Origin of the sequence: Prescottella sp. R16 (assembly GCF_030656875.1) — a bacterium.
Lineage (GTDB): Bacteria > Actinomycetota > Actinomycetes > Mycobacteriales > Mycobacteriaceae > Prescottella.
On sequence record NZ_CP130943.1, the window covers coordinates 574984 to 805669 of the forward strand.

At 68.4% G+C, this 230686-nt stretch carries 215 protein-coding genes, 2 tRNA genes, 3 rRNA genes, 1 pseudogene and 2 riboswitches (2 of these 223 running past the window's edge); of the genes and pseudogenes, 134 read left to right on the forward strand and 87 right to left on the reverse strand.

Features of this window, described 5'->3' with window-relative positions:
* The 5 genes from Q5696_RS02650 to Q5696_RS02670 all read right to left on the reverse strand — a co-directional run.
* Positions 1-450 carry the 5' portion of a hypothetical protein gene (locus tag Q5696_RS02650; protein ID WP_305093690.1) on the reverse strand. 42 nt of this gene lie to the left of the window's left edge, so the window shows 450 of its 492 coding nt (coding positions 1-450); its start codon is at positions 448-450; its stop codon lies off the left edge, out of view.
* Entirely contained in the window at positions 447-602 is a 156-nt protein-coding gene (locus Q5696_RS02655; protein WP_305093691.1) for a hypothetical protein, read from the reverse strand. Before Q5696_RS02655 ends, Q5696_RS02650 begins: the two co-directional genes overlap by 4 nt.
* A 148-nt stretch (positions 603-750) precedes the next feature.
* Positions 751-909, reverse strand: coding sequence for a hypothetical protein (locus Q5696_RS02660; RefSeq protein WP_305093692.1), 159 nt, complete (start codon positions 907-909; stop codon positions 751-753).
* Positions 910-1263: 354 nt separating this feature from the next.
* Positions 1264-1773, reverse strand: coding sequence for a hypothetical protein (locus tag Q5696_RS02665; RefSeq protein WP_305093693.1), 510 nt, complete (start codon positions 1771-1773; stop codon positions 1264-1266).
* A gap of 1022 nt (positions 1774-2795) precedes the next feature.
* A complete protein-coding gene (locus tag Q5696_RS02670) occupies positions 2796-4490 on the reverse strand; it encodes a recombinase family protein (RefSeq protein WP_305093694.1) in 1695 nt (564 codons plus the stop codon).
* Between the two features lie 11 nt (positions 4491-4501).
* Between Q5696_RS02670 and Q5696_RS21405 the strand changes: the two are divergent.
* The 3 genes and pseudogenes from Q5696_RS21405 to Q5696_RS02685 all read left to right on the forward strand — a co-directional run.
* Positions 4502-4636, forward strand: a pseudogene (locus Q5696_RS21405) (DUF4244 domain-containing protein); the annotation flags it as partial.
* Positions 4633-4986, forward strand: a complete 354-nt coding sequence (locus tag Q5696_RS02680) for a TadE family type IV pilus minor pilin (protein WP_305093695.1) — start codon at positions 4633-4635, stop codon at positions 4984-4986. The pseudogene Q5696_RS21405 and the gene Q5696_RS02680, both read left to right, overlap by 4 nt.
* Positions 4983-5336: an Rv3654c family TadE-like protein gene (locus Q5696_RS02685; protein WP_305093696.1), complete on the forward strand. Its 354-nt coding sequence runs from the start codon at positions 4983-4985 to the stop codon at positions 5334-5336. The genes Q5696_RS02680 and Q5696_RS02685 overlap by 4 nt, the downstream gene beginning before the upstream one ends.
* Before the next feature lie 21 nt (positions 5337-5357).
* Here Q5696_RS02685 and sftH read toward each other — a convergent pair whose 3' ends face one another.
* Positions 5358-7712: a DNA 3'-5' helicase SftH gene (sftH, locus tag Q5696_RS02690; protein WP_305093697.1), complete on the reverse strand. Its 2355-nt coding sequence runs from the start codon at positions 7710-7712 to the stop codon at positions 5358-5360.
* A gap of 388 nt (positions 7713-8100) precedes the next feature.
* Between sftH and cspE the strand changes: the two genes are divergently transcribed.
* From cspE to Q5696_RS02755, 13 genes are all read left to right on the forward strand, one after another.
* Entirely contained in the window at positions 8101-8304 is a 204-nt protein-coding gene (cspE, locus tag Q5696_RS02695; RefSeq protein WP_305093698.1) for a transcription antiterminator/RNA stability regulator CspE, read from the forward strand.
* Positions 8305-8496: 192 nt separating this feature from the next.
* Positions 8497-9081, forward strand: coding sequence for a hypothetical protein (locus Q5696_RS02700; protein ID WP_305093699.1), 585 nt, complete (start codon positions 8497-8499; stop codon positions 9079-9081).
* A 144-nt stretch (positions 9082-9225) separates the two neighbouring features.
* A complete protein-coding gene (gene topA, locus Q5696_RS02705; RefSeq protein ID WP_305093700.1) occupies positions 9226-12126 on the forward strand; it encodes a type I DNA topoisomerase in 2901 nt (966 codons plus the stop codon).
* Between the two features lie 38 nt (positions 12127-12164).
* Positions 12165-13352 carry a DNA polymerase III subunit delta' gene (locus Q5696_RS02710; RefSeq protein ID WP_305093701.1) on the forward strand — a complete coding sequence of 396 codons (1188 nt, stop codon included), beginning with the start codon at positions 12165-12167 and terminating at the stop codon, positions 13350-13352.
* Between the two features lie 63 nt (positions 13353-13415).
* Positions 13416-13488: transfer RNA gene (locus Q5696_RS02715), tRNA-Thr, on the forward strand.
* 160 nt (positions 13489-13648) lie between these two features.
* Positions 13649-13846, forward strand: a complete 198-nt coding sequence (locus tag Q5696_RS02720; RefSeq protein WP_305093702.1) for a hypothetical protein — start codon at positions 13649-13651, stop codon at positions 13844-13846.
* Between the two features lie 568 nt (positions 13847-14414).
* Positions 14415-15932: ribosomal RNA gene (locus tag Q5696_RS02725) — 16S ribosomal RNA — on the forward strand.
* 339 nt (positions 15933-16271) lie between these two features.
* A 23S ribosomal RNA gene (locus Q5696_RS02730) occupies positions 16272-19401 on the forward strand.
* Positions 19402-19522: 121 nt separating this feature from the next.
* Positions 19523-19639 (forward strand): 5S ribosomal RNA (gene rrf, locus Q5696_RS02735).
* Together the 16S, 23S and 5S rRNA genes form the textbook arrangement of a ribosomal RNA operon.
* A 273-nt stretch (positions 19640-19912) precedes the next feature.
* Entirely contained in the window at positions 19913-20608 is a 696-nt protein-coding gene (locus Q5696_RS02740) for a FadR/GntR family transcriptional regulator (RefSeq protein WP_305093703.1), read from the forward strand.
* Positions 20605-21426 carry an ABC transporter ATP-binding protein gene (locus tag Q5696_RS02745; protein WP_305093704.1) on the forward strand — a complete coding sequence of 274 codons (822 nt, stop codon included), beginning with the start codon at positions 20605-20607 and terminating at the stop codon, positions 21424-21426. Before Q5696_RS02740 ends, Q5696_RS02745 begins: the two co-directional genes overlap by 4 nt.
* Before the next feature lie 50 nt (positions 21427-21476).
* The gene (locus Q5696_RS02750) at positions 21477-22130 is read left to right on the forward strand and encodes a GntR family transcriptional regulator (RefSeq protein WP_305093705.1); all 654 of its coding nucleotides are present in this window, start codon (positions 21477-21479) and stop codon (positions 22128-22130) included.
* Positions 22127-23398: an MFS transporter gene (locus Q5696_RS02755; protein WP_305093706.1), complete on the forward strand. Its 1272-nt coding sequence runs from the start codon at positions 22127-22129 to the stop codon at positions 23396-23398. The genes Q5696_RS02750 and Q5696_RS02755 overlap by 4 nt, the downstream gene beginning before the upstream one ends.
* On the opposite strand, the gene Q5696_RS02760 is transcribed toward Q5696_RS02755, so the two are convergent.
* Both Q5696_RS02760 and Q5696_RS02765 read right to left on the reverse strand, forming a co-directional pair.
* Positions 23384-24688 (reverse strand): M1 family metallopeptidase, encoded by a 1305-nt coding sequence (locus Q5696_RS02760; protein ID WP_305093707.1) that lies wholly within the window; start codon positions 24686-24688, stop codon positions 23384-23386. The two genes, Q5696_RS02755 and Q5696_RS02760, sit on opposite strands and share 15 nt — an antisense overlap.
* Entirely contained in the window at positions 24685-28596 is a 3912-nt protein-coding gene (locus Q5696_RS02765) for a Pls/PosA family non-ribosomal peptide synthetase (RefSeq protein WP_305093708.1), read from the reverse strand. The genes Q5696_RS02760 and Q5696_RS02765 overlap by 4 nt, the downstream gene beginning before the upstream one ends.
* 141 nt (positions 28597-28737) lie before the next feature.
* Positions 28738-28852: riboswitch (SAM riboswitch) on the forward strand.
* Positions 28853-28900: 48 nt separating this feature from the next.
* Here Q5696_RS02765 and Q5696_RS02770 point away from each other — a divergent pair.
* Positions 28901-30211 (forward strand): aminotransferase class V-fold PLP-dependent enzyme, encoded by a 1311-nt coding sequence (locus tag Q5696_RS02770; RefSeq protein WP_305093709.1) that lies wholly within the window; start codon positions 28901-28903, stop codon positions 30209-30211.
* 10 nt (positions 30212-30221) lie between these two features.
* Here Q5696_RS02770 and Q5696_RS02775 read toward each other — a convergent pair whose 3' ends face one another.
* The 3 genes from Q5696_RS02775 to Q5696_RS02785 all read right to left on the reverse strand — a co-directional run bounded on the left by Q5696_RS02775 (position 30222) and on the right by Q5696_RS02785 (position 32432).
* On the reverse strand, positions 30222-30689 hold the full coding sequence (locus tag Q5696_RS02775; protein ID WP_370654899.1) for a flavin reductase family protein: 468 nt from the start codon (positions 30687-30689) through the stop codon (positions 30222-30224).
* A 159-nt stretch (positions 30690-30848) separates the two neighbouring features.
* Positions 30849-31337, reverse strand: a complete 489-nt coding sequence (locus Q5696_RS02780) for a YbaK/EbsC family protein (RefSeq protein ID WP_305093711.1) — start codon at positions 31335-31337, stop codon at positions 30849-30851.
* Between the two features lie 15 nt (positions 31338-31352).
* On the reverse strand, positions 31353-32432 hold the full coding sequence (locus Q5696_RS02785; RefSeq protein WP_370654848.1) for an ABC-2 transporter permease: 1080 nt from the start codon (positions 32430-32432) through the stop codon (positions 31353-31355).
* Between the two features lie 90 nt (positions 32433-32522).
* Between Q5696_RS02785 and Q5696_RS02790 the strand changes: the two genes are divergently transcribed.
* The 4 genes from Q5696_RS02790 (at position 32523) to Q5696_RS02805 (ending at position 35978) form a co-directional block, all read left to right on the forward strand.
* Positions 32523-33155: a TetR/AcrR family transcriptional regulator gene (locus Q5696_RS02790; RefSeq protein ID WP_370654849.1), complete on the forward strand. Its 633-nt coding sequence runs from the start codon at positions 32523-32525 to the stop codon at positions 33153-33155.
* A 117-nt stretch (positions 33156-33272) separates the two neighbouring features.
* Entirely contained in the window at positions 33273-33710 is a 438-nt protein-coding gene (locus tag Q5696_RS02795) for a carboxymuconolactone decarboxylase family protein (protein ID WP_305093712.1), read from the forward strand.
* A 38-nt stretch (positions 33711-33748) separates the two neighbouring features.
* Positions 33749-34579: a crotonase/enoyl-CoA hydratase family protein gene (locus Q5696_RS02800; RefSeq protein ID WP_305093713.1), complete on the forward strand. Its 831-nt coding sequence runs from the start codon at positions 33749-33751 to the stop codon at positions 34577-34579.
* Between the two features lie 439 nt (positions 34580-35018).
* A complete protein-coding gene (locus Q5696_RS02805; protein ID WP_305093714.1) occupies positions 35019-35978 on the forward strand; it encodes an SGNH/GDSL hydrolase family protein in 960 nt (319 codons plus the stop codon).
* 223 nt (positions 35979-36201) lie between these two features.
* Here the strand turns inward: Q5696_RS02805 and Q5696_RS02810 are convergent, their stop codons facing one another.
* Both Q5696_RS02810 and Q5696_RS02815 read right to left on the reverse strand, forming a co-directional pair.
* Positions 36202-36324, reverse strand: coding sequence for a hypothetical protein (locus Q5696_RS02810; protein ID WP_305093715.1), 123 nt, complete (start codon positions 36322-36324; stop codon positions 36202-36204).
* A 235-nt stretch (positions 36325-36559) separates the two neighbouring features.
* Positions 36560-36709, reverse strand: a complete 150-nt coding sequence (locus Q5696_RS02815) for a hypothetical protein (RefSeq protein WP_305093716.1) — start codon at positions 36707-36709, stop codon at positions 36560-36562.
* Between the two features lie 200 nt (positions 36710-36909).
* Here Q5696_RS02815 and Q5696_RS02820 point away from each other — a divergent pair, with 200 nt between their 5' ends.
* Together Q5696_RS02820 and Q5696_RS02825 are read left to right on the forward strand one after the other, a co-directional pair.
* Positions 36910-38355: a basic amino acid/polyamine antiporter gene (locus Q5696_RS02820; protein WP_305093717.1), complete on the forward strand. Its 1446-nt coding sequence runs from the start codon at positions 36910-36912 to the stop codon at positions 38353-38355.
* 13 nt (positions 38356-38368) lie between these two features.
* Positions 38369-39610, forward strand: coding sequence for an arginine deiminase (locus Q5696_RS02825; RefSeq protein WP_305093718.1), 1242 nt, complete (start codon positions 38369-38371; stop codon positions 39608-39610).
* Positions 39611-39628: 18 nt separating this feature from the next.
* Here Q5696_RS02825 and lexA read toward each other — a convergent pair whose 3' ends face one another.
* Together lexA and Q5696_RS02835 are read right to left on the reverse strand one after the other, a co-directional pair.
* Entirely contained in the window at positions 39629-40291 is a 663-nt protein-coding gene (gene lexA / locus Q5696_RS02830; RefSeq protein ID WP_305093719.1) for a transcriptional repressor LexA, read from the reverse strand.
* Between the two features lie 110 nt (positions 40292-40401).
* On the reverse strand, positions 40402-40893 hold the full coding sequence (locus Q5696_RS02835; protein WP_305093720.1) for an inorganic diphosphatase: 492 nt from the start codon (positions 40891-40893) through the stop codon (positions 40402-40404).
* A 141-nt stretch (positions 40894-41034) separates the two neighbouring features.
* Here Q5696_RS02835 and dacB point away from each other — a divergent pair, with 141 nt between their 5' ends.
* From dacB to hpt, 4 genes are read left to right on the forward strand one after another with little or no spacing between them, the layout of a single operon-like run.
* Positions 41035-42444, forward strand: a complete 1410-nt coding sequence (gene dacB, locus Q5696_RS02840; RefSeq protein ID WP_305093721.1) for a D-alanyl-D-alanine carboxypeptidase/D-alanyl-D-alanine endopeptidase — start codon at positions 41035-41037, stop codon at positions 42442-42444.
* A gap of 19 nt (positions 42445-42463) precedes the next feature.
* Positions 42464-43528, forward strand: a complete 1065-nt coding sequence (locus tag Q5696_RS02845; RefSeq protein ID WP_370654850.1) for an Rv3626c family coenzyme F420 biosynthesis-associated protein — start codon at positions 42464-42466, stop codon at positions 43526-43528.
* Positions 43525-44505: a tRNA lysidine(34) synthetase TilS gene (gene tilS, locus Q5696_RS02850; protein WP_305093722.1), complete on the forward strand. Its 981-nt coding sequence runs from the start codon at positions 43525-43527 to the stop codon at positions 44503-44505. The genes Q5696_RS02845 and tilS overlap by 4 nt, the downstream gene beginning before the upstream one ends.
* Before the next feature lie 12 nt (positions 44506-44517).
* The gene (gene hpt, locus Q5696_RS02855) at positions 44518-45072 is read left to right on the forward strand and encodes a hypoxanthine phosphoribosyltransferase (protein WP_305093723.1); all 555 of its coding nucleotides are present in this window, start codon (positions 44518-44520) and stop codon (positions 45070-45072) included.
* On the opposite strand, the gene Q5696_RS02860 is transcribed toward hpt, so the two are convergent.
* Positions 45033-46976, reverse strand: a complete 1944-nt coding sequence (locus Q5696_RS02860; RefSeq protein WP_305093724.1) for a serine/threonine-protein kinase — start codon at positions 46974-46976, stop codon at positions 45033-45035. The two genes, hpt and Q5696_RS02860, sit on opposite strands and share 40 nt — an antisense overlap.
* A 98-nt stretch (positions 46977-47074) precedes the next feature.
* Between Q5696_RS02860 and Q5696_RS02865 the strand changes: the two genes are divergently transcribed.
* From Q5696_RS02865 to Q5696_RS02970, 22 genes are all read left to right on the forward strand, one after another.
* On the forward strand, positions 47075-48427 hold the full coding sequence (locus Q5696_RS02865) for an amidase (protein WP_305093725.1): 1353 nt from the start codon (positions 47075-47077) through the stop codon (positions 48425-48427).
* A gap of 249 nt (positions 48428-48676) precedes the next feature.
* Positions 48677-51034 carry an ATP-dependent zinc metalloprotease FtsH gene (gene ftsH / locus Q5696_RS02870; RefSeq protein ID WP_305093726.1) on the forward strand — a complete coding sequence of 786 codons (2358 nt, stop codon included), beginning with the start codon at positions 48677-48679 and terminating at the stop codon, positions 51032-51034.
* 114 nt (positions 51035-51148) lie between these two features.
* Positions 51149-51727: a GTP cyclohydrolase I FolE gene (gene folE / locus Q5696_RS02875; protein ID WP_370654851.1), complete on the forward strand. Its 579-nt coding sequence runs from the start codon at positions 51149-51151 to the stop codon at positions 51725-51727.
* 32 nt (positions 51728-51759) lie between these two features.
* The gene (gene folP / locus Q5696_RS02880; protein WP_305095116.1) at positions 51760-52581 is read left to right on the forward strand and encodes a dihydropteroate synthase; all 822 of its coding nucleotides are present in this window, start codon (positions 51760-51762) and stop codon (positions 52579-52581) included.
* Positions 52574-52954 (forward strand): dihydroneopterin aldolase, encoded by a 381-nt coding sequence (gene folB, locus Q5696_RS02885; protein ID WP_305093728.1) that lies wholly within the window; start codon positions 52574-52576, stop codon positions 52952-52954. Before folP ends, folB begins: the two co-directional genes overlap by 8 nt.
* A complete protein-coding gene (gene folK / locus Q5696_RS02890; RefSeq protein ID WP_305093729.1) occupies positions 52951-53457 on the forward strand; it encodes a 2-amino-4-hydroxy-6-hydroxymethyldihydropteridine diphosphokinase in 507 nt (168 codons plus the stop codon). The genes folB and folK overlap by 4 nt, the downstream gene beginning before the upstream one ends.
* Positions 53458-53462: 5 nt before the next feature.
* A complete protein-coding gene (locus tag Q5696_RS02895; protein WP_305093730.1) occupies positions 53463-53930 on the forward strand; it encodes a DUF3180 domain-containing protein in 468 nt (155 codons plus the stop codon).
* A 58-nt stretch (positions 53931-53988) separates the two neighbouring features.
* Positions 53989-54948, forward strand: coding sequence for a DUF6779 domain-containing protein (locus Q5696_RS02900; RefSeq protein ID WP_305093731.1), 960 nt, complete (start codon positions 53989-53991; stop codon positions 54946-54948).
* Between the two features lie 119 nt (positions 54949-55067).
* Entirely contained in the window at positions 55068-55997 is a 930-nt protein-coding gene (locus Q5696_RS02905; protein WP_305093732.1) for a Rossmann-like and DUF2520 domain-containing protein, read from the forward strand.
* Positions 55994-56935 carry a pantoate--beta-alanine ligase gene (gene panC / locus Q5696_RS02910; RefSeq protein ID WP_305093733.1) on the forward strand — a complete coding sequence of 314 codons (942 nt, stop codon included), beginning with the start codon at positions 55994-55996 and terminating at the stop codon, positions 56933-56935. Before Q5696_RS02905 ends, panC begins: the two co-directional genes overlap by 4 nt.
* 32 nt (positions 56936-56967) lie before the next feature.
* Complete coding sequence (gene panD, locus Q5696_RS02915; RefSeq protein WP_305093734.1) at positions 56968-57390, forward strand: aspartate 1-decarboxylase; 423 nt, start codon at positions 56968-56970, stop codon at positions 57388-57390.
* 3 nt (positions 57391-57393) lie between these two features.
* Positions 57394-58206: a type III pantothenate kinase gene (locus tag Q5696_RS02920; protein ID WP_305093735.1), complete on the forward strand. Its 813-nt coding sequence runs from the start codon at positions 57394-57396 to the stop codon at positions 58204-58206.
* 134 nt (positions 58207-58340) lie between these two features.
* Positions 58341-58877 (forward strand): cupin domain-containing protein, encoded by a 537-nt coding sequence (locus Q5696_RS02925; RefSeq protein WP_305093736.1) that lies wholly within the window; start codon positions 58341-58343, stop codon positions 58875-58877.
* Positions 58874-59287, forward strand: coding sequence for a rhodanese-like domain-containing protein (locus Q5696_RS02930; RefSeq protein ID WP_305093737.1), 414 nt, complete (start codon positions 58874-58876; stop codon positions 59285-59287). Before Q5696_RS02925 ends, Q5696_RS02930 begins: the two co-directional genes overlap by 4 nt.
* A gap of 87 nt (positions 59288-59374) precedes the next feature.
* Positions 59375-60886, forward strand: coding sequence for a lysine--tRNA ligase (gene lysS, locus Q5696_RS02935; protein WP_305093738.1), 1512 nt, complete (start codon positions 59375-59377; stop codon positions 60884-60886).
* Between the two features lie 130 nt (positions 60887-61016).
* Positions 61017-61370: a histone-like nucleoid-structuring protein Lsr2 gene (locus Q5696_RS02940; RefSeq protein ID WP_305093739.1), complete on the forward strand. Its 354-nt coding sequence runs from the start codon at positions 61017-61019 to the stop codon at positions 61368-61370.
* Between the two features lie 80 nt (positions 61371-61450).
* Complete coding sequence (locus tag Q5696_RS02945; protein ID WP_514131066.1) at positions 61451-62392, forward strand: esterase/lipase family protein; 942 nt, start codon at positions 61451-61453, stop codon at positions 62390-62392.
* 30 nt (positions 62393-62422) lie between these two features.
* Positions 62423-64180 carry a hypothetical protein gene (locus Q5696_RS02950; protein ID WP_305093740.1) on the forward strand — a complete coding sequence of 586 codons (1758 nt, stop codon included), beginning with the start codon at positions 62423-62425 and terminating at the stop codon, positions 64178-64180.
* On the forward strand, positions 64177-65358 hold the full coding sequence (locus tag Q5696_RS02955; protein WP_305093741.1) for an acyltransferase family protein: 1182 nt from the start codon (positions 64177-64179) through the stop codon (positions 65356-65358). Before Q5696_RS02950 ends, Q5696_RS02955 begins: the two co-directional genes overlap by 4 nt.
* A 66-nt stretch (positions 65359-65424) precedes the next feature.
* Positions 65425-66003, forward strand: coding sequence for a carboxymuconolactone decarboxylase family protein (locus tag Q5696_RS02960; RefSeq protein WP_305093742.1), 579 nt, complete (start codon positions 65425-65427; stop codon positions 66001-66003).
* On the forward strand, positions 66000-66863 hold the full coding sequence (locus Q5696_RS02965) for an RNA polymerase sigma-70 factor (protein WP_305093743.1): 864 nt from the start codon (positions 66000-66002) through the stop codon (positions 66861-66863). The genes Q5696_RS02960 and Q5696_RS02965 overlap by 4 nt, the downstream gene beginning before the upstream one ends.
* 262 nt (positions 66864-67125) lie before the next feature.
* On the forward strand, positions 67126-69663 hold the full coding sequence (locus Q5696_RS02970; protein ID WP_305093744.1) for an ATP-dependent Clp protease ATP-binding subunit: 2538 nt from the start codon (positions 67126-67128) through the stop codon (positions 69661-69663).
* 90 nt (positions 69664-69753) lie between these two features.
* Here the strand turns inward: Q5696_RS02970 and Q5696_RS02975 are convergent, their stop codons facing one another.
* The gene (locus Q5696_RS02975; RefSeq protein WP_305093745.1) at positions 69754-70353 is read right to left on the reverse strand and encodes a TIGR03086 family metal-binding protein; all 600 of its coding nucleotides are present in this window, start codon (positions 70351-70353) and stop codon (positions 69754-69756) included.
* A gap of 96 nt (positions 70354-70449) precedes the next feature.
* Between Q5696_RS02975 and Q5696_RS02980 the strand changes: the two genes are divergently transcribed.
* Positions 70450-71418 carry a helix-turn-helix transcriptional regulator gene (locus tag Q5696_RS02980; RefSeq protein ID WP_305093746.1) on the forward strand — a complete coding sequence of 323 codons (969 nt, stop codon included), beginning with the start codon at positions 70450-70452 and terminating at the stop codon, positions 71416-71418.
* Here Q5696_RS02980 and Q5696_RS02985 read toward each other — a convergent pair.
* Positions 71354-71962 carry a nucleoside/nucleotide kinase family protein gene (locus Q5696_RS02985; protein ID WP_305093747.1) on the reverse strand — a complete coding sequence of 203 codons (609 nt, stop codon included), beginning with the start codon at positions 71960-71962 and terminating at the stop codon, positions 71354-71356. The two genes, Q5696_RS02980 and Q5696_RS02985, sit on opposite strands and share 65 nt — an antisense overlap.
* A 120-nt stretch (positions 71963-72082) precedes the next feature.
* On the opposite strand from Q5696_RS02985, the gene Q5696_RS02990 reads away from it, so the two are divergent.
* The 5 genes from Q5696_RS02990 (at position 72083) to Q5696_RS03010 (ending at position 76435) form a co-directional block, all read left to right on the forward strand.
* Positions 72083-72517 carry an OsmC family protein gene (locus Q5696_RS02990; RefSeq protein ID WP_305093748.1) on the forward strand — a complete coding sequence of 145 codons (435 nt, stop codon included), beginning with the start codon at positions 72083-72085 and terminating at the stop codon, positions 72515-72517.
* A 262-nt stretch (positions 72518-72779) separates the two neighbouring features.
* The gene (locus tag Q5696_RS02995) at positions 72780-73502 is read left to right on the forward strand and encodes a sensor histidine kinase (protein ID WP_370654852.1); all 723 of its coding nucleotides are present in this window, start codon (positions 72780-72782) and stop codon (positions 73500-73502) included.
* A gap of 43 nt (positions 73503-73545) precedes the next feature.
* Entirely contained in the window at positions 73546-74196 is a 651-nt protein-coding gene (locus tag Q5696_RS03000; protein WP_305093749.1) for a response regulator, read from the forward strand.
* 97 nt (positions 74197-74293) lie between these two features.
* Entirely contained in the window at positions 74294-75652 is a 1359-nt protein-coding gene (locus tag Q5696_RS03005) for a long-chain fatty acid--CoA ligase (protein ID WP_305093750.1), read from the forward strand.
* A gap of 45 nt (positions 75653-75697) precedes the next feature.
* Positions 75698-76435 carry a DsbA family oxidoreductase gene (locus Q5696_RS03010; RefSeq protein WP_305093751.1) on the forward strand — a complete coding sequence of 246 codons (738 nt, stop codon included), beginning with the start codon at positions 75698-75700 and terminating at the stop codon, positions 76433-76435.
* Between the two features lie 13 nt (positions 76436-76448).
* Here the strand turns inward: Q5696_RS03010 and mhuD are convergent, their stop codons facing one another.
* A complete protein-coding gene (mhuD, locus tag Q5696_RS03015) occupies positions 76449-76763 on the reverse strand; it encodes a mycobilin-forming heme oxygenase MhuD (protein WP_305093752.1) in 315 nt (104 codons plus the stop codon).
* Here mhuD and Q5696_RS03020 point away from each other — a divergent pair.
* On the forward strand, positions 76762-77550 hold the full coding sequence (locus Q5696_RS03020; protein ID WP_514131059.1) for an alpha/beta fold hydrolase: 789 nt from the start codon (positions 76762-76764) through the stop codon (positions 77548-77550). The two genes, mhuD and Q5696_RS03020, sit on opposite strands and share 2 nt — an antisense overlap.
* On the opposite strand, the gene Q5696_RS03025 is transcribed toward Q5696_RS03020, so the two are convergent.
* Positions 77547-78449: an HhH-GPD family protein gene (locus Q5696_RS03025; RefSeq protein ID WP_305093754.1), complete on the reverse strand. Its 903-nt coding sequence runs from the start codon at positions 78447-78449 to the stop codon at positions 77547-77549. The two genes, Q5696_RS03020 and Q5696_RS03025, sit on opposite strands and share 4 nt — an antisense overlap.
* 91 nt (positions 78450-78540) lie before the next feature.
* Between Q5696_RS03025 and Q5696_RS03030 the strand changes: the two genes are divergently transcribed.
* Together Q5696_RS03030 and Q5696_RS03035 are read left to right on the forward strand one after the other, a co-directional pair.
* Complete coding sequence (locus tag Q5696_RS03030; RefSeq protein ID WP_305093755.1) at positions 78541-79167, forward strand: carbonic anhydrase; 627 nt, start codon at positions 78541-78543, stop codon at positions 79165-79167.
* 103 nt (positions 79168-79270) lie between these two features.
* Positions 79271-79942 (forward strand): hypothetical protein, encoded by a 672-nt coding sequence (locus Q5696_RS03035; RefSeq protein WP_305093756.1) that lies wholly within the window; start codon positions 79271-79273, stop codon positions 79940-79942.
* A 10-nt stretch (positions 79943-79952) separates the two neighbouring features.
* On the opposite strand, the gene disA is transcribed toward Q5696_RS03035, so the two are convergent.
* A complete protein-coding gene (disA, locus tag Q5696_RS03040) occupies positions 79953-81038 on the reverse strand; it encodes a DNA integrity scanning diadenylate cyclase DisA (protein ID WP_305093757.1) in 1086 nt (361 codons plus the stop codon).
* A gap of 102 nt (positions 81039-81140) precedes the next feature.
* Between disA and Q5696_RS03045 the strand changes: the two genes are divergently transcribed.
* Complete coding sequence (locus Q5696_RS03045) at positions 81141-81701, forward strand: PaaI family thioesterase (protein ID WP_305093758.1); 561 nt, start codon at positions 81141-81143, stop codon at positions 81699-81701.
* A 3-nt stretch (positions 81702-81704) separates the two neighbouring features.
* Here the strand turns inward: Q5696_RS03045 and radA are convergent, their stop codons facing one another.
* Together radA and Q5696_RS03055 are read right to left on the reverse strand one after the other, a co-directional pair.
* Positions 81705-83093 carry a DNA repair protein RadA gene (gene radA / locus Q5696_RS03050; protein WP_305093759.1) on the reverse strand — a complete coding sequence of 463 codons (1389 nt, stop codon included), beginning with the start codon at positions 83091-83093 and terminating at the stop codon, positions 81705-81707.
* Between the two features lie 89 nt (positions 83094-83182).
* Positions 83183-83782, reverse strand: a complete 600-nt coding sequence (locus Q5696_RS03055; protein WP_305093760.1) for a copper chaperone PCu(A)C domain-containing protein — start codon at positions 83780-83782, stop codon at positions 83183-83185.
* A gap of 331 nt (positions 83783-84113) precedes the next feature.
* Between Q5696_RS03055 and carD the strand changes: the two genes are divergently transcribed.
* Genes carD through rlmB form a run of 5 tightly spaced genes read left to right on the forward strand, consistent with a single transcriptional unit; the run spans position 84114 to position 88188 of the window.
* On the forward strand, positions 84114-84602 hold the full coding sequence (carD, locus tag Q5696_RS03060; protein ID WP_305093761.1) for an RNA polymerase-binding transcription factor CarD: 489 nt from the start codon (positions 84114-84116) through the stop codon (positions 84600-84602).
* Positions 84603-84604: 2 nt separating this feature from the next.
* The gene (gene ispD, locus Q5696_RS03065; protein WP_305093762.1) at positions 84605-85288 is read left to right on the forward strand and encodes a 2-C-methyl-D-erythritol 4-phosphate cytidylyltransferase; all 684 of its coding nucleotides are present in this window, start codon (positions 84605-84607) and stop codon (positions 85286-85288) included.
* Between the two features lie 34 nt (positions 85289-85322).
* A complete protein-coding gene (gene ispF, locus Q5696_RS03070) occupies positions 85323-85799 on the forward strand; it encodes a 2-C-methyl-D-erythritol 2,4-cyclodiphosphate synthase (protein ID WP_305093763.1) in 477 nt (158 codons plus the stop codon).
* 11 nt (positions 85800-85810) lie between these two features.
* A complete protein-coding gene (gene cysS, locus Q5696_RS03075) occupies positions 85811-87223 on the forward strand; it encodes a cysteine--tRNA ligase (RefSeq protein ID WP_305093764.1) in 1413 nt (470 codons plus the stop codon).
* On the forward strand, positions 87223-88188 hold the full coding sequence (gene rlmB / locus Q5696_RS03080) for a 23S rRNA (guanosine(2251)-2'-O)-methyltransferase RlmB (RefSeq protein WP_305093765.1): 966 nt from the start codon (positions 87223-87225) through the stop codon (positions 88186-88188). The genes cysS and rlmB overlap by 1 nt, the downstream gene beginning before the upstream one ends.
* Positions 88189-88251: 63 nt before the next feature.
* On the opposite strand, the gene Q5696_RS03085 is transcribed toward rlmB, so the two are convergent.
* Positions 88252-89871: a 4-hydroxyphenylacetate 3-hydroxylase family protein gene (locus Q5696_RS03085; protein WP_305093766.1), complete on the reverse strand. Its 1620-nt coding sequence runs from the start codon at positions 89869-89871 to the stop codon at positions 88252-88254.
* Between the two features lie 27 nt (positions 89872-89898).
* A complete protein-coding gene (locus Q5696_RS03090; RefSeq protein ID WP_305093767.1) occupies positions 89899-90462 on the reverse strand; it encodes a flavin reductase family protein in 564 nt (187 codons plus the stop codon).
* Between the two features lie 196 nt (positions 90463-90658).
* Here Q5696_RS03090 and Q5696_RS03095 point away from each other — a divergent pair, with 196 nt between their 5' ends.
* Positions 90659-91591, forward strand: coding sequence for an AraC family transcriptional regulator (locus tag Q5696_RS03095; RefSeq protein WP_305093768.1), 933 nt, complete (start codon positions 90659-90661; stop codon positions 91589-91591).
* Between the two features lie 23 nt (positions 91592-91614).
* On the opposite strand, the gene Q5696_RS03100 is transcribed toward Q5696_RS03095, so the two are convergent.
* Positions 91615-92388 carry an IclR family transcriptional regulator domain-containing protein gene (locus tag Q5696_RS03100; protein WP_305093769.1) on the reverse strand — a complete coding sequence of 258 codons (774 nt, stop codon included), beginning with the start codon at positions 92386-92388 and terminating at the stop codon, positions 91615-91617.
* A gap of 204 nt (positions 92389-92592) precedes the next feature.
* On the opposite strand from Q5696_RS03100, the gene catA reads away from it, so the two are divergent.
* From catA to catC, 3 genes are all read left to right on the forward strand, one after another.
* Positions 92593-93444 carry a catechol 1,2-dioxygenase gene (gene catA / locus Q5696_RS03105; RefSeq protein ID WP_305093770.1) on the forward strand — a complete coding sequence of 284 codons (852 nt, stop codon included), beginning with the start codon at positions 92593-92595 and terminating at the stop codon, positions 93442-93444.
* Between the two features lie 73 nt (positions 93445-93517).
* The gene (locus tag Q5696_RS03110; RefSeq protein WP_305093771.1) at positions 93518-94645 is read left to right on the forward strand and encodes a muconate/chloromuconate family cycloisomerase; all 1128 of its coding nucleotides are present in this window, start codon (positions 93518-93520) and stop codon (positions 94643-94645) included.
* 31 nt (positions 94646-94676) lie between these two features.
* Positions 94677-94958 carry a muconolactone Delta-isomerase gene (gene catC / locus Q5696_RS03115; protein ID WP_305093772.1) on the forward strand — a complete coding sequence of 94 codons (282 nt, stop codon included), beginning with the start codon at positions 94677-94679 and terminating at the stop codon, positions 94956-94958.
* Here catC and Q5696_RS03120 read toward each other — a convergent pair.
* Positions 94955-95818, reverse strand: a complete 864-nt coding sequence (locus Q5696_RS03120) for a 5-oxoprolinase subunit C family protein (protein WP_305093773.1) — start codon at positions 95816-95818, stop codon at positions 94955-94957. The genes catC and Q5696_RS03120 overlap by 4 nt on opposite strands.
* 46 nt (positions 95819-95864) lie before the next feature.
* Here Q5696_RS03120 and Q5696_RS03125 point away from each other — a divergent pair, with 46 nt between their 5' ends.
* Positions 95865-96554, forward strand: coding sequence for a ZIP family metal transporter (locus tag Q5696_RS03125; RefSeq protein WP_305093774.1), 690 nt, complete (start codon positions 95865-95867; stop codon positions 96552-96554).
* A 28-nt stretch (positions 96555-96582) separates the two neighbouring features.
* On the opposite strand, the gene Q5696_RS03130 is transcribed toward Q5696_RS03125, so the two are convergent.
* The 5 genes from Q5696_RS03130 to Q5696_RS03150 are packed head-to-tail and all read right to left on the reverse strand — an operon-like array spanning position 96583 to position 100674.
* Complete coding sequence (locus Q5696_RS03130) at positions 96583-97188, reverse strand: 5-oxoprolinase subunit B family protein (RefSeq protein ID WP_305093775.1); 606 nt, start codon at positions 97186-97188, stop codon at positions 96583-96585.
* Positions 97188-97946 carry a LamB/YcsF family protein gene (locus Q5696_RS03135; RefSeq protein WP_305093776.1) on the reverse strand — a complete coding sequence of 253 codons (759 nt, stop codon included), beginning with the start codon at positions 97944-97946 and terminating at the stop codon, positions 97188-97190. Before Q5696_RS03135 ends, Q5696_RS03130 begins: the two co-directional genes overlap by 1 nt.
* Positions 97947-97967: 21 nt before the next feature.
* Positions 97968-98867 (reverse strand): metal ABC transporter permease, encoded by a 900-nt coding sequence (locus tag Q5696_RS03140; RefSeq protein WP_305093777.1) that lies wholly within the window; start codon positions 98865-98867, stop codon positions 97968-97970.
* Entirely contained in the window at positions 98864-99718 is an 855-nt protein-coding gene (locus tag Q5696_RS03145; RefSeq protein ID WP_305093778.1) for a metal ABC transporter ATP-binding protein, read from the reverse strand. The genes Q5696_RS03140 and Q5696_RS03145 overlap by 4 nt, the downstream gene beginning before the upstream one ends.
* On the reverse strand, positions 99715-100674 hold the full coding sequence (locus Q5696_RS03150) for a metal ABC transporter solute-binding protein, Zn/Mn family (RefSeq protein WP_305093779.1): 960 nt from the start codon (positions 100672-100674) through the stop codon (positions 99715-99717). Before Q5696_RS03150 ends, Q5696_RS03145 begins: the two co-directional genes overlap by 4 nt.
* 169 nt (positions 100675-100843) lie before the next feature.
* Here Q5696_RS03150 and Q5696_RS03155 point away from each other — a divergent pair, with 169 nt between their 5' ends.
* Positions 100844-101935 (forward strand): LacI family DNA-binding transcriptional regulator, encoded by a 1092-nt coding sequence (locus Q5696_RS03155; RefSeq protein ID WP_305093780.1) that lies wholly within the window; start codon positions 100844-100846, stop codon positions 101933-101935.
* 25 nt (positions 101936-101960) lie between these two features.
* Here the strand turns inward: Q5696_RS03155 and otsB are convergent, their stop codons facing one another.
* Both otsB and kstR read right to left on the reverse strand, forming a co-directional pair.
* Positions 101961-104522 (reverse strand): trehalose-phosphatase, encoded by a 2562-nt coding sequence (gene otsB, locus Q5696_RS03160; protein ID WP_305093781.1) that lies wholly within the window; start codon positions 104520-104522, stop codon positions 101961-101963.
* A 60-nt stretch (positions 104523-104582) separates the two neighbouring features.
* Positions 104583-105230: a cholesterol catabolism transcriptional regulator KstR gene (gene kstR / locus Q5696_RS03165; RefSeq protein WP_305093782.1), complete on the reverse strand. Its 648-nt coding sequence runs from the start codon at positions 105228-105230 to the stop codon at positions 104583-104585.
* A gap of 92 nt (positions 105231-105322) precedes the next feature.
* Between kstR and Q5696_RS03170 the strand changes: the two genes are divergently transcribed.
* The 7 genes from Q5696_RS03170 to Q5696_RS03200 all read left to right on the forward strand — a co-directional run bounded on the left by Q5696_RS03170 (position 105323) and on the right by Q5696_RS03200 (position 114915).
* Positions 105323-107536, forward strand: a complete 2214-nt coding sequence (locus Q5696_RS03170; protein ID WP_305093783.1) for an acyl-CoA dehydrogenase family protein — start codon at positions 105323-105325, stop codon at positions 107534-107536.
* Positions 107537-107598: 62 nt separating this feature from the next.
* Positions 107599-108708 (forward strand): acyl-CoA dehydrogenase family protein, encoded by a 1110-nt coding sequence (locus Q5696_RS03175; RefSeq protein WP_305093784.1) that lies wholly within the window; start codon positions 107599-107601, stop codon positions 108706-108708.
* Positions 108693-109859 (forward strand): acyl-CoA dehydrogenase family protein, encoded by a 1167-nt coding sequence (locus Q5696_RS03180; RefSeq protein ID WP_305093785.1) that lies wholly within the window; start codon positions 108693-108695, stop codon positions 109857-109859. Before Q5696_RS03175 ends, Q5696_RS03180 begins: the two co-directional genes overlap by 16 nt.
* The gene (locus Q5696_RS03185; RefSeq protein ID WP_305093786.1) at positions 109856-110854 is read left to right on the forward strand and encodes a bifunctional MaoC family dehydratase N-terminal/OB-fold nucleic acid binding domain-containing protein; all 999 of its coding nucleotides are present in this window, start codon (positions 109856-109858) and stop codon (positions 110852-110854) included. Before Q5696_RS03180 ends, Q5696_RS03185 begins: the two co-directional genes overlap by 4 nt.
* Positions 110851-111303 (forward strand): MaoC family dehydratase, encoded by a 453-nt coding sequence (locus Q5696_RS03190; RefSeq protein ID WP_305093787.1) that lies wholly within the window; start codon positions 110851-110853, stop codon positions 111301-111303. Before Q5696_RS03185 ends, Q5696_RS03190 begins: the two co-directional genes overlap by 4 nt.
* On the forward strand, positions 111300-112472 hold the full coding sequence (locus Q5696_RS03195) for a lipid-transfer protein (RefSeq protein ID WP_305093788.1): 1173 nt from the start codon (positions 111300-111302) through the stop codon (positions 112470-112472). The genes Q5696_RS03190 and Q5696_RS03195 overlap by 4 nt, the downstream gene beginning before the upstream one ends.
* 118 nt (positions 112473-112590) lie before the next feature.
* Positions 112591-114915: an arylsulfatase gene (locus Q5696_RS03200; protein ID WP_305093789.1), complete on the forward strand. Its 2325-nt coding sequence runs from the start codon at positions 112591-112593 to the stop codon at positions 114913-114915.
* 130 nt (positions 114916-115045) lie between these two features.
* On the opposite strand, the gene Q5696_RS03205 is transcribed toward Q5696_RS03200, so the two are convergent.
* The 6 genes from Q5696_RS03205 to Q5696_RS03230 all read right to left on the reverse strand — a co-directional run bounded on the left by Q5696_RS03205 (position 115046) and on the right by Q5696_RS03230 (position 121769).
* The gene (locus tag Q5696_RS03205; protein WP_305093790.1) at positions 115046-115816 is read right to left on the reverse strand and encodes an enoyl-CoA hydratase-related protein; all 771 of its coding nucleotides are present in this window, start codon (positions 115814-115816) and stop codon (positions 115046-115048) included.
* A gap of 43 nt (positions 115817-115859) precedes the next feature.
* Positions 115860-116888 (reverse strand): ketopantoate reductase family protein, encoded by a 1029-nt coding sequence (locus tag Q5696_RS03210; protein WP_305093791.1) that lies wholly within the window; start codon positions 116886-116888, stop codon positions 115860-115862.
* A gap of 109 nt (positions 116889-116997) precedes the next feature.
* Positions 116998-118611: an amidohydrolase gene (locus Q5696_RS03215; protein WP_305093792.1), complete on the reverse strand. Its 1614-nt coding sequence runs from the start codon at positions 118609-118611 to the stop codon at positions 116998-117000.
* Positions 118612-118641: 30 nt separating this feature from the next.
* Positions 118642-119772, reverse strand: a complete 1131-nt coding sequence (locus Q5696_RS03220) for a thiolase family protein (protein WP_305093793.1) — start codon at positions 119770-119772, stop codon at positions 118642-118644.
* The gene (locus Q5696_RS03225; RefSeq protein ID WP_305093794.1) at positions 119765-120148 is read right to left on the reverse strand and encodes a Zn-ribbon domain-containing OB-fold protein; all 384 of its coding nucleotides are present in this window, start codon (positions 120146-120148) and stop codon (positions 119765-119767) included. The genes Q5696_RS03220 and Q5696_RS03225 overlap by 8 nt, the downstream gene beginning before the upstream one ends.
* Positions 120149-120200: 52 nt before the next feature.
* Complete coding sequence (locus tag Q5696_RS03230) at positions 120201-121769, reverse strand: AMP-binding protein (RefSeq protein ID WP_305093795.1); 1569 nt, start codon at positions 121767-121769, stop codon at positions 120201-120203.
* Positions 121770-122111: 342 nt separating this feature from the next.
* Here Q5696_RS03230 and Q5696_RS03235 point away from each other — a divergent pair, with 342 nt between their 5' ends.
* Positions 122112-123446 carry an MFS transporter gene (locus tag Q5696_RS03235; protein WP_305093796.1) on the forward strand — a complete coding sequence of 445 codons (1335 nt, stop codon included), beginning with the start codon at positions 122112-122114 and terminating at the stop codon, positions 123444-123446.
* 58 nt (positions 123447-123504) lie between these two features.
* Here the strand turns inward: Q5696_RS03235 and Q5696_RS03240 are convergent, their stop codons facing one another.
* Together Q5696_RS03240 and Q5696_RS03245 are read right to left on the reverse strand one after the other, a co-directional pair.
* Positions 123505-124266, reverse strand: a complete 762-nt coding sequence (locus tag Q5696_RS03240; protein ID WP_370654853.1) for a TetR family transcriptional regulator — start codon at positions 124264-124266, stop codon at positions 123505-123507.
* A gap of 167 nt (positions 124267-124433) precedes the next feature.
* Positions 124434-126776, reverse strand: coding sequence for an arylsulfatase (locus Q5696_RS03245; RefSeq protein WP_305093797.1), 2343 nt, complete (start codon positions 126774-126776; stop codon positions 124434-124436).
* A 184-nt stretch (positions 126777-126960) separates the two neighbouring features.
* Here Q5696_RS03245 and Q5696_RS03250 point away from each other — a divergent pair, with 184 nt between their 5' ends.
* The 6 genes from Q5696_RS03250 to Q5696_RS03275 all read left to right on the forward strand — a co-directional run bounded on the left by Q5696_RS03250 (position 126961) and on the right by Q5696_RS03275 (position 131851).
* Positions 126961-127593, forward strand: coding sequence for a TetR/AcrR family transcriptional regulator (locus Q5696_RS03250; protein ID WP_305093798.1), 633 nt, complete (start codon positions 126961-126963; stop codon positions 127591-127593).
* Between the two features lie 52 nt (positions 127594-127645).
* On the forward strand, positions 127646-128563 hold the full coding sequence (locus Q5696_RS03255) for a TauD/TfdA dioxygenase family protein (protein ID WP_305093799.1): 918 nt from the start codon (positions 127646-127648) through the stop codon (positions 128561-128563).
* A 79-nt stretch (positions 128564-128642) separates the two neighbouring features.
* Positions 128643-129005, forward strand: coding sequence for a YidH family protein (locus Q5696_RS03260; RefSeq protein ID WP_305093800.1), 363 nt, complete (start codon positions 128643-128645; stop codon positions 129003-129005).
* Positions 129006-129009: 4 nt separating this feature from the next.
* Positions 129010-129345, forward strand: a complete 336-nt coding sequence (locus Q5696_RS03265) for a DUF202 domain-containing protein (protein WP_305093801.1) — start codon at positions 129010-129012, stop codon at positions 129343-129345.
* 158 nt (positions 129346-129503) lie between these two features.
* Positions 129504-130349 carry a mycofactocin-coupled SDR family oxidoreductase gene (locus Q5696_RS03270; protein ID WP_305093802.1) on the forward strand — a complete coding sequence of 282 codons (846 nt, stop codon included), beginning with the start codon at positions 129504-129506 and terminating at the stop codon, positions 130347-130349.
* Positions 130346-131851, forward strand: coding sequence for an MFS transporter (locus Q5696_RS03275; protein ID WP_305093803.1), 1506 nt, complete (start codon positions 130346-130348; stop codon positions 131849-131851). Before Q5696_RS03270 ends, Q5696_RS03275 begins: the two co-directional genes overlap by 4 nt.
* 3 nt (positions 131852-131854) lie before the next feature.
* On the opposite strand, the gene Q5696_RS03280 is transcribed toward Q5696_RS03275, so the two are convergent.
* From Q5696_RS03280 to Q5696_RS03300, 5 genes are all read right to left on the reverse strand, one after another.
* On the reverse strand, positions 131855-133708 hold the full coding sequence (locus Q5696_RS03280; RefSeq protein ID WP_305093804.1) for a cholesterol oxidase substrate-binding domain-containing protein: 1854 nt from the start codon (positions 133706-133708) through the stop codon (positions 131855-131857).
* A gap of 104 nt (positions 133709-133812) precedes the next feature.
* Complete coding sequence (gene chsH3 / locus Q5696_RS03285) at positions 133813-134673, reverse strand: enoyl-CoA hydratase ChsH3 (protein WP_305093805.1); 861 nt, start codon at positions 134671-134673, stop codon at positions 133813-133815.
* 13 nt (positions 134674-134686) lie between these two features.
* Positions 134687-136387 carry a 3-oxosteroid 1-dehydrogenase gene (gene kstD, locus Q5696_RS03290; protein WP_370654854.1) on the reverse strand — a complete coding sequence of 567 codons (1701 nt, stop codon included), beginning with the start codon at positions 136385-136387 and terminating at the stop codon, positions 134687-134689.
* A 191-nt stretch (positions 136388-136578) separates the two neighbouring features.
* On the reverse strand, positions 136579-136917 hold the full coding sequence (locus tag Q5696_RS03295; RefSeq protein WP_305093807.1) for a hypothetical protein: 339 nt from the start codon (positions 136915-136917) through the stop codon (positions 136579-136581).
* Entirely contained in the window at positions 136914-138071 is a 1158-nt protein-coding gene (locus Q5696_RS03300; RefSeq protein WP_305093808.1) for a 3-ketosteroid-9-alpha-monooxygenase, oxygenase component, read from the reverse strand. Before Q5696_RS03300 ends, Q5696_RS03295 begins: the two co-directional genes overlap by 4 nt.
* Positions 138072-138263: 192 nt before the next feature.
* Here Q5696_RS03300 and hsaA point away from each other — a divergent pair, with 192 nt between their 5' ends.
* The 5 genes from hsaA to Q5696_RS03325 all read left to right on the forward strand — a co-directional run bounded on the left by hsaA (position 138264) and on the right by Q5696_RS03325 (position 142494).
* Positions 138264-139439, forward strand: coding sequence for a 3-hydroxy-9,10-secoandrosta-1,3,5(10)-triene-9,17-dione monooxygenase oxygenase subunit (gene hsaA, locus Q5696_RS03305; protein WP_305093809.1), 1176 nt, complete (start codon positions 138264-138266; stop codon positions 139437-139439).
* A gap of 9 nt (positions 139440-139448) precedes the next feature.
* A complete protein-coding gene (gene hsaD, locus Q5696_RS03310) occupies positions 139449-140324 on the forward strand; it encodes a 4,5:9,10-diseco-3-hydroxy-5,9,17-trioxoandrosta-1(10),2-diene-4-oate hydrolase (protein ID WP_305093810.1) in 876 nt (291 codons plus the stop codon).
* Positions 140324-141223, forward strand: a complete 900-nt coding sequence (hsaC, locus tag Q5696_RS03315; RefSeq protein WP_305093811.1) for an iron-dependent extradiol dioxygenase HsaC — start codon at positions 140324-140326, stop codon at positions 141221-141223. The genes hsaD and hsaC overlap by 1 nt, the downstream gene beginning before the upstream one ends.
* On the forward strand, positions 141223-141804 hold the full coding sequence (gene hsaB, locus Q5696_RS03320; RefSeq protein ID WP_305093812.1) for a 3-hydroxy-9,10-secoandrosta-1,3,5(10)-triene-9,17-dione monooxygenase reductase subunit: 582 nt from the start codon (positions 141223-141225) through the stop codon (positions 141802-141804). The genes hsaC and hsaB overlap by 1 nt, the downstream gene beginning before the upstream one ends.
* Positions 141805-142038: 234 nt before the next feature.
* Entirely contained in the window at positions 142039-142494 is a 456-nt protein-coding gene (locus tag Q5696_RS03325) for an SRPBCC family protein (protein WP_305093813.1), read from the forward strand.
* Between the two features lie 57 nt (positions 142495-142551).
* Here the strand turns inward: Q5696_RS03325 and Q5696_RS03330 are convergent, their stop codons facing one another.
* Together Q5696_RS03330 and Q5696_RS03335 are read right to left on the reverse strand one after the other, a co-directional pair.
* The gene (locus Q5696_RS03330; protein WP_305093814.1) at positions 142552-144609 is read right to left on the reverse strand and encodes a neutral/alkaline ceramidase; all 2058 of its coding nucleotides are present in this window, start codon (positions 144607-144609) and stop codon (positions 142552-142554) included.
* Positions 144610-144725: 116 nt separating this feature from the next.
* Complete coding sequence (locus tag Q5696_RS03335; protein WP_305093815.1) at positions 144726-145457, reverse strand: acetoacetate decarboxylase family protein; 732 nt, start codon at positions 145455-145457, stop codon at positions 144726-144728.
* Positions 145458-145767: 310 nt separating this feature from the next.
* Here Q5696_RS03335 and Q5696_RS03340 point away from each other — a divergent pair, with 310 nt between their 5' ends.
* Together Q5696_RS03340 and Q5696_RS03345 are read left to right on the forward strand one after the other, a co-directional pair.
* Positions 145768-146685 carry an alpha/beta hydrolase gene (locus Q5696_RS03340; RefSeq protein ID WP_305095119.1) on the forward strand — a complete coding sequence of 306 codons (918 nt, stop codon included), beginning with the start codon at positions 145768-145770 and terminating at the stop codon, positions 146683-146685.
* A gap of 186 nt (positions 146686-146871) precedes the next feature.
* Positions 146872-147666: a mycofactocin-coupled SDR family oxidoreductase gene (locus Q5696_RS03345; RefSeq protein ID WP_305093816.1), complete on the forward strand. Its 795-nt coding sequence runs from the start codon at positions 146872-146874 to the stop codon at positions 147664-147666.
* Positions 147667-147730: 64 nt separating this feature from the next.
* Here the strand turns inward: Q5696_RS03345 and Q5696_RS03350 are convergent, their stop codons facing one another.
* The gene (locus Q5696_RS03350) at positions 147731-148606 is read right to left on the reverse strand and encodes an aldo/keto reductase (protein WP_305093817.1); all 876 of its coding nucleotides are present in this window, start codon (positions 148604-148606) and stop codon (positions 147731-147733) included.
* A gap of 202 nt (positions 148607-148808) precedes the next feature.
* Here Q5696_RS03350 and Q5696_RS03355 point away from each other — a divergent pair, with 202 nt between their 5' ends.
* On the forward strand, positions 148809-149036 hold the full coding sequence (locus Q5696_RS03355) for a hypothetical protein (protein ID WP_305093818.1): 228 nt from the start codon (positions 148809-148811) through the stop codon (positions 149034-149036).
* Positions 149037-149123: 87 nt separating this feature from the next.
* The gene (locus Q5696_RS03360) at positions 149124-149942 is read left to right on the forward strand and encodes an HAD family hydrolase (protein WP_305093819.1); all 819 of its coding nucleotides are present in this window, start codon (positions 149124-149126) and stop codon (positions 149940-149942) included.
* Positions 149943-150014: 72 nt separating this feature from the next.
* On the opposite strand, the gene Q5696_RS03365 is transcribed toward Q5696_RS03360, so the two are convergent.
* Genes Q5696_RS03365 through Q5696_RS03385 form a run of 5 tightly spaced genes read right to left on the reverse strand, consistent with a single transcriptional unit; the run spans position 150015 to position 155710 of the window.
* Positions 150015-151151 carry an acyl-CoA dehydrogenase family protein gene (locus tag Q5696_RS03365; RefSeq protein WP_305093820.1) on the reverse strand — a complete coding sequence of 379 codons (1137 nt, stop codon included), beginning with the start codon at positions 151149-151151 and terminating at the stop codon, positions 150015-150017.
* Positions 151148-152137: an acyl-CoA dehydrogenase family protein gene (locus Q5696_RS03370; protein WP_305093821.1), complete on the reverse strand. Its 990-nt coding sequence runs from the start codon at positions 152135-152137 to the stop codon at positions 151148-151150. The genes Q5696_RS03365 and Q5696_RS03370 overlap by 4 nt, the downstream gene beginning before the upstream one ends.
* The gene (locus Q5696_RS03375) at positions 152134-153273 is read right to left on the reverse strand and encodes an acyl-CoA dehydrogenase family protein (protein ID WP_305093822.1); all 1140 of its coding nucleotides are present in this window, start codon (positions 153271-153273) and stop codon (positions 152134-152136) included. Before Q5696_RS03375 ends, Q5696_RS03370 begins: the two co-directional genes overlap by 4 nt.
* The gene (locus Q5696_RS03380; protein ID WP_305093823.1) at positions 153273-154136 is read right to left on the reverse strand and encodes an enoyl-CoA hydratase; all 864 of its coding nucleotides are present in this window, start codon (positions 154134-154136) and stop codon (positions 153273-153275) included. Before Q5696_RS03380 ends, Q5696_RS03375 begins: the two co-directional genes overlap by 1 nt.
* Entirely contained in the window at positions 154133-155710 is a 1578-nt protein-coding gene (locus Q5696_RS03385) for a FadD3 family acyl-CoA ligase (RefSeq protein WP_305095120.1), read from the reverse strand. The genes Q5696_RS03380 and Q5696_RS03385 overlap by 4 nt, the downstream gene beginning before the upstream one ends.
* A 76-nt stretch (positions 155711-155786) precedes the next feature.
* Between Q5696_RS03385 and Q5696_RS03390 the strand changes: the two genes are divergently transcribed.
* The 7 genes from Q5696_RS03390 to Q5696_RS03420 all read left to right on the forward strand — a co-directional run bounded on the left by Q5696_RS03390 (position 155787) and on the right by Q5696_RS03420 (position 164297).
* Positions 155787-156998, forward strand: coding sequence for an acyl-CoA dehydrogenase family protein (locus Q5696_RS03390; RefSeq protein ID WP_305093824.1), 1212 nt, complete (start codon positions 155787-155789; stop codon positions 156996-156998).
* Positions 156995-157804: an SDR family oxidoreductase gene (locus tag Q5696_RS03395; RefSeq protein ID WP_305093825.1), complete on the forward strand. Its 810-nt coding sequence runs from the start codon at positions 156995-156997 to the stop codon at positions 157802-157804. The genes Q5696_RS03390 and Q5696_RS03395 overlap by 4 nt, the downstream gene beginning before the upstream one ends.
* A 128-nt stretch (positions 157805-157932) precedes the next feature.
* Positions 157933-158556 carry a TetR/AcrR family transcriptional regulator gene (locus Q5696_RS03400; protein ID WP_305093826.1) on the forward strand — a complete coding sequence of 208 codons (624 nt, stop codon included), beginning with the start codon at positions 157933-157935 and terminating at the stop codon, positions 158554-158556.
* Positions 158557-158578: 22 nt separating this feature from the next.
* Positions 158579-159733 carry an acetyl-CoA C-acetyltransferase gene (locus tag Q5696_RS03405; protein WP_305093827.1) on the forward strand — a complete coding sequence of 385 codons (1155 nt, stop codon included), beginning with the start codon at positions 158579-158581 and terminating at the stop codon, positions 159731-159733.
* Between the two features lie 376 nt (positions 159734-160109).
* Positions 160110-161255, forward strand: a complete 1146-nt coding sequence (locus Q5696_RS03410; protein WP_305093828.1) for a hypothetical protein — start codon at positions 160110-160112, stop codon at positions 161253-161255.
* Between the two features lie 51 nt (positions 161256-161306).
* Positions 161307-161918, forward strand: a complete 612-nt coding sequence (locus tag Q5696_RS03415) for a DUF8176 domain-containing protein (RefSeq protein WP_305093829.1) — start codon at positions 161307-161309, stop codon at positions 161916-161918.
* A gap of 78 nt (positions 161919-161996) precedes the next feature.
* Entirely contained in the window at positions 161997-164297 is a 2301-nt protein-coding gene (locus Q5696_RS03420) for an ATP-binding protein (protein ID WP_305093830.1), read from the forward strand.
* An 87-nt stretch (positions 164298-164384) separates the two neighbouring features.
* Here the strand turns inward: Q5696_RS03420 and Q5696_RS03425 are convergent, their stop codons facing one another.
* Genes Q5696_RS03425 through echA20 form a run of 4 tightly spaced genes read right to left on the reverse strand, consistent with a single transcriptional unit; the run spans position 164385 to position 167867 of the window.
* A complete protein-coding gene (locus Q5696_RS03425; protein ID WP_305093831.1) occupies positions 164385-165449 on the reverse strand; it encodes an NAD(P)H-dependent flavin oxidoreductase in 1065 nt (354 codons plus the stop codon).
* Positions 165446-166195: a CoA-transferase subunit beta gene (locus tag Q5696_RS03430; RefSeq protein ID WP_305093832.1), complete on the reverse strand. Its 750-nt coding sequence runs from the start codon at positions 166193-166195 to the stop codon at positions 165446-165448. The genes Q5696_RS03425 and Q5696_RS03430 overlap by 4 nt, the downstream gene beginning before the upstream one ends.
* Positions 166192-167082, reverse strand: a complete 891-nt coding sequence (locus Q5696_RS03435; protein ID WP_305093833.1) for a CoA transferase subunit A — start codon at positions 167080-167082, stop codon at positions 166192-166194. The genes Q5696_RS03430 and Q5696_RS03435 overlap by 4 nt, the downstream gene beginning before the upstream one ends.
* Positions 167082-167867 carry a (7aS)-7a-methyl-1,5-dioxo-2,3,5,6,7,7a-hexahydro-1H-indene-carboxyl-CoA hydrolase gene (gene echA20 / locus Q5696_RS03440; protein ID WP_305093834.1) on the reverse strand — a complete coding sequence of 262 codons (786 nt, stop codon included), beginning with the start codon at positions 167865-167867 and terminating at the stop codon, positions 167082-167084. The genes Q5696_RS03435 and echA20 overlap by 1 nt, the downstream gene beginning before the upstream one ends.
* Before the next feature lie 166 nt (positions 167868-168033).
* Between echA20 and Q5696_RS03445 the strand changes: the two genes are divergently transcribed.
* Positions 168034-168948 carry an SDR family oxidoreductase gene (locus Q5696_RS03445; protein WP_305093835.1) on the forward strand — a complete coding sequence of 305 codons (915 nt, stop codon included), beginning with the start codon at positions 168034-168036 and terminating at the stop codon, positions 168946-168948.
* A 71-nt stretch (positions 168949-169019) separates the two neighbouring features.
* Here the strand turns inward: Q5696_RS03445 and Q5696_RS03450 are convergent, their stop codons facing one another.
* The 3 genes from Q5696_RS03450 to Q5696_RS03460 form a co-directional block, all read right to left on the reverse strand.
* Entirely contained in the window at positions 169020-169691 is a 672-nt protein-coding gene (locus Q5696_RS03450; protein WP_305093836.1) for a GNAT family N-acetyltransferase, read from the reverse strand.
* Between the two features lie 99 nt (positions 169692-169790).
* On the reverse strand, positions 169791-170261 hold the full coding sequence (locus tag Q5696_RS03455) for a nitroreductase family deazaflavin-dependent oxidoreductase (RefSeq protein ID WP_305093837.1): 471 nt from the start codon (positions 170259-170261) through the stop codon (positions 169791-169793).
* 16 nt (positions 170262-170277) lie between these two features.
* Positions 170278-171444 (reverse strand): steroid 3-ketoacyl-CoA thiolase, encoded by a 1167-nt coding sequence (locus Q5696_RS03460; RefSeq protein WP_305093838.1) that lies wholly within the window; start codon positions 171442-171444, stop codon positions 170278-170280.
* 182 nt (positions 171445-171626) lie between these two features.
* Here Q5696_RS03460 and Q5696_RS03465 point away from each other — a divergent pair, with 182 nt between their 5' ends.
* Together Q5696_RS03465 and Q5696_RS03470 are read left to right on the forward strand one after the other, a co-directional pair.
* On the forward strand, positions 171627-172877 hold the full coding sequence (locus tag Q5696_RS03465; protein ID WP_305093839.1) for a cytochrome P450: 1251 nt from the start codon (positions 171627-171629) through the stop codon (positions 172875-172877).
* 76 nt (positions 172878-172953) lie between these two features.
* Positions 172954-173145 carry a helix-hairpin-helix domain-containing protein gene (locus Q5696_RS03470; RefSeq protein ID WP_305093840.1) on the forward strand — a complete coding sequence of 64 codons (192 nt, stop codon included), beginning with the start codon at positions 172954-172956 and terminating at the stop codon, positions 173143-173145.
* 64 nt (positions 173146-173209) lie between these two features.
* On the opposite strand, the gene Q5696_RS03475 is transcribed toward Q5696_RS03470, so the two are convergent.
* Genes Q5696_RS03475 through Q5696_RS03495 form a run of 5 tightly spaced genes read right to left on the reverse strand, consistent with a single transcriptional unit; the run spans position 173210 to position 177728 of the window.
* Positions 173210-173629: a nuclear transport factor 2 family protein gene (locus Q5696_RS03475; protein WP_305093841.1), complete on the reverse strand. Its 420-nt coding sequence runs from the start codon at positions 173627-173629 to the stop codon at positions 173210-173212.
* Positions 173630-173638: 9 nt separating this feature from the next.
* Positions 173639-174502, reverse strand: coding sequence for a TIGR03619 family F420-dependent LLM class oxidoreductase (locus Q5696_RS03480; RefSeq protein ID WP_305093842.1), 864 nt, complete (start codon positions 174500-174502; stop codon positions 173639-173641).
* A 14-nt stretch (positions 174503-174516) separates the two neighbouring features.
* A complete protein-coding gene (locus Q5696_RS03485) occupies positions 174517-175692 on the reverse strand; it encodes a thiolase family protein (RefSeq protein ID WP_305093843.1) in 1176 nt (391 codons plus the stop codon).
* 1 nt (position 175693) lies between these two features.
* Positions 175694-176758, reverse strand: coding sequence for a thiolase family protein (locus Q5696_RS03490; protein WP_305093844.1), 1065 nt, complete (start codon positions 176756-176758; stop codon positions 175694-175696).
* Positions 176759-176771: 13 nt separating this feature from the next.
* Positions 176772-177728 (reverse strand): Zn-ribbon domain-containing OB-fold protein, encoded by a 957-nt coding sequence (locus Q5696_RS03495; protein ID WP_370654855.1) that lies wholly within the window; start codon positions 177726-177728, stop codon positions 176772-176774.
* Positions 177729-177832: 104 nt separating this feature from the next.
* Here Q5696_RS03495 and Q5696_RS03500 point away from each other — a divergent pair, with 104 nt between their 5' ends.
* On the forward strand, positions 177833-178873 hold the full coding sequence (locus Q5696_RS03500; protein ID WP_305093845.1) for an LLM class F420-dependent oxidoreductase: 1041 nt from the start codon (positions 177833-177835) through the stop codon (positions 178871-178873).
* Positions 178874-178961: 88 nt separating this feature from the next.
* Here Q5696_RS03500 and Q5696_RS03505 read toward each other — a convergent pair whose 3' ends face one another.
* The 4 genes from Q5696_RS03505 to Q5696_RS03520 form a co-directional block, all read right to left on the reverse strand.
* On the reverse strand, positions 178962-179723 hold the full coding sequence (locus Q5696_RS03505) for a 3-hydroxyacyl-CoA dehydrogenase (RefSeq protein ID WP_305093846.1): 762 nt from the start codon (positions 179721-179723) through the stop codon (positions 178962-178964).
* 28 nt (positions 179724-179751) lie between these two features.
* Positions 179752-180945: a thiolase family protein gene (locus Q5696_RS03510; protein WP_305093847.1), complete on the reverse strand. Its 1194-nt coding sequence runs from the start codon at positions 180943-180945 to the stop codon at positions 179752-179754.
* A gap of 87 nt (positions 180946-181032) precedes the next feature.
* Entirely contained in the window at positions 181033-181653 is a 621-nt protein-coding gene (locus Q5696_RS03515; protein ID WP_305093848.1) for a TetR/AcrR family transcriptional regulator, read from the reverse strand.
* A 136-nt stretch (positions 181654-181789) separates the two neighbouring features.
* Complete coding sequence (locus tag Q5696_RS03520; protein ID WP_305093849.1) at positions 181790-182611, reverse strand: crotonase/enoyl-CoA hydratase family protein; 822 nt, start codon at positions 182609-182611, stop codon at positions 181790-181792.
* Positions 182612-182690: 79 nt separating this feature from the next.
* Here Q5696_RS03520 and Q5696_RS03525 point away from each other — a divergent pair, with 79 nt between their 5' ends.
* Entirely contained in the window at positions 182691-184337 is a 1647-nt protein-coding gene (locus Q5696_RS03525) for an acyl-CoA synthetase (protein ID WP_305093850.1), read from the forward strand.
* Complete coding sequence (locus Q5696_RS03530; protein WP_305093851.1) at positions 184337-185449, forward strand: NAD(P)H-dependent flavin oxidoreductase; 1113 nt, start codon at positions 184337-184339, stop codon at positions 185447-185449. Before Q5696_RS03525 ends, Q5696_RS03530 begins: the two co-directional genes overlap by 1 nt.
* Before the next feature lie 71 nt (positions 185450-185520).
* On the opposite strand, the gene Q5696_RS03535 is transcribed toward Q5696_RS03530, so the two are convergent.
* The 3 genes from Q5696_RS03535 to Q5696_RS03545 form a co-directional block, all read right to left on the reverse strand.
* On the reverse strand, positions 185521-187155 hold the full coding sequence (locus tag Q5696_RS03535; RefSeq protein ID WP_305093852.1) for a long-chain-fatty-acid--CoA ligase: 1635 nt from the start codon (positions 187153-187155) through the stop codon (positions 185521-185523).
* Between the two features lie 75 nt (positions 187156-187230).
* Positions 187231-188352 carry an acyl-CoA dehydrogenase family protein gene (locus Q5696_RS03540; protein ID WP_305093853.1) on the reverse strand — a complete coding sequence of 374 codons (1122 nt, stop codon included), beginning with the start codon at positions 188350-188352 and terminating at the stop codon, positions 187231-187233.
* A 14-nt stretch (positions 188353-188366) separates the two neighbouring features.
* On the reverse strand, positions 188367-189548 hold the full coding sequence (locus Q5696_RS03545; protein WP_305093854.1) for an acyl-CoA dehydrogenase family protein: 1182 nt from the start codon (positions 189546-189548) through the stop codon (positions 188367-188369).
* A 280-nt stretch (positions 189549-189828) separates the two neighbouring features.
* Between Q5696_RS03545 and Q5696_RS03550 the strand changes: the two genes are divergently transcribed.
* The 12 genes from Q5696_RS03550 to Q5696_RS03605 all read left to right on the forward strand — a co-directional run bounded on the left by Q5696_RS03550 (position 189829) and on the right by Q5696_RS03605 (position 201701).
* The gene (locus tag Q5696_RS03550; RefSeq protein ID WP_305093855.1) at positions 189829-190017 is read left to right on the forward strand and encodes a ferredoxin; all 189 of its coding nucleotides are present in this window, start codon (positions 189829-189831) and stop codon (positions 190015-190017) included.
* 127 nt (positions 190018-190144) lie between these two features.
* Positions 190145-191059 carry a 3-oxoacyl-ACP reductase gene (locus tag Q5696_RS03555; protein WP_305093856.1) on the forward strand — a complete coding sequence of 305 codons (915 nt, stop codon included), beginning with the start codon at positions 190145-190147 and terminating at the stop codon, positions 191057-191059.
* A 492-nt stretch (positions 191060-191551) separates the two neighbouring features.
* Complete coding sequence (locus Q5696_RS03560; protein ID WP_305093857.1) at positions 191552-192316, forward strand: MlaE family ABC transporter permease; 765 nt, start codon at positions 191552-191554, stop codon at positions 192314-192316.
* Positions 192317-192336: 20 nt separating this feature from the next.
* On the forward strand, positions 192337-193188 hold the full coding sequence (locus tag Q5696_RS03565) for an MlaE family ABC transporter permease (protein ID WP_305093858.1): 852 nt from the start codon (positions 192337-192339) through the stop codon (positions 193186-193188).
* A gap of 12 nt (positions 193189-193200) precedes the next feature.
* Positions 193201-194382, forward strand: coding sequence for an MCE family protein (locus Q5696_RS03570; RefSeq protein WP_305093859.1), 1182 nt, complete (start codon positions 193201-193203; stop codon positions 194380-194382).
* Positions 194382-195407, forward strand: a complete 1026-nt coding sequence (locus Q5696_RS03575; RefSeq protein ID WP_305093860.1) for an MCE family protein — start codon at positions 194382-194384, stop codon at positions 195405-195407. Before Q5696_RS03570 ends, Q5696_RS03575 begins: the two co-directional genes overlap by 1 nt.
* Positions 195404-196456, forward strand: a complete 1053-nt coding sequence (locus Q5696_RS03580) for an MCE family protein (RefSeq protein ID WP_305093861.1) — start codon at positions 195404-195406, stop codon at positions 196454-196456. Before Q5696_RS03575 ends, Q5696_RS03580 begins: the two co-directional genes overlap by 4 nt.
* On the forward strand, positions 196453-197748 hold the full coding sequence (locus Q5696_RS03585) for an MCE family protein (RefSeq protein ID WP_305093862.1): 1296 nt from the start codon (positions 196453-196455) through the stop codon (positions 197746-197748). Before Q5696_RS03580 ends, Q5696_RS03585 begins: the two co-directional genes overlap by 4 nt.
* Positions 197745-198980 (forward strand): MCE family protein, encoded by a 1236-nt coding sequence (locus Q5696_RS03590; RefSeq protein WP_305093863.1) that lies wholly within the window; start codon positions 197745-197747, stop codon positions 198978-198980. The genes Q5696_RS03585 and Q5696_RS03590 overlap by 4 nt, the downstream gene beginning before the upstream one ends.
* Positions 198977-200395 carry an MCE family protein gene (locus Q5696_RS03595; protein WP_305093864.1) on the forward strand — a complete coding sequence of 473 codons (1419 nt, stop codon included), beginning with the start codon at positions 198977-198979 and terminating at the stop codon, positions 200393-200395. The genes Q5696_RS03590 and Q5696_RS03595 overlap by 4 nt, the downstream gene beginning before the upstream one ends.
* Entirely contained in the window at positions 200362-201147 is a 786-nt protein-coding gene (locus tag Q5696_RS03600) for an Rv1363c family protein (protein ID WP_305093865.1), read from the forward strand. The genes Q5696_RS03595 and Q5696_RS03600 overlap by 34 nt, the downstream gene beginning before the upstream one ends.
* A complete protein-coding gene (locus tag Q5696_RS03605; protein WP_370654856.1) occupies positions 201144-201701 on the forward strand; it encodes an Rv1363c family protein in 558 nt (185 codons plus the stop codon). The genes Q5696_RS03600 and Q5696_RS03605 overlap by 4 nt, the downstream gene beginning before the upstream one ends.
* 89 nt (positions 201702-201790) lie before the next feature.
* Here the strand turns inward: Q5696_RS03605 and Q5696_RS03610 are convergent, their stop codons facing one another.
* Together Q5696_RS03610 and Q5696_RS03615 are read right to left on the reverse strand one after the other, a co-directional pair.
* Entirely contained in the window at positions 201791-203227 is a 1437-nt protein-coding gene (locus Q5696_RS03610; protein ID WP_305093866.1) for an alpha,alpha-trehalose-phosphate synthase (UDP-forming), read from the reverse strand.
* A gap of 159 nt (positions 203228-203386) precedes the next feature.
* A complete protein-coding gene (locus Q5696_RS03615; RefSeq protein ID WP_305093867.1) occupies positions 203387-203560 on the reverse strand; it encodes a hypothetical protein in 174 nt (57 codons plus the stop codon).
* A gap of 153 nt (positions 203561-203713) precedes the next feature.
* Between Q5696_RS03615 and Q5696_RS03620 the strand changes: the two genes are divergently transcribed.
* Positions 203714-205423, forward strand: coding sequence for an ABC transporter transmembrane domain-containing protein (locus Q5696_RS03620; protein WP_305093868.1), 1710 nt, complete (start codon positions 203714-203716; stop codon positions 205421-205423).
* A gap of 11 nt (positions 205424-205434) precedes the next feature.
* Positions 205435-207186, forward strand: a complete 1752-nt coding sequence (locus Q5696_RS03625) for an ABC transporter ATP-binding protein (RefSeq protein WP_305095123.1) — start codon at positions 205435-205437, stop codon at positions 207184-207186.
* Here Q5696_RS03625 and Q5696_RS03630 read toward each other — a convergent pair.
* Positions 207163-208050 carry a tyrosine-protein phosphatase gene (locus Q5696_RS03630; RefSeq protein WP_305093869.1) on the reverse strand — a complete coding sequence of 296 codons (888 nt, stop codon included), beginning with the start codon at positions 208048-208050 and terminating at the stop codon, positions 207163-207165. The two genes, Q5696_RS03625 and Q5696_RS03630, sit on opposite strands and share 24 nt — an antisense overlap.
* 247 nt (positions 208051-208297) lie before the next feature.
* Between Q5696_RS03630 and Q5696_RS03635 the strand changes: the two genes are divergently transcribed.
* On the forward strand, positions 208298-209992 hold the full coding sequence (locus Q5696_RS03635) for a metallophosphoesterase (RefSeq protein ID WP_305093870.1): 1695 nt from the start codon (positions 208298-208300) through the stop codon (positions 209990-209992).
* A 141-nt stretch (positions 209993-210133) separates the two neighbouring features.
* Positions 210134-211723, forward strand: coding sequence for a multicopper oxidase family protein (locus Q5696_RS03640; RefSeq protein ID WP_305093871.1), 1590 nt, complete (start codon positions 210134-210136; stop codon positions 211721-211723).
* Here Q5696_RS03640 and Q5696_RS03645 read toward each other — a convergent pair.
* On the reverse strand, positions 211717-212364 hold the full coding sequence (locus Q5696_RS03645) for a response regulator transcription factor (RefSeq protein ID WP_305093872.1): 648 nt from the start codon (positions 212362-212364) through the stop codon (positions 211717-211719). The genes Q5696_RS03640 and Q5696_RS03645 overlap by 7 nt on opposite strands.
* Complete coding sequence (locus tag Q5696_RS03650) at positions 212361-213536, reverse strand: sensor histidine kinase (protein WP_305093873.1); 1176 nt, start codon at positions 213534-213536, stop codon at positions 212361-212363. The genes Q5696_RS03645 and Q5696_RS03650 overlap by 4 nt, the downstream gene beginning before the upstream one ends.
* A 68-nt stretch (positions 213537-213604) precedes the next feature.
* On the opposite strand from Q5696_RS03650, the gene Q5696_RS03655 reads away from it, so the two are divergent.
* The 6 genes from Q5696_RS03655 (at position 213605) to Q5696_RS03680 (ending at position 219516) form a co-directional block, all read left to right on the forward strand.
* Positions 213605-213961: a DMT family transporter gene (locus tag Q5696_RS03655; RefSeq protein ID WP_305093874.1), complete on the forward strand. Its 357-nt coding sequence runs from the start codon at positions 213605-213607 to the stop codon at positions 213959-213961.
* Positions 213958-214281: a DMT family transporter gene (locus Q5696_RS03660; protein ID WP_305093875.1), complete on the forward strand. Its 324-nt coding sequence runs from the start codon at positions 213958-213960 to the stop codon at positions 214279-214281. The genes Q5696_RS03655 and Q5696_RS03660 overlap by 4 nt, the downstream gene beginning before the upstream one ends.
* Before the next feature lie 71 nt (positions 214282-214352).
* Positions 214353-215153 (forward strand): alpha/beta fold hydrolase, encoded by an 801-nt coding sequence (locus Q5696_RS03665; protein WP_305093876.1) that lies wholly within the window; start codon positions 214353-214355, stop codon positions 215151-215153.
* 38 nt (positions 215154-215191) lie between these two features.
* Positions 215192-217834 carry a condensation domain-containing protein gene (locus Q5696_RS03670; RefSeq protein WP_305093877.1) on the forward strand — a complete coding sequence of 881 codons (2643 nt, stop codon included), beginning with the start codon at positions 215192-215194 and terminating at the stop codon, positions 217832-217834.
* Between the two features lie 123 nt (positions 217835-217957).
* A complete protein-coding gene (locus tag Q5696_RS03675; protein WP_305093878.1) occupies positions 217958-219286 on the forward strand; it encodes a lysine N(6)-hydroxylase/L-ornithine N(5)-oxygenase family protein in 1329 nt (442 codons plus the stop codon).
* Positions 219283-219516, forward strand: coding sequence for an MbtH family protein (locus Q5696_RS03680; protein ID WP_305093879.1), 234 nt, complete (start codon positions 219283-219285; stop codon positions 219514-219516). Before Q5696_RS03675 ends, Q5696_RS03680 begins: the two co-directional genes overlap by 4 nt.
* A 13-nt stretch (positions 219517-219529) precedes the next feature.
* Here Q5696_RS03680 and Q5696_RS03685 read toward each other — a convergent pair whose 3' ends face one another.
* Complete coding sequence (locus tag Q5696_RS03685) at positions 219530-221002, reverse strand: threonine/serine exporter family protein (protein WP_305093880.1); 1473 nt, start codon at positions 221000-221002, stop codon at positions 219530-219532.
* 1 nt (position 221003) lies between these two features.
* Entirely contained in the window at positions 221004-221393 is a 390-nt protein-coding gene (locus tag Q5696_RS03690) for a nuclear transport factor 2 family protein (RefSeq protein ID WP_305093881.1), read from the reverse strand.
* 82 nt (positions 221394-221475) lie between these two features.
* On the opposite strand from Q5696_RS03690, the gene Q5696_RS03695 reads away from it, so the two are divergent.
* Positions 221476-221547, forward strand: a tRNA-Thr gene (locus Q5696_RS03695).
* Between the two features lie 56 nt (positions 221548-221603).
* Here Q5696_RS03695 and Q5696_RS03700 read toward each other — a convergent pair.
* The 3 genes from Q5696_RS03700 to Q5696_RS03710 form a co-directional block, all read right to left on the reverse strand.
* A complete protein-coding gene (locus tag Q5696_RS03700; RefSeq protein ID WP_305093882.1) occupies positions 221604-222443 on the reverse strand; it encodes a hypothetical protein in 840 nt (279 codons plus the stop codon).
* 253 nt (positions 222444-222696) lie between these two features.
* Positions 222697-223332, reverse strand: coding sequence for an SAM-dependent methyltransferase (locus Q5696_RS03705; RefSeq protein WP_305093883.1), 636 nt, complete (start codon positions 223330-223332; stop codon positions 222697-222699).
* Complete coding sequence (locus Q5696_RS03710) at positions 223329-224306, reverse strand: NAD(P)/FAD-dependent oxidoreductase (RefSeq protein WP_305093884.1); 978 nt, start codon at positions 224304-224306, stop codon at positions 223329-223331. Before Q5696_RS03710 ends, Q5696_RS03705 begins: the two co-directional genes overlap by 4 nt.
* An 89-nt stretch (positions 224307-224395) precedes the next feature.
* On the opposite strand from Q5696_RS03710, the gene Q5696_RS03715 reads away from it, so the two are divergent.
* Entirely contained in the window at positions 224396-224977 is a 582-nt protein-coding gene (locus tag Q5696_RS03715; protein WP_305093885.1) for a helix-turn-helix domain-containing protein, read from the forward strand.
* A 6-nt stretch (positions 224978-224983) separates the two neighbouring features.
* Here the strand turns inward: Q5696_RS03715 and Q5696_RS03720 are convergent, their stop codons facing one another.
* Positions 224984-225826, reverse strand: a complete 843-nt coding sequence (locus Q5696_RS03720; RefSeq protein WP_305093886.1) for an ABC transporter — start codon at positions 225824-225826, stop codon at positions 224984-224986.
* A gap of 34 nt (positions 225827-225860) precedes the next feature.
* The gene (locus Q5696_RS03725) at positions 225861-226175 is read right to left on the reverse strand and encodes a DMT family transporter (protein ID WP_305093887.1); all 315 of its coding nucleotides are present in this window, start codon (positions 226173-226175) and stop codon (positions 225861-225863) included.
* Positions 226176-226189: 14 nt separating this feature from the next.
* Positions 226190-226250: riboswitch (guanidine-III (ykkC-III) riboswitch) on the reverse strand.
* 63 nt (positions 226251-226313) lie between these two features.
* Between Q5696_RS03725 and Q5696_RS03730 the strand changes: the two genes are divergently transcribed.
* Positions 226314-227033: a response regulator transcription factor gene (locus Q5696_RS03730; protein ID WP_305093888.1), complete on the forward strand. Its 720-nt coding sequence runs from the start codon at positions 226314-226316 to the stop codon at positions 227031-227033.
* 12 nt (positions 227034-227045) lie between these two features.
* On the forward strand, positions 227046-228431 hold the full coding sequence (locus tag Q5696_RS03735; protein ID WP_305093889.1) for a sensor histidine kinase: 1386 nt from the start codon (positions 227046-227048) through the stop codon (positions 228429-228431).
* 9 nt (positions 228432-228440) lie between these two features.
* On the opposite strand, the gene Q5696_RS03740 is transcribed toward Q5696_RS03735, so the two are convergent.
* Positions 228441-228866, reverse strand: a complete 426-nt coding sequence (locus Q5696_RS03740) for an HIT family protein (protein ID WP_305093890.1) — start codon at positions 228864-228866, stop codon at positions 228441-228443.
* Between the two features lie 171 nt (positions 228867-229037).
* On the opposite strand from Q5696_RS03740, the gene Q5696_RS03745 reads away from it, so the two are divergent.
* Together Q5696_RS03745 and thpD are read left to right on the forward strand one after the other, a co-directional pair.
* Positions 229038-229700 (forward strand): YdcF family protein, encoded by a 663-nt coding sequence (locus Q5696_RS03745; RefSeq protein ID WP_305093891.1) that lies wholly within the window; start codon positions 229038-229040, stop codon positions 229698-229700.
* A gap of 317 nt (positions 229701-230017) precedes the next feature.
* On the forward strand, positions 230018-230686 hold the 5' portion of the coding sequence (gene thpD, locus Q5696_RS03750) for an ectoine hydroxylase (RefSeq protein ID WP_305095124.1). The gene runs 198 nt beyond the window's last position; 669 of the gene's 867 nt are visible here — the first part of the coding sequence; it begins with the start codon at positions 230018-230020; its stop codon lies beyond the right edge, outside the window.

Consider the following 230686-nt stretch of genomic DNA (forward strand, 5'->3'; position numbering starts at 1 on the left):
CATCGCGGCGAGCGATGGCTCTTCGCGCTTGCGTTTCGGAAGGCCTCCGGTGCCCTGGGTGGGATCGAACGCGGGGGCGTTCTTCCGCAGACCGGGGCGCTCCTCGAGGACGGCGGTGACATCAGCCGCCACGAGGGCAGGGTCGACGTTGCCATCGTCGTCGAGGTAGTCGACGGAGTCGTTCCCGCTCAAGGTGAACACGTCGGATCCGTGAGACAGACCGGCCTCGGTGGCCAGTCGTTCGATCTCAGATCGCTGCATCCGGGCGATGCGAGCCTGGGCGGCGGTCAGTTCATCGCGGCTCGCGTCGCGCTCGCTGCGGTATCGATCGCGTGCCTCCCTGAGGCCCTGGGATACCTCAGGGGTACCCGTGTTGTCAGCTACCGCAGAAGCCTCGTCAGCGTTACCCTCAGGGCCAGGAATCGACATCGGGTTTTCAGGTGCGCTCATCGGTCCTCCGTCCAGTGCGTGATCGTCAGGTCGTCGTACGGGTGACTCCGGCCAGTACCGAAGTCGACAACGGCGTCGGGGCCGACGTGGAACGTCCTCGGTGGTGCGCCGTGCTCGGCAGCTCGTACGACCGCCTCGGTCAGTGCGTCCATGCGTTTCTCTCCTCTGGATATGCGAAAGGCCACGACGTTGGTCGTGGCCCTGGGTATGTCAAGTTGCGATCAGGTCGGGAACCGCTCGCCCTGTAGGCGCTGGTTCCAACAGTTGTGCGTGGGCTTCCTTCTGGAGGCTGGGAGAACCTCAGGCCTCGTCGGCCTGCGCCTTCAGCGTCCGCAGCGCACTACGGCAGCGAGCGCGGTAACGCTGCTGGGTCTGGCGGCTGCATCTGATGCAGCGGCCGTCGGTGCGGAGGTCCGCTGGGCCGTGGATGTGGTGCTGACCGGATCGACAGGTCCGCATGGCGGGCCTCCTTTCGGGTGGTAGGGCTATCAGGATTTGGCTGACGAAAAACCCCGGCCTGCCATGACCAGCAGACCGGGGCTCTCGATCAAGTAACTCCCCAACAGGAGCGGGACGGTAACCAGCCGTCCCTTGTATCCGCTGATGAAGCAGCGGCTTGCCGAGGTCAGACCACCTCGGAAGTTCAGGCGGTCGGCGGAGGAGAGAACTACACCGACCGACCGCCGACGAGCTTGGGACTCGCCGGCTGCGGCGAGCACCGACCAACCATCGGGCTCCAGCTCGCACGTTAATAAGGGATGTCTTTCCCTGTACAACCATCAGTAGAAATCCGGAACACAGTTTTAGGTTCTCCTAAGTGACGTAACTCATACTTGGGACAGTCCTGATCCAGGATCCACGCGACTCGCTGGCCGAGGTGCTCCACGATCCCTTCGGCCTACCCGGCTGACGAGGCTCCACGGACTGCGCTAGTAGAGCTTCCCTCCGCCGCTTGCGTAGCGCCGCCATCCGCTCCTTCGCATCAGCGTTGTGTGCCGCGTGCCGCTTCTCGCTGCACTCGGTGCAGTACTTCGGCCACCGACCGGTGTCGGTGCTTCCGTCCTTCTTGTCCGCGATGTACCGGCGCGTGTGGACGAGTCCGCTGCAGTCGGCACACGGGCCGTAGTAGACGCGGAATCCCCAGAACTGGACCCAGGCCCCGCCGGTCGACTCCACTTCCTGCCTGACCACATGGTTCGGGTTCTCGCGTCGCCACTTGTCGACGTGGTTCGGCACCGCCTTGGCGGCTGCGTCGCTCAGCGGGCGGACGAACTGGATGCCGGATGCCGAGGTCTCGACCTGGCCGATGGTGTTGGTGTTCATGTCTCTCCTCATGACGTGTGTTGGAACTCACAGCTAGATGCGGGCTTCTGCCCCGCGTCCAGTCGCTTGTTACCGGTTCGTAACCTGGGGCTGTGGCTGGCATCTGCCGTATGAGGCTCACGAGCCAGCCCGGCCCCCTCAACCACGGCTGGGGGTCTAGGGCTGGTGAGGCCGAGTAGGCAGATGGCAGGCACCGAAGTACGCGCACCGAAGGTGTCGATAGCGCCATTCTTGAATGACAGATGAGGTGTCCTGAAGCTATTCTTGGCTCCTCTTGGGAGCCATTCCTAACCCTCCAGACGCGCCATTCTTGGCGCTCCAGATGGCACCCCTCAGGTGCCCTCCGAGACCCCCGCAGGGGGGTATTATCTACCATCAAAGAATAGCTACTGGAGCCCCTTCAGGGGGCTCCTGAGAGATATATTATAATAATATCTAGATAGGGATTTTCTTTAAGAAAATCCTCTAGTTCGGGAACCCCCTAAAGGGGGTTCCCTCACTCTAACCTCCAGCAACTGGAGAACTAGATCAAAGATATCCTTGTTTCGCGCGCCCGCGTAGGGCGGTAAAAACCAGCCCTGACCAGCCCATACGTCGATAGGGGCCTCCAGCGTCCGCGCTGAGGCCTCAAAGGGGCTTAACCACCCAACGACTCGAACCACGGTAGGCTAGGCGCTCTCCGTGGCTCCTGGGGGCCACTACGGCGATCCTCAGATCGACGGCACGGCCACATGTCCGCCCGATGCGGCGGACTGATTCGAGGGTACCGCCGCCGGGTCGGCGGGGCAAGAGCCGGCCGATCGGGCGGGGCTGATAAACAAGCCGACCAATTCAGGTGCGGCCCGCGGTGCAATTGCCGGACACGGCAAACACGCGGTCGATAATTCCGAATCATCAAATGGAACCAAAGTCGGGTAAATGGGAATTGCACAGGGGGTCGGGCTCGGTCCAATTAATCGGTGGCCACAGCAATTATCGAGGCGCTGGGGCCTGCCGTTGATTTTGGCCGGCCCCGGTGCCCGTCACTCCTCGGTGGCCTCCAGCGGGATCTCGACCCGCTCGCCGGACTTCGACACGACCACGGCTGTGTGGTCGTGGATCTCGACGCCAGCGATGCCGTGTTCGGTCATCTTGGCGAACGTCTCGGTCATCGTCTCGACCGGTCCGACCGTCTGGACTTGAGCGGCCATCTTCTCCAGCTCGGCCATCTCCAGCTGAACCGACAACTCATCGAGCTTGTCGAACGTGACCCTGACGCCCATCGTGCGGAGGTAGACGTTCCGCTGGGGGAGGTCCAGCGACTGCCACCAGTCGCGGAACGTCTCGCCGGTCGGCTGCCAGGTCCAGCCGGCAGGCCTGGTCGTGGCCGCTGCGAGCTCCTCCCGGCGCTTGTCGAGCGCCTCGATGTTCGCATCAAGTGCCGCCCGCTGGGCCGTGCCGGCCCGAAACGGCCCTCGGCCTAGCTGGCTGGCAAGGTCGGCCAGGGTGTTGTCCAGGTCGACTAGCTCGGCTGCGTTGTCTTCGCCGGCGTCCCAAACCCGTTGCAGCCGTTCAGAATCCCCCATGAGACCCAGAACCGCGGACTCGACCAGCTCGTCGAGTTCCTCCATGACAACTGAGCCATTGCCGCACGTCGACTTGTACTGAGCCGATGAACACCGGTACCGAGGCCGACGGCCCTGACCGCCTTTTAGCTGGTAGCACGGGCGACCGCAGACGCCGCAGTAGATCACCCGGAGCAGCAAAGCGTTCGACCGCTTGGTCGGCTCCTTGCGGTTCTCGCGGCTGGCCAGCTCCGCGCTGAGCTGGTCGAAAAGATGCTTGGTCAGGATCGGTTCAGCTCGCTGCACAGGCGAGCCGTCAGGGCCTCGTAGAACGTCCTCGGCCTCGAACATCTTGCGTCCGCGTGCATCCCTCATGACCTCGCCGTTTGCGTCTCGCTTGGGCTCACGCACGGTTGCGTACCCGAGCATCGTCGGCAGCGTCATCGACCGCTTGAGGCCTCCCGAGGTCCACTCGTACCCCTTCAGCTCACGGCCCAGGTGAGCGTTCACCCGATCCTTAGCGGTCGGCACCTTGCGTTCGTTCAGGTCGTGGGCGACCGCTCGCAGCGGCTCACCAGCCAATACGCGCTCGGCAACCTCGTGGATCACTGCCACGGCCTCGGGGTCCGGGGCCAGACGCCAGCCGTCGTCGGTCTGCCGGGGCAGGTACCCCCATGGAATCTGGGCACCACCGGTCCACTTCCCGAGCTGGCGGTTGTGGTGGTACGCGGATGCGATCCGGGAACTGATCGCCTCCAGCTCCAGCTCGGCGACCTTGGCCACCAGCAACGCGATGATGTCGCCGAACGGTGACGTGAGGTCCAGGAACGACTCTGTGGCGCTCACCAGCGACACCGAGTGAGTCTGTCCCCACCGAATCAGGTCGGCCAGATCGAGCAACCGCCGAACGATGCGGTCCATCCGGTACACGACGATGACGTCGATCTCTTGAAACCGATTCTCGAGCCAGTCCCCGAGCTGTGGACGCTCGAACGGAGTCGTGAGACCGGCGGATACGTCCAAGTCTTGGGCGATGCCGGCGACCTCGTATCCGCGCTGTTCACACAGGGTCCGGCATGCCTCGAGCTGGCGCTCGGGTGAGGTGGTCGCGTCAGTGACACGCGACAGTCTGACGACGATAAGAGCGCGTGTCGGCTTGTGGGGGCTGGCCATGTGTGTAATCTACCAATGCGGAGTATGCGATCGGCACGATCGCCGCCGCGGCCTTCGGGGCGATCCTGTACACGGTCGTCACGGGCGATTCCATCGTCGATGCACTCACCGGGATCATCGACAAAGCCCTGTCGACGAAGGTGTGACCCGGCTGCAGACGCTGCGGCGCGACGACGGCGCCGTCACCGTGGAGGCGGCGATCGCGCTCGCGTCGATCGTGACCGTCGTCGTGCTGTGCGTCGGGGCGATCGTCGCGGCATCCGTGCAGATCCGCTGCATCGACGCCGCCCGGGAGGCAGCCCGTCTCGCGGCCCGCGGTGACGGGACGGCTGTCGCGGTCGCCGGCCGGATCGCACCGTCGGATGCCGACGTCGCCGTCCGGGACGACGGTGGGTTCGTCGTCGCGACGGTGCGGGCCCGAGTGCCGCTGCTGCCGCTGCTCGAACTGTCGGCGGACGCGGTCGCGGCCCGTGAACCGGAGGGCGCCGGCGAATGAGACGGTTCGTGCGGGACGAGTCCGGTGGGGCGACGGTGTTCGCGTGCTTCGCACTGGCCGGGCTCGTCGCGGTGACCGCGATCCTGCTGCACCTCGGCGGTGCGGTCGCGGCCCGGCACCGCGCTCAGTCCGCGGCCGACCTGGGCGCGCTCGCGGCGGCACACGCGCTGGCCGACGGTGCGGAAGCCTGCGTGGCAGCGACCTCGGTGGTGTCCCGGATGCGGGCACAGGTGAGCGAATGCGTCGTCGAGGGATGGGACGTGCTGGTGACGGCGGAGGCACCGGCCGGGGTTGCCGCGTTCGGCCTCGGTCCGGCGCGGGCGATCGCCCGCGCCGGACCGGCCGAATGAGTACCGGCCGAGTACGGGAGGTCAGCCGGCCGCCACCGCGGCGAGCACCGCCGACAGCACCTGCACGGCCCCGTCCTTGTCGAGGGGGTGGTTGCCGTTGCCGCACTTGGGGGAGTGCACGCACGACGGGCATCCGGCGGCGCACTCGCACGACGTGATCGCCGACCGGGTCGCGCCGAGCCAGCGGGTGAGTTCGGCGTGCCCGCGGTCCGCGAAACCGGCGCCGCCCGGGTGCCCGTCGTAGACGAACACCGTCGGCAGCCCGGTGTCCGCGTGCAGCGCGGTCGACACCCCACCGATGTCGCCGCGGTCGCATGTCGCGACGAGGGGGAGCAGTCCGATGGCGGCGTGTTCGGCGGCGTGCAGTGCGCCGGGGATCCGGTCGGCGGCGATCCCGGCGTCGGCGAGCAGTTCGGGGGTGACCGTGTACATCACGGCACGGGTACGCAGCGTCTGTGGCGGCATGTCGAGTTCCACCGAGTCGAGTACCTCCCCCGACGGCAGTCGCCGCAGGTAGCCGACCACCCGGTGCGTCACGTCGACGTGCACGAGCGCGACGTCGACGTCGCCGTAGCGGGTGTGTTCGGCGACATCGGCGACCGCGATGTCGGTCACCTCACGGGCCGACGTGGTCCACTCGGGTTCCTCCGCGTGGACGAGGGCGATGCCGTCGTCGAGATCGAGGTGGTCGACGACGAACGACTCGCCTTGATGGATGTGGACGGCGCCGGGATGCACGGTCGCGGGGGCCCGGCCGGCGTCGACGGTGCCGAGGAGGCGTCCCGACTCGCCGTCGACGATCGCGACCTGGCCGCCGATGCCGCCGCGGATGTCGACGGCGGCGTGCGGGTCGACATCGGCGGTGACGAACCAACCGTGGGGCCGACGCCGGATCAGTCCGTCCGCGGCGAGGCCGGCCACGACGTCGGTGGCCTCGAGGTCGTCGATTTCGGTGTCGGTCAACGGCAACTCGGCTGCCGCGCACAGCAGTTGCGGGCCTAGCACGTACGGGTTGGTCGGGTCGGTGACGGTGGCTTCGACGGGGCGGTCGAGCAGTGCGGACGGGTGGTGCACGAGGTACGTGTCGAGGGGGTCGTCCCGGGCGACGAGTACGACGAGCGAGCCTTCGCCCCGGCGGCCGGACCGGCCGGCCTGCTGCCAGAACGATGCGACGGTGCCGGGGAATCCGGCGACCACGACCGCGTCCAGGCCGGCGATGTCGACGCCCAGTTCGAGGGCGTTGGTGGTCGCGACGCCGAGGAGACGGCCGTCGGCGAGGCCCGCCTCGAGGTCGCGGCGGTCCTCCGCGAGGTATCCGGCCCGGTAGGCCGCCACCCGGTCGGGGAGGGTGGGGTCGATGTCGGCGAGCATCCGGCGGGTGCCGATCGCGGTGAGTTCCGCGCCGCGCCGCGACCGCACGAACGTCAGCGTCCGGGCGCCCTCGACGAGCAGGTCGGCCATGATCCGGGACGCTTCGGTGGCCGCGGCCCGCCGGACCGGTGCGTCGTTCTCTCCGGTCACGGCTTCGAGCAGCGGTGGTTCCCACAGGGCGATCGTGCGCGGGCCGTGCGGGGAACCGTCCTCGGTGACCTCCGCGCACGGCGCGCCGATCAGGCGGGACGCCGCGGCACCGGGTTCGGACGTCGTCGCGCTCGCGAGTACGAAGACGGGGTCCGCGCCGTATCGGGTGGCGAGCCGGCGCAGGCGGCGCAGCACCAGCGCCACGTTCGATCCGAACACGCCCCGATACGAATGGCATTCGTCGACGATCACGTAGCGGAGGTTGCGCAGCAGCCGGGACCACCGTCGGTGCGATCGGAGGATCCCGATGTGCAGCATGTCGGGGTTGGTGAAGATCCATCGGGAGTGGGCGCGCGCCCACTGTCGGATCTCGGTGGGGGTGTCTCCGTCGAATCCGCACGGGTGGATCGAGGCGAGGTCGGGGTCCGATTCGGTCAGGGCGACGGCCGCGCGCAGCTGGTCGGCACCGAGTGCCTTCGTCGGTGCCAGGTACAGCGCGGTGCCGAGGGAGTCGCCGGCGAGATCGGTCAGTACCGGAAGTTGATAGGCGAGCGATTTACCGGATGCCGTTCCGGTCGCGACGACGACGTGTCCGCCGCCCGCCGCGATCGACGCTGCATCGGCCTGGTGGGTCCACGGGCGGGGAATACCGGCGGTCTGCATTGCGCGGATCGCTGCGGGGCCGGCCCATTCGGGCCAGTCGTCGAATCGGGACTCCCGGGCGGGAAGTTCTGCGGAGAAGGTCAGGGGGCGTTCGCCGTGTGGAGTTCCGGCCTGGATCCGATCGAGAAGGTTCCGTCCGTACGAGTCACCGGTGTTTCCGTGCGGATGTCGGGGCCGGGACGAAAGACTCACGGGCTCCTCTTCCGAAATTGTCGTAGCCGTGTCCGACCGCTGCTCGATGTGCGGTGCACGCGATGTACCTGCGGTTTCGATGCTATCTGCGGCTGTCGTGGCGAGGTGTCGAGGGGTGTACCGGACGGTAACCGGGGTGGCACTGCGTGCAAGATCATCTGTTTGCAGCTTTTGTTCGTCTTTCGACTGTCGCACTGCCCTCAGACGTGGTTGACTGTGACCTGGTCGCAGCTTCTGTGTTCGTTATAACGCCGCAGGATCGATGTTGCGAGCGCGGTGCTTGTGCGTTCCTGAGGGGGAATCGAGAAAGTACAGCGGTCGGAACCGGCCCGACGGACCAGAAGTGCTGTTGTCCGTCGAATCCGGTGTAAGAAAGAGAAGGAAAAGCATGGCACAGGGCACTGTGAAGTGGTTCAACGCCGAAAAGGGCTTCGGCTTCATCGCTCCCGAGGACGGCTCCGCTGACGTCTTCGTCCACTACTCGGAGATTCAGGGCAACGGCTTCCGTACCCTGGAGGAGAACCAGCGCGTCGAGTTCGAGGTCGGCCAGGGCACCAAGGGCCCGCAGGCCACCGGCGTTCGCGCTCTCTGATCCGTTCACGAACTGAACGAAAGGCAGGTTCGGTCTTCGCGGCCGCTGCCTCACTCACCCCCTGACACCGGCAACGGTGCCAGGGGGTGAGTGCGTTTCCGGGGAGTTCCGGGGAGTTCCGGGGGGATCTCGTTCCCCGACACCGGGTGTGACCACCTCCGCATCGACACCCGGGCGGACTACTGTCCAAGTGTGGCGCAGTTGTCGTTCTTCTCCGCCGACTCGGAGCCGCCCGCGGTCGCCGACCTCGCGGGGCTGTTGGCCGCCCAGGGGCAGGCGGTCGTGTCGAAGGACGGGGTCCGGGTCTCGATCGTGGTCGACGACGCATGGCGTGCCGACGCGATCGTGGAGCTCGTCCGGGCGGCGGGGATCGTGGCCGAGGTCTCGCGTTCCGAGGAGGGGCGCCCGCTGGTTCGGACCGCGTACGTGCCGGAGTTGGCGGAGCTGGCGGCCCGCTGGACCCGGGGCGCCGTCAAGTCGGTGCCATCGGGGTGGATCCCGGATTCCCGCCAGCAGCGGGCCTGGATGTTGGCGTCCGGCCGGGTCGAGGTCGACGGCCAGCGGTACCTGCTCGGACTCGACCCGCATGCCCCGGACACGTATCCCGTGCTCGCGCAGTCGCTGATGCGGGCGGGGGTGGCGCCCACGATCGTCGGCGTCCACGGTTCGGCACCCGGACTGCGGATCTCCGGCCGGCGCCGACTGATGCATCTCGCCGAGAACATCGGGCAGCCACCGGACGATCCCGACGCTCGACGTAACTGGCCGCACACATGATCGACAACGGTGGGACGGACATACGCGGCCGTCCTGGGCGTGTGACACCCTGTTACTGACCGGACCCGGTATAACGGGGCGGAGACGAGATTCGCATCAGGTGCGCAGCGGCACTGATCGAGCAGGAAAGGTGCGGACAGACTGGTGGCATCACGGGAGAAGAGCACCGCGGACGGAGCGTCTGCCACGCGCCGCCTCGTCATCGTCGAGTCACCGACGAAGGCCAAGAAGATCGCGCCCTACCTCGGGAAGAACTATGTGGTGGAGGCGTCGGTCGGGCACATCCGCGATCTGCCGCGCGGTGCCGCCGACGTGCCTGCCAAGTACAAGGGCGAGCCGTGGGCCCGCCTAGGTGTCAACGTCGACCAGGACTTCGAGCCGCTGTACGTCGTCAGTCCCGAGAAGAAGTCGAAGGTCACCGAGCTCAAGAGCCTCCTCAAGGACGCCGACGAGCTCTATCTGGCCACCGACCCCGACCGTGAGGGCGAGGCCATCGCCTGGCATCTTCTCGAGACGCTCAAGCCCAAGATCCCGGTTCGCCGGATGGTGTTCCACGAGATCACCGAGCCCGCGATCCGGGCCGCCGCCGAGGACACCCGTGACCTCGACAACGACCTGGTCGACGCGCAGGAGACCCGCCGCATCCTCGACCGCCTCTACGGCTACGAGGTCAGCCCGGTGCTGTGGAAGAAGGTCATGCCGCGACTGTCGGCGGGCCGGGTCCAGTCCGTCGCGACGCGTGTCATCGTGCAGCGGGAGCGGGAGCGGATGGCGTTCCGCTCGGCCGAGTACTGGGACATTTCCGCCAAGCTCGACGCCGGCGCCGACGCCAGCCCACGCGCGTTCGGTGCGCGTCTGGTCGCGGTCGACGGTTCCCGTGTCGCGGCCGGTCGCGATTTCGGCCCCGACGGCACGCTGAAGTCCACGGGTGTGACGGTGATCGACGAGGCGTACGCGCGTCGGCTCGCCGAGGCCCTCGAGGGCGTCGACCTGGTCGTTTCCTCGGCCGAGAGCAAGCCGTACACCCGTAAGCCGTATGCGCCGTTCATGACGTCGACGCTGCAGCAGGAGGCTGCCCGCAAGCTGCGGTTCTCGTCGGAGCGGACGATGCGTGTCGCGCAGCGCCTGTACGAGAACGGCTACATCACCTACATGCGTACCGACTCGACGACGCTGTCGCAGTCGGCGATCGCCGCGGCCCGTGCCCAGGCCACCGAGTTGTACGGCGCCGAGTACGTGCACGCCACGCCGCGCCAGTACACCCGCAAGGTCAAGAACGCGCAGGAGGCACACGAGGCGATCCGTCCGGCCGGTGACGTGTTCCAGACGCCGGGCCAGCTGCATTCGCGCCTCGAGAACGACGAGTACCGCCTGTACGAGTTGATCTGGCAGCGCACCGTCGCCTCCCAGATGGCCGACGCCCGCGGCACCACCCTGACGCTGCGGATCACCGGCACGGCAGGCACCGGCGAGGAGTGCACGTTCTCGTCGTCTGGCCGCACCATCACGTTCCCCGGTTTCCTCAAGGCGTACGTCGAGAGTGTCGACGAGGAGGCCGGTGGCCAGTCCGACGACGCCGAGTCGCGGTTGCCGGTGCTCGCCGAGGGGCAGGCAGTGACCGCCACCGAGCTCGATCCGGACGGGCATTCGACCAATCCGCCTGCCCGCTACACCGAGGCCAGTCTCATCAAGGCGCTCGAGGATCTCGGTATCGGACGTCCGTCGACGTACTCGTCGATCATCAAGACGATCCTCGACCGCGGGTACGTCTACAAGCGCGGTAGTGCGCTGGTGCCGGCGTGGGTCGCGTTCGCGGTGATCGGTCTGCTCGAGGCGCACTTCGGTCGGCTCGTCGACTTCGATTTCACCGCCGCGATGGAGGACGACCTCGACGAGATCGCCGGCGGTCGGGAACAGCGCGGCAACTGGCTCTCACACTTCTACTTCGGTGACGCGCAGGCGAGCGACGATTCGATCGCCGCGGCCGGTGGCCTGAAGAAGATGGTCGGCGAGAACCTCGAGGGCATCGACGCCCGTGAGATCAACTCGATCCGACTGTTCGACGACGCCGAGGGCCGCGAGGTCCACGTGCGGGTCGGACGCTTCGGCCCCTACCTCGAGCGGATGCTGCCCAACCCGGACGATCCGGACGGCGACCCGATCTCGCAGCGCGCCAATCTGCCCGACGACCTGCCGCCGGACGAACTCACCCCCGAGTACGCGGAGAAACTGTTCTCCACCCCGCAGGAGGGACGCAAGCTCGGCGTCGACCCGGCGACCGGGCACGAGATCGTCGCGAAGGAGGGTCGTTTCGGCCCGTACGTCACCGAGATCCTGCCGGAACCCGAGGCTGCGCCGCAGTCGGAGGCCGCTCCGGTCGAGACGGCCGACGGCACCGCCACGACGAAGTCGGCCAAGAAGGCGCCGGCGAAGAAGGCTGCGAAGAAGGTGGCCGGCCCCAAGCCGCGTACCGGTTCGCTGCTCAAGTCGATGGACCTGGCGACGGTCACCCTCGAGGACGCTCTCAAGCTGCTGTCGCTGCCGCGCGTCGTCGGCGTCGATCCCGAGTCGAAGGAAGAGATCACCGCGCAGAACGGCCGCTACGGCCCGTATCTGAAGAAGGGCACCGACTCCCGTTCCCTCGAGAACGAGGACCAGATGTTCACGGTGACCCTGGAGGACGCGCTGAAGATCTACGCCGAACCCAAGCGGCGTGGACGTCAGGCCGCGGCGACCCCGCCGCTGCGTGAACTCGGCACCGATCCGGTCAGCGAGAAGCCGATGGTGATCAAGGACGGCCGCTTCGGCCCGTACGTCACCGACGGCGAGACCAACGCGAGTCTCCGCAAGGGCGACGAGGTCGCCTCGATCACCGACGAGCGTGCGTCCGAGTTGTTGGCGGATCGTCGTGCCCGCGGACCGGTGAAGAAGAAGGCTGCCGCCAAGAAGGCCCCGGCGAAGAAGGCGGCTGCGAAGAAGACCGCCGCCAAGAAGGCTCCCGCGAAGAAGGCGGCTGCGAAGAAGGCCGCGGCGAAGAAGTCGTGACGGTCTTTGCTGTCGGTGCGGATCGTTAGGCTCGGCGCGTGGCGGGAGTGTTCGAGCGCCTGGTCGGTCAGGAGCATGTCGAGACGGAGCTGACGGCTGCCGCGGCAGCCGCCCGGGGCGGCGATGCCGGCTCCCGGATGACGCATTCGTGGCTGTTCACCGGACCGCCCGGGTCCGGGCGGTCCGTCGCCGCGGTGTGCTTCGCCGCGGCACTGCAGTGCACGTCCGACGGCGTGCCCGGCTGCGGTGAATGCCAGGCGTGTACGACGACGCTGGCCGGCACCCACGGGGATGTCCGACGCATCGTCCCCGAGGGGCTGACCATCAGTGTCAAGGAGATGCGGGCCATCGTGCAGACGGCGTCGCGGCGTCCGAGCACGGGCCGATGGCAGATCGTTGTCGTCGAGGACGCCGACCGGCTCACCGAGGGCGCCGCCAACGCACTGTTGAAGGTGGTCGAGGAACCGCCGGACCGCACGGTGTTCCTGCTGTGTGCGCCGTCGGTGGATCCTCAGGACATCTCGGTGACGCTCCGGTCGCGATGCCGGCACATTCCTCTCGTCACGCCGGCGGCCGACGCCATCGCCCGGGTGCTACGCGAGCGTGACGGCATCGATCCCGACGCCGCGACGTGGGCGGCGTCGATCTGTGGCGGACACGTCGGTCGGGCCCGGCGTCTGGCGACGGACGAGGATGCCCGCGGCCGGAGGGGGCGGGCGCTCGCGCTCGCGCACGCGGCGATGCGTCCGGCCACCAGGTACGCGGCGGCCGAGGAACTGGTGCGGGCTGCGGACCTCGAAGCCAAGGAGCTGACGGCCACTCGGGACGAACGCGAGACCGAGGAACTGCGGACCGCCCTCGGCGCTGGTGGCACAGGTAAAGGGGCTGCCGGGGCGCTGCGTGGTTCTGCAGGAGTACTCAAGGACCTGGAGCGCCGGCAGAAGTCACGGGCCACCCGGACCGGACGTGATGCTCTGGATCGGGCTCTGATGGATTTGGCGGGGTTGTACAGGGACGCGCTGGCCCGGTCGTTCGGATCGACGGCCACCGCGAACCACCCCGACATGGCGGACCAGGCGGACGACCTCGCCGACCGAACCTCCCGAGAGGGACTGCTGCGGTGCATCGAGGCGATCCTCGATTGCCGCGAAGCCCTGGACACGAACGTCAAACCCAAGTTCGCCCTCGACGCCCTCGTCGCCCGGATCGGCGCCCAGTACCGGTAGCCGGCCGCCCGATTTGCATAAGGGGCGGGGTGTCAGGCTAAACTCGCACGCGCCGAAAGGCACGCTGCCTTAGCTCAGTCGGTAGAGCATTTCACTCGTAATGAAAAGGTCGTCGGTTCGATTCCGACAGGCAGCTCGGAGAGGCCCCGGTGGACACAGTCCACCGGGGCCTTTCTCGTTCCCGGAGCAGCCGACGCCTGCTTCGCCCTCTCTGTCCCCTGTTTGGTCTCTGTGCCGGCGACCGGGCTTGCCTCGTCCCCTCGACAAGCCCGGTCGCCGGCACCATGCTCGGGAGGGTGAGCGAATCGCTGAAGACTCGGGTCCGCGAGAAGCTGCTGCGCCAACTCCTCGAGAACGGCGGGCGCCCCGTCGAAGAGTTCGAAGGGGACGACCCACGCCTGGTTGCAATCGACAGCGACCTCGCAGCCCTCGACGAAGTACCGGACGACGACCCCCTCGTCGAAGAGCTGGCGGCCAAGTACTGGGTTCCCTGACCCGTTGTGAGCCTTCCGTGACGGGTTCGGGCGACGGCCCGGACTCTCCTGCACGTTTTTCCGGCTGTGACCTGGCGATTTGGTGTTCTGTGGTGGGTTCGCGTAACTTATTCCAGGTCAGAGCGACACGGACACCGACCCGGACGCGATCTTCACAGGTCAGCGAGGGAAAACGAGGTTGTACGGGGAGCGCCTGACGGTCTCCGGATTTTGTGTGGTGTTCACCGCCTGGTAGGGTGGTGGAGCCGCTTCGGAGGTGCTGCTCCGGTGGCCGGGTTTGCTCCCGGGCGTCAGAGCGGATAAGCTGGAACGGTTGCCCCGGAACGAGAAGCCGAGTGTTTCTGGTGATGGTGTGTGCGTGTTCTTTGAGAACTCAACAGTGTGTCGATGAATGTCAGTGCCAATTTTGGTACTCTGCCCCGTCTGTTTCGGATGGGGTGGGTATGTGTCGATTCTTCCATTCTTCCGTCTGGGAGGGTCGACCGAAACAGCTAGTTTGAGTTTATTTGCTAGTGATTTGACTCGATGTCTATGACTGATTGAGGTTTCGGCCTCCAATCGTGAGTCTTCAACGGAGAGTTTGATCCTGGCTCAGGACGAACGCTGGCGGCGTGCTTAACACATGCAAGTCGAGCGGTAAGGCCCTTCGGGGTACACGAGCGGCGAACGGGTGAGTAACACGTGGGTGATCTGCCCTGCACTCTGGGATAAGCTTGGGAAACTGGGTCTAATACCGGATAGGAGCTCCTGCCGCATGGTGGGGGTTGGAAAGGTTTACTGGTGCAGGATGGGCCCGCGGCCTATCAGCTTGTTGGTGGGGTAATGGCCTACCAAGGCGACGACGGGTAGCCGGCCTGAGAGGGCGACCGGCCACACTGGGACTGAGACACGGCCCAGACTCCTACGGGAGGCAGCAGTGGGGAATATTGCACAATGGGCGAAAGCCTGATGCAGCGACGCCGCGTGAGGGATGACGGCCTTCGGGTTGTAAACCTCTTTCAGCAGGGACGAAGCGAGAGTGACGGTACCTGCAGAAGAAGCACCGGCCAACTACGTGCCAGCAGCCGCGGTAATACGTAGGGTGCGAGCGTTGTCCGGAATTACTGGGCGTAAAGAGCTCGTAGGCGGTTTGTCGCGTCGTCCGTGAAAACTTGGGGCTCAACCCCAAGCTTGCGGGCGATACGGGCAGACTTGAGTACTGCAGGGGAGACTGGAATTCCTGGTGTAGCGGTGAAATGCGCAGATATCAGGAGGAACACCGGTGGCGAAGGCGGGTCTCTGGGCAGTAACTGACGCTGAGGAGCGAAAGCGTGGGTAGCGAACAGGATTAGATACCCTGGTAGTCCACGCCGTAAACGGTGGGCGCTAGGTGTGGGTTTCCTTCCACGGGATCCGTGCCGTAGCTAACGCATTAAGCGCCCCGCCTGGGGAGTACGGCCGCAAGGCTAAAACTCAAAGGAATTGACGGGGGCCCGCACAAGCGGCGGAGCATGTGGATTAATTCGATGCAACGCGAAGAACCTTACCTGGGTTTGACATACACCGGAAAGCCGTAGAGATACGGCCCCCCTTGTGGTCGGTGTACAGGTGGTGCATGGCTGTCGTCAGCTCGTGTCGTGAGATGTTGGGTTAAGTCCCGCAACGAGCGCAACCCTTGTCCTGTGTTGCCAGCACGTAATGGTGGGGACTCGCAGGAGACTGCCGGGGTCAACTCGGAGGAAGGTGGGGACGACGTCAAGTCATCATGCCCCTTATGTCCAGGGCTTCACACATGCTACAATGGCCGGTACAGAGGGCTGCGATACCGTGAGGTGGAGCGAATCCCTTAAAGCCGGTCTCAGTTCGGATCGGGGTCTGCAACTCGACCCCGTGAAGTCGGAGTCGCTAGTAATCGCAGATCAGCAACGCTGCGGTGAATACGTTCCCGGGCCTTGTACACACCGCCCGTCACGTCATGAAAGTCGGTAACACCCGAAGCCGGTGGCCTAACCCTTGGGAGGGAGCCGTCGAAGGTGGGATCGGCGATTGGGACGAAGTCGTAACAAGGTAGCCGTACCGTAGAAGGTGCGGCTGGATCACCTCCTTTCTAAGGAGCATCTCCCCACACCGCCTCGAACAGTCGGGGTCGGGGTGAGGGCAGAGCCATTTCGGATTCACATGTAATCCGGTGGTGCTCATGGGTGGAACACTGACAATCTCGTTCACAGTTCAGCGGGTCACATGGCCGGCTGGTGGACGATATATCGGCGCACTGTTGGGTCCTGAGAGAACACGCAAGTGGTTGTCTCGAAGGAAGAAACGATCATTGAGGGATCGCAGGTCATACCGCAGCAGGGACGTGAGTTCTTGGTGGTCCGGTGTCTGCAGGGTGGTCTTCTCGGTGGTGTGTTGTTTGAGAACTGCACAGTGGACGCGAGCATCTTTGTTGTAAGTAATGAAGAGCGTACGGTGGATGCCTTGGCACCAGGAGCCGATGAAGGACGTAGGAGGCTGCGATAAGCCTCGGGGAGCTGTCAACCGAGCTGTGATCCGAGGGTGTCCGAATGGGGAAACCCAGCCACAGTGATGTGTGGTTACCCGCGCCTGAATATATAGGGCGTGTGGAGGGAACGTGGGGAAGTGAAACATCTCAGTACCCACAGGAAGAGAAAACAACATGTGATTCCGTGAGTAGTGGCGAGCGAAAGCGGATGAGGCTAAACCATGGGTGTGTGATAGCCGGCAGGCGTTGCATTCGTGGGGTTGTGGGATTCATCTTGTCGATTCTGCCGGATCGGCCGACAGTAAGAAATCATCGTGTTAGTCGAAGTGGTCTGGAACGGCCTGTCGTAGAGGGTGAGAGTCCCGTAGACGAAAACGTGGTGACTGTCGTGATGGACTCCCGAGTAGCAGCGGGCCCGTGAAATCTGCTGTGAATCTGTCGGGACCACCCGATAAGCCTGAATACTACCTGGTGACCGATAGCGGACTAGTACCGTGAGGGAAAGGTGAAAAGTACCCCGGGAGGGGAGTGAAATAGTACCTGAAACCGTGCGCTTACAATCCGTCAGAGCCTGCGCCACTTCGGTGGGTGGGTGATGGCGTGCCTTTTGAAGAATGAGCCTGCGAGTTAGCGGCATGTCGCGAGGTTAACCCGTGTGGGGGAGCCGTAGCGAAAGCGAGTCCGAATAGGGCGGTCGAGTGGCATGTTCTAGACCCGAAGCGGAGTGATCTACCCATGGCCAGGGTGAAGCGACGGTAAGACGTCGTGGAGGCCCGAACCCACTTAGGTTGAAAACTGAGGGGATGAGTTGTGGGTAGGGGTGAAAGGCCAATCAAACTCCGTGATAGCTGGTTCTCCCCGAAATGCATTTAGGTGCAGCGTCGCGTGTTTCACTCTGGAGGTAGAGCTACTGGATGGCCGATGGGCCCCACAAGGTTACTGACGTCAGCCAAACTCCGAATGCCAGAGTGTGAGAGCGCGGCAGTGAGACTGCGGGGGATAAGCTTCGTAGTCGAGAGGGAAACAGCCCAGATCGCCGGCTAAGGCCCCTAAGCGTGTACTAAGTGGAAAAGGATGTGGGGTCGCGAAGACAACCAGGAGGTTGGCTTAGAAGCAGCCACCCTTGAAAGAGTGCGTAATAGCTCACTGGTCAAGTGATCCTGCGCCGACAATGTAGCGGGGCTCAAGTACACCGCCGAAGCCGCGGCATTCACACAACACCCATGCGGTTCTACGGAGCTGTGTGCAGTGGTGTGGATGGGTAGGGGAGCGTCGTGCAGCCAGGGAAGCGCCGGAGTGATCCAGGTGTGGAGGCTGCACGAGTGAGAATGCAGGCATGAGTAGCGAAAGACGAGTGAGAAACTCGTCCGCCGAATGACCAAGGGTTCCTGGGCCAGGTTAATCCGCCCAGGGTGAGTCGGGACCTAAGGCGAGGCCGACAGGCGTAGTCGATGGACAACGGGTTGATATTCCCGTACCCGTGTGGACGCGCCCCTGGTGAATCAGTGATGCTAAGCGCCCTGAAAGCGGGTTTCCTCCTTCGGGAGTTTTCCTGCCGGATGCGCGTGAACCGATCTGGTAGTAGCCAAGCGATGGGGTGACGCAGGAAGGTAGCTGAGCCAGTCAGTGGTAATACTGGTGTAAGCGTGTAGGGCGAGTGGTAGGCAAATCCGCCACTCATACGCCTGAGACGTGATGCGTAGCCGATTGAGGCGAATTCAGTGATCCTATGCTGCCGAGAAAAGCCTCTAGCGAGCTTTCACACGGCCCGTACCCCAAACCGACACAGGTGGTCAGGTAGAGAATACTAAGGCGATCGAGATAACTGTGGTTAAGGAACTCGGCAAAATGCCCCCGTAACTTCGGGAGAAGGGGGGCCTTGTCTGGTGACCGGATTTACTCCGTGAGCTGGGTGGGGCCGCAGAGACCAGAGAGAAGCGACTGTTTACTAAAAACACAGGTCCGTGCGAAGTCGTAAGACGATGTATACGGACTGACGCCTGCCCGGTGCTGGAAGGTTAAGAGGACCGGTTAGCCATTTCGGTGGCGAAGCTGAGAATTTAAGCCCCAGTAAACGGCGGTGGTAACTATAACCATCCTAAGGTAGCGAAATTCCTTGTCGGGTAAGTTCCGACCTGCACGAATGGCGTAACGACTTCTCTGCTGTCTCAACCACAGACTCGGCGAAATTGCATTACGAGTAAAGATGCTCGTTACGCGCGGCAGGACGAAAAGACCCCGGGACCTTCACTATAGCTTGGTATTGGTGTTCGGTTCGGTTTGTGTAGGATAGGTGGGAGACTGTGAAGCATGCACGCCAGTGTGTGTGGAGTCGTTGTTGAAATACCACTCTGATCGTATTGGACATCTAACCTCGGACCATGATCTGGTTCAGGGACAGTGCCTGGTGGGTAGTTTAACTGGGGCGGTTGCCTCCCAAAATGTAACGGAGGCGCCCAAAGGTTCCCTCAGCCTGGTTGGCAATCAGGTGTCGAGTGCAAGTGCACAAGGGAGCTTGACTGTGAGACTGACAGGTCGAGCAGGGACGAAAGTCGGGACTAGTGATCCGGCACCGGCAAGTGGAAGCGGTGTCGCTCAACGGATAAAAGGTACCCCGGGGATAACAGGCTGATCTTCCCCAAGAGTCCATATCGACGGGATGGTTTGGCACCTCGATGTCGGCTCGTCGCATCCTGGGGCTGGAGTAGGTCCCAAGGGTTGGGCTGTTCGCCCATTAAAGCGGCACGCGAGCTGGGTTTAGAACGTCGTGAGACAGTTCGGTCTCTATCCGCCGCGCGCGTTAGAAACTTGAGGAAGGCTGTCCCTAGTACGAGAGGACCGGGACGGACGAACCTCTGGTGTGCCAGTTGTTCCGCCAGGAGCACTGCTGGTTAGCTACGTTCGGAAGGGATAACCGCTGAAAGCATCTAAGCGGGAAGCCTGTTCCAAGATGAGGTTTCTCACCCCCTCGAGGGGGTAAGGCCCCCGGCAGACCACCGGGTTGATAGGCCAGAACTGGAAGTCCGGTAACGGATGGAGGTGACTGGTACTAATAGGCCGAGGACTTACCACAAAGAAGCTACGCGTCCACTGTGCGGTATCTGAAACAACACACAGATACCCATCCGATCCCCACCACACCCCGAGGGTGTGGTCCGGGCGGGGTCGGAGGGGGTGTGACAGTTTCATAGAGTTACGGCGGTCATAGCGGAGGGGAAACGCCCGGTCCCATTCCGAACCCGGAAGCTAAGCCCTCCAGCGCCGATGGTACTGCACTCGACAGGGTGTGGGAGAGTAGGACACCGCCGAACACCCGTTACCGAAGGCCCCCACCATTCTTGGTGGGGGCCTTCGGCATTTCCGCATGGTTTTGATGTCCGGCCACGATCTCGCCGGCCCGCCCCGAATCGTCACGCTTTCCGTAGAAATAGACGGAACCGTACCCGAACAGATACTCCTCGACGAACTCCGCGTCCAGGTCGTCGGTACGGGGTCACCCCTCCTCGTTCATCTGGAAACGGATACCGCACCGACAAGACATCAGACGTCTGAGGTCTGTAGGTTCGAGTCCGGAGGTGACGACGATGACAGGACACGTTTTGCGAAGCGGACCCCTGGTGCCGCAGTTGGAGCAGGTGCTCCGAGATCGGATCGACAGCGGAGGATGGGACGTCGGCGAGCGATTGCCGAGCGAAGCGGACCTTGCTGCGGAACTCGGGGTCGGACGGTCGTCCGTCCGGGAAGCGGTGCGTCTGCTGGTACGCGACGGACTACTCGACGTCCGGCACGGTGTCGGGACGTTCGTGGCCGAGCCGGTCGAGACAGCCGAGCCGGCACTCGAGCAGCTTCTGCGTCGGGCTCGTGTCCTCGAGGTGCTGGAGGTCCGCCGTGCACTCGAAACGGAGGCTGCACGACTGGCTGCGGACCGGGCACGGCCCGAGGACATCGCAGAGATCCGGGAACAGGTGGCCGACAGGCATACGCGGCAGTCGGGCGGCGCCGACGCCTTCGTGACGGCAGACCTCGAGTTCCACCGATCCGTCGTCGTGCTGGCCGGTAACTCCGTGCTGACGGCGCTGTTCGATTCGGTGCGGCCGGTGCTGCACACCGCGCTCGTGGAAATGGTCGACAACGAGCCGGAACTCCCGGACACCGGTGAGGCCCACGACGCGCTCGTCGATGCTCTCGAAGCGGGTGACGGTGCGGCGGCCGTCGCGGCGACGGTCGCGAATCTGGATCCGATGATCGCGAAGTTGAGGGAAGGAAGGAACGCCGAGTGAATACCCCGATCCACGGCAGCGTGGTGCTGAGCACCGAGGGGGTGGACCTGGTCCGGGACGGGCGGGCGATCCTGAGCGGAATCGACGTCCGGATCGAGCAGGGGCAGCACTGGGTGCTGTTGGGAGCCAACGGCGCCGGCAAGAGCACGCTGCTCGGTCTGCTCGGGGCGGTCACGCACCCCACCCGTGGCACCGTGCACGTTCTCGGACATCGACTCGGCCGGGTGGACATGCGGGAGCTGCGCTCGCACATCGGACACGTCGACCCGCGGCACACGATAGAGCGTCCGCTGACGGTGTGGGACGTCGTGCTCACGGGCCTGACGAACACGACCGAGTTCGCGCAGCGGTGGCAGCCCACGGATGCGGACCGGGCGCGGGCGGAGGAACTGATCGCGATGATGGGGATGTCGGCGCGGATCGAGGCGCGGTGGCCCGTGCTGTCGCAGGGTGAGCGGGGGCGTGCGCTCATCGCCCGCGCGCTGATGCCGGATCCGCCGGTGCTGTTGCTCGACGAGCCGGCGACCGGGCTCGACCTTGCGGCCCGGGAACAGTTGCTCACCGCGCTCGACGACATGCGCGCCCGGCATCCGACGATGGCGAGCATCCTCGTCACACATCACATCGAGGAGATCCCGACCACCACGACGCATGCCGTGCTGCTCCGGGACGGGCGGATCACCGTGCAGGGGCCGGCGGAATCGGTGATCACCACCGCCGGGATCAGCGAGTGCTTCGACCACCCGATCACGATCCTCCGCAACGGGGGCCGGTATTCGGCGCAGTCGCGCGTCGACGGGCTCGGTTCGACGGCCTGAGGGGACCCCGCCCGAGGACGGATCGTTCGCCGAGCGTATAAATACATCTTGTGTCTAAGTTGTATTCAGTGTCCGAGCTCGCGTACCGCGAGGTCAAGGAACTCATCCTGTCCGGCGAGCTTCCGGGCGGCGAACTGATCAGCGAGGGCGAGATCGCGACCCGGATGGGGTCCAGCCGGACACCGGTACGGGAGGCCTTCCTGCGGCTCGAGGCGGAGGGTTGGATGCGGCTGTATCCGAAACGGGGGGCGTTGATCGTCCCGATCGCAGAGGGAGAGGCCGAGCACATCGTCGACGCGCGACTGCTCGTCGAGGTACACGCGGTCGAGGCGGTCACGGCGAACCCTCGGGGCCGGGACGTGCTCGTCGCGACGCTCCGGGAGAACCTGGCCGAGCAGCGCCGTCTGGTCGAGTCGGGTGGTGACCCGGTGCGGTACAGCATCCTGGACGCCGACTTCCACCGGGCGCTGGTGCACGCCGGCGGCAACCCGCTGCTCGAGACCTTCTACGACGGTCTGCGTGAGCGTCAGCGGCGGATGACCGCGAATTCGCTGGCCCGCGATCCGGAGCAGATCACCAAGATCGTCGAGGACCACATCCGGCTGGCCGATCTGGTGGAGGCCGGGGACGCTGCGGGCTTCGCAGCGGCCGTCCGCCTGCACATGCGTGAGGTGCACGCGCTGGGTGAGGGGGGACGGCGATGACCGCGGTCCGGGACGACGCAGTCACGACCGTCGAGGCACGGACGCGTCAGTGGATGCTCGTCGCCGCGGGCATGTTCGTGGTCGCGTGGGGTGGCAACCAGTTCACACCGCTGCTGGTGATGTACAAACTCGACCACGGTTTCACACAGGTCGTGGTCGACACGTTCCTGTTCGCGTACGTGTTCGGCATCGTCCCGGCCCTGCTGATCGGTGGCCCGCTGTCGGACCGGTTGGGGCGTCGTCCGTTGATGCTGCCCGCGCCGTTCGTCGCGGCGGCGGGATCACTCGTCCTGGCGACCGGCGCGGATTCCGCGCTGGGGCTCACCGTCGGCCGCGTGCTGTCGGGGATCGCGCTGGGTCTGGGGATGGCAGTCGGCGGCAGTTGGCTCAAGGAACTGTCGACGCGGCAACGCGATCCGTCGGCGCGGCCGGGGGTCGGTGCCCGACGGGCCGCGATGAGCCTGACGGCCGGGTTCGGCCTCGGTGCCGGGGTCGCGGGCGTCCTCGCACAGTGGGGGCCGTGGCCCAGTTCCCTTCCGTACGGGTTGCACGCCGTGCTGTCCCTCGCGGTCGGCATCGCACTGCTGCGGGTTCCCGAGACCCGTTCGGCGACACCGAAGTCCCAGCGGCGTCGGCTGCGTGACGACCTGAAGATCCCGGCGGCCGGGCACCGTCGCTTCCTCTACGTCGTCCTGCCCGTCGCCCCCTGGGTGTTCGGCGCCGCCGCGTCGGCGTACGCGGTGATACCGGCGCTCATGACCAGCCGCGCCGGGGATGCGCCGGTCGCATTCTCGGCCCTGCTGTGCATGGTGGGGCTCGGCTCGGGATTCGCGATCCAGGCACTCGGCCGCCGGATCGACACACCACGCAACGCGCGGGCCGTCGCGGTGGCGCTGGTCGTGCTGGTGCTGGGCATGACGATCGCGGCGATCACCGCGAACGTGCTGACGATCCCGATGGCGATCCTCGCCTCCGCCGTCCTCGGCTGCGGCTACGGCCTGGCGCTGGTGTCCGGACTGCAGGAGATCCAGCGGATCGCCGGCCCCGACGATCTCGCCGGGCTCACCGCCGTCTTCTACTCGTTCACCTATCTCGGCTTCGCGGCCCCCGCCGTGATGGCGATGATCGTCGAGATCGACCCCGCCCTCACCTATCCGACGATGTTCGGCGTCGGCGCGGTCGTCGCGTCGGCCTGCCTGCTGCTCGTCCTCGTCGCATGGCGCCGGCACCTGCCGGAACCGGTCGGGGAACGGTCAGAGCCCCGGTAGCACGGTCGACGACAGCCAGGCGTCCCACAGCGGACGCAGCGGCTCGTCGGTGAAATGACCGGCCAGATCGGTGAACTGCTCGGTCGACACCGTCGAATACCGGTACCTGGTGGTCCAGTCGTGCAGCAGCGCGAAGAAGGCGTCGTCGCCGAGACGGCGTCGCAGGACGTGCAGGGTGAGGGCGCCGCGCTTGTAGATGCGGTCGTCGAACATGTCCCGAGGCCCCGGATCGGCGAGCACGATGTCCTGCGGTTTGTCGGCCAGCCCGCGGTGCGCCGCCACCGCGTGGGCGTGGGCGTCCGGTCCGCCGGAGTGCTCCGACCACAGCCACTCCGCGTAACACGCGAAGCCTTCGTGCAGCCAGATGTCCTTCCACGTCCCGAGGGTGAGGCTGTTGCCGAACCACTGGTGCGCGAGCTCGTGCGCGACGAGGCGCTCGGATCCGCGTCGGCCGTCGCAGTGGTTGGCGCCGAAGATCGACAGGCCCTGCGCCTCGATCGGGATCTCCAGTTCGTCGCCCGTCACGACCACCGAATAGTCGTCGAACGGGTAAGGGCCGAACAGCTTTTCGAAGACGTCCAGCATCTGCGGCTGGCGCTCGAAGTCGTGGTCGAACGTCTCACGCAGTTCCACGGGATGCAGTGCGTGGATCGGGACGCGGGAGCCGTCCTGGCGGCGTCGCACGTACGGGCCGATCTGCACGGTCGCCAGGTACGACGCCATCGGCTCGGTCTGCTCGTACACCCATGTGGTCTGGCTCGCCTTGGTCTGCTTGCGAATCAGGGAACCGTTCGCAACCGCATGGTACGGGGAGTCCGTTGTGATCGAAATACGGTACGGCGCTTTGCAACTCGGATGGTCGTCGCACGGAAACCACGACGATGCCCCGTTCGGCTGGCTCGCGACCAGTGACCCCTCGGACAGTTCCTCCCACCCGACCTCGCCCCACGCGCTCGGCACCGGCTGCGGGTTGCCCGCGTACTGGACGGTGATCACCAGGGCGCCGCCGGCCGGGATCTTCTGTGGTGGAGTGATCGTCAGCTTGCCGCCCCGATGCGCGTACTTGGCGCCGCGCCGACCGTTCACCGAGACCTTCGCCACCTGCATCGCCGGTGCCAGATCGAGAGAGAAGCGGCTCCGGACGTCGGTCGTCGTCGCGGTGATCGTGGCCTTCCCGGTGAGCCGGTTGCTGTGCACCTTGTACGTCAGCTCGAGGTCGTAGCGGGACACCCGGTAGCCGCGGTTGCCGGACTCGGGCAGATACGGGTCGATCGGCGCGTCGACCTTCATTGCGCACCACCGGCCTCGAGAGCCGGATCGTTCCAGGGCGCAATGGGATTGCCCTGCCAGCGGGTCGACGGTGGAACCATGTCACCGCGCATGACGAGCGACGCCGGTCCGACGGTCGCCCCCGCACCGAGACCGGCGGCGGGCAGCGCGACACAGTGCGGGCCGAGAGTGGCACCCGCGCCGAGGGTGACGGTGTCCATGGACATGATCCGATCATGGAACAGATGCGTCTGCACGACGCACCCCCGCTCCACGGTGGCACCGTCGCCGAGGGTCACCAGGTCGGCTTCGGGCAGCCAGTACGTCTCGCACCACACGCCGCGGCCGATCGTCGCCCCGAGGCCGCGCAGCCACACGTTCATGACGGCGGTGCCGTTCGCGCCCCGTGCGAACCACGGTGCGGCCACCGTCTCGACGAACGCGTCGGACACCTCGTTGCGCCACACGAACGAACTCCACAGCGGATGCTCGACGGCCCCGATCCGGCCGACGACGAGCCACTTCGCTGCCACCGACACCAGACCGGCGACCGCGCCGGCCACCATCAGCACGAGGCCGCCGCCCAGCGCGGCCAGCCCGAACCCGCCGACCGAGACGAGCCACGCGAGGCCGAACAGCACCCCCAGGCCGATCCCGAACGTGATCACGACGGGAATCAGCCGGCACGTCTCGACGAACGCGCGGGCCACCTTCAACCGCAGCGGCGGATCGAACGTGCGGGACGCGTCGGACGCGGTGGCGGCACGACGCAACCGGACCGGCGGACTGCCCAGCCACGACGACCCCGACTTGGCTTTGCTCGGGGCCGCCGACAGCACCGCGACCAGACCGTTCTTCGGGACGCGCCGGCCGGGCCCGGCCATCCCGGAGTTGCCGAGGAACGCGCGTTTGCCGACCTTGGCCGGCTCGATGCGCATCCAGCCGCCGCCGAGTTCGTAGCTCGCGACCATCGTGTCGTCGGCGAGGAACGCGCCGTCCGCGATCGTCGTGAACTTCGGCAACACGAGGGCCGTGGAGATCTCGGTACCGCGACCGACCTCGGCGCCCAGCAGTTTCAGCCACAGCGGGGTGAGCAGACTCGCGTACAGGGGGAACAGGAACGTGCGCGCCGAATCCATGAGCCGTTCGGTGGCCCACGCCTGCCAGCCGACGCGGCTGCGCACCGGGTGGTATCCCTCGGTGAGCCCGATCGACAGCAGCCGGACCGCGATCACCGTCAGCGCCGCGAACACGAACAGGCTCGACAGGGTCGCGACCGGCAGGACCGCGAGCGCCCGGAGGAGTGCGTCGGACAGGTCGGTGGCGTCGCGCACCCACCAGCCGATCAGGAGCAGCCCGGCGGCCAGCCCGAAGATCGGCATACCGGCGAGGACGACGGACGTGACCCCGAAGACCGGAACCCAGCGGGTGGCCTTCGCCGGGGCCTGTTCGGGCCACGGGTGCGACGCCTTGCCGATCTTGACGGCCGGGGAGCCGGCCCAGTGCTGATTGGCCTTGACCTTCCCGAACACCGCCGACCCCGGCGCGATCTCGGCGCCGCGGCCGATGCGGGCACCCGGCAGCAGCGTCGATCGGGCGCCGATCGCGGCACCGTCGCCGATGCGGATCTCGCCGATGTGCACGACGTCGCCGTCGATCCAGTGCCCCGACAGGTCCACCTCGGGTTCGACGCAGCAGCCGTCGCCGAGCTCGAGCATGCCGGTGACCGGCGGCAGCGTGTGCAGGTCGACGCCGCGGCCCACCTTCGCGCCGAGCGCGCGGGCGAAGTACAGCATCCACGGGGCACCCGACAGATTGTCGGCGCCGCTCGCCTCGACGAGCCGCAGTGCGATCCACAGCCGCAGATGCTCGGGTCCACCGCGCGGGTAGGTGCCCGGTCGCAGGCGCCGCAGCAGCAGTCGCGCGCCGGTGACCGCGATCGTCATGCGTCCCAGCGGGGTGACGACGAGGACGAACAGGAGAGAGACCCACCACCACGACAGGGTCGGGGCCCAGGCTGCGCCCGTCCACGACAGGACGTTTCCGGCGATCGCCAGCCACGTCACCCACTGCAGCCCGGTCAACGTCATGAGCGGAACGGTCGCCGCGATCTGTGCGGCCTGCGCGCGCCGTGACACCGGGGCGACGTGGCGCGGCGCCGCGGTCACGGCGGGGGAGAGGTCGTCGAGGAAACCGGCGAGGGACGCGAGCCTCGGATGGTCGTACAACTGCGCGACGGTCATCTCCGGGAACCGTTCCCGCAGCGCCGTCACCAGCTGTGCAGCCGTCAGGGAACCGCCGCCCATCTCGAAGAAGTCGGCGTCCGGTCCGGTGACGGGGGCGCCGAGGATCGACGACCACAGTCCGGCCACCCAGGCGGCGGTGCCGTCGAGGCCCAGCGCCTCCGGATCCTGTTCGGTGCCGGGCAGTGGCCACGGCAACGCGGCCCGGTCGACCTTGCCGGATGTCCGGGTGGGGAGCTCGTCGACCAGCGCGAGCCGCGGCACCAGGGCCGCGGGCAGTTGCTCGGCCAACAGCGCCCGGGCGGTGTCGAGGTCGAAGTCCGGATCGGTGCTCGCCAGATAGCCGACGAGGATCGCGGTGCCGGCCGGCGTCCTGCGGACCGCGGCCGCCGCCCCGGCCACCCCGGGCAGGTTCTGCAGCGCGTTGTCGACCTCACCGAGTTCGATGCGCCGGCCACCGATCTTCACCTGGTCGTCGGCGCGGCCCTGGAACAGCAGCCCGGCGGTGTCGAGGCGCACCAGGTCGCCGCTGAGGTACGCGCGGTCCCAGCCGAGAGTCGGCATGGGCGCATACTTTTCGGCGTCCTTCGCCGGATCCAGATACCGGGCCAACCCCACCCCTCCGATGACGAGTTCGCCGACCTCGCCCTCGGCGACCGGCTCGCCGGACGCATCGACCACCGCGAGATCCCAGCCGTCGAGCGGCAGTCCGATCCGTACCGGACCGGTGCCGTCCATCAACGACCCGCACGCGACGACCGTCGCCTCGGTGGGTCCGTACGTGTTCCACACCTCGCGGCCCGGTACCGCGAGCCGCTCGGCCAGCTCCGGTGGGCACGCCTCGCCACCGAAGATCAACAGCCGCACCGCTTCCAGTGCCTCGGCCGGCCACATCGCCGCCAGTGTCGGGACCGTCGAGACGACCGTGACGTCCCGCGACACCAGCCACGGACCCAGATCCATACCGCTGCGCACCAGCGACCGCGGCGCCGGCACCAGTGTCGCCCCGTGCCGCCACGCCAGCCACATCTCCTCACACGACGCGTCGAACGCCACCGACAAACCCGCCAACACCCGGTCACCCGGACGGAGTGGGCTGTCCGGCAAGAACATCCGGGCCTCGGCGTCGACGAACGCCGCGGCGTTGCGGTGCGTGACCGCGACCCCCTTCGGGGTGCCGGTCGAGCCCGACGTGAAGATGATCCAGGCGTCGTCGTCGAGACCCGGGCGACGGACACCGGGGGAGTCGGCGCGGGCCGCCGCCGTGCCCGCCGCGATGCCGTCGCCGGTGACGATCGCCGCCACCCGAGCCTCCCCGAACACGAGCTCGGCGCGCTCGTCCGGATCGTCGGCGTCGACCGGCACGTACGCCGCACCCGCCGCCAGCACCGACAGGATCGCGACGTACAGCTCGCGCGACCCCGACGGCATCCGCACCCCGACCCGGTCGCCTGCGCCGACCCCGGCCGATGCGAGACGCTCTGCACCGGAAGCGATCTCGTCGAGCAGTTCGCGGTAGGTGAGCGGTGCGTGGCCGTCGTCGACCGCGACCGCGTCGGGATGTGCGGCCGCCGTCGCCTCGAGGACGTCGACGAGCGTGCGCGGCGCGGGCGCGTGCGAGGACCGGAGGAACACGTCGGGAATCGCCGAACGTCGGCCCGTGTCGGAATCGGATCGAAGGGGCACGGCTGAAGTCCTGTCCTGCTCGTCTGTGCCGAGGCGGCTGTCTCAGCAGTTGTCCCACCTCCGGATGACCGTTCGGTGAACGGATCCGGCACCAGTATCGCGTTTGACAGTTGCCGAACCGTTCTGCCATCCTCGTCGCCAGGTCACGAGTACCAGCGTCAAGCCCCGGCTAGCTGGTCGGCAACCCTCCAACCGCGGTGGGGTGCTCCGGGTGACGACCAGGTCATGGTCCACAAGGACATGGCAAGCGCGGACTCCGATGGCGTCTCCAGCCGACGGGTCCCAGGACTCGAAGGATGTTGTGATGACCGCTGTACCCACCGCCACCTGCGCCGGCCCCCTCGCTCGCGTCTCCGGCTGTGACACGCAGGTTCCGCTCGTCGGCGGCGGCAGCTGTACGTACGCGAACTTCGACTACGCGGCCAGCGCCCCCGCGCTCGCGCAGGTCACCGACCGCCTCCAGGAGCTGCTGCCGTTCTACGCCAGCGTCCACCGTGGCGCCGGCTATGCCTCCCGGGTGAGCACCGACGCCTACGAGAGCGCCCGCGGATCCGTCGAACGTTTCGTCGGCACCGACACCGACCAGGTGGTCGTCTTCACCCGTAACACCACCGACTCGCTCAACCTGCTCGCCACGTGCGTGCCCGGCGACGTCGTCGTCCTCGACATCGAGCACCACGCAAACCTGTTGCCGTGGAAGAACTCCCGCATCGTCGAGGCCGCGGACACGGTCGTCGACACCGTCGCGCGGATCGAAAACGAACTGGCCGCCGCCCCCGCCGCCCTGCTGGCCGTCACCGGCGCGTCGAACGTCACCGGTGAGGTCCTGCCGATCGCGGAACTCACCGAGATCGCGCACCGCCACGGTGCCCGCATCCTCGTCGACGGCGCCCAGCTCACCCCGCACCGTCGCGTGCACCTCGCCGAGACCGGCGTCGACTACCTGGCCTTCTCCGGGCACAAGCTGTACGCGCCGTTCGGTGCCGGTGTCCTCGTCGGCCGCCGCGACTGGCTCGACGCCGCCGAGCCCTACCTCGCCGGCGGTGGCGCGGTACGCGAAGTGACCCTCGACGAGACCGTGTGGGCGCAGGCTCCGGCCCGGCACGAGGCCGGCAGCCCCAACGTCCTCGGGGTGGCCGCCCTCGCCGCCGCCTGCGACGCCCTCGCCGCCCTGGACTTCGAGCAGGTCGTCGAGCACGAGCGCGTGCTGGCGTCCCGCCTCGCCGACGGACTCGCCGAGATCGACGGTGTCCACCTGCTGCGCCTGTGGGCGGACGCCCCCGACACCGTCGGCATCGTCACGTTCACCATCGACGGCCACGAGCCCGGGCAGATCGCCGCCTACCTGTCCGCCGAACACGGCATCGGCGTCCGCGACGGCCGCTTCTGCGCCCACCCCGTCCTGAACCGCATCGGTCTCGCCGGCGGCGCCGTCCGCGCCAGCCTCGGCCTCGGTACCGGCTCCGAGGACGTCGAACGGTTGATCGCCGCCGTTCGGCAGCTCGCCGACGGCCGCGCCACCTGGAACTACGGCAAGACCGATGGACTGTGGAACCCGGTCCCCGAGACCCGCGGCTTCTCCACCGGCACCGCGGGCGCCGCCGAGTGCGTCTGACCTCGTAGTACTACCGGTCGAGAGGAGTCGGCCGGTGGTAGCAGCCCTCGTGGTAGAGCAGCGGCGCCGACGCGGCCTCGTCGTCGTTGTCGTTGTGCAGGCGGGTGATCAGACCGATCACCAGCGTGTGATCGCCCGCGGGAATCAACTGCTGCACCGTGGTGCGCATCCAGATCGGCGTGCCGTGCAGTACCGGCTCACCCGTCTCGAGCCGCGCCCACAGCGACTCGTCACTGAACCGTTCCGCAGCCGTGCGGGCGAACCGCTGTGCGAGATGCTGCTGATGCTCCCCGAGCAGATGCACCACGATCGAATCGGCGGCGTGCAGCGCGTCGGCACTCGACGAGCTCAGTGCGATGTTGAACGAGATCAACGGCGGATTCATCGACAGCGACGCGAACGACGTCGCGGTGAAGCCGACCGGCCCGTTCGGCGAATCCAGCGTGACGATCGTGACCCCGGCCGGATGGCGGCGCATTGCCGCCTTGTACTCGTCGTTGCCGATCCCGGCCTCGGTGGGGACGACGGTGAGGTCGGGCGTGTTCTCGACAGGCTGTGACAAGACAATTCTCCGATTCGAACCAGGACGATTGTCCGCCACTATAGGAGCGGGTCCTCCGGGCGACCAGGATTGTGCTCACTGAGCGGACGCGGCCGCCCCCATGTCGACGGCCAGCCCCGCGGTGACCCGCAGCAACTCGGGGAACGTCGTGCGGAAGACGGTCTCCGGGTGTCCCGCCGACGCCCACAGTTCTGCATACCCGGCCAGTGCCTCGTCGAGATACGTCGGCAGATTGGTGGGATGCCCCAGCGGTGCGACCGCGTCGACCGGCTGCCCTGTCACCTCCGCCGTGACGTCGTCGGACGCCGGCACCAGCGTGCCCTCCAAACGCTCGCCCGTCGCGGCCACGTCCACGACCCGTGCCCCCGACACCAGCAGCAGCACCGGTTCGTCGTCGAGCAGGAACACCCGCGCTGCGACGACGGAGCCCGCGTCCACACCCAGTGCGGCCGCGACCTCCGTCGCGTCGTGCGCGACCGGACGACTGACGATCACCCCGTGGTGACCGCGCGCGATCAACGTGTCGGCGACGTACGCCGCACTGGGATGCAGCAGCCTGGGCATGCACTCAGAGTAGGACTACTTCGCGGCGGCGACAGGCGTATCGGTGCGCGACTTCCGGACCCGTAGCCCCGTGAACCCGAGCAGCAGCACGGCGCCGACCGCCGTGTAGAGCGCCAGTGCCAGCGCCGGCTGGCCGAGGCCGACGTTGTGGAAGTACACGATCGACCGCACCCCCTCCGTGCCCGCGCCCGGTGTGATCCACTTGCCGATCGCTGCGTAGAAGCCGGGGATCACGTTCGCGCCGAACGCGCCACCGGCACTCGGATTGCCCAGCACCACGAACACCGCGATCGCGAGCGGCACCGCGACGACGCCCACCGCCGCCCGCAGACCCATCGTGAACAGGCCCGTCGCGAACACCACCCCGGTGCCCAGCAGCCACAGCGGGAACCAGTGGCCCGCGAACGTGCCCAGCAGGTGCGTCGTGATCAGCGCGCCGAACGCGCCCGAGGCGGCGGAATACCCGAACATCACCGCGATGTGCGCCCATGCCTGCCGGCGCGTCGACGGCGCTCCGAGGAACAGGCCGATCGCCGCCGCCAGCAGATAGCCGCCGACGACCCAGCCGATCGACAGGTAGAACCCCGACAGCCCGCGATTGTCGTGTGCGCCGACCGGGATCTCGTCGCGCACGATCAGCTGCCGGTGCTGCTCCGCGGTGACCCGATCGAACACCGCCTCGAGCGCCGACGAGACGGAACTGCCGCCCGCGCTCGCCGTGAACAGGGTGTCGGTACCGCTCGCGTCGAGCACGTACGCGCCCTGGATCTCCCGGTCCCGCAGCAGCCGCCGCACCTCGGCGGTGTCGGTGGCGGTCCGGGTCCCGAGCGGACGGCCCTCGAGTTCGCCGAGCTCGTCGGCGGTCTGCGCGGCGAGCTCGGCGGGTACTCCGGGCCCGGCGACGACCGCGACCGCGATGTCGCGTGGCGTCGGCTCGTGGAACGCCGCGACGTAACTGAGGATGAAGCCGAGCTGCAGCACCAGGACCCCGGCGACCAGCACGGCCATCACCGTGCGGCGGCCGAATCGGTCGACCAGGTTGTCGGATGCCGGTGGGGCTGGCGGGGTGTCCGCCTCGGTGGTCGTCGTGGTCACGGGTGTCCTCGATATCGCTGTGTCGTCGTCCTGGTGTCGCGGTCTCGACACATCTTGTCGATACCGCGGGTATTGAATACCGTAGGTATCGTGACTGGTAGTCGTCAAGGCGAAGTGACCGCGACCGCTCGACCCGGGCGGGACGTCGTACGTGCCCGCATCCTCGAGGCCGCCGCCGACGAATTCGCCGAACAGGGATTCGCCGCAGCCAGGCTCGCCGAGATCGCCCGCCGCGCCGGCTTCACCAAGGGCGCCGTCTACTCGAACTTCGAATCGAAACAGGACCTGTTCGCCGAACTGTTCGCGCAGCGTTCCCTCGACCTCGCCGGCCGGGTCCTCGCCGAGATCGCCGGCCTCGCCCTCGCCGACGCCGTCGGCAAGGGCGGCGCGACCATCGCCTCCGCACTCATCGCCGACTCCGAATGGTCGCTCCTGGTCCTCGAATTCGGGGTGCAGGCGGTCCGCGACCCCGTCGTCAAGCAGGCATACCTGCGCGAACGCCGGCACCTGCGGGAACAACTCGTCGAACTCATCGCGGAGAAGGCCCGCGAGTGGGACGTCGACCTCGACGTCCATACCACCGCACTGTCGCTGACCGCACTCATCTCGGGACTCGTCCTCGAGCACACCGTCGACCCCGAGCAGGTCGACCAGCAGGCCATGGGGGCGGCGGTCACCGCGCTCTTCGCAGGGGCCGTGGCGCGGGCCGACCGTCCCCGGTGACCCGGGTCGCCTGCTTCGGGCGCGCCGGATCCCCGGAGCTGGAAGGATCGACGTGATCGGTCGATGCCTGCGAGATACCGCGCGGCACGGCGAACGACGCGACTGACAGGAGTGCACATGACTTCCGTGAACCTCGGCAAACAGCACCCGGACGCGTACAAAAACTTGATCGCCCTCAGCGCGCAGGCCGACGCTGCCGTCGAGGCGTCGGGTCTCGGCCCGCTGGTCGGCGATCTCGTGAAGATCAGGATCTCGCAACTCAACGGCTGCGCCTTCTGCCTCCGGATGCACACCCGCGACGCCCTCGCGAAGGGGGAGACGAGCGACCGGGTGGCCGTGCTCGCGGCGTGGTGGGAATCCCAGTACTTCTCGCCGCAGGAGCGGGCCGCCCTCGCGCTGGCCGAGCAAGTGACCGAGCTGCCGGTGCCGGACACTCGGACGTGGGACGACGGATCGCTCACCGACGAGCAGGTGTCGGCGATCGGTTGGCTCGCGATCGTGATGAACGCGTGGAACCGCGTCGCGATCACCAGCCACTATCCCGTCGCTCCCTGACGCTGGTGCGCCCGAGGCCGTCAAGTTACTCTTCGGTAATGACGGAACAGCAGAGTTGGAAGGCGTTCACAGTCGAGCGCAAGGACCACGTCGCCCAGGTGACCCTGATCGGCCCCGGCAAAGGCAACGCGATGGGGCCGGACTTCTGGGAGGAACTGCCCGACATCTTCGCCGAACTCGACGCCGACCCCGAGGTCCGCGCCGTCGTGCTCGCCGGCTCCGGTAAGCACTTCTCGTTCGGACTCGACCTGCCCGCGATGAGCGGCGGCTTCGGCGCCGTCCTCGCCGACAAGGCGCAGGCCGGCCCGCGCACCGACTTCCACAACCTCATCAAACGCATGCAGTCCGGCATCAACGCCGTCGCCGACTGCCGCAAGCCCGTCGTCGCCGCGATCCAGGGCTGGTGCATCGGCGGCGGCGTCGACCTGATCTCGGCCGCCGACATCCGCTACGCGAGTGCCGACGCGAAGTTCAGCATCCGCGAGGTCCGGGTCGCCATCGTCGCCGACATGGGCAGCTTCGCCCGTCTGCCGGCGATCATCGGCGACGGGCACCTGCGCGAACTCGCGCTGACCGGCAAGGACATCGACGCCGCCCGCGCCGAGAAGATCGGACTGGTCAACGACGTGTTCGAGGACGCCGACGCGGTCCTCGCAGCGGCGCACGCGACCGCCACCGAGATCGCGGCCAACCCGCCGCTCGTCGTGCACGGCATCAAGGACGTCCTCGACCACAGCCGATCCGCGGCGGTGAACGACAGCCTGCGTTACGTCGCCGCCTGGAACGCCGCCTTCCTGCCGTCGGAGGACCTCACCGAGGCCATCACGGCGGTGTTCCAGAAGCGTCCGCCCGAGTTCCAGGGACGCTGACCGCGGTGTGACGAGCGACGGCGGGGCTCGACCAGACCGTCGTCGCGACCGCGATGCGCACGATCGCCGACGACCTCGACGTAGACGGACCCGATGTCGACCGAACCGGTGCCGGCGCATGCTGCGGCTCAGGAACCTTGCCGGAACCTGACGTAGAAAGCCGTGAACACCAGGACGATTCCGATATTCACCATCAGTCGGGCCCAGAAACGGTTCCTGAAGAACAGGATGTCCACTGCAACCACGACAGCCGCCGGTGCGAGGACGTAGAGCACGACGGTCGTCTGCCTTCCCATGCTCCCTTTCTGCTCTCCGGATTCTCTCTTTCCGGACTTGGCCGAACGATTCCCTTTGCCGCTGTTACGGTCTCGTGTGCCGACCGTTATCGACGGTCGACGCTGTCAGTGCAGCCCGATCGGTTCGCGACGAGGGAGACGACATGCGTGTGAAGACTCTGCGGTCCGCGGTGATGGCCGCGACGGTAGCGATCGGAATGGCCGGGCTGCCGACAGTTGCCGCCGCGACCCCCGGGGAAGGGCCCACCTACTATCTGGCACTGGGTGATTCGTTGGCGGCGGGCTACCAACCCGACACCGGACACGACGAACCGGTCTCGTACACCGACGACATCTACGCCGCGCTGAAGCAAACGGATCCGAATCTGGAGTTCGTCGACCTCGGATGTGACGGCGAGACCACGGAAACGATGATCGACGGCGGCAAATGCGCCTATCCGGGTGCGGCGTCGCAGCTCGACGCCGCGACGAAGTTCCTCGAGGAGCACCGAGGCAAGGTCGAGTACGTGACCGAGAACATCGGTGCGAACGACGTGTACCACTGCCTGTCCGGCGGCGCCGGATCCCTCGGCTCCTCCGGGGTTCCGGACGTCGGCTGCATTACGCAGGCCCTCGCCACCGTGGAACGGAATCTCACCACGATCAACAGTCGGCTGCGCGATACCGGCGGTGACGAGCCGAGATACGTCGGCATGAACTACTACGACCCGGCATTGGCCGGCTGGCTCGAGGGCGGACCGACCCGCGTGGTCGCGGCAGGAACCGCCGCGTTGAACAATCTGTTCGCCGCCACGATCACGACCACCAACTCCTCGGCCGGCTTCGCGACGGCAGACGTGCTGACAGCGTTCTCGAACAACGACTTCACCCCGGTCGACGTCCCCGGCTTCGGCACCCTGCCGACGAACGTCGGACGGATCTGCGAGTGGACGTGGATGTGCACGCAGTACCGGGACATCCACGCGAACCCGACGGGACACCAGGTCATCGCCGACACCTTCCTACCCCTGCTGGAAGACGGTAGCCGGGGTTCCCTGGGCTCGTCCGGGTCGCCGGGTTCCAGCGGTTCACTCGGTTCCGGAGGGCAGTCCGGGGGACGCTGACCGGCCGGACACATGGAAATCCCCTCGCTCGAATCGATTCGGGCGAGCGGATTCTCGTGTGTCGGCTCAGTTCTCGGGCCAGACCATCGAACCGCCGAGCAGGTTCTTCAGCAGGTCGCCGAGGACGGGGATCAGCGTTTCGGTGACGTCGAAGGAATCGGAGAGCGAACCCATGGATACTCCTGTAATTCGTAGTGGTGGTGAGCGGTGTGGTGCTCGGGCGCTACTGGGCGGGGGCGGAACTCTGGGCGTCCGAGCTGATGCCGGACAGCGAGCCGCTCTGCACGCCGCTGATGAACGAGTAGACGGCGTTGAGGAACGCGGTGAGGTTTTCTGCCGAGGTCATGATGAATCTCCTTGTCGGACCTGTGGAGTGAATGTGCCGCGGGGTACGCGGAGAACGGTGGCCGGGGTCAGTTGCCGAGACTCAGGGTGTCGAGCTTCAACATTGCGTCGAGGATCGGCTTGAGCTTGATCAGGCCGGTGGAGAAGTTCGCATTGTTCATCTCGAGCAGTTTTTCGATGGAGCCCATCGGGCGCCTCCTTCGAGGATCGTGTGGTGTCGGATCAGCAGTCGCCGGTCAGCTGAGGGAGACGGAACCGAGCGAACCTGCGCTGAGGCCGTCGACCTGCTTGATGGCGTCGAGCAACGGCTTGAGGACCAGGAACTTCATCATGTTGCCCGGGTCGGTGACGCCGTTCTGCTGGAGCAGATTGGTGAGTGATCCCATGCCGCCTCTTTCTGTGTCGCGCTGAAACAGTTATGTCGGATTTGTAACAGGTTCTGTCGCTTGTTCGGGGAAAAATGGGCGAAAAATCCCGATCGGTTTTCTTTGTGTGGCTTTCGGCGTGGCAGTGCACGCAGCCCGGGAGCGCCTGCGAGGATCCATCCCACACCGAACATGCACACGATCGCGAGGCGGGAGCCGGAGTGACGACTGCGGAGAACTCGGAGAAGACCACCCGGACGATGGCGTTGCCGACGCTGTCGGCGATGGTGGTCGGATCCATGGTCGGGGCCGGCGTGTTCTCGCTGCCCCGCAACTTCGGTCAGGCCACCGGCGGCCTCGGCGCACTGATCGCCTGGGCCGTCGCCGGCACCGGAATGCTGATGCTGGCGTTCGTGTTCCAGTCCCTCGCCGTCCGCAAACCCGACCTCGACGCCGGCGTGTACGCCTACGCGAAGGCCGGATTCGGCGAATACCTCGGCTTCTTCTCCGCGTTCGGCTACTGGGCCAGCACGTGCGTCGGCAACGTGAGCTACTGGGTACTCATCAAGTCGACGCTCGGGCAGGTGCTGCCGATCTTCGGTGAGGGCAGCACGATCTGGGCGGTACTGCTGTCGACCGTCTGCATCTGGGCGTTCCACTTCATGGTGCTGCGTGGCGTCCAGGAGGCCGCGACGATCAACAAGATCGTCACGGTCGCGAAACTGGTGCCGATCCTGTTCTTCGTCGTCGTCACACTGTTCTACTTCGACGCCGGGATCTTCGTCGACAACTTCCTGGGCGGCGAGGACTACTCCGAATCGCTGTTCGAACAGGTACGCGCCACGATGCTGGTGACCGTGTTCGTGTTCCTCGGCATCGAGGGCGCCAGCGTGTACTCCCGCTACGCGCGTAGGCGTGAGGACATCGGCCGCGCCACCGTCCTCGGATTCCTCAGTGTGCTGGCTATTTTCGCGTCCGTGACGATGGTCGCGTACGGCATCATGCCGCGCGACGACCTCGCGGCCCTGCAACAGCCGTCGATGGCGCCGGTCTTCGAGTCCGTCGTCGGCACCTGGGGTGCCTGGTTCATCAGCATCGGCCTGATCGTCTCGGTACTCGGCGCCTATCTGGCCTGGACACTCATGGCCGCCGAGGTACTGTTCGTCGCCGCGCAGGACCGCGACATGCCGTCGTTCCTGACCCGCGTCAACAGCCGCACCGTCCCGGTGATCGCGCTGGTGTTCACCACCGTCCTCATCCAGCTCGTGCTGCTCACGACATTGTTCTCCGACGACGCGTTCACGTTCACCCTCAAACTGTGCAGCGCACTGTCCCTGGTGCCGTACCTGCTGGCCGCCGCGTACGCGCTCAAACTCGGCTGGACCCGCGAGACGTACGACGAGATCCAACCCGAGCGGCGCACCCGGGAACTCGTGTTCGCGGGCATCGCCACCTTCTACACCGCATTCATGATCGTCGCGGCCGGGCTCGAATTCCTGCTGCTGTCGTGCATCGTCTACGCGCCCGGCACGATCCTGTTCGCGCTCACCCGCAGAGAAGCGGGCAAGCGCCTGTTCTCGCCCTGGGAGGCGGCACTGTTCGCGGCCGTCGCCCTCGGCGCCATCGCCGGAATCGTCGGTCTCGCAACCGGCGCCATCACCATCTAGGAGCAGCGAGAAGATGACCGCACCCGCCACCTTCGGCGTCCACTCGGAAGTCGGCACCCTCCGCAAGGTCCTCGTCTGCGCGCCCGGTCTCGCACACGAGCGGCTCACCCCGTCCAACTGCGACGACCTGCTGTTCGACGACGTCCTGTGGGTCCAGAACGCCAAACGGGACCACTTCGACTTCGTCACCAAGATGCGGGACCGCGGCATCGAGGTCGTCGAACTGCACAACCTGCTCACCGACACCCTCGCGGTCCCCGGCGCGAAGGCATGGATCCTCGACCGCAAGATCGTCGTCAACGAGGTCGGTCTCGGACTCGTCGACGACGTCCGCGCGTTCCTTGACCAGCTCGAGCACCGTCGGCTCGCCGAATACCTCATCGGCGGACTCGCCGTCGCCGACCTTCCCGCAGACTTCCGGCCCGGCTACATCGCCCTCGCCCGCGAACAGGTCGGCGTCCGTGAATACCTGATGCCGCCGCTGCCCAACACCCTGTACACCCGCGACACCACGTGCTGGCTGTACGGCGGCGTCACCCTCAACCCGCTGTACTGGCCGGCCCGGCACGACGAGACGCTGCTGATGAAGGCGATCTACCGGTTCCACCCGGACTTCACCGGCGCGAAGATCTGGTGGGGCGACCCCGAACAGGACTGGGGGCAGGCCACATTCGAGGGCGGCGACGTCATGCCCGTCGGCAACGGCGCCGTCCTCGTCGGCATGAGCGAGCGCACGTCCCGCCAGGCCGTCACACAGGTCGCGCAGTCGCTGTTCGACGCCGGCGCCGCCGAACGCGTCATCGTCGCCGGCATGCCGAAGCTGCGCGCCGCGATGCACCTCGACACCGTCTTCACATTCGCCGACCGTGATCTGGTGACGGTGTTCCCCGACATCGTCGACGGCATCCACACGTTCTCGCTACGCCCCGGCGACAAGGGTGTGCCCGAGGTGACCGAGGAGCGCAAACAGTTCGTCGACGTCGTCGCCGAGGCCCTGAACTTCGACAAGCTGCGCGTCGTCCCCACCGGTGGCGGCTTCTACGCCAACGAACGCCAACAGTGGGACAGCGGCAACAACCTCGTCGCCGCCGAACCCGGCGTGGTGTTCGCGTACGACCGCAACACCCACACCAATGCCGCCCTGCGCAAGGAAGGAGTCGAGGTCGTCACCATCGTCGGTGCCGAACTCGGCCGCGGCCGCGGCGGCGGACACTGCATGACCTGCCCGATCGTGCGCGACGAAGTCGAGTTCTGAGTTGCCGGTGATGCGCCGTCAGAGGCGGCGCATCACCGACACCACCTTGCCGAGGACGACGGCCCCGTCACCGTCGATGACGTCGTAGGCCGGGTTGCGCGGCTCGAGATACACGTGACCGCCGCGGCGCCGCAGCACCTTCACGGTCGCTTCGCCGTCGATCATCGCGGCCACGATCTCCCCGGACTGTGCCTCGTCCTGGCGGCGCACGACGACCGTGTCACCGTCACAGATCGCGGCGTCGACCATCGACTCGCCGCGCACCCGCAGCGCGAACACCGTCCCCGACCCGACGAGCTCCCGCGGCAGCGACAGCACCTCGTCGGCGTGCTCCTCCGCCAGGATCGGCGCGCCCGCCGCGATGTCACCGACCACCGGCACCGGCACCGAATTCTCCGACGCCCGAACCGCCGTGGACCCGGAGAGGAACGGGCGCACATCCAGCTGCCGGGCCATCGCCGTGCCACGCCGCAGGAAACCCTGCTCCTCCAACGACTTCAGATGCCGCGACACCGTCGACGTCGACCGCAGGCCCACCGCGTCCGCGATCTCCCGGGTACTCGGCGGGCAGCCGTCGGCAGCGACCCGATCCCGGATCACCAGCAGGATCCGCTGCTGACGCGGCGGCAGGGCATTCGCGTCGAGGCCACCGAACATGTCGAGATCGTCGTAACCGGTCACCCGGTGAATCGTAGTGGGGCCCGGTTCGCGCCCCGGAAACAGTGAAGGGGTGGGACCAGTGGTCCCGCCCCTTCACCGGAAGAGCATCAGCGACCGCGGTCGCTTTCGTCTCAGTGTCCGCCGTTCGCCTTCAGCCGCTCGACGGCCTCCGTGATGACCTTCTCGGCCTCGGCGCGGCCGACCCAGTCGGCGCCGGTGACGTGCTTGTTCGGCTCGAGATCCTTGTAGTGCACGAAGAAGTGCTTGATCGCGTCCAGCTCGAACTGCGAGACGTCCGCGAGATCCTGGATGTGGTCCCAGCGCGGGTCGCCCGCGGGAACACACAGCACCTTGTCGTCGCCACCGGCCTCGTCGACCATCTTGAACATGCCGACCGGGCGGGCCTCGACGATGACACCGGGGTACACCGACTCGGGCAGCAGCACCATCGCGTCCAGCGGATCGCCGTCCTCACCGAGGGTGTTCTCGATGTAGCCGTAGTCGGCCGGGTACCCGAAGGAGGTGTAGAGGTAGCGGTCCAGCTTCACACGGCCGGTCACGTGATCGACCTCGTACTTGTTGCGCTGGCCCTTGGGGATTTCGATGGTGACGTCGAACTCCACGTCGCTTCCTCACTGTCTGGGTCTTCCGGCTGTCCGCCGCCCCCCGTCCGGATGGACGGTTCGGGGAAAGGGTAGCGGGTCGGCGATACTGTGTGATGCGGGTGCTGGGCGCTGTGGAATTCGGTGTGATGCGGAGGGACGTTGGCAAGCGAGGGCAAGAAGAAGATCGGCATCCTGGCCGGACGGCGCCGTCGCAACGTCCGGATCCTGCTGGCACTGGCCGCGGCCGCGGTCGTCGCCGCCGGCGGTACCACGATCGTGCTCACGCAGCGCGGCACCGCATCGGCCGCGCAGGACGTCGCCACCGTGTCACCGCAGCCGGCGCCGGTCACCGCGACACCCCAGGTCGCGCCGCTGCCCGACGACGCCCCCGCACCGACACCGCAGGGACTGGCCGCGGCCCTCGACCCGGTCACGGCGAACCCCGCGCTCGGCAACTTCACCGGATCGGTCACCGACGCCCGCACGGGTGCCGTGCTGTGGAGCCGTAACCCCGACGCTCCGATGGTGCCGGCGTCGACCACCAAGATCCTCACCGCTGCCGCCGCGATGCTGAGCCTGCCCCCGGACCACCGGGTCGCCACCGAGGTCCGGCAGGGATCGCGGCCCGGTGAACTGGTCCTCGTCGGTGACGGCGACCCCACCCTCACCGCGCAGCCCGTCGGGCAACCCGGCTACTACCCGGGCGGCCCGCGTATCGCAGACCTCGCCGACCGGATCCGCAGCGCCGGCGTCGCCGTCGACAGCATCGTCGTCGACACCGGCGCCTACACCGGACCGGCCCTGGCGGACGGCTGGCTGCCCGACGACGTCGCCGCCGGCTACATCGCCCCCATCGAACCGGTCATGCTCGACGGAGCCCGATCCGATCCGCTCGCCGACGAACCCCCGCGCAGCGCCACCCCGGCCCTCGACGCCGGTCGTGCTCTCGCGAAGGCGCTCGGCGTCGACCCGGCCCGTGTCACGCTCGGTGCCGCCACCCCCGGCGGCGACCCCGTCGCGACCGTGTACTCCGCGCCGCTGCGGGACCGGCTCGGCGTCATGATGCGCCGCTCCGACAACGTTCTCGCCGAGACGATCGCGCGGGAGGTCGCAGCCGGGAAGAACGCGGAACGCTCCTTCGCCGGCGCGACCGCCTCGGTCCTGCAGGTCCTCTACGACGCCGGTTTCCCGACCGACGGAGTCGTCCTGCACGACGGCAGCGGACTGTCCGTCGACGGCCGCATCCCGGCCCGCCTGCTCGACGCCGTCCTGGCCGCCGCGGCAGGCGAGACGAAACCGCAGCTGCGTCCGATGCTCGACGACCTGCCCGTCGCCGGTGCCACCGGAACCCTGTCCGACCGGTACGCGACCGGCGACCGGACCGGCGCCGGATGGGTGCGGGCGAAGACGGGAACGCTGTCGGTCGCGAGCGCGTTGACCGGATACGTCGTCGACGTCGACGGCCGGGTGTTGACGTTCGCGTTGATGTCCAACGATCGCCCGCCGGGGGAGAGCCGGCCCGCGCTCGACGCGGTCGCCGGAACACTTCGGATGTGCGGGTGCAGATGAGGACGAGGTGACGGTGGCGGTGCCGGAATCGGGAGCGGACGGCGGATTCGGCGGTGCGGTGGACTGGCGCCTGGCCGCCCGGGCCGGCGCCCGCCTGGCCCCCGCCGGTCCGGCCACGTCGCGGTACACCGCCGAGACGATCGTCACCGCACTCGAGGACGCGTCGGTCCGCGCCGAAGGCCCGGTCCGCGACGTCACAGGCCTGGCGGACGGGCTGCCCGTCCCGGCCGCACAGGTCGTCGACCGCGTCGGCTGGATCGACGCGGCCGCCCGCTCGATGGCCCACCTGACCGGCACCGACATCGATTCCGCGTCCCGCACGCTGCTGGCCGGGAAACCGGCCGGACTGCAGGCCGGGGCGATGCTCGCCTACCTGTCGTCGGCGATCCTCGGCCAGTACGACCCGTTCACCGGGGACCACGGCACACTGCTGCTCGTCGCACCCAACGTGCTGCAGGTCGAACGCACGTTGAAAGTGTCACCCGCCGACTTCCGGTTGTGGGTGTGCCTGCACGAGGTCACCCACCGCGTCCAGTTCTCGTCCGCCCCCTGGATGGGCGACTACATGCTCGACTCCGTCGCCACACTCGGCGACTCGGCCGACGAACCGGTGGGTGAATTCGTCGCCCGGCTGTCCGGGGCCCTGCGGGAACGTCGCCGCGGCAACGACTCCGAACTTCCCCCCGACCAGCGCGGCATCATCGGCCTGATCCGGGCCACCCAGGCGCCGCCGCAACGTGAGGCCCTCGACCGGATGCTCGTCCTCGGGACCGTCCTCGAGGGTCACGCAGACCACGTGATGGACGCGGTCGGCCCCGCCGTGGTGCCGTCGGTGGCACGGATCCGGAAGGCGTTCGACGCCCGCCGGCAGCGCCGCACCAACCCGGTGCAGCGGCTCCTGCGCGCGCTGCTCGGCATGGACGCCAAGATGGCGCAGTACGTGCGCGGCAAGAAGTTCGTCGACGCCGTCGTCGCCCGGGTGGGCATGGAGCGGTTCAACACGATCTGGACCGGACCCGACACACTGCCGACACTCGACGAGATCGACGACCCCGACGCCTGGATCGCCCGGGTACTCGGGTGACGCTGCTCCCCGAGACCCCCGCGATCCTGGAGGTGCGTCGCGCCGTCCGCGGCTGGCTCGCCCGGCACGCCCCGGCCGGAACCGTCGTCGTCGCTCTGTCCGGGGGCGCCGATTCGCTCGCCCTCACCGCGGCCACCGTCGCGGAGGCGGCGTCGGTGCGCGCCCTGATCGTCGACCACCGACTCCAGGACGGCTCGGACGCCGTCGCCGCGCAGGCTGCAGCCCGGGCCCACACGCTCGGCTGCGCCGGCGCCGACGTGCTCGCCGTCGACGTCACCGGCCCCGGCGGCCTCGAGGCCGCCGCCCGGGCCGCCCGCTACACCGCCCTCGACGCCGGCCGCGGCGGACACCCGGTCCTGCTCGGCCACACCCTCGACGATCAGGCGGAGACGGTGCTCCTCGGGTTGGGGCGAGGCTCGGGCGGACGGTCGATCCGCGGCATGGCCGACTACGACGCGCCGTGGGGCCGTCCGCTGCTCGACGTGCGGCGGACGGTGACCCGGCAGGTGTGCCGTGACCTCGGTCTCGACCCGCACGAGGACCCGCACAACAGCAACCCGTCGTTCACCCGTGTCCGGTTGCGCACCGAGGTGCTGCCCCTGCTCGACGACGTCCTCGGCGGCGGGGTCGCGGCCGCGCTCGGACGCACCGCCCGGCAGCTCCGTGAGGACGGTGACGTGCTCGACGCCCTCGCCGGTCGCGCGTATGCGACAGCACGCGACGGTGACCGTCCCGCCGAACTGGTCGTCGACCGGCTCCATGAGATCCCTGTCGCGGTCCGCCGCCGGGTGCTGCGGCAGTGGCTTCTGGACTGCGGGGCAAAAGCGTTGACCGACAAGCAGTTACGGTCCGTCGACGATCTCGTCGGCCGTTGGCGTGGGCAGGGGGGAGTGGCGCTCGGTGGCGGCCGGCCGGACGCCAGGTTGGTTGCATCCCGGCGGCGTGGCAGGCTGTCGACGGGGTTCGTGAACGACTGAGAGGAATGCTCCGTGTACGAGGGCGACATCGCATCGGTACTCATCTCCGAGGAGCAGATCAAGGAGCGCACGGCCGAACTGGCCGCCGCGATCGCCGAGCGCTACCCGGTCGGCGCCCCCGAGGGCGACCTCCTGCTCGTCGGTGTCCTCAAGGGCGCGATCTTCTTCATGACCGACTTCGCGCGCGCGCTGCCCATCCCGACGCAGATGGAGTTCATGGCCGTCAGCTCGTACGGCTCGTCGACGTCGTCGTCCGGTGTCGTGCGGATCCTCAAGGACCTCGACAAGGACATCGCCGGCCGCCACGTCCTCATCGTCGAGGACATCATCGACTCCGGCCTGACCCTGTCGTGGCTGATGCGCAACCTCAGGACCCGCAACCCGGCGTCCCTCGAGGTCGTCACCCTGCTGCGCAAGCCGGAGGCCGTCAAGGTCGACGTCGAGGTCGCGCACGTGGGCTTCGACATCCCCGACGAGTTCGTCGTCGGCTACGGCCTCGACTACGCCGAGCGCTACCGCGACCTGCCCTACATCGGGACCCTCGACCCCAAGGTGTACGGCGGATAACCACCACCGGACACGACGCGTTCGAGTGCCCGCAGATCCTCCTCGAGCAGGCGGAACAGCCAGTACACGAACACGAACGCGGCCACCCCGCCGACGCACAGCACCCGCACCGCGTACACGACGACGGAGATCTCGTCGGGCGACAGGAACGTCACCCCGGCCACCCCGACCAGCGGCACCGACGCCGCGACCGCGAGATACATCGTGCTGCGCCGGTCCAGGCCTCGTAGCCGGCGGTCGTCGCTGCTGCTGGTGATGCCCTGCGGCAGCAGCGACGGGTACAGGCAGCGCACCGCGTAGAACGTGACCAGGAAGAACGGGTACGCGACCGCGACGGCACCGCACACCAGCTGTGAACCGAGGAAGTGCACGTACGCGCCCGGCGGCAGCCCGCCGGTCGCGATCTGCAGGGACACCGGGAACGCGATGCCCGCCACCACCCACAGCGCGAGCACGACGACCGCGATCCGGTCACCCATCAGCAGCGTGTCCGCGCGGGCCCGGGCCAGGGTCGCGGTGTCGTAGGTGCGGCCCCGGCGCAGACCGCGGGGCACCGTGACGACGTTCCGGATCAGATACAGGCACACGACGATCCCGAGCGTGAACACGATCGGATTGATCACCTGAGAGATCGCGACGAACCGCTGCTGTGCCTCGGCGGACAGTTCGTCGATGATCAGCGTCTGGTTGTGGTGGTAGTTGTAGATCGCGGCGAGGGCGTTCGGCACGAGGACACTCGACGTCACAACCGGCACCATCCACCGGCGCAGCCGGTACCGCGGGCTGTCCGGGGGCGGGTCGACGAGATCCCGGGCGCGGGCGTCCAGGCACAGGTCGAACTGCTGGGCCAGCTCGGCTCCCGTCGACCACCGGTCGCGGCGGTCCGGGGCCAGGCAGGTCAGCAGCACCCGGCGCAGCGCTGCCGGGCAGTCGTCGGGCAACGTCGAGACCAGCGCCGGATCGACCGGGCGCCGCCGCAACTCCAGCATCCGGGCCAGCGACGTCGCCGACTCGCCGGCGCCGGGTTCGTCCGCGAACGGCCGCCGCCCGGTCAACAACTCCCACAGCAGCACCCCGAGCGCGAACAGGTCGCTGCGGACGTCGAGGTCGCCGGCCGACCCCGGAAGACCGGGATGGCACGCCTCGAGTTGCTCGGGCGACATGTATGCCAGCGAGCCGCCGAAATAGGCGACCGGACTGGTACCGACCACCCGATCACTGAAACTGATGTTGAAGTCGGCCAGCTTGGGCACCCCCTCCGACGTCAGCAGCACGTTCGCCGGCTTGATGTCCCGGTGCAGGACGCCGCGCCCGTCCGCGTAGTCGAGGGCGTCCGCGAGGCGCCGTCCCAGCCACGCCACCGTCTCGGGCCACGTCAGGGTCGCGATCTCGGCGCGCACACTCGACCCGCTCGGCCGCAGCTCACCCTTGCGTTCGAGCACCGCGTCGACCGACTCGAGCAGGAACCGGCCGGACTCGGGCCGGACACCGTCGCCCAGGTCGCCGATCCGGTGGACGACGTCGAGCAGCGTCCCACCCGGCACGTACTGCATGTACAGCAGCTTGAGGGCGCTGTCGGGCAGTCGCCGCTGATCGAAGACCCGCACGATGTAGTCGTGGTCCAGCCGGGCGAGGGTCTGCGGTTCCGTGCCGTGGTCCTGGGAGATCTTCACTGCCACGATCCGCTGCATCGACCGCTGCCGGGCGAGGAACACCCGCGCGAACGACCCCCGGCCGAGTGCGGTCACCAGATCGAACTCGTCGACCCGGTCACCGACGTCGACGCAGTCCAGCGCCTGCTGCGCCCCCGGCTGCGCGACGAGCGTGCCGACCGGACGCCCCCCGCGCCCCCGCAACCGGGTGACGACGCCGGTGAGGAAGGACACTGTCCGGGAACCGTCCATCACTCGTCACCGTCCGGGGAAGGGGAGTGCGGCAGGGGGAGCGGGACTCACCCTGGGGATACTCGAAACGATACCGCCGGTGGCGGCATACTCGGCAGGTGCGAGATCCTCACACGGACGAGTTCACCGCGACCTCCATCGCCCGCCGGGTCCGGGACGGAACCCTGTCTCCGGTCGACGTCGTCGACGACGCCCTGCACCGCATCGAACAGCGGGACCCGCCGGTCCGCGCATACGTCCGAGTGCTGCGGGACCGCGCCCGCGCCGACGCCGCCGCCCTCGCCGGTCGGGGCGACCTCGCGGACCTGCCACTCGCCGGCGTACCCGTCGCGATCAAGGACAACGTCCCCGTCGCGGGCGAGCCGATGCGCGACGGCTCCGCCGCCACCGACCCCGCGCCGTCCACACACGACCACCCCACCGTCGCCCGGCTACGGGCCGCCGGAGCGATCCCCGTCGGCCTGACCGCCGTCCCGGAACTGTGCGTGTGGGGGTCGACCGACTCCCCGGGCACGATCACCCGCAACCCGTGGAACCCCGACCTGGTGCCGGGCGGCTCGTCCGGTGGATCGGCCGTCGCCGTCGCCACCGGAACGGTCCCGATCGCGCTGGCTGCCGACGGTATGGGCTCGATCCGGATCCCGGCCGCGGCGTGCGGCGTCGTCGGATTCAAACCCGGCCGTGGCCTCGTCCCCGCCGAACTGGGCGCCCACTCGTGGTTCGGACTGTCGGAGAACGGGCCGATCGCCGGCACCGTCGAGGACACCGCCCTGATGCTGTCCGTCCTCGCCGACGACCCGTCGCTCGCCCGCATCCCGGAACCCGGACAGCTCCGGATCGGGGTGGCCACCGGAACCCCGTCCCCACTGGTCCGGGTCGACGAACAGTGGGCGGACGGGACCCGGACCGCAGCCACGGCCCTGGCCGACGCCGGCCACCACACCACAGCCGTCCGCATCCCGTACCCGCCGACCATGGCGATCGCGTTCACCCGCTGGCTCGCCGGTACCGCGTCCGACGCCGCCGGCCTCGACCCCGCACTGCTGCAACCCCGCACCCGGCGTCACGTCGCGATCGGGCGGACTCTCGACCGGGCCGGACTGATCCGCGACGGACAGGTGCGGCGGCTGCAGCAGCGGATGCTGCACTTCTTCGCGGACAGCGACGTCGTACTGACACCGTCGCTCGCGCAGCCGCCGATCCGGGCACTCGCATGGAGCGAGAAATCGTGGACGTCCAACGTCGTCGCCAACGTGCGGTACGCCCCGTTCAGTGCACTGTGGAACGTGCTGGGCTGGCCGGCCGCGACCGTGCCCGTCGGCATGCACTCCGGCTCGCGGACCCCGATCGGGGTGCAGATCGTCGCACCCCCGGGAAACGAGGCCACCGTCCTCGCCGTCGCCGCCGAACTCGAACGGCGACACGGGCGGCCCCGACACGCCCCGAGATGACCTTCCTGCTGTGAGATGCGGCACGAACCGGGCCCCACGGCCCCGAACCGCACGGCGGCGGGAACCCGGGCGGGGTCGTCGTGCGTTGAAAACAGTGACGTCACCCGTCGGAGACGGTCGGCCGCGGACACGCGTCGAGCGTCGTCGTCGCGGTAATCTGAGGTGTCCGGCCTACCGGAACGTCCGGTTTACCCGCGCTACCGAGCTGCCCGCACTATCGAAAGGACCGGCCACCCCGGCCGAACCTGTATGAACCGCAAGACAGTGTTCCGCAATGTGGCGATCGTCGCCGGTTTCCTGTTGGTGATCTACGCCTTCAGTTACTTCGGCAACGACACTCGCGGCTTCCAGTCGGTCGATACCTCGGTGGCGATCGCGCAGCTCGATGCGAAGAACGTCGAGAAGGCGCAGATCGACGACCGTGAACAGCAGGTGCGGCTGTGGCTGAACAACGCCGGCGACGGTACCGACGGCAAGACCGAGATCATCGCGAAGTACCCGAGCGCGGCGTCCGAGCAGATCTTCGACAAGGTCGCGGCCTCCGGTGCGCAGAAGTTCAACACCAGCGTCACGCAGGAGAGCTGGCTGACGTCGATCCTGCTGTTCGTGCTGCCGATGATCATCCTGCTCGGCATCTTCTTCTTCATCATGAACCGCATGCAGGGCGGCGGCCGCGGCGGAATGATGGGCTTCGGCAAGTCCAAGGCCAAGCAACTGTCCAAGGATCTGCCGAAGACCACGTTCGCGGACGTCGCCGGCGCCGACGAGGCGGTCGAGGAACTCTACGAGATCAAGGACTTCCTGCAGAATCCGTCGCGCTACCAGGCTCTCGGCGCGAAGATCCCCAAGGGTGTGCTGCTGTACGGGCCGCCCGGTACCGGTAAGACGCTGCTCGCGCGCGCCGTCGCGGGCGAGGCCGGCGTGCCGTTCTTCACCATCTCCGGTTCGGACTTCGTCGAGATGTTCGTCGGTGTCGGTGCGTCCCGCGTACGCGACCTGTTCGAACAGGCCAAGCAGAACAGCCCCTGCATCATCTTCGTCGACGAGATCGACGCCGTCGGCCGCCAGCGCGGCGCCGGCCTGGGTGGCGGACACGACGAGCGCGAACAGACCCTCAACCAGTTGCTCGTCGAGATGGACGGCTTCGGTGACCGCACCGGCATCATCCTGATCGCCGCGACCAACCGCCCCGACATCCTCGACCCGGCGCTGCTGCGCCCGGGCCGCTTCGACCGGCAGATTCCCGTCGGCAACCCCGACCTGGCCGGACGCCGCGCGATCCTCAAGGTGCACTCTCAGGGCAAGCCGATCGCGCAGGACGCGGACCTCGAGGGTCTCGCCAAGCGCACCGTCGGCATGTCCGGCGCGGACCTGGCCAACGTCATCAACGAGGCGGCACTGTTGACTGCCCGCGAGAACGGCACGGTGATCACCGAGGCGGCGCTCGAGGAGTCCGTCGACCGTGTGATCGGCGGCCCTCGCCGCAAGAGTCGGATCATCTCCGAGCACGAGAAGAAGATCACCGCCTACCACGAGGGCGGTCACACGCTCGCGGCCTGGGCGATGCCGGACATCGAGCCCATCTACAAGGTGACGATCCTGGCCCGCGGCCGCACCGGCGGTCACGCCATGACGGTGCCCGAGGACGACAAGGGCCTGATGACCCGGTCCGAGATGATCGCCCGCCTGGTGATGGCGATGGGCGGCCGCGCCGCCGAGGAACTCGTGTTCCACGAGCCCACGACCGGCGCCTCGTCCGACATCGATCAGGCCACCAAGATCGCTCGCGCAATGGTGACCGAGTACGGCATGAGCGCCAAGCTCGGCGCGGTCCGCTACGGCCAGGAGCAGGGCGACCCGTTCCTGGGTCGCTCGATGGGCATGAACTCCGACTACTCGCACGAGGTGGCTCGCGAGATCGACGAGGAGGTGCGCAATCTGATCGAGGCCGCGCACACCGAGGCGTGGTCCATCCTCAACGAGTACCGCGACGTCCTCGACATCCTGGCGCGCGAACTGCTCGAGCGCGAGACGCTCACGCGCAAGGATCTGGAAAAGATCTTCACGTCCGTCGAGAAGCGTCCCCGCATCACCGCGTTCAACGAGTTCGGGGAGCGGACTCCGTCGACGAAGCCGCCGATCAAGACGCCGCGGGAACTGGCGATCGAACGCGGCGAGACGTGGCCGCCGGAGCCGCAGCCGCAGCCGCAGCCGACGTTCGCGGAGCATCGTGCGCCGGTCAACGGACATACCGGCACCGAGCAGTTCGGCCGACCGGCCCCACAACCGCACCCGTATCAGGCGGGAGCACAGCCTCAACAGCCCCAGCAGCCCCAGCAGGGCACGCGCCCCGACTACGGCGCCCCGGCCGGCTGGTCCGCCCCGGGCTGGCCGCCGCGGGAACCCGACCAGGGCACGCAGCAGCCGGCCCCCGGCCCGCACGGGCAGCAGCAGCCGGGTAACTGGCAGCACTACCCGCAGTGGGAGCCGCCCGCACCGCCGCAGGGCGGGCCGGGCCGCGCGCCCGGCGACGCCGGAACCGGACGTCACAGCGACGGCGGCGATACGCCGACGCAGGCGTGGGAGGGGCCGACGGGTCCGCAGTAGTCCGCTCGCAATTAGGCTTGCCCTGGCTCACCCGGTGTGAGCCAGGGCATTCAGCCCCGATACTGGAGGTACGGTCGGTTGTCGGTGAATCAGTTGGGGAGTGGGTCGGCGCTCATGACGGGAAGGCCGTTCGACCAGGACCGTGCCGAGGCGGCAGTCCGGGAACTGCTGATCGCGGTCGGTGAGGACCCCGATCGTCCCGGTCTGCTCGATACTCCCGCCCGCGTCGCACGCGCCTACCGGGAGGTGTTCGCCGGTCTCTACACCGATCCCGACGACGTGCTCAACACGACGTTCGACGAGGGCCACCAGGAACTGGTGCTGGTGCGCGACATTCCGATGTATTCGACGTGCGAGCACCATCTGGTGTCGTTCCACGGTGTCGCGCACGTCGGCTACATTCCCGGCGAGACGGGCCGGGTGACGGGGCTGTCGAAGCTGGCGCGCCTGGTCGACCTGTACGCCAAGCGGCCGCAGGTGCAGGAGCGTCTCACCAGCCAGATCGCGGACGCACTCGTGCGCAAGCTCGATCCGCGCGGCGTGATCGTGGTCGTCGAGGCCGAACACCTGTGCATGGCGATGCGCGGAATCCGCAAGCCCGGTGCGAGCACCACGACGTCGGCGGTGCGCGGGCAGTTCCAGTCGAACTCCGCCTCCCGCGCCGAGGCGCTGGATCTGATTCTGCGCAAGTGATCTCTCTGCCCCGCCCCGGACGCCCCGTCGTGATGGGTGTCCTCAACGTGACCGCCGATTCGTTCTCCGACGGTGGCCGATACCTGGACCGGGACGCTGCCGTCGAACACGGTCTGCAACTGCAGCGGTTGGGCGTCGACATCGTCGACGTGGGCGGGGAGTCCACCCGTCCGGGTGCGTCGCGTGTCGACCCGGCGGTGGAGGCCGCGCGGGTCGCCCCGGTGATCGCCGAGCTCGCCGCGGAGGGTGTCACCGTCAGCGTCGACACGATGCGCGCGTCGGTGGCGCAGTCGGCGATCGAAGCGGGGGTGTCGATCGTCAACGACGTGTCCGGGGGGCGTGCCGACGCGGACATGGCGCGGGTCGTCGCGGATGCGAGGGTGCCGTGGATCCTCATGCACTGGCGTCCGGCCGGCAGTTTCGTGCACGCCGGCGGGTCCACCCATTACGACGACGTGGTCCGCGACGTGGGCGACGAACTGATGACGCAGGTGGATGCCGCGGTCGCGGCCGGGGTGGATCCGCGGGCCCTGGTCCTCGACCCGGGGCTGGGGTTCGTGAAGAACCCGGACCACAACTGGCAGCTGCTCAACCGGCTGCCGGAACTGAACGCTCTCGGCTTCCCGGTCCTGATCGGGGCGTCCCGCAAACGGTTCCTCGGCTCGCTGCTCGCTGCCGCCGACGGCACCCCTCGCCCGCCGGACGGCCGGGAGGTGGCGACCGCGGTGGTGTCGGCGCTCGCCGCCACACACGGGGCGTGGGGAGTGCGGGTGCACGACGCGCAGGCGTCGCTCGACGCGATCGCGGTGGCGCGCGCGTGGGCGCGCGGTGGACAGGAGGTGCCGGATGCGTGAATCCGACCGGATCGAACTGCGGGGGCTGCGGGTCCGCGGCCACCACGGCGTCTTCGACCACGAGAAACGGGACGGCCAGGACTTCCTCGTCGACGTGACCCTGTGGATGGATCTCGCACCGGCGGCCGCGTCGGACGATCTGCGGGACACGTTCGACTACGGCGAGCTCGCCCAGCGGGCCGCCGCGATCGTCGCCGGACCGCCGCGTGACCTCATCGAAACCGTGTCCGCGGAGATCGCCGACGACGTGATCCGCGATCCGCGGGTGCGCCGGGTCGAGGTGGTCCTGCACAAGCCGTCCGCCCCGATTCCGTTGACGTTCGCGGACGTCGCGGTGGTCGCCGTCCGGTCCCGGACCGGGGAGACCCGATGAGTCGCGCGGTGCTGTCGATCGGCTCCAACATCGGGGACAGCGTCGGACACCTGCAGACGGTCGTCGACGGCCTGCGGGACTGGATCGTCGCCGTCTCGCCCGTGTACGCGACGGCGCCGTGGGGCGGCGTCGAACAGCAGGACTTCCTCAACGCGACGCTGATCGTCGACGACCCGGACGCGGACAGTCGGGAATGGCTGCGGCGGGCCCAGCGGCTCGAGGCCGAGGCCGAGCGGGTCCGGGAGCAGCGGTGGGGGCCACGCACCCTCGACGTCGACGTCGTGACGTGCGACGGCCTCCGCAGCGACGATCCCGAGCTGACGCTGCCGCATCCGCGGGCCCACGAGCGGGCGTTCGTGCTGGTGCCGTGGCTCGACGTGGACCCGGACGCGACCCTCGACGTCGACGGCCGGCCGACACGGGTGGACGCCCTGCTCGACCGCCTCGACGCCACCGAAATCGCCGGAGTCCGCCGGACGACGCGGCCGCTGGAACTACGGTAACCGGGATGAAGCCGACCCGGATCTGGGACCTGTTGTCGCTGGCGTTGCTCGCTGCCGTCGCGACCTGGCTGCTGATCCGTGTCTCGTACGGGTCCCTGCCGCCCATCCCGATCTATGCGGGGGCCTCGCTGTATCCGGTCGCGTTGATCGAGACGGTGCTCGCCTTCGTGATCCGGGCGCGTGTCCGGGATCACGCCATCGGTACCGATCCGCGGCAGTTGCATCCGATCACGGCGGCCCGGGCGGCGGCGCTGGCGAAGGCGTCGGCGCTGGTCGGGGCCGCGAGCGCGGGGGTGTGGGCCGGCTTCCTCGTCTTCCTGTGGCCGCAGCGGGCGCACCTGCGGGCGGCGGTGTCGGACAGTCCCGGTGTGATCGTCGGGCTGATCGCCGCCGTTCTGCTGGTGGGGGCCGCGTTGTGGCTCGAGCACTGCTGCCGTACCCCGGAGGATCCGCCGGATCGACCCGCGCACTGAGCGTGTCCGAAATGTCGCCGAATCAGGTTCGTCCCGATCTGCCGCTACCCTGAATTGCATGACGGTTCCGGGTCGCGCCAAGCCAGTACGCCGCAACCGCCGCAGCACGAGCCAGATGGTCGTTGCCGGTCTCGTGGTCCTCGCCGTGGCGGCATCTCTCTTCCTCGTCTTCAGCGAAAGCGTCCAACTGCTCCGGGTGGGGCTGGTCGTCGCACTGTGGGCTGCGACGTTGGGCGCCCTCTCCGTGACGAAGTACCGCCGGGAATCGGCGCTCGAGAAGGCGAAGGTTCGAGACCTGCAGAAGGTGTACGAACTGCAACTCGAGCGGGAAGTGACCGCGCGCCGCGAGTACGAACTCGGTGTCGAGGCCCGGCTGCGCGGTGAACTCGGTGCCGAGACCGCGACGATCGCCGCGCTGCGGGAGGAGTTGGCGGCGCTGCGCCGCAACCTCGAGGTGCTGTTCGACGGGCCGCTCCCCGCGGACCGGGTCGCCCTGCGGGCCGAGTCGACCCGCGTCCAGGAGCTCGCCGGCGGCTATCAGCCGGCCGCGTCGGGCCTGTTCGTGCCGGACCGGCCGGGAACACAACCGGACCGGTCCGCGGGGCCGGCACCGAGCGGCCCCGGCTTCGCCCAGCCCTACGACGATCCGGTCACCGCCGAGACGACGGTGATTCCCCCGGTCGACGTCGATGCCGGCACAGACGCAGCGGAACCCGAGCCCGAGGTCGTCCCGGAACCCGAGGTCGTTCCGGAACCGGAGGTCGTGCCCGACGAGCCGGTGATCCCGGAGACTGCGGCAGCGGAGCCGGTCGCCGACACCGCTGCGGACGTTCCCGCGGCGTCGGACACGGACGATGCGGAGGAGCCGCGGCCCGGGTCGCGCCGGTCCCGCCGGCTGGCCGAGGACACCGACGGCGGCGCCCACGCGAGCGGACTCTCGGTCGCCGAGATCATGGCGAATCTCGAGTCGCGGCGGGCCGGGGATGCGGCGCCGAGGCGCCGACGCCGTGCGGAGTGAGCTGTAGATCACGTCGACCGGCCGTGGCGGCGTGACTTCGCGCGGCGCTATCCTCTCCGCAGGACGTCTGGTACCCGCCGTGCGGGACTGGAACGAACGAGAGGACGACAGTGGCCTCCTTGGGGACCTCTTTCGGGATCGTCAACGGTCCCGCGCCCGCACGATTGACGGTCGGCATCGTCTCGGCGGGACGAGTCGGAACAGCGATCGGAGCCGCGCTCGAACGCGTCGGCCACCTGGTCGTCGCATGCTCCGCGGTATCCGACGCATCTCGGCACCGGGCACAGACCCGGCTGCCGGACGCCGAGATCCTGCCGGTGCCCGATGTCGCGGCCCGGGCCGAACTGCTCGTGCTCGCCGTTCCCGACGACGAACTTTCCGGCCTGATCACGGGCCTCGCCGCGACCGGTTCGGTGCGTCCGGGCACGATCGTCGTACACACGTCCGGTGCCAACGGCATCGGGATCCTCGCGCCGCTCACCGAACAGGGCATCGTCCCGCTCGCGATCCATCCCGCGATGACGTTCACCGGACACCCCGAGGACACCGTCCGACTGTCGGACGCGTGCTTCGGCGTCACCGCCGCCGACGACATCGGCTATGCGATCGGCCAGTCGCTGGTCCTCGAGATCGGTGGTGAGCCGGTCCGGGTCCGCGAGGATCTGCGCACGCTCTACCACGCCGCCCTCGCCCACGGCAGCAACCATCTGGTGACCCTCGTCGTCGATGCCGTCGAGGCACTGCGGGTCGCCCTCGAGGGGCAGGAACTCCTGGGGCAGGAGCTCGTCGGCGACGACCCGAACGGGCTCCCGGAACGGGTGCTGCGGCCCCTGCTGTCCGCGGCCCTCGACAATGCGCTGCGCCGCGGCCAGGCGGGGCTGACCGGGCCCGTCGCACGCGGCGACGCGGCCGCCGTCGCCCGGCACCTCGACGTGCTCGAGGACGTGGACCCGCAGTTGGCCGCCGGATACCGGGCCCTGTCGTTGCGGACCGCGCAGCGCACGGGGTCGAAGCAAGAACTGATGGATGTACTCGAGGATCGAGGATGACTGTGACCGGAGCTGCTGCACTGCAGGGCGGATACAAGCGCGGCGAACTGACCGTGCACCACGACCCGGCGATCCTGACCCGCGTGTCGAAGGCGCTGCGCGGAGTGGGACGGCAGGTCGCGCTCGTGCCGACGATGGGTGCACTGCACGCCGGACACCTGGAACTGGTCCGGCAGGCCAAGCTGTCCGGGGCCGTGGTGATCGTGTCGATCTTCGTCAACCCGCTCCAGTTCGGGGCGAACGAGGACCTCGACGCCTACCCGCGCACCCTCGACGCCGACCTCGACCTGCTGCGTGAGGCGGGTGTCGAGCTGGTGTTCGCGCCGAACGCGTCCGCGATGTACCCGGCCGGGCCCCGCACCACGGTGCAGCCCGGCCCGCTCGGCGCCGAACTCGAGGGTGCGAGCCGGCCGACGCACTTCGCGGGCATGCTCACCGTCGTCGCGAAGCTGCTGCAGATCGCCGCCCCGCACGTCGCGTTCTTCGGGGAGAAGGACTACCAGCAGCTCACGCTCATCCGGCAGATGGTCGTCGACCTGAACTTCGACGTCCGGATCTTCGGTGTGCCGACCGTGCGCGAGCAGGACGGGCTGGCGCTGTCGTCACGCAACCGCTACCTCGACCCCGAACATCGCAGGCTCGCCACGACGTTGTCCGCGGCGCTCGTCGCCGGTGCACACGCCGCGGCCGGTGGCGCCGACGCTATCGTCGCGACGGCGCGTGAGGTGCTCGCTACCGTGCCGGAGATCGACGTCGACTACCTCGAGGTGCGCGGCGCGGACCTCGGTCCGGCCCCGGTCCGGGGCGACGGCCGACTGCTCGTCGCCGCCCGGATCGGCACGACCCGGCTGATCGACAACGTCGGTGTCGCGGTCGGAACCGGGTTCCTCGAACGTGACACGCAGGCAGGCGATCCCACCGCCGCCGACATCTTCTGACCTCTTCTCAACTCACTACCGAAGGACCGGACATGTTGCGCACCATGATGAAGTCGAAGATTCATCGGGCCACGGTCACCCACGCCGACCTCCACTACGTCGGCTCGGTGACGATCGACCAGGACCTCCTCGATGCTGCCGACCTGCTCGAGGGCGAGCAGGTCACGATCGTCGACATCGACAACGGCGCCCGCCTCGAGACGTACGCGATCGCCGGTGAGCGCGGCTCGGGTGTCATCGGAATCAACGGTGCTGCAGCGCATCTCGTCAACCCCGGTGATCTCGTCATCATCATCGCGTACGGCGTCATGAACGAGGCGGAGATCCGCGAGTACGCGCCGCGGGTCGTGTTCGTCGACGGCGACAACAAGCCCATCGAGCTCGGCACGGATCCGGCGCACGCCCCCGAGGGGTCCGGTCTGATCACGCCGCGGATGCTCGCCGACCTGGTGTAGGCGGTGCTCCTCACCGTCGACGTCCGGAACACCGACATCGTTCTCGGACTTTTCACCGGCACCGGTTCGCATTCGAAGCTGGTGCAGGACTGGCGCATGCGAACCGACGCGCGCATGACCGCCGACGAGTTGGCGCTCACGTTCCGCGGCCTCCTCGGCGCCCACGCCGAGCAGATCACCGGCGTCTCCGCGCTGTCGACGGTGCCGTCGGTGCTGCGGGAGATCCGCGTGATGCTCGGCCGCTACTGGAACCACGTGCCGCACGTCGTCGTGGAACCCGGTGTACGCACCGGCGTGCCCCTGCTGGTCGACAACCCCAAGGAGGTGGGTGCCGACCGGATCGTCAACAGTCTTGCCGCACACCACTTCTACGACGGTCCGTGCATCGTCGTCGACTTCGGCACGTCGACGTGCGTCGACGTCGTGTCCGCGAAGGGGGAATTCCTCGGCGGTGCCATCGCACCCGGACTCGAAATCTCCACGGATGCACTGGCATCGCAGTCGGCGGCACTACGGAAGATCGAACTGCTGCGCCCCCGGTCCGTCGTCGGCAAGAACACCGTCGAATGCATGCAGGCCGGGGCCGTCTTCGGATTCGCCGGACTCGTCGACGGACTCGTCGGCCGCGTCCGCCGCGAACTCGCCGCCTTCGGAGGCTCCGACGTCTCCGTCATCGCGACCGGCGAGAGCGCGCCACTGATCGTGCCGGAATGCGCGACCGTCGAACACCACGAACCCGACCTCACCCTCGAAGGTCTGCGTCTCGTCTACGAACGCAACCTCGCCCGGCGCGGCACCCGGCGCACGGAGATCTGACGACTCGACGTGGGTTCCGCTTCGGGTTCGGGTGTGGCACACTGTTCGACGTGTTCCGTTGCATGAGTGCCCAGGAGTGTTGTCGAGGCTGACCGCTGCCTCGATCATTTTTCACTTCCCTGGAGTCTCGACTCATGCGTTCCGCATCTTCTGTCGACGCGTCTGCGTCCCTTCCCGTTCGGCTGCGGCCGGCGGATCTTCTGCATCTCACCGACCAGTTCGCGTCGGACGTTCTCGACGGCCGCTACGACCATCTGCTGCCGCCGGCGTTCCCGGTCCGGAACCCGTGGTCGGTTCGGCTGCGCAGTGACGCGGACGTCGACGTCCGTCTGGTCAGCCGCCCCCGTGGCCGGAGCGTCGAATTGCACGGCCACGCAGGAGCTTCCAGCGCACTGACGGTGCTGTCCGGTGGTCTGGACGAATACCGTTGGAGCGAGAGCGAACTGCGTCGACGCACGCTCGAACCCGGTGATCAGACGGCGTTCCCGGCCGGGTCGGTGTACGACGTCGTCCGTGCCCGGGTGTCGGCCGGAACCGACGAACCGACTCTCAGCGTGCACGCGTACTCGCGGCCGCTCACCACCGTGTCCTACTACGAGGTCACCGAGTCCGGGACGCTGCGGCGCACCCGCACCGAACTGGCCGACCTGCCCGAAGGAGACCTCGCATGACCGCCACTACGTTCCCGACGTCCCGTGTCGACCGGCTGACCGTGTTCGAGATCGGGGAGGCGGTTCGCCGCGGTGCGATCGTCGTCGACATCCGCTCCCAGGCCGCGCGGGTCGTCGAGGGCACCCTGCCCGGGGCGCTCGCGATCGACGCCGGGGTGCTCGAGCAGCGGGTGGACCCGGCCGGTGCCGGACGCCTGGCGCTCGCGGTCGACCACGACGTCGAATGGGTGATCGTGAGCTCGGACGGGGCGGTGTCCGGTGCCACGGTCGCGGCGCTGCGCCGCCTCGGACTGCACCGGGCCACCGACCTCGCGGGCGGCTATCGGGCACTGAAGTCCGCCGGCCTGCTCGGTGTCCTGATCGGCCAGCGGCACTGCGTCCGCGAACTGGCGACGGTCGCCGCGCACTGACCACTCCGCTTCCGTGGCCGTCGGAGGTACGTGGTTCCCGCCACCGGGGGAGCGCGGTGGCGGTGCGGCCCTATAGTCTTGTTTCCCGTGAGTGAAGCACCTGCCCAGCCTGTCGACGACACCCCCGAGCAGCTCCGGATCCGCCGCGAGAAGCGAGAGCGTCTGCTCGACGAGGGTCGGGAGCCGTACCCGGTGTCGGTTCCGCGCACTCATTCCCTCGCGGAGATCCGTGCGAAGTACCCCGAGCTGGAGCCGGACACGAGTACCGGGGACATCGTCGGTGTCGCGGGCCGCGTCATTTTCGTTCGCAACACCGGCAAGCTGTGCTTCGCGACGTTGCAGGAGGGTGACGGCACCCAGTTGCAGGCCATGCTGAGTCTCGCGAACGTCGGCGAGGATGCGCTGGCCGCGTGGAAGGCCGACGTCGATCTCGGCGATTTCGTGTTCGTGCACGGTGAGGTGATCAGTTCCCGCCGCGGCGAGCTGAGTGTGATGGCCGACGAGTGGCAGATGGCGGCGAAGTCGCTGCGCCCGCTGCCCGTCGCGCACAAGGAGATGAGCGAGGAGTCCCGGGTCCGGCACCGGTACGCGGATCTCATCGTGCGCCCGGAGGCCCGGGACATGGCCCGTAAGCGGGTCGCGGTGGTGCGTGAGCTGCGCAACGCGCTCGAGCGCCGTGGTTTTCTCGAGGTCGAGACGCCGATGCTGCAGACTCTGCACGGTGGTGCGGCGGCGCGCCCGTTCGTGACGCATTCGAATGCGCTCGACATCGACCTGTTCCTGCGTATCGCGCCGGAGTTGTTCCTCAAGCGTTGCGTTGTCGGCGGTATCGAGAAGGTTTTCGAGATCAACCGCAACTTCCGTAACGAGGGTGTCGACTCGACGCACTCGCCGGAGTTCGCGATGCTCGAGACGTACGAGGCGTACGGCACGTACGACGATTCGGCGACGATGATTCGCGAGCTGGTGCAGGAGGTTGCGCAGAACGCGTTCGGCACGCAGGTCGTCACTCTCGCCGACGGCAGCGAGTACGACCTCGGTGGCGAGTGGAAGACGATGGACATGTATCCGTCGCTGTCCGAGGCCATCGGCGTCCAGGTCACCCCGGACACCACGGTCGAGGAGCTGTTGGCGCTCGCCGCGAAGGTGGGTCTCGAGGTTCCGAAGGACAAGGGCTACGGCCACGGCAAGCTCGTCGAGGAGCTGTGGGAGCACCAGTGCGGCGATCAGCTGTACGCGCCCACGTTCGTGCGGAACTTCCCGGTCGAGACGTCGCCGCTGACGCGTCAGCACCGCGAGCTGCCCGGCGTGACGGAGAAGTGGGATCTGTACGTCCGCGGATTCGAACTTGCGACCGGCTATTCCGAGCTGGTCGATCCGATCATCCAGCGGGAGCGTTTCGTCGATCAGGCGCGGTTGGCGTCGGCCGGTGACGACGAGGCCATGGTTCTCGACGAGGAGTTCCTCGTCGCGATGGAGCAGGGCATGCCGCCGACGACGGGTACCGGTATGGGAATCGACCGTCTGCTGATGGCTCTCACCGGATTGGGAATCCGGGAAACCATCCTGTTCCCAATTGTCCGTCCCACAACGCGCTGACCGGGCATTTCATTCACAAATATTGCCGGGTCATCATTGTCGATGATTCGGAGGTAGTATCTCTTTCGAGTTAGCGGCTGGAACCGGTCGGTCCAGGAAACGGCGCGTCATTCGGAAGGGAATTGGCCCCATGGCAAAGAAGGTCACTGTCACACTCATCGACGACGTCGATCAGGACGCTACTGCCGATGAAACAGTCGAGTTCGGGCTGGACGGCGTCCTGTACGAGATCGACCTGTCGTCGGAGAACGCGGCCAAGCTGCGCGAGCAACTGGATCTGTGGGTGTCGCATGCGCGCAAGGTGACCAATCGTCGTCGTGGCGGCAAGGGGATGGCGTCGGCGTCGGTGTCGCACGCGCGTGGCACCGTGGACCGCGAGCAGAGCGCCGCCATCCGGGAATGGGCACGTCGGAACGGGTACACGGTGTCGTCGCGAGGCCGCATCTCCGCCGAGGTCACCGAGGCGTACAACAACGCACACTGACCCCCGGCCGACGCGACACGGCGATGTTGACGATATGCGAGACGCTGTAAAGGCGGGCTGCTAGCGTCCGCGGTGTGCAGCTGAGGCGATTCATTGTGGGCGTGGCCGTATCGATATTGTCGTTGCTTTGCGTCACGGCACCGGCCTCGGCACAGGAGTCTCACCCGGTTTCCTATAACTTCCTCGCGGGAATCCCGATGGAATTGGGCAATCCGGGTGGGTCCGCGCCCGGGGCCGACGACTGGTCGTGCCGGCCGTCGCGCGAACATCCGAATCCTGTGGTACTCGTGCACGGGACCGGTGGGAACCGCCAGGACAATTGGGGTACGTACGCGCCGCTTCTCGCGAACGAAGGCTATTGCGTCTTCGCACTCACCTACGGGGCATTCGACGATCTGCCGTGGCCGATTTCCGCGATCGGGGGAATGAAACCGATCGAGGAGAGCGCAGCGCAGTTGCGTGATTTCGTCGACCGTGTGCTGCAGGCGACGGGCGCGCAGAAGGTCGATCTCATCGGGCATTCACAGGGAACGCTCATGCCGGCGTACTACGTGCAGCGACTCGGCGGCGCCGACAAGGTCGACAAGTACGTGTCGCTCGCGCCGCTGTGGAACGGAACGAACGCGGCCGGGGCCGCCGGACTGATCGACACGGTCCGGGGGCTCGGCGCAGGCTCGCTCGTCGACGACGGGCTCGCCGCCCTGTGCGCGGCCTGCCCGCAGATGGTGACCGGCTCCGATTTCATGACGGACCTGCGGGCCGGGGGTCTCGCCGCACCACAGATCACGTACACCAACATCATGACCCGGTACGACGAGCTGGTCGTGCCGTTCACCAGCGGCCACCTCGACGTCCCCAACGCCACCAACATCGTCGTGCAGGACGGGTGCGCCTCCGACTACGGTGAGCACGCGGCCATCGCGGCGGAACCGGTGGCTGCGGCACACGTGCTGAACGCGCTCGACCCGGAGCATCCGAGGCCGGTGCCGTGCCAGTTCGTGGCACCCATCACGGGAGGCTGACACCCCGCAGGTCGAGAGAGGACGTGGCGAGTGCGCGCAGCAGCACTGGTGCTCGTCGCGCTGCAACTCGCCGTTCGCGGCTGGGTCGTGTTCACGGGTGACTTCTACTGGGACGATCTGATCCTGATCAGCCGTTCGGGACACTATCCGGCGTTGTCGGCGGAGTTTCTGTTCTACGACCACGACGGCCACTTCATGCCGGCCGCGTTCCTCGTCGCGTGGCTGTCGACGGCGATCGCGCCGCTGGACTGGGCGGTCCCGGCGGTGACACTGCTCGCGGCGCAGGCACTCGCCTCGCTCGCGGTGCTGCGGGTGCTGCGACTGCTGCTCGGTAACCGGCCGGTGGTGCTGGTGCCGCTGGCGTTCTACCTGTTCGTGCCGCTGACGTTGCCGTCGTTCGCATGGTGGGCGGCCGGACTGAATTCGCTGCCGATGCAGATCGGCCTGGCATGGGTGGCGGGAGATGCGATCCGGCTGTGCCGCACCGGGCGGATCCGGTTCGCGGTGTCGGGGGCGTTGGTCGCGGCGGTATCGCTGGCATTCTTCGAAAAATCGGTGCTGGTGCCGGTCACGGCGTTCGTCGTCGTCGCGTTGATGTTCCGGGTGGACGGGGTCGATCGGCCGATCCGGGCGGCGTGGACGCGGGGACGGTCGCTGTGGATTCCGCTCGCGGCGGTGGTCGCGGTGTGGGCCGGCGCCTACCTGTTCTTCACGCGGTCCCGGCTGGTGCTGCCGTCGGCGGAACAGACCGTGGGACTCGTGCACCACGGCACGTCGCTGGGGCTGGTGCCGACGCTGCTGGGCGGGCCGTGGTCGTGGGACCGCTGGCCGCCGAGCCCACCGTGGGCGACGCCGCCCCTCGTGCTCGTCGTGCTCGGCTGGGTGGCCGTCGCGGCCGCCGTCGTGTGGTCGCTGCGGTACCGGCAGCGCACGGCCGGGGTGTGGCTGGCGATGCTCGGCTACGTTGCGGCGTCGGAGGCGGCGATGGTGCTGACGCGCTCCGGACCGGATACCGCGTACGAACTGGCGCAGACGTTGCGGTACGTGTCCGACAGTGCCGTCGTGATCGTGCTCGGCTGGGCGTTGCTCGTGCGGGCTCCCCGCCGGCCCGAGGTGCGGCCGTTGCCGAGCCCGCGCCCGGTGCTCGTCGGGGCCGTGGTGGTGGTGTTCGTGGCGAGCAGTCTGTGGTCGACGGTCACGTTCACCGAGCGGTGGCGCGACAATCCGACGGTCGACTATCTCGCGAACGGCCGGGCGGCCCTGGCCGCGGACCCGGACACGCCGGTTCTCGACCAGTCGGTGTCGATCTACGTGCTGCTGCCGGTCGCGTACCCGCACAACACGACGAGCCGGATCTTCGGGCCGCTGCGGGAGCGGCCCGAGTTCGCGCGGTCCACGGACCGGCTGCAACTGTTCGACGACACCGGGCATCTGGTGCCCGCCGTGGTCGCCCCGGCCCGGAACCTCGGTCAGGGGCCGGTGCCGGGCTGCGGATACCGCGTCGAGGACGTCCCGGTCGAGCTGCCGCTCGACGGTCCGCTGCTGGAGTGGGAGTGGACGGCCGGCCTCAACTATTTCGCGAGCACCGACGGCGACGTCGAGGTGTCGTTGAACAAGGGGGGTGACACCGTGACGGTGCCGGTACGGGCCGGGCTGAACCAGGTGTTCGTGCGGTTGATCGGGGCGGGCGACGCGGTGCGGGTGCGGGCCCGGACTCCGGGGCTGGCGGTGTGCGTCGGGGCCGGTCCCGTGGGGTCCGTGGTCCCGGCCGAGGGTGGGACGCCGTGAGCCTCGGGGCGCCGGGGACGGGCGGGTACGTCCGGTCGCTGACGGGCCTGCGCGCGGTCGCGGCGCTGCTCGTCGTCGGCGCGCATGCCGCGTTCTGGACTGGCCGCTACACGGACGACCTCGCCGGTACGGCCCTGTCCCGGCTCGAAATCGGGGTGCCGATCTTCTTCGCGCTGTCGGGGTTCCTGCTGTTCCGGCCGTGGCTCGTCGCCGCGGCGGGAGGCGGGGAGTTGCCGTCCACCCGGACGTACCTGTGGCACCGGGCCCGGAGGATCCTGCCGGCGTACTGGATCGTGGTCGCCGCAACGTACGCGATCTATCTGTTCCGCGACGATGCCGGGGAGACGGGCCGCGGCTGGTCCGGATTCTGGCGGAACATGACGCTGACCCAGATCTACGGTCCCGGGCATCTGCACGACGGTCTCACCCAGACCTGGAGTCTCGCGGTGGAGGCCACGTTCTATCTGCTGCTGCCGGTACTCGGCTGGGTGCTGGTGGTGGGGGTGTGCCGGCGGCGGTGGCATCCGATCCGGCTCACGGTGGCACTGCTCGCCGTCGTCGCGATCACGCCGCTGTGGACGCTGATCACCCATCACACCGACATCACGTTCACCGCCCGGCTGTGGCTGCCGGGGTTCGTGGCGTGGTTCGCGGGTGGCATGTTGCTGGCGGTGGCGTCGGTGACGCTGCGGCGCTGCAACCCGTACGCGACCGGTCTGCTCGCGCTGTACTTTCTGCTGCTCGCGTGCACGCCGCTCGCGGGGGAGGCGACGATCGTGCCGTCGGATGCGACGGCCGCGGTCGTGAAGTCGATGCTGTTCCTGCTGTTCGCGATGTCGCTCATGGCGCCCCTCGTGATCGGCGACCGGCCGGGCCCGTTCGGGCGATTGTGTGCGTCGGCGCCGATGGTGTGGCTGGGGGAGATCTCGTACGAGCTGTTCCTCGTGCATCTGGTGGTGATGGCGTTCGTTCTCGACCTGCTCGGCTATCGCACGTTCCAGGGTTCGACGGTCGGCGTCTTCGTCGTCACCACGGTGTTCTCGATCCCGGTCGCGTGGGCGCTGCATCGGATGCTGGAACGAGTGCTGCCCGGTCGTCCCCGCATCGAGCGGCACACGGTGACGATCGTCCGGCGCGACGCCGCCGCCGCGGTGCCTGCGCCCAGCCGGGTCGACTGACCGGGTGTCACATCCGCTCCACCGGCGGTGTCTCCATGTCGAGAACACACAACCGGAGGAGGAATCATGACCGGCAACACCCGAATCCCGAAGGCCGAGATGACCGGCGTCTACGCCGCGGTGGTGAAGCGAATGTCGCGCAAGATGCTCGGCGACGTGGCCGACCCGGTCGCCGTGACGTGGCACAACCGGAAGGTGCTGAACTTCAGCTTCACCGTCGGACGCAAGGTTCAGAAATGGGACAAGTGTGACGAGAATCTGAAGTCGTTCGCCCACATGGCGGTCGCGAGCCTGGTCGGCTGCAGCTTCTGCCTGGACTTCGGCTACTTCCAGGCGCACAACGAGGGACTCGACCTGGCCAAGGCCCGTGAGGTGCCGCGCTGGCGCGAGTCGGACGTCTTCACCCCGCTCGAGCGGGATGTCATGGAGTACGCCGAAGCGATGACGGCGACCCCTCCGACGGTCACCGACGAGCTGTCGGCCCGACTGCTCGACGCGCTCGGCCCGGCTGCGCTCGTGGAACTGACCGCGTTCGTCGCGGTCTCGAACCTCATGACCCGCACCAACACCGCACTCGGAGTCGAATCGCAGGAGTTCTCGGCGTCGTGTGGTCTGGAGCCGCTCGCCGTACGCTCGACGACATGACCGACGACCCGTTCGTCGCACACCGTAGCCTGCTCTTCACGGTCGCCTACGAGATGCTCGGCTCGGCCGCCGACGCGGAGGACGTCGTGCAGGAGACCTGGCTGCGGTGGGCCGACGTCGATCGGAGTGAGGTCCGCGAGCCGCGGGCCTATCTGGTCCGCATCGTCACCCGGCAGGCACTGAACCGGCTCCGGTCGCTGTCGCGCCGTCGGGAGGACTATGTCGGGGAGTGGCTGCCCGAACCGCTGCTCACCACGCCCGACATCGCCGACGACGTCGAACTCGCCGAGAACGTGTCGATCGCGATGCTCACAGTGCTCGAGACCCTCGGCCCGATCGAGCGGGCGGTCTTCGTGTTGCACGAGGTGTTCGAGACGCCGTACAAGGAGATCGCCGAGGCGGTGGGCAAGACGCCGGCTGCGGTCCGGCAGATCGGCCACCGCGCCCGCGAGCACGTCGACTCCCGTCGGCCCCGGATGCAGGTGGACCGCAGCCAACAGGAAGCGGCGGTCGAGAAGTTCCTGGCCGCCGTCTCCACCGGTGACGTGGAGGCGCTGGTGGAGGTCCTCGCACCCGACGTGGTGGTGATCGCCGACGGTGGGGGCATCGCGACTGCAGTGCCGAGGCCGATCGTCGGGGCCCGGCGCGTGGCGATCTTCCTGGCCCGCGCGGCCAAGCTCCCGGACTTCGTCACACGACCCGTCTGCTTCAACGGTATGCCGGGTTTCCGGATCGACGTCGGGGACGAGCCCACCGCGGTGAGTGTGGCGGTCGACGACGGTCGGATCACCCGGGTCTATGCCATCCGTAACCCGCACAAACTGGGTTCGATGGACAAGACGGCGGAACTGCGCCGGTGATGTTCGCTTCAGGCGTACAGCGGTCGGGAAACGTTTCGACGACCTGCGGCGTTGCACCATCAGTGCAGGTCGACTCCGCGATTTCGACGGGTGGAGGAGCGGCGGCCGGGAAGGGCGCCCACTAGAGTGTGAAGTGGGGTCGTGGAACCTTCGGTTCCGGAGGCCGTCAGCCTGTTGTGCCGGAGCGAGACGCAGCGGAAAGGCACGAGATCGCGGGACGCGATGCTCGTACCGGGACCGTTGGAAAATGTGAGGGAGAGCGATGTTCGAGAGGTTCACCGATCGCGCGCGGCGCGTCGTCGTCCTGGCTCAAGAAGAAGCCAGGATGCTCAACCACAACTACATCGGCACGGAACACATCCTGCTCGGCCTCATCCATGAGGGCGAGGGTGTGGCGGCGAAGTCGCTGGAGTCGTTGGGTATCTCCCTCGAAGGTGTCCGCAGCCAGGTCGAGGAGATCATCGGCCAGGGCCAGCAGGCCCCGTCCGGTCACATTCCTTTCACTCCCCGTGCCAAGAAGGTCCTCGAGCTCAGCCTCCGCGAGGCGCTGCAGCTCGGACACAACTACATCGGCACCGAGCACATCCTGCTCGGCCTGATCCGTGAGGGCGAGGGCGTCGCCGCCCAGGTCCTGGTCAAGCTGGGTGCCGACCTCAACCGGGTTCGGCAGCAGGTCATCCAGCTGCTGTCGGGCTACCAGGGCAAGGAGCCGGCGGAGGCGGGCGCGAGCCGCGGCGAGGCGGGCACCCCGTCGACGTCGCTGGTCCTCGACCAGTTCGGCCGCAACCTCACCCAGGCCGCTCTCGAGGGCAAGCTCGATCCGGTCATCGGCCGCTCGAAGGAGATCGAGCGGGTCATGCAGGTCCTGTCCCGCCGCACCAAGAACAACCCTGTTCTCATCGGTGAGCCGGGTGTCGGCAAGACCGCCGTCGTCGAGGGCCTCGCGCAGGCCATCGTCAACGGTGAGGTGCCCGAGACCCTCAAGGACAAGCAGCTCTACACCCTGGACCTGGGGTCGCTGGTCGCCGGCAGCCGCTACCGCGGTGATTTCGAGGAGCGCCTGAAGAAGGTCCTCAAGGAGATCAACACCCGCGGCGACATCATCCTGTTCATCGACGAGCTGCACACGCTGGTCGGCGCGGGCGCGGCCGAGGGTGCGATCGACGCTGCCTCGATCCTCAAGCCGAAGCTGGCCCGTGGTGAGCTGCAGACCATCGGTGCCACCACGCTCGACGAGTACCGCAAGTACATCGAGAAGGACGCCGCACTCGAGCGCCGCTTCCAGCCGGTGCAGGTCGGCGAGCCGACGGTCGAGCACACCATCGAGATCCTCAAGGGGCTGCGCGACCGCTACGAGGCGCACCACCGTGTCTCGATCACCGACGGCGCGCTGGTCGCGGCGGCCACCCTGGCCGACCGGTACATCAACGACCGCTTCCTGCCGGACAAGGCCATCGACCTCATCGACGAGGCCGGTGCCCGAATGCGTATCCGCCGGATGACCGCTCCGCCGGACCTGCGCGAGTTCGACGACAAGATCGCGGACGCCCGCCGCGAGAAGGAGTCCGCGATCGACGCGCAGGACTTCGAGAAGGCCGCGAACCTGCGTGACAAGGAGAAGACCCTCGTCGCACAGCGTGCCGAGCGGGAGAAGCAGTGGCGTTCCGGGGATCTGGACGTCATTGCCGAGGTCGACGACGAGCAGATCGCCGAGGTGCTGGGCAACTGGACCGGTATCCCGGTCTTCAAGCTCACCGAGGAGGAGACCACGCGTCTGCTCCGTATGGAGGAGGAGCTGCACAAGCGGATCATCGGCCAGGAGGACGCCGTCAAGGCGGTCTCGAAGGCGATCCGTCGCACCCGCGCCGGCCTGAAGGACCCGAAGCGTCCGTCCGGCTCGTTCATCTTCGCCGGCCCGTCCGGTGTCGGTAAGACCGAGCTGTCCAAGGCGCTCGCGAACTTCCTGTTCGGCGAGGACGATGCGCTCATCCAGATCGACATGGGCGAGTTCCACGACCGGTTCACCGCGTCGCGGCTGTTCGGTGCGCCTCCCGGCTACGTCGGCTACGAGGAGGGCGGCCAGCTCACCGAGAAGGTGCGCCGCAAGCCGTTCTCCGTGGTCCTGTTCGACGAGATCGAGAAGGCACACCAGGAGATCTACAACACCCTCCTGCAGGTGCTCGAGGACGGCCGTCTCACCGACGGCCAGGGCCGCACGGTCGACTTCAAGAACACCGTGCTGATCTTCACCTCGAACCTCGGTACCTCGGACATCTCGAAGGCCGTGGGTCTGGGCTTCTCGGCCGGGACGGGCAGCGAGTCGAACTACGAGCGCATGAAGCTCAAGGTCAACGACGAGCTCAAGAAGCACTTCCGCCCCGAGTTCCTCAACCGCATCGACGACATCATCGTCTTCCACCAGCTGTCTCAGGACGAGATCATCCAGATGGTGGACCTGATGATCGGCCGTGTCGCGACGCAGCTGAAGAACAAGGACATGGCGATCGACCTGTCCGAGCGGGCCAAGTCGCTGCTCGCCAAGCGCGGCTTCGATCCCGTCCTGGGTGCGCGGCCGCTGCGTCGCACCATCCAGCGCGAGATCGAGGACCAGCTGTCGGAGAAGATCCTCTTCAACGAGCTCACGCCCGGTCAGATCGTCCACGTGGACGTCGAGGGCTGGGACGGCGAGGGTGCCGGCGAGGACGCGAAGTTCACGTTCCGTGGCGAGGACAAGCCGGTGACCGTGCCGGACGAGGTTCCGATCGATCTGGCGAAGTCGGGGGCGGCGGACGCGGAGTAATTTGCGCCGGAAGCTGAAGCGAAGAGATCGTCGGTGGCATTGCCGCCGACGATCTCTTCGTCTGTTCGGGGGGGGGTGACGCGACGCGTCTCAGGCGGCGATCACCGGACGGTCGGCGCGGCCGGACCAGTTGGCCAGGCGTTCGGTAGGGCCCGCTCCCGCGGCCGGTTCGATCACCGCGCCGAACGGGACGTGCCCGCCGCGGGGGCTGGCCGGGATCGCGCGGCGGGCCACCGCCAGTGCCGCTTCGACGAGTGCGGGGTCGGCCTCGGCCGGCTGCCCCGTCGCCACGGCCAGGTCCCAGCCGTGGACCAGCGTCTCGTTCAGGTAGCCCCAGATCGCGGCTTGCCCGGGAACCCGGCCCCACGGCGCGGTGACGATGGCGGCGAGCAGGGCGTCGTCGTCCCAGACCACCCACATCTTCTCGCCGGCCGCCCGGTACGCGGCGGTCCAGTCACCGTCGTCGCCGGCGGCGGTCGCGACCAGCGGCACCGAGGCCGGGTCGCCGCCCGCGCCGATGACGCGCGCCCGGTCGACGGTGGCGACCAGGTGACCCATCAGGGTCGCGACGTCGAATTCGTCGCACGGCGTCGGCTGCGTCAGTTGATCCGGTCGCACCTCGCCCATCAGGGTGGCCACCCAGGCCAGGGCGTCGCGGTACAGGGGCCGGGGGTCGGTGATGTCGGTCATCGTGGGCCTTTCGTTCGAGTGCACGTGTGCGGACCGGGCCCACTCTCGCCGCTAATCACGACATCCTCTGTCATGTATTTCTGGGAGACTGCGGCAATGCGTGCCGACCGCCTGCTCTCCCTGATGTTGTTGCTGCGAAACCGGGGTCGGATGTCCGCGACGGCACTCGCCCGCGAGTTGGAGGTGTCCCCGCGCACGGTGCTCCGCGATGTTGAGGCGCTGTCGGCGGCCGGGATTCCCGTCTACGCCGAACGCGGCCGCTACGGCGGGTTCGCCCTGCTGCCCGGGTTCACCACCGATCTCACCGGACTGACGGTGGGCGAGGCGAAGGCACTGCTCACGGCGGGCGTCGCGTCCACCTCCGAGTCGCTGGGGATGGCACCGGCTTTCGCGTCCGCGATGCGGAAGGTGGTGGCCGCGATGCCCGACACCCACCGCACGGCCGCCACCCGGATCGCGGAACGGGTGCTCGTGCGCCAGGGTGGTTGGCTCACCGATCCCACCCGCGACGAGCATCTCGGGCTGATCCAGCAGGTGGTGTTCGAGGGGCTCCGGCTACGGATCCGGTACGCCGCCCGAGGTTGCGAATCACGATGGCGCACAGTGGATCCGATCGGCCTGGTCAACGCGGCTGGTCGCTGGTATCTGGTGGCGACGCACCGCGGCGCCGAGCGCACGTACCGACTGTCCCGCATCGAGGACGTCCGCGCGCTCGAGGAGTCGGCGCGGCGCGCACCTGTCGTCGACCTGGCCGGGATCTGGGACCGGCGGCGGGCGGAGTTCCGTGCGCTGCACGAATCCGTGACGGCCACCGTCCGGGTGCGCGCCGAGCGGCGGGACGACCTGCTCGGCGCGGTGGTCGCCACCGTCGCCGAGACGCCGGTGGACGGGTGGATCACGGCGGAGGTCGAGTTCGGCGACGCCGCGCACGCGGGGAGCGTGCTGTGGATGCTCGGCGCGGACGCCGAACTCCTCGGGCCCGAGGGCCTGCGCGAAACGATCAGGCTCCAGGCGGCGGGCATGGCCGACCGGCACCGGTCCGGCCGACCGGCACCGAACCCGTGACCACCGTGACGTGGGCGGCGCGCCGGGTGCGGTCCGGACCGAACAGTGCGTCCTCCTGCCGGGCCCAGCGGTCCCAGTACGGCCGGAACATGTCCCCGTCGCGTTGCAGGGCGCGGCGCATCCGCTCGCCGGCCGGGGCGTCGACGAACACTCGCACCGCGTAGTGCCGGCGTGCGGGACCGCAGGTCGATCCGGCGCCCTCGACGATCAGGTAGCGGTGGCGGCGGACCGCCCGCCACTCGGCGTAGTCGCCGCGATGCCAGTCGTAGCGCCGATACCGTGGGCTCCGGCCGCGTCCGGCGGGGGCGAGTACCCGTCGGACGAGAATCGGCACCGCCGCCGCCAGTCCGTCCCAGCCCGGGTACAGGTCGTCCATCCGGACGATCGGTGCGTCGTCGAGTGCCGCGGCGACTCGGTCGGCGAGGGTCGACTTTCCGCTCCCGGAGGGGCCGTCGATACCGATCAGGATCGGTCCGTGCCCGCCGTGTCCGGGACGCTGCCGGTGTGCAGCGTGCGCGAGTGCGACGATCCGGGCGGCGGTCATGGTCGGTCCTTCTGTATCGGGTCCTCGGCCAGGATGTCACGGTCGGTCGGACCCCGGTCGGGAGGCTTTCCGCGTACGGTCGAGACCGGAACCGTCCGCTATCGCGAGGAGGATGACGTCATGCCGACACGTACCGCACGCACCGCGTGGAACGGGACACTCGAACAAGGTTCGGGCCAGGTCGAATTCACCAGTTCCGGGGTGGGCACGTACGAGGTGTCGTTCCCGAAGCGCGCGGCCGACGACGCGGGCGGCACCACCAGTCCGGAGGAGATGATCGCGGCCGCGCATTCGTCGTGTTTCGCGATGCAGTTGTCGGCACTCATCGCCGAGGCCGGTGGCACTCCGCAGAGCCTCGAGGTGCGCGCCGACGTCTCGCTCGGTCCGGACGATCCGGGGTTCAAGCTGACGGGGATCGTGCTCACCGTGCGCGGTGAGGTCGACGGTCTGGACGCGGCCGGGTTCGCGCGCGTCGCGCAGGCCGCGAAGGAATCGTGCCCGGTGAGCAAGGCCCTGACCGGTGTCCCGATCACCTTGGACGCCGCCCTCGACTGACCGTCGCCGCGTCTGTGACGAGACGTCGTCCTCCGTCCGGGGGACGACGTCTCGTCTTTCGTTCGGGTCGTCCCCCAGGTTCCTCCTCCGATCGGCCGACGGATCCTGCGTTCGACGGATCCCGACTTGTCGGTGTCCGTGCGTACGGTGCATCCGTATCGGGTTCACGCTGCGGGGTCGGCGGGGCCATTCGTCGACGGAGGGGACGGTTCTCACGATCCGCGTACAGAAGCCCGAGGGGGGCGTGTCGGAGCAGTACGACGTGGCGCTCTTGGTTCCGTGGTCGGTGGCCGCGGTCCTGCTGGGGGTGGTGGTGGCGCTCGCGTTTCTCGCCCGCACGCGTGGTGTGCTGCGTGACGAGATGGTGCGGGCCGAGGAGCGGGCCCGGATCGCGCGCGACATGCACGACACGCTCGCGGCGGGCCTGAGTCGTATCTCGTTGTTCGCGAGTGCATTGCAGGTCAACGCCGGCGAGTCGGCGGAGAAGGTGGCGAACTCGGCGGCACAGATCCGGGCGGCCGCGCACGAGGCGCTGGACGAGTTGAAGAGCATCGTGGGGGTGCTGCGGGGAACTGTGGGCGGCCGGGACCGGGTGGGGCACCAGGGGATCGATGCGGTCCCGGAGTTGACGCAGTCGGCTCGGGCGGCGGGACTGCACTGCACGCTCACGACGGATCTCGCCCCCGGCGATGTGGGGACGCTGGCCGGGCACGTCTGTTTCCGGGTGGTGCAGGAGGCGCTCACCAATGCCCAGAAGTACGCGCACGATCAGGTGGTCGCCGTCGTGGTGCGGGGTGCGCCGGAGTGTGGCATCCGTGTCGATGTGCGGAACGCGCTCAGCGCCGAGCCCAGCCGGTTCGATGTCGGCTCCCGGACGGGGTTACAGGGGTTGACGGAACAGGCGCGTGAGGTGGGCGGCACCCTCGAGGCGGGTCCGGTGGGTGACGGGTTCGTCGTGAGCTGCTGGGTCCCCTGGTCGGGCTGAGACGGGCGAATGTGTCGGTGCCGGAACATATCCTGTCCGCACTATGACAAATCCCGGTGCGATTTCCGTGTTGATCGTCGACGATGATCCGTTCGTCCGGCGTGGCCTCGCCGACATCTTCCGTCCTGTCCCGGACATCGTGGTCGCGGGTGACGCCGCCGACGGAGACGAGGTGCCGGAGGCTGTCGAGCGGTGCCGCCCGCGGGTGGTGTTGATGGATCTGAAGATGCGCCGGGTCGGTGGCCTCGAGGCCACGCAGGAACTGATGCGGCGGCCGAATCCGCCGCGGGTGGTGACCATGACGTCGATGGACGTCGACGATCTGGTGGTTCGGTCGGTCGAGGCGGGGGCCCACAGTTTCCTGAGCAAGGATGCGTCTCCGGGAACGTTCCACCAGTCGGTGCGGGCGGTCGCGACGGGTAACACGTTGTTCAGCCGAGAGTCGTTGCGCCGCATCGTCGCTGCGGTGTCCGGTCCGCGCCGGGCGGGTCCGGATCTGGGGTGCCTGACCGATCGTGAGCGGGATGTGCTGGTGGTGCTCGCATCGGGTGAATCCAACGCGGAGATCGGCAAGCGGTTGTACCTGAGCGAGACGACGGTGAAGTCGCACGTGTCGGCGATCTTCGGGAAGCTCGGTGCGCGCAACCGGGTGGAGGCGGCGCTCCTGGCGTTCCGAGCCGGTCTGGTGGACTGAGGTGCAACCGTCCACTGCACCGTGGTACATATGGTGACATAGATCACATCTCGGTCGGCGGTGGTGTCCGCCCGGCCGATCGGCAGGAGGACGGCGTATGGGGAGCCTGAAGATTCATCCGCACAGCCGTGTCACCGGGTACACGACCGCGGGAGCGTGGACGTCGGACACGATCCAGGGGGTGTTCGCCGACCGGGTCCGGGAACGCGGTGCCCACCTCGCGGTGGCCGACCCGGCGGACAAGACCGGCCTCGTCGACCGTCTGCCGATGCGCCTGACGTGGCGCGAACTGGATGCCGAGGTGGACGCTGCGGCCGCGACGCTCATGGCGTCCGGAATTCGGGCCGGCGACGTCGTCGCCGTGCAACTGCCGAACACGGTGGAGCAGGTCGTGGTGTTCCTGGCGGTGTGGCGGCTCGGTGCGATCGTGACGCCGCTGTCGGTGTCGGCGGATGCGGAGCAGATCGTCGACGCGTGCAACGAGGCGTGCGTCGGCGCCTACGTCACCGCCACCCGGGTCGGCGCGGATCGGGTTGCGGACCGGATGCTGGCGGTGCGCTCCCGGATCCCGACCCTGCAGGTGGTCCTCGCGTACGGCGACGGGCTGCCGGACGGCGTAGTGGCGATGGGTGGCCCGTCGCTGCATTGCCACGACGAGGTGGCGGCGTACGCGGCGACTCTCGCCCCAGCCCCCGACGACTGCATCTCGATCTGCTGGACGGCCGGGACCGGTGGCCGGCCGAAGGGGGTGCCGCACGCGCACTGTGAATCTCTTGCTCTCGCACGGTCCGTCGTCGCCGATGCACGACTGGAGCCCGGTGACGTGATGCTCAACCCGGTGCCGTCGTCGACGGCGACGGGGATCACCGGAACTCTGCTGCCCTGGCTGGTCGCGGGATGTGTGCTGGTGCAGCACGAGCCGTCCGACGCCGCCGCGTTCGCGTCCCGGGTCGCGGACGAGAAGGTCACCTATACGGCGGCCCGGCCGTCGCTGCTGCCGGAACTCGAGGCGCGGCAGCCGGATCTGTCGACGCTCACCCGTATCGCGATCGGGGCCGGGCCGTTGTCCCCGGAGACGGCCCGCCGGTGGCAGGACCGGCACGGCATCGAGTTGGTCGACTACTTCGGCACGGTCGAGGGCGTGGTGCTGCGTTCGGATCCGGGTGCTCCGCTGGGGCAGCGGACGGTGCTGTATCCGCGGACCGGGTATGCGAACGGCACGGAGGTGGTGCTGGTCGGTCTCGACGGTGAGGGCGTGATCGAGGTCCCCGGTGTGCCGGGGGAGCTGCGAGTCCAGGGGCCGACGGTGTTCTCGGGATACCTGAATCCGGCACGGGACGGGGACCCGTTCGATGCCGACGGCCTCTTCGCGACGGGGGAGGTGTTCGAGATCGACGGGCCGGAGGGCGCGTATCTGCGCTATGTGGGGCGGCTCGGGCACGGCGGCGACGGCTGACCGGGCTGCGGAACAACCGGCTGCCGTCGCGCGTTCGAATGTTCTGTGTCGATAGAGAGCAACGAGAACAACCCTGTCCGCCCCACCGCGACGATCGAGGTGTGGTCCGACGTCGCCTGCCCGTGGTGCTACATCGGGAAGCGGCGCTTCGCGGCGGCGCTCGACGCGTTTCCCGGCCGGGACCGGATCGAGGTGGTGTGGCGGTCGTACCAGCTGGCGCCGGACACCCCGGTCGGTGCGCGACGCGGGGAACTCGAGGCGCTCGTCGAGCAGAAGGGGATGCCGGCCGATCAGGTGCGCGGCATGTTCGCGCACGTCGCGGCGACGGGCGCGGCGGACGGTCTGGTGCTGGACTTCGACACGGTGATCGCGGCCAACACGTTCGACGCGCACCGGCTTCTGCATCTGGCCGGGGAGCGGCGGGACGCGGTGCTCGAGGCGCTGTTCCGGGCTCACTTCACCGACGGGCGTGTGATCGACGACCGTGCCGTGCTCGTCGAGATCGCAGCCGAGGCCGGACTGGACGTCGACGAGGTGCGTGCGGCGCTGGGCAGTGACGTCGCCGCGGATCTGGTGCGGGCCGATCTCGAGGAGGCACGCCGGCTCGGGGTGACGGGGGTGCCGTTCTTCGTCGCGAACCGGCAGCTCGCGGTCTCGGGGGCGCAGCCGACCTCGGTGTTCACGGAACTGTTGCGTCGGGCGCTCGAACGGAACGACGGTGACGACGACGCAGCCCCCGGCGGGACGGCCGAGGGCTGCAGCGACGACGGGTGCGCGATCTAGCGGGTACGGGGGATCAGGATTCGGGCTTCGCCGGCACGTCGAGGACGACTTCGAACTCCAGCAGGGACGCGCCGGTCGCGACCGGTTTGGCGCGCTCGCCGGCATGCGCGGCGCGGGCGTCGCCGTCCCGCCACGCGACGAAGGCGTCCTCGGTCTCCCATTGCGTCACCACGAAGTAGCGGTTCTCGCCCGCGACCGGACGCAGCAACTGGAATCCGAGGAAACCGGGGGAGTTCTCGACCGCGCCGGCTCGGGCGGCGAACCGCTTCTCCAGTTCGGGGCCGGCGCCCTCGGGGATCTCGATTGCGTTGATCTTCACGACTGCCATGGGCGCGACGGTACTCCGGCGCGCTCGGCGGTGGGTTACCGTCGGTGCCGTGTTGCACGACGAGGGTGGGACGGGGCGGCCGATACTGCTGCTGCACGGGCTGATGGGCAGTGCCCGGACGTGGTCGCGGCACGTGTCGTGGCTGCGCGGACACGGGCACGTCTACACGTTCGACGCGGCCGGTCACGGGCGTCCGATCGACGGGGATCCGACGACGGAGCTGTTCGTCGAGGATCTGGCGTCGGCGCTCGGGGATGTCGCGGAGCCGCTGACGGTGATCGGGCATTCGATGGGGGCGTTGCACGCGTGGTGTTTCGCGGCCGCGTATCCGGATCGGGTGCGGGCGCTGGTCCTCGAGGACATGGCGCCGGATTTCCGGGGTCGGACCGCGAAGGATTGGGCGGCAATGGTTTCCGCGTGGCCGCAGCCGTTTCCCACCGAGGAGTCGGTGCTCGAATATTTCGGTGAGGTCGCCGGACGGTACTTCCTCGATTCGTTCGAGCGCCGCCCCGACGGCTGGTATCTGCACGGCGACGTCGCGACGTTCCGGGACATCTCCGAGGAGTGGGGCACCCGGCACTTCTGGGCGCAGTGGGACGCGGTGCGGGCGCCGGCGCTGCTCATCGAGGGCGAGTTCACGATCACGCCCGAGGGGCAGATGCGCCGGATGCTCGAGGGGCACGACGCCCGCTACGTGTGGGTGCGCCGTGCGGGGCATCTCGTGCACGACGATCAGCCCGAGCAGTATCGGGAGGCTGTCGAGGAGTTCCTGACGTCGCTTCGTTAGGAGCCTTCGCCGGCGAGGGCGAACAGGCCGTCGTCGGTCTGTTCGACGAGTCCGTCGACGAGCAGCGAATCCAGGGCGCGGTCCCGCTGGCCCGGATCGCGCAGCCACACCAGGTCCAGTTCGGCGCGTTCGACGGGGCGGGTGCTGGCGCGCAGGACGTCCATGAGTTTGCCGCGCACCTGGCGGTCGGTGCCGGCGAACTTCTGCACCTTGCGGGGCTCGCCGGTGTAGGCGGGGCGACCGGCCTCGACCCAGGTGCAGCGTGGCAGGGGGCACGCGTCACAGTCCGGGGTGCGGGCGGTGCACACGGTGGCGCCGAGTTCCATCAGGGCCGCCGAGAACCGGGCGGCGCGTTCGCGACCGCGGGGCAGCAGCGCTTCGACGTCGGCCATGTCACGTTTGGCGGACGGGTTCCCCTGGTCGGCGCGACCGTGTACGGCGCGGGCGACGACGCGTCGAACATTGGTGTCCACCACGGGGACTCGTTGATCGTAGGCGAAGCAGGCGACGGCACGGGCGGTGTAGTCACCGATGCCGGGCAGGCCGAGCAGGACGGCGACGTCGGCGGGTACGGCGTCGCCGTGTTCGGACGCCAGCACACCCGCGCATTCGTGCAGGCGCAGGGCCCGCCGCGGGTAGCCGAGCTTGCCCCATGCGCGCAGCACGTCGGCCTGGCTCGACGCCGCCATCGCGGACGGGACGGGCCAGCGGCGCACCCATTCCTCCCAGATCGGGGCGACGCGGGCCACCGGTGTCTGCTGCAGCATGATCTCGCTCATGAGGATGTGCCAGGCGGTCACGCCCTCGCGTCGCCACGGCAGGTCGCGGGCCTGGTCGTCGTACCACCGCAGCAGGGCGGACGCGTCCACCGTCGGGTTTGCCAGCACTGAAACTTCCATCCTTGCTCGTGTCCCCCGGGCCGGTTCGCGCAGGGGGGATGTTGCAGGTCCGGCCGTTTCGGAAGACCTGCACGGGTGCACAATGGGCCCCATGCCCAATTCGAATCCGATTTCTGCGTGGAATGCCCTCAAACAGGGTAACGAGCGCTTTGTCAGCGGTACCCCGATCCATCCGAACCAGGGAGTCGAGGATCGTGCGAAGCTGGTCGACGGCCAGCACCCGACGGCCGTGATCTTCGGTTGTGGTGACTCCCGTGTCGCCGCCGAGCTCATCTTCGACCAGGGCCTCGGTGACTCGTTCGTCGTCCGTACCGCCGGTCATGTCGTGGACAGCACGACTCTCGGTTCCATCGAGTTCGGCGTCGAACTTCTGAACACTCCGCTGATCGTCGTGCTCGGCCACGACAGTTGCGGCGCGGTCAAGGCGACTCTCGACGCCCTCGACAACGTCAACATCCCGGGTGGTTTCATCCGTGACATCGTCGAGCGGGTGACCCCGTCGATCCTCAAGGCCCGGCTGGACGGGGTGTCGGAGGTCGACGAGTTCGTGGGCCGCCACGTCATGGAGACGGCGGAGTTGCTGATGCAGCGCTCGCGCATCATCGCCGACGCGGTCGACGCCGGAAAGTGCGCCATCGTCGGTGTCACCTACAAGCTGGCCGACGGTGGCATCAAGCTCCGTGGCGCCATCGGCGACATCGGCGAAACGGTCGACTGACAGCCGTCCGCCCGGTGCGGGACGCGGGTGCGCCCGCGCCCGCACCGGACGACACGCCGAGACCGCTGAAGCGAAGTCGGCCGCAGGGAATTACGGTTGACTCGTGCTTGAACCGAACGGACCGTTGCCCCCCGAGATCTACTGGCGTCGCCGCATCCTCGCGGCTGTCGTGGCCGTGGTGGTGATCGCGCTGGTCGTGTGGATCGTGTCGGCGGTCGCCGGCGGCGGATCCGACGACACCCCGGAGGCGGCGGCCGCGGCGCAGTCGTCGACGCTCGCCGAGACGAGTGCACCGCCCGCATCGGCCGACGAGTCGGACACGCCGTCGGGAACCGGCACGACGTCCGAGGCGGCGACGTCCACATCGACCGGTGCCGCGCGGGAACAGTGCCAGGACCGGTCGCTCGCGATCAAGGCGACCCCGGATCGGCCGCAGTACCGGATCGGTGACGAGCCGAGTTTCACGATCGCGATCACCAACATCGGGACCAGCGCGTGTGAGCGTGATCTGGGGTCGGGTCTGCAGCAGGCACTCGTCTACACCCTCGACGGCAACAAGCGGCTGTGGTCGAACGTCGACTGCTATCCGGACGCCGAGGCTGCGGTGCAGGAACTCGAACCGGGTGGCCAGGCCCGGTTCACGGTCAAGTGGTCGGGCAAGACGTCCGATCCGGGCTGCACCACGAACCGGAACCAGGTACCGCCGGGCGCGTACACACTGGTCGCGCAGATCGGTGAACTGCGCAGCGCTCCCGAACCGTTCAACTTCGCCTGACCGTTCGCCGCTAGTCGAACGGCCCGCTGATCGACGCCTCCGCGAGCCGGGAGAGCCCTTCCCTGATGTGCCGGGCCCACAGCCCGCCGATGCCGTCCACCGACTGCAGGTCCGCCGCGGTCGCGGCGAGTAGGGCCTGCAGCGTCCCGAACGAGCCGACCAGGCGGTGGATCTGCACGAACTGCAGCCGGGGCACCCGGGTGAGGACGCGGTAGCCGCGCGGGCTCATCGGCGCGTCGAGCGCCTCGATCGTTCCCGGATATCCGAACGCCCGCGCCAGCGTCGTCAGATCCAGCAGGTCCACGTCGGTGAGTTTGTCGATCGCGGCGAGGGTCGCGTTCACCGCCGATGTCGACGCCGGTTCGGACCCGGCCAGATAGTCGCGGACGACGAGTTGCCGGACCGTGTCGTTGTCGCCGACCAGTTCCTCGAGTTGCAGGGCCAACTGCCGGCCGTCGGTGCCGAGTTCGAGCACGTCCTGTTCGATCTCGACGGACACCCGTCGCACCATCTCGAGCCGTTGCACGACGGTCAGCGCGTCGCGCAGGGTCACGAAGTCCTCGATCTCGACGATCGACAGCTGTCGTGTCACCTCGTCGAGCCGCGACTTGTAGCGCTCCAGGGTGGCCACGGCCTGGTTCGCGCGCGACAGGATCGTCGACGACCCGTCGATGACGTGCCGGATCCCTCCGATGTACACGCTCACGATGCTCATCGACTGGCTCACCGACACCACCGGGTAGCCGGTCTGGATGGCGGTACGTTCGGCGGCGCGGTGTCGGGTCCCGGATTCGACGGTGGGGATCCGGTGATCGGGGACGAGTTGCACGTTGGCTCGCACGATGCGGCCGCCGTCCGACGACAGCACCACCGCGCCGTCCATCTTCGACAGTTCACGCAGCCGGGTGGGGGCGAATTCGACGTCGAGCACGAATCCGCCGTCGCACAGGGCCTCCACCTCGTCGTCGTAGCCGAGCACGATCAGCGCACCCGTGCGTCCCCGCAGGATGCGTTCGAGCGCGTCTCGCAGCGCCGTTCCAGGGGCGAGGCGGGAGATGGTGTCGCGGAGCACCGCCGACGACGCAGCATCGTTCATCGCGAAAATCCCCCCTCGAACGGTTGTTGTCTGTGCGTCCGAGATCACATCCGGTGGAGCCGCGTTCGGACGGCAGGCGAGCCGTCTCTACATTACCTAGTTGTGAGCAGTACTTGGACGTTGCCCGAAGACCTCGTCATGCCGCCGGTTCCGGAGTTCTTCCCGGCACCCGGGGAGCCGCTGCCCCAGCACTGGTCGAAGTGTTTCGGTTGCGGCGACGACCAGCCGGCCGGGATGAAGATGAGCTTCGCGGCGGGGGAGGACTACACGGTGACGGGGCGCCTCGAGGTCGCCAACCGGTACCAGGGCGGCCCCGGTGTCATTCACGGCGGCATCCTGTCCACCGCCTTCGACGAGGCTCAGGGCATGGCGTGCATGGTGCTCGGCGGTCCGGTCGTCACCGCGCATCTCGAGATCGACTTCGCTCGTCCCATCCCGCTCAGTTCGGTGCTCGAGATCCGTGCCCGGCTGGACGGCATCGTCCGCCGCAAGGCGTACACGACTGCGGAGGCGTTCATCGTGGAGGGCCCGGGCGCCGATCCGCAGACCGCGGTCGCCACGTCGCGGGGCCTGTTCCTGACGGTCCAGGCCGCGCACTTCGAGCCGACCGCGGCGTTCGTCGACGGCGAGCCCACGTCGCCGTTCGGTACGTCCGCGGTCTGACGTTCACCGAAGGGCCAACGCCCGCAAGGCTTCTCCGACGTTCGATACCTCGACCGGGCGGATCTTGCCGGGGAGGTCCCCGGAGCCGGCCGGGACGATCGCGCGGGTGAATCCCATCCGGGCCGCCTCGGCGACCCGCCGGCTCACTCCGGTGACCCGGCGTACCTCACCGGCCAGGCCCACCTCGCCGAGCACGACGGTGCCCGAGGGGAGCGGACGGTCCTTGCCGGCGGACGCGACCGCGACGGCCAGGGCCAGGTCGCACGACGGGTCCGTCATCCGCATCCCGCCGACCGTGGCCGCGTACACCTCCTTGTCGGACAGTTTGATGCCGTGCCGACGCTCGAGGACGGCCAGCACCATCGACACACGTGCGGAGTCGAGTCCGCTCACCGCGCGCCGCGGCGAGGGGTTGTGAGTGGGGGCGACGAGGGCCTGCACCTCGCCGAGCAGGGGACGTTTGCCGTCCATCGTGACCGTCACGGCGGTTCCCGACACCTCGTCGGTCCGGTGGTGCAGGAACAGGCCCGACGGGTCGCTCACCCCGACGATGCCGTCCTCGCGCAGTTCGAAGCAGCCCACCTCGTCGGCCGCGCCGAACCGGTTCTTGATGCCGCGGACCATGCGCAGCGTGGAATGCTTGTCGCCCTCGAAGTGCAGGACCACGTCCACCAGGTGCTCGAGGGAGCGGGGGCCGGCCACCGCACCGTCCTTGGTGACGTGGCCGATCAGCAGGACGGGGATGCCCCCCGCCTTCGCGAGCGAGGTGAGCGCGCTGGTGACGGCCCGCACCTGGGTCACGCCGCCGGTCACGCCGTCGACGTCGGCGGCGAGCATGGTCTGCACCGAGTCGACGATCAGCAGCGTCGGACGCACCTGCTCGACATGACCCAGCACGGTGGCCAGATCGGATTCGGCTGCGAGATAGACCCGTTCGTGTACCGCTCCGGTCCGGTCGGCGCGCAGGCGCACCTGCCCGGCCGATTCCTCCCCGGTGACGTACAGCGCGCGGTCGTCGGGGCCGCGGGTGGCCCACCGGTGCACGACCTCGAGGAGCAGCGTCGACTTGCCGACGCCGGGCTCACCGGCCAGCAGTACCACCGAACCGGGGACGACGCCGCCGCCGAGGACCCGGTCGAGTTCCTCGACGCCGGTGGGTTTGGCACGGGTCGCGGTGCCGTCGATCCGGGTGATCGGCGTGGCCGGGGTGGACGGCAGGAGCGCGGCGGCGCCGCTGCGGGCCAGCGAGGTTCCGGGCCGGGTGGCCACGGCGGCGAGCACGGGCGCCTCGTCCATCGACCCCCAGGTGCCGCACTCGGGGCAGCGTCCCACCCATTTCGTGACCGTGTGCCCACACGACGAACACCGGAAACTCGACTTAGCCTTTGCCACGCCGGAAGCCTAGTGGCCGGTACCGACAGACGAGCCCGGGCACCATCGGTGCCCGGGCTCGTCCGGAAGTGCTCGGTGTGACCGCGGGGTCAGTGGCCGCCCTCGGCGACGTCGGGGGACATGGCCGACTCGTGACGCTCGGTCTTCGGGCCGGCGTCGACGGGCACCTGCACGGTGATGTCGCCGGCGTTCTCGAAGGTGAAGATCACCGGGAAGGTCAGGCCCGGGCGGACGCCCTCACGGATGTCCTCGAGGGTGACGTCGATCAGGCTGAGGTGCTCGGGAGCCTGCTCGGGAACCGACACGTCCGGGTTGCCGGCGCCGAGTGCCTGCTGCGGCTTGATCTCGAGGGTGCCCGCCTCGTCGTCGATCACGACGGATGCGGCGTAGTCGGTCTTGATGCTCTTCAGCCGGTCCGTCGCGAACTCGCTGAGGTTGACGGCGGTGAAGGCGAGCTGCGCCGTGCCGCCCGGCTCGATGCTGAACTCCTCGGAGTTCGGGTACAGCACGTGCACGTTGCGCAGGGCGATGTCGCCGTCGGTGGCCTGGTTGCCGTTCACGGCAGCGGCCTGGGTGGCCGTCTGCGAGATCTGACCTGCGCCGCACGCGGACAGCACGAGCGTCGCGCCGGCAGCGAGGGCGACAGCGGTGGCGACTCGACGAGTCGGCGACGCATTGAGAGCAGTCACGGGTTGTCCTCCATGGGTCAGGTTCACAATCCACTAGGCAGAGTAGTAGTCGGTCGCGGCGATGCGTCCGCTGGGTCGGGTTATCGGTGGGTGTGTCGGGCGTGTCTGTCTTGTCCGCGTGAGGTTCCGGGAGTCCCCGGGGTGCCCTCGTGCGCGGGTCCGGCGCTGCGTGCGGGCCGTCGGAGGGCACCGTCCAGGTGGTCCGAAATGCACGCCGGACAGCTCCTGTCAACCCCTGAGATCAGGCAAGGATGCCCCTGACCTGCACCGTTGGTGAGCCGATCCTTCGGTTGCGTGATAAACTCGGAAAATCGAAAGGGGCACGGGACAGATGATTTTCAAGGTCGGAGACACCGTCGTATACCCCCATCACGGAGCGGCGCTGATCGAAGCGATCGAAACCCGCACCATCAAGGGTGAACAGAAAGAATACCTGGTTCTCAAGGTCGCGCAGGGCGACCTCACGGTCCGCGTTCCCGCGGAGAACGCCGAGTACGTCGGCGTCCGCGACGTGGTCGGCCAGGAGGGTCTCGACAAGGTGTTCCAGGTGCTGCGCGCGCCGCACACCGAGGAGCCGACGAACTGGTCTCGCCGGTACAAGGCGAACCTCGAGAAGCTGGCATCGGGTGACGTGAACAAGGTGGCCGAGGTCGTGCGCGACCTGTGGCGCCGGGAGCAGGACCGCGGCCTGTCCGCGGGCGAGAAGCGGATGCTGGCCAAGGCGCGGCAGATCCTCGTGGGTGAGCTCGCACTGGCGGAGGGCACCGACAACGCCAAGGCCGAGATCATTCTCGACGAGGTTCTGGCCGCCGCTTCCTGACGGTGACACAGCAGCGAGGGCCGGTCGTCGCACTGGTCCCGGCAGCCGGGCGTGGTGTCCGGCTGGGTGAGGCGGTTCCGAAGGCGTTCGTCGAACTGGCCGGTCGTAGCATGCTGCGCCGGTCCGTCGACGGGCTCCTCGGATCCGGAGCGGTGGACACGGTCGTCGTGATCGTGCCCGAGGAACTCGTCGACACTGCGCGGGCGGATCTGCCCGAGGGTGTCGTGGTCGTCGTCGGCGGGGCGGAGCGCACCGATTCGGTGCGGGCCGGTCTCGCCGCGGCGACCGGGGCGGAACTGGTGCTCGTGCACGATGCGGCGCGTGCGCTGACGCCGCCGTCGCTCGTCGCGCGGGTGGTGGCGGAACTGCGGGCCGGACGGTCCGCGGTGATCCCGGTGCTGCCGGTGGCCGACACCGTCAAGACCGTCGACGTGCTGGGAACCGTCACCGGTACGCCGGCCCGTTCGACGTTGCGGGCGGTCCAGACCCCGCAGGGTTTCGAGGCGGGTCTGCTGCGCCGGGCCTATCAGGACGAGGACACCGACGCGACCGACGACGCCGGTCTCGTGGAGTTGCTCGGGGAACGGGTCCACACCATCGTGGGGGAACCCGAAGCGTTCAAGATCACGACACCGTGGGATCTCACGCTGGCGCGAATTCTGCTGGAGCGCAGCGGCGTCGAGTGACTCCTGCGGGAAACGGCGAAAAGGAGTGTCGCGCGTGCGAGTAGGTATCGGGACCGACGTCCATCCGATCGAGCCGGGTCGCCCGTGCTGGATGGCCGGTCTGCTGTTCGACGGCGAGGACGGCTGTGCCGGGCACTCCGACGGGGACGTCGCCGCGCACGCGCTGTGCGACGCCCTGCTGTCCGCGGCCGGACTCGGTGATCTCGGTTCGGTGTTCGGTACCGGTCGGCCCGAGTGGGACGGTGTCGGCGGGGTGCGCATGCTCGCCGAGGTCCGCCGGCTGCTCGACGAGGCCGGCTTCTCCGTCGGAAACGCTGCGGTGCAGGTGATCGGCAATCGTCCCAAGATCGGTCCGCGACGCGACGAGGCCCAGCGGGTGCTCGGTGACGTCCTGGGGGCCCCGGTGTCGGTGACGGCGACGACCACCGACGGGCTCGGTCTCACGGGGCGCGGCGAGGGGATCGCGGCGGTAGCGACCGCGCTCGTCGTCCCGGCCGACCCGGACCGGTAGAATCGCTCGTCGTGACCCTGCGCCTATACGACACCGTGACACGGGCTCTGCGCGACTTCGTCCCGCTGGCCCCCGGCCGGGTATCGGTGTACCTGTGTGGCGCAACGGTTCAGGGGGAACCGCACATCGGTCACGTGCGTAGCGGTGTCGCGTTCGACGTGCTGCGGCGCTGGTTGCTCGCGCACGACTACGACGTCGCGTTCGTCCGGAACGTCACGGACATCGACGACAAGATCCTGAACAAGGCCGCCGAGGCGGGCCGCCCGTGGTGGGAGTGGGCCGCGACGTTCGAGCGTTCGTTCGACTGGGCGTACGGGCAGCTCGGTGTGCTGCCGCCGTCGGTGGAGCCGCGGGCGACCGGCCACATCACGCAGATGGTCGAGATGATGCAGCGGCTCATCGACAACGGTCACGCGTACGCGGCGGAGGGCGACGTCTACTTCGACGTCCGGAGTTTCCCCGAATACGGCAAGCTGTCCGGGCACAAGCTCGACGACGTCCATCAGGGCGAGAGCGTCGGTGCGGGCAAGCGGGATCCGCGTGACTTCACGCTGTGGAAGGCCGCCAAGCCGGGGGAGCCGTCGTGGCCGACGCCGTGGGGCCCGGGCCGTCCCGGCTGGCATCTCGAGTGCTCTGCCATGGCCGAGTTCTATCTCGGCGCCGCATTCGATATCCATTGCGGTGGAATGGATCTGGTGTTCCCGCATCACGAGAACGAGATCGCGCAGGCCAAGTGCGCCGGCGACGACTTCGCGCAGTACTGGCTGCACAACGGCTGGGTCACCAAGTCGGGCGAGAAGATGTCGAAGTCGCTGGGCAATGTCCTGTCGATTCCGAATGTGCTGAAACTTGTTCGTCCACAGGAACTTCGGTACTACCTCGGAAGTGCCCACTACCGGTCGATGCTCGAGTACTCGGAGGAGGCGCTGCAGGAGGCTGCCGTCGGGTACCGGCGTTGCGAATCGTTCGTACAGCGTGTCGGCGAGCGGACGGGTACGGAGGTTCCCGTCGGCACGTGGACCGACGAGTTCGCGGCAGCGCTCGACGACGACCTGAACGTTCCGGCGGCACTCGCCGAGATCCACGGCAGGGTGCGGGAAGGGAACTCCGCACTCGAATCCGGTGACGCCGAGCGGGCGCGGACGATCGCGGCGCAGGTGCGGGCGATGCTGGGTGTGCTGGGCGTGGATCCGCTCGATCCGCACTGGGCGGGCACGGCGGACGATACCGCGGCACTCGGTGCGCTCGACGTGTTGGTCCGCGCCGACCTCGACCGGCGTCAGCAGGCGCGGGCCGAGAAGAACTGGGCCGTCGCCGACGAGGTGCGCGACCGGTTGGCCGCGGCGGGTATCGCCGTGACCGACACTCCGAACGGCCCCGAGTGGTCGCTCGAACAGGCTTCTTCCAACGAATCGGGTAAGTGATGGCGGGTAATTCGAGTAGGCGTGGCGCGATCCGTAAGGGCGGCACCAAGAAGGGCCAGGTCGTCGGGTCGGGCGGCAAGCGCAGCAAGGGGCTCGAGGGCCGCGGCGCCACCCCGCCGGCGGTGGAGCGGACCAAGCATCCGGCCGCGAAGCGGGCCCGGGCCGCTGCCCGTGCCGACGAGCAGCGGAAGTTGCAGCGTACGGCCGCGATCCGCCGCGCCGAGGACACCCCGGAGATGGTGCTGGGCCGTAACCCCGTCGTCGAATGCCTGCGCGCCGACGTCCCGGCCACCGCACTGTACGTAGCGGTGGGCGCCGAGACCGACGACCGCCTCAAGGAGGCGGTGCAGCGGGCCGCCGACGCCGGCATCTCGATCCTCGAGGTTCCGCGCACCGATCTGGACCGGATGAGCGCCAACGGGATGCATCAGGGCATCGGCCTGCAGGTGCCGCCGTACCGGTACGCGCATCCCGACGACCTGCTCACCGCGGCCCGGGCCAAGCACGAGCCGGCGTTGCTGGTGGCGCTCGACAACATCACCGATCCGCGCAACCTCGGTGCCGTCGTCCGGTCGGTTGCCGCGTTCGGCGGTCACGGTGTCGTCATCCCGCAGCGTCGCAGCGCGAGCGTGTCCGCGGTCGCATGGCGCACCAGCGCCGGTGCGGCAGCCCGTCTGCCCGTCGCTCGGGCGACGAATCTTACTCGCACGCTCAAGGATTGGCAGTCGAAGGGGGTGCAGGTCGTCGGCCTCGATGCGGGCGGCGACACCAGCCTCGACACCTACGAGGGCCGCGACCCGGTCGTCATCGTCGTCGGCTCGGAGGGCAAGGGCCTGTCGCGGTTGGTTCGCGAGACGTGCGACTCGATCCTGAGTATCCCGATGGCCGGTGAGGTGGAGTCGCTCAACGCATCGGTCGCGGCGGGCGTCGTCCTGTCCGAGATCGCGCGTCAGCGTCGCAGCTGACGGACGCACCCGTACGACGCACTGTGCGGTGGGTTCACCGCCCACCGCACAGTGCGTGTGCCGTCAGTTCTTGTAGAACGCGGTCACGTCGTCGTTGCCGATCAGGTCCGGCACGGTCCAGCCGTCGAGGTCGTACTCGCTCATGAACTGTTCGGCGAGTCCCTTCATCGAGGACACTCCGCCGCGGTTCTCGGCGGCGAAGAGCAGTTCGGCCTTCACGTTCTCGTGGTTTCCGGAGTAGTTGCGTTCGTAGAGTTCGTGACGGCCGCCGAATTCGGAGCCGATCGAATCCCACAGCGCCTTCATGACCTTCACCCGTTCGACGGCGGTGATGCCGTCGCTGCCGCGGACGTACTTGTCGAGGTAGGGGCGGACGTCGGGATTCTTGAAGTCGGCGGCGCTCGACGGCAGGTAGATGAGACCCGAGGCGACGTCCTGCTCGATGATCTCCTTGATCCGCGGATAGCCCTGGATCATGAACATCCGGTACGTCAGCCCGTACTCGAGCTTCGGGATGACGGTGTCGCCGATCCACTGCTCGGGGTCGCGGGCCATCGATTCGGTCAGGGACCAGAACAGGTTGCGCCAGCCGATCACTTCACCGACCCGGGTCTGCACGCCGCGGAATCCGCCGGCGCCGGTGCAGTCGAGGGCCTTCATGAGCAGGCCGGCGATGAAGTCGAGTTTGACCGCGAGCCGGGTGCAGCCCTGGAAGGTGAACCGCGGCAGGAAGCCGGACTGAGGGAAGAACGAGTTGATCTTCTCGACGTCGCCGTACATGAAGACGTTCTCCCACGGCACCAGCACCTTGTCGAAGATGAAGATGGCGTCGTTCTCGTCCATCCGGCTCGACAGTGGATAGTCGAACGGCGAGCCGACGACGGCCGCGTTCTGCGAGTACGAGGCGCGGGAGATGAGCTTGATGCCCGGTGCGTCCATCGGCACCGTGCAGATCAGCGCGTACTCCTTCTTCTTGATCGGCAGGCCGTAGTGCGCGATGAAGTTGTAGTTGGTGATCGCCGAACCGGTCGCCACCACCTTCGCGCCCGACACGATCAGGCCGGCGTCGGTCTCCTTCTCCACCTTCATGAACACGTCGCCGACCTGATCGGGCGGAAGCTGCCGGTCCACCGGCGGGTTGATGATCGCGTGGTTCCAGTACAGGACCTTCTCCTGCGACTCCCGGTACCAGCGCTTCGCGTTGTCCTGGAACGGGGCGTACAACTCGCTGTTGGCGTTGAGGGTGCCGAGGAAGCTGGCCTTGTAGTCGGGGGAGCGGCCCATCCAGCCGTAGGTCATCCGAGCCCAGGTGGCGATCGCGTCGCGTTCGCGGAGCAGGTCGTCGGAGCTGGTGGGGGTCTTGAAGAACGGCATGGTGACGCCGCCGTTACCGGTGTCGGTGGGGCACGTGAGCGTGTCGACGTGCTCCCCGGTGTGCAGGGCGTCGTACAGGCGCGCGGTCATCCGGATCGGGTTGCGGAACGCCGGATGATTCCAGAACTCCTTCACCTTCTCCCCGTGCAGGTAGATCTCCCGCCCGTCCTTGATCGACTCGATGTACTCGTCGCCCGTCATCGGCCGGGTGGCGAAGTTCTCGGTCCGGTTCGCCTCGCAGTCCGCTGCCACGTTGACCGCGGATCGGTCGACGTCCGGGGCGACGGGGCGGGGTTCGGTCGTGGTCATGGTCTTTCCTCCGTACGGGGGTGGGGGTCAGTTGGTTGCACCGGAGAGGTGCAGCGGGGTGAAGGCGGTGCCGGCGTCGAACCAGCCGCGGTGGGGGTCGTCCATGGACCCGTTCCAGGCGGCGCTACCGCTGGGTGCTCCGAGGTCGTGGAAGGTGCTGCGGTAGAAGAGCAGGGGGTCGGTGTCGCGACACTGTGCATCGACGATCTCGCCGATGAAGATCACGTGGTCGCCGCCGTCGTACTCGCGCCAAGGCACGCACGACAGGGTGGCGGCGCTGCCGGCGAGCACCGGGGCGGTGGGGCCCTGCTCCCACACCGGCCCGGGGGACTGCGGCCGGCCGGCGAAGTGCAGTGCGACGTCGGTCTGGTCGGCGGCGAGGATGTTCACCGCGAACGGTGCGCCGGACAGGAACGTGCAGGCCTTCGAGGTACGGGTCAGGGTCACCTGGCACAGTCGCGGTTCGAGCGAGACCGCGGTGAACGCCGTCACCGTCGCGCCGTGCGGGGTGCCGTCCTCCTTACCGCAGGTGATGACGGTGACTCCACTTGCGAACTGCCCGAATATGTTTCGCAGCCGACGCGAGTCCATGGCGGTGCTCCTTGCTGATGGTCGTTGACTGTGACGCAGACCATAGGCAGGCTGGGGCGGGCTCGGCCATCCGCTGAGCGGTCTCGTTATCCGAATTGCGCGACGTGTTCGGCGGAACACTGTTGCCGAGAATCGTGTTCCCGATCACACTGGGGCGGAGGTCCCGAACAGGACGGGGCAGGAAGGTGGCGCCGGAATGTCGACAGGCGTGGCCGTCGGCCCGGATGATTGGGGCGAGGCTGAGAATGCGGTGTCCGCTGCGTATTTTGCGCACGAGCTGACGCCGCTCACCGCCGGATCGGAGCCGCGGCTGAACGTACGGGCGACGCAGATCGGTGCACTGCGGCTGACGAGGATCGGTTGGGGCGCCGATGTTTCCGTGGACACGCGACATCCGGGTGCGTACGCGGTCAACATTCCGCTGTCGGGCCGGATCGAATCCGTCAGCGGTGGCCACGACGTGATCTCCGGGCCGGGGAAGGCGTCCGTCTTCCGTCCGGACACCGGGGCCGTGATCACCCGGTGGACCGCGGACTGCGAGATCGTCGGCGTCAAGGTCGACAAGGATTACCTGCATCGCGAGCTCGCGCGGATACTGGGCCGGCCGGATCGGCGGCTACCGGATCAGGTGGACCTGACGACCGCCGCCGGACAGAACTGGATGGGTCTGCTGCGGTCGATCGTCGAACAGGTGCGCGGCAGCGAAGGGCTGTGGCAGACCCCGGTCGTCGCACAGCAACTGTCGGGGGCCATCACCAGCGCCTTCGTCTTGGCGGCGATGCCCGACGACACCGCCGTCGCGCCGCGGCCGCGGATCGTGAAGCGGGTGCTCGACCGGATCGACGCCGATCCGGCGCTGGCGTGGACCGCGAGCGACATGGCCGAGGCTGCCGGCGTGAGCGTCCGGCGGCTGCAGGAAGGATTCCGCGAGTATCTCGGGATGTGCCCCCGGGACTATCTACTGGACGTGCGTCTCGCACGGGTCCACGACGATCTGGTGGCGGGCGATCCGTCGAGTACGTCGGTGACCGATATCGCCGTGCGCTGGGGAATCACCCACACCGGTAGGTTCGCGGCCGCCTATCGGCGCAGGTACGGGGTTGCACCCTCGGCGACGCTGCGCTCCTGAGATTCGAGGCGACCGGTGCCGCGTCAGTGCCGGCGGAAGCCCAGGTCCGTACTGAGGGCCTCGGCGGTCTCGATCACGTTCGCCGCCGCGGACGCCCGGAACTCCTCGGGGGTGTTGCGGCCGGAGGATGTGGAGCAGGCGAGGGCGCCGACGACGTCGCCGCTCGCGTCGCGGACCGGTGCGGCCAGGGAGATCAGGCCCTCTTCGAGTTCGGCGGCGGTCAGCGCGTAGCCCTGCGTGTGGACTCGGTCCAGTTCGGCTCGCAACGATTCCGGTGAGGCGATCGTCGACGTCGCGAGCTTCTCGAACCGGGATCCGGCGATCACCCGGTCGACGGTCTCGGTCGGTGCCCACGCGAGCAGTGCGCGGCCCATCGACGTCGCATAGGCCGGAACCCGGGTGCCGACCGAGACGTTGATGCTCATGATCCGGCGCACCGGAACCCGGGCCGCGTACACCACGTCGACGCCGTCGAGTACGCCGAGCGACGCGGATTCGCCGGTGCGCTCGGACAATTGGACGAGCCGGGGCATCGCGGCTTCGACGAGGGCGTGGGATGCGGAGTAGTGCTGGCCGATGCTGAGTACGCGCGGGGTGAGCGACCATCGGCTGCCGTTCGCGGCGACGTAGCCGAGTTTCTGCAGCGTGAGCAGGATACGGCGCACCGCCGGGCGGGACAGATCGGTCTTGGTGGCGAGTTCGGCCAGCGACGGGGTGGGGTGCTGTTCGTCGAAGGCGAGCAGGACGGCGAAACCCCGTTCGATGCTCTGGATGAAATCCCGGTCTTCGTTCGACATCGAGGGCTCCTGGCTGCTGGTTCGGTGGTGACTTCGGGTCGGGTGTTGACAACTGCTGTGACTCGACGCACAGTATGCGTACGCACTGCGAATCACTTGTACGCATAGCGTACATCAGCTCGGCGGGATATGCGTCGGCCCCGCACCCCCCGCTGCCACGATTTTCTCGACCGCCAGACGTTCGAGCCTCGACGAGGAGGACCCATGACCAGTACCGAAACGGCGACCGCACACGCCTCGGGCAATGCCGCCACCGACAAGTTCAAGTCCGACCGTGTGTCGGCCGACACCTCCCCGGAGCGTGCGTCCGCGATCTACCGGGACGTGTTGAAGGCGTTCGCAGACGTCATCCACAAGCACGAGGTGACCTACGACGAGTACCGCGTGCTCAAGCAGTGGGTCATCGACGTGGGCGAGTACGGCGAGTGGCCGCTGTGGCTGGACGTGTTCGTCGAGCACGAGATCGAGGACGTCAACTACAGTCGCAACGCGCTCGCCGGCACCAAGGGCAGCATCGAGGGCCCGTACTACGTCGCGAATTCGCCGACGCTGCCGTCGAAGTGCACCATGCCGATGCGGGACAAGGACCGGGACGCCACCCCACTCGTGTTCTCCGGTCAGGTGACCGACCTCGAGGGCAACGGTCTCGCCGGTGCCACCGTCGAACTGTGGCACGCCGACGAGGACGGCCTCTACTCGCAGTTCGCGCCGAATCTGCCGGAGTGGAACCTGCGCGGCACCATCGTCTGTGACGACGAGGGCCGCTACGAGATCACCACGCTGCAGCCCGCGCCGTACCAGATTCCGCACGACGGCCCGACCGGCTGGTTCATCGAGTCCTACGGGGGACACCCGTGGCGTCCGGCGCACCTGCACCTGATGGTCAAGGCGCCGGGCAAGCTCCCGATCACCACCCAGCTGTACTTCGCCGGCGGGCAGTGGGTCGAGAACGACGTCGCCACCGCCGTCAAGCCGGAACTGGTCCTGGATCCGAAGACCGGGGACGACGGCCGGAACTACGTGACCTACAACTTCGCCCTCGACCCCGAGGCCTGATCCGACGCGAATGCCGGTGTCCCCGAGGGGCGCCGGCATTCCGTGATTCTCCGATCCGATTGAGAGCTGTTCGATGTCCGACCCTGATCTCGCGATCGTCTCCATCGAGACGACCATCCTCGACGTACCCCTGATACGTCCGCACAAGTTCGCCACCACGACGAGCGAGGTGCAGCCGATCCTGCTCGTCGCGATCACGACGGCCGGCGGTGTCACCGGTCACGGCGAGGGCGTCGTCCCCGGCGGCCCCTGGTGGGGAGGTGAGTCCGTCGAGACGATGAAGGCGATCGTCGACAACTACGTCACTCCCTACATCCTCGGGCGCGGTGTCGACGAGATCACCGGGATCCTGGTCGATCTCGAACGCATCGTCGCGAACGCACGTTTCGCGAAGGCCGCGGTCGACGTGGCCCTGCACGACGCGTACGCACGGCACCTCGGCGTCGGCGTGCACATCCTGCTCGGTGGGGCCTTCCGCACGGGCGTCGACGTGCGCTGGGCGCTCGGTGCGGCCCCGGTCGAGGAGGTTCTCGACGAGATCGAGGAGAAGATCGAGGCGCGGTTGAACTTCGCCTTCAAGCTCAAGATGGGGGCACTCGACCCGGCCGTCGACACCGAGCGGGTGGTGTCGATCGCAGAGGCCCTCGACGGTCGGGCCGGGGTGAGTATCGACGTCAATGCTCGCTGGGATCGGTTCACCGCCCTGCGCTACGTCCCCGAACTCGTCGACGGGGGAGTCGAACTCGTCGAGCAGCCCACTCCGGCCGAGCAGATCGAGGTACTCGCCGAGATCAACCGTCTCGTCGGTGCGTCGGTGATGGCGGACGAATCCGTGCAGACCCCGCACGACGCCTTCCGGATCGCGACCCTCGGGGCAGCCGACGTTCTCGCGCTCAAGACCACCAAATGCGGTGGGCTGCAACGCAGCAAGCAAGTCGTGGCCGTGGCGAAGGCGGCCGGCCTGCGCTGCCACGGTGCGACGTCCATCGAGGGGCCGATCGGTACCGCTGCGTCCGTGCACTTCGCGTGTTCCGAACCGGGAATCGACTACGGCACCGAACTTTTCGGCCCGCAACTGTTCGCGGTGGAACTGCTGCAGACACCGCTCGACTACTCCGAGGGGCAGGTGCACCTGCCCACCGGCCTCGGCTTGGGCGTCGAACTCGACATGGACGTCGTCAAGCACCTGGCCCGGAACTGACCCCCGGAACCGACACGAAAGACGAGAGACGATGCCGCTCTTCCACGTCCGCATGGACGTCGACATTCCCCGTGACCTCGACCCGCAGGTCCGCGACGACACCCTCGCCCGCGAGAAGGCGTACTCCCAGGATCTGCAACGGCAGGGAAAGTGGGTGCACCTGTGGAGGATCGTCGGAAAGTACAGCAACATCAGTATCTTCGACGTCGAATCGGCCGACGAACTCCACGAGATCCTGTGGAACCTCCCGCTGTTCCCGTACATGACGATCGACGTCGTCCCCCTGACCGGGCACGCGAGCTCGATCCGCTAGAGAAGGCGGCGGAACCGAACCCGATGTCCCGGTCGCAGCTGTGCCGCGACCGGGACATCGTCGCTCACGACCGTCGCGATCACCGGGTAGCCGCCCGTCACGGGGTGATCGGCGAGGAACAACACCGGCATCCCGTCCGGTGGTACCTGCAGTGCGCCGGTGCTCATGCCCTCGCTCGGCAGTTCGCCGCGGCGGGCCCGGTGCAGCGGTCCGGGACCGTGCAGACGGGCGCCGACGCGGTCGGTGTCGGCGGTGACGGTCCAGGTGTGCTCCGCGAGCGCCGCGCGGGACGCCGGGGTGAACCAGTCGTCACGCGGCCCCATCCGGATCCGCAGCTCCACCGGATCGGCGGCGGGGGCCGGTGGCGGGATGAGATCCTCGGCCGGCAGGTCGTCGTGCCGCGTGCCGACCGGTAGCCGGTCACCGTCCCGGACCGGGTCCGGCCCGATCCCGGAGAGGGTGTCGGTGGCGCGGCTGCCGAGAACGGCGGGGACGTCGATGCCGCCGCGGACCGCGAGATAGGTGCGCAGGCCGGTGTCGGACATGCCGAGCGTCACCTCGTCGCCGTCGCTCAGGTGCAGCGTCGAATAGCGGGGGCGGGGTGTGCCGTCGACCGTCACCGGGACGGATGCCCCGGTGACCGCGACGGCCGTCGGCCCGTGCACGCGGAATCGCAGTCCGCCCAAGGTCACTTCGAGGGTCGCGGCGTCCGGGGTGTTGCCGACGAGCCGGTTCGCGGCGTCGTGGGAGACGACGTCTGCGGCACCGGATCCGCCGACCCCGAGCGCCGCGTGCCCGGACCGTCCGCGGTCCTGGACGGTGGTGCGGGCACCGGCACGGACGATCTCGAGCCATACCATGTGTCGATTGTCCCCCGATCGGGGCGGCGCTGCCTACCATCGACCGATGGTGACCGCTGCACTGTACGGGGTGGGGACGGCGCTGCCGTTGCTGATCGGCGCGTGGGTGGGGTTGCGTTTCGACCTGCCCCGGCCGGTGCTCGCGGCGCTCATGGCGTTCGGTGCGGGCACGATGGTGGCCGCGGTGTCCTCGGAACTGTTCGCGCCCGCGTTCGCGACCGAGGGCGTCTGGATTGCGGGGACCGCGCTGCTCGCGGGCGCACTCGTGTACGTGGTCGCCGATCATTTCATCGAGAACAAGCTCGGCCCGGCCGCTCTCGGCTGGGCACTGATGCTCGGATCCCTGCTCGACGGTATCCCCGAGAACACCGCACTGGGCGTCTCGCTCGTCGAGGGCGGGGGTGTGGTGCTGCTGGTGGCCGTCGCGGTCGGCAACATCCCCGAGTCGGTGGCGGGTGCCGCGTCGATGCGGAGTCAGCCGGGCTTCGATTCCCGTCGCGCGTTCCGGGTGTGGGCGATCACCGCCGCCGTGCTGGTACTGGTCGTCGTGGCGGCGAATGCCGTCTCCGACAACATCTCCGATGGCAGCATCGCCGTCGTCCAGGCGTTCGCCGGCGGCGCGACGATCGCGGTACTCGCCGATTCGCTCATGCCGGAGGCGTACCGCGAGGGCGGGTGGTGGGTGGGGCTGTCGACCGCGCTCGGTTTCCTCGTGGCGTTCGCGCTCGGTGCCTGACCCCTGAGCGGGGCTCGGCCGGCGATGCTCAGACGGCGACGAACGTGACGGTGACTCCCGGTTGCAGCAGTGCGGGCGGGTCGCGGTCGACGTCCCACATCGGTTCGGTGGTGGTGCCGATCAGTTGCCAGCCGCCGGGGGAGGGGCGCGGATAGATTCCGGAGAACTCGCCGGCGAGGCCGACGGCGCCGGCCGGGACGCGGGTGCGGGGGGTCGCGCGCCGGGGCACGTGCAGGGTGTCGTCGGCGGCGACGAGATAGCCGAAGCCGGGGCTGAATCCGGCGAACGCGACGGTCCACACCTGCCCGGTGTGGGCGGCGACCACCCCGTCGGCGCCGAGCCCGGTGAGTTCGCCGACCTCGTCGAGGTCCGGACCGTCGTAGCGGACGGGAACGGTGACGGGGTCGGCCGGTGGGAGTTCGTCCGCGGTGAGTGGTGCGGTGGCGCGCACCCACGCCGCGACGGCGTCCCGGCGGGTGCCGCGGAACTGTACGAGGACGGTGCGGGCCGCGGGCACCAGGTCGGTGACGGCGGGGTGCGGCTGCGCGGCGAGCCCCCGATAGTGCGCGAGGGTCGACGCCAGATCGTCGAATTCGACGAGCAGTGCCCGGTCGCCCATGTCGAGGAGGCGCATCACACGAACGGTTCCACAGGGATCCGGTTGGCGTCGAGCAGGTTCCGGATCGCAGCGGCCATCGCGACGGCGGCGGGGGTGTCGCCGTGCACGCAGATCGTGTCGGCGGCCGCGGTGATCACGCTGCCGTCGACGGCCTCGATCGTGCCGGTCGTCACGAGCCGCAGGACCCGTGCGGCGACGACGTCGGGATCGTGGACGACGGCTCCCGGCTGTGTGCGCGGTACGAGGGTGCCGTCGGGGGTGTAGGCGCGGTCCGCGAACGCTTCGACGACGGTCCGCAGCCCCGCTGCACGCGCCTCCTCGAGGAACACCGATCCGGGCAGTCCGAGGACGGGCAGGGACGGGTCGACGGCGCGGACGGCGTCGACGACGGCCCGGGCCTGCGCTCGGTGGTGCACGATCGCGTTGTACAGCGCGCCGTGCGGTTTGACGTACACGACGCCGGAACCGGCGGCGCGGGCCAGGGCGTCGAGCGCGCCGATCTGGTAGATCACCTCGGCGGTCAGATCGGCGGGGGCGACGTCGACGAACCTGCGTCCGAATCCGGCGAGGTCCCGGTAGCCGACCTGTGCGCCGATCCGGACGCCGCGGGCGGCGGCGTCCCGGCACGTGCGCAGCAGCGTCGACGGATCCCCGGCGTGGTAGCCGCAGGCGACGTTCGCGCTCGTGACGAGGTCGAGCATCGCGGCATCGTCGCCGAGGGTCCAGGCGCCGAAACTTTCACCGAGGTCGCTGTTGAGATCGATCACCGTCACGGTGTCGATCCTAGGCGCCGGTCAGGCGTGCAGATGCTCTCCGGCGGGCACGAGGACCCGGCCGGTGGACCTGCGCCGGGCCACCCCGATCGCACGGCACACCAGGTAGATGACGAACGAGATGGTGGTGACGAACGTCGACACCGGGACGCCGGGGGCGAGCGAGAGCACGATGCCGCCGACCGCGGCGACCTCGGCGAACACGACGGCGAGGATCGTGGCCTTGAGCGGGTTCGCGGTGACATGAGCGGCCGCGGCGGCGGGCGTGATGAGCAGTGCCATGACGAGCAGGGCGCCGACGATCTGCACACCGAGGGCGGCGGTGATGCCGACGAGGACCGCGAACACGATCGACAGTCCGCGGACCGGGACGCCACGGGCGGCAGCCACCTCGGGGTCGGTGCTCGCGAACAGCAGCGGCCGGTAGATCACCGACAGGGTGCCCAGCACGACGACGGCACATCCGAACAGCAGGGCCAGTCCGGTTCCGCCGGGGGCGACGATCTGGCCGACGAGCAGCGAGAAGCTGGTGCCGGTGCGGCCGTCGTACGCCCACAGGAACAGCACCGACAGGCCCAGACCGAACGCCATGATGACACCGATCACCGAATCGCGTTCGCGTGCCTTGGTTCCCAGGAGCCCGAACAGGACGGCCGCGACGACGGACCCGACGACCGCACCGATCCCGACACCGACGCCGATGAGCAGGGCCGCCGACGCGCCGGTCAGCGACAGCTCCGACGTGCCGTGCACCGCGAACGACATCTGCCGGCTCACGATGAGCGGGCCGATGACGCCGGCGAGGAGGCCGAGGATCGCGCCCGCGATCAGGGCCTGCTGCACGAAGTCGTACTGCAGCAGGTCGGCGGTGACGGAGACGTCGAGCAGGTGCGACATGGCGTCCGTGAACTTGTTGCTCATGCGTGGTCCTCGTCGGTGTGGTGGACGCCCTCGCCGGGGCGGGGGCCGCCGCCGCTGCCGAGCGCGTCGATGGCGTCCCCGGTGCCGACGACGACGAGCCGGCCGCGCACGTGCAGCACTTCGACGTCGGTGCGGTACAGCCGGGACAGGACCTCGGAGGTCATGACCTCGGCGGGGGTGCCGATCTCGAATTTGCCGTCGACGAGGTAGAGGACCCGGTCGACGAGGGGGAGGATCGGATTGATCTCGTGCGTGACGAACAGGACCGCGGTGTCGTGGTCGCGGCGCCGGCGGTCGATGAGTTCGGACACGCGGTGCTGGTTGGCGAGGTCGAGGCTGAGCAGCGGCTCGTCGCACAGCAGCACCTTGGGGTCGCCGACGAGGGCCTGCGCGATCCGCAGCCGCTGCTGCTCACCGCCGGACATCGCACCGATCGGGGCGTCGGCGTACGACTGGGCGCCGACCTGGGCGATGGCGTCGTCGACGATTCCGCGGCGCTTGACGCGACCGAGCAGGCCGGTGCCCCACCGGTGTCCGTCGACGCCGAGGCCGACGAGGTCGCGTCCACGCAGGGGCAGCCCCTCGTCGAGCGATTTCTGTTGCGGCACGTACCCGACGTGGGTGTGCCCGGCCTTCGCGGGGGTGCCGGCGATCCGGACGGTGCCGGACGTCGGTGCGAGCTGTCCGAGCAGGACCTTGAGCAGTGAGGTCTTCCCGGACCCGTTGGGGCCGAGGACGGCGACGAACTCGCCCTGCTCGATGGTCAGGTTCAGGTGCGACCACAGGGTGCGCTCACCGAACGCCAGGCAGGCGTCGCGCAGTTCGACGGCAGGCGCGCCCGCGGCGCTCACGACGCCCCGTTCAGGGCATCGGCGAGAGACTGTGCGGTCTGCGTCTGCCAGGTCACGAAATCGGTTTCGGCGGGCAGGGTTTCGGTGACCTCGACGACGGGGACGCCCGCGGCTTCGGCGGTGTCGCGCATGGCGCGGGTGACCTTGTCCTCGGTCTGGACGTTGTAGACGAGCGTGGCGGCCTGCCGGTCGGACAGCAGCTGCCGGGTCTCGGCGATCGACGCGGGGGAGGGGTCGGTACCGTTCTCGACGGCACCGGTGAACGCCTCGGGGGTGACGTCCTTCAGCTCGGCGGCCGCGATCAGGTAGTGCGCGATCGGCTCGGTCTGGGCGATCGGGGTGTCGTGGTGTGCGGCCGCGATCGAGGCGGTGATCTCGGAGACCGTGCGCAGCTGAGTGCGGAACGTCTCGGCGTTTCGGGTGTAGACGTCGGCGCCGTCCGGGTCGAGGACGGCGAGCTGCTCGGCGATCGCGCTCGCGACCGTGTCCACGGTGGGCATGTCGTACCAGACGTGTTCGTTCACCGACCCGTGCGCGTGGCCCGCGTGGTCCCCGTCGTCGGTGTCGTCTGCGTGGGCACCGGTGCGCTGTTCGTGCAGGGCGAAGGCGTCGACGGTCGGCTTGGGGGTACCGGTTTTCAGGACGTCCTCGACGAACCCGTCGTACCCGCCGCCGTTGAGGACGACGAGTGACGCATCGCTGATCTTCGCGGCGTCGGCGGGGCTCGCCTCGTACGAGTGCGGGTCGGCGGACGGTTCGGTGACGATCGAGACCACGTCGAGGCGGTCACCGGCGACGGCCTGTGCGACGCTGCCCCACACGTTCGTGGAGGCCACGACCCGGATCTGCCCGTCGTCGGGGGAGGTGCCGCAGGCGGTGAGCGCGGCCGCGGCGAGGGCGGTCCCGATCACCGCGACGGTCACGAACCTGCGGGACTTGCCGGTCCTATCGGGCATGCGCACAACTTTCTCCTGGTCACGACGGTGTATCTGGCTGATTCGGGGCCGTTCCGGATCGTTATTGGTAACGGTTCCCGTTTACACTTTAGCGGAACTGTGCAGGTCGAGTCCCGCTAGGTAGGCGACCGGATGCGACGACGGCGTCACAACCCGATACCGTCCCGATATGCCAAGGTCCCGCCAGCCACGCCGCCCCGCCACCCTGGCGTCGCTCGCCGCCGAACTGAAGGTGTCGCGGACGACCGTCTCCAACGCGTACAACCGTCCCGACCAGCTGTCGGCCGAACTTCGCGAACGCGTCCTGCTCGCCGCCAAACGCCGCGGCTACCCCGGCCCGGACCCCGTCGCGCGGTCGCTGCGGACCCGCCGCGCCGGCGCGGTCGGACTGCTGCTCACCGAAGCGCTGAGCTACTCGTTCCGCGACCCCGCCGCCATGAGCTTCCTCGCGGGCCTCGCCGAATCGTGCGAGGCGGCCGGTCAGGGCCTGCTGCTCATCCCCGCCGGCCCCGGCCGCGACGACACGGATGCCGCCGCCGTCGTCCAGCAGGCCGGCGTCGACGGTTTCGTCGTGTACTCCGTCGCCGACGACGACCCCTACCTCGCCGCCGTGCGTGAGCGGCACCTGCCGACCGTCATCTGCGACCAGCCGCGCGAGATGCCCGGCGCCTCCCTCGTCGGCATCGACGACCGCAGCGCGATGCGTCTCGTCGCCGACCACCTGATCGGGTTGGGCCACAAGAGGTTCGGAGTGCTGTGCATGCGGCTCGGCCGGGACCGGGCCGACGGCGTCGTCGACGGTGACCGGCTGCATGCTCCCAACTTCCACGTCCAGCGCGAACGCATCGCCGGCGTGCAGGACGCGATGTCCGACGCCGGCCTGGACCCGGCGGCGCTGACCGTCGTCGAACGCTACGAGCACACCGTCGAGGCCGGCCGCTCCGCCGCCGACCAGGCACTGGCGGTCGACCCCGGCATCACCGCCCTCGTCTGCACCACCGACGTCCTTGCGCTCGGCGCCCTCGACTGGGCGCGGGAAAACGACGTCGACGTCCCCGGGCGACTGTCGGTCACCGGATTCGACGGCATCGACGAGGCCCTGCGGGTGGGCCTGACGACGGTGCGTCAACCCCAGGAGGAGAAGGGGCGGCGCGCCGGTGCGCTGCTGCTGTCCGGATCCGACTCCGGGGTTCCGGTGGCCGTGGTACTCGACACCGAACTGGTACACGGGCGCACGTCGGCCACACCGCCCGAACCCTAGCGCCCGACCCCGGAACCGGCCGCGACTAGCGGGTGGTGTCCGCGCTCAGCAACTGCGCGCAGCGCAGCAGACCCAGATGGCTGTACGCCTGCGGATGGTTGCCCAACGAGCGTTCCGCGACCGGGTCGTACTCCTCCGACAGCAGTCCGGTCGGGCCGGCCGCGTCGACGAGCTGCTTGAACAGGGCCTCCGCATCGGACCGCTGCCCGATCAGCAGGTAGGCCTCCACCAGCCACGCCGCACACAGATGGAAACCGCCCTCGGCACCGGGCAGGCCGTCGTCGTGGTGGTAGCGGTAGACGGTCGAGCCGCTGCGCAACTCCCGTTCCGTCGCCACCACCGTCGCGGCGAACCGCTCGTCCGACGGATCGATGAGCCCGGACAGGCCGATGTGCAGCGTCGCCGCATCGAGGTCGGTGCCGTCGTAGGCGGCGGTGTAGGACTCGGCGTCCTCGTTCCACCCCTTCTCGGTGACCTCCTCGGCGATCTCCCGGCGCAACGCGGGCCACGTCGGACCGGCCTCGCGGCCGAAGTCCGACGCCAGCATCAGCGCCCGGTCCACGGTGAGCCAGCCCATGACCTTCGAGTACACGTGGTGGCGGGGGTTGTCGCGGATCTCCCAGATGCCGTGATCCGGTTCGCTCCACCGTCGCTCGACGGCCTCGACCATCGCCCGCACCAGCTCCCAGTCCCGGTCGGTGAGGGCATCGGTCCCGGCGATCCCCCGCTTCGTCCGGGTCTGCGCGACGGAGGCGATGAGGTCGACGATCGGCCCGAACACGTCCAACTGGACCTGCTGGTTCGCGGCGTTACCGACCCGCACCGGGCGGGACCCGGCATACCCGGGCAGCGAATCGATCACGGCCTCGGCCGGCAGATTGCCGCCGTACAGGGTGTAGAGCGGGTGCAGCCGCTCCGGGCCGTGCAGCGTCTCGAGCACCCGGTGCACCCACTCGAGGTAGGCCTCGGCCTCCCCGAGCGACCCCAGGCTCACGAGCGCCGACGCGGTCAGTGCCGCATCACGCAGCCAGCAGTACCGGTAGTCCCAGTTGCGGACGCCGCCGATCTCCTCGGGCAGCGACGTCGTGGCCGCCGCGAGGATCGATCCGCTGGGGGCGTGCACCAGCCCGCGCAGCGTGAGGGCCGACCGCTTCATCAGGTCCGGCTTGAGCGGCGGGAGGTCGAGCGTGGTCACCCAGTCCCGCCAGTACGATTCGGCGAGTTCCCGGCGTTCCGGCTCCGAGATCTGTGACGGACCCAGATCCTCGGTGCCGCAACGCAGTTCGAGGATCACCGGCCCCTGCGACGGGTCGACGACCGCGAACGCGGTCTGCTGGGTGCCGTCGGTGGTGATGTCCCAGTGCACGCCGGGGGAGCGCAGCACCATCGGCTCGCTCGTCCCCGAGACCCGCAGCCCGTCGGTGTCCGGTTCCAGTTGCACCGTGGCCAGACCGAACTCCGGCCGCGGGGCGAAACTCACGATCGCCTTCGCGCGTCCGGTGACGACACGGGTGAAGTCGGTGCGGTTCGGTTGGACGTCGTGCGGCAGATAGTCGGTGACCGTGAGACTCGACCAGCGGGTCTGCACCGTCATGGTGCCGTCGACGTACTGCTGGCTCAGCGGCAACGCCTCGCGCTGCGGGCCCACGCTGAAGTGCCCGGCCTCCGGGCCGCCGAGCAGGTGCGCGAACACCGCCCCCGAATCCGGTTCCGGATGGCACAGCCACGTCAGGTTCGCGTCCGGTGTGAGCAGTGCGACCGAACGCGGATTCGCGAGCATCGTGAGCCGCTCGATGGGCGGCGCGTCGGAACCCGACAGCCACATCCGTCGTTCCTCGAGCAGGAACGCCAGCGCGGTCGCGACATCCTCGGTGGTCTCGACCCGGAACTCGGCGACCGTGTCCCCGTCCCCGACCTTGACACCCACGTCCGGGCCCTGGAGTCGCACGAACGCCTTCTCGTCGGTGACGTCGTCGCCGAAGAAGACCGCGGCCGTCGCCCCCTCCTGATGACGCAGGATGTCGAGCGCGTTGCCCTTGTCGGTCGCGACGACGGCGAGTTCGATGACCGCCTTGCCCTCGGTGACCTGGACACCGGTCCACAGGGCGGCCTCGGCGCGGACCGCCGCCAGGGCGGCGACACCGTCCTCGTCGGTCGCGTTGCGCACGTGCAGTGCGGCGCTCGCCGGTTTGGTCTCGACGGTCACCCCCGTGTACAGGCCGGCGATGCGGAACAGTTCGGCGATGACCTCGTGCAGCAGCTTGCGGGCGTTCGCGTCGATCGCGTGCACGAACCCGACGTCGAACTCGGATCCGTGGCTGCCGACCAGCTGGACCTCGGCGGGCAGACGCGACAGCGTGGCCAGGTCCTTGAGCGCGCGCCCGGAGATGACGGCGGCGGTGGTGGAGGCGAGACCGGCGAGTGCACGCAGGGCCCGCACCGATTCGGCGTGCGGATAGGCCCGCTCGGGATCGGCGACGATGGGCGCCATGGTGCCGTCGTAGTCGGACGCCACCAGCAGGCGCGGGGTCCGGGCGACGGTCGACAGGGCCCGGCGGACTTCGATCGGCAGATCCAGAGCGCTCACAGGTTCAAACCTAGGCGATCGTCGGCGACGAGGCGCACCGCAGCCGCGCCGAAGGGCGAATTATTCGGACGGTACCGGTCGCCGGGAGCCGTCGCCGAGTAGCAGTTCGACGGTCAGTTCCAGGCGCTTGGCGACATCGGTGGCCGACGAGCGCCGGGTGAGCCACGCCACCAGGTTCGACAGCCACACGTCGCTGATGACACGGGCGATCGCGAGCTCGTCCTCGGTGGGCTCGCCGTCGGTGATGGCGCGGGCGAACAGGGTGTCCATGAGCTTGCCGACCTGATCGACCTCGGCGGCCGCGGACGCGTCCGCGAACATGAACGCGCGGGTCATCGCCTCGGTGAGGAGCGGGTCGCGCTGCATCGCCTTGGTGATCTGGCCGAGGATGAGGTTCATCCGCTCGAGCGGGCTGTGCCCCGGGGGGATCTTGCCCTTCGACTCGATCCGCTCGAACTCGCGGGCCAGCGCCGACACCAGCAGGTGCACCTTCGACGGGAAGTAGCGGTACAGCGTGCCCACCGCGACGTCGGCGCGCTCGGCGACCGCGCGCATCTGCACCGCCTCGTATCCGCCCTTCGAGGCCAGGGTGAGGGTGGCGTCGAGGATCCGCTTGCGACGCTCACGCTGAGCGTTGGAGCTGAGATCGTCGTCGGTAAGCGTCGAGACCGGGGCCCCGGCAGAACGGGATCGAGAAGAGGTGGTCATCGACAGTTTCCTTCACGCCTTGACTCTTGACGGCCGCACATATTAGAACACGTTCTAAATGAAGATGCCATCACGAGGAGCTGGGAGCCGTTGTGACTATTGCCACGACCGACGAACAGAAGGCCGTCCAGGAATCGATCCGAGCCTGGGCCCGGTCCGCGGCCCCGATCGCCATTTTACGGGAAGGACCTGCTGATTTCTGGCGCCGGTCGTGGCCCGCGATCGCTGATCTGGGGCTCTTCGCCGTGGGCGTCCCGGAGTCCGTCGGCGGTGTCGGCGGGCAGATCGTGGACCTGGCCGCGATGCTCGAACAGGCTGCCACCGAACTCGTCGGTGGTCCGGTTCTGCCGACCATACTCGCCGGGCTGGTCATCGGCCGCAGCGGTGACGCCGCCGCCAAGCAGTGGGCCGCCGCCGTCGCCGAGGGACAACTGCCGGTTGCGATCGTTCTCGAGGGCGCCACCCTCGCCGCGACCCGGGACGCCGACGGCGGCCTCGTCCTCGACGGTGACGCCGGCAACGCACTCGGCGGCCAGCCGGGTGTCGCGGTCCTCGTCCCCGTTTCCCCAGACTCCGCCGCCTCCACCGGCGGTGGTACCGCGTGGTGCCTCGTCGACGCCGACACCCCCGGCCTGACGATCGAAGCCCTCGACATCCTCGACAAGAGCCGGGCCGTCGCCCGGATCCGGTGCGAGCAGGTCACCGTGTCCCCGGACCGCATCGTCACCGGTGTCTCGACCGACCTCGTGCGCGACCTCGCGGCGACCCTCGCCGCAGCGGAGGCCGCCGGTGTCGCCGGCTGGACGCTGCGCACCGCCGTCGACTACGCCAAGATCCGCGAGCAGTTCGGCAAGCCGATCGGCTCCTTCCAGGCGATCAAGCACCTGTGCGCGGAGATGCTGTGCCGCGTCGAGCAGACCCGGGCCGCCGCATGGGATGCCGCCGTCGCCGCCGAGGACGCCCTGCCGGACCCGGACCTCGCCGACGGTGCGGTCGCGTCGGAGCTGCCGATCTCGGCGGCCGTCGCCGCGGCCGTCGCCCTCGACGCCGCCACCGCGAACGCCAAGGACTGCATCCAGATCCTCGGCGGCATCGGCTTCACCTGGGAGCACGACGCGCACTACTACCTGCGCCGCGCGGTCTCGACCGCACAGTTCCTCGGCGGCGCCGCGGCGTGGCGGGCCCGCGTCACCGACCTGACCCGGTCCGGGGCCCGACGCCACCTGACGATCGACCTGTCCGAGATCGACCCGAAGGCCGAGGCCGGGCGCGACGCGGTCCGCGCTGAAGTCACTGCGCTCGCCTCGGTTCCGGAGACCGAGCGTCGGGTCGCGCTCGCTGAATCCGGGTACGCCGCACCGCACTGGCCGGCCCCGTACGGCCGCGGTGCCGGTGCCGCCGAACAGATCCTCGTCGCCGAGGAGATGGCCGCGGCCGGACTCGACCGTCCCGACCTGGTGATCGGCTGGTGGGCCGTGCCGACCATCCTCGAACACGGCAGCCCCGAACAAATCGAGCGGTTCGCGCTGCCGTCGCTGCGCGGCGAGATCACGTGGTGCCAGCTGTTCTCCGAACCCGGCGCCGGCTCCGACCTGGCATCGCTGCGGACCAGTGCCGAGAAGGTCGACGGCGGCTGGAAACTCAACGGGCAGAAGGTGTGGACGTCCCTCGCGCGGGAAGCGGACTGGGCGATCTGCCTGGCCCGCACCGACAAGGACGCCCCCAAGCACAAGGGCATCACGTACTTCCTGCTCGACATGCGCACCCCCGGTATCCGGATCTCCCCGCTGCGGGAGATCACCGGCGACGCCCTCTTCAACGAGGTGTTCCTCGACGACGTGTTCGTCCCCGACGAGTGCGTCGTCGGCCAGGTGAACGGCGGCTGGAAACTCGCCCGCACGACCCTCGCCAACGAGCGAGTCGCGATGAGCGGCGGCTCGTCGCTCGGCAAGGCCGTCGAGGACCTTCTCGAACTGGCCGGCGAGCCCGACCCGGTGACCGCCGACCGACTCGGCGCGCTCATCGCCGAGGCTCTCGTCGGCTCGATCATCGATCTGCGCACCACGCTGCGGCAGCTCGACGGACAGGACCCGGGACCGGCGTCGAGCGTCCGCAAACTCGTCGGTGTGCGCAACCGGCAGGACGTCGCCGAATACGCCGTCGAACTCGCCGGTGAGGCAGGCTGGGTCGAGGGGCCGCTCACCCGTGAGTTCCTCAACACCCGCTGCCTGTCCATCGCGGGCGGTACCACGCAGATCCTGCTCACCGTCGCGGCCGAGCATCTGCTGGGCCTGCCCCGCGGCTGACCACGTCGGCGGTGCCGACAGTTCCACACGTGCGACGCACTTCAACAGGACGGAAATCTCAGGTGGACTTCACTTTCGGAAGTGAGCAGCAGGCGGTGGCCGAAGTGGCCGACGCCGTGCTGCAGACGGCGGCGAGCGCCGAGACGCTCGCCGCGATGGACCGCGGCGCCCCCGTGTGGGACGCCACCCTGTGGCAGCGGCTCGCCGCCGAGGGCGTGCTGTCGCTGCCGCTGCCCGGGTCGCTCGGCGGCGACGATCTGGGCATCGCCGAGATCGGGGTGCTGCTGAACCGGGTCGGACGGGCCGCCGCGCAGGTGCCGGTACTCGAGACCCTCGGGTTCGGCGTGCTGCCGCTGCTCGCGCTCGGTGGGGACCCGCAGCGGTTCCTCGCCGGTGTCACCGACGGTGCGATCCTCACCGCGGCACTGGGCGAGCCGGGGGCACCGCTACCGGCGGTGCCCGCCACGACGGCGGTCGCGGACGGCGACGGATACGTCGTCACCGGACGCAAGGTCGGTGTCCGGTACGCCGAGCAGGCCGCGTTCGTGCTGGTTCCGACCGACGCCGGGGTCGCCGTGATCGCGCCCGACGCCGACGGGGTCACGCTCACCCGCACGTTCACCGCGTCGCTGGCACCCGAATGCACGATGGTGCTCGACGGGGTCCGCATCGACTCCGGCGCGCTGCTCACCGACGCGCCGGTGCAGGCGCTGTACCGGATCTCCCTCGCCGCGCTCGCAGCCCAGGCCGCGGGCCTGGGCGCCGGCATGACCGCGCTGACGGCCGAGCACGTGAGCACCCGCGAGCAGTTCGGTAAGCCGATCGCCGCGTTCCAGGCCGTGTCGCAGCAGCTCGCCGACTCGTACGTCACCGCACGGACCCTCGAGTTGGCGGCGACGTCGGCGTGCTGGCGGCTCGCCGAGGGCCTCGACGCCACCGAGGACACGTCGGTCGCCGCGTACTGGCTGGCCGAGCAGCTGCCGGTGTCGATGCAGCAGTGCAGCCACATGCACGGCGGTCTCGGCGCCGACGTCACCTATCCGGCGCACCTGTACTACGAGCAGACCAAGGACCTGGTCCGGCTCGTCGGTGGCCCGTCGTCCCGTCTGACCATCCTCGGCGTGCTCAGCGCCCGCGACCTCGGTGTGGAGGCAGCATGCTCATCGATCTGACCCCGGAACAGCGCAAGCTCCAGGCGGAACTGCGCGAATACTTCACGGGCCTGATCTCGCCGGAGGAGGCCGAGATCATGCTCACCGACCGGCACGGGCCGGTCTACCACGACGTCATCCGGCGCATGGGCCGCGACGGCTGGCTCGGTGTCGGGTGGCCGAAGGAGTTCGGCGGCAAGGGATTCGGTGAGATCGAACAGCAGATCTTCACCAACGAGGCCGTCCGCGCCGACGTGCCGCTGCCGTCGGTGACGCTGCAGACCGTCGGACCGACGCTGCAGACGTACGGCACCGAGGAACAGAAGCGGAAGTTCCTGCCCGGCATCCTCACCGGCGACGTGCACTTCGCGATCGGCTACACCGAACCCGAGGCGGGCACCGACCTGGCGTCACTGCGCACCACCGCGGTACGGGACGGGGACCACTATGTGGTCAACGGCCAGAAGTACTTCACCACCGGAGGCCATGCCGCCGACTACATCTGGCTGGCCGTGCGCACCGGTACCACCGAGGACCGGCACCGCGGCATCTCGATCCTCATCGTCGACACCACGGACCCGGGCTTCTCGTCGACGCCGGTGATCACCGCGGACGGCGCCCACCACGTCAACGCCACCTACTACGAGGACGTGCGTGTTCCCGTCGACATGCTCGTCGGCGAGGAGAACAAGGGCTGGCGGCTCATCACCACCCAGCTCAACCACGAGCGCGTCATGCTCGGCCCGTCGGGCCGCGTCGGTGGGCTGTACGACCAGGTCAGTGAATGGGCCAAGCGTCCCGGACCCGACGGGCAGCCCCTGGCGACCCAGCCGGACGTGCAGCGCGGCCTCGGGGAGATCCGGGCGATCTACCGGCTCAACGAACTGCTCAACTGGCAGGTCGCGTCGGCGGCCGGCGAGGTCGACATGGCCGATGCGTCGGCCACCAAAGTCTTTGCCACCGAGCAGATCCAGCGGATGGGCCGGCTCGCCGAGGAAATCGTCGGACGCTGGGGCGACCCCGCCGACCCGGAGACCGGGCACCTGTTGCGCTGGCTCGACGCGCAGACCAAGCGCAACCTCGTCATCACGTTCGGCGGCGGCGTCAACGAGGTCATGCGCGACCTCATCTCCACCGCCGGCCTGGGACTGCCGAAGGTGGCCCGCCGATGACCGACATTCTCGCTGCGGCACAGCAGGTTCGGGACGGCGGTGCGAGCAGGGCCCGTGCCGGACGTGACCCGATCAACCTGCCCATGATCCGCAACTGGGTCGAGGCGATCGGCGACACCAACCCCATCTACGTGGACGAAGAAGCCGCCGTCGCAGCCGGCCACGGCGGACTCGTCGCACCGCCCGCGATGGCGCAGGTGTGGACGATGCGCGGCCTCGGTGCGGTACGCGAGGCGGACGATCCGCTGGGCCGGATGACGGACATCCTCGACGAGGCCGGGTACACGTCGGTCGTCGCCACCAACTGCGACCAGACCTACCACCGCTACCTGCGCCCCGGTGAGGAAGTGACCATCGAATCCGTCCTCGAAGACGTTGTCGGGCCGAAGAAGACCGGCCTTGGTGAGGGCTGGTTCTTCACCACCCGCAACTACTGGAAGGTCGGCGACGAGGTCGTCGCCGAAATGCTGTTCCGGATCCTCAAGTTCGCGCCGCCGACGAAGACCTCCGAACCGGATCCGACGGTCGCCCGATCGGTCAGCGGCGACCCGGTCGACGACCTCGACGGCACCCGGATGATGCGTCCGGCCGCGTCGCGGGACACCCAGTTCTTCTGGGACGGTGTCGCCGCGCACGAGCTGCGGTTGCAGCAGCGTCCCGACGGGAGCCTGCAGCATCCGCCGGTGCCGGCGGTGTGGAAACCCAAGGGGGAGATCACCGATTATGTCGTGGCCTCCGGCCGCGGCACGGTGTTCAGTTTCGTCGTGCACCATGCACCGAAGGTGCCGGGACGGTCGCTGCCGTTCGTCGTCGCGCTCGTCGAACTGGACGAGGGTGTCCGGATGCTCGGCGAACTGCGCGGCGTCGACCCCGAGACCGTCGCCGTCGGGCAGCGGGTCGAGGTGGACTTCCTCGACTTCCCGGCCGACCCGGACGACGAGACCAAGGGCCCGTGGACGTTGTACGCGTGGCGGGCCGTGGAGGAGAACCGATGAGCCCTGTGACTCCCGTGACCCCGCTGAAGCCGCCGGTCGTCGAGGTGGGCGACACCCTGCCCACCCTGGTCGTCGAGGGCACGCCGACGTTCGTCGTGTCGACGGCGTTGGCCACCCGCGACTTCCAGGACGTGCACCACGACCGGGATCTCGCGCAGCAGCGCGGCTCGAAGGACATCTTCGTCAACATCCTCACCGACACCGGTCTGGTGCAGCGGTACGTCACCGACTGGGCCGGGCAGCGTGCGGTGATCAAGTCGATCCAGCTGCGCCTCGGGGTGCCGTGGTACGCGTACGACACCCTCACCCTCACCGGCGCCGTCGAGGCGATCGACGACGACGGTCTGGTCACCCTCGCGGTCGTCGGCGTCGACTCGCTGGGCAAGCACATCACCTCCACCGTCACGCTCGTGATGGACGGTTCGATCAATGTGGGGAGCGGCTCGTGAGCGGACTGTCCGGCAAGGCGTCGATCGTCGGTATCGGCGCCACCGACTTCTCGAAGGATTCGGGGCGCAGCGAGCTGCGTCTGGCCGCGGAGGCGGTGAACGCGGCACTCGCCGACGCGGGCCTCGAGCCCGCCGACGTCGACGGGCTCGTGTCGTTCACGATGGACACCAACATCGAGATCGCGGTCGCGCGGGCGGTCGGGATCCCGGAGCTGAAGTTCTTCTCCCGCATCCACTACGGCGGTGGCGCGGCCTGCGCGACGATCCAGCAGGCGGCGCTCGCGGTCGCGGGCGGTGTCGCCGACGTCGTCGTCGCGTACCGGGCGTTCAACGAACGGTCCGGGCACCGGTTCGGCCAGGTCGACTCCGGTCTGGTGAACCAGGTGAACTCGTCGGGCGCGGACTACGCGTTCTCGTACCCGCACGGGCTGAGCACCCCGGCCGGCAGTGTCGCGATGATGGCCCGCCGGTACATGCACCAGTACGGCGCCACCAGTGAGGATTTCGGCCGGATCGCGGTCGCCGACCGCAAGCACGCGGCCACCAATCCGAACGCGTTCTTCTACGGCAAGCCGATCACCCTCGAGGACCACCAGAATTCGCGGTTCATCGCCGAACCGCTGCATCTGCTGGACTGCTGTCAGGAGTCGGACGGCGGCATCGCGATCGTGGTGGTGTCGGCGGAGCGGGCGAAGGACCTGAGGCAGAAGCCGGTCTCGATCGCGGCCGCGGCGCAGGGCAGCGCCAAGGACCAGTACACGATGATGAGCTACTACCGGCCCGACCTCGCGTGCATCCCCGAGATGGAACTGGTCGGCAACCAGCTGTGGGAGCAGTCCGGCCTGCGCCCGCAGGACATGGACATGGCGGTGCTGTACGACCACTTCACCCCGTACGTGCTCATGCAGCTCGAGGATCTCGGATTCTGCGGGCGCGGCGAGGCGAAGGACTTCGTGCGGCAGCCCGGTGCGCTCGAGGTCGGCGGCGCACTGCCGCTCAACACCCACGGCGGCCAACTCGGCGAGGCGTACATCCACGGGATGAACGGCATCGCCGAAGGTGTCCGCCAGATCCGCGGTACCTCCGTCAACCAGGTGCCCGACGCCCGCCAGGTGCTCGTCACCGCCGGCACCGGTGTTCCCACCTCGGGTCTGGTGCTGACGGCGTAGGTGTTTCGCGTCTGTGCGCCTTTTCGGTGACCGAAACCATCGGAAAGGCGCACAGTCGTGGTCCCACTGGGTAGAAGTTTCCCGGAATCCGGCTCCCCGAGTGGCTACCGTCACAGGTATGTCAGACAGTGTCTTAAATGCGCATTCGTTCGCCGGAACCGTCACCGAGAACCTCGCCACCGCGACCCCGGCGTGGCCGTCCCGGCCGCGACCGGACGGCGCGCCGGACGTCGTCGTCATGATCGTCGACGACATGGGGTATTCCGATATCGGCCCGTTCGGTTCGGAGATCCCCACCCCGCACCTGGACGCGGTCGCCGCAGAGGGGGCGCGGCTCACCGACTTCCACGTCACCCCCACGTGCTCGCCGACACGGGCGTCACTGATGACGGGGTGTAATTCGCATGCCGTCGGGATGGGTGCGGTCGCCAACGTGGACACCGGTTTCCCCGGTTACGCCGCCGAACTCCCTGCACATCAGCCGACGATCGCCGAGACGTTCCGTACCGCGGGGTATTCGACGATGGCGATCGGCAAGTGGCACATGTGCCGGGAGCAGGACATGCATGCGGCGGGGGACCGGCATTCGTGGCCGTTGCAGCGTGGTTTCGACCAGTACTACGGGTTCCTCGAGGCTCAGGCGAACCTGCACGGGCCGGCGCAGTTGTACGAGGGCAACAATCCGGTGCACGTCACGGAGTACCCGGAGGGCTACTACCTCACCGACGACCTGACCGATCGTGCGGTGTCGATGATCGCCGAGTCGCACGCGTCGGATCCGAACAAGCCGCTGCTGATGTACTACGCGCATGCGGCGGTGCATGCCCCGATGCACATCAAACCCGGTACAGCCGACAAGTTCCGGGGCCGCTACGACGCCGGCTGGGAGCAGATCCGGGCCGCGCGCCGGGCCCGTCAGGACGAGCTCGGGGTGATCCCGGCAGATGTGGGGACCGCACCGCTCGACGATCCGACCGGCTACGACGTCCCGGAGTGGGAGTCGTTGTCGGAGGACGGGAAACGTCTCGCGGCCCGGCACATGGAGAACTATGCGGCGATGATCGAGACGATCGACGAGTCGGTCGGCCGGATCCGGGACGTGTTGCGCCGGTGCGGGCGTCTGGAGAACACGATCTTCGTGTTCCTCAGCGACAACGGTGCCTCCGGTGGCGGCGGCGGGGACGTCGGCGTGATCAACCACCTGGCGAACCTGAACCGCACGCACACCCCGTCCACCGAGCAGCGGGTCGCCGAGGAGATCGGCCGGCTCGACGACATCGGCGGCCCGACGACGTGGCCGCAGTACGCGACGGCGTGGGCGACGGTGGCGAACACCCCGTTCCGGCGGCACAAGTTCAGCACCTACCGGGGCGGTCACCAGGTGTCGTTCCTGATGTCGTGGCCGGCGGGACTGGGGGAGATCGCGGGCGGGATCCGGCACCAGTACGCGCACGTCACCGACCTGTTGCCGACGATCGCGGAACTGGCAGGGGTGCCCGTCGCGACCACCCGGCACGGTCTGGACGCCCGCCCGCTCGACGGGACCTCGATGGTGGCGGCGCTGCGGGACCCGGATGCGCCCAGCAGTCACGGCGACCAGTACTACGAGTGCCTCGGCGAGCGCGCCTACTACGCGGGAGACTGGGAGGCGGTGGCACTCCGCACGCCGATGACTCCGTTCTCCCAGGATCGGTGGGCGCTCTACGATGTGGCGAACGATCCGATCCAGCTGACCGACGTCGCCGCCGAGAACCCAGATCGGGTCAAGGAACTGGCCTCGGACTGGGAGGACGCGGCGGCCCGTAATCAGGTGTATCCGATGGCCAACGGCAGCCCTCTGCACTGGTTCCAGCGGGACCCGGACGAGGAACGACTGGCCTGTGAGACGGTGCTGTTGCCGGAAACGCCTCCACTGGAACGGTTCCGGGCGAGCCAGCTGATCGACGGACGCTCGTTCGCCGTCGACGTGACGTTGGGGGAGAACGGCTACCGGGCCGGGGACGAGGGTGTTCTGCTCGCCCACGGTGGACAGGAGGCCGGCTACGTCCTCTACGTCCGCGGCGGTGCGCTGCACCTCGAGCAGAACGCGTGGGGTCGCACGATCACCGCGGACTCGGCACCGATCCCGCCGGGCGCCCGAACGATCCGGTTGCGCGTCGACGCCCCCGGCAAGCATCGCTGGGTCGCGGCCCTCGAGATCGACGGGACCGTCGTCCGTGAGGGTGTCGAACTGCTGCAGCTGTCGTGGCTGGTGCCGTTCAGCGGTCTGAGCGCCGGCACGATGTACCGCTCACCGGTGTCGTGGCAGCTGTACCGCGACCACGGCATGTTCCCGTACACGGGGGGCTGGGAGCGAATCGTCGTGCGCCCGGGCGAGTACGCCCCCGACGCCCCCGCAGTGATGCTCGATGCGATCCGCAAGATGGGCGCGGCGACGCAGTAGGCGCTCAGCCCCGGTACACCGGGACCGAGCCGCCGATGCGGGCTGTTGCTGTGACCGCCACTCGGGCGATGTTGCAGCAACAGCCCGCATCGGGCGCGTGCCTCGACGCCCACTCACCGAGGGGTCGGAATCACTTGCTTCGGAAGCGGGCGAAGGCGGCCTGTGCTTCGTCGGATCGTCGTCGCTCGGCGAAGTGCTCGGACTCCACGTCCAGTGTTTCGAGCACGGTCTCGAGATGCGGGCGACGCAGCAACATCTTGGTCAACGCAACGGATTCGGCCGGCGCCGCTGCCAGACGACTCGCCCGATCGAGCGCCACTTCGAGTGCCCGCCCCTTCTCGACCACTCGGTTGATCAGCCCGGCCTCGGCGGCTTCGTCGGCATCGAACTCGTCGCCGAGCAGGAGCAGTTCCGTAGCTCGCTTGAGCCCGGCCACCTGTGGAAGCAGGTAGCTGGATCCACCTTCCGGGGACAATCCCAACGGCACGAACGGAACCCGGAATCTGGTGCCGCTGCCGGCGAAGGCGAGATCGCAATGCAGCAGCATCGTGGTGCCGATGCCCACGGCGAAGCCTTCGACGGCCGCGAGGATCGGTTTGCGTGCAAGGGCCAGCGCCCGCAGAAACGTCATCGCCGCACCTTCCCCGGGCGCTCCGGGTTCAGCCGGTTCCTGGAAGTCGGCGATGTCGTTTCCGCTGGTGAACACCCCACCCGAACCGGTGATGACGATCGCCCGCACATCGGGGTCGTGGTCCGTCTCCTCGATCGCAGCCGCGAGCGCACGATAGGCGCCGCGGTCGAGCGCGTTACGCCGCTCCGGCCTGTCGATGATCAGCAGACGCGTTCCAGCGCTGGGGTTTTCGATTCGTACTGCCATGAACTGACTCACGCCTCCATGCATCCCGATGGTCGTTGCTCTGCCGTCCCACGGACGAGCGATCTGCTCAGGTGAGCAGGTCGTGGAGAACGTTCCGGTTCGTCGCGAAGTCGGGGACGGTGCGCGACTCTTCCGCTTCGGTGATGAGCCGGTACAGGGCCTGGTTGAACGGCACGTCGACGCCATGCTTCGCCGCTACCTCGAGGACCCGGCCGTTGATGAAGTCTCGTTCGGTCGGAATGCCTTTCCTGAGGTCCTGCAGCATGCTCGCTTCGGCGTGCGGATGCTGCATCAGGATGCGAACCAAGAACTCGGCGTTCTCGTCGTGTGCCTGCCCGCTCGCTTCGGTGAACCGTTCGGCGGGCCGGCCGAAGACGTCGTCGACCGTGATCCCGTGTGCCCAGCCGGTTCGGATCGACTCCTCGGCAACGCGAAGAGCGATCTCGATCAACGTGGGATCGTCGATGACCGGCGTCATGTCACAGCCGAGAGCGGCGGACAGACCGCTGAACATCGAATTGACGACCAGCTTCGACCATTTCATTCCGGTGATGTTGCTCGAGATGGAGCATTGTCCGACGGCAGAGAGGATCTCGGCGATCTCGCCGATGCGCTCGCTGTGAGAGCCATCGAGTTCTCCGAGGTCGAAGGCGTGCGCGCGTGTCACTTCGAGGGTGCTGGAGAGCTCACACACCCCGGGCTCCCTCCAGATGGCGGCGAACTGAACGTTGCCGGCAACCGTGCGTTCCACTCCGACGATCGAAGCGACCTTGTCCTCAGGTGTTCCGTTCTGGAGTGTGCACACGATGCTGTCGCTCGAGAGGAACGGCGAGATGCTGGTGAGAGCGCTTTCCGTTGCCGTCTGCTTGGTCAGCAGGAAGACCAGGTCGTACACACCGTTCAGTTGATCAGGCAGCTTCGCATCGACAGGGATGACCCTGTCGAGTGCTCCGGTGATTCTCACACCGTTCTCGTTCATGGCATCGACATGGGCTCTGTTCGTGTCGATCAGCTCGATGTTCCTGCCCTGGTCGGCAATGAGCGCACCCGTGATGGCGCCCAGCGACCCGGCACCGACTACCGCGATTCGGTTCATGTCGTAACTCCTTGACTCTGGTCTGTCGGAGGGGGCCCTGTACAGCGCAGCCGCCAATAGCATTCGGTGACCCGGCCGATTCGCCGATCACAGGGCGGCATCGTGCCCGTCAGGCTTGGTAGACCGTGTCGCCGCCCACGACGGTGCGCAGGACGTGCAGTGCGGACAGATCGCCGACCGGGTCGGCCTGGTCCGGGTCGGTGAGGGGGTCGCCGTCGAGCACCACGAAATCGGCCCACAATCCCGGTTCGATCCGCCCCTTGACGCCGTCCTCGCGGGTGATCCGAGCAGCCTCGCTGGTGTAGCCGGCAAGTGCCTGGCGGGTGCTGACACGCTCCTGGGCACCGAGGACGTGGCCGTCGCGGGTGACGCGGTGTACCGCGGTGTTCATCGTGAACAGCGGATCGACGGGCGTGACGGGGCAGTCGCAGTGCAGCGCGTAGGGCAGCCCGGCGGCGGCGACCGACGCGACGGGGCTGATGCGCTCGCCGCGTCCGGGCCCGAGGTAGCGGTCGCGGTGCCGGTCTCCCCAGTAGTAGACGTGATTGACGAAGATCGACGCGGACACGCCGAGCTCGGTCATACGCCGGATCTGGTCGTCGCGCAGGGTCTGCACGTGCTCGAGGCGGTGCGCGACATCCTGTTCCGGGTGTGCGGCCCGGGCCTTCTCGATGGCATCGAGACACAGGTCGATGGCCCGGTCGCCGTTGGTGTGGATCGCCACCGACCGTCCTGCCCCATGGTTTTCGGCGACCAGACGGTCGAGGTCTCCGGACGCGATCGCCATCTCGCCACAATGACAACCGCCGAGGTCGTGGTACGGCTCCGTCAGCGCCGCGGTGTGCAGCTGGATGGACCCGTCGGAGACGAGCTTCACACCGCCGATCTCCAGATGTGGCGTGGCATCGCCGATGTCGTCCAGCTGGTCGGCGGCATCGGCGTGGAGATAGAGCCGGGCGCGCAACTGCAATCGGCCGTCCAGGTCGAGCCGGCGGTAGGCCGGGTACAGGTGCGCGGGGACGAGCAGATCGTGGTAACTCGTGACGCCGACCTTCGCCATCTCGGCCTGCGCGCGCAGCATCGCGCGGCAGGCGCTCTCGAGGTCGGCCGACGGCATCAGTCCGCCGAACATAGACATCGCGGGCAGCTCACGCAGCTCACCGGTGGGGGTACCGTCCTCGAAGCGGACGATGACGCCGCCCTCCGGGTCCGGGGTGTGCGCCTCGACACCGGCCTCGGCCAGTGCCACGGAGTTGAGGTAGATGCCGTGGTTCGAGGTGTGCCGCACCATGATCGGGTGCCGGGTGGACGCTCGGTCGAGGTCCTGGGCGGTCAGTCCACGGTCCTCCGCGACGAGGGAGTCGTCGAAACCCCAGGCCTCGATCAGCGTGCCCTCGGGTGTCTCGGCAGCGCGTGCCGCCAGCGCGGCCACGACCGCGTCGACCGTGGGGCAGGCTCGGGTGGTCGCGTCGACACCGGCGAGCATCAGCCCCCACATCAGCGGGTGCAGATGCGTCTCGATGAAACCCGGCACGACGGTGGCTCCGCCGAGGTCGACGACCTCGGCGGTGTCACCGGCCAGCGCCAGGATCTCCGCGTCGGTACCCACGGCAACGAACCTCCCCGCCGCGCACGCCACGGCGGTCGGCGCAGTCGCGGCCGCCTCTCCCGCGGACATGGTGCGGACGACTCCGTTGACGAACACGCGGTCGGGGCCGGTCATTGTTTCACTTCTCCGTTCGTTGGGGCGTTTCTAGTCGTCGCCGACCATGATGTGCGCGTAGTTCACGCCACCGGCCCCGATCATGTGCGCGAAACCGATCCGGGCGTTCGGGTGCTGGCGCTCGCCGGACTGCCCGCGAATCTGCTGGACGATCTCGACGAACTGCGACATGCCGGTTGCGCCGCCGGGATGGCCGCGGCCGATGAGGCCGCCACTGGGGCTGACCGCGACACGGCCGCCGATGTGGAAGTCCCCGTCGGCCATTGCGATGGACGCCTTGCCTTCGGGTGCGAGACCCAGATCCTCGATGTACTGCAGCTCCTCGACGCTGAACGCCTCGTGCACTTCGACGACGTCGAGCTGGTCCGGCGTGATACCGGACTGCGCGAAGGCCTTCGCCGAGGTCCGCTTGGTGACCGTCAGATCCGGCATGAATGCGCCCGCGCTGTGCCACCTGTCGGATTCGGCGACCGCGGCGGCGATCCGGACCGCGCGGACTCCGTTCGAGGGCTTTCGGCTCGTGATGATCGCGGCTGCCGCGCCGTCGCCGATCGGGCAGGATTCGACTCGGCGCAGGGGGTCCACCAGCATCGGGGAGGCCCGGAGCTCGTCCATGGTGAGGGCCTTGCTGCGCTGCGCCATCGGGTTACGGCTGGCGTTGTACAGGTTCTTCTCCACCACGAGCAGACCGGCATCGGCGGACTCGCCGTATCGGTGCATGCGCGCCTGCTTCATCAACGCGAACGGCACCGCGGGCACGGACATGCCGGACACCGAGATCAGGTCCGGATCGCGTTCCTCCTCGGCGGCGCGGCTCATCAGGAGGGCGCCGAGACTGCCGATGCCGACCACCGCCGCAGTCTCGACCATGCCGGACGCGACGGCATACCGGGCCTGCTCGAAAGCGGCAGTGCCTGTGGCAGAGGCATTTTCGATGGCATACGTCGGGATGCCGGTCCAGCCCATCTCGTGGAGAACCGAGGGTGCCGCCGACATGTCCGTGCCGATGGCGCCGACGACGAGTACGCCGACCTCGTTCCAGTCCAGGCCCGAGTCGGCGAGCGCGACTCCGAGTGCCTGCCCACCCTGGAGAGGGGCTGGGGTCGTGGTCTGCGAGACGATAGGGGTCATGCCGACGCCTGCGATGTAGGTCTCACGCATCGGAGTCCTCCTTGCCGAAGCCGTAGGTGGTGAACAGGTTGTCGTCGGAGCCGACGACGCGAGGCACCACGGCGACCTCGTCGCCGATACGCACCCCGTCTGCGCTGACACCGAGGATTTCGATTCCGCTGTCTGCCAGTCGAACCTGCGCGATGTGCACCGGGGGCTGCATGCCGGCGATGGGGAACATCGCGGTGGAATGGGATACGACGGTCCCGTTTCCGGTGAGGTCGACGAGGTCGGCGGGGGCGTAGCAGTTCGCGCAGCGGTCGCGGGAGGGGAAGCTCACGGTGTCGCAGCGGGTGCAGCGGGCGCCGAGAAGGGTGACGCCGGCGTCGTCGCAGCGCAGCGCGGCGGTGTCGAATGATGGATGCATGTCAATTCGTTTCGTCTCTTGCGTGTGTGTCGATCGGAGGCCGTCCTGCGGGTCAGACACGGCGTTTCTGATCCGTCCAGTACAGCTCGCGGAGGTTCTTCTTGAGGACCTTGCCGTTGACGCTGCGGGGCAGGCGCTCGATGAGGTCGACCCGCTTCGGGGTGCGCACGGAGCCGAGCTTCTCGCGGCACAGGTCGATCAGCTCGGCGATGTCGATGTCGGTGTCGGGCTTGAGTTCGACGACGGCGGTGACGGCCTCACCCCACTTGTCGTCGGGGACTCCGATCACGGCACAGTCCTGGACCGCGGGGTGTGACCAGATGACCTGTTCGACCTCGGCCGGGAACACGTTGAAGCCGCCGGAGATGATCATGTCCTTCTTGCGGTCGGTCAGCGTCAGGTATCCGCGGTCGTCGAGGAAGCCGATATCGCCGGTGTGCAGCCAGCCGTCGCGGATTGCCTCGGCCGTGGCCTCCGGATTGTTGTAGTAGCCCCTCATGACGAGGTCGCCCCGCACACAGATCTCGCCGTGCGTGCCGGCGGGGACCGGCTTGTCCTCGTCGTCGCGGATCTCGATCTTGACCAGTGGGAAGGGGCGTCCGCAGCTGAGCAGGCGGGCGTCGTCGGCGATCTCGCCGTCGACGAAATGCTCCTCCGGGCGCAGGAACGCGATGGAGCCGGGGGCCTCGGTCTGGCCGAAGCACTCGATCATGACCGGGCCGAACAGGCCGATGGCCTGGCGCAGCTTCTCCACGGACATCGGCGCCGAGCCGTACAGGAAGTAGCGCAGGGATTTCAGGTTGTGATCGGTCAGGCCGGGGGTCTCGATGAGGCGGTAGATCACAGTCGGCGGTAGGAACAGGTCGGTGACGCCGAACCGGTCGATGGCGTCGAGCAGCGCGGCGGGGTCGGGTCGGCCCAGCACGACGACGCAGCCGCCGCGGGCGCTGGCGGGCAGGGTGAGGATGCCCGCGGAGTGGGTCATGGGGGCGGCGGCGAGGTTCACCACCGGTTCGTCGGCCCGGTAGTGCAGGGCCATCATCATCTGCGTGATACAGGTCCCGAAGCTGCGGTGAGTGTTCATGACGCCCTTGGGCAGGCCCGTCGTGCCGCCGGTGGGTGAGATCACGGCGAGGGAGTCCTGCGGGACATCGACACGCGGCCGGGTGGCCGGAGCATCGCCGAGCCAGTCCTGCAGCGGCGTGGCGTAAGGGCGGGCTCCGTCGCCTTCTCCGTCGAGGCAGATGTACGTGATGCCGTCGCCGACTGCCGCATGGATCTCGTCGACCGCCGCGGCCTTCGACGGGTGGTAGAACAGCACCTCGCAGTCGAACCGCTGGATGAAACCGATGCTGTCGGCGGTCGGACTGTTCGGATTCAGCGGGACCCAGGCGCCGCCGACACGCCAGGCGCCGATGACACACAGCCAGGCGGCCGGGTCGTTCGGGGCGAGCACGGCGATCTTCGTCTCGAGTTCGATCCCGTCCCGCAGCAGCGCGTTGGACACCCGGCAGGACAGCTCGCCGGCCTCCTGGAAGGTCCACTCGGCGTCGCCGTAGCGGTAGGCCACTGCCTCCGGACTGATGTTCCATCCCTGATCGAAGTAGTCCGACAGAGCCATGCTGGTCGTCCTTTCCATCCTGCCCATCGAGGACACGGCGGGGTCGTTTCGGAGAGGTGATCCCACGTCGGCGCAGTGGGTGTGACGGCCGTCTCAGGTCATCGTCATGCAATTTAAACTACATGTCTTTAAGTTTGTTCAGCTGGTGATGCAGATCACACTTCGAGATCAACGGTGCAGTATGGCGAGTGTTTGGCCATTGACCAGAAAACTGACCTCCATTAAGTTTTCGTGTGACTGCCGACACAGTACCGGATGTCGGGTCGCCACGCTCCTCGACCTTGACCGGCTGCCCCCGGCCCGCAGCGCCGGTCTCAGCCTCTCCCTCACGTTAGGAATCTCATGCCTACAGCGCGTGAGCTGATCGACTCCTCGTCGATCGGCCGACTTCAGATCCGTGTGATCCTTCTGTGTGCCCTGGCCGCGATGGCGGAGGGGTACGACATCCTCTCGATTTCCTTGGCGGTGTTGCCGATCACCGACGACTGGGGGATCTCGGGCACCGAGTCCGGCCTGTTGTTCAGTGCGGGGTTGGTGGGAATGGCGGTGGGTTCCATCGCGCTCGGCCCGGTCGGCGACCGCTACGGGCGGCGACCCCTGCTGATCGGATCGTTGGTGGTGATCACCGTGGGCATGGCGCTCTCGGCCGTGGCAGGGGACGTCACCCAGCTCGCACTGCTGCGCCTGCTGACCGGTCTCGGCATGGGCGGGATCATCCCCAGCCTGCCGGTGATCGTCAGCGAGTTCTCCCCGACGCGGAAGCGCCCGACCTTCATCGCCATGTTCGGTACCGGGATCCCGCTCGGAGGACTGCTCGGCGGCGCCGCGGCGGCGATGCTGCTGAACCACTACAGCTGGCATTCCGTGTTCTGGCTCGGTGCGGTCCTGACCGGCGTCATCGCACTCGTCGCCTACCTGTCCATCCCCGAATCGCCGGATTACCTCGAGTCCAAGGGGACCGAGTCCGCGCGCACGCGGCTCGACGAGCTGATCCGGAAGATGAACCTGCAGCCGGCCGCCACAAGGGCCGCCGCTCCGGCGGCGGCGCCCTCCGGCGCGGGGACCGCGGCGCTGAAGTCATGGGCGATCGTCATCACTTGCCTGGTGTTCTTCCTGGTCAACTCCATTTACTTCTTCGGTAACTCGTGGACTCCGAAGCTCCTCACGCTGGCCGGTCTGTCGCAGGGCGAGGGCATCAGCGGTGCTCTGCTGTTCTCGCTCGGCGGTGTGATCGGCAACCTGATCTTCGCCGTGCTCGCGATCCGGTTCACCGCGATGTGGGTCGCCTGCGGTTTCGCGTTGGGCGGCTCGGCGCTGTTCTGTTTCATGTCGCTGATCTCGACGCAGCTCGGCCCGGTCCTGGTGTCCACGGCGCTGCTCGGTGTCTGCCTGATGGCAACCTTCACCGGCCTGTACGTCATGGTGCCGGTGCTCTTCCGCCCGGAGGCTCGGGTCTCGGCGATGGGCATCGCCGCGGGTCTCGGACGCGTCGGCAGCATCGCCACCCCGATGGTGGTGGGCTGGCTGGTCGACGCGAACTGGGCCACCAGCTCGATCTTCATGGTGTTCGTGATCCCGGCGGCGCTCGCGGCGCTCGGAATCGGCTACGCCCAGGTCCGTAACAATCGAACTGTGGCCACGGCCGGCGACTCCGACAAGATACTGGCCTCGGCCTAGCGTCGGGACAGGAGACCGGTTGCCTCGGCGGAGGCAGATGTTGCTGCCCGACGGTGCGTCAGCCCACCCGGTTCTCGTGCGTCACACCGAACAGGAAGTTCCGCATCATCTGCTCGTAGAGCTGACGCGGAGTGGACTGGTTCGATTCCAGCGCAGCGCTGAGGACCGGGTGCTCGGCCGCGTTGACATTGGCGAAGACCGCGGCCTGCTGCGACTCCGGGCGCATCGCTTCCGCCACGATGGCGCCAAGCGTGAGCTTCTCCACGCCGTTGAGGATCGGAACGTGCAGCTGGGTCGGGACGCCGGACTCCTCGAGATAGATGGCAGTTTCTTCCCACATGTCGGTGACGATGTCGGCGGGAAGGAACTGCAGCAGCACCGCTGCCGCCTTACGGTGCCGCAGGACAGCTTTACGAAAGTTCAAGCCGTAGGCGACGATCCAGTCCTGCCATTGTCCCGATGCCGGCCTCCGCGGGATGCGCGTCTGCAAGACGATGGCGCGTGCCACCTCGGCGAGGATTTCCGATTTATCGGCGAAGTGGTGATAGAGCGCGGGAGCGGTGACGCCGAGGCTCCGCGCGAGGCGCGGCAGGCTGAACGCTTCCAAGCCCTCGCCGTCGATGATCTCGAGCGCCGCGGCCACAGCACCGTCTCGGTTGATCAACGGCTTGGACGGTCGAGCCATGGCCCGGGATCTCCTCTGGTCGGTATCGGGATTCCGCGGCAGGTTCGCGACGGCGGTCTCGGCGATCGTACAAGCCGTGAGCGCGGCGATGGCATCGAAGCACGGCATCCGTCGCTGGTCGCAGAACCACGACACGTGGCGTCCGAGGAGGCAGGGCAGCGGTGAAATCGTCTCACGTGACCCTGCGGGGAAACAGGCGTCGACCCGGGGAGAGAGGACGCGGGTCCCGTTCGGCTTCGGATGTGCTGTTCGCACTTTCGTCCTGCCGAGCGAGACCCGCGCCCGTTGCTACCGATGTACGCCTAGTGCGTCGCCAGTGCGATCCGCTGGCGTTCGGCCGCGGTTTCGGGTCGACCCTCGCCGGGCAGATCGACGCGGACGTGGTGGAGGCGTCCGGTGAAGTCGAAGCGACCGGTGATGTCGCTGCACACGGGGCTGCCGCGGTTGAGGCCGATGTCGAGCTGTTCGTTCATGCTGAACATTGCGCGGGTGGTTTCCTCGATGCGGCCGCGGGCCACCTCGACACCGTCGACGGACAGGATTGCGGTGCCGCCCTTGCCGAGACCGCCGCCGTCGTAGACGAACTCGACGGAGACCTCACGGGTGGCGTCGGTGAGTTCGACGTCGGAGCGGATGTAGGTGAGTCCGCCGCCACTGAAGTGGTAGCAGAACACCGGTGTGGAGTCGACGACGTACAGGGCGAGTCCGCCGAACGATCCGCCGAGGCTCGCCAGGACGCCTTCACACGGCTTTCCGCCGGTCTCGAGGGAGGCGGTGAGCGTGTACGAGCGGTTGAACAGCGGCGGTGCCGCCTTCTCCGGCAGGCCGTTCATGTGCGGGTACAGGGTGATCGAGGTGCGTCCGCGCAGCGGGTGCGGCGGCCGGTCCTCGGGGGCGGCGTTACGGGTCACGGTCCGGTCGTCGAGCGGCAGTACCTGGAACTTGGCGGCCTCGACGAGGAACTTCTGCTTGAGTTCCTCGAGTTTCTCGGGGAACTCGGCGGCCACGTCCCGGGCCTGCGACCAGTCGACGGTGGTGTCGTACAGTTCCCACCGGTCCTCGTCGAACGTGGGCAGTTGCAGCCCGTAGGTGGCCATCAGCCACGGCGCCCGGTGCAGTGTCACTGCGGTCCAGCCGTGGTCGTAGATGCCGCGGTTGCCGTAGATCTCGAAGTACTGGGTGGTGTGCCGGTCGGCGGCGTCGGCGTCGGCGAACGTGTAGTTCATCGAGACACCTTCCATCGGCTTCTGGGGGACACCGTCGACGGTGTCCGGGGCCGGGACGCCGACGGCCTCGAGGATCGTCGGGGTGATGTCGACGCAGTGGTGCCACTGGTTCCGGACGACACCGGTGTCACTGATTCCCTTGGGCCAGTGCGCGATCAGACCGTTGCGGGTGCCGCCGTAGTGCGACGCGGCCTGCTTGGTCCACTGGTAGGGGGTGTCGAGGGCCATCGCCCACGACGCCGGATAGTGCGGGTAGCTCTCCGGGGTGCCCAGCAGGTCGAGCTTCTCGAGCACCTCCGCGGTGGTCTGCTTGTAGCCGTTGAGGCCGGCGAGGTAGTTGAACGAGCCCTCCATACCGCCCTCGGCGGATGCGCCGTTGTCGCCGAGCATGTACAGCACCAGCGTGTTGTCGAGAGCGCCGGACGCCTGCAGGTGGTCGACGAGCCGGCCGACCTGGTCGTCGGTGTGCTCGAGGAACGCCGCATACAGTTCCATGAGGCGTGCGGAGACGAGCTTCTGATCGTCGTCCAGTTCGTCCCAGTGTGGCAGTCCCGGTGCCCACGGTGCGAGTTCGGTCTCGGGCGGTACGACGCCGAGCTGCTTCTGCTTCTCGAGGGTGATCTCGCGCAGGCGGTCCCAGCCCTCGTCGAACTCGCCGCGGTACGTGTCGAGGTAGCTGTCCGGCACCTGGAGCGGGGCGTGGCATGCACCGAACGGCAGGTAGCAGAACCACGGCTTGTCGGGGTCCATCGTGGACACCGAGTCGATCCACTCGATCGCGTTGTCCACCAAGTCTTCCGACATGTGGTACCCCTCCTCGGGGGTACGCGGCAGGTCGACGACGGTGAAGTCGCGGTAGAGGACGGGGGAGAACTGGTCGGACTCGGCGCCGAGGAAGCCGTAGAAGCGGTCGAAGCCTTCACGGGTGGGCCACCGGTCGAACGGGCCGGCCTCGCTGATCTCCCACGTCGGCGTCTGATGCATCTTGCCGAACGCGCCGGTGGCATAGCCGTTGCCCTGCAGGACGCGGGCCACGGTTGCGGCCGACGCCGGACGGGTCCCGTTGTAACCCGGTGCGGCCGTAGCCTGTTCGGCGATAACGCCGAAGCCGACACTGTGGTGGTTGCGGCCGGTGAGGGTGGCGGCGCGGGTCGGCGAGCACAGTGCGGTGGTGTGGAACCGGGTGTACTTGACGCCGTCGGACGCCAGTCGTTCCGCGGTGGGGGTGCGGCACGGTCCACCGAATGCCGACGCGGCGCCGAAGCCGACGTCGTCGAGCATCACCAGCAGGACGTTGGGGGCACCGGCGGGCGGGCGCACCGGCTGCGGGCGGGTGAACGGCTCCTTCTGGTCGCGGTAGTCGACGGATGCCGGCGGCTGTGGATCGTTCGGCACGATCGGTATCGAATGACGGTTCACATCAAGGCCTCTCGATCGATTTAGGAGGTGCCGCGGTCGGCACCTCCACACATGTAAGGCACGTTCTTAAAGTCCGTGGGGTGGAGTTTCGTCAACCGATCCCGCCTTGTCAAGGCGGGTGCCCGAGGTGCGGTACGGCGCCGCCACTTGACGTTTAAGTCAGTGACTTACTACGGTTCGGTGTGTGACCAGCTCCGGTAGTGCCAAGGACGCGATGATCGAAGTAGCTGAACGCATGTTCGCCGAAAAGGGCATCGACGGTGTATCGATGCGCGACGTCGCCTCTGCTGCCGGGCAGAAGAACAATTCGGCGGTCCAATACCACTTCGGTGGCCGAGACGGACTCCTGCTCGAGGTGTTCCGGCGCCGTATGAAGGAGATCAACCGGAGCCGACGGCAGTTCCTCGACGACATCGACGCCGACGGACGCGGCCACGACGTACGTGCCCTCGTCGAGGCCGTCGTGCTTCCGCTCGCGGACTATCTGCGCACTTCCGGGACCGAGTCCTACTACGCGCAGTTCATCGCCCGTGTCTCGCCGATGGTGGACATGGGCAGTCCCGACCTGGAGGCGGTCAGCGACGCGAGTCGTGCGGTGTCGGCGCGGCTGATCGCCGCGCTCGACCACCTTCCGCGGCGGGCCGCGGCGGCCCGTACCGCACTGATGCTCAACATGGCGGTGTCCGGGCTCGCGATGTACGAGCAGCTCCGCGCCCACGGCAAGGCGATGGAGTCCGCGAACTTCGACGAGACGGTCGCGCATCTCGTCGACATGTCGGTCGGTGCACTCGAAGCGCCCTTCACCCCACAACCCTGAGCGACAACCCCGAGCCGGCGGAAGCCGCTCGAATCGACGATCGGAGAATGCAGTGCAGACCTTGACGACGTCCCGCACGGTCGAAATCGGAAGCCACTCGATCGAGTTCGGGCCGCGCGGAATGCGCAGGTGCGCTGACGGTTTCGAGGCGGAGCCGTACACGCGGTTCGAGGTTCGCCCGGTGACGCCGTACATCGGTGCCGAAATCCACGGCGTCGATCTACGTGATCCGAGCGACGAGGTGATCGCGGACCTGCGCCGTGCGCTGCTGGAGTGGAAGGTCGTGTTCTTCCGTGATCAGCAGATCACCGGCGCCCATCACCGCGACTTTGCGCGGCACTGGGGCGAACTCGAGGTTCATCCGCTGCTGCCGCAGGGCGAGGTCTCCGAGGTGGTGCACTTCGAACGCGGCGAGCACAACCCGGGTACCGAGAACATCTGGCACGTCGACGTCACATGGCAGCAGCGTCCGCCGCTCGGTTCGGTGCTGCGCGCCCTCGACGTGCCGTCGGCCGGCGGCGACACGCTGTGGGCCGACATGGGCAACGCGTACGACTGCTTGTCGGACGAGGTGAAGGAGCAGATCGAGGGTCGCGTCGCGATCCACGACTTCGTGCCGTCGTTCGGTCGGAGCATGTCCCCGGAGAAGCTCGCCGCGATGCGCGAGCAGTATCCGCCGGTCGCGCATCCGATCGTCCGCACCCATCCGGAGACCGGCCGGCGGACGCTGTTCGTCAACAGTTTGTTCACCACCCACATCCCGGACATGGACCCCGCGGAGGGGGAAGCATTGCTGCGGCACCTGTTCGATCAGGCCAAGGTGCCGGACTTCCAGTGCCGGTTCAAGTGGCAGCCGAACTCGATTGCCTTCTGGGACAACCGGGCAACACAGCACTACGCGGCCAGCGACTACTTCCCGCACCGTCGGGTCATGGAGCGGGTGTCGATTCTCGGCGACGTCCCGGCATGATCGACGGGGCGACGCCCGACCGGGCGTGCGTATCGTGAGGCCGACGACCAGCACGGCCGGTCGGGAGGAGAGCACCGCGATGACGCGACAGCAGTGGCGACCGAAGTCGTTCCGGGAAGGTGACGATCCGGATCCCCGGTTCACCCTCGCGAACGAACGGACGTTCCTCGCATGGGTACGGACCGGCCTGGGCCTGATCGCGGCCGCGGTGGGTCTCGAGGCGTTCGGTTCCGACGTGGTCGGCCCGGCCGTGCACACGGTGCTCGTCGTGGGCCTGCTGGTCGGGGCGTTGCTGCTGGTCGTGTTCGCGTTCCTGCGCTGGATGTCGGTGGAGGCGGCGATGCGGCACGGCCGCAGCCTCCCGGTGCCGGCGCTCGCCGCGATACTGGTCTGCATGATCGCCGGGGCGGCCGTCACGCTGCTCGTCGTCATGGTGCGCTGACGCGATGCCGCCGATCGCCGACGGGCACGGAGACCCCGGGCTCCAACCGGAGCGGACCACGCTCGCCTGGGTGCGCACCGCGGCGAGCCTCGCGGCCGTCGCGTTCCTGTGCCTGCGGTACGTGCCCGGGTCGTCCACGATCGTGCAGGTCGTCGGGGTGTGGGCGGTGCTGGCGGCGTCGGTGACGATCGTGACCACCCGCCGTCGCCACCAGCGGGTCAGCGACAGGTTCGGGGCGGGATACGTCGACTACCCGTTCCTGCTCGTGGTGGGACTGACCGCGACGGTGGTGGCGCTCGCCGGGGTATCGGCGATCGTGGTCCTCACCACCGGAACGTGACTGCCGGGTAGACGGCACAGGACATCGAAACTCCCGGTGGACGGGATCGGTGACCGGAGACACACCGGCGGCAGGTACTGATGAAAGTGGACCCATCGTGTCCGAAAGTGGACCCGACCGTGCCGTCACGGCCGCACGCCCCCGAGGAGAGGAACATCATGGACGAATTCTCGAGTTTCGAGGGCCGCGTCGCCCTGATCACCGGAGCCGCCCGCGGACAGGGCCGGTCGCATGCGGTGGCGCTCGCCGAACGCGGCGCCGACATCGTCATCTGCGATCGGTGCGAGACGCCCGACGAAGTGGCCTACCCGCTCGCCACCGAGGACGATCTGGCCGAGACCGTGCGCCTCGTCGAGGCCACCGGACGCAAGTGCATCGCGGTCAAGGCGGACACCGCCGACCGGGCGGCGATGGATGCGCTCGTCGCGCGGGCGGAAGCCGAGTTCGGACGCATCGACATCGCGGTCGCGAACGCCGGCATCACGCTCGCCGCACCCGTGCAGTCGATGACGTCGGCGCAGTGGGACGAGATCATCGCCAGCAACCTCACGGGTGTCTTCAACACGCTCGCCGCGGTCTCCCCCGGCATGGTCGAGCGTGGCTACGGCCGGATCGTGACGATCTCCTCGATGCTCGGCCGCGCCGGCAACACCAACATGGTCGGCTACTCGGCGTCGAAGTGGGGCGTCATCGGCATGTCCAAGAGTGCGGCACTGGACCTCGCCCAGCACGGCATCACCGTCAATGTGATTGCGCCGGGGAATGTCTCGACCGGGATGATCCACAACGACATGCTGTACTCGATGATGCGTCCCGACCTCGAGGTGCCGACGGCGGACGATGTCGCCCCGATCTTCCAGGGCCTGCACGCGCAGCCGGTTCCGTGGCTCGAACCGTACGAGATCACCCGCGCCGTCCTGTTCTACGCCGCAGAGGCCAGCGCCCACATCAGTGGCACCGTCCTCCCGATCGACGCCGGTAACGCAGCGCGTGTGACCGGGTGACGACACCACCGGCACCCGAGTCGTCCGGGACGCCCGCCCCACGCACTGCGCGGGGCGGGCTCGCCGTCGCGGTCCTGAGTCTGAGCGGCATTCTCGTCGCACTGCTGCAGACGCTGATGGTGCCGGTACTGCCGTCGTTCGCCGTCGACCTCGGTATCCCGGCCACGAGCGCGTCCTGGTTGGTCACGATCACCTTGCTCACCGGCGCCGTCGGTACCCCACTGATCGGCCGGCTCGCCGACATGTTCGGTAAACGCACGATGCTGCTCGTGTGTCTCGCCCTGATGGTGGCCGGTTCGGTCGTCGCGATCCTCGGATCGGGTTTCGCGGCGGCGGTCGTCGGCCGGGGCCTGCAGGGATTCGCGGTGGCGTTGATGCCCGTCGGGATCAGCATGATGCGCGACATCCTGCCGGTGGAGAAACTCGGCACCGGGGTCGCGTTGATGAGCGCCACGATCGGTATCGGCAGCGTGTTCGGGGCCCCGCTCGCCGGTGTGCTCTACGACCACCTCGGTTGGCGGTCGCTGTTCTGGGTGCCCGCGGCGGGCGCGATCCTCATGGCCGTCCTGCTGCCGCTCGTCGTCCCCGAATCGGCCACCCGCTCCGGCGGCCGATTCGACTACGCGGGCGCCGTGCTGTTCACGACCGCACTCACCGCGATCCTGCTCGCGATCTCCAAGGGTGGGGCGTGGGGGTGGTCGAGTCCGGCAGTGATCGCTCTCGCCCTCGTCGGAATACTCGGGCTGGCGTCGTGGATTCCGTTGCAGTTGAAGACGTCCGAACCGCTCGTCGATCTGCGTACCTCGGTCCGTCGGCCCGTGCTGGTCGCCAACACGTGCGCGCTGCTGCTCGGCTTCGCGATGTTCCTCAGTTCGTACGCGTCGTTGCAGGAACTACAGGTGCCGGCGGCGACGGGCTTCGGTCTCGGCCTCAGTGCCACCCTGGCCGGGATGGTGATGTTGCCCGGCGGTGTCGCGATGATCGTCCTGGCACCGGTCACGGCAGCGATGATCCGCCGGTGGGGTGCTCGGGTGACACTCGTGATCGCGGCCGGTGTGATGGCCGTCGGATTCGCGGAGCGGGGCGTCCTGGGCAGCACCGTGCTCACCGTCGGCATCAGCGCCTTCGTCATCTCGATCGGTGTCGCGTTCGCGTTGGCCGCGATGCCGGTCCTCATCACCACGTCGGTGCCGCTCGACCAGACCGCGTCGGCCAACAGCGTCAACAGCCTCGTGCGGGCCGTCGGCACGTCCACTGCGAGCGCGGTCGGTGCCGCGGTCGTCGCCGCGTCGACCGTGACGGTCGGTGCCGCGGTGGTGCCCGCCCAGACCGGTCTCGACCGGCTGTTCTGGCTCGGGACGGCCGTCTCGGCGGTCGCGCTGATCGTCGTCGGGTGCATCCCGTTGGTGGCCGGGAAACAGGAGAACTCCGGGAACACGAACGCCGGCGGCGGCCACGACGTGCGTGGCGCCACCGGCGTCGATGTCACCGAACCTGCCTAGGCGTCACATCTTCGGCAGCAGGCGATCCATGAACGAGTTCGTGAAGATACGGTGCGGATCGATCTCGTCGTACCGGGCCCGCGCGGTGTCCCAGTTGTGGACGTTCGACACGCCCTCCATGTAGGTGGCGCGCATCCCCTTCTCGACGATGTCCGTGTCGGTGTACGGGTTCGGGCCGAACGCCCAGCCCTTCGACCACTCGGGGCGGAACGTGGCGTTGTCGTCGTTGTAGTGCTGACGCATCCACTGCTCCATCTCCCGGTAGAACTCGAACATGCCGGGGGTACCGGGCACGCCGAGAACGTTCAGCCAGATGGCGACGTCCCAGTCCTGGTGGTCGGGGCGCGGGCGGGTCGCGGCGATGGTCGGGGCGCCGGCCGACGGGACCAGCACCTCGCTCGCCTGGTCGAGACCACAGCACCGGATCTCGACGGGGCCGTTGAGCGGGAACTCGCCCTTGGCGCGGTACTCCTCGATCTTCCCGTGGAACCACTGCGTGAAGTCGTGGATGACGGTCGCGATGTTCGCGCGGCTCGTGACGACGGCGCCGCCGCCCTCCGTCAACCGCAGGGTGGTCGCCTTGATGTAGAACTGGACGTCCTTCGACCAGCCCCAGATATCGCTCGAATTGGTCGCGGCCAGGCCGAGTTTGGTGATCTCGTACATCGCCGGACCGAACATCGGCGCGATGCCGGGGTTACCGGAGTTGATCGCCCCGATCATGTCGGTGAGCGGCTCCGGCAGATTGTCGGAGAAGATGTAGTTGTAGGGGGCGTTCACCTCACGCGACTGCGGCGGCTTGCCGACCAACGATCCGGCGCTGCCGAGGCTTCCGGAGCTGCCGACCTCGTTCGACGAATCCGGCTTGGTGGGGGAGACGGTCCACACCTTCATCCACGGCTTGTCCGTGAACGGGTACCAGATGGCCTCGGCACCACCGGATTCGGCGACGTACTTCTCGAAGGTGCGCCCCTTCGCGCCCTTCGCGGCGAACAGTTCCTGCCACGGGATGTCGGTGAAGCTCTGGCACCGCTGCCGGATGTTGGGGCCGGCCTGCAGTGTCACCGACGTCAGGAAACACCGGCCGAGGTTGGTGAGCAGCGGCAGAATCTCGGGGTCGTTGCGCTTGTAGGTCTTCAGCGCGTACGCGCTGCCGTTCCACTCGACTGCGGTGAGTTCGGTGACCAGGTTGCTCAGCGAGCCGTAGGTGTGCCCGGGAAGAGTCGACTGCCCCTCGGCGGGCAGCGCGGCACCGTGCGCGTTGACCGCGAGCGCACCCGCGATCGACAGCACACCCGGCGCCGGCAGGTTCGCGAAACCGAGGTCGTGTTTCTGCAGTTCGGTGACGATCGCGTCGAGGCTCGCGCCCGCACCGGCGGTGACGGTGTTCGGGTCACCGGGATTGACGGTGATCGAGTTCAGGTGCGTCATGGTGTCGGCGAGGATCACCTTCTCGACGTTCGCGCCGTTCTCGACGGTGAGCGGCGTCCACCCGTGCATCGCGCCCCGCGGACGGATCTTGTAGCCCTTGTCGTGGGCCCAGTTCACGAGACGGACGACGTCGTCGGCCGACTTCGGCGAGCACACCCAGGTGGCGTCCAGGACGATCTCCTTGGACCAGTTCTGGTACGCCTGCTGGAACAGGGCGATGCCGTCCGGGAAGTCCGGCGGCGTCGGCAGCGGGGCGACCGGCCCCGTCGAACCGAGCGAGCCGAGGGAACCTGCGGACCCGGAGGATCCGGCCGGAACAGCAAAGGCCGGGGTCCAGCCGCCGACCACCGCGCCGGCCGCCAGCACGCCCGCGCCGGCGGCGAGGAACCCGCGCCGTGAAAGCCGGGACTCGTCGAGTGACGTCATTCCTGTACTCCAAAAATGTCGAGGGGGAGGGAGATTCGGATGCAGATGTGCCCGGTCGGGCCGGCTGATGCCGACCCGACCGGTAGAGCTGTGCCGGTCCGGAACTACGCGACGGTGAGCACGACGTCCGCCAGGGCGGGGGAGTCGTCGCGCTCGGGAACGGTTGCCGAGAGCAGCAACCGGTCGCCGTCTCGCCAGATCCGCGTCCGCAGCGTCTCGCCGGGGAAGACCACCCCGGCGAACCGGGCGCGAAATCCCTTGACGCGGTCGGCGTCACCGCCGAGGACGGCGTCGGTCGCGGCCTTGCACACGATTCCGTACGTGCACAGTCCATGCAGGATAGGCGCAGGGAAGCCGGCTCCGGAGGCGAATGCGGGATCCGAATGGAGAGGATTGCGGTCTCCGCACATCCGGTACAGCAGAGCCTGCTGCGGCAGGACCGGTGACAGGACCTCCGCATCGGGTGCACGGTCGGGCAGTGCGACGGATTCCGACGGGCCGCGGTCACCCCCGAAACCGCCCTCGCCACGCGCGAAGATCGACGACCGGGCCGTCCACAGCGGGGTGCCGTCGAGGTCCACCGTCTCGGACTCCTGCACGATCACCGCAGCCTTGCCCTTGTCCCACACTTCGGCGATGCGGGTGGTGGTCCGGGCCGATCCGGATGCCGGAATCGACTGATGCACAGCCACTTCCTGGCTGCCGTGAACGACCTTCGCCAGGTCGATCTCCACGCCCGGGAACGACACCCGGGGGGCCTCCGTCGCATGGATGTTGGCGACGACGGTCGCGAACGACGGCAGCACCTGAGGCTTCGCGTCGTCGAGGTACCGCAGTTCCTGCGGGTCGAGCGGGCGGGCGCCCGCCCCGATTCCGAGGTGGTAGAGCTGTACGTCCGACGGCGTCCAGGAGAACTCCTGGGCCGGCAGCTCGGCTCCGATCGCGATCGACGGATCGATGGGCACGTCGTCTCTCCTGTCAGTTGGCGGCGGGCGCGGCGGCGGCCTCGGCGCGGGCAGCGATGTCGAGGACGGCCAGATACGCGAACGTCATGGCGGGGCCGATGGTCGCGCCCGGGCCGGCGTACGTGTGCCCCATGACCGGCGAACTGCAGTTGCCGGCGGCGTAGAGGCCCTCGATCCAGCTGCCGTCCTCACGCAGGGCGCGGCCGTCGACGTCGGTGACGATGCCGCCCTTGGTGCCGAGATCGCCCGGCACCATCTTGATCGCGTAGTACGGGGCCTTGCTGATCTCGGCGAGGCTGGGATTCTTCAGCCGCGGATCGCCGTAGTAGTGGTCGTAGCCGCTGTCGCCACGGCCGAAGTCCTCGTCCTTACCGGCACGGGCGAAGCCGTTGAACCGCTCCACCTCGGCAGTGAGGGCGTCGACCGGAAGCCCGGTCTTCTCGGCGAGCTCGGCGATCGTGCCGGCCTTGACGACGACGCCGGCCTTGAGCCAGCGTCCCGGGAACGGGGTGCGCGGGGTGATGCCCGCGAACGTGTACCGATTGCGGTAGCGCTGGTCGAGGATCATCCACGTCGGGATGTTCTCGCCCGGGCCCTCGCCCTGGCCGTACTCGCCGCCGTACATCGTGTGGACCGCCTCGACGTACGGGGCGGCCTCGTTACCGAACCGCTTGCCGGACGTGTTGACCATCATGCATCCGGGCAGGGTGCGCTCGGACAGCGCGAACCACGGGCCGCCCGTCAGCGGGATCGACGGACCCCACCACGCATCGTCCATGAAACCGACTGCCGCACCCAGCTTCTGGCCGGCCAGGATGCCGTCGCCGGTGTTGGCCTCGGCGCCGACCGTCCACTCGGTGCCGATCGGGGCGCGCTGGTACTTCTTGCGCATCTCGTCGTTGTGCTCGAAGCCACCCGAACCGAGCACCACACCGTGCCGGGCGTGGATGATCTGCTCGGTGCCGTCGACGAGCACCTTGACACCCTTGACGGTGTCCCCTTCGGTGTAGAGCTCGGTGAGCGGGGTGTTCAGCAGGATCGGGACACCCGCGTCGCGCAGGCCCAGACGCAGTCCCGCGATGAGGGCCTGGCCGCGCACCAGCAGATCCTTGCCGGTGGCCTTGGCCGCGAGGAAACGCAGGCCGACCTTCATGGCACGCATCGGACCGCGACGGTTGCGCATGAGCAGGTTGAGCCACTTGTAGTCGGCCTGGGTGATGACGAAGTTCTTGGGCGCCTTCGCGTAGTCGGGCTCGAGGTTCTTGCGATCGTCCCCGAGCCGGTTGCCGTCGAAGATCTGCGGTTCGACGGAGCGGCCGCCGAGCCGGCCGCCGGGGGCCTCCGGGTAGTAGTCCGAGTAGCCCGGCACCCACTGCAGTTCCAGGGCACTGTGCTTCAGCACGAACGAGAGCATCTCGGGACCGCGCTCGAGATACGTGTCGATCTTCTCGGGCTCCACGACGTCCCCGATGATGCTGTGCAGATACGTACGGGCCGCCTCGGCGGTGTCGGTGACACCGTCCCGGGCGAGTACCTCGTTGTTCGGGATCCACACGCCACCGCCCGAACGTGCGGTCGAACCGCCGTAGTGTGCGGCCTTCTCCACGATGACCACGCTCAGCCCGTGCTGGGCCGCGGTCAGGGCCGCGGTCATGCCGGCGCCACCGCTGCCGACGACGACGATGTCGTATTCCTGCTTGCTCATGTAGAACACGTTATAGAACCGACATAGGATGAGTCCATGCTTTCTGCCAGGAAGTACATGTCGGAAGTGTGGATCTTCCCCGAAAAAACGAACACACGTTCCAGGAATGCGGTGGGGGAAGACACGAAACGGCAGGCCGTGCACCCGAACGGGTGCACGGCCTGCCGTTTCGCGCGTCTGCCGGACGCCGGGAACTACAGCTATGCCTCGGGGTCGCGGACCTCGAGGATGCCCTCCAGCACGGCGTGCTCGATACTCGCGAGCAGCCGCGGACACGTCTGCCGGGACGCCGGGCCGCCGCCCGCCCCGGTGAACTCCGGGCACACCTGTGCCGGATCGCCCTGCCACTGGATGCTGGTGTGACGGAGGCTGTTCTTCTGCACCAGCACGCATGTCCCGCACGTGCGGCACTGCACTTCCTGCAGTCCCTCGTCCAGGTAGTGGTGCTGGTCGACCACGGTCTGCGAGCGAACGGCCTCGACCCGGGCCGGGTCGTCCGCGAAAGCCGGGGCCTTGGCCCAGGTCGAGGTCATCGTCACACTCCCGTCTTGTGGTCCGCCGCTTCGGCGGCGGCCTTCTCGGCCGCCTGACGCGCCAGGTTCTCGTCGACCTCGCGCTGCCAGGCCTCGACGGCCTTGGTGGTGTCGATCTCGTACTCGAAACGCTCCGTGGCCTTCGGGTCGATGTCGGCGACATCGACGTAGAACTGGTCGTACCAGCGACGCAGCTGGTAGACCGGACCGTCCTCCTCGCACAGCAGCGGATTGTCGATCTTGGTCTTGTTCTTCCAGATCGCGACGTCCTGCTCGAAGCCCATCGTGACGCCCGCAGTGAACTTGCGTGCCAGCTTCGCCGTGGTGGCGTCGTCGAGGCCCTGCGGCTTCTGCACGCTCACGCCGTACATCAGCACGAACGAGTCGTGGGTGACGGGGTAGTGGCAGTTGATCAGCAGGCTCTCGACCTTGTAGCCGCTGTAGTTGTTGTGCAGCCAGTTGACCATGAACGACGGGCCGAAGTACACGGCCTCGGAGTCGAGGATCGTGTCGCCGTACTGGGTTCCCATCTGTCCGACGTCGGGCCGGCCGTGGTTCTGCAGGTACTGCGACGCGACGTGTCCCTCGAAGACGTTCTTGAAGTACTTCGGGAAACCGAAGTGGACGTAGAAGAAGTGCGCCATGTCCACGACGTTGTCGACGATCTCGCGGCAGTTCGAGCCCTTGATCTCGAGGCGGTGCCACTCCCAGTCCGTCCACTCGTCCGTGAGGACCTCGGGGAGTTCGGGGATCGTCACGTCCGCGGGCGGCGGGTTGCCCTCCGGGTCGTGCCACACGTAGAGCATCTTGTTGCGCTGCAGCGTCGTCCAGGCCCGGGTCTTCGCGATCGGGGGCACGCGGCGGGCGTAGGGGATGTCGGTGCACTTGCCGTTGCCGCCCCAGCGCCAGTCGTGGAACGGGCACGCGATCGAATCGCCCTTGATCTCGCCCTGGCTCAAGTCACCGCCCATGTGCCGGCAGTATGCGTCGAGAACCTTGAGATCGCCCTTGCTGTCCGCGAACACGACGAGCTTGGTGCCGAACGCCTCCACCGAGTGCGGTTTCCCGTCGAGGAACTCCCGCTCCAGGCCGATGCAGTGCCAACCGCGTGCGAAACGCGTCGGGGCGGCTCCCACGTCGATCTCACGAATCTGCGCCATCAGTACCTCACATCCCTTCCTAGCTGTTGCTAGAACACGTTATAGAACTCGGACAGATTCCGCTAGATAACGCATGCTTGCGATCGGTAACAACTGTGCGTAACCGGTGGAATACGGGTGTCCTCGACACGAGGGAGAACGTGTTCTAGTCTCAGGGCAAGTGAACATCGATAACACAGACGGGAGCGTCCAGTGGGTGACCATGACAGCCGCGAGGTGATGCAGCGGATCGACGCGCTACTGCCGGTGCTGCGTGAACGTGCGCAGGAAACCGAGGATCTGCGCCGCATCCCCGACGAGTCCATCAAGGCACTGCAGGAGACCGGCTTCTTCCGTCTGTTGCAGCCGAAGCAGTGGGGTGGCTACGAGGTCGACCCCGTCACCTTCTACACCGCGGTGCGCAATCTTGCGAGCGCGTGCGGTTCCACCGGGTGGGTCGCCGGCATCATCGGTGTCCACAACTGGCACCTCGCCCTGTTCGACCAGCAGGCGCAGGAAGACGTGTGGGGCAAGGACACCGACGTTCGCATCTCGTCGTCGTACGCCCCGATGGGTGCCGGTGAGGTCGTCGACGGCGGCTACAAGGTCAACGGTGCATGGGCCTGGTCTTCGGGCAGCGACCACGCGTCGTGGGTCGTCGTCGGTGGTCCGGTCATCAAGGACGGTCGCCCCGTCGACTTCGGTAGCTTCCTCATCCCGCGCGAGGACTACGAGATCGACGACGTCTGGAACGTCGTCGGCCTGCGCGGCACCGGCTCCAACACGATCGTCGTCAAGGACGTGTTCGTGCCGCGGCACCGGTTCCTGAGCTTCAAGGCCATGAGCGACCTCACCGCGCCGGGCCTGCAGAACAACACGGCGCCCGTCTACAAGATGCCGTGGGGCACCATTCATCCCACCACCATCTCCACTCCGATCGTCGGAATGGCCTACGGCGCCTACGATGCGCACGTCGAGCACCAGGGTAAGCGGGTCCGTGCCGCGTACGCCGGTGAGAAGGCCAAGGACGACCCGTTCGCCAAGGTGCGCGTCGCCGAGGCCGCCAGCGACATCGACGCCGCGTGGCGTCAGCTGTCCGGCAACGTCGCCGACGAGTACGCACACCTGCTCGCGGGCGAAGAGGTTCCGATGGAGCTTCGGCTGCGCGCCCGCCGCGACCAGGTCCGTGCCACGGGCCGCGCGATCGCGTCGATCGATCTGCTGTTCGAGAACTCGGGTGCCACCGCGCTCGCGAACGGCACTCCGATCCAGCGTTTCTGGCGCGACGCCCATGCCGGCCGGGTCCATGCGGCCAACGACGCCGAGCGCGCCTACGTCATGTTCGGTGGTGCCGAGTTCGGTCTGCCGCTCACGGACACGATGGTCTAGGGGACACGCATGACGGCAACCGAAGAACTCACGTACGAGTCCACGTCCCGCTTCGCGCAGGTCCGCCCGGATCTGAAGCTGCACTACCACGAGGCGGGGGTCGGCAACGGGCCGACGATCGTGCTCCTGCACGGCGGCGGGCCGGGGGCGTCGTCGTGGTCGAACTTCTCCAAGAACATTCCGGTGCTGGCCGAGCAGTTCCACGTGATCGCGGTGGACCAGCCCGGCTACGGCCGGTCCGACAAGCCCACCGAGCACCCGCAGTACTTCCGGCACAGTGCGTCGGCACTGAAGGACCTGCTCGACACCCTCGGCATCACCGAACGCGTTCACCTGCTCGGTAATTCGCTCGGCGGCGGTGCCGCAGTGCGGTTCGCGCTGGACCACCCGGACCGGGCCGGCCGGCTCGTGCTGATGGGGCCCGGCGGCCTGAGCGTCAACCTGTTCGCGCCCGACCCCACCGAGGGCGTCAAGAATCTCGGCAAGTTCTCGTACCAGCCGACCCGAGAGAATCTCGAGGCGTTCCTGCGCATCATGGTGTTCGACCAGAAGCTCGTCACCGACGAGCTGATCGACGAACGCTTCGCGGCGGCGAGCACCCCCGAGTCGCTCGGCGCGGCGAAGGCGATGGGCAAGTCGTTCTCCGGCCCCGATTTCGAGCTCGGCATGCTGTGGCGCGACGCCTACAAGCTGCGTCAGCGTGTCCTGCTCATCTGGGGCCGTGAGGACCGCGTCAACCCGATCGACGGAGCGCTGGTGGCGCTCAAGATGATTCCGCGGGTCCAGCTGCACGTGTTCGGCGGCTGCGGGCACTGGGCGCAGCTCGAGAAGTTCGACGAGTTCAACCGGCTCGCGGGCGACTTCCTTCTCGATGGAGACAAGTGATGAGTATCCGTACCCTCGCGTACCTGCGCATCGAGGCCACCGACATCGCGGCCTGGCGCGAGTACGGCCTCAAGGTCCTCGGCATGATCGAGGGCAAGGGAGCGAACCCCGACAACCTGTACCTGCGTATGGACGACTACCCGGCACGGCTCGTCATCGTCCCCGGTGAGCGCGACGGCCTGTACGCGGCCGGCTGGGAATGCGCCAACGCCGAAGGGCTGCAGGAGATCCGTGAACGACTCGCCAAGGCCGACTGGGCCTTCGAGGAGGGCACCAAGGAGGAGGCGGCCGAACGCAACGTCGTCGAATTCATCACGTGCCGTGACGCCTCGGGCTCCCGACTGGAGATCTTCCACACCGTAGCCCTGCAGCACCGCCGCATCGTGAGCCCCTACGGGCACAGGTTCGTCACCGGTGAACAGGGTCTCGGGCACGTCGTGCTCGCCACCAAGGACGATGTCGCGGACCTCGAGTTCTACCGGGACGTACTCGGTTTCAAGCTGCGCGACTCGATGCGCCTGCCCCCGCAGGTCGTCGGACGCCCCGCGGACGGTGAGCCGGCATGGTTGCGGTTCCTCGGCTGCAACCCACGGCACCACAGCCTCGCGTTCGCGCCGCTGCCCAACCCGTCGGGCATCGTGCACCTCATGATGGAAGTCGAGAACTCCGACGACGTCGGCCTGTGTCTCGACCGGGCGCAGCGCAAGAACGTCAAGATGTCGGCGACACTCGGTCGCCATGTCAACGACCAGATGCTGTCCTTCTACATGAAGACACCGGGCGGCTTCGACGTCGAATTCGGCTGCGAGGGACTCGAAGTCGAGGACGATACGTGGATCGCGAAGGAAAGCACCGCGGTCAGCCTGTGGGGCCACGACTTCACAGTGGGGTTCAAGTAATGTCCGCGCAGGAGACGTCCGGAACCGGTGCGGAACTCGATCCGCGCCAGTTCCGCAACGTCCTCGGCCAGTTCTGCACCGGCGTCACGATCATCACGACCGTGGACGACGGCGCCCCGGTCGGGTTCGCGTGCCAGTCGTTCGCGGCGCTGTCGCTCGACCCGCCGCTCGTGCTGTTCTGCCCCACCAAGGCGTCGCGGTCGTGGGCGTCGATCGAACGGTCCGGCCACTTCGCCGTCAACGTCCTCGCCGAGGAACAGCAGGCGACGTGCGCCCGGTTCGGATCCCGCGAACCCGACAAGTTCACGGGCATCGACTGGACGCCGTCACCACTGGGCTCGCCGATCCTCACCGGATCACTCGCCCACATCGACTGCACCGTCGAAACCGTCCACGACGGCGGCGACCACTACGTCGTCTTCGGTCGCGTGCACTCGATGAGCGAGATCAAAGACGAACGGCCACTGTTGTTCTACCGAGGCCAGTACACCGGTATCGAACCGGACAAGACCGTGCCGGCCACATGGCGGGACGACCTCGAGGCGTTCCTCACCGCCACCACCGAGGACACCTGGCTGTAGCAAGACCCAGGGGGACGGGGAAGGCTGAAGGGTCCCTTCGTGTGAACGAAGGGACCTTTCGTCTGTCCGAGTCCTTCAAAACTGCAGTCGGCGGGGCTAGGATCGGAAGTAATGCTCGTGCAGGTGCCGCCCTGTTGATCGTGAAAGCGGCTGTACGAGCAGTCAATCGGCGCGAGTGCGCCAACCTCCTGCGTGCCGCGTCGACCGCTGTCGCGAGTCGAGGATGTGAGATTCATGGCCAAGACGCTGCGGACGGACGAATCCGTCGTCATCAATCGTCCGCTTCCCGAAGTGTTCGAGTACTTCACCGATCCCGATCATGCCCTGGAATGGGGCACGAATGTCACCGAGTACAAGATGCTGTCCGGTGCGCCCGACGAGGTCGGTTCGGTGGCATCGCTCGAGGCACGGGTGGCCGGCGCGAAGGTTCACGCAACCGAGGAGATCACCGCGTACGAGAAGAACAAGCGGATCGGCTTCGAGTCGCGGGAATCGAAGATCGGGTACACGCGTGAACTGGACTTCGAGAGCGACGGCGACGGTGCCACCAAGGTGACGTTCCGGCAGGACGGGGAGGAGGGGTCGGGCCTCTTCAAGTTCGCCGATGCCATCGCGCAGAAGTTGTACGCCCGTGACGTGCGCGGAAACCTGGAGAATGCCAAGGAAATTCTGGAGTCCAGCGGCAGCTGAAGGGTTCCTTGGTGCGCTTGCTGCGCACCAAGGAACCCTTCAGCTGATACCGGGGCGCTAGCGGACGGTGAAGTCGGCGGAGGTTCCGGTGAGCGCGAAGACCGCACCCTCGGGGTTCTTCCAGTTCCCGAAGTGCTGGATGCGGTAGGTGCCCGCCGGGGTACCGGCGGGAACGTCCCACGTGATGCGGGTGATCGACGCGTTGAGGCCGTCGCGCCGCCAGTGGTACCTGGTGGCCCAGTCGCCGTCGTCGGCGTGCCGGATCCACCGGTTGCCGTCGCGGCGCTGCACCTCGAAATACGTTCCGCCGCGGCGCAGGTCGTTCTTGGGGTGTCCGGTGACGAACTCGACGGCCACCTGCTCGCCGGTGCCGACGGTTCCGGCCGGCTGGACCAGGACGTCACCGAAGTCCCGCCCGGGAAGCGGTGTGTCGAACGGGACGTCGCGCCCGAAGCCGGGCTGGAAGCCGGACAGGTCCCGGGGTGCGGGCCCGCGGGGGACATCGGTGCCGGCTTTCATCGCGGCCGCCAGGGCCGCGAAGCCCTGCTGGTAGGCGGGAAGAGTGTTGCGGCCGAACAGGGTCGAGCCGCCCTCGTACTGCTGGGCGTCGTACTCCTCGGGGGTGGTGCAGTAGCTGGAGTACGCGTTGGCGTAGCCGTTGAAGACGACGTTCTCGAGCGGGACGCCGAGTTCCTCGGCGACGGTGCGCCGGATCCGCAGACCGGAGACGATCGTGAACTCGGCCGGCCCGCCCACGACGTAGACGTCACCGATGCGGATGATCTGGATCTTGAGCACGTGCGGCACCCAGCCGTCCGGGGGCAGCAGGCCGACCGGAACGAGTACCAGTTTGGGTGCCTGCGCGTCCGCGAGCCACTGCGGGGTCTCCGCGTCGATGCCGCCGAGCGCGTCGATGAGCGGGTTGCGGGTGCCCTCGGTGAAGATCTCGATCGCGGGCCCGTCCTCGGTGCTGCCCGCCGCCATCGCGGCACCGATGCACGCCGGCGCGGTACGGCGGGTCTGCCCGTCGGACGTGTACTTGCCGTCCACGACCTGGTTCGCCATGTCCAGGTACATGATTCGGCTGTCCACGACGGGTGCGGACATCGCGGTGGCCTGCTCGAACGCCTCCCGTGCCGCCGCGACCTGCCGCTCGCCGATGATGCGGGCATTCTCGAACTCGTCGCCGGTCGGGCCCTGCCCGGGCTTCAGATCGAGGTTCGGCGACATGTCCCCGGTGTTGGTCTGCGGGAAGCACGCCACGAACCCGGGCGCGCCGTCGAGGTAGCGTACCCCGGCGACGTCGTGCTCCCAGAAGTAGGCGGCGGCACCCTTGTTGTCGCCCGAGATCAGGTGGTTCTCGTTGGTGAGCGATGCACCGTGGGTGGGAAACCAGCCGATGCCGCCGACGTTGTCGCCGCCCTGGCCGATCCGGAGCACCCGCATCGCGGTGTCGATACCGAGCGGGTAGTAGTCCTTGTCGCGCTGCGGGTTCCGGTCGAAGGCCGCCCGCGACCGGTTCACGCTGGCGTCGGTCAGTTCGCTGCGCCCGTACGCGACGGTGCCGGACGCCAGATTGTCGTGCGCGGCGACGATCGCCTCGACCGTGCCGTCGACCTCGGCGTCGAACACCTGCGGTTGGAAGCCCAGCGTCGCCAGACTGTACGCATAGTCCTGCGAGGCACCACCGCACGCGGCATGCGAGTGCACGGCGGTGAGCATGACGTTCTTCTCGGTGTACCGGTCGCCGAACTTCTCGGCGAGACGGGCCAGGACGGCGTCGTGCACGGCCTGGAAGACCATGCACGTGTCGGCGCAGGTGTACACGACCCGGTTGTCGTCGGCGTCGGCGAAGACGTAGGCGCGCACGCGGGTCCGCTGATGCAGGCCCTCGGCCCGCTGGTCGAACTGCGAGTAGCCCATCATGCCGTTCTCGGCGACCGGCCCGGTCACGTCCGACAGGCCGACACCGACCCGGAAGCCCCGGTCGGGCGTGTCCCGCCGGGCGGGGCCGGTGGCGGCGTGCGGTCGGGCGGAAGCGGTTGCGCTGGTCATGGCTGCGAGCGCCGGTGCGGCCGCGACTCCGGCCAGCACACTGCGTCGACTGATCGTCAAGACGTAATCCTTTGCGCGAGGTGGAGAATCGAAGTTGATCAAATGTCCAAGTCTTCAGCACACACCAGTTGGTCTCGATTCGCAAGAGGAACCACGCCGAACATTCCCGGAGTGGATCAGACGGCGACCGCGTCGCCGAACGTCATCCGCAGATCGGGGATCGTGGTCGTCATCAGGGCCCGACGAGGCAGACCGAGCGAGCGCAGCTCGTCGGCGATCGGATGGCTGCCGAGTCGCAGCCGGGCACCACCGATCCGGGTGCGGACCCCGGTCGGATTCATGTCCCACGCCGTATGACGGGTGACGCCGTCGAGGTGCGAGTACGCCTCCACCGAGGCGTGGGCGCCGCCGCCGGGGGTGCGGATGCCCTGCTTCACGAGCAGTTCCGCGACGAGTCGACCGTCCTGGCCGACCGCGCCGCGTCGGATCGGACCGCTGTGGTCGGCCTCGAAGTCGGCCAGGATCTTCGGGAAGCCCCAGATGCCGCGTCCGGCAGCGAGCGTGAACTCGCCGTCGACCGGGAGTCGATGGATCAGCGCCCCCGCGTTGCCGCCGGCCAGCGATCGAAGATCGCCGAGCACCGACGACCGTCCACGCCGGCGGTGGTCGCGCACCATGAACGTGACGCCGAATTCGTTGTACGGCCCGAGATCGCCGTCGACGTAGTCGACGAAGACGAGTCCGCACAGTCCGCGTCCGGGCCGGTACTGCAGGATCTCGAGGCCCGTGTAGTCGATCAGTCTCTGGGCAGCCTTCGTCGGGACGGAGTACATCGCCATGAACGCCGACGCTGCCCGGATCTCGACCGGCATGTCGACCTGCTTGCCGAGCACCTGATGGGAACTCACTGTGACACCGCTCCTCGTGCGCCGGATACCCCGCCGATAGTAGGAGCCGGTTCCGTTGTCCGGGAGGGTTCGGGTGATTCTCGAGACTTTCGGACGAGCGCCGTGGATCGAACCTTCCCGTTCGCCGGGACACCGGTCTTGTAGCCGTGAGCAGGTGCTGTGAACCTGGGGTGATCGGACCCGAGCGATGCGCCCGCTCCCTCCGGGACTGCGGCCTGTTTGCTCTCCGGATTCGAAATACCGAACGCAAGAGAGGAAAAGTCACGTGGGAGAGGTTCGCCGATCCGATTTGCATCCTGATGTGGAAGCAATGCTGGACGTTCTCGAGTCCAGTTTCCCGGACGTCACGCAGTACTCGCCTCAGGAACTCCGCGAGATCATCGCCTCTCGTCGAGCGCCACTGACCCGCACACCCGACATGCGGGTCGCGCGCGACGTCCTCATCGACGGTCCGGGTGGAGATCTGCCACTGCGCATCTATGTCCCCCACGCCGAGACGAACGACCCGCTACCGGTGATCGTGTTCGCTCACGGTGGGGGATTCGTCTTCTGCGGCCTGGATTCCCACGACGAGTTCTGCCGCTCGATGGCGGACGCAGTGGATTCGGTGGTCGTCTCGGTCGACTACCGGCTTGCACCGGAACACCAGGCGCCCGCCGCGATGGAGGATGTCTACGCAGCGCTGCTGTGGACCGCAGAGAATGTCGGTGAGTACGGAGGGGATCCGGGTCGTATCGCGGTCGCCGGAGACAGCGCCGGCGGGAATCTCGCGGCGACGGTGTCGCTGGCAGCTCGGGAGCGAGGTGTTCCGCGCATCGCTGCCCAGATCCTCCTTTACCCGGTCATCGACGACGACTTCACGACCGAGTCGTACCAGCAGTACGGCGTGGGTTACTACAACACCACGAAGGCGATGCGCTGGTATTGGGAGCAGTACGCGCCCGGTGACCGGACGAGCGAGTTCGTCGTCCCCACCCGAGCTGCATCGCTCGCGGGGCTCCCGCCGGCACTCGTCGTCACAGCCGAGCTGGACCCGCCCTGCACGGCAGGGGACCAGTATGCCGAGCGTCTCGCGGACGACGGCGTCCCCGTGATCGCGCACCGCTTCGACGGCCTGTTCCACGGGTTCCTCACCTTCCCCAAACTGTCGCTCACGGGGCCGGCCCGTCTCGAGCTGTGGCAGCTGATTCGACGCGTGCTGAAGCCGAGCGAATCCGCGGCACGCTGAATGCCGACCGTGGCTGTCCGGGTAGGGCAGCCACGGTCTTCGGTCTCGCCTTGTTCCGGTCGTGGGCGGCACTCGGGTAGACCTGCAACACACTGTCTTTCACCCGGTCGTGCCGGGAACCACTCGAAACGTGGGTGCTCACTCCGTGGAACATCCGAGATTCTGGATCGTGAGGTAGATGTGAGAATGCAGGGAAAAGTCGTGCTCGTTACCGGAGCGGCACAAAGCCAGGGGCGTAATCACGCGGTAGCCATGGCGACCGAAGGTGCCGACGTCATTGCGATCGATATCTGCCGGCAAGAGGATCTCGTCCCCTACCCGATGGGGACGAGCGAGGGACTTGCGGAGACGGCGCGCATGGTCGAAGCGGCCGGGCGCCGCGTCCACATCGCGGAGGCCGATGTCCGCGACCGAGGTGGATTGCAGCGAGCCGTCTCCGAAGGCGTCGAGAAGCTGGGGCGGTTGGACGTCGTCGTCGCCAATGCGTCGATTTGTACCGTCCAACCCCACGAGGAGGTCACCGAGGAACTCTGGCAGGCGACCCTCGACGTCAACCTCACCGGAGTGTGGAACACCTGTGCAGTCTCCATCCCGCACCTGGAAGCTGCCGGTGGCGGAAGCATCGTGATCACCGGTTCGACGGCGAGCACGATCGGGCTCCCCTTCTACCTGCCGTACGTTGCCTCCAAGCACGCACTCACGGGGCTGTGTAGATCGTTGGCTCTCGAACTCTCCGACCGGAACATCCGTGTGAACATGATCAATCCTACGGGAGTCGATACGCCACAAGGTCATTCGCAGGTTCTACCGGGACTGCTGGAGCAGCGACCCGATCTCGCGCCCATCTTCGTCAACTCGTTGCCGGTCGAACGGATCGATGTCTCCGACGTCACCGGTGCATTGATGTATCTCACCTCGACCGACGCTCGATATGTCACCGGGATCTCCCTGCCGGTCGACGCCGGTTCGACCATCCGGTGACACGACTCGCGCAGACGCGTACGGACCCGCGAGCGGTGGGTCGCGGGATTCCGGCGAATCGCGTCTACGCCGGTGCACCCATGTTCATCCGGTCCGGATGGAACCCGACCCGGGTACCGTCGTCGAGGGTTGCGATGTCGGCGAGGTCCTGATCGGTGAGCTGGAAGTCGAACACGTCGATGTTCTGCGCGATCCGGTCGGTGTGCACCGACTTCGGGATGACGATCAGCCCGTTCTGCAGGTGCCAGCGGATGAGGACCTGGGCGGCCGACTTGCCGTGCCGTGCGCCGACCCGGGCGACGACAGGGTCGTCGAGCAGGGTGTTGGGCTTGGACGCGTCGCCCCAGCCGGAATTGGCGGTGCCGCCGAGTGGGCTCCACGACTCGACCGCGATGCCGTGCAGGGCGGCGAAGTCGCGGATCGCGTGCTGCGGGAGACGAGGATGCAGTTCCACCTGGTCCACGGCCGGGAGCAGACCGCCCCGGTCGACGAGTTCCTGCAGGTGGTGGGGTTCGAAGTTACAGACTCCGATCGCCTTGGCCCGCCCGGATTCGGCGATCGTCTCGAGTGCGTCCCATGTGCGCAGGCGGGTGTCCCGATCCTGGAGCGGCCAGTGGATCAGGTACAGGTCGACGTAGTCGAGGCCGAGCCGGGACAGACTCGCGTCGAACGCCGCGAGCGCTGGCTCGTACCCCTGGTCGGAGTTCCACAGCTTGGTGGTGACGAAGATGTCCTCGCGGGGCACCGACGAGGTCGCGACGCCGCGGCCGACGCCCTCCTCGTTGCCGTACGCGGCGGCGGTGTCGACGTGCCGGTAGCCGGCCTCGTCCAACGCGAAGCGCACGGCACGCTCGGTCTCGTCGTCGGTGGCCTGCCATACGCCCAGGCCGAGCTGCGGGACGACTGTTCCGGAATTCAGGGCGATCTCTGGGGTGGTCATGGGTCCAGGCTAGGAGCCTTCCGGCCGCGCTGCAGTGCGACCGGGCGCTCTTCGTGGAGTGCCACACGGCGGTTCGTCCGATCGGGACGATTCCACGGAATTCGTTCGGGCACCATGAATCCCGTTCGGTGAGAAACGGAAACCGCGTGAGCTTTCCGGACTGCCACCGGGGAGCACTGTCGGAGCGGACGGAGGAGGGGCGGTGGCGTACCCGTTCGACGTCACGGGCAGTGACGGCACCACGGACGCGCTCGCCCGAGTGACGGACCTGGTGGGCGACGTCGGCATCCTCGTCCCCATCGCCGGCGTCCCCGACGATTCCGCTGTGCAGAAGATGATTCGGGGGATTCCGATCGGCCGGCTCGGTACCGGTGTGCCGATGTCGGTGCGGCGATCCTGTGGCTGTGCAGCGAGGCCGGCAGCCTGGTGAACGCTCAGGTGATCCACCTCAACGGTGGCACCGTGTTCGGCCGTCGACCGAGGTCGGGCCGGATTCCGCGTCTGGGATCATCGACGGGTGACGCGAATCGAACTGGTGGCCTCCGACCTCGACGGGACCCTGCTGCGGTCCGACCGGACGGTGTCGCCGCGTACTGCGAAGGCGATGGCAGCGGCGCGGGACGCCGGTGTCGAGGTGGTGTGGGCGACCGCGCGCGCCCGGCATTCGGTCGACGCGCTCGCCCGGTCCTGCGGGTTCCGCGGCGAGGTGATCTGCGCCAACGGGGCTGTCACCCTCGATCTCGCCGACGGCACCCCGGAGATCACCGGCACCGTTTCGATCGAGGTCGCCGAGGCTCTCGCCGCGATGGAACAGGTCCGCACGCTCGTGCCGGGTGTGGTGTTCGCGAACGTCGGTCCCACGACGTTCGTCGCCGAACCGGAGTATGCGGCGCTGTGCGACTACGCCGACCATCACCGGACCCTGGACGAGATGATTCTCGAGGAAGAACTGCCACGGACGGGGGAGCCGATGGTCAAGATCGTCGCGCGGCACCCGGAGGTCCCCAGCCGCGAGCTGTACCGGCTGGCGGTCGAAGCCGGCGTCGACGGTGTCGAGCTGACGCACTCGGGTGCGCCGTACGTGGAGATGGCGGCGACCGGGGTGTCGAAGGCCAGCGCGCTCGCACGGCTGTGTGCGGCGAGAGGTATTGCGGCGCACGAGGTCGCCGTCGTCGGTGATGCGATGAACGACGTCCCGATGCTGGCCTGGGCGGGCACCGCACTGGCCCCGGCGAACGCGCTGCCCGAGGTGCTGGCGCTGGCCGACCGGGTGTTGCCGTCGAACGACGAGGACGGTGTCGCGCAGTATCTCGAGGAGTTGTGCGACAAGGAGTGAACTGCAACGAGATACGCCGAGGGCCGGCCCGGAATCTTCCGGACCGGCCCTCGGCGTGTGCAGGGGAGGGAATCAGGCGGACAGGCCCGCGAGCGTCTCCATCTCTGCGAGGAACTCTTCGGGCTGGCCGAGGAGCTGCGCGCTGCCGTGGGCGCGCTTGAAGAACAGGTGCGCGTCGTGCTCCCACGTGATGGCGATGCCGCCGTGCAGCTGGATGGAATCGCCGGTGATCGCGAGGAACGCCTCCGAGCAGTACGCCTTCGCGACGGCGGCGTCGGCGGCAGCCGTCGGCAGGCCCTCGGCCAGCGAGTGCACGGCCGCGTACGACGCCGACCGGGCCGTCTCCACGAGGAAGTACAGATCGGCCATGCGGTGCTTGAGGGCCTGGAAGCTGCCGATCGCGCGACCGAACTGGACGCGGTCCTTGCTGTAGTCCACGGTCATCTGCAGGCAGCGTGCCGCGGCGCCGACCTGCTCGGCCGTCAGCGCGACGATCGCGATCTGCCGCACCCGCTCGAGCGCGGCGGACGCGTCGTCGGCGGTGAGCCGGACCGCGGGAGCGGACGCGAACTCCACCAACGACATCGGACGGGTCAGGTCCATCGTCGGCAGCTGGCGGCGGGCGACGCCGTCGGCGGACGGGTCGACCTCGAACAGTGCGATCGCGCCGTCTGTGCCTTCCACGACTGCAGCCACGATGAGCACGTCGGCGTGCGCGCCGTCGAGCACATAGTGCGCGGTCCCGGAGACGGTGTAGCCGTCGGCATCGCTGCCGGCGGCCGTGCACGCGACATCGTCACTGCGCCAATGCCCTTCGGGGCCCACCCAGCACAGTGCGGCGACGGACGAGCCCTCGGCGATGCCGGGCAGCAGGCGCTCGCACGCCTCCGTGTTGCCGGTCGCCAGGATCGTCTGCGCGGCCAGGACGGCCGAACCGAACATCGGTGACGGCGTCAGCGCGGCACCGAGCTCCTCGAGCACCAGATGCTGCTCGACGACGGTCGCGCCGAAGCCACCGAACTCCTCGGGGATCGCGAGAGCCGCGACACCGACCTGCTGGCACAGCACGTCCCACAGGCCACGATCGAACGGCTCACCCGATTCGAGGGTCTTGCGCAGCGCAGCCGCGTCGGCCCGCTTGGCGAGCAACTGGGCAACGGTCTTGCGGAGCTCGATCTGCTCCTCCGAGAACACACCGACCCCACTCACAGCGCACTCGCAATCCGTGCGCGGTGTGCAGAAGCGGTGCCCCACGCGGACTGCAGTGCCCGCGTCTTGGTCAGCCACAGCGACAGGTCGCACTCGAGGGTGTAACCGATCGCGCCGTGGACCTGCAGCGCCTTGCGGGACGCCACGTAGGCGGCGTTCGCGGCGGCCACCTTGGCGGCCGACACGTCTCGGGCGACCGTGGTGCTGCCTTCGGCGATGGAGATCGCCGCGCCGTACACGAGCGGGGTCGCCATCTCGACGGCCACCTTCGCGTCGGACAGGTGATGCTTGACGGCCTGGAAGCTGCCGATGACGCGACCGAACTGCGAACGGTTCTTCGCGTACTCGGTGGCGGTGTCGATCATCGCGTGACCGGCACCGATCAGCTGCGCGGACGCGGCCAGAACCGCGAGGTCGTAGGCCTTCTCGGCGGCCGCGGCGACATCCGCGCCCTGTGCGAGGGTCTCGACCGACTCGACCTCGAACAGGCGGCGGGCCGGATCGACGGACTCGAGCTGCGTCGTCGGGCGCACCAGCTCGAGGGTGTCCCCGGAGACCTTCAGAACGGCGTCGGCGAGATCAGCGTCGAGAGCCCGCGGGGTGGACGGCTCGAGCACCAGCGACGCGAGCGCACTGCCCTCGGCGATACCCGGCAGGAACCGCTTGGCCGGGGCCTGGTCGGTCAGGGCCGACAGCAGCGCGGGAACGGCGGCTGCCGTCTCGACGAGCGGGCCGGGCACCGCGGCGCGACCCAGCTCGATGAACGCGACCGCGAGATCGGCCGGATGCGCCCCGATACCGTCGTATTCCTCGGGCACCGCGAGCGCGGTCACACCGGTCTCGGCGAGCTGGGTCAGCAGCTCACGGCCGGCAGTGGTGTCGTTCTCACCCCACGCACGGACGACGGCGGGGGTGTTGGCGCCTGCGAGCAGGCCGCGGAGGCTGTCCGCGAAGTCGCGCTGCTCGGTGGTGAGAGAAAATTTCATCGATCCGCCTTCGGGAGTCCGAGCAGCCGCTCGGCAACGATGTTGCGCTGAATTTCGTTGGTGCCGGCGTAGATCGGGCCGGACAGCGAGAACAGGTACCCGTCCTGCCACTTGCCGGCGAGCTCGCCGTCGGCGCCCAGCAGGTCGAGAGCGGTCTCGTGGATGCGGACGTCGAGTTCCGACCAGAAGATCTTGTTGATCGAGCCCTCGACACCGAGCGGCACACCCTCGAGCATGCGGGTCACGGTGCCCCACGTGTGCAGGCGGTACGCCTCGGCGCCGATCCACGCGTCGACGACACGGTCCCGCGCGGCCGTGTCGGTGGCGTCGGAGTTCGCCTTCCACACCTCGATCAGGCGGTCGACCGCGGACATGAACCGGCCCGGGCTGCGCAGCGACAGGCCACGCTCGTTGGACGCGGTACTCATCGCGACCCGCCAGCCGTTGTTCACCTCGCCGACCACGTCGGTGTCCGGCACGAACACGTCCTCGAAGAAGATCTCCGCAAAGCCCGGCTCGCCGTCGAGCTGCGGGATCGCCCGGACGGTGACACCGTCCTGGTTCAGCGGGAACATGAAGTACGTCAGACCCTTGTGGCGCTGCGCCTCCGGGTCGGTACGGAACATGCCGAAGCCCCAGTCCGCGTACACGGCACGCGAGCTCCACGTCTTCTGCCCGTTGAGGATCCAGCCGCCGTCGGTGCGACGCGCCGTCGACCGGATACCCGCCAGGTCGGAACCGGCCTCCGGCTCGGACCACGCCTGCGCCCAGATGTCGTCGGCGCGGGACATGCGCGGCATGATGCGCGCGAGCTGCTCCTCGGTGCCGTGCTCGAACAGCGTCGGCGCGAACAGGAAGATGCCGTTCTGACTGACACGGCCGGGAGCACCGGCCTTGTAGTACTCCTCTTCGAAGATGATCCACTCGATCATCGACGCGTCGCGTCCGCCGTACTCCGCGGGCCATGCGACGGTGGACAGGCGGGCGTCGGCGAGCTTGTGCTCCCACGCACGGTGGGCCTCGAAGCCCTCCGCGGTGTCCATCGACGGCAGCGGCTCCGCCGGGACGTTGGCCGCGAGCCATTCGCGCACTTCCAGTTGGAAGGCGCGGGCCTTTTCATCCAGTTCGAGATCCACTATTTCGCCTTCGCTTTCATACTGTTGACGTCCATTCCACCCAGGGAGTCCCGACCGATCTCGGCATTGTGGGCGTGGGCAAAGTGGTGCAGGCCGAACACCGAGTCCATACCGGCGCGCTGACCCATGAGGTCCTCGCACTGGTTGACGGCCTTCTTGGTGAGTGCCAGCCCGAACCGCGGCATCTCCGCGATCCGCGCGGCCAGCGCGATCGTCTCCGACGCGAGATCGTCGCGCGGGACGACCCGGTTGACCATGCCGACCTCGTACGCGCGCTGCGCCGGGAAGCGGTCACCGGTGAACAGGACCTCCTTCGCGAACCGCGACCCCAGCACCCACGGGTGCGCGAAGTACTCGACACCCGGAATGCCCATCCGGACAACGGGATCGGCGAAGAAGGCGTCGTCCGATGCCACGATCAGGTCGCAGCACCAGGCGAGCATCAGGCCACCGGCGATGCACGCGCCGTGCACCTGGGCGATCATCGGCTTCGGGATCTCCCGCCAGCGGCGGCACATTCCCAGATACACCTCGGTCTCCCGCGAGAACCGTTGCTCGCCGGCGTCCTTGCCGAGATGGTCCCACCACAGGGCGGCCTTGTTCTCGTAGTGCACGTGATGGTCGCGGCCGGGCGTGCCGATGTCGTGGCCCGCGCTGAAGTGCTCGCCGTTTCCGGCCAGCACGATCACCTTGACGTCGTCGTCCTCGACGGCCCGCTCGAACGCGGCGTCGAGGGCGTACGTCATCACCGAGTTCTGCGCGTTGCGGTAATCGGGACGATTCAGCGTCACGAACGCGACGTGATCGCGGACCTCGTAGGTGACGACCTCACCCTCGTCGGGAAGATCGACGGGGACGGTCATGCCCTGCCCTCCCGCAGATCGTTCTTGAGCACCTTGCCCGACGGATTGCGGGGCAGCGCGCCGACGATCGCCACCTCACGCGGGATCTTGAAGTTCGCCAGGCGCTCCTTGCAGAACGCGATGACCTCTTCCGCGGTGACGGTGACGCCGGCCTTCGGCACGACGTAGGCACGGCCGACCTCGCCCATCCGCTCGTCCGGGATGCCGATGACGGCGGCCTCGGCGAGGGAATCCATTCGGGCGAGCGCGTTCTCGATCTCCGCGGGGTACACGTTGAAGCCGCCGGAGATGTACATGTCCTTGAGGCGGTCGGTGATGTCGAGGTAGCCGCGCTCGTCGAGCACGCCCACGTCGCCGGTGTGCAGCCAGCCGTCGGCGTCGATCGTCTTCTTCGTCGACTCGGGGTCGTCGAGGTAGCCGAGCATGACGTTCTCGCCGCGCACCAGGATCTCCCCGTGCTCACCGATCTTGACTTCCATGCCGGGGATCGCGCGGCCCGACGACGTCGCCACCGTGACCGGGTCGTCGTCGGTACGGCACATCGTCACCACGACCGCCTCGGTCTGGCCGTAGGCGGTGATGACGGCGTCGTAGCCGAGTTCGGCCTGCATGCGCTCGACGAGGACGACGGGCACCGCTGCGGCACCGGTGATCGCGACGCGCAGGCTCGACAGGTCGTAGTCGTCGCGGGTCGGGAAGTCGAGGATCGTCTGGTGGATCGTCGGGGCGCCCGGCAGCACGCTGATCTTCTCGTTCGCGATGGTCGCCATGATCGTGGGCACGTCGAAGACCGCCGCCGGGACCATCGTGGCGCCGCGCAGGATGCACACCATGAGTCCGGCCTTGTAGCCGAAGGTGTGGAAGAACGGGTTGATGACGAGGTAGCGGTCGTTGCTGTCGACCTCGGCGCAGTCGGCCCACGCGTCGGCGATGCCGACGGTCTGGCGGTGCGCGGTCATGACGCCCTTGCTCTTGCCGGTGGTGCCGGACGTGAACAGGATGTCGGCGACGTCGTCGGGGGAGACGGCGCGGGCACGAGCGTCGGCCTCCTCCACGGAAACCGGCTCGGCCGCGGCGGCGAGCTGATCCCACTCGAGGATCTCGCCGCCCGGGAACTCGGTGGTCGGGGCGCCGGCCGCAGGATCGTCCGACGGCGTGCGCAGCACGAGCTGCAGCGTCGGGATGCCGTCCGGGCCGGCGGCCTTGAGGACGTCCGCGAGGCGATCGTTCTTGAGGAAGCGGTCCGGGACGACCAGGACCTTGGCCCGGGTGCGCTCGAGCAGATCGAGAGCCTCGTGACCGGTGTAGCGGGTGCTGATCGGCACCAACGTCGCGCCGACGTACTGCGCGGCGAGGAAGGCCTCGATCCAGTGATGGGTGTTGGGCGCCCAGACCGCGACGCGGTCGCCGGCCTCGACACCCTTGGCCATCAACGCCCGGGCTGCGAGGCGCACGCGCTCCAGCAGCTCGGTGTACGTGGTCCGGTCGGATCCGTCCGCTACAGCCTCGTTCGATCCGAATTGCTCAGCGGCGCGCCACAGCGCAGCCGGGGTCGTCCGGGGCTCGGTGGTCACATTCGTGCTCACAATCTCTCCTCAACGAGGCAGAACCTCTATACAAAGCAAGTGCTTGGTAGGGTACCGTATCGCTGTGGACGTTAGCCAGGGTATTGAGACCAGCGAGCAGGCAGCTGCTGACGAGGCCTTTGCGCGGGAAATCCGTGAGTGGCTCGAGGAAAATCTCACCGGGAAGTTTGCCGAGCTGAAGGGCTTGGGCGGACCGGGGCGGGAACACGAGGCGTTCGAGGAACGCCTCGAATGGGACCGTCACCTCGCCGCCGCCGGTTGGACCTGCCTCGGGTGGCCGAAGGAGCACGGCGGACGCGAGGCGACGCTGAGCCAGCAGATCATCTTCCATCAGGAGTACGCACGCGCGAATGCCCCTGCGCGCGTGAGTCACATCGGTGAGGAGCTGCTCGGCCCGACGCTCATCGCGTTCGGCACCGAGGAGCAGAAGAAGCGCTTCCTGCCGGGGATCAAGACGGTCACCGAGCTGTGGTGCCAGGGCTACTCCGAGCCCGGCGCCGGTTCCGACCTCGCGAACGTGTCGACCACCGCGCGCCTCGAGGACGGCCAGTGGGTCGTCAACGGCCAGAAGGTGTGGACGTCGCTCGCGCACCTGGCCGACTGGTGCTTCGTCGTCGCCCGCACCGAGCCGGGATCGTCGCGCCACAAGGGTCTGTCGTACCTGTTGGTTCCGATGAACCAGGAGGGTGTCGAGGTCCGTCCGATCATCCAGCTCACCGGCACCTCCGAATTCAACGAGGTGTTCTTCGACAACGCCCGCACCGATGCGGATCTGGTCGTCGGCGGCGAGGGCAACGGCTGGGGCACCGCGATGGGCACGCTCACCTTCGAGCGCGGCGTCTCGACCCTGGGCCAGCAGATCGGCTTCGCCCGCGAGCTCGAGTCGATCGTCGAACTCGCCGAGAGCAACGGTGCGGCAAAGAATCCCGTCGTCCGCAACAAGCTCACCCGCGCCTGGATGAGCCTGCAGGTCATCCGCGCCCATGCGTTGCGCACCCTCGCGAGCGTCGACGCCAGCGCCAACGGTGGCGAGGCGTCCGTCGCGAAGCTGCTGTGGGCCAACTGGCACCGCGACCTCGGCGAACTCGCCATGGAGGTCCAGGGGGCGGCGTCGCTCGTCGGTGTCGAGAACACCGAGCCCGGCGAGGAGCTGAACGACCTGCAGCGCCTGTGGTTGTTCACCCGCGCCGACACCATCTACGGCGGATCCAACGAGATCCAGCGCAACATCATCGCCGAGCGCGTGCTCGGCCTTCCCCGAGAGGCACGCCCGTGACCGCCACCATCAAGTCCCCGCTCTCCGTCGCTCCCGAAGAGGTCGCGGGCCACGACCTGCTCAAGGGCAAGAAGGTCGTCGTGACCGCCGCGGCCGGCACCGGCATCGGCTTCTCCACCGCGCGTCGCGCACTGCTCGAGGGGGCCGACGTCCTGGTCTCGGACTTCCACGAGCGTCGTCTCGGTGAGACCGTCGAGAAGCTGTCCGCCGAGTTCGGCGACCGGCAGGTCGAGTCGTTCGTGTGCGACGTCTCGAGCACCGAGCAGGTCGACGCCCTCATCGCCGGCGCCGCCGAGAAGCTCGGCCGCATCGACGTTCTCGTCAACAACGCCGGCCTGGGCGGCGAGACCCCGATCGTCGACATGACCGACGAGCAGTGGGACCGCGTCGTCGACATCACGCTGACGAGCACCTTCCGTGCCACCCGCGCCGCGCTGCGCTACTTCAAGGACGCCCCGCACGGCGGCGTCATCGTCAACAACGCCTCCGTCCTGGGCTGGCGCGCGCAGCACTCGCAGTCGCACTACGCGGCTGCGAAGGCCGGCGTCATGGCGCTCACCCGCTGCTCCGCGATCGAGGCCGCCGAGTTCGGCGTCCGCATCAACGCGGTGTCGCCGTCCATCGCCAAGCACCCGTTCCTGGCGAAGGTCACCAGCGACGAGCTGCTCGACAGCCTGGCCTCGCGTGAGGCCTACGGTCGCGCCGCCGAGGTGTGGGAGATCGCGTCGGTCATCGCGATGCTCGCGAGCGACTACACCACCTACATGACCGGCGAGATCGTCTCGGTCTCCAGCCAGCGCGCGTAGGTTCTCCACTTCACCCGCTCGGCCGAATGTCGCACGGGTTCGGTTGGACCGAACACAGGTGACATTCGGCCGAGTGCCGGGGGTGAACCCGATACCCAAGCAATCGCTTGGTTGCTAGAATGGACGACATGACTCCACCCCGAGGCGCCGACGAGTCGTCGAACAAGTCCGAGCGCCGCGCCGAGCTCCTCGAACTCGCTGCGGGCCTGTTCGCCGAACGCGGCCTGCGGGCCACCACCGTCCGCGACATCGCGGACGCGGCCGGGATCCTCTCGGGCAGCCTCTACCACCACTTCGACTCCAAGGAGTCGATGGTCGACGAGATCCTACGAGGCTTCCAGGACGAACTGTTCGGCCGCTACCGGGAGATCGTCGACGCCGGAATGGGGTCGCGCGAAACCTTCGAAGCTCTCGTGATCGCGTCGTTCGAGGCAATCGACGCCTCGCACAGCGCCGTCGCGATCTACCAGGACGAGGCCAAGCATCTCGCCGCAAACGAGCGGTTCGCCTACCTCGCCGAACGCAACCAGGAATTCCGCGACCTGTGGGTCGGCGTGCTCGAGACCGGCGTCGCGGACGGCAGCTTCCGCCAGGACCTCGACATCGAACTGGTCTTCCGTTTCATGCGCGACACCGTCTGGGTGGCCGTGCGCTGGTACCGCCCCGGCGGCTCGAAGGCCGCTGCCGCCGTCGCCGGGCAGTACCTTTCCATCGTTCTCGACGGGCTCGCCAGCCCCGACTCCCGCAAGTAATCCGACCACCAGGAGCGTTCTCATGCCCGAGGTTTACATCGTCGACGCCATCCGCACCCCGATCGGCAAGAAGAACGGCGGCCTGGCCCCGGTCCACCCGATCGATCTGGGCGCGCACATCATCTCCGCACTCGTCGAGCGCACCGGTATCGACCCGGCGGACGTCGACGACGTCATCTTCGGCTGCGTCGACGCCGTCGGTGGGCAGGCCGGCAACATCGCGCGCCTGTCGTGGCTGGCCGCCGGTATGCCGCAGCACGTTCCGGGCGTGACCGTCGACCGTCAGTGCGGTTCGAGCCAGCAGGCCATCCAGTTCGGCGCGCAGGCGATCCTCGCCGGCACCGCCGACCTCATTGTCGCCGGTGGCGTCCAGAACATGAGCCAGATCCCGATCTCCTCGGCGATGGTCGTCGGCGAACAGTTCGGGTTCACCACCCCCACCGCGGAGTCGAAGGGCTGGACGGAGCGCTACGGCAACACCGAGGTGTCCCAGTTCCTGGGCGCCGAGATGATCGCCGACAAGTGGGACATCAGCCGCGAAGAGCTCGAGAAGTGGGCCCTGCAGAGCCACGAGCGGGCCAAGGCCGCCATCGCCGCCGGCCGCTTCGACAACGAGGTCGTCCCCTTCGGTGACGTCACCACCGACGAGGGCCCGCGCGAGACCAGCCTCGAGAAGATGGCGAGCCTGGGCGTGCTCGTCGAGAACGGCAAGATGACCGCCGCCGTCGCCAGCCAGATCTCCGACGGCTCCAGCGCCCTGCTCCTCGCGTCCGAGGAAGCCGTCCAGAAGTACGGCCTGAAGCCCCGCGCCCGCATCCATCACGTCAGCGCCCGCGGCGACGACCCGATCTTCATGCTGAGCGCGCCGATCCCGGCCACCCAGCACGCACTCGCCAAGACCGGCCTGACCATCGACGACATCGACGTCGTCGAGATCAACGAGGCCTTCGCCCCCGTCGTCCTCGCGTGGATCAAGGAGATCGGCGCCGACCCGGCCAAGGTCAACGTCAACGGCGGCGCGATCGCCCTCGGTCACCCGCTCGGTGCCACCGGCACCAAGCTGATGGCGACGCTGCTCAACGAACTCGAGCGCGTCGGCGGCCGTTACGGCCTGCTCACCATCTGCGAGGGTGGCGGCACCGCCAACGTCACGATCATCGAGCGCCTCGAGAACTAGCCGCACCGGTTCCGCGCGAACGCCCTCCCACCCCGCCCGGGGTGGGAGGGCGTTCACGTCGTCGGGGGCGACGGAAGCGGAGTGACGTATCCGACAGTCGTACCGGTCGGTAACCGCAGGTATATTCTGTGTCGCACATGTCCGGCTCGGGGGTTCGGGTCGGCGGGGGAAGATCATCGCAGGCAGAAGCGGCGGCGTTGCCCAGGGGGAATACCGGGGGTTCGCATGCCCGGGCAGAGACGCGTCACACACGGTCCGCGCCGGTTCCGTTCGCCTTCGTTCTTCGAGAATTCCCGCGCCGGACCGCCCGGCCGGCCCGACCAGCGCGTCGTGGCACCCGCCGCGATGCATCCGAAGTTCTTGGGGGAGTTCGTCAATGGGTAAGCACCACCGGAGTCGCGCGTCGGCAGTCGCCCGCGCCGCCATCGTTCCGTCCGCAGCCGCGGCCGTTCTCGTCGCCGCATCGGGCGTCGCCTCGGCCGCACCGGAAGAACTACCGTCACAGGGCGGCGTCACGTCCGCACCGTCCACCCAGGGCGGGGTGACCGCGACCCCGCCGGCAACCGGGACCACCCCGGTGACCCCGGCCCAGCCGGAACCGGTCTACTGGGTCGAGCCGCCCACCCGATACCAGAACATCGAGTACCAGCCGCTCGAGAACTACGACTACGACACCGACACCTACAGCGCACCCGAGAACTACTACGTGGCGCCCCTGCAGGTCCAAGAACTGCACATGCCCACCTACGTCGAGCCCACCGCGCCCATCATCGCGCCGCGGGAAACCCTGCGACTCGGCACCTTCCACACCCCGCAGCCCAACTGGGTCACCGACGGCGACCTCGACCGCACCAACAACACGTCCGCCGTCGTCGAAGCCGAAGTCTCCACGTTCTGGCGGTCCCTCGGCGCCCCGACCACTCGCGCCAACCGCCTCGCCGCCGCCCAGATCGGTATGGGAGCGGTCGGGGCCGGGGTCATGGGGGCAGGTGGCGCCCTGGTCGGTGGACTCGTTGGTGGCGGGATCGGCACCTACGTGGGTGCGGTGACAGGGTTGGGTACGGAGGGGATCTTCCTGCCTGGTGTCGGAGCCGTCACCACGGCGGGTACTGCGACGGGTGCAGCGATCGGTGCCGCAGTTCTGGGCATCCCCGCCGCGGTGGCCGGCGGAGTCGTCGGCGCCGGCATCGGAACCTGGATCGGTGCCGGCGATCTCGGGGAGCCGGTGGATCTGCCGATCCCGGACGTCGATCAGCCGGTCGTCACCGAGCGTACGCAGCAGACGCTGACGGAGTGGGATGCCACTCCACAGGGTGCCGTCGCCGCGTCGACGGTCCGGAACGTCGTGGAGTCTGCTCCCGAGATCGACCGTCGGGCACGGGATTTCGTTTCGGAGCAGCCGGGTGGTGACACTGTCCTCGCGCAGATCGACACCGGACTGACGACGTTCGTCACCGATTCGTCGCTCGGTGTCGCGACGCGGATGATCAGCGAAGCGGTCGGCGCCGGAATCCAGGCGTGATCGGGGTGGGGCGGGCGCGGACGGCGCCCGCCCCACCGGCAGGGAGGAAAGATGCGGACGGACGAAGACCCGAACCTCGGGCGCACCCCGACCTGGTTGACGAGTGACGCCCCGGCCATCGGCGTGCCGAGACGGCGCGTCCCACCCGCGCTGTGGGTCGGGGGTGCGCTGCTCGCGGTCGTCGTGGTGCTCGCGGGGATCGCGTTCGCCGTGGTCCGGTCGGTGTCGGCCCCGACGGTGGGGTCGGCCCGGCCGGTCGCCGCCGAGATGCCGGTACCCGCCGCGGAGTCGGCCCCGCCGGAACCGTGGTGTGTCGAATCGGTGGAGGGCGGGCGCAGCGTCGGACGCGGTCCCGGCAGCACCTCGGACGGCCCCGGCGCGATCCGGGCGTTCGACCACGCCTACTACGTCGAGCGGGACGGCGGCCGGGTCGCATCGCTCATGGTGGACCCCAATCCGGTGGCGGAGATCCAGCGGTGGATCGACGCAGTCCCCGCCGGAACCGAGCATTGCGTCACCGTCGTGTCCACGTCCACCCCGGACGTCTACGACGTCGAACTCGGGTTGCGTATGCCGGGGCGCGCGGACGGCGTCATCCGTCAGACGGTCACCGTCGTGCCCTCCCCGGACGGCTACCGGATCGCCCGGGTCGAGGACGCATAACGAGCCGGTGTGCGGGTCCCGCCGCGTAGACTCGGCGGTACAGAACCACCGGCACAAGACATTTCGGTACGGGTACATATGGCAGTCAAACCGGGGAATCTGCCGATCGAACTGACCGGCTTCGTCGGTCGGCAGACGGAGATCGCCGAGGCGCGCCGCCTGCTGTCGGAGTCGCGTCTCGTGACGCTGACAGGCCCCGGTGGCGTGGGCAAGACCCGTCTCGCGCTCCGGATCGCCGAGGACTCCCGTCTCCGGACGTTCGTGGACGGAACCTGGCTCGTCGAGTTGGGGGAACTGCGGGATCCTGCGCTGCTCGAACAGGTGATCGTTTCCGCGCTCGGGATCCAGGACCGGTCGGCGCGCCCGCCGCGGACGATCCTGATCGAGCATCTCGACGGGAACCGTCTGCTGCTGGTGCTGGACAACTGCGAACATCTGATCGCCGCGGTGGCGGAGGTGACCGTCGAACTGTTGCGGAACTGTCCGGGGCTGTCGATCCTGGCGACGAGCCGGGAGCCGTTGGGTGTCGCCGGTGAGTACGTGATGCGGGTGGCGCCGATGGCGACCGCCGACGGGGATTCCGGGCCGGACGGATCCGGGTCGTCCGACGACGCACTGCTGCTGTTCGAGCAGCGGGCGCAGGCGGCGCTGCCGGACTTCCGGCTCGCCGCCGACAACCGGAACTCGGTAAGGCAGATCTGCCGCCGGCTGGAGGGGTTGCCGTTGCCGATCGAACTGGCGGCGGCCCGTCTGCGGGCGATGTCCGTCGACGAGGTGTTGAGCCGGCTCGAGGACCGGTTTCGCCTGTTGACCCGCGGCAGCCGTAATGCGCCGAGCCGGCAACAGGCGCTGCGATACAGCATCGACTGGAGCTACGACCTGTGCACACCCGACGAGCAATGGCTGTGGACGCGACTGACCGTGTTCTCCGGAACGTTCGACTGGGACGCGGTGGACGGTGTCCTCGGCGAACTCGCCCCGAACGGTGATCTCCTCGACCCCCTGATGTCGCTCGTCGACAAGTCGGTTCTCATCCGGGACGACATCGATGCCACGGTGCGGTACCGGATGCTCGAAACTCTCCGTGACTACGGTCGGGAACGATTCGAGGACCCCGACGAGTACCGGAATCTGCAACGACGACACCGGGATTGGTACGAGGCTTTGCTCGTTCGCGGACGCGCGGAATGGATCGGCCCACACCAGGTGGAGTGGACTGCGCGGCTCGAGGGTGAGCAGGCCAACTTCCGTGACGCGTTCGAGTTCAGTCTCACCGAACCGGATCCGGGTGGTTCCGCGCTGCATCTCGCGGTGGGGCTGCCGGACTACTGGATTCTGCGTGGACGACTCAGCGAGGGCCGCTACTGGTTCGAGCGTGCACTCGCGCGAACGGACGGGCCACCGCAGGACCGGCTGGGCGCAATCGTCACCGGAAGTCTCCTCGCGGCACTGCAACGCGATGTCACCGCGGCCTCCGCCCTCGCCGACGAGGCAACCCGTCTGGCCGACGAACTGCACGACGCCGCCGCGTCCGCGGCTGCGACGTTCGCGGTCGGTATCGGCGCCATCGCCGACGGTGACCTGCCACGGGGCATCGGGCTCCTCGAACAGGCCATCGACCGGTTCCGGGTCGACAACGACCTCTCCAGGCTGGTTCCGGCACTGTACTGGCTCGGCTGCGCATACTTCACGGTCGGTGATGTCGACCGCGCCGCCCCCGTCTACGAGGAACAGTTGCGGATCACCGAATCCCGCGGCGAGGTCATGTGGCGGTCGATGGCGCTGTCCGACTACGGCTCGACCCTGTGGCGGCGGGGAGACCGGGAACGTGGACGCGCACTGCTCGACGAGGCACTGGCAGCGATGCGCAGACTCGTCAACCTGTTCGGATGTGCCTGGTGTTTCGAAGAGGCCGCCTGGGCGGCAGCCGACACCGATCCCGAGCTCGCCGCGATGCTGCTCGGCGCCGCCGCGGCACAGTTCGCGGCGACCGGCAGCCCCATGGACACCTTCGCCCTACTGAGTTCCTGCCACGACACCTGCATGCAAACCGCGCAGAAAGCGCTCGGGGACAAAGGGTTCGACACGGCATTCGCACTCGGCCGCAGCCTGAGCCCCGGCGACATGATCGCCCGGGCGCTGGGGGAACAGCAGGGGGAACCCGAGCCACAACAGGAGCCCGGGGAGACCGCCCTGACCGCCCGCGAACAGGAAGTCGCCGACCTGGTCGCACAGGGCCTGACGAACAAGGTCATCGCCGAGAAACTCGTCATCTCCCAGCGGACCGTCGAAGGTCACGTCGAGCACATCCGCGACAAACTCGGGTTCTCCTCGCGTACCCAGATCGCGACCTGGGTACTGCAGCACACCGATTCGTGAACACCCCCACCTGCAAAGCCGAAGGGTCCCTTCGCGCGCTCGTGGCGCACGAAGGGACCCTTCGGCTGAAAAGGCGAGCCGGCCGCGTCAGGCCTTGAACTTGCCGAGAGCGTCGATGCGCGTCACGGCGTCGGCCACGATGCGGTCGATCAGTTCCTGGCAGCTGGGCAGGTCGTCGATCATGCCGACCACCTGACCGGAGGCGAGGACGCCGGCCTCGGTGTTGCCCTCGACCAGTCCGGCCTTGAGCAGCATCGGGGTGTTGGCGGCCATGATGATCTGCTGCCAGGTGCGGTCGGACGACTTCTTCATCGCCAGTCCGTCCTTGGCGAGCGTCGAGAACTTCATGCCGGTCATCGCCTTGAACTTCAGGGCGTTCTTGGCGGCTGCGACGAGTCCCTTGGCGTAGCTGGACTTCTCGAGCGCGTTCACCAGGTCCGTGTTGAGGACGCGGTGCGGCATGCCGTCGACCTTGAGGGACACGGTGGTGTCCTGCAGGCCGCGCTGAAGGTACTGCTGCTTGACGGAGTCCGGCACGGCGGAGTCGCTGGTGAGCAGGAATCGGGTGCCCATCGCGACACCGGCGGCACCGTACGACAGGGCCGCGGCGAGGCCACGGCCGTCGAAGAAGCCGCCGCCCGCGACGACGGGGATGTCGACCGCGTCCAGCACGGACGGCAGCAGCAGCGTCGTCGCGACACCGCCGGTGTGGCCGCCACCCTCGCCGCCCTGCACGATCACCGCGTCGGCGCCCCAGGAGGCGACCTTGACGGCGTGCTTGGCGGCACCGATCGACGGGATCACGACGATCCCGTTGTCCTTGAGCTTGGCGATCAGGTCCTTCTTGGGTGCCAGCGCGAACGAGGCAACCTTGACGCCCTCACGGATCAGCAGGTCGCAGCGCTGTCCGGCGTCGGACGCGTCGGCGCGCATGTTCACGCCGAACGGCTTGTCGGTCAGCGACTTGGTCTTCTTGATCGCCGCCTCGAGCTCGTCGTACGTCATCGTCGCCGAGGCGAGGATGCCGAGACCGCCCGCGTTGGCCGTCGCCGCCGTCAGGCGCGGGCCGGACACCCAGCCCATGCCCGTCTGCACGATCGGATGCTCGACGCCGACCAGTTCGGTGAACGGCGTCTTCAGCACCTGGCTCACAGGGAGACCTCGCGGTCACGCAGGCTCTTCGGGTCGATGACCTCGCGGATCAGGCGCAGCTCCTCGGCGGTGGGCTCGCGGGTGATGCCCGCCGAGTCCAGGTCCGCGATCTCGAAGGAGGTGTTGGCCCGAACGTCCTCGGCGGTGACGCCGGGGTGCAGGGTGATCGCACGCATCGTCTGGTCGGGGCCCTGGAAGTCGAACACACCCAGGTTGGTGACCACCCGGTGGTTCTTCAGGAAGCGGAACGCCGGGTTCTCCGGGTCCACCTTGTCGTAGCCGACACCGCACACCACGTCGACCTTCTCGGCGAACACGCGCGAGGAGTGCTTGCCCACCCAGTAGCTGGTGGCGTGGTTGATGGTGTTGCCGGGAGCGCCGCGCAGACCGAACATCTGGCGGGTCGGCTTGTCCAGCGGGCCGAACGCCGAGAGGTTCTGGTTGCCGTACTTGTCGATCTGGTTCGCGCCCATCACCACGTGGCGTCGGCCGGAGGCCACCACGTCGAACACCTTGGAGAACGGGATGTAGCCCTCGATCGGCGCGCTGGCACCGATGGCCGGGGCGTCGGCCAGGATCAGGGCCTCGCCGTCGGTGATGATCAGGTCGGGCTCGGTGGTGAGCTTGGCCAGGCGCGCACCGATCAGCGGCAGCGTCGCCATGGGGGAGGCGAAGATCTCGCCGGCGTCGGCGAACAGCTCGGCGCAAGCGACGGCGCAGTACTCTGCGCGGGTTACCTCGGTCATGACTTCTGCTCCTCTGCGAACTTGCGCACGGCTGCCTGGTAGTCGTCCTCGCTGCCGGACAGGTAGGTGTCGGCGAAGGCCTGCCACGCCTCGGGCGTCTTGGCGGACTCGGCGTAGTGGCGCTGGAACTTCTCGTCGCGCTTGTAGCCGCCGGCGAAGGTGAAGTGGGCGCCGTTCGGGGCCTCGGTGACGGTGTCGACCATCGCGCGGTTCAGGATCAGGGCCTGATTCGGGACGGACTTGACGAGTTCCTCGGTCGAGACGATCTTGTCGACGCTGAGGATGCGCTGCTCGGCCGCGAGGCAGAACAGGTCGTCGAAGTACGGGTCGACGCCGGTGTAGGCGGCGTTGCCCCGCTCGTCGGCCAGGTCCAGGTGGACCAGTGCGGCGTCGAGGTTCAGTGCCGGCATCGCCAGCAGCGTCTCGGTGCGGCCGTCGGCGGCCGGGTACGGGGACGCGACGGTCTTGAGCTCGTCGCCCCAGACGGTCTGCGCATCCGAGCCGAGGCCGGCGCGGATCGGCATGAACGGCAGGCGCGCGGCGGCGGCCTGCAGGCCGGCCTTGACCATGCCCTCGTCCATCTCGCGGGACTCGATGGTCCCGGCGACACGAGCCTGGGCGAACCAGGGATCGTAGAACGGCGCCGAGTCCAGGGACACGAAGCCGTAGTAGGCGCGCTTGACCTTGCCGGCCGAGATCAGCAGGCCGAGGTCCGGGCCGAGGTACCCGACGACGGTCAGGTCCTTGACGTCGGTCCGCAGGAGTGCGCGCACGAGGGCCATCGGCTTGCGCCGCGAGCCCCAGCCGCCGATACCGATGGTCATCCCGCTCTGGATGCCGGCGACGGCCTCATCCAATGAGCGGCGCTTTTCGCGCTTCTCAGCCATTACTTGCTGTCTCCCTTGGGTGCGGTGGTGTTCGACTTGGGCTTGCCCGTGGCGACGAACTCGTCGCGGTGCTCGTCGGCGACACCGGCGAGGTTGAGCTCGAACGTGAAGCCCTGCTCGATCCGGTAGCTGGTGTGCACGTCCATCACGTCGATGCGGTTGATGGCTTCCTTGGCGCGGCGGATGACCCGGGTGTCCTTCTTCGCGATGTCGGTCGCGACCTCGCGCGCGGCGGCGTCGAGATCGGCGCGCGGGACGACCTTGTACACGGAGCCGAAGTGCTCGAGCGTCTTGGCGTCGACGTTCTTGGCCGTGTAGTACAGCGTGCGCATCATGTGCTGCGGAACGAGGCGGGCGAGGTGCGTGGCCGCGCCGAGCGCGCCGCGGTCCACCTCGGGCAGGCCGAAGATCGCGTCGTCGGACGCGACGATGACGTCGGCGTTGCCGACCAGGCCGATGCCGCCGCCGACGCAGAAGCCGTTGACGGCGACGACGACGGGAACCTCGCAGTCGTAGACGGCGCCGAAGGCTGCCGCGCAACCGCGGTTGGCGTCGATCAGGGCGCCGTGGCCCTCGGTGGCCTGCATCTCCTTGATGTCGACGCCGGCGTTGAAGCCGCGTCCCTCGGCGCGCAGGATCACCACGTGGGTGCTGGGGTCCTTGCCTGCGGCGAGGATGGCGTCGGCCAGCTCGAACCAGCCCTTGGAGGGGATGGCGTTCACGGGCGGGTAGTCGACGGTGACCGTGGTGATTCCGGCACCGTCCGAAGTCGAGGTGATGCCCATGGCATGTTCCTTACGTCTATTGACCGAACCAAGCGATTGCTTGGTAAGTTATCACAGACGGGTCCGGACAAGCCGTGCCGTTCGTGCGGACGACGCACCCCCGACGGCCGCGGCAACCGGGCGAACGCCCGGCCTGCCCGGCCGCGGCAACTACCAAGGAGAACAAGTGAGCGGATTGCTTGACGGCCGAGTCGTCATCATCACCGGCGCGGGCCGTGGCATCGGCCGGGCCCACGCACTGGCCTTTGCGGCCGAGGGCGCCAAGGTCGTCGTCAACGACATCGGTGTCGGCGGCGACGGCTCCACCACCGGCGAGACCCCGGCCGAGCAGGTCGTCGCGGAGATCAAGGCCGCGGGCGGTGAGGCCGTCGTCAACGGTGACGACGTCGCGTCGTGGGAGGGGGCCCAGAACCTGATCCAGACCGCGATCGATACTTTCGGTGGGCTGGACATCCTGGTCAACAACGCGGGCTTCCTGCGTGACCGCATGCTCGTCGGCATGAGCGAGGAAGAGTGGGACGCGGTGATCCGCGTGCACCTCAAGGGCCACTTCGCCCCGCTGCGTCACGCCGCCGCCTACTGGCGTGCCGAGTCCAAGGCCGGACGTCCCGTCGACGCCCGCATCATCAACACCAGTTCCGGCGCGGGCCTGCAGGGCTCCATCGGCCAGGGCAACTACGCCGCCGCCAAGGCCGGCATCGCCGAGATGACCATCCAGGCTGCTGCCGAACTGAAGAACTACGGCGTCTCCGTCAACGCGATCGCCCCCGCGGCCCGCACCCGCATGACCGTCGGTGCCGGTGGCGCGATGGCCGAGGCGATGGCCGCTCCGGAGGAGGGCTTCGACGCCATGGCGCCGGAGAACATCTCCCCGCTGGTCGTGTGGCTCGGCTCCGCCGAGTCGAAGGACGTCACCGGCCGCGTCTTCGAGGTCGAAGGCGGCAAGATCACGGTCGCCGAGGGCTGGCGCCACGGCCCGGCCCAGGACAAGGGCGACCGCTGGGATCCGAAGGAACTCGGCCCGGTCGTCGCGGACCTGCTGGCCAAGGCCGAGACCCCCACGCCGGTCTACGGAGCATAGGCACTTCACGCTCGTGCGCCTTCAGCGGTGGTCGCTGCTACCGCTGAAGGCGCACGAGCGGTTCCGCGGCCTCAGGCCGGGGCGCGGACGACCAGCGTCGTGCCGGGGAAGTAGGCGGCCAGTTCGCTGCGGGCCTGCTTGAGCGACGCGGTGCCGTAGCCCTGTTTGCGGGCGTCGGGGGCCACCCAGATCGCGACGTCGACTTCGTTGCCGGCGAGTTCGCCGAACACCAGACCGACGCACGACGGCCGTTCTCCGGTGGTGCATTCGGCAACGAACCAGGCCGCGGATTCGTCGTCCATGCGGGCGAGGCCGCTCGTGCGTTCCTGTTCGACACGGTCGGCGTCCCACGGTGTGCCGGTGTCGTCGAGACGCTCGGTGGAGCGGGTTCGGAACAGGGCGGCGTCGGCGTCGGAATTCGTGAAGGGGCGCAGTCGAACTCCCGATCCGGTGCTGTACGGACGCTGTTCGGGCAGCCATTGCAGGGTGGCGTCGAGATCTTCGAGTTCGGTGCGGATCCGGTCGCGCTCCTTGACGGTGAGCCGGTCGAAACGCAGGCCCAGCACGGCTTCGGCGCAGTAGTCCGACGTGCCGAGCAGTTCGCGGACCGCGGTGACTGCGGCATCGCGATCCTTGCTCTCGACGATGGCGTCCAGGACCTCGTGACGCCGGTCGAGCGCTTTCAGCAGTGCCGATGCGATCTCTCGTCGGTCGATCACCTGGTCGTGGTTCTTCACAGTCATGTGCGACATTCCTCCTCGGGACCGGGCATGCCCGACTCCGGTGTGCCGGGCGTCGCCCACCATTATTCCCACGAATCCGCGGCGGGGGAGTGTCGTGCGCTATTCGCAGACGACGACGGGGATCGTCCGGTCGGTCCACGACTGGTAGGTGTCGAAGTCGGCGTACATCTCGACCAGGCGCGGCCACAGGGCGGCGCGCTCGTCGTCCGTCGCGACACGTGCCCGCATCGTCCGGATCTGCGACTTGATCTGCACCGTGACGTTCGGGTTCGCGCGAATGTTCAGGTACCACAGGGGGTTCTTCGGCAGCCCGCCCTGTGAAGCGACCAGGACGACGCGGTCGCCGTCCTCGAGGAACAGCAGTGGGCTGGTGCGCGGCTGCCCGCTCTTGCGTCCGGTCGTGGTGAGCAGGCAGACCGGGATGCCCCACGGGAAGGCGCTGCCGACGCGCCATTTCCCGCCGAGGCGCCCGCCGGTGGCCCGATACAGCGTCACATTGATCCGCGACATCCACTTGATGATGCGGGCCGTGTACTCGGAATCGAGCCCCGACGGGCGCGTCGTCGCCATCTGGTGAGGGCTCCGGTCAGATTCGTTCGATGATGGTGCCGGTCGCCAACGCGCCACCCGCGCACATCGTGATCAACGCGGTCGACGCGTCCCGGCGTTCGAGTTCGTGCAGGGCGGTGGTGATCAACCGGGACCCGGTGGACCCCACCGGATGCCCGAGCGCGATCGCACCACCGTTGACGTTGACCTTGTCCATGTCCGCGTCGTGGACCTGCGCCCACGACAACACCACCGACGCGAACGCCTCGTTGATCTCCACCAGATCCAGATCACCGAGCTTCATACCCGCCTTCTCCAACACCCGGGTGGTGGCCTGCACCGGGCCGTCGAGATGGAACTCCGGTTCGGCACCGACGAGCGCCTGGGAAACGATCCGGGCGCGTGGCGTCAGACCGAGCGCGCGGGCCCGATCCTCGTCCATCAACAACACCGCCGCCGCACCGTCGGAAATCTGCGACGACGTGCCCGCGGTATGGATGGCCCCGTCCATCACCGGCTTCAGCGTCGCGAGTCCTTCGGCGGTGGTGTCCCGCAACCCCTGATCCCGGCGCACCACCGTCGACTCCGCGGTCGGCTGCTTGTCCGCGCCGATCACCGGCGCGGTCACCGGCAGGATCTCCCGATCGAACCGGCCCTCCGCCCACGCCTGCTTCGCCCGCGCCTGCGACTGCACCCCGAGGACCTCGATGTCCGCGCGGGTCAGGCCCCGCCGCCGCGCGATCCGCTCCGCGGCCTCGAACTGCGCGGGCATGTCGATGTCCCACGACGCCGGACGCCGCGGCCCGGCATGATCACCGACCACGTTCGCACCGAGCGGCACCTGACTCATCTGCTCGACACCACACGCCACCCCCACCTCGATCGCCCCGGCCGCGATCAACCCGGCGATCAGATGATTCGCCTGCTGCGCACTCCCGCACTGACAGTCGACGGTCGTCGCCCCGGTCTGCCACGGCAACCCCGCCGCCAACCACGCGGTGCGGGTGACATTGTTCGACTGCGCCCCGACCTGCGTGACACACCCACCGATCACCTGCTCCACCAGCACCGGATCCACCCCGGCACGATCCAGGATGCCCTTCTGCACCGCCCCGAGCGTCTCCGACGCATGCAGACCCGACAACCAGCCACCCCGCTTCCCGATCGGAGTACGCACGGCCTCGACGATTACCGGTGTGCCCACAGTGGGCTCCTTTCACTCTCTTCTTCGAAAAATAGAACAGGTTCGAGCTCTCCGGCAAGGGAAGTTTGGGCGGATTTTTGCCGAGCCTTCCCGGGATCGGTGCTCTGTGATTCAATAGATATAGAACGTGTTCCACATTACTTCGCGCGTGGGCGCGAGGGCCGCGAGGGCAGGAGACATCAGTGGCGCAGCCCAATATTCCCGCAGGGTTCGACTTTACGGATCCTGACATCTACGCACACCGGCTTCCCATCGAGGAACTCGCCGAGGTCCGGCACACGGCCCCGGTGTTCTGGGTCGAGCAGCCCGACGGCGTCGGCGGATTCAACGACGGCGGGTACTGGCTGGTCACCAAGCACGAGGACGTCCGTGACGTTTCGCAGCGCAGTGACGTGTTCTCGACGTACGAGAACACGGCCATTCCCCGGTTCGCCGACGACATTCCGCGCGAGAACATCGAGCTGCAGCGTTTCGTGCTGCTGAACAAGGATGCGCCGGAGCACACCAAGCTGCGCAAGCTCGTCTCCCGCGGCTTCACCCCGCGCGCCATCAACGGTCTGCGCAAGGAGCTCACCGAGCGTTCGCATGCGATCGTCAAGGCCGCCGCCGAGGAGGGCAAGGGCGACTTCGTCACGCAGGTGGCGTGCGAGCTGCCGCTGCAGGCCATCGCCGAGCTCATCGGTGTGCCGCAGGAGGATCGCGGCAAGGTCTTCGACTGGTCCAACCAGATGACCGGCTACGACGATCCGGAACTCGACATCGATCCGACGCAGGCGTCGATGGAGATCCTGGGCTACGCCTACCAGATGGCGGAGGACCGGAAGGCCAACCCGCGCAACGACATCGTCACCTCGCTCATCGAGGCCGACGTCGACGGCGAGGCGCTCAGCGCCGAGGAGTTCGGGTTCTTCGTCATCCTCCTCGCCGTCGCCGGCAACGAGACCACCCGTAACGCCATCACGCACGGCATGAAGGCGTTCATGGACAATCCGGAGCAGTGGGAGCTCTACAAGAAGGAGCGCCCGAAGACGTCGGCCGACGAGATCATCCGCTGGGCCACCCCGGTCGCCGCGTTCCAGCGCACCGCGCTCGAGGACACCGAGATCGGCGGCGTCGCGATCAAGAAGGGCCAGCGTGTGGTGATGAACTACATCTCGGCCAACTTCGACGAGGACGTGTTCGAGAACCCGCACACGTTCGACATCACCCGCGACCCGAACCCGCACCTGTCGTTCGGTGGCACCGGCGCCCACTACTGCCTGGGCGCCAACCTGGCCCGCATGGAGATCGATCTGATCTTCAACGCGATCGCCGAGTTCCTGCCGGACATCGTCGAGGCCGGCGATCCGCGTCGTCTGCGGTCGGGCTGGCTCAACGGCATCAAGGAGTACCAGGTCGACTACAAGACCGGTGGTTGCCCGGTCGCGCACTAGCCGATCGCGCATCACGAGAGCCCGGTTCCGTCCCTCGGAACCGGGCTCTCGTGCTGTACGGGCCTAGGATCGGGGCATGACGATGCTCCCGAGCGCCATCGGCAAGCCCGCCACCCGGGCGCTGCAGCAGGCCGGTATCACCACGCTCGATTCCGTCGCGCGACACTCCGCGAAGGATCTGCTCGCGCTGCACGGTGTGGGCCCCAAGGCGATCCGGATTCTCACCGAATCGCTTGCCGAGCACGGGCTGGCATTCCGAGAATTCTAGGCAAGAGCACGGTAGGGGCGGTCACCGGATCCGGTGACCGCCCCTACCGTGTTGTCCGGGGGACTCAGATCTTCTGCAGCGTTTTCATGGCCCGCTCGACCTCCCAGAACGCGCGCAGCGACTGTAGTTTTCCGTCGGCGTTCACGCGGTAGACGAACACGCCTTCGGCGTCGATACGGTTGCCGGCCATGACGGTTCTGATCGAGCCGATGTTGACGAGTTCGTCGCCGCACACCAGCGAGTCGTTCACGATGAACTCGAGCGAGTCGGTGTTGGCGATGGTCATGTCGTAGAACTTCGAGATCGCCTCGCGGCCGTGATGCCCCTTGCCCTCGGGGTCGAAGCCGGACGGGCCGACGGGATCCTCGACCCAGCCGTCCTCGGCGAACAGGTCGAGCCATTCCTCCTTGCGTTTCCCGCTCGCGGCGGCCTGCGAGGCCTTCGCGGCGATCCGCGCCGGGTGCTCGGTTCCGGTGGTCGTCATACCGTGCTCCTACTTGATGTACTGGTCGGCGAACTTGCGCAGCGAGTCCTGTTTTGCCTCGACGGGGGCATCGAAGCCGAGGCCGTCGAAGATCCACGGGACGACGATGCTGTCGGTGACGCCGGCGTCGGCGAGTTCGGCGTAGCCGTCCTTGCCGAACCGGTCGATGCACACGGCCTGGATCTCGAACGGCAGGTCGGCGCGGCCGTATTCGGCGCGCAGCTCCTTCAGCCGGGCCATCGTGGTGACGAGGTCGTCGAACTTCATCATCGCCGACGTCCAGCCGTCGCCGACGCGGGCCGCGCGTTTCAGGGCCACCTCGGTGTGTCCGCCGACGTAGAACGGCACCGGCTTGCTGGGGGCGGGGCTGATCTGCAGACGGTCGAAGTCGAAGAACTCGCCGTGATATTCGACCATGCCGCCGTCGAGGACGAGCTTGATGATGTCGATCATCTCGTCGACACGGGCGCCCCGCTTCTTGTAGGGCTGGCCACACCACTCGAATTCCTCGGGTGCCCAGCCGATTCCGACACCGAAACCGAACCGGTTGCCGGTCAGGTTGGCGACCGACCCCACCTGGCGGGCGAGGAGCAGCGGGTTGCGGGAACCCAGCTTGAGCACGTTCGTGTAGAAGCCGATCGTGCTGGTGACGGCACCCATGGCGGCCGCCGCGATCAACGGGTCCACCCACGGCGTCTCGGCATTCCACATGCGCGAGCCGTCGGGCGTGTACGGGTAGTCCGCGGCGGCCGTCTCCATGAAGAACAGGGAGTCGGGCAGGGCGACGTTCGCGAACCCGCATTCCTCCGCCGTCTTCGCCAGTGCCGTCAACTGATCCAGCGGGCTCATCGCGATACCGACTGTGAACTTCATGGGGGTGAACCTTCCTAGTTGGTGGGGCGGTCGGAGCCGACCACCCACATCGCGAAGTACTGCGAACCGCCACCGTAGGCGTGACCGAATGCCTTACGGGCGCCGTCGATCTGATGGTCGCCGGCACGTTCCATCACCTGCATCGCCGACTCCGCGTAGCGGATCATGCCGGACGCGCCGATCGGGTTCGACGACAGCACGCCGCCGGACGCGTTGACCGGCAGCCGCCCCCCGATCGCCGTTTCGCCGGCCTCGGTGAACTTCCAGCCCTCGCCCTCGGGTACGAAGCCGAGGTTCTCGAGCCACATCGGCTCGAACCACGAGAACGGCACGTAGATCTCCGCCGCGTCGATCTCGGTCAGCGGATCGGTGATGCCCGCGGCCTTCCACAGCGCGGCGGAGGCGTCGCGTCCGGCCTGCGGGTTGGCGACGTTGCGGCCCGCGTACGACAGCGGTTCGGTGCGCATCGAGGTCGCGTGGATCCAGGCGACCTTGCGGCCCTCGGAGAGGACGGCCTCTGCTGCGTCCTCGTTGCCGATGACGATGGCGCAGGCGCCGTCCGACGACGGGCACGTCTCGTCGAAACGGATGGGGTCCCACAACATTTGGGACGCCATCACCGACTCGACGGTGATGTCGGGCTGCTTGAGGTGCGCGTACGGGTTCATCGCACCGTTGCGGCGGTCCTTGACGGCGACCATCGCACCGATGTGGTCGGGTGCGCCCGAGCGGCGGATGTACGAACGGACGTGCGGTGCGAAGAAGCCGCCGGCACCTGCGCCGACCGGCATCGTGAACGGCACCGGCGTCGACAGCGCCCACATCGCATTGGACTCGGACTGCTTCTCCCAGGACACCGCGAGCACGCGCTTGTGGATGCCTGCCTGCACCATGCTGGCCGCGACGTTGCCGGTCGAGGCACCGACCGATCCGGCCGTGTGCACGCGCAGCAGCGGCTTCCCGTTCGCGCCCAAGGCGTCCGACATCGACAGCTCCGGCATCATCGAGCCCTCGAACAGGTCGGGGGCCTTGCCGATGACGATGGCGTCGATGTCGTCCCAGCCGACGTGGGCGTCGGCCATCGCCCGGTCGACCGCCTCTCGGATCAGGCCGGCCATGGTGACGTCGTGTCGTTTGGCGACGTAGTAGGTCTGTCCGGTGCCGAGGACAGCGGCAAGTTGCTTGCCCATATCAGTTGCGTCCTTCCATGACGGCGACCAGGTTCTGCTGCAGCACAGGGCCACTGGTGGCGTGGGCGAGAGTGCGCTGGGCGGCACCGCTGAAGATCTGTCGGGCCGCGTGCCCGATGCGTTCGAGGCCGGCGGCGAACATCGGGTTGCCGGTGAGCGGTCCGCCCGACGGGTTGACGGTGGTGGCGTCGGTCAGGCCGATCGCCTCGCGCAGGATGATCTCCTGGTGGGTGAACGGAGCGTGCAGTTCGGCGACGTCGATGCTCGACACGTCGCCGCCGGTCGCGGCCCGGGCCGCGGCGGCGGTGGACGGCGACACGGTCAGGTCGCGCGACCCGATGTTCGGCGAGTCGATGCGGTGTTCGATACCGGTGATCCACGCCGGACGCTCGCACAGTTCACGGGCGCGGTCGCCGCGGGCCAGGACGATCGCGGCCGCGCCGTCGGTGATCGGTGCACAGTCGTGTGCGCGCAGCGGGTCGGCCACGAACGCACTGCCGAGGAGGCTGTCGATGTCGACGTCCCCGGAGATCTGCGCGTCGGGGTCGGATTTCGCGGCGGCACGGCTGCGCTGCGCGATCCGTGCCATGTCCTCGGCGGTCCACTTGCCCGCGTCGAGTCCGAGGCGGGCCTGCAGGCCCGCGACCGAAACGGAATCCGGCCACAGCGGCGACACCAGGTACGGGTCCATCTGCATCGCGAGGATCTGACGCAGGTTACCGGCCGACGACTTGCCGAACCCGTACACGAGGGCGGTGTCGACCTCACCGGTCATGATCTTGACCCAGGCCTCGTACAACGCCCAGGCGGCGTCCATCTCGACGTGTGACTCGTTGATCGGAGGCACGGCACCGATCGAGTCGATCGCGGAGATGAACGAGAAGGACCGGCCGGCGAGGTAGTCGGACGATCCGGAACACCAGAAGCCGATGTCGGACTTGGTGATTCCGAGGGTGGAGTACAGCTCCTGGAAACAGGGGACGAGCATCTCGGTACCGTTGGTGGTGCCGGTGGTCTCGCGCACATGGGGGGCCTGTGCGAAGCCGACGACTGCAATGTCTGTCATGGTCTCGAGGCTCCTAGAGGTGATGCTTGTAGGTGTCGTAGTCCGCGTCCGGCTCACCGCTCGGGCGGAAGTGGGAGATGTTGCGGAGCGAGTACTCCCACTCCTCCTTCGGGCGCCACACGGCCTCGACCCGCATGCCCATGCGGACCTCGGAGGCGTCGACCTCGAGGAGCAGGTGCAGGAACGGGATGTCCGCACCGTCGAGGACGATGTACGCCGCCACGTAGGGCGGCTTGATCTGCTGGCCCAGGAACGGGACGTTGACGATGCAGAACGTGGTGACGGTGCCCTTGTCGGACACCTCCACCTGTTCCTTGGTGGGGACGCCGTCGGTGGGGTTCGAGCCGCGCGGCGGGACGTACACCTTGCCGTTCGCGTCGGTGCGGCCGCCGATGACCTTGCCCTCCATCAGGCCGCGCAGGTAGTAGCTCTCCTCGAACGACGCGGTGTGCGTGTAGTGCAGGTCGATCGGCGTGACGATCTGGGTGACCGGTTCACCGTCGGAAGCCGCTGCGGCCGGGGAGGATTCGCCTTCGCCGGGCTCGAAGCACGCGATGTCGCGGATGTGCCCGGTGCGGTCGTCGGCCCAGCGGACCCGCACCCGCATGCCCGTGCTCATCGCGTCGGGGGAACCGGCGTCCACGGCGTGCAGGATCGAGGTGTCGGCGCCGTCGAGCTGCACGAGCGCCCATGCGAACGGGTGCGTCAGTGGCTGGCCCTCGATGGGTTCGGGCATCCACGACCAGCTGACGACCGTGCCGGTGTCGGCGACGTCGACGAAGTCGGTCATCGGTTCGTGTGTCGCCGGATCGAACTCCGGGGGCGGCACGTGGACACGGCCGTCGGAACTGCGAGCGCCCACCACCTTCCGGTCACGCAGGCCTGTCACGAAGGCTCCGATGGTGGGGCCGACGGAACGGGTGTAGTCGAATTTCAGATTTAGAGGCGCTCTCAGCGGCTGTTCGGCCACGGCGCTATCCGTAGGGGTCACGAATCGAGTAGAACAGGTTCTTATTATTGTGGCAAGGGTCACGTTCGTGACGCCGCGGATGTGGGAAAACACGGAGGCAGGCAATGAAGCTGGGGTTACAACTCGGGTACTGGGGCGCGCAGCCGCCGGCCAACGCTCAGGAACTCGTTGCAGAAGCGGATCGGTCGGGGTTCGACGCGGTCTTCTCCGCCGAGTCGTGGGGCAACGACGCGTTCACCCCGCTGGCGTGGTGGGGGTCGAGCACCGAGAACGTCCGACTGGGTACGTCCGTCGCGCAGATGTCGGCGCGGACGCCCACCAACTGCGCGATGCACGCCCTCACCCTCGATCATCTGTCGGGCGGTCGTGCGATCCTCGGGCTGGGAGTGTCCGGGCCGCAGGTCGTCGAGGGCTGGTACGGGCAGCCGTTCGCCAAGCCCCTCGCCCGTACCCGCGAGTACGTCGGGGTCGTGCGTCAGGTGCTCGCGCGTGAAGGTGCCGTGCGTAGCGACGGACCGCACTATCCGTTGCCGTACACCGGCCCCGGATCGCTGGGCCTCGGCAAGCCGCTCAAACCGATCACACATCCACTGCGTGCGGACCTGCCGATCTGGCTCGGTGCCGAGGGGCCGAAGAACGTCGCGTTGACGGCGGAGATCGCCGACGGTTGGCTCGCGATCTACTACACGCCGCGTCTGGCGCCGATGTACAACGAGTGGCTCGACGAGGGATTCGCGCGGCCGGGGGCACGCCGCAGCCGCGCCGACTTCGAGATCGCCGCGACGTGCCAGGTGATCGTGACCGACGACCGGCAGGCCGAGATCGACAGGCACAAGCCGTTCACGGCCCTCTACGTCGGCGGCATGGGTGCGGCGGAGATGAACTTCCACGCCCAGGTGTACACCCGGATGGGCTACGGCGACGAGGTCGCCGAGATCCAGAAGCTGTTCCTGTCCGGACGCAAGGACGAGGCCGCCGCGATCGTCCCCGACGAGATGGTCACCGACACCATGATCGTCGGCAACATCGACGAGGTGCGCGAGCAGGTGAAGGTATGGGAGGACGCCGGTGTCACGATGCTGTTGGTGACGTGCCGCGACGTCGAGCACATGCGGCAGCTGGCGGCGGCGGTCGGGACGGCCTGACCCGGTACGAGAAGTCCAGAGGAGCCGCGAGGAGCGCTGCCGGGCACGAGAGTGTGTGCCCGGCAGCGCTCCTCGGCGGTGCAGAGATCTAGCGCGGCGCCATGCGGATCGCGCCGTCGAGGCGGATGACCTCACCGTTGAGCATCGGGTTGGAGACGATGTGCGACGCGAGCGCGCCGTACTCCGACGGATCGCCCAGGCGGGCCGGGTGCGGCACCGACGCGCCGAGCGCCTTGGTGGCCTCCTCGGGCAGACCGGCGAGCAGCGGCGTCGCGAACAGGCCCGGGGCAATGGTGACGACGCGGATCAGCAGCGACGCGAGGTCACGCGCGATCGGCAGTGTCATACCGACGACACCGCCCTTGGACGCCGAGTAGGCGGCCTGGCCCATCTGGCCGTCGAACGCCGCGACGGACGCGGTGTTGACGATGACGCCGCGCTCGCCGTCGATCGGCTCGGCCTTCGAGATGCGCTCGGCCGCCAGACGGATCACGTTGAACGTGCCGACCAGGTTGATCGTGATCACCCGCGAGAAGTCGGCGAGGGGGAAGGCGCCCTTCTTGCTCACGGTCTTGATCGCGTTGCCGATGCCGGCGCAGTTGACGGCCACCCGCAGCGTGCCGAGGGACTCGGCCAGGTCCAGAGCCGCCGAGACCGAGGCCTCGTCGGTGACGTCACCCGGCGCGAAGCGGACGCGGTCGCCCAGTTCTGCTGCGACGGCCTCGCCGTTGGACGACGGCAGGTCGAGGATGACGACGGTGGCGCCGTCCGCGAGCAGGGACTTCGCGGTGGCCAGGCCGAGGCCCGAGGCGCCGCCGGTGACGATGGCGACACTGTCCTTGACGATCATGCGTGTTCCTTTCGGATCTTCTTGTATTTCAGAGTCGTTCGATGATGGTGGCGTTGGCCATGCCCGCGCCCTCGCACATGGTCTGCAGACCGTAGCGCCCACCGGTGTTTTCGAGGTGATTGACGAGTGTGGTGAGCAGGCGTGTGCCGGACGAGCCGAGTGCGTGACCGAGTGCGATGGCGCCGCCCAGCGGGTTGAGCTTGGCAGGATCGGCGCCCAGTTCGTGCGCCCATGCCAGCGGGACGGGCGCGAAGGCCTCGTTCACCTCGTACGCGTCGAGGTCGTCGATCGACAACCCGGCCCGGGCGAGCACCCTGCGCGTCGCGGGGATCGGTGCCGTGAGCATCATCAGCGGATCGTCGCCCAGCACCGCGAACGAGTGGAAGCGTGCGCGCGGAGTGAGATTCAGTTCGGCCGCAGCCTTCTCGCTCATGATGAGTACGGCGGATGCGCCGTCGGTGAGCGGCGACGAGTTGCCGGGCGTGATCTGCCAGGGCGCCTCGGGGAAGCGGGCGGCGAACTCGTCGGTGCGGAACGACGGCCTCAGTCCGGCGAGGCCGTCGGCGGTGGTGGAGGCGCGGACCGTTTCGTCGACGGTGTGCGCGTACTCGGCGCCGTCGGGCCCGGTGACCGTGATCGGCACGATCTCCCGGTCGAAGGCGCCGTTCGCGGCCGCCGCCGCGGCCCGTCGATGTGACTGGACGGCGTACGCGTCGAGACTCTCGCGGTCCAGCTTCCACTTCGCGGAGACCAGCTCGGCCGAGATGCCTTGATGGACCAGCCCTTCCGGGTACCGGGCGGCGATGCCCGGCCCGGAAGCGTCCTGGCCGATGGGGGAGGTGCCCATCGGGATTCGGCTCATCGACTCGACACCGCATGCGATGACGATGTCGTAGGCGCCGGCGATGACGCCCTGCGCGGCGAAGTGTGCGGCCTGCTGGCTCGATCCGCACTGCCGGTCGATCGTGGTGGCCGGTACCGATTCGGGGAATCCCGCAGACAGCAGCGCGGTGCGCGAGATGTTGAGGGCCTGTTCGCCGACTTGCTGGACGCAGCCGCCGATGACGTCGTCGACCCGGACGGGGTCGAGGCCGTTGCGGTCGACGATCGTGCGCAGCACGTGTGCGAGCAGCTCCGCCGGGTGGGTACCGGACAGGGCGCCGCCGGGCTTGCCCTTCCCGGACGCGAGTCGAACCGCGTCGACGATGACTGCCTCGGCCATTGGCGCAATCCCTTCCCGAGCACTGCTTACTTATCGATCGCTAAGTGAGTATCACGTGAGAACACCCGAGGTCAACGGCTGGCGAGGTCAGCGCGCGGGCGCGACCATCTTCGCCGCGATCGCCGCGTACTCGGCTGCGACGGCCTCCGGGCCGAGTTTGCCCTCGGTGTGGTACCAGCGGGGAATTGCCTGGCACATGCCCAGGACGGCCCGCGTCGTCTCGGCAGGGTCGTCGACGTCGAACGCGCCCGACGCGACGCCGTCCCGCACGATGTCGAGGACGATCGTCTCGATGCCCTTGCGGACCGTGCGGTAGCGCTCGTGGTTCTCGCCGGTCAGGTATCGGGCCTCGCCCTCGATCGCGGCGAGGCGGGCGCGGTCGGTCATGCGCAGGACGATCGCGGACACGACGTTCGTCAACCGTCGGGCAGGGTCACCGTCGCCTGCGTCGTCGGCGGCCCGGGCGCGGGCAAGGACGTCGCCCGTGCCCAGTTCGACGAGCGCGACCAGCAGGCCTTCCTTGCTGTCGTAGTGGTAGTACAGCGCGGGTACCGTGACCCCCACTCGGCGGGCGATGTCGCGTACGGATGCGCCGTGGAAACCCTTCTCGTAGAACGCATCGAGCGCTGCGGACAGGATCGGCGACAGTTCGAGGGGTTCGAGTCGCTGCCACTCCGGCCGCGACTTCTCGCCTGCGGCAGTGCCCATCGGTGGTCCCACCTGTCGATCGTCGGTCAGTGCCCGTCGAGGATACGCGCGTCCACCCGGTCGCCCCATGACAGCCGAAGGGTCCCTTCGTGCGCTGTGAACGCACGAAGGGACCCTGCAGCTGAAAGCGGTGGTTCTATGTGCCGGTGAACTTCGGTGCCCGCTTCTCGGCGAACGAGCGGGGGCCTTCCTTGGCGTCGTTGCTCTTGAAGACGGCCATGCCGATCTCGGCTTCGATCTCGAATGCGTCCTCCTCGTGCATGCCCTCGGTGACGCGGATGGTCTTCAGGATCGCCTGGACGGCGATGGGGCCGTTGGCAGCGATACGTTCGGCGATCTCGAGTGCCTTGTCGAGGGCTCGGCCGTCGGGGACGACGTGGCCGACGAGACCGATCTCCTTGGCTTCGGGGGCGGGGACGGTGCGTCCGGTGAGCAGAATCTCTGCGGCGACGGTGTAGGGGAGTTGCCGAACCAGGCGGACGGCGGATCCGCCGAGCGGGAACAGGCCGAGTTTCGCTTCGGAGACGCCGAAGCGGGCGCTCTCCCCGGCGACGCGGATATCGGTGCCCTGCAGGATCTCGGTGCCGCCGGCGATGGCCGGGCCCTCGACGGCCGCGATGAGCGGCTTGGTGAGGCGTCGGCCCTTCAGTAGCGCCGGCAGCTTCGTCACGTTCATTCCGCCCGAGAACTTGTCACCCGGTGCGTTGCGGTTCATTTCCTTGAGATCCATTCCGGCGCAGAACGTGCCGCCCGCGCCGGTGAGGATCGCGACCCGGATGTCGGGGTCGGAGTCGATCCGGTCCCAGGCCTCGACCATGATCTCCATCATCTCGCCGGAGAGTGCGTTGCGGGCCTCGGGCCGGTTCATCGTCACGATCAGGACGTGGCCACGCTTCTCGACCAGGCAGTGGGGCGATTTCGCCGAAACGTCTGTATTTTCCGCGGTTCCGGTGGACACTGGTGACTCCTGATATTTGTGTGAGCTGAGTCTCTCATTGGGTCTTGTCAGCGACAGTAACACGTTCTACTTTGATGACGTGGCCATACATATCGCAGACCTCGTAGAACACTCGATCGACCTCAACCCGGACCGCGTCGCCCTGGTGGACTCCGATCGTGAGGTGACCTTCGCGCAACTGGAGGAGAAGGCCAACCGGCTCGCCAACTACCTGCGGGATCACGGTGTTGCGCCGGGCGACAAGGTGGGCATCTACAGCCGCAACACGATCGAGGCCATCGTGTCGATGGTCGCGATCTTCAAGGCTCGCGCCATCATGGTCAACGTCAACTACCGCTACGTCGAGAACGAGTTGCAGTACATCTTCGAGAACTCGGACATGGTCGCACTCATCCACGAGCGCCGGTACTCGGACAAGGTCGCGAACGTCCTGCCGACCACCCCGCTCGTGAAGACGACCGTCGTCGTCGAGGACGGAACGGACCTGGACTACTCGTCGTACGGTGGTGTCGAGTTCGAGGGCGCCCTGTCGCAGGGATCCCCGGACCGCAACTTCGGTGAGCGCAGCCCCGACGACATCTTCATCCTCTACACCGGCGGCACCACCGGCATGCCGAAGGGTGTCATGTGGCGGCACGAGGACTGGTGGCGCGTCCTCGGTGGTGGCGTCAACTTCGTCACCGGCGAGTACGTGCAGGACGAGTGGGAGATGGCGAAGGTCGGCGCCGCGAACCCCGCGATGGTGCGGTTCCCGATTCCGCCGATGATCCACGGCGGTTCGCAGTCCGCGGTGTTCCACAGCCTGTTCGGTGGCGGCACCCTGGTCATGGTGCCGGAGTTCGACGCCCACACGGTGTGGCAGGCCATCGACCGCCACAAGATCAATCTCATCTTCATCACCGGCGACGCCATGGCGCGGCCCATGATCGACGCTCTCGTCGCAGGGAATCCGGAAACCGGTGAACCCTACGATCTTTCGTCGCTGTACGTGATCGCCAGCAGTGCGGCGCTGTTCTCCCCGGCACTCAAGGAACAGTTCCTCGAACTGCTGCCGAACCGTCTGCTCACCGATTCGATCGGCTCGTCCGAGACCGGGTTCGGTGGTCTCGCCACCATCACCAAGGGCTTCGAACACTCCGGTGGGCCGCGCGTGAAGGTCGACTCGCAGACCACCGTCCTCGACGACGAGGGCAACCCCGTCGAGCCGGGCTCCGGGAAGATCGGTGTGCTCGCCCGCAGTGGTCACATCCCCGTCGGCTACTACAAGGACGAGAAGAAGACCGCCGAAACCTTCAAGGTCCTGGGCGGGATCCGCTACTCGATCCCCGGCGACTACGCCACCATCGAGGCGGACGGCACCGTCACGATGCTCGGCCGCGGGTCGGTCTCCATCAACAGCGGCGGCGAGAAGGTCTATCCCGAAGAGGTCGAAGGTGCCGTCAAGACCCACCCCGACGTGTTCGACACGCTCGTCGTCGGGGTACCGGACGAGCGCTGGGGCAACCGGGTCGTCGCCGTCGTCGCCACCCGCGACGGCGCGCGTCCGAGCATGAACGACATCGTCGCGGCGGCCCGCAAGGAGATCGCCGGCTACAAGGTGCCGCGCAGCGTCTGGTTCGTGGACGAGATCAAGCGGTCCCCGGCCGGCAAGCCCGACTACAAGTGGGCCAAGGCCGAAACCGAGGCGCGCGACGCCGACGATCACTACACGAACGGAAACGCCTGATGCACACCGATCTCGCCGCGAAGTTCGGCATCCGGTACCCGATCTTCGCGTTCACCCCGTCCGAGCACGTGGCGGCGGCGGTCACCCGCGCCGGCGGGCTCGGCGTCCTCGGCTGTGTCCGCTTCAACGACGCCGACGAACTCGAGGCCACACTGTCGTGGATGGACGAGAACACCGACGGCAAGCCGTACGGTGTCGACGTCGTCATGCCGGCCAAGGTGCCCACCGAGGGCACGGCCGTCGACCTCGACAAGCTCATCCCCGCCGAGCACCGCGCGTTCGTCGATCGCACCCTCACCGAGCTCGGTGTGCCCCCGCTGTCCGACGACGTCGAACACGCCACGGGTGTCCTGGGCTGGCTGCACTCGGTGGCACGCGCCCAGCTCGACGTCGCGTTCAAGCACCGTCCCGCGCTCATCGCGAACGCGCTCGGCTCCCCACCGAAGGACATCATCGACGAGGCCCACGGGCACGGTGTCCCGGTGGCGGCGCTGGCCGGTGCCGTCGCACACGCCCGCAGCCACGTCGAGAACGGCGTCGACATCGTCATCGCGCAGGGCTACGAGGCCGGCGGCCACACCGGTGAGATCGCGTCGATGGTGCTCGTCCCCGAAATCGTCGACGCCGTCGGTGATTCCGCTGCGGTGCTCGCCGCCGGCGGAATCGGCAGCGGGCGGCAGATCGCTGCGGCACTCGCGCTCGGCGCGCAAGGCGTGTGGATGGGCTCGTACTGGCTCACCGCCGCCGAATACCGGCTCGGCAGTGCCGCCGACGGCACCTCCGCGATCCAGCGGGCGCTGCTCGCGGCCACGTCCGGCGACACCGTCCGGTCCCGGATCTACTCCGGCAAGCCGGCACGTCTGCTCAAGACCAAATGGACCGAGGCCTGGTCGGCGCCCGACGCCCCCGACGCCCTCCCCATGCCGCTGCAGAACCTCCTCGTCGCCGAGGCGCACCAGCGGATCTCCGCCGCCGAGAACCCCGACGTCGTCGCCATGCCGGCCGGTCAGATCGTCGGCCGCATGAACGAGATCCGGCCGGTCGCCGAGACCATGGCCGACCTGGTCGCCGAATTCGAGGAGACCGTCGCCCGGCTCGACACCCTGAAGTGATCCGACCCCACCCGACCCGGCCGAATGTCACATGCGTCCAGTTCGACCGGACGCATGTGACATTCGGTCCATCAGGCGTCGGCGGCCACGCGCTCGAGGGTCTGCGCGAGTTCCGGGGTGAGCAGCACGAAGTCGTCACTGCCGCGTTCACGCAGCCACACCGGATCGGGGCAGTGCCAGCGTTCGGCACTGAGTGACCGGGTGACGACCTTGAACGTGGCGGTGCGCGGGAACTCCGTGCACACCCGGATCAGCGTCGGCTTCTGCTTCGGGCCCAGATCGGGCTGCTCGTCGAGGAATCGGGCGAACGCCACCGGATCGAAGTCGTCGACGTCGCCGACGGGGATGACCGCGGCCATCACCCGGTCACCGATCTCACGGTCCGGAACCGCGTACACCGACACCTGGGCGAACCCCGGATACAGGGCCAGCACGCGCTCGACGGGTGCGGCGCCGATGTTCTCGCCGTCGACCCGCAGCCACCCGGAACTGCGTCCCGCGAAGTAGACGAATCCGTCGGCGTCGCGGTACGCCAGATCGCCGCTCCAGTACATCCCGTCGCGCATGCGTTCGGCGTCGGCCTCGGGATTGTTGTAGTAGCCGGTGAAACCGCCGGGGCCGGTCACGTTCACCAGCTCACCGGTGGCCTCCTCGGCATTGACGATCCGCCCGTCCGCATCGAATATTGCGGGAGGACACACCTTTCCGGTATCGGGGTGGCGGAGTTCGATCTCCGGGGGCAGGAGCCCCAGCGAGCCGGTGGGCGCGTCGGGATGCGAGCGGATCGAGATACCGTTCTCGGTCGACCCGAATCCGTCGACGACGCGGGTTCCGAAGCGGCGCGCGAACTCCCGCACCGCGGGTGCCGAACCCTCGTTGCCGTACATGAGCCGCAGCGGGTTGTCGGCGTCGTCCGAATGCTCCTCGGTGGCGAGGATGAACGACAGCGGCTTGCCGACATAGTTGGCGTACGTGACCCCGTAGGTGCGCAGGTCCGGGAGGAACCCGGACGCCGAGAACTTGCGCCGGATCGCGATCCCCGTGCGGCCGGCCAACGCGACGGACCATCCGGCGACCATCGCGTTGGAATGGAACATCGGCATCGCCATGTACACGACGTCGGACTCTCCGAGACCGAAACGGTCGGCCAGCATGATGCCGGGTTCGGTGAACTTGGCGTGTGTGCAGCGCACCGCCTTCGGATCTCCGCTCGTCCCGGACGTGAAGATCAGCATGAGTAGATCGTCGAGCTGTGCCGCCGGTTCGATCACGGGGCTGTCCGTGTACGGCATCAGCAACTCCGGCCATTCGGGGGAGTCGACGTTGATCACCCGGACCCCGTCGAGTTCGAGCCCGTCGAGCAGCTGTGCCTGGGTGTTCTCGGTGAACACGACCTGGCAGTCGGACAGGGCGATGTCCCGGGCCAGAGCGTCGCCGCGCCGGGTCGTGTTGAGCCCGGCGACGACGGCGCCGGTGAATGCGGCCGCACCCACCAACGACGAGAACTCCGGCCTGTTGTCCATCAGGATCCCGAAGTGGCGGGGACGGTCCGTGTCGAGCAGATCGTTCAGGAACGCCGCCCGGTCGTACATTCCGTGGACGTGGTCCGTCCACGGAATGTACGTGTCCTCGAAGCGGATGCCGTGCGTGTCGGTGTCGCGGAGCCGCGCGAGCAGGTCCGCGATCGTGGGAGTTGCTGCTGTCATACCCCCATCATGGCGGGTGTGACGCCCGTCATGTCCGACGGTTTCATTCTGTGGGACTGCTTGTCCCCGTTACGCTTACGCGGGTGTCGCGGCGAGTTCGGCGCCGAGCCTGCGGAGCTGGTCGGTCGCCGAACCGAGCGTGAACTCCTGTCGCTTGGCGGCGAGGAAGTAGCGGTGCACCGGATGGTCCTCGTCGAGTCCGACGCCGCCGTGGACGTGGACGACCGTGTGTGCGACGCGGTGACCGGCGTCGGCTGCCCAGAATTTCGCGGTCTCGATCTCGCCTTCGATCGGCAGGCCCTCGGCCAGCCGGAAAGCAGCCTGCCACAAGGTGAGCCGCACACCCTTGACATCGATGTATCCGTCCGCGAGACGCTGGGTGACAGCCTGGAAGCTGCCGATCGGGCGGTCGAACTGCACGCGCTCACGCGCGTATTCGGCGGTCATCTTCAGGGCCTGGTCGAGCACACCGTACTGGTAGGCGCTCGACCCGACCGCGCCGCGGTCGAGGATCCAGCCGACGACCTCGGCACCGTTGTCCACGGAGCCGAGCACGGCGTCGGGGCCGACCCGGACGTCGGACAGGTCGACGATGCCCGCGGCGCCGAAGTCCGTCGTCTGCTGACGGGTCACGGTGACGCCCGGTGTGTCCGTGGGAACCAGGAACACGACCGTGCCGGAGTCGGTGGACGCCGGCACGACGAACAGGTCCGCGATCGGTGCGGCGTCGACGACGATCTTGGTGCCGTGCAGGGTCCAGCCGTCGGTGGTTCGCTCGGCGCGGGTGACCGGTGCGGCCGGATCGTCGTTCAGCTCCTCGGAGAGTGCGGCCGCGAGGATCCTCGCGCCGACAGCGGCGGGGGCGGCCCATTCCGAACGCTGTGTGTCCGTGCCGAACTCGGCGATCGCACCGGCCGCCATCACGATCGACGACAGGTACGGCACCGGTGCCACGCCCCGGCCCAGTTCGATCAGGATGCTGCACTGTTCGAGGATGCCGAATCCGTCGCCGCCGACGGATTCCGGCAACGCCGCGCCGAGCACGCCGGACGTCGCCAGCGTGTCCCACAGGGTGCGATCGAAGCGATCGTCGGCCGAATCCAGTTCGCGTAGGCGCTCGTTCGTGACGATCTCGGTGACGATGCCGGCGGTCAGGCCGGCCAGATCGTGCTGAGCCTCGGTGAGGGAGAAGTCCATGTCGTGGTCCGTCCTTATCGCTTGGCCGGGGGCTGACCGAGTGCGGTCATCGCGATGATGTCGCGCTGCACCTCGTTGGTGCCGCCACCGAAGGTGAGGATGAGGGCCGAGCGGTGCATCCGCTCGATGCGTCCGCGCAGCAGCACGCCGGCCGAGTTCTGCCGGATCGTCGCGGACGGCCCGAGGATCTCCATCAGCAGACGGTAGGCCTCGGTCGCGAACTCGGTGCCGAACACCTTGTTGGCCGACGCCGCCTCCGGGCCGGGTGCGTGATCCTGGGCCGACGCGATCTCCCAGTTCATCAGCTTGAGGTACTCGGTCTTGGCGTGCACCCGGGCCAGGTTGATCTGCACCCACTCCTGGTCGATCACCCGGCGGCCGTCCGCGAGTTTGGTGTTCTGCGCCCACTCGCGTACTTCCTGCAGCGCAGTAATGAGCGGGCCCGCGGAGGTGAGCGCGACCCGCTCGTGGTTGAGCTGGTTGGTGACGAGCTTCCAGCCGCCGTTCTCCTCACCCACGAGCGAGGACTGCGGAACGCGGACGTCCTGGTAGTAGGTGGCGCTGGTGTCGGGGCCGGCCATCGTGTGGACGGGTGTGGAGGAGAAGCCCTCCGCAGTGGTCGGGACGATCAGCATGCTGATGCCGCGATGCTTCCGAGCGGCCGGATCGGTGCGGCACGCCAGCCACACGTAGTCGGCGTACTGGATCAGGCTCGTCCACATCTTCTGGCCGTTGATCACGTAGTCGTCGCCGTCCTTGACCGCGGACGTGCGCAGCGACGCGAGATCGGTACCCGCCCCCGGCTCGGAGTAGCCGATCGAGAAGTGCAGCTCACCTGCCGAGATCTTGGGCAGGAAGAACGCCTTCTGTTCGGGGGTGCCGAAATGCATGATCGTCGGGGCCACCGAGTTGATCGTCAGGAACGGCACGGGTGCGCCCGCGATCGCGGCCTCGTCGGTGAAGATGAGCTGATCCATCGCCGAGCGGGCCTGGCCGCCGAACTCCTCGGGCCACCCCAGTGTGAGCCAGCCGTCGCGCCCCATGTCCCGGACGACGTCCCGGTAGACGGTGCCCTCGCCGTACTCGCCCGTGGTCGCGGCCAGTGCCTCACGACGCTCGGGAGTCATCAGCTGTGCGAAATAACTGCGCAGTTCCTCCCGCAGCTCTTGCTGCTGCGGGGTGTAGGTGATGTCCACGTACCTTCTCCGTTCCTTCGGCGACCGTCGGCGCCGTATCGCCCGTACGACACGGCCGCGAGGGGAAGGGCCACGGCACGGCGGATCGTGGAGAATGCTGTGACAGCGGGCTTTCCGGCACGGGGGTCGTCGGTGCGGGCGGCGCGTCGAGGATGGTTGTCCGAATCATTGCACAGAGGTGGAACGGGTTCTAGTCTAATGGTGGAATGACGTTGCGTCACAGCCCGATGCAACGATTGCCCGGCGAGTCTTCCGAACGAATGTGAAATGAGGAACGGTCATGGAGGTCAGGGTCGACAGGGACCGATGTGAAGCCAACGGGGTGTGCGTCGGAATCGCTCCCGACATCTTCGATCTGGACGACGACGAGCAGTTGATCATCTCGTCGGCCGTCGTGCCGGCGGACCGGGAGGCCGATGTGCGCTCGGCCATCGCGCAGTGCCCGCGCGCCGCTCTCACCGAGCACTGACAGCCACCGGCTCCACCCTTGCGGCCAATGTAGAACGCGTTCTACATTGGCCGCTGTCGTCGGCATCCGCGGCGACGAGGTACCGACCGGTGGCCAGCCGGTCCGTCACGGGTACGGGAGTGCGCACATGAGTGCAGACAGCAGCCGCGAGATCGGCTTGGAGGGCAAGGTCGCCATCGTGACCGGGTCCGGATCCGGTCTCGGCCGGGCGGAGGCGATCGGTCTCGCGCAGTCCGGCGCGTCCGTCGTCGTCAACGATCTCGCCGCAGGCGACGCCGTCGAGTCGACGCTCGACGAGATCCGCACTCTCGGCGGCAAGGTCGAGTTCGTCGCCGGAGACGTCGGGGAGCGCGCCACGGCGGACGCACTGATGGCGGCGGCACAGGGCCTCGGTGGCGTCGACATCGTCGTCAACAACGCCGGTATCTGCCGCGACCGCATGCTGTTCGGGATGTCCGACGACGAGTGGGACCTCGTCCTGAAGGTGCACCTGCGAGGCCACTTCCTACTCTCCCGCAATGCGGCCGCGTACTGGCGTGACAAGTCCAAGGCCGACGGTGCGCCCGTCTACGGCCGGCTGATCAACACGTCGTCGGAGGCCGGTCTCCTCGGCCCGGCCGGGCAGCCGAACTACGGTGCCGCCAAGGCCGGCATCACCGCGCTGACCCTCTCGGCGGCCCGGGGCCTGTCCCGCTACGGCGTCCGCGCCAACGCCATCTGCCCGCGAGCACGGACCACGATGACCGAGGGTGTGTTCGCCGACGCGCCCGAGGGCGAGGTCGATCCGCTGTCGCCCGAGCACGTGTCCGCGCTGGTGTCGTACCTGGCGTCGCCGGCGGCCGACAAGGTCAACGGGCAGGTGTTCGTCGTCTACGGCCCGATGGTGGCGCTGATGGCGGCCCCGGTCGTCGAACAGCGATTCGACGCGTCCGCGGCGCAGTGGACACCCGCAATGCTCGCGGACGAGGTCGGCTCCTACTTCGACGACCGCGACCCGGAGCGCATGTTCTCGGCATCGCAGGCGTTGCGGAGTCTCGGCTAGGGCGTATCCGATGTCCCGCAGTCGCGCGGGTAACGGGCGATTGCGGGAATATCGATACATTCGGTGACGAACCCGGCAAGGATGACGGGTGCGCAGGGTGGTGGTTGGATGCGGGGGATCGCGCACCCGGTCCGGGGGCTGGGGCTGCCGGGGCGCTGTGGGGGTCGGGGGACGGGTGCTGATGCACCGAGGATGCATCTGGAACGTGTTTCAGTTTTTGAGTGCTCGATGCACATCGTATTCTCGGCGGCTCCCCATGCGCGGTTGCGGATCACCGCCTTCGAGCAGGGTGGACGGTGATCTGGACGACTGTCCGGAAAAGGATGGACGCCGGTGGGGCATCGACCTTTGACAGGTGAACACGTTCTAGTTAATATGACCTGGGTCACAGAGCGTTTGCCCTGTTCGGACGCTCTGGGGGGATGCGCCGTGTCGCGACGAACTTCGTATCCCGAACGTATGAACAACGACGAGGATTGGTGAGGAGGCAACATGGTCGACCTCCTCGAGGTGCCGTTGCGGGCCGCCGGTGGTTTCTTCGCGATGTCGGCGGACACGCTCAAGGCCGTCTTCTCACGCCCGTTCCAGCGGCGGGAGTTCGTCGATCAAGCGTGGTTCGTCGCCCGCGTGTCGATGGTGCCGACGATTCTGGTCGCGATCCCGTTCACCGTGCTGGTGAGTTTCACGATCAACATCCTGTTGCGTGAGATCGGCGCCGCCGACCTCAGTGGCGCGGGCGCCGCGCTCGGTGCGGTGACGCAGGTCGGTCCGATCGTCACGGTGCTCATCGTCGCCGGCGCCGGTGCCACCGCGATCTGTGCGGACCTCGCCGCCCGCACCATCCGGGAAGAGATCGACGCGATGCGGGTGCTCGGCATCAACCCGATGCACCGGCTGGTCGTGCCGCGAGTGCTGGCGTCCACGGTGGTCGCGCTGCTGCTCAACGGGCTGGTCTGCACCATCGGCATCCTCGGTGGCTTCCTGTTCTCGGTGTACGTGCAGGACGTCAACCCGGGATCGTTCGTCAACGGCATCACGCTGCTCACCGGATTCGGCGAGCTGATGATCTCGATGCTCAAGGCGGGACTGTTCGGCATGATCGCCGGCCTGATGGCCGCCTACCTCGGACTCAACGTCAAGGGCGGCGCCAAGAGCGTCGGTGACGCCGTCAACCAGACCGTCGTCTTCTCGTTCATGGCGCTCTTCGTGGTCAACGTGCTCGTCACCGCCATCGGCATCAAGCTGACGTCCGGGTGAGTGGCAGGGGGATGGAATAGATGGCTCTGGTCGCATCCGGGCGGTTCGTGCGCACTCGGCGCCGGATCGCTCGCACCTCGCGGTCGGTGGACCGAATCGGTGAGCAGGCGTTGTTCTTCTGGCGCGCTCTCGTGTGGGCGCCCAAGGCGCTCGTCCACTACCGGAAGGAAACCGTCCGGCTGGTCGCCGAGATCAGCATGGGCACCGGCGCGCTCGCCGTCATCGGCGGCACTGTCGTCATCGTCGGCTTCCTGACTCTCTTCACCGGTGGCACGATCGCCGTGCAGGGCTTCAGCTCGCTCGGCAACATCGGCGTCGAGGCCCTCACCGGCTTCTTCGCGGCATTCATCAACGTGCGCATCGCGGCGCCCGTGATCGCCGGAATCGGCCTGGCCGCCACCATCGGCGCCGGCTCGACCGCGCAGCTGGGCGCGATGCGGGTCTCCGAGGAGGTCGACGCGCTCGAATGCATGGCGATCCCGTCGATCCCGTACCTCGTGTCGACCCGTGTCATGGCCGGAATGATCGCGATCGTTCCGCTGTACTCGCTGGCCGTCATCGCGTCGTTCATCGCGAGCCGTTTCGCGACCGTCGTGATCAACGGGCAGTCGGGGGGCGTCTACGACCACTACTTCTCGACATTCCTGAACCCGACGGACATTCTGTGGTCGTTCGTGCAGGCGATCGTGATGGGCGTCGCCGTCATGCTCATCCACACCTACTACGGCTTCACCGCGAGCGGCGGTCCGGTGGGTGTCGGCGTGGCCGTCGGCAACGCGGTCCGCTCGTCGCTCATCGCCGTCGTCACGGTAACCCTGTTGATCTCGCTGGCCATCTACGGACAGTCCGGCAACTTCAATCTTTCCGGATAGGGCGGAGGAACGATGCCCGAAGCTAGGTGGAAGACGAAACTCGCCGCGACCGTCATGGTGTTCGGTCTGGTGGCGATCGTCGTGGTGGCGTTGACGATGTTCGTCGGCGGCTTCACGAAGAGTGAACCGGTCACGGTGACGGCCTCCCGCGCCGGCCTGGTGATGGACCCGGACGCCAAGGTCAAGCTCCGCGGCGTCGAGGTCGGCCGCGTCGCCTCGATCGACGAGGCCGACGGCCAGGCCCGCATCACCCTCGCGATGGACCCGTCGCAGATGCATCTGATCCCCGCCGACTCGACGGTCGAGATCAAGTCGACCACCGTGTTCGGCGCCAAGTACGTCAACTTCGTGGCCCCCGCGGACCCGTCGGGCAAGACGTTGCAGCCCGGGTCGGTCATCGGCGCGGACAGCGTCACCGTCGAATTCAACACGCTGTTCCAGAACCTGTCGGAGCTCCTGCAGCAGATCGAGCCGGAGAAGCTCAACGCGACGCTCGGTGCGATCTCGTCGGCACTCAACGGCCGCGGCGACGAACTCGGTCAGCTGCTCGCCGAAACGGACAGCTACCTGAAGAAGATGAATCCGACGCTGCCGCAACTGCAGCGCGACCTCGCCGCGGCGGACACCGTCACCAACACCTACGCGGACGTCACCCCCGACCTGATGACCCTGCTCGGCAACCTGACCGCGACCAGCGGCAGCATCGTCGACGAGCGGGAGAACCTGCGGATGACGCTGGAGAATGCTGTGGCACTGGCGAACACGGGCAACACCCTGCTCACCGACAACGAGGCGGACCTGACGCGCTCGCTGGCACTGCTCGAACCGACGACGGCGCTGCTGTCCGGCTACTCGCCGTCCATCTCGTGCCTGATCGTCGGCCTCAACAAGGCGCGGCCCATGGCGGAGGAGATCGAGGGCGGCGGCCAGGCCGGCTTCGCGATGAGCACCAACTTCCTGCCCGGCTTCGAGCCGTACACGGCCCCGAAGGATCTGCCGAAGGTCAACGCGACCGGTGGCCCGAACTGCTGGGGTCTCCCGGACTTCGATCCGCGCCGCGACGGCAACGCCAAGTTCGTCGTCTCCGACACCGGCACCGTCCCGTTCGTGCCGTCGACGACGGCGTCGCTCAACGTGCCGAAGCTGTTCCAGTGGCTGTACGGCGGCGTCGCACCGTCGGAGGGGCAGAACTGATGCGCGCGACCACAATCAAGTTCACGGTCTTCGCCACCGTCATGGTGCTGATCTTCGCGGGCCTCGCGGTCGTGTTCAGCCAGGCCCGGTTCAGCAGCACCGAGGACTACCACGCGGAGTTCACCGACGCGTCCGGACTGAAGTCCGGCGACAAGGTGCGCATCGCCGGTGTCCCGGTCGGCTCGGTCACCGGCGTCGAGGTCGGATCCGCGAACCTCGCCCACGTCAGCTTCGACGTGGACACGAAGTACCCACTGCTGCACAGCACCCGGGCCACCGTGCGGTACGAGAACCTCGTCGGCGACCGGTACCTGGAACTGCTCGAGGGCACCGGTGCCCCGGAGACCCTGGCGGCGGGATCGACCATTCCGCAGACGCAGACGTCCCCCGCGCTCGACCTCGACCTGCTGCTCGGCGGCTTCAAGCCGCTGTTGCGCGGGCTGAGCGCCGATCAGGTCAACGACCTCAGTGGTGCACTGCTGCAGGTGATGCAGGGGCAGGGCGGCACGCTCGTATCGCTGCTCGGCGGTACCAGCTCCTTCACCAATGCGCTGGCCGACCGGGACCAGCTGATCGGGGACGTCATCACCAACCTGAACACCACGCTGAAGACGATCAACGACAAGGGCGACCAGTTCTCGTCGACCATCGACCAGCTCCAGCAGTTGGTGACCGGCCTGGCACAGGACCGTGATCCGATCGGCGCGGCGATCCCGAAGATCGCCACCGCGACCGACGATCTGGCGGGGCTGCTGCAAGGGGCCCGCCCGGACCTGCAGGCGACCATCGCCAACGCGAACCAGCTGGCCGGCAACCTGCAGGACGGTCAGGACGACGTCAACTGGGTGCTCGAACGTCTGCCCGAGGCGTACCGGAAGCTCATCCGCACCGGCGCGTACGGCGCGTTCTTCCAGTTCTACACATGTGAGGTCGCGTTCAAGTTCTCCGGACCGGACGGTCAGGAACTGCGCGTCGACCTGCCCACGACACCGCTGCAGACGACGGGGAGGTGCGCGATCAAATGAGCAAGCGTGAACGAAATCCTGTGCGGATCGGCATCATCGGTGTCGCCGTCTCGGCCTGCCTGGTCCTCGCGGGCCTGCAGTACGACCGGCTGCCGTTCCTCTTCGGCGGCGTCCGCTACGACGCGCTGTTCGAGGACGCCGGCGGTTTGATGCCCGGCGACTTCGTCACCGTCGCCGGTGTCAACGTGGGCAAGGTCGAGAGCATCGACCTCGACGGCACCGACGTGCGTGTGCAGTTCTCGGTGAACGAGGGCATCCGGCTCGGCAACGACACCGGCGCCGACATCAAGACCAACACGATCCTCGGCCGCAAGTCGCTACAGGTCACCCCGGAGGGGTCCGACGTGCTCGCGGTCGGTGGCACGATCCCGTTGGAGCGCACCAACTCTCCGTACTCGCTCAACGACGCACTCGGTGACCTGTCGTCGACGGTCTCGGATCTCGACACCGGTCAGCTCAGTGATTCGCTCGACGCGGTGTCCGAGTCGCTGACCGACACCCCACCGGAACTGCGGGCCGCCCTCGACGGCGTGAGCAGGCTGTCCGAGAGCATCAACTCGCGTGACGAGTCGCTGAAGGACCTGCTGGCCCGCGCCGAGGACGTGACCGGGATCCTCGCCGACCGCAGCGACCAGATCAACGCGCTCATGGTCGACGGCAATCAGCTGCTCGGCGAACTGGACCGGCGCCGCAACGCGATCAGCGAACTGATCACGAACATCTCCGCGGTGTCGCGGCAGCTCACCGGCCTGGTGCAGGACAACGAGCAGCAGATGAAGCCGACCCTCGACAAGTTGAACGCGGTCGTGGCGAACCTGCAGGACAACAAAGACAACATCAGCCGGGCGCTCGACGGGCTCGGCCCGTACGCGCGGTCGTTGGGTGAGGCCGTCAGCAGCGGCCCGTTCTTCATGGCGTACGTCGCGAACTTCAGCGTCGGTGCCATGACCCAGACCCTGGTCGACCAGCTGGTGTGGCCGGAACACGTGCCGGAGGACCTGAAGCAGTTCCCGCCGCTGACCACCGAGCTCAAGGATCCGAACCGATGAGCGACGCGCAGAAGCAGTCCCGAATCCCGAAGAAGTGGCTCACGATCGGCGGTGTGGTCGTCGTGGTCCTCGCCGTACTCGCCGCCGGTGTGATCTACCTGTTCCCCGGTCTCGGCAAGACGACCGTCACGGCCCAGTTCCCGTCGACGACGGGCCTGTACGTCGGCGACGACGTCCGGGTGCTGGGTGTGAAGGTCGGTTCGATCGAGAGCATCGAGCCGAACGGCACCGACACGACCGTCGTCATGAACGTCGATCGCTCCGTGGACATTCCGGCCGATGCGAAGGCCGTGATCGTCGCCCCGAACCTGGTGTCGGCGCGGTTCGTGCAGCTGACCCCCGTGTACGCGGGCGGCGACACGATGGCCGACGGTGCCGAGATTCCCCTCGAGCGCACCGCGGTCCCGGTCGAGTGGGACGAGATCAAGACCGAGCTGACGAAACTGTCCGAGGCACTCGGCCCGCAGGTCGACGACGAGCAGGGTTCGCTCGGCACGTTCATCGACACCGTCGGCGACAACCTCGACGGCAACGGCGACTCCCTGCGCCGGACGCTGCGTGAACTGTCCGACACGATGAAGACGATGTCCGACGGGCGGACCGACCTGTTCGGCACCATCCGGAACCTGCAGACGTTCGTCACGACACTGTCGGCGAGCAACGAGCAGATCGTGCAGTTCGGTGGCCGGCTGCAATCGGTGTCGTCGCTGCTGGCGGACACCAGCGACGAACTCGGCACCGCGCTACAGGATCTCGATGTCGCGATCGGCGACGTGAACCGGTTCGTCACCGAGAACCGCTCGTCGCTCGACGAGCAGGTCGGACGCCTCGCCGATGCCACCGCCGTGCTGGTCGAGAAGCGGCCCGAGCTCGAACTGGTGCTGCACGTGGCCCCGACGGCCCTCGCCAACTTCAACAACATCTACAGCCCGCGGCAGGGTTCGCTCAACGGTGTGCTCGCCGCGAGCAACGCGAGGAACCCGATGACCATGGTGTGCGGCCTGATCGCGGGCCTCGAGAACAACGACTCGGATCGTTCGGCCGACCTGTGTGCGCAGTACCTGGCGCCGGTCCTCAACTCGATCACCACCAACTACCCGGGCATCATGTCGAACCCGGCGATCTCGCAGGCCGCCCGGCCCGACCAGATCGCCTACAGCCCGCCGAGCCTCGCCTCGCAGGTGCCCGCCCGCTCCGCTCCGACGACCGTGTCGGGACCGCTCGCCGCCATGCCGACGATCGCGGTGCCCAAGGATCTCGGCGCCCTGCTCAACCCGGGAGGTGGACGATGACCGAACGTCGCAGGCGCACCCGTGTGGTGGCGGCGTCCGCCGTCGCACTGTCGCTGACCCTGACCGTCACCGGCTGCGAATGGAACGGGCTGAACTCGGTTCCGCTGCCCGGCACCCAGGGCGGGGGAGACGGCTCGTACTCGGTGCAGATCCAGATGCCGAACGTGACGACCATGTCTCAGAACTCGCCGGTGAAGGTGAACGACGTGACGGTCGGCGCGGTCACCGGAATCGAGGTACAGGACTGGCATGCGCTGGTGACGGTGTCGCTGAACGGGGACGTGACCCTGCCGGCCAACGCCACCGCGAAGATCGGTCAGACGAGCCTGCTCGGCTCCCAACATCTCGAGCTGGCCGCCCCGACCGGTATCGCCCCCCAGGGCACGCTGCAGGACGGCGACGTGATCCCGCTCGATCGGGCGGGGTCGTTCCCGACCACCGAGCAGACGCTGTCGTCGTTGTCGGTGGTGCTCAACGGTGGTGGTCTCGCTCAGATCAACGACATCACCCGCGAACTCAACGCGGCCTTCGACGGCCGCGAGGATTCGATCCGGAATCTGCTGCCGCAGCTCGACGAACTCGTCGGCAGCCTGGACGCGCAGCGCGGAGAGATCATCTCCGCGATGGAGGGGATCGACCGGCTCGCCGGCACCGTCAACCAGCAGACCGACACGCTCACCCACGCGCTCGACGCGATCCCGCCGGCGCTCGAGGTGCTCGTGGGGCAGCGGCAGAACCTCACGAACGCGCTCGTCACGCTCGGCAACTTCAGTGACACCGCGACCCGGGTGATCGAGGAGAGCGGAGACGACCTGAAGGGGAATCTCGCGAACCTGGCACCGCTGCTCGAACAGCTCGCCGGCACCGGTCACAACCTGACCGAGGTGCTGTCGCTGATGCTGACGTTCCCGTTCACGATGAAGAACCTGGATCAGGTCTTCCAGGGCGACTACGCCAACCTGAACATGATGATCGATCTGACGAACGAACGTTTGAACGACAACTTCATGTCCGACACCGGACTCGGGGCGACACTCGGCGGCGTCGAGGGTGCGCTGGGGCGTATCGCGGGCACCGCCGGACAGGCCAACGATCCGTTGCAGATCCCGAACCCGAAGAAGCCCGACCTGATCCAGGCGGAACCGAAGCCCGCACCGAAACCCGCACAGAACAATGGGATTCCGCCACTGCAGATTCCCGGCCTTCCGCCGCTAGGAGTGCCGTCACCATGATGCTTACGAGATTCGTCCGAATCCAGTTGGTGATCTTCTCGATCCTGACGGTGATCGGACTGGTCGTGATGGCCACGCAGTACGTTCGCCTGCCCGCACTGTTCGGGATCGGGCAGAACCGGGTGACGGTGCAGCTACCGTCCACCGGTGGCCTGTACACCAACGCCAACGTCACGTTCCGCGGCACCAACATCGGCAAGGTCGACGACGTCGTGCTCACCGAGAACGGTGTCGACGCGACGGTGTCGATCAGCGACGGCTACGACATTCCCGTCGATCTGGACGCCGCGGTCCGGAGTGTGTCGGCGATCGGTGAGCAGTACGTGGACCTGATCCCGCGCACGGACGCCGGACCGTACCTCGCGGACGGCGACGTGATCCCGCTCGACCGCACGAGTGTCCCGCAGGACGTCGGTGTGATGCTCGATCAGGCCGATGCACTGGTGCAGAGTGTCTCGAACACCAAGCTGCGCACGGTCGTCGACGAATCGTTCAAGGCGTTCAACGGGGCCGGCCCGGACCTGCAGCGGCTCATCGACTCGGCGCGACTGTTCGTGCAGGAAGCCAACGCCAACTCGGACGCCACGAAGACCCTCATCGAGCAGGCCGAGGGTCTGCTCGACACTCAGGTCGTCTCGAGCGATGCCATCCGGGCATGGACGAAGAACCTGGTGACGTTCTCGAACCAGTTGCGCGCCAGCGATCCTCAGATCCGTAGCATCCTGACGAAGACCCCCGATGCGGCTGCACAGGCGAACGGCCTGTTCCAGGATCTGCAGCCGACCCTGCCGTTGCTGCTCGCCAACCTGGTGAGTGTCGGCGAGGTGACCACGATCTACCACAAGAGCATCGAGCAGGTGCTTGTGATCTACCCGCCGCTGACGTCGGCGTTGCTGACCGCGGCGATGAAGGGGCCCATCGACGACGGCGCGATCGTCAACTTCGGTCTCGAACTGAACGATCCGCCGCCGTGCACCACCGGATTCCTGCCCGCGGACCAGTGGCGGGACCCGGACGAGAAATCGATCCCGGACACCCCGTCGGATCTGTTCTGCAAGGTCGCCCCGGACGATCCGATCGCCGTACGCGGTGCCCGCAACTACCCGTGCATGGAGTTCCCGGGCCGACGTGCGGCGTCGCCGGAGGAGTGCCGGAGCGAAGCCGGATACGTTCCCGAGGGCAACAACCCGCCCAGTGGGCCGCCTCAGGATCCGTCTGTACCCTCGTACACGACGGTGCCGGCTAGCACCGGGGGGGGCGTGAACGTGCCTGCCACAGCACGCCCCTACGACCCGACGACGGGTAAGTTCACCGGCCCGGACGGCCTGTTGTATTCGCAGCCCGGGTTGGCGTCGGGAGGAACACCCAGAGAGGACACGACGTGGCAGACGATGATGACACGTCAGCAGGGCTGACGGTCGACGACGGACGGCGTCCGGCACGTCGGCGGGCGAGTCGTGGTGCCGGTCCGGCGACCGGAACTGCGGCGACCGCTGTGACCACGACGAAACCGGCGAGCTCGGACGCTCGGGTTCCCGAAACGAGTGTCGGAGCGAGTACCGAAGCGAGCGCGACGGATTCGACAGAGTTCCTGGGTACCGAGGCGTCCTCGGGTGCCGGGGAACCGAACATCGAGGAACCGAACGTCGAGGAACCGGACGCCGAGGCGGCGGCACGGAAGCGTCCGACCGGACGTTCGTTCGCTGTGATCGTGGCGGCGGTGCTCGTGCTCGCACTTCTCGGGACCGGCGGATGGCTGCTGTTCGAGAAGAAGGCCGCGCACGATCGTGACGTGCAGCGTGGCGCGTTCGAACAGACGGCCCGTCAGACCGTGCTCAACCTGACCACGATCAAGCCCGACACCGCTGCGGACGACGTGAACCGCATCCTGTCCGGTGCGAGCGGGGACTTCAAGGCCGAGTTCGACGGCCGGGTGGACCCGTTCGTGAGCATCGTGCAGGAGGCGGGCGTGACGACCGTCGGCCGGATCATCGAATCAGGAATCGAGCGGACGGACGGCGACACCGCGCAGGTGCTCGTCGCGGCCCGCGCGGACGTCAGTACTCCCGACGGAACCCAGGACGGGCCCCGTGACTTCCGTTTGCGGGTCACGGTCACCGGTGACGGGGATTCGATGTCGGCGTCGAAGGTGGAGTTCGTACCGTGAGCGATCAGCAGACCGTGACAGACCAGCCATCCGCTCCGGACGGTGGGAACAGCGCCGGGGAGCCGAACAGCGGCACCCGCACCCGCGTGTTCACGGTGATTGCCGGCGTCCTCGTCGTGGCGCTCGTCGCCGGTGTCGGCTGGCTCGGCTGGGGGTACCTGCAGGATCGGGCCACCGAGCAGGCGCGTGTCGACTCGGTCGCGGCGGCGTCCGCGCAGGCCGAGGCGATGCTGTCGTACAACTACAACGAGGTGGACCAGCAGCTCGCGGCGGCCTCGGACGGGCTGACCGGCGACTTCAGGTCCGAGTACGAGACGTTGGTGGAACAGACGATCGCGCCGGGTGCGAAGGAGAAGAAGATCACCGTGCAGGCCACGGTGCAGGCCGGCTCCGTCGTGTCCGCGACCCCGGACGACGCCGTGGTGCTGTTGTTCGTCAACCAAGTCACCACCAGCGAGGAGATGCCGGATGCCGCGACCACCGGCAGCCGGGTGCGGATGGAGATGCACAAGGACGGCGACCGCTGGCTCACCGGCCGGCTCTCCCCGGTGTAGACATACCCCTGCAACGGCCACGGGCTCCCGCCTCGAAAGGTGGGAGCCCGTGGCCGTTACGTTTGACCGGAAGCCGTTGCGCTTCGGTACTATTCGGCGTACTCGTTGTCGGCGGGCAGCAGCGCCGATCCGGCGATACCCTGTTGCCCGAGTGCGTCGAGGAACGAACGCGCCCAGCGGTCCACGTCGTGCGCGAGGACCTGCCGGCGCAGGGCGCGCATGTGGCGTCGGCCGTCCAGCGGATCCTGGTAGAGCGCGGCCTCCATCTTGTCCTTGACGTCCTCGAGGTCGTGCGGGTTGCACAGGAACGCTTGACGGAGTTCGGCTGCGGCACCGGTGAATTCGCTGAGCAACAGGGCGCCGCCGAGGTCGCTGCGGCACGCGACGTATTCCTTGGCGACCAGGTTCATGCCGTCCCGCAGTGGGGTCACCAACATGACGTCGGAGGCCGCGAAGAACGCGATCAGTTCGTCTCGGCCGATCGGCCGGTGGATGTAGTGCACGACGGGCCGGCCGACCTCGGCGTACTCGCCGTTGATGCGGCTGACGGTCTGCTCGATCGCGCCCCGCATCTGCACGTAGCTCTCGACGCGTTCGCGGCTCGGGGTGGCGAGCTGCACCATGACGGTCTCGGCCGGATCGACACGGCCTTCCTCGAGGAGTTCGTACAGGGCGTCGAGCCGGACGTCGATGCCCTTGGTGTAGTCGAGCCGGTCGACGCCCAGCATGACGTACTTCGGGTTGCCGAGTTCCTTGCGGATCTGCTTGGCGCGGTCGCGGATCGGCTTACGACGCGATATCTCGTCGAGCTTGGCGGAGTCGATGGAGATGGGGAAGGCGCCCACCCGGACGGTGCGGAAGCCGACCTGGACGACGCCGAGTTTGGAGCGGACGCCGACGGTGCCACGCGAGGTCTGCTGGCCGGCGAGTTTCCGGGCGAGGAACATGAAGTTCTGGGCACCGCCGGGCAGGTGGAAGCCGATGAGGTCGGCGCCGAGAAGTCCCTCGACGATCTCGCGGCGCCACGGCATCTGCATGAACAGTTCGACCGGGGGGAACGGGATGTGCAGGAAGAAGCCGATGGTGAGATCGGGGCGCAGCATCCGCAGCATCTTCGGCACCAGCTGCAGCTGGTAGTCCTGGATCCACACGGTGGCGCCTTCGGCGGAGGCCTTCGACGTGGCCTCGGCGAAGCGCCGATTGACCTCGACGTACGCATTCCACCATTCGCGCCGGTACTCGGGCTTGACGATGACGTCGTGGTAGAGCGGCCACAGGGTGGCGTTGGAGAAGCCCTCGTAGTAGTCGGCGACCTCCTGCGAGCTCAAGGGCACCGGGTAGAGATCGAGGCCGTCCTCGACGATGGGGTCGAGATCGACGTCGGCGACACCGGGCCACCCCACCCAGGCGCCCTTGTTGTTGCGCAGGATCGGTTCGAGCGCGGTGACGAGCCCGCCGGGGCTGCGCTTCCAGCGGGTACTGCCGTCCGGCAGTTTCTCGAGATCGACGGGGAGCCGATTGGCCACGACGACGAATCGTGAACCGCCGGAACCGGTGTGCTCACCGGATTCCGTGACGGCTGATCCCCCGGAACGTTGTGATGACTCCGAGGGCGCAGTCACGGATTCCTACTCTTCTCTCTGTCGAGGCTCTGTCGGATCGAGGGGGGTGATCGAGACGGTGGGTCAGTCGGCCTTGGCGGCGGGGCCGATGCCGAGCATAGCGAGCAGCATCCGGCACTCGTCGGCGTCGGTGGCGTAGGCGGCCACGACGCGCTGCGCCTGCCGGGCAGTTTCGTCGGCTACGGGCTCGAGGTCCTCGTCCGCGATGTCGTTCTCGGTGGTCGTCTTCGCGGCCATCATGTTCCTTCCGGGCTTGCTGCGGTTTATCCGCAGGTAGTTCCTGACAGCGACTCTATGAGAACCGCCCGGGTCAGCGCCACTCACGCCCAGGTTAGGGTGGGCTCACTTCATGGGGTTCGGGCGGTCCGGGCCGGAGACGGGGAGAGGTCGATGTCTGGTCGTGCGTCCGGTGGTGCCGCCGTCCTGCGGCGCACGCTCACCCGCAACCGGGGCCCGCTGATCGCGGGAACCGTGCTGGTGAGTCTCCATCAGTTGGCCGAGACGGCGGTACCGATCACGATCGGTGTCGTCGTCGACCGGGCCGTCGAGACGGGCGACATCACGGCGCTGCTGGTGTGGCTGGCAGTGCTGGCGGCCGTGTTCGCGGTGCTCACGTCGTCGTGGCGGATCGGTGCCCGATTCGTGGTGGCGGCGATCCAGCAGGAGGCGCATCGGCTGCGGGTGCAGGTCGCCGGCCGGATCCTCGACCCGCGTGGGGTACGCACCGAGCTGCGGGCCGGTGAACTGCTGACGGTGTCGACGTCGGACGCGGATCGGGAGGCCTGGATCCTCGACGCCGTTCCCCGCGCGGTGGCCGGGGCCACCGCGCTGGCCGCGTCGGCCGTGGCGCTGCTGTGGATCGACGTGCCGCTGGGGCTCGCGGTCCTGATCGGGACACCCGTCGTACTCGGGGCACTGCATCGGGCCGCGCCGCTGATCACCCGTCGTGCCGCCGACCGGCAGGCGGCCACGGCGCGGGCCGCGGCCACCGCCGCCGACCTGGTGGCGGGCCTGCGTCCGCTCCGCGGGATCGGGGCCGAGGCGACCGCGTCACGCCGGTACCGGGACGTCAGCCGGGACGCGTTCGCCGCGACGGTGCGGGCCGCGAAGTCGAACGCGGTGTTCGCCGGGGTGTCGACGACGGCGAGCGCGCTGCTCGCGGTGGCGGTCGCCGGCCTGGCCGGCTGGTTCGCGCTCGGCGGGCGGATCAGCGTCGGAGAACTCGTCACGGTCGTCGGACTCGCCCAGTTCCTCGTGGAACCACTGGGCATGATCACCCGGGTCCCCGGCCAGTACGCCGATGCGCGGGCGTCGGCGGACCGGTTGGCGGCCGTCCTCGACGCGCCGCCGCAGCTTCCGGATGCGGCCGCGGAACCGTCGGGCGGAATCGACGTCGAGGTGCGGTCCCTCGCGTACCGGTCGCTCACCGGTGTCACGCTGACGGTGGCGCCGGGTGAACTCGTCGGTGTCGTCGCGGATCGGCCCGAGGACGCCGAGGCGCTGGTGGAGGCGCTGTCCGGGCAGGTGCCACCGGACCGGTACGACGGTGACATCCGGGTCGGTGGCGTCGCCCTCGCGGACCTCGGACTCGCGCACACCCGCCGCACGGTGCTCGTCGAACCGCACCACACCGACCTGTTCGCCGGGACGCTCGGCTCCAACGTCACGGCCGGGGCCCCGGGCGCCGACCCGGCGTCGGTGGAGTACGCCCTCGCGGCGTCCGCGGCGGGGGACGTCGTCGACCTGCATCCTGCGGGACTCGACCACACGGTCACCGATCGGGGTGCGAGCCTGTCCGGCGGCCAGCGGCAGCGCGTCGCCCTCGCCCGTGCCCTTGCCGCCCGACCTGCGGTCCTGGTCCTGCACGACCCGACCACCGCGGTCGACGCGGTCACCGAACACGCGATCGCGGCGGGTGTCGCCGACGCACGCCGGGCCGGTGCCCGCGCGCAGTCGACGATCCTCGTCACGAGCAGCCCCGCGCTGCTCGCGGTGACCGATCGGGTGATCGTCCTGCGTGACGGCCGGGTGACGGTGGACGGCACCCACGCCGGGCTGTCCGCGACCGACGCTGCCTACCGAGAGGCGGTGCTGCGGTGAACGACGACCGGATGCTGCTGCCGGTGGCCTCCGCGGGCCGGACGTGGCGATGGCTGCACCGGGAACTCGGCCGGCGCCGTGCGGCGACGGCGTCCGCACTGGTCGTGGGTGTGATCGCCGCGGCCGCCGCGGTCGTGCCGGTGTACGTGTTCGGCGTCCTCGTCGACCGAGTCCGGGAAGGCGCGCCGACCTCGGCGATCGTCGCTGTGGTGGCGATCATCGCGGGCGCTGCGGTCGTGGCAGGAACAGCGACCGGAATCTCCCGGTACCTGATCACGCGGGTGGGGGAGAGCGCGCTGACCGGACTGCGGGAGAAGGTGGTGGCGCGGGCGCTGCGTTTGCCGGTCGGCACCGTCGAACGCGCCGGCACCGGCGATCTGCTCGCCCGCGTCGGGGACGATGTCGCGGTGATCGGCAAGGCCGTCTCCGACGTGGTCCCGAGCCTGATCTCCGCGCTGCTGCTGGTGGTGATCAGTATGGCGACGATGGCCGGAATCGACTGGCGTCTCGGCCTGGCGGGCATGGTGGCGCTGCCGCTGTACGGCGCGGCGCTGCGCTGGTATCTGCCGCGGTCGGCTCCGCTGTACGCCGCCGAACGGGTCGCGATGGGGCGACGGTCGCAGGCCCTGTTGGGCAGCATGCGCGGGGTGCGGACCGTGCGTGCATACGGGCTCGAGGATCCGCACCTCGCCGACATCGACCGGGCGTCCACCGAGGCCCGGGATCTGTCGGTCGGTGTGTTCGGTCTCTTCACCCGGTTCGCGGGCCGCGGCAACGGGGCCGAATTCGTCGGTCTCGCAACGATCCTCGCCGTCGGTTTCGTGCTCGTGCGGGCCGACGCGGTCACCGTCGGGCAGACCACGGCGGCCGCGCTGTTGTTCCACCGTTTGTTCAACCCGATCGGCACACTGCTGTTCACGTTCGACGACGTGCAGTCCGCCGGGGCGAGCCTGGCCCGGCTGGTGGGTGTACTCGAGGTCGCCGAACCCGACCGCCCCGCCGCGGCCGCCGTCCCGGAGGACACGTCCCTCGAACTGACCGGGGTCCGATACGCGTACGACGACGGCCCCGACGTGCTGCACGGTGTGACCGTGCGCGTCGCCCCGGGCGAGCGGGTGGCGCTCGTCGGGTCGACCGGGGCCGGGAAGTCGACGCTCGCCGCCCTCGCCGCCGGATCACTGACCCCGACGGCGGGCACCGTGCGGGTCGGTGGCGTGCCGGTCGGCGAACTCGGGGACGACCTGCGCCGCCACGTCGCGATCGTCAGTCAGGAGGTGCACGTGTTCGCCGGACCGCTCGCCGACGACCTGCGACTGGCGCGGCCGGACGCGACGGTCGGCGAGATCCGCGCGGCGTTGCGGACGGTGGGGGCACTGCCGTGGGTGACAGCACTCGACGACGGCGTCGACACCGTCGTCGGGGAGGGCGGGCATCCGCTCACCGCGGCACAGGCACAGCAGATCGCCTTGGCACGGTTGCTGATCGCCGACCCGGCCGTGACCGTCCTCGACGAGGCGACCGCCGAGGCCGGCAGCGCCGGCGCCCGGGATCTCGAACGGGCCGCCGACGCCGCGACCCGCGGCCGCACCACCGTCGTGGTCGCGCACCGGCTCACTCAGGCGGCGTCCGCCGACCGGGTCGTGGTTCTCGAACACGGCCGCATCGTCGAAGAGGGAACGCCCGCAGACCTGGTGGCGGCCGGCGGGCGGTACGCGCAGCTGTGGGCGGCGTGGGAAGGGTCAGACGAGCAGGCGCGCGCGTAGCGCGTCGACGGTCCGCCCGTCGACACCCAGTCCGTCGCGCACGTAGGCGTCGATGCCGCCGTACAGGTCGTCGACGCGCGCGAACGCGGCGTCCAGCCACGACTTCTCGACGGCGTCGTCGCGGCCGAGATACGTGTTGCTGGCGAGGAAATCGGCGTACACCGTCTCTCTCGGTACCCCGAGCACACTCAGCAGCACGGCCGCACCCCATCCGGTGCGATCCTTGCCCGCGCTGCAGTGGAAGACGGTGGCGCCCTCGGTGTTCCCGGCGATCGCGGTCAGCAGGTCGCCGAATGCGACGTCGGCGCCGCGGAACGTCACCATGAACGGGTAGCCGATCGCCTGGCCGAGCGCCGACCAGTCGTCGGACGAACTGCCGGCCGAGCCACCGTCGGACCCGCCGGACGAGCCGGTCGCGGCGGCGCCGAGTACGGCCCGCCCCAACGTGATCGGCACGAACTCGCGGAATCCGATGCCGTGCTCGAGGGAAACCACGTCCGCCACCCGGTAGCGGACACCGTCGGGCAGCAGGTCCGGGTCGTCGCGGCGTTCCTGCATGTTCCGCAGATCCACGTCGAGGGTGATGCCGGCCGCCGCCAGAGCGTCCCGACCCGCGTCGGTGAGCGACGACAGCTTGTTCGACCGGAACACCACGCCCGTCCGGACGTGCCGGCCGTCGACGGTCGCGTAGCCGCCGAGATCGCGAAAGTTCTTCGCGCCCTCGACTCGGACGGTGGCGGCCGGGTCGGCCGGGTCGGCTGGGGACACCGGGGCCGCCACCGCGAGCGGCGACACCGTCACCGGGGTCAGCAGGGCCGCGCCCAGGACGGCCGCTCGAACGAGTGCGGTACGGGACTGAGTCATGGGTCCTCACAGGTGACGAAGGATGCGAACGGTGCCGTACCGCACGCGGATTCGCCTGGCAGGGTAACGGTCGCGCGTCGGTGACGGTGCCGGATTCACCGCGACGGGAGGCTGCCGCGACGAAGTTCACCCGGCCTTCACCCCGGCGCCGACCGGGGAGTGCCTACTGCTCGCCCGCGCTCCCTACCTTCATTGGCCCAGACCAATTTCGGGAAGGTCTGGAATCCCAGGGAGACAAGGACTGCTCGTGAAACGTAAGACACTGGTGATCGCCGCAGTGGCTGCCGCGCTCGTCACACCGGGAGTGGCGCAGGCCGTCCCCGGCTCGGGAAGCACGGGAAGTATGGGTGCCGGGTGGGGTAGTTCCGGCAGCGGAGACAACGGTGGCGACACCGACGGTGGTGACACGGACAACGGCGCCGCGCCGGCGACCCCGACGGTGAGCGTCCCCGGTGGCCGCTACGAGGGCCCTGTCGACCTGACGTTCGACGTCGACCGCGGCGCGACGGCCCGCTACACGCTCGACGGCAGCACCCCCACCGCGGACAGCCCCGCCTTCGATCCGCGGCATCCGGTCCGGATCGACCGCGACACCAACGTCACCGTGGCCGCCTTCCGGGGCGACAAGCAGAGCGCGCCGATCTCGTTCGGCTACCTGGTCAGGACGGCCGAGAAGCCGCTCGCGCAGCTCGTCGTCATGTCCGACGTCCACATCGGCGGATACGAGTCGAACATCCGCAAGTACGAGAGCTTCTTCGACACGATCGGTTCGATCTTCCCGAAGCCGGACGCGATCATGTCCAACGGCGACATGATCAACGACAACGGGGACGGTAAGGGGCCCGACCACGAGATCGTCGCGCAGATCTTCCAGGAACAGTTGGCGCGCAAGGGCATGACCGACACCCAGGTGCTCATGTCGTTCGGCAACCACGACGCGAAGCTCGACGACGTCCGTGCCGGATACCCGCAGGAGTGGTTTCCGGATTCCGGGGGCGGATACTACGAGTCCGAGGTCGGTGGCGTGCACGTGTTCACCGTCAACACCGAGACGTACAACGGCGACACCGCGCAGCGGGACTGGCTGACGGGCCGGCTCGCCGAGCTGACCGCCGCGAACGTGACCACCCCGATCCTGGTACAGGGCCACCGCCCGACGACAGGGACCACGATGGACGGGCAGCAGGCGTCGAATCCGCGGCTGGCCGAGGACCTCGAGGCGTTCCCGCAGGCGATCTTCTTCTCCGGGCACTCGCACCTGAACAACTTCGACGACCGTGCGATCCACCAGAAGGACTTCACGTCCGTCAACGACGGCTCGATGTCGTACATCGAGTTCGACAAGGGCTATCAGATGATCACCGAGACCGGTCTGGCGAACCGGTTCGAGGCGCCCACCGCGCAGGCCCTGTTCGTCGAGGTGTACGCCGACCGCGCCGAGATCGGCCGGGTCAACATGGCCGCCGACCGGCACGACATCTACACCGGCGGGCAGTGGTCGGCGAGCTGGCAGCCGCCGTACTCGAGCGCAGGTACGCTGAGCGGGCCGAGCTGGACGGTGGCCCTCGATGGCGCCACGCCGCAGGAGATCAAGGACAACTTCCGGTACACGGCCGCGGCCCGGAACACCGTTGCTCCCGAATTTCCTTCTGCAACACCGCTGTCGACAGTTGTCGGGCCGGACGGGGCGCTCTCGCTGCGGATCGCGCAGGCCCGTGACGACCAGATGGTGTACCACTACCGCGTCGAGATCGCCGACAAGGCCACGGGCGCGAAGGTGGTCTCGTCGAAGGTGCTCTCGGACTTCGCGTTCGTGCCGCGACCCAACTACCTCGACGTCCCGATGCCTGCGGCGGCGGCCGGTGAGTACGAAGCGACGGTCGTCGCCGTCGACGCGTACGGCAACGCATCACCCGAGGTGACGCTGACGTTCACGCGCTGATAGCACGGACGGTGTCCTGGCGCAAGGGTCGCGCGGCGGATTTCCGCCGCGCGACCTCCGGCCTCCGGGCGGACGTCTCGAGGACCGATTCCGCGAAGACTCGAACACGACCGACCGTCGTCGAATCGTGCGAGGAACATCGTGAACATCCAGTCCCGACCCCGACTGCCCCGGACCCGTCTGTCACGGCGCACCTTCCTGCTCGGGCTGGCCGCCACCCCGCTCGCGCTGTCCGCGGGGTGTGCCACGAGGCAGCCGGACACGGTGCCGGTCGCGGTGTCCGACACGACGGGGCGGCGTCCGCTGCCGATCCCGCCGCTCGCCGAGTCGGTCGTCGACGCGTCCGGTGTCCGGCACTTCGCACTCACCGCGGCTGCCGGAACCACCGAGATCATCGCCGGAAAATCCACGCCGACATGGGGGTACAGCGGATCGGTGTTGGGGCCGACGATCCGGGCCCGGCGCGGCGAGACCGTCGCTTTCACGATCGACAACGCACTCCCGGAAACCACCACGGTGCACTGGCACGGCGTCCACGTCCCGGCCCGTTTCGACGGCGGCCCGCACCAGAGCATCGCGCCGGGCGGGCGGTGGGAGCCGTCGTGGACGGTGAACCAGCCGGCCGCCACCCTCTGGTACCACCCGCACCCGCACGGCTCCACCGAGAAACACGCGTACCGCGGCCTGGCCGGGATGTTCCTCGTCGACGACGACGAAACCGACGCGTCGACCCTGCCGCGCGTGTACGGCGTCGACGACATCCCGCTCGTCGTCCAGGATCGCCGCTTCACCGTCGACGGCAGCCTCGACGAATCCGATCCCACCGATGTGGGCCTGCTCGGCGACACGATCGTCACCAACGGCATCGCCGACGCATACCTGAGCGTGCGCACCGAACTGGTGCGGCTGCGGATCCTCAACGGCTCCGGTGGCCGCATGTACAACCTCGGGTTCGGCGGCGGTGAGGAATTCACGATGATCGGCAGCGACGGCGGCCTGCTCGCGGAACCGGTCCGCGCGACCCGGATCGCACTCAGCCCCGGGGAGCGGACAGAGATCGTCGTCGCGGTACGTCCCGGGACGCCGATGATGTTGCGGGCCTTCCCGTTCGACGATCGGGCCGGTGTCGCCCGCGACGAGGCCGCACAGTACGGTCTCACCGATTCCTTCGACGTGCTCGAGCTGCGGCCCGCCGCCGACCTGGAGCGGTCCGCGGCCCTACCCGCGGTCCTCGCGGCGCTGCCGCGGCCGGATGCGTCGGATGTCGTCGCCCGGCGCCGGTTCGACCTGCAGTGGTTCATGATCAACGGCGAGCGGATGGACATGAACCGCATCGACTTCACGCCCACGGTGGACACCACCGAGGTGTGGACGGTCCGCAACGCCGACAACTGGCCGCACAACTTCCACGTCCACGACACCCAGTTCCGGATCCTCGACATCGACGGCACCCCGCCGCCGCCGGTGCTGGCCGGCTGGAAGGACACCGTCTACGTCGCACCCGGCTCCGAGGTCCGGCTGGTGCTGCGGTTCACCGAGTACACCGATCCGACGTACCCGTACATGTTCCACTGCCACCTGATGCTGCACGAGGACCAGGGCATGATGGGCCAGTTCCTGGTGCTCGCGCCGGGGCAGGAACCGGCGCCCGTGACGATGGACATGGACATGGACATGGACACGGGCATGGGTGCGTCGCGGCCGGGAGCCGGTGGTCACGGCGGTCACTGACCGCCGCGTCGGACGGCGTACACCGCCAGCCGGACCCGGTTGTCGCAGCCGGTCTTGTCCATGAGGTTCGCGACGTGCGACTTGACCGTCGACACCCCGAGGTGGAGGCGGTCGGCGATCTCCTGATTGCCCAGGCCTTCGCCGACGAGGCCCAGGACGTCGGTCTCGCGGGGCGTCAGCTCCGTTGCCGCCGAGAGCTGTTCGGGAGGGGGTGTCGTTCCGGTCTCGGCGGCCCGGGCGACGAGACGGCGCAGGACATCGGGGGAGAACGGCAGGTCGCCGGCTGCCACCCGCCGGACGGCGTCCACCAGGTCGGCCGGCGCGGTGTCCTTGACGAGGAAGCCGTCGGCGCCGGCAGCGAGGGCCGGGAACAGGTGTTCGTCGTCGTCGAACGTGGTGAGTACCAGTACTTTCGGTGCCGGGCTGTGGCCCGTGATCCGGCGGGTCGCCTCGATGCCGTCCAGGCCGGGCATCCGCAGATCCATCAGGATCACGTCGGGGGACAGTTCGGCGGCGAGCCGGATCGCGTCGACCCCACTGCCGCCCTCGCCGACCACCTCGATGTCGCCGGTGGACTCGCACAGCATCCGCAGCCCGGCCCGGATCAGCCGCTGGTCGTCGACGACGATCACGCGGATCATCGCTCCCCCTCGGTTCCGGTCTCGGCGGGCAGCCAGGCGTCGACCCGCCAGTTCTCGTCGTCCACGTCGACGTCGAGGGTGCCGCCGGCGAGCGACACCCGTTCCGTCATCCCGATCAGACCGTGCCCCACCGTGTTCCGCTCGGCTCCCGTGCGGCGTCGATTGGTGACCCGCACCGCGATCCCGCCGTCGCGGCGCGTGACCGACAGGGTCACCGGGGCCGACGGATCGGCATGCCGCATCGTGTTGGTCAGCGACTCCTGCACCACCCGCAGCAGCGTGAGCCGGCCGATCGCGTCGAGCCCGGCGAGAGCGGGGTCGACGTCGGCGTCCACGGTCAGTCCGGCCGCGCGGGCGCGGGTGACGGCGGACGCGATCTCGTCCGGCACTGCGTCCGCCTCGACGAGTGCCACCTCGCCCAGCGCGGGATCGCGCAGCGCCACCAGAAGATGCCGGATGTCCGACAGTGCGCCCGACGCGGTGGCGTGGACGTCCCCCAGCACGCTCCGCACCTGCGGGTCCGCTTCCGCAACGACGTGCTGCGCGACGCCGATCCGCAGCACGATCGACGCCATGTGGTGTGCCACCAGGTCGTGCAGTTCCCGGGCGAGGGCGCTGCGCTCGTCGGCGCGGACCCGGGCGGCCTCACCGGCCCGGCGCTCCTCGGCCTCGGCGGCGCGGGCCGCGTAGGTGGCGGCGAGATCGCGTTGCGCCCGGAGATAGAGGCCGAGCAGCAGGGGCAGTCCGACGACTGCGAGTGTCTCGACGGCGGTGGCCGGCCGCCAGAACGTCGAGTACGTCTCGGACGCGAGTCCGAGCAGTACCGCACCCGTCCAGCACGCCGTCGCCACGATCACCGACACCGGTCGTCGGGTCCGCATGGCCACCTCGCCCGTCCCGACCGCGCCGAGATAGGGGACCAGGCCGGCCAGTCCCCACGCGTGTTCGGTGAACATCACGGCGGCGAGTGCCGACAGGACGAGCGAGACGGGTAACGGACGGCGGCCCCCGAGCAGGAAGACGGCCGCGGCCGTCAGCGCGGCCGCCCAGTACCAGGCCGGTACCCGGTATTCGCCGGGGAACGTGCCGGCGAGCAGCAGCAGTGGTACCAGGAGCAGGGGGAGTCCCCGCGCCCACGACAGGAGGTCGCGACGGCGGATCGACTGGGGCATGAGGCAACGGTAGTCGGAACATGCCGTCACCAGCACAGCTGTACCATCCGGACGGTAAAGTTCGGGTGGTGAACAAATGGCTCCTGCTGACCGCGGCGATCGGGCTCGAGGTGACGGCGACCCTGTCGCTGCGGGCGGCGCTCGACCATTCCGGGTGGTACGCGGTCGTGGTGGTCGGCTATCTCGGGGCGTTCGCGGCACTGTCGCTGACCCTGCGGGCCGGGATGGGGATCGGTGTCGCCTACGGCATCTGGGGTGCGAGCGGTGTCGCTCTCACCGCGGTCCTCGCGACCGTGCTGTTCGGGGATCCGCTCACCGCACTCATGGGGGTGGGTATCGCCCTCGTCATCGCGGGTGTCCTGTGCGTCGAACTCGGATCTCCTGCCCCGCACAGAGATCCGGCAAATGAGGGAAACGCGACATGATGTGGCTGCTGCTGGTGGGTGCGATCCTCGCCGAGGTCGCCGGCACCCTCGCGCTCCGCACCGCCGTGCACACCCGTCGCACCGCGTGGTACGCCGTCACGGCCGTCGGATACGTCACCGCCTTCACGTTCCTCGCGCTCGCCCTCGACCGGGGCATGGCGATCGGTGTCGCCTACGGAATCTGGTCGGCCGCCGGCGTCGCACTCATCGCGCTCGCCTCACGCGTGCTGTTCCGGGAACCGCTCACCCGGGTCATGATGCTCGGCATCGGGCTCATCATCGCCGGCGTGCTGTGCATCGAACTCGGTGCCGTCCACTGAGCGGTGAAGAGTGGCGAACTCGGCCGGAACCGCTGACCGGATCGGGTCGGTCTGCACGGTACGGTGACGTCATGCCCATCGCGACCGTCAACGGAATTCCACTGAACTACCAGGTCAAGGGCGAGGGCGACCTCGTCGTACTGATCATGGGAACGGGAAGCCCCGGCCGCGTGTGGGACCTGCACCAGGTTCCGGCGCTGGTCGCGGCGGGATACCGGGTGTGCACGTTCGACAACCGCGGTATCGCGCCGTCCGGGGAGAGCGTCGACGGCATCACGATCGAGGCGATGGTGGCCGACACGGCGGGCCTGATCGAACTGCTCGGCGGCCCCGCGCACGTCGTGGGCACGTCGATGGGGGCGCGGGTCGCGCAGGAGCTGACCCTCGCCCGCCCCGACCTGGTCCGCAAGGCCGTCTTCCTGGCCGGGCACGCCCGCATGGACCAGTTCCAGCGCACCCTCAACGAGGGCGAGCGGGCCCTCGAGGAGTCCGGGGTGACACTGCCGTCGAAGTACCGGGCCGCGGTCACCGCCGTGATGAACCTGTCGCCGGCCACTCTCGCCGACCAGCACGCGGCCCGTGACTGGCTCGACGTGTTCGAGTTCTCCACCGGCAAGGCGTCCGCCGGGGTACGCGCGCAGCTGGCGATGGACCGCAACTTCGACCGGGCCCACGCCTACCGGGCCATCACCCGGCCGTGCCTGTCCGTCGGATTCGCCGACGACCGGATGATCCCCGCCTACCTGTCCCGGGAGGTGTCCGACGCGATCCCGGGGGCGATCTACCAGGAGATCCCCGACACCGGCCACTACGGCTACCTCGAACGGCCCGAGGCCGTGAACAAGGTCGTGCTGGACTTCCTCGCCGGCTGACGAGACGCATGCGTAGCCCCAGGGACGATCGAGACCACGTGCCGGTCACGCGCGTGCCCGACGAGTCGGTCGTGGCCCTGCCGGTGACCGCGGCGCAGGCCGCGGTGCTCACCTCGGGCCGGGTGGCAGCAGCCGCCGCGACCCGGATCCTCGTCGTCGAGATCGACGGTGCGGCCGACCCCGATCGATTGGCCGACGCGGTCCGGCGGACCGTGCTGCGCGCCGAGGCCCTGCACGTGCGGCTGAGGTCCGGTGCCGACGGCACATGGCGTCAGGTCCCGGTGTCCCGGGAGTCGATGGCGACGTGGCGGCCCGCCGTCGTGGACGTCCGCGGCACCGACGACCCGGAGGCGTCCGCGCAACGCTGGATGGACGTCGACCGGGCCGTCGCCGTCGACGTCACCGGACGCGAACCACTGTTCACGCACGCCGTCCTGCGCGTCGCCGACGACCGGACCCTCTGGTACCAGCGCTACCACGAGGCGATCGTCGACGACGCGGGTGTCGCGCTGATCGTCGAGGACGTCGCGGCCCGCTACGGGGACCCGAATCTTGCGTCACCGTCGAAGGACTGGTCACTGGCGGCCCTCGTCGACGCCGACCGCGAGTATCGGGCGTCGTCGCGGTTCGCCGCCGACCGCGGCTTCTGGCTGACCGAGATCGCGGCAGCCCCGGAGTCGCCGCGGATCTGCCGGACGGCGGTGGACCCGGTTGCGCCACCGGAGACGACGACGGTGGAGATCGAGTCGGCCATCGCGGCCGCGCTCGCCGAATTCGCGGCCGCGGTGGGGATCCGCCGGGCGCGGGTTCCGATGGCACTGCTGGTGGCGTACCTGCACCACTGCACCGGGCGGCGGGACGTCACGGTGTCGGTGCCCGTCTCCGCTCGGGTCGGTGGCGCGATGCACCGCACCCCGGGGACGGTGGCGACGGTCCTGCCGGTGACCTTCCGGGTGGACCCCGACACGACCGTCGGCGACCTCGCGCACGCGATCGACGCCCGGCTCACGGAAGTGTTGCGTCACGGGCGTTTCCCCGTCGGCGCCCTCGTGCAGGAGATGGCCGCCCCCGGACGGCGCGTGTTCGGCCCGAGTATCGGTTCGATGACGATGCACCGTCCCCTCGTGTTCGGAGAACACCGCGCCCGCATCCGGGACGTGTTCACCGGGCCCGTCGACGATCTTGCGTTCACCGTCCTCGGCGGCGCGGACGGCGAACCGATCCGCATCGACCTGCGTGCCCCGGCCGGTCGGCGCCGCGACCTGCTACGGCACCAGGACCGGCTGGTGGCCTTCGTGTCCCGGTTCCTGGGGGATCCGGTGTCCACGATCGGTTCGCTCGAACTTCCTTCGGGGGAGCCGGAACTGGTGGGAACCGACGACGACACCGCGGCGTTGGCGCCCGCCCAACGGTTGCACTGGCTGCGGCACCGCGCCGCCGGTGCGTCCGCTCGGGCGGACCACGCGATCGTGTTGCGCCTGCGGGATCCGATCGACGTCGACGCGTTGGCCCGGGCCCTGGACGACGTCGTCGACCGGCACGCGCCGTTGCGTACCGTGTTCATCCCCGACGGTGGCGACGCGATCGCGTCGCCCGGGGCGCGGCCCGCTGTCGACGTGATCGAGGTCGGCGGTGAGGATCTCGACCGGCGGGCCTACGAGCTGGCGCAGCTGCGGATCGACGTGACCATGGAGGCGCCGCTGCGGGTCCACGTGGTGCGCGACGACGCCCGCCGTCAGGCCCTGCTGCTGACGATGCACCACCTGGCCGTGGACGAGGGATCGGTGGCGCCGCTGATCGGTGACCTGCTGACCGCGTACGCGGCCCGGGTGGACGGTGTCGCGCCGCGGTGGGAGCCGCTCGACGTGCAGTACGCGGACTACGCGCGCTGGCAGTCCGCGCGGCTCGGTGATTCGGGGGAGCCGTCCGGTCGGTATGCGAGCCAGCTGGCCTTCTGGCGGAAACGCTTGGCGGGCATGCCCACTCGGCTGCACCTGCCGGCCTCGGCGGGAGTGCGGGAACCACGGCGCCGAATGGTGCCGATCGAGATCGACGCCGAGGTACACGAGGGCGCCCTGCGGTTCGCGCACCGCACCGGAACCGACCTGCCCACGATCCTGCAGGCCGCGCTGGTGACCTTGCTGTCCCGGCACGGTGCCGGCAGCGACATCCCGATCGGTGTGTTCGCGGACGGACGTGGTCCGGGGGAGGTCGCAGACGTCCTGACCCCGATGGTCGGGTGTTTCGCGAACGTCGTGATCGTGCGGACGGACATTGCCGGGCATCCCGATTTCGAGGAGATCCTGGACCGGGTGCGGGTGAGCACCCTCGAGGCGTTCGAGCATGGGGACATCGGGTTCGCGGACGTCGCCGCCGAACTGCCCGGGCGGGGCTCCGAACGCCGCTTCCCGCAGGTCGTCCTGGTGCGGCACGACGCGCTGCCCGTCGACGAGTTCGCGGTTCCGGTCGAGAGCATCGCCTCGGTCCCGGTCGGGTTGCCGTCCGCGGAGTTGACGTTCGGGTACTTCGACCCGGCCGGTCCGGGACCGATCCGGGGCTACTTCGAGTTCTCCACGGGGACTCTCGACCGGGAATCCGTCGTGGGCTGGGCGCGCGGGCTGCCGGCGCTGTTGACCTCGGTGGTCCGGAGAAGTGGGGTGCCGTCCGACGCCCGACTATGACGGGCGACACTTGCGCACTGGCCGTCGTAGCCCACCCATATAAGGATAGCCTTTGCTATCTTTCGCGGTGAAGGTTGCCGGAGATCCGGTCTCCGGCCGGGGCGAGGAGGACGGATATGAGTGATGACTGACCGCCGACCAACCGGGGGCGCGGACATCGTCGACGTGGTCGGCATCGGATTCGGCCCGTCGAATCTCGCGCTCGCGATCGCGATCGAGGAACACAACACGACGTGCGCGCCGGGCGATGCGATCACCGCCCGATTCTTCGAGAAGCAGCGGGAATTCGGCTGGCATCGCGGCATGCTGCTCGACGGTGCGACGATGCAGATCGCGTTTCCCAAGGATCTCGTCACGTTCCGCAATCCCCGCAGCGCCTACACGTTCTTCTCCTACCTGCACGACCGCGGCCGACTCGTCGACTTCGTGAACCATCAGACGTTCTTCCCGACGCGTGTCGAGTTCCAGGACTACCTCGCGTGGGCCGCGGAGCGGGTGACCGCCGACGTCCGGTACGGCACCGAGGTCACCGCCGTCGAGGCCGTCGGCGACGGCGACCTGTTCGAGTCGACCCTCTCGGACGGGACGACCGTCCGCACCCGGAACGTCGTGGTCGGTGCAGGACTGCGAGAACGGTTGCCGGAGTGGGCGACTCCGTCGCCGCGGTGCTTCCACAACCACCAGTTCCTCTTCCGGATCGCGGAGATGCCGGAGCCGGTGCACGGGCGGTTCGTGGTGCTCGGTGCCGGGCAGAGCGCCGCCGAGGTGGTGCAGTACCTGCACCGGCACTTCCCGGACAGCGAGGTGCACAGCGTGTTCTCCCGATTCGGATTCAGCCCGGCCGACGACAGCCCGTACGCGAACCGGATCTTCGACCCGGACACGGTGGACGAACTGCACGCGGCCCCGGCCGCCGAGCGGGCGCGGCTCCTCGACCTGCACCGGGCCACCAACTACTCGGTGGTGGACATCGACCTGATCAACGAGCTGTACGCCACCGAATACCAGGAACGGGTGCGGGGCGGGCGGCGGCTGTTCATGCGACGCTCCTCCGAGATCGACGAGGTGCGCGAGACCGCCGACGGGATCGAGGTGGTGATCCGCAACACGCTCGACGGGCTCGACGACACCCTGATGTGCGACGCCCTGATCCTGGCGACCGGGTTCGAGGCGACCCCCCTCGAATCGCTGTTCGGGGAGTTGCCGGCCGGTATCGGGGCCGGGCGTGTCGTGGGCCGCGACTACCGGCTCGACACCGGCGTGTCGGGTCTCGCGGGCGTGTATCTGCAGGGCGGAACCGAACATACCCACGGTTTGACGGCGTCGTTGCTCTCGAATGTCGGAGTACGAGCAGAAGAGATTCTCAATTCGATTCTTGCTCATCGAGATATCGGCGGCCGCCTTGCTAGGCTGAGCGAAGACAACCCGTACGCGACAAGCGAGGTTAGATGAGCACCAACCCGTTCGACGACGAAGACGGCCGCTTCTACGTGCTGGTCAACGACGAGGACCAGCACTCGCTGTGGCCGACGTTCTCCGAGGTCCCACAGGGCTGGAAGATCGTTTTCGGTGAGGATTCGCGTCAGGCGTGCGTCGACTACGTGGAGAAGAACTGGACCGACATGCGTCCCAAGAGCCTGCGTGAGGCCATGGAGCAGGACCAGAAGAACGCCGGCCAGTAGTTCCCCGCCGGCGCTACCGGGTGTGTTCGTCCCTGGCAGCGGGCAGGGGATTGTTGAGCAACATGCTGCGCCGTCCGAATCTCGGGCGGCGCAGCGTCGTGTTCCGGCGCACCGCACCGCTCCGACGCAGCCGCGGCGGACGCCGCAGGGTTCGGGCGCCCCACTCGCCGAGCGTGACACCGGCCGCCAGCGCGCATCCGATACCGAACGCCGCCAGCAGCGCGGTCAGCCCGAGCAGCACCTCGTTGTTGAGGAGCGCGTACAGGCCGCGGTACAGCGACAGACCGGGCAGTAGCGGGGTGATACCGGCGACCGCGACCACCAGCGGCGGCGTCAGTGCACGACGAGCCATCAGGCCACCCGCGAAACCGACGACGGTGGCCGCGATGGCCGACGAGATCACCGGCCCCACCCCCACGGCCTGGGCCAGCACGAAGAACAACAGACCGGCCGCGCCGCCGAGCCCGGCAGCCGTGAGTGCCCGACGTTCCGCGTAGCAGGCCATCGCATAGAACATCGACGCCAGTGCGCCCGCGATCACCTTCGCCGGCAGCTGCGTGATGTCCGAGGGTGCGGCATTGCTGATCACCGGCAGATTCGCTCCGAGCGCCCCCGCGAGACGCAGCGATATCGCGACACCGGCGATGATGCCGCCGGTCATCATGACCACCTCGAAGAAGCGGGCCGACGCCGTGATCGGGGCGCCGGTGATCGCGTCCTGCACCGAACCGACCAGCGACAGACCCGACAGCAGCACGACGACCCCCGCCGCGATGATCAGCGACGGCCGGATCACCACTCCCAGCTGGTCCTGGACGGTGTACAGCGCGATGGCGGGGGCCGCGGCGATCAGGCCCCCGACGAACTGCTGGAAGAAGTACGGCAGACCGAGCCGGTTGAGGACCCGGTTGACACGGTCGATCACGACGGTCGTGAGGAACGCGATCGCCATGATCAGCGGGCCACCGCCGAGCAGCACCGCGACCGCCGCGGCCAGACCCGCCCAGCCCAGCGTCGCGACCCACCGGCTGTACGGGTGCGGTGCCGACACGATCGCGTCGAGCGCTGCATGTGCCTGCCCCGGCGTGATCGCCTCGAGCCGGATCCGACGCGTCAGCCGGTCGGCGGCCGCGAGCCGGGTGAAGTCCATCGACCGGTAGTGCACGATCCGCATCGTGCTCGCCGGCGGAATCAGGGGGCCGCGATGCGCGGACAGGACGATCGAGTTGTAGGTGACGTCGACGTCGCACTGCGCCAGGCCGTACGTCGCCGCCACGAACCGCACCTGCGTCGCGGTGTCCATCGCCGACGTCCCCGACGCCAGCAGCAGGTCCCCGATCCGCACCGCCAGATCCAGTACCTCCGCTACCCGCGCATCGTCGGTGAGGTCGATCGGCTGTAGCGGCGTCGGCGCCGCCGTGACCGCGTCCGCGGTCGCTCGGCGGTCCTTGACCAGACTGCCGAGTGACGCCGCGAACCGGCGCATGTCAGACGTCGGTGACGAGATCCTTCTCCGTGAGATCGGTGGCCTCCAGTGCCGATTCGAGTGTGTCGTGCCGGAAGACCGCGGTCACCTGATCGTGCACGACGCGAAACGACGTCCCCACCGTCCGCGACTCGCCCGCGGTCGACGCCCGGGACAACTGTTCTTCGACCACGACGACCCCGTCGTGCACGAACATCCGGCCGGGAACCAGGGTAAGCCCCGCCCCCGCCCCCGTGGCCGCCCACTCCCGCAGTGCCGTCAACCCCTGTGCGGCCCCCTCGGCACCGCCGATCTCGATGTCGTCGCTCGACAGTTCGAGCAGCGTCTCGATATCCGAATCGTTGAGGGCATCGTGCCACGCGAGGACAGTGGCGATCTCCGAGATACGCATGCGACAACGCTAGTCAAAACCGGCGTGCGCGGCACGGTTACACACCCGAATTCGGCTATGGATATGATGGGCGCGCCCGACTGCCTCCTTAGCTCAGTGGTAGAGCACTCGCCTTGTAAGCGAAAGGTCGTCAGTTCAATCCTGACAGGGGGCTCCGAACACACGTGTGGCCCCGCGACATTGCGGGGCCACAGTGCATTCTCGGACGGGTCAGGACCCGAGCGAACCCGACGAGCCGTTCAGTGAACCGAACAGCGTGCTCAGGGAACCGAACAGGTCCAGCGATCCCAGTGAGCCGAGGGAACTCGACTCCGGGTCCTCGAGTGCGAAGTTCGTGGTGCAACCGTTGAACGTCACCTCGTCGACGAGAGTCGAGGTCGCTGCGGCGCCCGTGCCGATACCCACGCCGTAGTGGTCGACGACGGCGTCGGGGTTCGCGGCCGCGATCGAGGCGAGCGAGACCGGCACCCGGTTCTGGGCGCCCGCGATGTTCGACGTGCTCCACCACAAGCCGTCCTCGAGTGCGGCGTTCGTGACACCGGTAGTGGCGTCGGCCCCGCCGTTGTAGGTGGCCTCCCACACCAGCGTCGTGAAGCCGTTCACGGGGTGCGTCGTGTTGTCGGTGGTGCCGGTCAGGCGCAACTGGAACGCCGCGATCGAGTTGCCGGCCCGCTTCTCGGCGAACGCGATGTCCTCGGTGATCGCGTCGGAGAGCTCGATGCCTCCGGCCTCGTGGTAACTCACGGACCGATCGGTGGGGCCGTCCACTCTCAGTTCGAGTGAGCCGTCGTCGTCGAACACGGTGTCGGCGGTGTAGAACGCGTCCTGCCCCAGCTCGTCGTCGAACGGGATGCCCCACCCGTTCGGAGTGTCCTCGGTGGACAGGGCCGAGCACGTGAACCCTCCGCTGGAGCCGGAGGATCCGCCGGACGAACCCGGATCGAGCGATCCGAGAGATCCGGGCGCGGCACCGGCCGCAGCCGGAAGGACGAGGGCTGCGGCACCGAGAAGTGCTGCAGCGGAACCGATCCGGAAAGCATTCTTCGACATACTTCGTTCACCTCGCTGGGAGAGACGGACACGGTCCGGCGTCCCGTCGGCACGTGAGCGGCCACCCGGGAAGCCGTCGAGCGTGCAGCGCCGACACTGTCGAGAAGAATCTTTTCGACGCCACCCCCTGGGGCCCCCGATGCGGACCCAGGCGTCGTCGCAGATCGAGAAGCGACGGTGACGAGGCTAGGCAATCGGGGGAACCCGGACGTGCGAAACAGTCGGTTTTCACCCGGAAAGGGTGAGAGGGCCGTCAGCGGGTGCGGTGGACCCGCACGACGGAGTCGTGGATCGTCGTCTCGTGGTCGCCGTGCATCACGGTGCGCGACGTGGCCGTGGCCGTGTCGACGGTCCATTCGGTCGAATCGAGCAGGGCCACAACCTCGTCCGGGGTGAAGAACAGTTCCGGTCGGGGCGGGCGCGGGACATCGGTGTCGAGGTCGGACGGGTGGTGCCCGACGATCAGCAGGGTGCCGCCGGGGGCGACGAGGTCGGCGAGCCGGGTGAACAGCACCTCGCGCTGCCCGGACGGCAGGTGCACGTACTGCGACGTCACCAGGTCGTAGCGGTCGGCGTCCGGTCCCCAGGCGAGGAGGTCCGCGGCCTCCCACGTGATCCGTCCGGCCAGGTCGCCGGCCTCGGCCGAGTGCTCGGCGGCCCGTTCGATCGCCACGTGCGACAGGTCGATGCCGTGCACCGTCCAGCCCTGCCGGGCGAGCCAGATCGCGTCGGCGCCCTCGCCACAGCCGACGTCGAGGGCGGTGCCGGGCGTCAGGCCCGTCACCTCGGTCACCAGGGTGGAGTTGGGGTTGCCGCTCCACAGGCGGTGGCTCGACCGGTAGCGGTCGTTCCAGAAGTTTTCGTCGAGGATCTCGGGCAGTTCGGTCATCGGTTGTCTCCCTTCGGGTTCCGGGACCGCTGGGCGGTCACGGCGAGTTCGGTGTCCTCGGTGACGAGGTCGTTGTTGATTGCGACGGCGGCGAGGGCGGCACCGGCGGTCGCGCCGATCACCTGCGCCTTGACGTCGGTGACGTTGCCGGCAGCCCACACGCCCGGCACCTTCGTCGCGCCGAACTGGTCGGCCGGAACGTACCGGCCGCCGGACACCGGTTCGAGTTCGGTGTCCAGTCCCAGCGACGTCAGGGCGTCGACGTTCGCGACGAATGTCGGCGCCACGACGAGCGCCTCGCGGTCCACGGCGGTGCCGTCGGCCAGACGCACCCCGATGAGTCGGTCGTCGGTGACGGTCAGCGACTCCACCCGGCCCGGGACGATCCGGATGCCGCGGGCCTCGAGCCGTTCGCGTTGCCAGGCGTCCGGTTCGGGCCCGGTGTGCTGCAGCAGGACGACGTCGTCGGTCCACTGTCGGAACAGGAGTGCCTGGTGCACGGACATCGGGCCGGTGGCCAGCACGCCGACCGGCCGGTCGGAGATCTCCCAGCCGTGGCAGTACGGGCAGTGCAGTACGTCCCGGCCCCAGCGGTCCCGCAGGCCGGGAACGTCGGGGAGTTCGTCGGTCAGCCCGGTCGCCACCAGCAGGCGCCGGGCCCGCACCGCCCGCCCGTCGGCGAGGGTCACGGTGAATCCGTCCCCGGTGCGGCGGGCATCGGTCACGGCGGCGTCGACGATGTGCCCGCCGTAGCGGCGCACCTCGTCGCGGCCGATCGCGGTCAGTTCGGCGGGCGGCAGGCCGTCGCGGGTCAGGAAGCCGTGGACCCCCTCGGCCGGCGCGTTGCGGGGTGCACCCGCGTCGGTCACCAGCACGGTCCGTCGGGACCGGGCCAGCATCAGGGCGCCCTCGAGTCCCGCGGCGCCACCGCCGATCACCACGACGTCGTAGTTCTCCACCGGTTCGTCGCTCATGTGTCGTCCCCTCTCTCGTCCGGTCACCCACCCTGCCGACCACCCGGGCAATTTGGCAAGGAATATTGCCGAAGTGGCAAACTGGGGTGATGGACGACACCGACAGGATTCTCGACGCGGTCGGCCCCCGACTGCGGGCCCTGCGGCAGGTGCGGAGCGTGACACTCGCGGACCTGTCCGCCGACACCGGGATCTCGGTGAGCACGCTGTCCCGGCTCGAATCGGGACAGCGCAAGCCGAACCTGGAACTACTGCTGCCGCTCGCGCGGGCGTACGGGGTGCCGCTCGACGAACTGGTCGGCGCACCACCGACGGGGGACCCGCGGATCCATCTCAAACCCGTGACGCACGGTGGCCGGACGATCGTGCCGCTCACCCGGCGCCCGGGTGGCATCCAGGCCTACAAGCAGGTACTGCCCGGTGTCACGCGGCCCCAGGTGCCGGACCTGCGGGTCCACGAGGGCTACGAGTGGCTGTACGTCCTCGACGGCCGGTTGCGGCTCGTGCTCGGTGAACGAGACCTGGTGCTGACACCCGGTGAGGTCGCCGAGTTCGACACCCGACTGCCGCACTGGTTCGGTGCCGCCGGACCGGAGCCCGTCGAATTCCTGGGGCTGTTCGGTAGGCAGGGGGAACGCGCCCACATCCGGGCGCGTTCGGCAGGGGAGTGAGGCCGGTCAGGCCGGACCGAGTGAGATGTCGGGGCCGCCGCGGCCGCCGCTCTTGAGCCAACGTCCGGGCAGGCGTCCGGCGAGATCGCCGAGCGGACCGACTGCGGCACTGAGGATTCCGACGGTCTCCTGCAGCAGGTCGACGCTCGTGCTGAGCCGCTGCAGGTTCGGGGCCACCGAGGTCAGCGTCTCGGAGAGGGCCACGATCTGGTCGAGCGGGCCGCCCTCGGCGATGAGTCGTTCGAACGCGCCGTTCTCGGCGAGCAAGGTGTCGAGGATGCCGTTCTCGGCGAGTGCCTTGTCGACGATGCCGTCCTTCGCGGTGAGCCGTTCGACGGCACCGTCCGCCGCGGTGAGCCGTTCGAGCGGCCCGTCCTCGGCAGTGAGCCGGTCCAGCAGGCCGCCGGGGGCGAGCAGCCGCTCGAGGGGTCCGTTCTCGGCGAGGACCCGGTCGAGAGGGCCGTCCTCGGCGAGGACCCGGTCGAGCGGCCCACCCGGGGCGAGAACCCGCTCGAGCGGTCCGCCCGACTCGAACAGGCGCTCGAGAGTGCCGCCCTCGGAGGTGAGCCGATCGACGACGCCACCCGGTGCGAGCAGCCGGTCCAGCGGTCCGCCCGGTGCCAGTGCCTGCCCGAGCGGACGCTCGTCGGACGCCAGTGCGGCGAGTTGCTGGACCAGTTGCAGCGGCCCCTTGGGGTTGGCCAGGGTCGCGGCGCTCACCCCGGTGACCGCACTGCTCGACAGGGCCAGCCTCGTCGTCGTCAGTGCGGTCTCGGCGACGCCCAGCGCGGTGTCGGCGACCGCGAGGCCGAAACGGATCGGAGCGGTGATCGCGAACCCCAGGTTCATTCGCTCACTGTAACCCGCGCCACACAGGTAACTGTCAGTGCAGTGCTTTCAGGCCGATCACGCAGCCCACAATGCCGAGGATCAGCAGAATCTTCACGATCGACGCACTTTCGGTGCCGGTGATCATCGCGAAGGCGACGGTCAGCGCCGCGCCGATGCCGACCCACACCGCGTACGACGTTCCTGTCGGCAGGGTGCGCATCGCGTACGCGAGACCGGCCATGCTCACCAGCAGGCCCACACCGAACACGATCGAGGGGACGGGACGGGTGAATCCAGCGGATCGGCCGAGGGCGGTGGCCCACACGGCCTCGAGGACACCGGACAGAACGAGAACGATCCAGGCCATGACGAGTCGCCTCCACTGCACCGTCTTGTCGCGGGCCGGGTACGGTGCGCTCGTCCGGGTGTCGATCGACGGGTACGAGCGTACCGGATCCGGTTTCACAGCGACCTCCCAGGCGATCCCCAGCCGGAGGTCAGGACGGTGGGAGATTCTGGTGGGGTGAACGAGAACCCGCAGGCCCGGATCCTCATCGTCGACGACGAACCGACCCTGGTGGAGTTGCTGTCGGTCAGCCTGCGGTTCCAGGGATTCGTCGTCGAGACCGCTGCCGACGGCGCCGAGGGACTCGACAAGGCCCGCGGCTTCCGGCCCGACGCGCTGATCGTCGACGTCATGATGCCCGGCATGGACGGGTTCGGGATGCTGCGCCGGTTGCGCGCCGACGGCGTCACTGCGCCGGTCCTGTTCCTCACCGCACGGGACACGGTGGAGGACAAGGTGACCGGGCTGACCATCGGTGCCGACGACTACGTCACCAAACCGTTCAGCCTCGAGGAGGTGGTGGCCCGGCTGAGGGTGATCCTGCGCCGTGCCGGCCGCGGCGACACCGACGACCGGCAGGCCCGGATACGGTTCGCGGACATCGAACTCGACGACGACACCCGTGAGGTGTGGAAGGCGGGCGAACCGGTGTCGTTGTCGCCCACCGAGTTCACGCTCCTGCGCTACTTCATGGTCAACGCCGGCACCGTGCTGAGCAAGCCCCGCATCCTCGACCACGTGTGGCGCTACGACTTCGGCGGTGAGGTCGGCGTCGTCGAGTCGTACGTCTCGTACCTGCGCCGCAAGATCGACACCACCGAGCCGCGGCTGATCCACACGCTGCGCAGTGTCGGCTACGTCATGCGCGAACCGAGGTAGGGGGCGTCGCCGATGACACGTCTGCGCCGGCTGCCGCTGCGGGTCGCACTCGTCGCGGCACTGCTGTTGCTGGCCGGGGCCGGGCTGCTCGCATCGGGCGTCGCGGTGACGTCGGCGATGGAGCGCTCGCTCCTCGACCGCACCGACCAGCAGCTGTCCGACGCCGCCCACGGATGGGCGAAGCCGCGGATCGCGGCACCGTTGGCCCCGCCCGGGCCGGGGCGTCCACCCAGCCCGTTCTTCGTCCGGATCACCGATCCGGACGGCACCGTCCGGATCGAGATCGACGACGAGAACACGTATGCCACACCGGAAATCGTGAACACACCGGGTCCGGTGACCGTCGGATCGACGGGTGGTGACGGGCCGCGCTGGCGAGAACTCACGGTCACGACCCCGGCCGGGACGACGACGGTCGCGGTCCGGCTCACCGACATCGACGAGACCGTCGATCGACTGGTCGCGCTGCAACTCGGTATCGGCGCCGTCGTGCTCGTCGTCCTGGGATTCGGTGCGTACGTCGTGGTGCGCCGCAGCCTGCGGCCGCTCCGTGAGGTCGAGGAGACTGCGGCCCGGATCGCGGCCGGCGACCTGCACCGGCGGGTCCCGGAACGCGACGAGGGCACCGAGGTGGGGCGTCTGTCGTCCGCGCTCAACGGGATGCTCACGCAGATCCAGTCGGCGTTCGCGGCGACCGCCGCCTCCGAGGAGTCGGCACGCCGATCCGAGGAACGGATGCGCCGCTTCGTCGCCGACGCCGGCCACGAACTGCGCACCCCGCTCGCCACGATCCGCGGGTTCGCCGAGCTGTACCGGCAGGGTGCGTCGACGGACACCGACATGGTGGTACGCCGGATCGAGGACCAGGCCACCCGGATGGGGCTGCTCGTCGAGGACCTGCTGCTGCTCGCCAGGATGGACGCCCAGCGGCCCCTCGATCGGGTGCCCGTCGACCTGCTGGCGATCGCAGCCGACGCCGTCCACGACGCCCGCGCGCTCGCACCGCAGCGGCGGATCACCCTGGAGTTCCTGCCGGATTCGGAGCCGGCCGAGGTGATCGGCGACGACGCCCGGCTACGGCAGGTGGTCGGCAACCTCGTCGGGAACGCGATCGAGCACACTCCCGCAGACACGGCGGTGACCGTGCGGGTGGGCACCACGGGCCCGGACGCCGTCGTCGAGGTGTCCGACACCGGGCCGGGCCTCGCCGACGCCGACGCCGCCCGCGTGTTCGAACGCTTCTACCGCACCGACGCCTCCCGGACCCGCACGTCCGGCGGGTCCGGGCTGGGGCTGTCGATCGTCGCGGCCATCGTCGCGGCGCACGGCGGCACCGTCACCGTCGACAGCGCGCCCGGCGCGGGCGCGACGTTCCGGGTGCGGCTGCCTCGGACGTGACCGGCCGGGTCAGGCGGGAACGTGCTCGCCGTCGCCGAGTTCGCGCAGCGCGGCCTTGATCTTCGACGCGGCCTCGTCGAGGGATTCCGCCGACGGGTTCGGATCGGCACCCGAGATGTCGAAGTTGCCCATGCTGTACGCCGGGAAGACGTGCATGTGCAGGTGCGGCACTTCCAGGCCCGCGATCAGGAAACCGGCGCGCGGTGCGTCGAACGCCTGCCGGACCGCGCGCGCGATCCGCCGGGAGACCGCGGTGCACTTGTCGAACAGTTCCCCGTCGACGTCCTGCCACTGGTCGACCTCCTTGCGGGGCACGACGAGCGTGTGACCCTGGGTCACCGGCGCGATGGTGAGGAAGGCGACGACGTCCTCGTCCTCCCAGACGAAGCGTCCCGGCAGGTCGCCGGCGATGATGGCGCTGAACACTGAAGGCATACGGCGAGGATAGGTGCCCGCGCGACGGTGTGACGGCCGGGCATCGGAGGTGTGCGCGGTCCCCGAGGAAAATCACGGATCGGAGGACAAGGGCGCCTCCTTCGGGTAACACTGTGTGGCGATCGCCACATTCGGTCGGGGGGACCAACGACTACCACCGAGGGAAGTGCTGTGTCCGTAATTTCGTCGCGTCGTGTCCGTGTTCTCGTATCGTCCGCCGCAGCCGCCGCGGTGGTGGGCCTCGCGCTGCCCGGTGCCGCGCACGCCGAATCGTCGCTCGACATCGTCGATGCGCTGTCGCCGACCACTCTCGTCAACGGGGCGCTGTCGATGGTCGGCGGCTGTCAGACCGCGAGCCGGGACCTGATCGTCTCGTGCACCAAGCTCGAGACGCTGACCACCCAGATCCCCGTCATGCTCGCCGTCAACCCGTTCACCACCAACATCGTCGTGCTGGGGGCCGGGCTGTTCCCCGACGGCACCATGCGTCCCGTCCTCGAATCGCGCCTGGAGGCGGCACTGCAGCTGGCACAACGCTTTCCGATCACCCCGATCGTCGTCTCCGGCGGTGTGCCGCAGTCCGGGGTCACCGAGGCCCGCGCGATGCGCGAGTGGCTCGTCGCCCGCGGCGTTCCCGCCATCCGGATCACCGAGGAGGGCACGTCCCGCTCCACCGTCGAGAACGCGGCCAACACGAGCGCGATCCTCGCGCAGCGCGGGGCGACCGGTGCCGTCGTCGTCACCAGCCCCGACCATCTGCAACGCGCGATGATCGACTTCCGGGTCGCGCTCGGCGGGAACATGCCGATCGCCGGCGTCGTCGCCCCGTACTGACAGCTGCTCGCAGCCCGGCACCGGCATACCGCCTCGACCCCGGAAGTGGGGTGCGGCTCCCCGTGGTTCCGTCGCGGGGGCCCATCCCTTCAACGCGGTCGACGGTGTCACGCTCTCCGACCTGACGCGGTGACCGGACAGATCCTCCGAACCGGGCTACCCTCGAGATGAGGCACGCCGTGGTCGTGCATGCCGAAAGCGATTGCGCACCAGTTCGTTCGGTGTGCAATCACTGCATGTCCCGACGACGTCTGCCGACGCTGCACAGTCGGCGTTTTCGAGTGACGGTTTCGAGTGACCAGGTGGTGAACGGCCGTATGGCTTTGGCGGAGGACGTGTACACGACCCGGGTCTCGGGTGCACCGCGGGTGATCGATCGCCCGGACCCGGTGTTCTGGGGAGAGGCCCGCAGTGCGGAGTACACGGATTTCGAGCGACGGGGATTCCTGCAGCGGGAAGGCGTGATCGGGGAGGCCGACATCGCGACCTGTCTCGCCGAGATCGACCGGATCCGAAAGGATCCGGCGTTGCGTGGGGACGAACGTATCGTCCGTGAGGACGGCAGCGACGAGATCCGCTCGATCTTCGACATCCTCGAACTCAGTGACGCGGTCCGTGGCGTCGTGGCGGCGTCGGGGGCCTACGACATCGCCCGCGACATCCTCGGCTCGGACGTGTACGTCCATCAGAGCCGGCTCAACTACAAGCCGGGTTTCCAGGGCGGAGCCTTCTACTGGCACTCGGATTTCGAGACGTGGCACGCGGAGGACGGGATGCCGCGGCCGCGCGCGGTGAGTGCATCGATCGCGCTCACCCGCAACACCGAATACAACGGGCCGCTCATGATCATGCCCGGGACGCAGCATCACTTCGTGCAGTGCGCCGGCGCCACCCCCGACGACTTCTACCGGGAGTCGCTGGTGACGACGATGCCGCGGATCGGGGTGCCCGACGAGGACGTCATCACCGACATGTGGCACCGGCAC

Excerpts from the sequence above, each read along its gene's own strand:
- Q5696_RS02655 (WP_305093691.1), bottom strand. The coding sequence starts at position 602 with ATGGACGCACTGACCGAGGCGGTCGTACGAGCTGCCGAGCACGGCGCA.
- Q5696_RS02660 (WP_305093692.1), bottom strand. The coding sequence starts at position 909 with ATGCGGACCTGTCGATCCGGTCAGCACCACATCCACGGCCCAGCGGAC.
- Q5696_RS02665 (WP_305093693.1), bottom strand. The coding sequence starts at position 1,773 with ATGAACACCAACACCATCGGCCAGGTCGAGACCTCGGCATCCGGCATC.
- Q5696_RS02670 (WP_305093694.1), bottom strand. The coding sequence starts at position 4,490 with ATGGCCAGCCCCCACAAGCCGACACGCGCTCTTATCGTCGTCAGACTG.
- Q5696_RS02685 (WP_305093696.1), top strand. The coding sequence starts at position 4,983 with ATGAGACGGTTCGTGCGGGACGAGTCCGGTGGGGCGACGGTGTTCGCG.
- cspE (WP_305093698.1), top strand. The coding sequence starts at position 8,101 with ATGGCACAGGGCACTGTGAAGTGGTTCAACGCCGAAAAGGGCTTCGGC.
- Q5696_RS02740 (WP_305093703.1), top strand. The coding sequence starts at position 19,913 with ATGACAGGACACGTTTTGCGAAGCGGACCCCTGGTGCCGCAGTTGGAG.
- Q5696_RS02755 (WP_305093706.1), top strand. The coding sequence starts at position 22,127 with ATGACCGCGGTCCGGGACGACGCAGTCACGACCGTCGAGGCACGGACG.
- Q5696_RS02760 (WP_305093707.1), bottom strand. The coding sequence starts at position 24,688 with ATGAAGGTCGACGCGCCGATCGACCCGTATCTGCCCGAGTCCGGCAAC.
- Q5696_RS02770 (WP_305093709.1), top strand. The coding sequence starts at position 28,901 with ATGACCGCTGTACCCACCGCCACCTGCGCCGGCCCCCTCGCTCGCGTC.
- Q5696_RS02775 (WP_370654899.1), bottom strand. The coding sequence starts at position 30,689 with ATGCGCCGCCATCCGGCCGGGGTCACGATCGTCACGCTGGATTCGCCG.
- Q5696_RS02780 (WP_305093711.1), bottom strand. The coding sequence starts at position 31,337 with ATGCCCAGGCTGCTGCATCCCAGTGCGGCGTACGTCGCCGACACGTTG.
- Q5696_RS02795 (WP_305093712.1), top strand. The coding sequence starts at position 33,273 with ATGACTTCCGTGAACCTCGGCAAACAGCACCCGGACGCGTACAAAAAC.
- Q5696_RS02800 (WP_305093713.1), top strand. The coding sequence starts at position 33,749 with ATGACGGAACAGCAGAGTTGGAAGGCGTTCACAGTCGAGCGCAAGGAC.
- Q5696_RS02805 (WP_305093714.1), top strand. The coding sequence starts at position 35,019 with ATGCGTGTGAAGACTCTGCGGTCCGCGGTGATGGCCGCGACGGTAGCG.
- Q5696_RS02810 (WP_305093715.1), bottom strand. The coding sequence starts at position 36,324 with ATGACCTCGGCAGAAAACCTCACCGCGTTCCTCAACGCCGTCTACTCG.
- Q5696_RS02815 (WP_305093716.1), bottom strand. The coding sequence starts at position 36,709 with ATGGGATCACTCACCAATCTGCTCCAGCAGAACGGCGTCACCGACCCG.
- Q5696_RS02825 (WP_305093718.1), top strand. The coding sequence starts at position 38,369 with ATGACCGCACCCGCCACCTTCGGCGTCCACTCGGAAGTCGGCACCCTC.
- Q5696_RS02860 (WP_305093724.1), bottom strand. The coding sequence starts at position 46,976 with ATGGACGGTTCCCGGACAGTGTCCTTCCTCACCGGCGTCGTCACCCGG.
- ftsH (WP_305093726.1), top strand. The coding sequence starts at position 48,677 with ATGAACCGCAAGACAGTGTTCCGCAATGTGGCGATCGTCGCCGGTTTC.
- folE (WP_370654851.1), top strand. The coding sequence starts at position 51,149 with ATGACGGGAAGGCCGTTCGACCAGGACCGTGCCGAGGCGGCAGTCCGG.
- folP (WP_305095116.1), top strand. The coding sequence starts at position 51,760 with ATGGGTGTCCTCAACGTGACCGCCGATTCGTTCTCCGACGGTGGCCGA.
- folB (WP_305093728.1), top strand. The coding sequence starts at position 52,574 with ATGCGTGAATCCGACCGGATCGAACTGCGGGGGCTGCGGGTCCGCGGC.
- folK (WP_305093729.1), top strand. The coding sequence starts at position 52,951 with ATGAGTCGCGCGGTGCTGTCGATCGGCTCCAACATCGGGGACAGCGTC.
- Q5696_RS02895 (WP_305093730.1), top strand. The coding sequence starts at position 53,463 with ATGAAGCCGACCCGGATCTGGGACCTGTTGTCGCTGGCGTTGCTCGCT.
- Q5696_RS02900 (WP_305093731.1), top strand. The coding sequence starts at position 53,989 with ATGACGGTTCCGGGTCGCGCCAAGCCAGTACGCCGCAACCGCCGCAGC.
- panC (WP_305093733.1), top strand. The coding sequence starts at position 55,994 with ATGACTGTGACCGGAGCTGCTGCACTGCAGGGCGGATACAAGCGCGGC.
- panD (WP_305093734.1), top strand. The coding sequence starts at position 56,968 with ATGTTGCGCACCATGATGAAGTCGAAGATTCATCGGGCCACGGTCACC.
- Q5696_RS02925 (WP_305093736.1), top strand. The coding sequence starts at position 58,341 with ATGCGTTCCGCATCTTCTGTCGACGCGTCTGCGTCCCTTCCCGTTCGG.
- Q5696_RS02930 (WP_305093737.1), top strand. The coding sequence starts at position 58,874 with ATGACCGCCACTACGTTCCCGACGTCCCGTGTCGACCGGCTGACCGTG.
- Q5696_RS02940 (WP_305093739.1), top strand. The coding sequence starts at position 61,017 with ATGGCAAAGAAGGTCACTGTCACACTCATCGACGACGTCGATCAGGAC.
- Q5696_RS02960 (WP_305093742.1), top strand. The coding sequence starts at position 65,425 with ATGACCGGCAACACCCGAATCCCGAAGGCCGAGATGACCGGCGTCTAC.
- Q5696_RS02965 (WP_305093743.1), top strand. The coding sequence starts at position 66,000 with ATGACCGACGACCCGTTCGTCGCACACCGTAGCCTGCTCTTCACGGTC.
- Q5696_RS02970 (WP_305093744.1), top strand. The coding sequence starts at position 67,126 with ATGTTCGAGAGGTTCACCGATCGCGCGCGGCGCGTCGTCGTCCTGGCT.
- Q5696_RS02975 (WP_305093745.1), bottom strand. The coding sequence starts at position 70,353 with ATGACCGACATCACCGACCCCCGGCCCCTGTACCGCGACGCCCTGGCC.
- Q5696_RS02980 (WP_305093746.1), top strand. The coding sequence starts at position 70,450 with ATGCGTGCCGACCGCCTGCTCTCCCTGATGTTGTTGCTGCGAAACCGG.
- Q5696_RS02985 (WP_305093747.1), bottom strand. The coding sequence starts at position 71,962 with ATGACCGCCGCCCGGATCGTCGCACTCGCGCACGCTGCACACCGGCAG.
- Q5696_RS02990 (WP_305093748.1), top strand. The coding sequence starts at position 72,083 with ATGCCGACACGTACCGCACGCACCGCGTGGAACGGGACACTCGAACAA.
- Q5696_RS03000 (WP_305093749.1), top strand. The coding sequence starts at position 73,546 with ATGACAAATCCCGGTGCGATTTCCGTGTTGATCGTCGACGATGATCCG.
- Q5696_RS03005 (WP_305093750.1), top strand. The coding sequence starts at position 74,294 with ATGGGGAGCCTGAAGATTCATCCGCACAGCCGTGTCACCGGGTACACG.
- Q5696_RS03020 (WP_514131059.1), top strand. The coding sequence starts at position 76,762 with ATGGGCGCGACGGTACTCCGGCGCGCTCGGCGGTGGGTTACCGTCGGT.
- mhuD (WP_305093752.1), bottom strand. The coding sequence starts at position 76,763 with ATGGCAGTCGTGAAGATCAACGCAATCGAGATCCCCGAGGGCGCCGGC.
- Q5696_RS03025 (WP_305093754.1), bottom strand. The coding sequence starts at position 78,449 with ATGGAAGTTTCAGTGCTGGCAAACCCGACGGTGGACGCGTCCGCCCTG.
- Q5696_RS03030 (WP_305093755.1), top strand. The coding sequence starts at position 78,541 with ATGCCCAATTCGAATCCGATTTCTGCGTGGAATGCCCTCAAACAGGGT.
- disA (WP_305093757.1), bottom strand. The coding sequence starts at position 81,038 with ATGAACGATGCTGCGTCGTCGGCGGTGCTCCGCGACACCATCTCCCGC.
- carD (WP_305093761.1), top strand. The coding sequence starts at position 84,114 with ATGATTTTCAAGGTCGGAGACACCGTCGTATACCCCCATCACGGAGCG.
- rlmB (WP_305093765.1), top strand. The coding sequence starts at position 87,223 with ATGGCGGGTAATTCGAGTAGGCGTGGCGCGATCCGTAAGGGCGGCACC.
- Q5696_RS03085 (WP_305093766.1), bottom strand. The coding sequence starts at position 89,871 with ATGACCACGACCGAACCCCGCCCCGTCGCCCCGGACGTCGACCGATCC.
- Q5696_RS03090 (WP_305093767.1), bottom strand. The coding sequence starts at position 90,462 with ATGGACTCGCGTCGGCTGCGAAACATATTCGGGCAGTTCGCAAGTGGA.
- Q5696_RS03095 (WP_305093768.1), top strand. The coding sequence starts at position 90,659 with ATGTCGACAGGCGTGGCCGTCGGCCCGGATGATTGGGGCGAGGCTGAG.
- Q5696_RS03100 (WP_305093769.1), bottom strand. The coding sequence starts at position 92,388 with ATGTCGAACGAAGACCGGGATTTCATCCAGAGCATCGAACGGGGTTTC.
- catA (WP_305093770.1), top strand. The coding sequence starts at position 92,593 with ATGACCAGTACCGAAACGGCGACCGCACACGCCTCGGGCAATGCCGCC.
- Q5696_RS03110 (WP_305093771.1), top strand. The coding sequence starts at position 93,518 with ATGTCCGACCCTGATCTCGCGATCGTCTCCATCGAGACGACCATCCTC.
- catC (WP_305093772.1), top strand. The coding sequence starts at position 94,677 with ATGCCGCTCTTCCACGTCCGCATGGACGTCGACATTCCCCGTGACCTC.
- Q5696_RS03120 (WP_305093773.1), bottom strand. The coding sequence starts at position 95,818 with ATGGTATGGCTCGAGATCGTCCGTGCCGGTGCCCGCACCACCGTCCAG.
- Q5696_RS03125 (WP_305093774.1), top strand. The coding sequence starts at position 95,865 with ATGGTGACCGCTGCACTGTACGGGGTGGGGACGGCGCTGCCGTTGCTG.
- Q5696_RS03130 (WP_305093775.1), bottom strand. The coding sequence starts at position 97,188 with ATGCGCCTCCTCGACATGGGCGACCGGGCACTGCTCGTCGAATTCGAC.
- Q5696_RS03140 (WP_305093777.1), bottom strand. The coding sequence starts at position 98,867 with ATGAGCAACAAGTTCACGGACGCCATGTCGCACCTGCTCGACGTCTCC.
- Q5696_RS03150 (WP_305093779.1), bottom strand. The coding sequence starts at position 100,674 with ATGCCCGATAGGACCGGCAAGTCCCGCAGGTTCGTGACCGTCGCGGTG.
- Q5696_RS03155 (WP_305093780.1), top strand. The coding sequence starts at position 100,844 with ATGCCAAGGTCCCGCCAGCCACGCCGCCCCGCCACCCTGGCGTCGCTC.
- kstR (WP_305093782.1), bottom strand. The coding sequence starts at position 105,230 with ATGACCACCTCTTCTCGATCCCGTTCTGCCGGGGCCCCGGTCTCGACG.
- Q5696_RS03180 (WP_305093785.1), top strand. The coding sequence starts at position 108,693 with ATGCTCATCGATCTGACCCCGGAACAGCGCAAGCTCCAGGCGGAACTG.
- Q5696_RS03185 (WP_305093786.1), top strand. The coding sequence starts at position 109,856 with ATGACCGACATTCTCGCTGCGGCACAGCAGGTTCGGGACGGCGGTGCG.
- Q5696_RS03190 (WP_305093787.1), top strand. The coding sequence starts at position 110,851 with ATGAGCCCTGTGACTCCCGTGACCCCGCTGAAGCCGCCGGTCGTCGAG.
- Q5696_RS03200 (WP_305093789.1), top strand. The coding sequence starts at position 112,591 with ATGTCAGACAGTGTCTTAAATGCGCATTCGTTCGCCGGAACCGTCACC.
- Q5696_RS03205 (WP_305093790.1), bottom strand. The coding sequence starts at position 115,816 with ATGCATGGAGGCGTGAGTCAGTTCATGGCAGTACGAATCGAAAACCCC.
- Q5696_RS03210 (WP_305093791.1), bottom strand. The coding sequence starts at position 116,888 with ATGAACCGAATCGCGGTAGTCGGTGCCGGGTCGCTGGGCGCCATCACG.
- Q5696_RS03215 (WP_305093792.1), bottom strand. The coding sequence starts at position 118,611 with ATGACCGGCCCCGACCGCGTGTTCGTCAACGGAGTCGTCCGCACCATG.
- Q5696_RS03220 (WP_305093793.1), bottom strand. The coding sequence starts at position 119,772 with ATGCGTGAGACCTACATCGCAGGCGTCGGCATGACCCCTATCGTCTCG.
- Q5696_RS03225 (WP_305093794.1), bottom strand. The coding sequence starts at position 120,148 with ATGCATCCATCATTCGACACCGCCGCGCTGCGCTGCGACGACGCCGGC.
- Q5696_RS03230 (WP_305093795.1), bottom strand. The coding sequence starts at position 121,769 with ATGGCTCTGTCGGACTACTTCGATCAGGGATGGAACATCAGTCCGGAG.
- Q5696_RS03235 (WP_305093796.1), top strand. The coding sequence starts at position 122,112 with ATGCCTACAGCGCGTGAGCTGATCGACTCCTCGTCGATCGGCCGACTT.
- Q5696_RS03260 (WP_305093800.1), top strand. The coding sequence starts at position 128,643 with ATGACGCGACAGCAGTGGCGACCGAAGTCGTTCCGGGAAGGTGACGAT.
- Q5696_RS03265 (WP_305093801.1), top strand. The coding sequence starts at position 129,010 with ATGCCGCCGATCGCCGACGGGCACGGAGACCCCGGGCTCCAACCGGAG.
- Q5696_RS03270 (WP_305093802.1), top strand. The coding sequence starts at position 129,504 with ATGGACGAATTCTCGAGTTTCGAGGGCCGCGTCGCCCTGATCACCGGA.
- Q5696_RS03280 (WP_305093804.1), bottom strand. The coding sequence starts at position 133,708 with ATGACGTCACTCGACGAGTCCCGGCTTTCACGGCGCGGGTTCCTCGCC.
- Q5696_RS03300 (WP_305093808.1), bottom strand. The coding sequence starts at position 138,071 with ATGGCGCAGATTCGTGAGATCGACGTGGGAGCCGCCCCGACGCGTTTC.
- hsaD (WP_305093810.1), top strand. The coding sequence starts at position 139,449 with ATGACGGCAACCGAAGAACTCACGTACGAGTCCACGTCCCGCTTCGCG.
- hsaC (WP_305093811.1), top strand. The coding sequence starts at position 140,324 with ATGAGTATCCGTACCCTCGCGTACCTGCGCATCGAGGCCACCGACATC.
- hsaB (WP_305093812.1), top strand. The coding sequence starts at position 141,223 with ATGTCCGCGCAGGAGACGTCCGGAACCGGTGCGGAACTCGATCCGCGC.
- Q5696_RS03325 (WP_305093813.1), top strand. The coding sequence starts at position 142,039 with ATGGCCAAGACGCTGCGGACGGACGAATCCGTCGTCATCAATCGTCCG.
- Q5696_RS03340 (WP_305095119.1), top strand. The coding sequence starts at position 145,768 with ATGCTGGACGTTCTCGAGTCCAGTTTCCCGGACGTCACGCAGTACTCG.
- Q5696_RS03345 (WP_305093816.1), top strand. The coding sequence starts at position 146,872 with ATGCAGGGAAAAGTCGTGCTCGTTACCGGAGCGGCACAAAGCCAGGGG.
- Q5696_RS03350 (WP_305093817.1), bottom strand. The coding sequence starts at position 148,606 with ATGACCACCCCAGAGATCGCCCTGAATTCCGGAACAGTCGTCCCGCAG.
- Q5696_RS03370 (WP_305093821.1), bottom strand. The coding sequence starts at position 152,137 with ATGAAATTTTCTCTCACCACCGAGCAGCGCGACTTCGCGGACAGCCTC.
- Q5696_RS03380 (WP_305093823.1), bottom strand. The coding sequence starts at position 154,136 with ATGACCGTCCCCGTCGATCTTCCCGACGAGGGTGAGGTCGTCACCTAC.
- Q5696_RS03400 (WP_305093826.1), top strand. The coding sequence starts at position 157,933 with ATGACTCCACCCCGAGGCGCCGACGAGTCGTCGAACAAGTCCGAGCGC.
- Q5696_RS03405 (WP_305093827.1), top strand. The coding sequence starts at position 158,579 with ATGCCCGAGGTTTACATCGTCGACGCCATCCGCACCCCGATCGGCAAG.
- Q5696_RS03410 (WP_305093828.1), top strand. The coding sequence starts at position 160,110 with ATGGGTAAGCACCACCGGAGTCGCGCGTCGGCAGTCGCCCGCGCCGCC.
- Q5696_RS03415 (WP_305093829.1), top strand. The coding sequence starts at position 161,307 with ATGCGGACGGACGAAGACCCGAACCTCGGGCGCACCCCGACCTGGTTG.
- Q5696_RS03420 (WP_305093830.1), top strand. The coding sequence starts at position 161,997 with ATGGCAGTCAAACCGGGGAATCTGCCGATCGAACTGACCGGCTTCGTC.
- Q5696_RS03430 (WP_305093832.1), bottom strand. The coding sequence starts at position 166,195 with ATGACCGAGGTAACCCGCGCAGAGTACTGCGCCGTCGCTTGCGCCGAG.
- Q5696_RS03435 (WP_305093833.1), bottom strand. The coding sequence starts at position 167,082 with ATGGCTGAGAAGCGCGAAAAGCGCCGCTCATTGGATGAGGCCGTCGCC.
- echA20 (WP_305093834.1), bottom strand. The coding sequence starts at position 167,867 with ATGGGCATCACCTCGACTTCGGACGGTGCCGGAATCACCACGGTCACC.
- Q5696_RS03450 (WP_305093836.1), bottom strand. The coding sequence starts at position 169,691 with ATGACTGTGAAGAACCACGACCAGGTGATCGACCGACGAGAGATCGCA.
- Q5696_RS03455 (WP_305093837.1), bottom strand. The coding sequence starts at position 170,261 with ATGGCGACGACGCGCCCGTCGGGGCTCGATTCCGAGTACACGGCCCGC.
- Q5696_RS03470 (WP_305093840.1), top strand. The coding sequence starts at position 172,954 with ATGACGATGCTCCCGAGCGCCATCGGCAAGCCCGCCACCCGGGCGCTG.
- Q5696_RS03475 (WP_305093841.1), bottom strand. The coding sequence starts at position 173,629 with ATGACGACCACCGGAACCGAGCACCCGGCGCGGATCGCCGCGAAGGCC.
- Q5696_RS03480 (WP_305093842.1), bottom strand. The coding sequence starts at position 174,502 with ATGAAGTTCACAGTCGGTATCGCGATGAGCCCGCTGGATCAGTTGACG.
- Q5696_RS03485 (WP_305093843.1), bottom strand. The coding sequence starts at position 175,692 with ATGGGCAAGCAACTTGCCGCTGTCCTCGGCACCGGACAGACCTACTAC.
- Q5696_RS03490 (WP_305093844.1), bottom strand. The coding sequence starts at position 176,758 with ATGACAGACATTGCAGTCGTCGGCTTCGCACAGGCCCCCCATGTGCGC.
- Q5696_RS03500 (WP_305093845.1), top strand. The coding sequence starts at position 177,833 with ATGAAGCTGGGGTTACAACTCGGGTACTGGGGCGCGCAGCCGCCGGCC.
- Q5696_RS03505 (WP_305093846.1), bottom strand. The coding sequence starts at position 179,723 with ATGATCGTCAAGGACAGTGTCGCCATCGTCACCGGCGGCGCCTCGGGC.
- Q5696_RS03510 (WP_305093847.1), bottom strand. The coding sequence starts at position 180,945 with ATGGCCGAGGCAGTCATCGTCGACGCGGTTCGACTCGCGTCCGGGAAG.
- Q5696_RS03515 (WP_305093848.1), bottom strand. The coding sequence starts at position 181,653 with ATGGGCACTGCCGCAGGCGAGAAGTCGCGGCCGGAGTGGCAGCGACTC.
- Q5696_RS03530 (WP_305093851.1), top strand. The coding sequence starts at position 184,337 with ATGCACACCGATCTCGCCGCGAAGTTCGGCATCCGGTACCCGATCTTC.
- Q5696_RS03535 (WP_305093852.1), bottom strand. The coding sequence starts at position 187,155 with ATGACAGCAGCAACTCCCACGATCGCGGACCTGCTCGCGCGGCTCCGC.
- Q5696_RS03540 (WP_305093853.1), bottom strand. The coding sequence starts at position 188,352 with ATGGACTTCTCCCTCACCGAGGCTCAGCACGATCTGGCCGGCCTGACC.
- Q5696_RS03550 (WP_305093855.1), top strand. The coding sequence starts at position 189,829 with ATGGAGGTCAGGGTCGACAGGGACCGATGTGAAGCCAACGGGGTGTGC.
- Q5696_RS03555 (WP_305093856.1), top strand. The coding sequence starts at position 190,145 with ATGAGTGCAGACAGCAGCCGCGAGATCGGCTTGGAGGGCAAGGTCGCC.
- Q5696_RS03560 (WP_305093857.1), top strand. The coding sequence starts at position 191,552 with ATGGTCGACCTCCTCGAGGTGCCGTTGCGGGCCGCCGGTGGTTTCTTC.
- Q5696_RS03565 (WP_305093858.1), top strand. The coding sequence starts at position 192,337 with ATGGCTCTGGTCGCATCCGGGCGGTTCGTGCGCACTCGGCGCCGGATC.
- Q5696_RS03570 (WP_305093859.1), top strand. The coding sequence starts at position 193,201 with ATGCCCGAAGCTAGGTGGAAGACGAAACTCGCCGCGACCGTCATGGTG.
- Q5696_RS03575 (WP_305093860.1), top strand. The coding sequence starts at position 194,382 with ATGCGCGCGACCACAATCAAGTTCACGGTCTTCGCCACCGTCATGGTG.
- Q5696_RS03580 (WP_305093861.1), top strand. The coding sequence starts at position 195,404 with ATGAGCAAGCGTGAACGAAATCCTGTGCGGATCGGCATCATCGGTGTC.
- Q5696_RS03585 (WP_305093862.1), top strand. The coding sequence starts at position 196,453 with ATGAGCGACGCGCAGAAGCAGTCCCGAATCCCGAAGAAGTGGCTCACG.
- Q5696_RS03590 (WP_305093863.1), top strand. The coding sequence starts at position 197,745 with ATGACCGAACGTCGCAGGCGCACCCGTGTGGTGGCGGCGTCCGCCGTC.
- Q5696_RS03595 (WP_305093864.1), top strand. The coding sequence starts at position 198,977 with ATGATGCTTACGAGATTCGTCCGAATCCAGTTGGTGATCTTCTCGATC.
- Q5696_RS03615 (WP_305093867.1), bottom strand. The coding sequence starts at position 203,560 with ATGGCCGCGAAGACGACCACCGAGAACGACATCGCGGACGAGGACCTC.
- Q5696_RS03620 (WP_305093868.1), top strand. The coding sequence starts at position 203,714 with ATGTCTGGTCGTGCGTCCGGTGGTGCCGCCGTCCTGCGGCGCACGCTC.
- Q5696_RS03625 (WP_305095123.1), top strand. The coding sequence starts at position 205,435 with ATGCTGCTGCCGGTGGCCTCCGCGGGCCGGACGTGGCGATGGCTGCAC.
- Q5696_RS03630 (WP_305093869.1), bottom strand. The coding sequence starts at position 208,050 with ATGACTCAGTCCCGTACCGCACTCGTTCGAGCGGCCGTCCTGGGCGCG.
- Q5696_RS03645 (WP_305093872.1), bottom strand. The coding sequence starts at position 212,364 with ATGATCCGCGTGATCGTCGTCGACGACCAGCGGCTGATCCGGGCCGGG.
- Q5696_RS03650 (WP_305093873.1), bottom strand. The coding sequence starts at position 213,536 with ATGCCCCAGTCGATCCGCCGTCGCGACCTCCTGTCGTGGGCGCGGGGA.
- Q5696_RS03660 (WP_305093875.1), top strand. The coding sequence starts at position 213,958 with ATGATGTGGCTGCTGCTGGTGGGTGCGATCCTCGCCGAGGTCGCCGGC.
- Q5696_RS03665 (WP_305093876.1), top strand. The coding sequence starts at position 214,353 with ATGCCCATCGCGACCGTCAACGGAATTCCACTGAACTACCAGGTCAAG.
- Q5696_RS03675 (WP_305093878.1), top strand. The coding sequence starts at position 217,958 with ATGACTGACCGCCGACCAACCGGGGGCGCGGACATCGTCGACGTGGTC.
- Q5696_RS03680 (WP_305093879.1), top strand. The coding sequence starts at position 219,283 with ATGAGCACCAACCCGTTCGACGACGAAGACGGCCGCTTCTACGTGCTG.
- Q5696_RS03685 (WP_305093880.1), bottom strand. The coding sequence starts at position 221,002 with ATGCGCCGGTTCGCGGCGTCACTCGGCAGTCTGGTCAAGGACCGCCGA.
- Q5696_RS03690 (WP_305093881.1), bottom strand. The coding sequence starts at position 221,393 with ATGCGTATCTCGGAGATCGCCACTGTCCTCGCGTGGCACGATGCCCTC.
- Q5696_RS03700 (WP_305093882.1), bottom strand. The coding sequence starts at position 222,443 with ATGTCGAAGAATGCTTTCCGGATCGGTTCCGCTGCAGCACTTCTCGGT.
- Q5696_RS03705 (WP_305093883.1), bottom strand. The coding sequence starts at position 223,332 with ATGACCGAACTGCCCGAGATCCTCGACGAAAACTTCTGGAACGACCGC.
- Q5696_RS03710 (WP_305093884.1), bottom strand. The coding sequence starts at position 224,306 with ATGAGCGACGAACCGGTGGAGAACTACGACGTCGTGGTGATCGGCGGT.
- Q5696_RS03715 (WP_305093885.1), top strand. The coding sequence starts at position 224,396 with ATGGACGACACCGACAGGATTCTCGACGCGGTCGGCCCCCGACTGCGG.
- Q5696_RS03720 (WP_305093886.1), bottom strand. The coding sequence starts at position 225,826 with ATGAACCTGGGGTTCGCGATCACCGCTCCGATCCGTTTCGGCCTCGCG.
- Q5696_RS03725 (WP_305093887.1), bottom strand. The coding sequence starts at position 226,175 with ATGGCCTGGATCGTTCTCGTTCTGTCCGGTGTCCTCGAGGCCGTGTGG.
- Q5696_RS03735 (WP_305093889.1), top strand. The coding sequence starts at position 227,046 with ATGACACGTCTGCGCCGGCTGCCGCTGCGGGTCGCACTCGTCGCGGCA.
- Q5696_RS03740 (WP_305093890.1), bottom strand. The coding sequence starts at position 228,866 with ATGCCTTCAGTGTTCAGCGCCATCATCGCCGGCGACCTGCCGGGACGC.